This is a genomic window from Streptomyces sp. NPDC021019 (assembly GCF_044333295.1).
GTDB lineage: Bacteria > Actinomycetota > Actinomycetes > Streptomycetales > Streptomycetaceae > Streptomyces.
Window position 1 is genome coordinate 1 of sequence record NZ_JBIRQR010000003.1, and the last position, 230,686, is coordinate 230,686.

At 72.1% G+C, this 230,686-nt stretch carries 188 protein-coding genes, 1 tRNA gene and 4 pseudogenes (1 of these 193 cut by a window edge); 101 read left to right on the forward strand and 92 right to left on the reverse strand.

Annotated features, from left to right (window positions below):
- On the reverse strand, positions 1–605 hold a 605-nt coding region (locus ACH4RG_RS17520; RefSeq protein ID WP_398539792.1), incomplete at its 3' end, for an electron transfer flavoprotein subunit alpha/FixB family protein.
- 69 nt (positions 606–674) lie between these two features.
- Positions 675–1,460, reverse strand: coding sequence for an electron transfer flavoprotein subunit beta/FixA family protein (locus ACH4RG_RS17525; protein WP_398163678.1), 786 nt, complete (start codon positions 1,458–1,460; stop codon positions 675–677).
- Between the two features lie 169 nt (positions 1,461–1,629).
- Here ACH4RG_RS17525 and ACH4RG_RS17530 point away from each other — a divergent pair, with 169 nt between their 5' ends.
- Complete coding sequence (locus ACH4RG_RS17530) at positions 1,630–2,421, forward strand: TetR family transcriptional regulator (RefSeq protein WP_397918090.1); 792 nt, start codon at positions 1,630–1,632, stop codon at positions 2,419–2,421.
- Positions 2,422–2,546: 125 nt separating this feature from the next.
- On the forward strand, positions 2,547–2,915 hold the full coding sequence (locus ACH4RG_RS17535; RefSeq protein WP_215110957.1) for a Zn-ribbon domain-containing OB-fold protein: 369 nt from the start codon (positions 2,547–2,549) through the stop codon (positions 2,913–2,915).
- 21 nt (positions 2,916–2,936) lie between these two features.
- Here the strand turns inward: ACH4RG_RS17535 and ACH4RG_RS17540 are convergent, their stop codons facing one another.
- From ACH4RG_RS17540 to ACH4RG_RS17640, 21 genes are all read right to left on the reverse strand, one after another.
- Positions 2,937–3,632: a type 1 glutamine amidotransferase domain-containing protein gene (locus ACH4RG_RS17540; RefSeq protein ID WP_397926946.1), complete on the reverse strand. Its 696-nt coding sequence runs from the start codon at positions 3,630–3,632 to the stop codon at positions 2,937–2,939.
- A 183-nt stretch (positions 3,633–3,815) separates the two neighbouring features.
- Positions 3,816–4,859, reverse strand: coding sequence for an amidohydrolase family protein (locus ACH4RG_RS17545; protein ID WP_397917256.1), 1,044 nt, complete (start codon positions 4,857–4,859; stop codon positions 3,816–3,818).
- A gap of 152 nt (positions 4,860–5,011) precedes the next feature.
- On the reverse strand, positions 5,012–5,518 hold the full coding sequence (locus ACH4RG_RS17550) for a GbsR/MarR family transcriptional regulator (protein ID WP_397926950.1): 507 nt from the start codon (positions 5,516–5,518) through the stop codon (positions 5,012–5,014).
- 14 nt (positions 5,519–5,532) lie between these two features.
- Complete coding sequence (locus ACH4RG_RS17555; protein WP_397917258.1) at positions 5,533–6,372, reverse strand: alpha/beta fold hydrolase; 840 nt, start codon at positions 6,370–6,372, stop codon at positions 5,533–5,535.
- 242 nt (positions 6,373–6,614) lie between these two features.
- Positions 6,615–7,508 (reverse strand): enoyl-CoA hydratase/isomerase family protein, encoded by an 894-nt coding sequence (locus ACH4RG_RS17560; protein ID WP_397926952.1) that lies wholly within the window; start codon positions 7,506–7,508, stop codon positions 6,615–6,617.
- A complete protein-coding gene (locus tag ACH4RG_RS17565) occupies positions 7,505–9,172 on the reverse strand; it encodes an ATP-dependent acyl-CoA ligase (RefSeq protein ID WP_397926954.1) in 1,668 nt (555 codons plus the stop codon). Before ACH4RG_RS17565 ends, ACH4RG_RS17560 begins: the two co-directional genes overlap by 4 nt.
- Positions 9,169–10,878, reverse strand: a complete 1,710-nt coding sequence (locus ACH4RG_RS17570; protein ID WP_397917261.1) for a CocE/NonD family hydrolase — start codon at positions 10,876–10,878, stop codon at positions 9,169–9,171. The genes ACH4RG_RS17565 and ACH4RG_RS17570 overlap by 4 nt, the downstream gene beginning before the upstream one ends.
- Positions 10,878–11,693 (reverse strand): SDR family oxidoreductase, encoded by an 816-nt coding sequence (locus ACH4RG_RS17575; RefSeq protein WP_398539793.1) that lies wholly within the window; start codon positions 11,691–11,693, stop codon positions 10,878–10,880. The genes ACH4RG_RS17570 and ACH4RG_RS17575 overlap by 1 nt, the downstream gene beginning before the upstream one ends.
- Entirely contained in the window at positions 11,690–13,291 is a 1,602-nt protein-coding gene (locus tag ACH4RG_RS17580; RefSeq protein WP_398539794.1) for an SDR family NAD(P)-dependent oxidoreductase, read from the reverse strand. The genes ACH4RG_RS17575 and ACH4RG_RS17580 overlap by 4 nt, the downstream gene beginning before the upstream one ends.
- Positions 13,288–14,568 carry a beta-ketoacyl synthase gene (locus ACH4RG_RS17585; RefSeq protein WP_397917264.1) on the reverse strand — a complete coding sequence of 427 codons (1,281 nt, stop codon included), beginning with the start codon at positions 14,566–14,568 and terminating at the stop codon, positions 13,288–13,290. Before ACH4RG_RS17585 ends, ACH4RG_RS17580 begins: the two co-directional genes overlap by 4 nt.
- Positions 14,558–15,946 carry a beta-ketoacyl synthase N-terminal-like domain-containing protein gene (locus ACH4RG_RS17590; RefSeq protein ID WP_397917265.1) on the reverse strand — a complete coding sequence of 463 codons (1,389 nt, stop codon included), beginning with the start codon at positions 15,944–15,946 and terminating at the stop codon, positions 14,558–14,560. Before ACH4RG_RS17590 ends, ACH4RG_RS17585 begins: the two co-directional genes overlap by 11 nt.
- Positions 15,943–16,767, reverse strand: a complete 825-nt coding sequence (locus ACH4RG_RS17595) for an SDR family NAD(P)-dependent oxidoreductase (RefSeq protein WP_397917266.1) — start codon at positions 16,765–16,767, stop codon at positions 15,943–15,945. The genes ACH4RG_RS17590 and ACH4RG_RS17595 overlap by 4 nt, the downstream gene beginning before the upstream one ends.
- Positions 16,764–17,675 (reverse strand): SDR family NAD(P)-dependent oxidoreductase, encoded by a 912-nt coding sequence (locus tag ACH4RG_RS17600; RefSeq protein WP_397926958.1) that lies wholly within the window; start codon positions 17,673–17,675, stop codon positions 16,764–16,766. The genes ACH4RG_RS17595 and ACH4RG_RS17600 overlap by 4 nt, the downstream gene beginning before the upstream one ends.
- The gene (locus tag ACH4RG_RS17605) at positions 17,668–18,636 is read right to left on the reverse strand and encodes a ketoacyl-ACP synthase III (protein ID WP_397917268.1); all 969 of its coding nucleotides are present in this window, start codon (positions 18,634–18,636) and stop codon (positions 17,668–17,670) included. Before ACH4RG_RS17605 ends, ACH4RG_RS17600 begins: the two co-directional genes overlap by 8 nt.
- A 65-nt stretch (positions 18,637–18,701) precedes the next feature.
- Positions 18,702–19,745 carry a ketoacyl-ACP synthase III gene (locus tag ACH4RG_RS17610; RefSeq protein ID WP_397917269.1) on the reverse strand — a complete coding sequence of 348 codons (1,044 nt, stop codon included), beginning with the start codon at positions 19,743–19,745 and terminating at the stop codon, positions 18,702–18,704.
- On the reverse strand, positions 19,742–21,529 hold the full coding sequence (locus tag ACH4RG_RS17615) for a CoA-transferase (protein WP_397926960.1): 1,788 nt from the start codon (positions 21,527–21,529) through the stop codon (positions 19,742–19,744). Before ACH4RG_RS17615 ends, ACH4RG_RS17610 begins: the two co-directional genes overlap by 4 nt.
- A complete protein-coding gene (locus ACH4RG_RS17620; RefSeq protein ID WP_397917271.1) occupies positions 21,526–22,818 on the reverse strand; it encodes a beta-ketoacyl-[acyl-carrier-protein] synthase family protein in 1,293 nt (430 codons plus the stop codon). Before ACH4RG_RS17620 ends, ACH4RG_RS17615 begins: the two co-directional genes overlap by 4 nt.
- A 201-nt stretch (positions 22,819–23,019) precedes the next feature.
- Positions 23,020–23,826: an ABC transporter permease gene (locus ACH4RG_RS17625; protein ID WP_397917272.1), complete on the reverse strand. Its 807-nt coding sequence runs from the start codon at positions 23,824–23,826 to the stop codon at positions 23,020–23,022.
- 73 nt (positions 23,827–23,899) lie between these two features.
- Positions 23,900–24,850 carry an ABC transporter ATP-binding protein gene (locus ACH4RG_RS17630; protein WP_397926962.1) on the reverse strand — a complete coding sequence of 317 codons (951 nt, stop codon included), beginning with the start codon at positions 24,848–24,850 and terminating at the stop codon, positions 23,900–23,902.
- 264 nt (positions 24,851–25,114) lie between these two features.
- Complete coding sequence (locus ACH4RG_RS17635) at positions 25,115–25,894, reverse strand: enoyl-CoA hydratase/isomerase family protein (protein WP_397917274.1); 780 nt, start codon at positions 25,892–25,894, stop codon at positions 25,115–25,117.
- Positions 25,891–26,511: a LuxR C-terminal-related transcriptional regulator gene (locus ACH4RG_RS17640; RefSeq protein ID WP_397917275.1), complete on the reverse strand. Its 621-nt coding sequence runs from the start codon at positions 26,509–26,511 to the stop codon at positions 25,891–25,893. Before ACH4RG_RS17640 ends, ACH4RG_RS17635 begins: the two co-directional genes overlap by 4 nt.
- 786 nt (positions 26,512–27,297) lie before the next feature.
- On the opposite strand from ACH4RG_RS17640, the gene ACH4RG_RS17645 reads away from it, so the two are divergent.
- From ACH4RG_RS17645 to ACH4RG_RS17665, 5 genes are all read left to right on the forward strand, one after another.
- On the forward strand, positions 27,298–28,143 hold the full coding sequence (locus ACH4RG_RS17645) for an inositol monophosphatase family protein (protein WP_397917276.1): 846 nt from the start codon (positions 27,298–27,300) through the stop codon (positions 28,141–28,143).
- Positions 28,144–28,237: 94 nt separating this feature from the next.
- On the forward strand, positions 28,238–29,656 hold the full coding sequence (locus ACH4RG_RS17650) for a phytoene desaturase family protein (protein ID WP_397926964.1): 1,419 nt from the start codon (positions 28,238–28,240) through the stop codon (positions 29,654–29,656).
- A gap of 45 nt (positions 29,657–29,701) precedes the next feature.
- Positions 29,702–30,235: an O-acetyl-ADP-ribose deacetylase gene (locus tag ACH4RG_RS17655; RefSeq protein WP_007456644.1), complete on the forward strand. Its 534-nt coding sequence runs from the start codon at positions 29,702–29,704 to the stop codon at positions 30,233–30,235.
- 108 nt (positions 30,236–30,343) lie between these two features.
- Positions 30,344–31,816, forward strand: a complete 1,473-nt coding sequence (locus ACH4RG_RS17660; RefSeq protein WP_397926966.1) for an AlkA N-terminal domain-containing protein — start codon at positions 30,344–30,346, stop codon at positions 31,814–31,816.
- A 25-nt stretch (positions 31,817–31,841) separates the two neighbouring features.
- Positions 31,842–32,378, forward strand: coding sequence for a methylated-DNA--[protein]-cysteine S-methyltransferase (locus tag ACH4RG_RS17665; RefSeq protein WP_397917279.1), 537 nt, complete (start codon positions 31,842–31,844; stop codon positions 32,376–32,378).
- Positions 32,379–32,483: 105 nt separating this feature from the next.
- Here ACH4RG_RS17665 and ACH4RG_RS17670 read toward each other — a convergent pair whose 3' ends face one another.
- Entirely contained in the window at positions 32,484–33,068 is a 585-nt protein-coding gene (locus ACH4RG_RS17670; RefSeq protein WP_397926968.1) for a TMEM165/GDT1 family protein, read from the reverse strand.
- A 379-nt stretch (positions 33,069–33,447) separates the two neighbouring features.
- Between ACH4RG_RS17670 and ACH4RG_RS17675 the strand changes: the two genes are divergently transcribed.
- A complete protein-coding gene (locus tag ACH4RG_RS17675; protein WP_397917281.1) occupies positions 33,448–33,852 on the forward strand; it encodes a (2Fe-2S) ferredoxin domain-containing protein in 405 nt (134 codons plus the stop codon).
- A 137-nt stretch (positions 33,853–33,989) separates the two neighbouring features.
- On the opposite strand, the gene ACH4RG_RS17680 is transcribed toward ACH4RG_RS17675, so the two are convergent.
- The gene (locus ACH4RG_RS17680; protein ID WP_397926970.1) at positions 33,990–34,718 is read right to left on the reverse strand and encodes an SIR2 family NAD-dependent protein deacylase; all 729 of its coding nucleotides are present in this window, start codon (positions 34,716–34,718) and stop codon (positions 33,990–33,992) included.
- A gap of 65 nt (positions 34,719–34,783) precedes the next feature.
- Between ACH4RG_RS17680 and ACH4RG_RS17685 the strand changes: the two genes are divergently transcribed.
- A complete protein-coding gene (locus ACH4RG_RS17685) occupies positions 34,784–34,984 on the forward strand; it encodes a DUF2191 domain-containing protein (protein ID WP_397917283.1) in 201 nt (66 codons plus the stop codon).
- Positions 34,985–35,057: 73 nt separating this feature from the next.
- On the opposite strand, the gene ACH4RG_RS17690 is transcribed toward ACH4RG_RS17685, so the two are convergent.
- Complete coding sequence (locus ACH4RG_RS17690; protein ID WP_397926972.1) at positions 35,058–35,555, reverse strand: NUDIX domain-containing protein; 498 nt, start codon at positions 35,553–35,555, stop codon at positions 35,058–35,060.
- 138 nt (positions 35,556–35,693) lie between these two features.
- Here ACH4RG_RS17690 and ACH4RG_RS17695 point away from each other — a divergent pair, with 138 nt between their 5' ends.
- Positions 35,694–36,812, forward strand: coding sequence for a glycerate kinase (locus tag ACH4RG_RS17695; RefSeq protein WP_397918091.1), 1,119 nt, complete (start codon positions 35,694–35,696; stop codon positions 36,810–36,812).
- A gap of 167 nt (positions 36,813–36,979) precedes the next feature.
- Here ACH4RG_RS17695 and ACH4RG_RS17700 read toward each other — a convergent pair whose 3' ends face one another.
- On the reverse strand, positions 36,980–37,699 hold the full coding sequence (locus tag ACH4RG_RS17700) for a PucR family transcriptional regulator (protein ID WP_397917285.1): 720 nt from the start codon (positions 37,697–37,699) through the stop codon (positions 36,980–36,982).
- A 264-nt stretch (positions 37,700–37,963) separates the two neighbouring features.
- Here ACH4RG_RS17700 and ACH4RG_RS17705 point away from each other — a divergent pair, with 264 nt between their 5' ends.
- The 5 genes from ACH4RG_RS17705 to ACH4RG_RS17725 are packed head-to-tail and all read left to right on the forward strand — an operon-like array spanning position 37,964 to position 42,860.
- Positions 37,964–38,761, forward strand: a complete 798-nt coding sequence (locus tag ACH4RG_RS17705; RefSeq protein WP_397917286.1) for an ABC transporter ATP-binding protein — start codon at positions 37,964–37,966, stop codon at positions 38,759–38,761.
- A complete protein-coding gene (locus ACH4RG_RS17710) occupies positions 38,758–39,558 on the forward strand; it encodes an ABC transporter ATP-binding protein (protein ID WP_398539795.1) in 801 nt (266 codons plus the stop codon). Before ACH4RG_RS17705 ends, ACH4RG_RS17710 begins: the two co-directional genes overlap by 4 nt.
- Positions 39,555–40,445, forward strand: coding sequence for a branched-chain amino acid ABC transporter permease (locus ACH4RG_RS17715; RefSeq protein WP_397917288.1), 891 nt, complete (start codon positions 39,555–39,557; stop codon positions 40,443–40,445). Before ACH4RG_RS17710 ends, ACH4RG_RS17715 begins: the two co-directional genes overlap by 4 nt.
- Positions 40,438–41,607, forward strand: coding sequence for a branched-chain amino acid ABC transporter permease (locus tag ACH4RG_RS17720; RefSeq protein WP_397926974.1), 1,170 nt, complete (start codon positions 40,438–40,440; stop codon positions 41,605–41,607). Before ACH4RG_RS17715 ends, ACH4RG_RS17720 begins: the two co-directional genes overlap by 8 nt.
- Positions 41,604–42,860, forward strand: coding sequence for an ABC transporter substrate-binding protein (locus ACH4RG_RS17725; protein WP_397917290.1), 1,257 nt, complete (start codon positions 41,604–41,606; stop codon positions 42,858–42,860). Before ACH4RG_RS17720 ends, ACH4RG_RS17725 begins: the two co-directional genes overlap by 4 nt.
- Before the next feature lie 34 nt (positions 42,861–42,894).
- On the opposite strand, the gene ACH4RG_RS17730 is transcribed toward ACH4RG_RS17725, so the two are convergent.
- Together ACH4RG_RS17730 and ACH4RG_RS17735 are read right to left on the reverse strand one after the other, a co-directional pair.
- Positions 42,895–45,126: a bifunctional serine/threonine-protein kinase/ABC transporter substrate-binding protein gene (locus tag ACH4RG_RS17730; RefSeq protein WP_398163614.1), complete on the reverse strand. Its 2,232-nt coding sequence runs from the start codon at positions 45,124–45,126 to the stop codon at positions 42,895–42,897.
- Positions 45,127–45,167: 41 nt separating this feature from the next.
- Entirely contained in the window at positions 45,168–46,016 is an 849-nt protein-coding gene (locus tag ACH4RG_RS17735; protein WP_397918092.1) for a hypothetical protein, read from the reverse strand.
- A 432-nt stretch (positions 46,017–46,448) separates the two neighbouring features.
- Here ACH4RG_RS17735 and ACH4RG_RS17740 point away from each other — a divergent pair, with 432 nt between their 5' ends.
- From ACH4RG_RS17740 to ACH4RG_RS17750, 3 genes are all read left to right on the forward strand, one after another.
- On the forward strand, positions 46,449–47,597 hold the full coding sequence (locus ACH4RG_RS17740) for a hypothetical protein (RefSeq protein ID WP_397917292.1): 1,149 nt from the start codon (positions 46,449–46,451) through the stop codon (positions 47,595–47,597).
- Between the two features lie 11 nt (positions 47,598–47,608).
- Positions 47,609–48,232, forward strand: a complete 624-nt coding sequence (locus ACH4RG_RS17745; protein WP_397917293.1) for a papain-like cysteine peptidase — start codon at positions 47,609–47,611, stop codon at positions 48,230–48,232.
- Between the two features lie 183 nt (positions 48,233–48,415).
- The gene (locus ACH4RG_RS17750) at positions 48,416–49,168 is read left to right on the forward strand and encodes a PIG-L deacetylase family protein (RefSeq protein ID WP_397917294.1); all 753 of its coding nucleotides are present in this window, start codon (positions 48,416–48,418) and stop codon (positions 49,166–49,168) included.
- Between the two features lie 148 nt (positions 49,169–49,316).
- Here the strand turns inward: ACH4RG_RS17750 and pssA are convergent, their stop codons facing one another.
- From pssA to ACH4RG_RS17790, 8 genes are all read right to left on the reverse strand, one after another.
- Positions 49,317–50,144, reverse strand: a complete 828-nt coding sequence (gene pssA, locus ACH4RG_RS17755) for a CDP-diacylglycerol--serine O-phosphatidyltransferase (RefSeq protein ID WP_397918093.1) — start codon at positions 50,142–50,144, stop codon at positions 49,317–49,319.
- 22 nt (positions 50,145–50,166) lie between these two features.
- Complete coding sequence (locus ACH4RG_RS17760; protein WP_003965076.1) at positions 50,167–50,814, reverse strand: phosphatidylserine decarboxylase; 648 nt, start codon at positions 50,812–50,814, stop codon at positions 50,167–50,169.
- A 180-nt stretch (positions 50,815–50,994) separates the two neighbouring features.
- Positions 50,995–52,200, reverse strand: coding sequence for an acyl-CoA dehydrogenase family protein (locus ACH4RG_RS17765; protein ID WP_397917295.1), 1,206 nt, complete (start codon positions 52,198–52,200; stop codon positions 50,995–50,997).
- Positions 52,201–52,249: 49 nt separating this feature from the next.
- On the reverse strand, positions 52,250–52,753 hold the full coding sequence (locus ACH4RG_RS17770; RefSeq protein WP_397917296.1) for a MaoC family dehydratase: 504 nt from the start codon (positions 52,751–52,753) through the stop codon (positions 52,250–52,252).
- Positions 52,754–52,755: 2 nt separating this feature from the next.
- Positions 52,756–53,730: an HpcH/HpaI aldolase/citrate lyase family protein gene (locus ACH4RG_RS17775; protein WP_397917297.1), complete on the reverse strand. Its 975-nt coding sequence runs from the start codon at positions 53,728–53,730 to the stop codon at positions 52,756–52,758.
- On the reverse strand, positions 53,727–55,739 hold the full coding sequence (locus tag ACH4RG_RS17780) for a protein meaA (RefSeq protein WP_398539796.1): 2,013 nt from the start codon (positions 55,737–55,739) through the stop codon (positions 53,727–53,729). The genes ACH4RG_RS17775 and ACH4RG_RS17780 overlap by 4 nt, the downstream gene beginning before the upstream one ends.
- A 9-nt stretch (positions 55,740–55,748) precedes the next feature.
- Positions 55,749–57,086: a crotonyl-CoA carboxylase/reductase gene (gene ccrA, locus ACH4RG_RS17785; protein WP_397917299.1), complete on the reverse strand. Its 1,338-nt coding sequence runs from the start codon at positions 57,084–57,086 to the stop codon at positions 55,749–55,751.
- Between the two features lie 352 nt (positions 57,087–57,438).
- Entirely contained in the window at positions 57,439–58,236 is a 798-nt protein-coding gene (locus ACH4RG_RS17790) for a GNAT family N-acetyltransferase (RefSeq protein ID WP_397917300.1), read from the reverse strand.
- Between the two features lie 154 nt (positions 58,237–58,390).
- On the opposite strand from ACH4RG_RS17790, the gene ACH4RG_RS17795 reads away from it, so the two are divergent.
- Complete coding sequence (locus ACH4RG_RS17795; RefSeq protein WP_398539797.1) at positions 58,391–59,167, forward strand: restriction endonuclease; 777 nt, start codon at positions 58,391–58,393, stop codon at positions 59,165–59,167.
- Here the strand turns inward: ACH4RG_RS17795 and ACH4RG_RS17800 are convergent.
- A complete protein-coding gene (locus ACH4RG_RS17800) occupies positions 59,154–59,972 on the reverse strand; it encodes a TetR family transcriptional regulator (RefSeq protein WP_397917302.1) in 819 nt (272 codons plus the stop codon). The genes ACH4RG_RS17795 and ACH4RG_RS17800 overlap by 14 nt on opposite strands.
- Before the next feature lie 91 nt (positions 59,973–60,063).
- Complete coding sequence (locus ACH4RG_RS17805) at positions 60,064–61,845, reverse strand: 3-hydroxyacyl-CoA dehydrogenase family protein (RefSeq protein WP_397917303.1); 1,782 nt, start codon at positions 61,843–61,845, stop codon at positions 60,064–60,066.
- Between the two features lie 358 nt (positions 61,846–62,203).
- On the opposite strand from ACH4RG_RS17805, the gene ACH4RG_RS17810 reads away from it, so the two are divergent.
- Positions 62,204–62,776, forward strand: coding sequence for an adenylosuccinate lyase (locus ACH4RG_RS17810; protein ID WP_397917304.1), 573 nt, complete (start codon positions 62,204–62,206; stop codon positions 62,774–62,776).
- A 61-nt stretch (positions 62,777–62,837) separates the two neighbouring features.
- On the opposite strand, the gene ACH4RG_RS17815 is transcribed toward ACH4RG_RS17810, so the two are convergent.
- Both ACH4RG_RS17815 and ACH4RG_RS17820 read right to left on the reverse strand, forming a co-directional pair.
- A complete protein-coding gene (locus ACH4RG_RS17815; protein ID WP_397917305.1) occupies positions 62,838–64,424 on the reverse strand; it encodes an alpha/beta hydrolase in 1,587 nt (528 codons plus the stop codon).
- A 155-nt stretch (positions 64,425–64,579) separates the two neighbouring features.
- Positions 64,580–65,617 carry an Rv2578c family radical SAM protein gene (locus tag ACH4RG_RS17820; RefSeq protein WP_397917306.1) on the reverse strand — a complete coding sequence of 346 codons (1,038 nt, stop codon included), beginning with the start codon at positions 65,615–65,617 and terminating at the stop codon, positions 64,580–64,582.
- A 128-nt stretch (positions 65,618–65,745) separates the two neighbouring features.
- Between ACH4RG_RS17820 and ACH4RG_RS17825 the strand changes: the two genes are divergently transcribed.
- The 3 genes from ACH4RG_RS17825 to ACH4RG_RS17835 all read left to right on the forward strand — a co-directional run bounded on the left by ACH4RG_RS17825 (position 65,746) and on the right by ACH4RG_RS17835 (position 69,385).
- Positions 65,746–66,138, forward strand: coding sequence for a VOC family protein (locus tag ACH4RG_RS17825; protein WP_397917307.1), 393 nt, complete (start codon positions 65,746–65,748; stop codon positions 66,136–66,138).
- A gap of 86 nt (positions 66,139–66,224) precedes the next feature.
- The gene (locus tag ACH4RG_RS17830) at positions 66,225–66,668 is read left to right on the forward strand and encodes an SRPBCC family protein (RefSeq protein WP_097870497.1); all 444 of its coding nucleotides are present in this window, start codon (positions 66,225–66,227) and stop codon (positions 66,666–66,668) included.
- A gap of 248 nt (positions 66,669–66,916) precedes the next feature.
- Positions 66,917–69,385, forward strand: a complete 2,469-nt coding sequence (locus ACH4RG_RS17835) for an MFS transporter (RefSeq protein ID WP_398539798.1) — start codon at positions 66,917–66,919, stop codon at positions 69,383–69,385.
- 109 nt (positions 69,386–69,494) lie between these two features.
- Here the strand turns inward: ACH4RG_RS17835 and ACH4RG_RS17840 are convergent, their stop codons facing one another.
- Positions 69,495–70,400, reverse strand: a complete 906-nt coding sequence (locus ACH4RG_RS17840; protein ID WP_398539799.1) for a LysR family transcriptional regulator — start codon at positions 70,398–70,400, stop codon at positions 69,495–69,497.
- A gap of 129 nt (positions 70,401–70,529) precedes the next feature.
- On the opposite strand from ACH4RG_RS17840, the gene ACH4RG_RS17845 reads away from it, so the two are divergent.
- Positions 70,530–71,534 (forward strand): aldo/keto reductase, encoded by a 1,005-nt coding sequence (locus ACH4RG_RS17845; protein WP_398163160.1) that lies wholly within the window; start codon positions 70,530–70,532, stop codon positions 71,532–71,534.
- A gap of 88 nt (positions 71,535–71,622) precedes the next feature.
- Here ACH4RG_RS17845 and ACH4RG_RS17850 read toward each other — a convergent pair whose 3' ends face one another.
- Entirely contained in the window at positions 71,623–71,967 is a 345-nt protein-coding gene (locus tag ACH4RG_RS17850; protein WP_397917314.1) for an EthD domain-containing protein, read from the reverse strand.
- 143 nt (positions 71,968–72,110) lie between these two features.
- A complete protein-coding gene (locus ACH4RG_RS17855; RefSeq protein WP_398539800.1) occupies positions 72,111–73,499 on the reverse strand; it encodes a PP2C family protein-serine/threonine phosphatase in 1,389 nt (462 codons plus the stop codon).
- A gap of 323 nt (positions 73,500–73,822) precedes the next feature.
- Between ACH4RG_RS17855 and ACH4RG_RS17860 the strand changes: the two genes are divergently transcribed.
- From ACH4RG_RS17860 to ACH4RG_RS17890, 7 genes are all read left to right on the forward strand, one after another.
- A complete protein-coding gene (locus ACH4RG_RS17860; protein ID WP_397926996.1) occupies positions 73,823–74,656 on the forward strand; it encodes a M55 family metallopeptidase in 834 nt (277 codons plus the stop codon).
- Positions 74,649–75,992 (forward strand): M20/M25/M40 family metallo-hydrolase, encoded by a 1,344-nt coding sequence (locus ACH4RG_RS17865; protein WP_398539801.1) that lies wholly within the window; start codon positions 74,649–74,651, stop codon positions 75,990–75,992. The genes ACH4RG_RS17860 and ACH4RG_RS17865 overlap by 8 nt, the downstream gene beginning before the upstream one ends.
- A gap of 42 nt (positions 75,993–76,034) precedes the next feature.
- The gene (locus ACH4RG_RS17870; RefSeq protein WP_397917319.1) at positions 76,035–78,050 is read left to right on the forward strand and encodes a S9 family peptidase; all 2,016 of its coding nucleotides are present in this window, start codon (positions 76,035–76,037) and stop codon (positions 78,048–78,050) included.
- A 23-nt stretch (positions 78,051–78,073) separates the two neighbouring features.
- Positions 78,074–79,009, forward strand: coding sequence for an LD-carboxypeptidase (locus tag ACH4RG_RS17875; RefSeq protein WP_397927000.1), 936 nt, complete (start codon positions 78,074–78,076; stop codon positions 79,007–79,009).
- A 219-nt stretch (positions 79,010–79,228) separates the two neighbouring features.
- Positions 79,229–80,986 carry a CocE/NonD family hydrolase gene (locus ACH4RG_RS17880; protein WP_397918094.1) on the forward strand — a complete coding sequence of 586 codons (1,758 nt, stop codon included), beginning with the start codon at positions 79,229–79,231 and terminating at the stop codon, positions 80,984–80,986.
- 138 nt (positions 80,987–81,124) lie between these two features.
- On the forward strand, positions 81,125–81,364 hold the full coding sequence (locus ACH4RG_RS17885) for a LapA family protein (protein ID WP_397917321.1): 240 nt from the start codon (positions 81,125–81,127) through the stop codon (positions 81,362–81,364).
- A 296-nt stretch (positions 81,365–81,660) separates the two neighbouring features.
- The gene (locus ACH4RG_RS17890) at positions 81,661–83,646 is read left to right on the forward strand and encodes a DUF5107 domain-containing protein (RefSeq protein WP_398539802.1); all 1,986 of its coding nucleotides are present in this window, start codon (positions 81,661–81,663) and stop codon (positions 83,644–83,646) included.
- 21 nt (positions 83,647–83,667) lie between these two features.
- Here ACH4RG_RS17890 and ACH4RG_RS17895 read toward each other — a convergent pair whose 3' ends face one another.
- From ACH4RG_RS17895 to ACH4RG_RS17905, 3 genes are all read right to left on the reverse strand, one after another.
- Complete coding sequence (locus ACH4RG_RS17895; protein ID WP_397917323.1) at positions 83,668–84,021, reverse strand: VOC family protein; 354 nt, start codon at positions 84,019–84,021, stop codon at positions 83,668–83,670.
- A gap of 125 nt (positions 84,022–84,146) precedes the next feature.
- Entirely contained in the window at positions 84,147–84,956 is an 810-nt protein-coding gene (locus ACH4RG_RS17900; RefSeq protein WP_397917324.1) for a methyltransferase domain-containing protein, read from the reverse strand.
- 165 nt (positions 84,957–85,121) lie between these two features.
- Positions 85,122–86,642 carry a bifunctional phosphatase PAP2/diacylglycerol kinase family protein gene (locus tag ACH4RG_RS17905; RefSeq protein WP_397917325.1) on the reverse strand — a complete coding sequence of 507 codons (1,521 nt, stop codon included), beginning with the start codon at positions 86,640–86,642 and terminating at the stop codon, positions 85,122–85,124.
- A 433-nt stretch (positions 86,643–87,075) separates the two neighbouring features.
- Here ACH4RG_RS17905 and ACH4RG_RS17910 point away from each other — a divergent pair, with 433 nt between their 5' ends.
- On the forward strand, positions 87,076–88,308 hold the full coding sequence (locus ACH4RG_RS17910; protein WP_397927004.1) for an aminotransferase class I/II-fold pyridoxal phosphate-dependent enzyme: 1,233 nt from the start codon (positions 87,076–87,078) through the stop codon (positions 88,306–88,308).
- A gap of 74 nt (positions 88,309–88,382) precedes the next feature.
- On the opposite strand, the gene ACH4RG_RS17915 is transcribed toward ACH4RG_RS17910, so the two are convergent.
- Together ACH4RG_RS17915 and ACH4RG_RS17920 are read right to left on the reverse strand one after the other, a co-directional pair.
- Complete coding sequence (locus ACH4RG_RS17915; RefSeq protein WP_397917327.1) at positions 88,383–89,021, reverse strand: DedA family protein; 639 nt, start codon at positions 89,019–89,021, stop codon at positions 88,383–88,385.
- Positions 89,018–89,794 carry an MBL fold metallo-hydrolase gene (locus ACH4RG_RS17920; protein ID WP_397917329.1) on the reverse strand — a complete coding sequence of 259 codons (777 nt, stop codon included), beginning with the start codon at positions 89,792–89,794 and terminating at the stop codon, positions 89,018–89,020. Before ACH4RG_RS17920 ends, ACH4RG_RS17915 begins: the two co-directional genes overlap by 4 nt.
- Positions 89,795–90,087: 293 nt before the next feature.
- Here ACH4RG_RS17920 and ACH4RG_RS17925 point away from each other — a divergent pair, with 293 nt between their 5' ends.
- Positions 90,088–92,265: an alkaline phosphatase family protein gene (locus ACH4RG_RS17925; RefSeq protein ID WP_397917330.1), complete on the forward strand. Its 2,178-nt coding sequence runs from the start codon at positions 90,088–90,090 to the stop codon at positions 92,263–92,265.
- A gap of 109 nt (positions 92,266–92,374) precedes the next feature.
- Here ACH4RG_RS17925 and ACH4RG_RS17930 read toward each other — a convergent pair whose 3' ends face one another.
- The gene (locus ACH4RG_RS17930; RefSeq protein WP_397917332.1) at positions 92,375–93,427 is read right to left on the reverse strand and encodes a LacI family DNA-binding transcriptional regulator; all 1,053 of its coding nucleotides are present in this window, start codon (positions 93,425–93,427) and stop codon (positions 92,375–92,377) included.
- A 220-nt stretch (positions 93,428–93,647) separates the two neighbouring features.
- Between ACH4RG_RS17930 and ligA the strand changes: the two genes are divergently transcribed.
- The 4 genes from ligA to secD all read left to right on the forward strand — a co-directional run bounded on the left by ligA (position 93,648) and on the right by secD (position 100,192).
- Positions 93,648–95,783, forward strand: a complete 2,136-nt coding sequence (ligA, locus tag ACH4RG_RS17935) for an NAD-dependent DNA ligase LigA (protein WP_397917333.1) — start codon at positions 93,648–93,650, stop codon at positions 95,781–95,783.
- Positions 95,784–96,429: 646 nt separating this feature from the next.
- Positions 96,430–97,146 (forward strand): rod shape-determining protein MreC, encoded by a 717-nt coding sequence (locus ACH4RG_RS17940; RefSeq protein ID WP_397917334.1) that lies wholly within the window; start codon positions 96,430–96,432, stop codon positions 97,144–97,146.
- 38 nt (positions 97,147–97,184) lie between these two features.
- Entirely contained in the window at positions 97,185–97,799 is a 615-nt protein-coding gene (locus ACH4RG_RS17945; RefSeq protein WP_397927010.1) for a hypothetical protein, read from the forward strand.
- A 35-nt stretch (positions 97,800–97,834) separates the two neighbouring features.
- On the forward strand, positions 97,835–100,192 hold the full coding sequence (gene secD / locus ACH4RG_RS17950) for a protein translocase subunit SecD (protein ID WP_397917336.1): 2,358 nt from the start codon (positions 97,835–97,837) through the stop codon (positions 100,190–100,192).
- A gap of 71 nt (positions 100,193–100,263) precedes the next feature.
- Here secD and ACH4RG_RS17955 read toward each other — a convergent pair whose 3' ends face one another.
- A complete protein-coding gene (locus ACH4RG_RS17955; protein WP_397917337.1) occupies positions 100,264–101,091 on the reverse strand; it encodes a helix-turn-helix domain-containing protein in 828 nt (275 codons plus the stop codon).
- A gap of 102 nt (positions 101,092–101,193) precedes the next feature.
- Here ACH4RG_RS17955 and ACH4RG_RS17960 point away from each other — a divergent pair, with 102 nt between their 5' ends.
- Positions 101,194–101,499 (forward strand): 4a-hydroxytetrahydrobiopterin dehydratase, encoded by a 306-nt coding sequence (locus ACH4RG_RS17960; protein ID WP_397917338.1) that lies wholly within the window; start codon positions 101,194–101,196, stop codon positions 101,497–101,499.
- 87 nt (positions 101,500–101,586) lie between these two features.
- On the opposite strand, the gene ACH4RG_RS17965 is transcribed toward ACH4RG_RS17960, so the two are convergent.
- Positions 101,587–102,549, reverse strand: a complete 963-nt coding sequence (locus ACH4RG_RS17965) for a LysR substrate-binding domain-containing protein (protein WP_397927012.1) — start codon at positions 102,547–102,549, stop codon at positions 101,587–101,589.
- Positions 102,550–102,910: 361 nt separating this feature from the next.
- Between ACH4RG_RS17965 and ACH4RG_RS17970 the strand changes: the two genes are divergently transcribed.
- Positions 102,911–103,840: a class I SAM-dependent methyltransferase gene (locus ACH4RG_RS17970; protein WP_398539803.1), complete on the forward strand. Its 930-nt coding sequence runs from the start codon at positions 102,911–102,913 to the stop codon at positions 103,838–103,840.
- 33 nt (positions 103,841–103,873) lie between these two features.
- Here ACH4RG_RS17970 and ACH4RG_RS17975 read toward each other — a convergent pair whose 3' ends face one another.
- From ACH4RG_RS17975 to ACH4RG_RS17985, 3 genes are all read right to left on the reverse strand, one after another.
- Positions 103,874–104,341, reverse strand: a complete 468-nt coding sequence (locus tag ACH4RG_RS17975; protein WP_397917341.1) for an RICIN domain-containing protein — start codon at positions 104,339–104,341, stop codon at positions 103,874–103,876.
- Between the two features lie 106 nt (positions 104,342–104,447).
- Entirely contained in the window at positions 104,448–105,284 is an 837-nt protein-coding gene (locus ACH4RG_RS17980) for an aldo/keto reductase (protein WP_397917342.1), read from the reverse strand.
- A 115-nt stretch (positions 105,285–105,399) separates the two neighbouring features.
- Entirely contained in the window at positions 105,400–107,199 is a 1,800-nt protein-coding gene (locus ACH4RG_RS17985; RefSeq protein ID WP_397927020.1) for an AMP-dependent synthetase/ligase, read from the reverse strand.
- 433 nt (positions 107,200–107,632) lie between these two features.
- Between ACH4RG_RS17985 and ACH4RG_RS17990 the strand changes: the two genes are divergently transcribed.
- Positions 107,633–107,848 carry a DNA-binding protein gene (locus ACH4RG_RS17990; RefSeq protein ID WP_397917344.1) on the forward strand — a complete coding sequence of 72 codons (216 nt, stop codon included), beginning with the start codon at positions 107,633–107,635 and terminating at the stop codon, positions 107,846–107,848.
- A gap of 45 nt (positions 107,849–107,893) precedes the next feature.
- On the opposite strand, the gene fdhD is transcribed toward ACH4RG_RS17990, so the two are convergent.
- Positions 107,894–108,742: a formate dehydrogenase accessory sulfurtransferase FdhD gene (gene fdhD / locus ACH4RG_RS17995; protein ID WP_398539804.1), complete on the reverse strand. Its 849-nt coding sequence runs from the start codon at positions 108,740–108,742 to the stop codon at positions 107,894–107,896.
- Positions 108,743–108,986: 244 nt separating this feature from the next.
- Between fdhD and ACH4RG_RS18000 the strand changes: the two genes are divergently transcribed.
- The 16 genes from ACH4RG_RS18000 to ACH4RG_RS18075 all read left to right on the forward strand — a co-directional run bounded on the left by ACH4RG_RS18000 (position 108,987) and on the right by ACH4RG_RS18075 (position 130,312).
- Entirely contained in the window at positions 108,987–109,946 is a 960-nt protein-coding gene (locus tag ACH4RG_RS18000) for a beta-ketoacyl-ACP synthase III (protein ID WP_397917346.1), read from the forward strand.
- A 225-nt stretch (positions 109,947–110,171) separates the two neighbouring features.
- Positions 110,172–111,353 carry an ROK family protein gene (locus ACH4RG_RS18005; RefSeq protein WP_397917347.1) on the forward strand — a complete coding sequence of 394 codons (1,182 nt, stop codon included), beginning with the start codon at positions 110,172–110,174 and terminating at the stop codon, positions 111,351–111,353.
- A 223-nt stretch (positions 111,354–111,576) separates the two neighbouring features.
- The gene (locus tag ACH4RG_RS18010; protein WP_397917348.1) at positions 111,577–113,100 is read left to right on the forward strand and encodes a sugar ABC transporter ATP-binding protein; all 1,524 of its coding nucleotides are present in this window, start codon (positions 111,577–111,579) and stop codon (positions 113,098–113,100) included.
- The gene (locus tag ACH4RG_RS18015) at positions 113,097–114,149 is read left to right on the forward strand and encodes an ABC transporter permease (RefSeq protein ID WP_397917349.1); all 1,053 of its coding nucleotides are present in this window, start codon (positions 113,097–113,099) and stop codon (positions 114,147–114,149) included. The genes ACH4RG_RS18010 and ACH4RG_RS18015 overlap by 4 nt, the downstream gene beginning before the upstream one ends.
- A gap of 79 nt (positions 114,150–114,228) precedes the next feature.
- Positions 114,229–115,263, forward strand: coding sequence for a substrate-binding domain-containing protein (locus ACH4RG_RS18020; protein ID WP_398539805.1), 1,035 nt, complete (start codon positions 114,229–114,231; stop codon positions 115,261–115,263).
- A 71-nt stretch (positions 115,264–115,334) separates the two neighbouring features.
- Complete coding sequence (locus tag ACH4RG_RS18025; RefSeq protein WP_397917351.1) at positions 115,335–116,579, forward strand: Gfo/Idh/MocA family protein; 1,245 nt, start codon at positions 115,335–115,337, stop codon at positions 116,577–116,579.
- 6 nt (positions 116,580–116,585) lie between these two features.
- Positions 116,586–117,590: a sugar phosphate isomerase/epimerase gene (locus tag ACH4RG_RS18030; RefSeq protein ID WP_217226895.1), complete on the forward strand. Its 1,005-nt coding sequence runs from the start codon at positions 116,586–116,588 to the stop codon at positions 117,588–117,590.
- 288 nt (positions 117,591–117,878) lie between these two features.
- Positions 117,879–121,598 (forward strand): ThuA domain-containing protein, encoded by a 3,720-nt coding sequence (locus tag ACH4RG_RS18035; RefSeq protein ID WP_398539806.1) that lies wholly within the window; start codon positions 117,879–117,881, stop codon positions 121,596–121,598.
- Positions 121,599–121,690: 92 nt separating this feature from the next.
- A complete protein-coding gene (locus ACH4RG_RS18040) occupies positions 121,691–122,893 on the forward strand; it encodes an inositol-3-phosphate synthase (RefSeq protein ID WP_398539807.1) in 1,203 nt (400 codons plus the stop codon).
- Positions 122,890–124,164: an SCO3242 family prenyltransferase gene (locus ACH4RG_RS18045; RefSeq protein ID WP_397927029.1), complete on the forward strand. Its 1,275-nt coding sequence runs from the start codon at positions 122,890–122,892 to the stop codon at positions 124,162–124,164. The genes ACH4RG_RS18040 and ACH4RG_RS18045 overlap by 4 nt, the downstream gene beginning before the upstream one ends.
- Entirely contained in the window at positions 124,161–125,033 is an 873-nt protein-coding gene (locus ACH4RG_RS18050; RefSeq protein ID WP_398539808.1) for a sugar phosphate isomerase/epimerase family protein, read from the forward strand. Before ACH4RG_RS18045 ends, ACH4RG_RS18050 begins: the two co-directional genes overlap by 4 nt.
- On the forward strand, positions 125,027–125,716 hold the full coding sequence (locus ACH4RG_RS18055) for an EboA domain-containing protein (RefSeq protein ID WP_397927031.1): 690 nt from the start codon (positions 125,027–125,029) through the stop codon (positions 125,714–125,716). Before ACH4RG_RS18050 ends, ACH4RG_RS18055 begins: the two co-directional genes overlap by 7 nt.
- Positions 125,716–126,564 (forward strand): TatD family hydrolase, encoded by an 849-nt coding sequence (locus tag ACH4RG_RS18060; RefSeq protein ID WP_398539809.1) that lies wholly within the window; start codon positions 125,716–125,718, stop codon positions 126,562–126,564. The genes ACH4RG_RS18055 and ACH4RG_RS18060 overlap by 1 nt, the downstream gene beginning before the upstream one ends.
- 7 nt (positions 126,565–126,571) lie before the next feature.
- Positions 126,572–127,747: a metabolite traffic protein EboE gene (eboE, locus tag ACH4RG_RS18065; protein WP_397927033.1), complete on the forward strand. Its 1,176-nt coding sequence runs from the start codon at positions 126,572–126,574 to the stop codon at positions 127,745–127,747.
- Positions 127,744–129,162: a nucleotide pyrophosphatase/phosphodiesterase family protein gene (locus ACH4RG_RS18070; RefSeq protein WP_397927035.1), complete on the forward strand. Its 1,419-nt coding sequence runs from the start codon at positions 127,744–127,746 to the stop codon at positions 129,160–129,162. Before eboE ends, ACH4RG_RS18070 begins: the two co-directional genes overlap by 4 nt.
- 67 nt (positions 129,163–129,229) lie before the next feature.
- The gene (locus ACH4RG_RS18075) at positions 129,230–130,312 is read left to right on the forward strand and encodes a sugar phosphate isomerase/epimerase family protein (protein ID WP_398539810.1); all 1,083 of its coding nucleotides are present in this window, start codon (positions 129,230–129,232) and stop codon (positions 130,310–130,312) included.
- A 65-nt stretch (positions 130,313–130,377) separates the two neighbouring features.
- Here the strand turns inward: ACH4RG_RS18075 and ACH4RG_RS18080 are convergent.
- Positions 130,378–131,687: pseudogene (locus ACH4RG_RS18080) on the reverse strand (DUF2254 domain-containing protein).
- Between the two features lie 163 nt (positions 131,688–131,850).
- Here ACH4RG_RS18080 and ACH4RG_RS18085 point away from each other — a divergent pair.
- Positions 131,851–131,938: transfer RNA gene (locus ACH4RG_RS18085), tRNA-Leu, on the forward strand.
- A gap of 352 nt (positions 131,939–132,290) precedes the next feature.
- The gene (locus ACH4RG_RS18090; RefSeq protein ID WP_397917362.1) at positions 132,291–133,124 is read left to right on the forward strand and encodes a DUF429 domain-containing protein; all 834 of its coding nucleotides are present in this window, start codon (positions 132,291–132,293) and stop codon (positions 133,122–133,124) included.
- A gap of 71 nt (positions 133,125–133,195) precedes the next feature.
- Here ACH4RG_RS18090 and ACH4RG_RS18095 read toward each other — a convergent pair whose 3' ends face one another.
- The 4 genes from ACH4RG_RS18095 to ACH4RG_RS18110 all read right to left on the reverse strand — a co-directional run bounded on the left by ACH4RG_RS18095 (position 133,196) and on the right by ACH4RG_RS18110 (position 140,422).
- Positions 133,196–135,850 (reverse strand): hypothetical protein, encoded by a 2,655-nt coding sequence (locus ACH4RG_RS18095; RefSeq protein ID WP_398539811.1) that lies wholly within the window; start codon positions 135,848–135,850, stop codon positions 133,196–133,198.
- Positions 135,847–137,388 (reverse strand): hypothetical protein, encoded by a 1,542-nt coding sequence (locus ACH4RG_RS18100; RefSeq protein WP_398539812.1) that lies wholly within the window; start codon positions 137,386–137,388, stop codon positions 135,847–135,849. Before ACH4RG_RS18100 ends, ACH4RG_RS18095 begins: the two co-directional genes overlap by 4 nt.
- Positions 137,389–137,769: 381 nt before the next feature.
- Positions 137,770–138,852 (reverse strand): glycerophosphodiester phosphodiesterase family protein, encoded by a 1,083-nt coding sequence (locus ACH4RG_RS18105; RefSeq protein WP_397917366.1) that lies wholly within the window; start codon positions 138,850–138,852, stop codon positions 137,770–137,772.
- Between the two features lie 238 nt (positions 138,853–139,090).
- On the reverse strand, positions 139,091–140,422 hold the full coding sequence (locus ACH4RG_RS18110; protein ID WP_397917368.1) for a cytochrome P450: 1,332 nt from the start codon (positions 140,420–140,422) through the stop codon (positions 139,091–139,093).
- 614 nt (positions 140,423–141,036) lie between these two features.
- Here ACH4RG_RS18110 and ACH4RG_RS18115 point away from each other — a divergent pair.
- The 7 genes from ACH4RG_RS18115 to ACH4RG_RS18145 all read left to right on the forward strand — a co-directional run bounded on the left by ACH4RG_RS18115 (position 141,037) and on the right by ACH4RG_RS18145 (position 148,544).
- A complete protein-coding gene (locus ACH4RG_RS18115) occupies positions 141,037–141,582 on the forward strand; it encodes a DUF6351 family protein (RefSeq protein ID WP_397917369.1) in 546 nt (181 codons plus the stop codon).
- Positions 141,583–141,932: 350 nt separating this feature from the next.
- Positions 141,933–142,949 (forward strand): LacI family DNA-binding transcriptional regulator, encoded by a 1,017-nt coding sequence (locus ACH4RG_RS18120; RefSeq protein WP_398539813.1) that lies wholly within the window; start codon positions 141,933–141,935, stop codon positions 142,947–142,949.
- Complete coding sequence (locus ACH4RG_RS18125; protein WP_397927052.1) at positions 142,946–144,556, forward strand: sugar ABC transporter ATP-binding protein; 1,611 nt, start codon at positions 142,946–142,948, stop codon at positions 144,554–144,556. The genes ACH4RG_RS18120 and ACH4RG_RS18125 overlap by 4 nt, the downstream gene beginning before the upstream one ends.
- Positions 144,546–146,504, forward strand: a complete 1,959-nt coding sequence (locus tag ACH4RG_RS18130) for a substrate-binding domain-containing protein (protein ID WP_397917372.1) — start codon at positions 144,546–144,548, stop codon at positions 146,502–146,504. The genes ACH4RG_RS18125 and ACH4RG_RS18130 overlap by 11 nt, the downstream gene beginning before the upstream one ends.
- 224 nt (positions 146,505–146,728) lie before the next feature.
- Entirely contained in the window at positions 146,729–147,658 is a 930-nt protein-coding gene (locus tag ACH4RG_RS18135; RefSeq protein ID WP_398163177.1) for a ribokinase, read from the forward strand.
- A complete protein-coding gene (gene rbsD, locus ACH4RG_RS18140) occupies positions 147,655–148,044 on the forward strand; it encodes a D-ribose pyranase (protein ID WP_397917375.1) in 390 nt (129 codons plus the stop codon). The genes ACH4RG_RS18135 and rbsD overlap by 4 nt, the downstream gene beginning before the upstream one ends.
- 89 nt (positions 148,045–148,133) lie before the next feature.
- Positions 148,134–148,544, forward strand: a complete 411-nt coding sequence (locus tag ACH4RG_RS18145; RefSeq protein ID WP_397927056.1) for a hypothetical protein — start codon at positions 148,134–148,136, stop codon at positions 148,542–148,544.
- A gap of 13 nt (positions 148,545–148,557) precedes the next feature.
- Here the strand turns inward: ACH4RG_RS18145 and ACH4RG_RS18150 are convergent, their stop codons facing one another.
- From ACH4RG_RS18150 to ACH4RG_RS18160, 3 genes are all read right to left on the reverse strand, one after another.
- Complete coding sequence (locus tag ACH4RG_RS18150) at positions 148,558–151,869, reverse strand: type ISP restriction/modification enzyme (protein ID WP_398539814.1); 3,312 nt, start codon at positions 151,867–151,869, stop codon at positions 148,558–148,560.
- Positions 151,870–151,993: 124 nt separating this feature from the next.
- Entirely contained in the window at positions 151,994–154,129 is a 2,136-nt protein-coding gene (locus ACH4RG_RS18155; RefSeq protein WP_397927060.1) for a UvrD-helicase domain-containing protein, read from the reverse strand.
- Between the two features lie 75 nt (positions 154,130–154,204).
- Positions 154,205–155,797 (reverse strand): protein kinase, encoded by a 1,593-nt coding sequence (locus tag ACH4RG_RS18160; RefSeq protein WP_398539815.1) that lies wholly within the window; start codon positions 155,795–155,797, stop codon positions 154,205–154,207.
- 309 nt (positions 155,798–156,106) lie between these two features.
- On the opposite strand from ACH4RG_RS18160, the gene ACH4RG_RS18165 reads away from it, so the two are divergent.
- The 3 genes from ACH4RG_RS18165 (at position 156,107) to ACH4RG_RS18175 (ending at position 160,225) form a co-directional block, all read left to right on the forward strand.
- A complete protein-coding gene (locus tag ACH4RG_RS18165; protein WP_398539816.1) occupies positions 156,107–157,558 on the forward strand; it encodes a hypothetical protein in 1,452 nt (483 codons plus the stop codon).
- 106 nt (positions 157,559–157,664) lie between these two features.
- On the forward strand, positions 157,665–158,984 hold the full coding sequence (locus ACH4RG_RS18170; protein WP_398539817.1) for an AAA family ATPase: 1,320 nt from the start codon (positions 157,665–157,667) through the stop codon (positions 158,982–158,984).
- Positions 158,981–160,225 carry a VWA-like domain-containing protein gene (locus ACH4RG_RS18175; RefSeq protein ID WP_398539818.1) on the forward strand — a complete coding sequence of 415 codons (1,245 nt, stop codon included), beginning with the start codon at positions 158,981–158,983 and terminating at the stop codon, positions 160,223–160,225. The genes ACH4RG_RS18170 and ACH4RG_RS18175 overlap by 4 nt, the downstream gene beginning before the upstream one ends.
- A 44-nt stretch (positions 160,226–160,269) precedes the next feature.
- Here ACH4RG_RS18175 and ACH4RG_RS18180 read toward each other — a convergent pair whose 3' ends face one another.
- A complete protein-coding gene (locus tag ACH4RG_RS18180; RefSeq protein ID WP_398539819.1) occupies positions 160,270–161,256 on the reverse strand; it encodes a hypothetical protein in 987 nt (328 codons plus the stop codon).
- A gap of 145 nt (positions 161,257–161,401) precedes the next feature.
- Positions 161,402–161,872 (reverse strand): ATP-binding protein, encoded by a 471-nt coding sequence (locus ACH4RG_RS18185; RefSeq protein WP_397927068.1) that lies wholly within the window; start codon positions 161,870–161,872, stop codon positions 161,402–161,404.
- Positions 161,873–161,985: 113 nt separating this feature from the next.
- Between ACH4RG_RS18185 and ACH4RG_RS18190 the strand changes: the two genes are divergently transcribed.
- Positions 161,986–162,858, forward strand: coding sequence for a helix-turn-helix domain-containing protein (locus ACH4RG_RS18190; protein WP_398163179.1), 873 nt, complete (start codon positions 161,986–161,988; stop codon positions 162,856–162,858).
- Entirely contained in the window at positions 162,855–163,058 is a 204-nt protein-coding gene (locus tag ACH4RG_RS18195; RefSeq protein ID WP_398539820.1) for a DUF397 domain-containing protein, read from the forward strand. Before ACH4RG_RS18190 ends, ACH4RG_RS18195 begins: the two co-directional genes overlap by 4 nt.
- A 69-nt stretch (positions 163,059–163,127) precedes the next feature.
- Here the strand turns inward: ACH4RG_RS18195 and ACH4RG_RS18200 are convergent, their stop codons facing one another.
- The 4 genes from ACH4RG_RS18200 to ACH4RG_RS18215 all read right to left on the reverse strand — a co-directional run bounded on the left by ACH4RG_RS18200 (position 163,128) and on the right by ACH4RG_RS18215 (position 171,910).
- A complete protein-coding gene (locus ACH4RG_RS18200; protein WP_398539821.1) occupies positions 163,128–166,307 on the reverse strand; it encodes a type I restriction endonuclease subunit R in 3,180 nt (1,059 codons plus the stop codon).
- Between the two features lie 2 nt (positions 166,308–166,309).
- Complete coding sequence (locus ACH4RG_RS18205; protein WP_398539822.1) at positions 166,310–167,599, reverse strand: restriction endonuclease subunit S; 1,290 nt, start codon at positions 167,597–167,599, stop codon at positions 166,310–166,312.
- Positions 167,596–169,608 carry an N-6 DNA methylase gene (locus ACH4RG_RS18210; RefSeq protein ID WP_398539823.1) on the reverse strand — a complete coding sequence of 671 codons (2,013 nt, stop codon included), beginning with the start codon at positions 169,606–169,608 and terminating at the stop codon, positions 167,596–167,598. Before ACH4RG_RS18210 ends, ACH4RG_RS18205 begins: the two co-directional genes overlap by 4 nt.
- Positions 169,609–169,696: 88 nt before the next feature.
- A complete protein-coding gene (locus tag ACH4RG_RS18215; protein ID WP_397917397.1) occupies positions 169,697–171,910 on the reverse strand; it encodes an N-6 DNA methylase in 2,214 nt (737 codons plus the stop codon).
- Between the two features lie 209 nt (positions 171,911–172,119).
- Between ACH4RG_RS18215 and ACH4RG_RS18220 the strand changes: the two genes are divergently transcribed.
- Positions 172,120–173,346, forward strand: a complete 1,227-nt coding sequence (locus ACH4RG_RS18220; protein ID WP_398163185.1) for a DNA sulfur modification protein DndB — start codon at positions 172,120–172,122, stop codon at positions 173,344–173,346.
- 130 nt (positions 173,347–173,476) lie between these two features.
- Complete coding sequence (locus ACH4RG_RS18225) at positions 173,477–174,115, forward strand: hypothetical protein (RefSeq protein WP_398539824.1); 639 nt, start codon at positions 173,477–173,479, stop codon at positions 174,113–174,115.
- On the opposite strand, the gene ACH4RG_RS18230 is transcribed toward ACH4RG_RS18225, so the two are convergent.
- On the reverse strand, positions 174,075–174,908 hold the full coding sequence (locus ACH4RG_RS18230) for an N-formylglutamate amidohydrolase (protein ID WP_397917400.1): 834 nt from the start codon (positions 174,906–174,908) through the stop codon (positions 174,075–174,077). The genes ACH4RG_RS18225 and ACH4RG_RS18230 overlap by 41 nt on opposite strands.
- A 200-nt stretch (positions 174,909–175,108) precedes the next feature.
- Between ACH4RG_RS18230 and ACH4RG_RS18235 the strand changes: the two genes are divergently transcribed.
- A complete protein-coding gene (locus ACH4RG_RS18235) occupies positions 175,109–177,295 on the forward strand; it encodes a tetratricopeptide repeat protein (RefSeq protein ID WP_398539825.1) in 2,187 nt (728 codons plus the stop codon).
- Here ACH4RG_RS18235 and ACH4RG_RS18240 read toward each other — a convergent pair.
- The 6 genes from ACH4RG_RS18240 to ACH4RG_RS18265 form a co-directional block, all read right to left on the reverse strand.
- Positions 177,210–179,099 carry a hypothetical protein gene (locus tag ACH4RG_RS18240; protein ID WP_398539826.1) on the reverse strand — a complete coding sequence of 630 codons (1,890 nt, stop codon included), beginning with the start codon at positions 179,097–179,099 and terminating at the stop codon, positions 177,210–177,212. The genes ACH4RG_RS18235 and ACH4RG_RS18240 overlap by 86 nt on opposite strands.
- Before the next feature lie 116 nt (positions 179,100–179,215).
- Positions 179,216–180,196, reverse strand: a complete 981-nt coding sequence (gene sph, locus ACH4RG_RS18245; protein ID WP_398539827.1) for a sphingomyelin phosphodiesterase — start codon at positions 180,194–180,196, stop codon at positions 179,216–179,218.
- Between the two features lie 170 nt (positions 180,197–180,366).
- Positions 180,367–181,032 (reverse strand): class F sortase, encoded by a 666-nt coding sequence (locus ACH4RG_RS18250; RefSeq protein ID WP_397917406.1) that lies wholly within the window; start codon positions 181,030–181,032, stop codon positions 180,367–180,369.
- A 120-nt stretch (positions 181,033–181,152) separates the two neighbouring features.
- On the reverse strand, positions 181,153–181,635 hold the full coding sequence (locus tag ACH4RG_RS18255) for a hypothetical protein (RefSeq protein WP_398539828.1): 483 nt from the start codon (positions 181,633–181,635) through the stop codon (positions 181,153–181,155).
- A gap of 125 nt (positions 181,636–181,760) precedes the next feature.
- Positions 181,761–183,824: a sensor histidine kinase gene (locus tag ACH4RG_RS18260; protein ID WP_398540024.1), complete on the reverse strand. Its 2,064-nt coding sequence runs from the start codon at positions 183,822–183,824 to the stop codon at positions 181,761–181,763.
- Between the two features lies 1 nt (position 183,825).
- Positions 183,826–184,548, reverse strand: coding sequence for a response regulator transcription factor (locus ACH4RG_RS18265; protein WP_397917408.1), 723 nt, complete (start codon positions 184,546–184,548; stop codon positions 183,826–183,828).
- Positions 184,549–184,859: 311 nt separating this feature from the next.
- On the opposite strand from ACH4RG_RS18265, the gene ACH4RG_RS18270 reads away from it, so the two are divergent.
- The 11 genes and pseudogenes from ACH4RG_RS18270 to ACH4RG_RS18320 all read left to right on the forward strand — a co-directional run bounded on the left by ACH4RG_RS18270 (position 184,860) and on the right by ACH4RG_RS18320 (position 197,895).
- A complete protein-coding gene (locus tag ACH4RG_RS18270) occupies positions 184,860–186,161 on the forward strand; it encodes a cytochrome P450 (protein WP_398163192.1) in 1,302 nt (433 codons plus the stop codon).
- Entirely contained in the window at positions 186,158–187,411 is a 1,254-nt protein-coding gene (locus ACH4RG_RS18275) for a cytochrome P450 (protein ID WP_397917411.1), read from the forward strand. Before ACH4RG_RS18270 ends, ACH4RG_RS18275 begins: the two co-directional genes overlap by 4 nt.
- A 328-nt stretch (positions 187,412–187,739) precedes the next feature.
- Positions 187,740–188,951 carry a hypothetical protein gene (locus tag ACH4RG_RS18280; RefSeq protein ID WP_398539829.1) on the forward strand — a complete coding sequence of 404 codons (1,212 nt, stop codon included), beginning with the start codon at positions 187,740–187,742 and terminating at the stop codon, positions 188,949–188,951.
- A pseudogene (gene fxsT, locus ACH4RG_RS18285) lies at positions 188,876–189,538 on the forward strand (FxSxx-COOH system tetratricopeptide repeat protein); the annotation flags it as partial. The gene ACH4RG_RS18280 and the pseudogene fxsT, both read left to right, overlap by 76 nt.
- 71 nt (positions 189,539–189,609) lie before the next feature.
- Positions 189,610–189,738: pseudogene (locus ACH4RG_RS18290) on the forward strand (hypothetical protein); the annotation flags it as partial.
- A gap of 206 nt (positions 189,739–189,944) precedes the next feature.
- Complete coding sequence (locus tag ACH4RG_RS18295) at positions 189,945–190,340, forward strand: hypothetical protein (RefSeq protein ID WP_398540039.1); 396 nt, start codon at positions 189,945–189,947, stop codon at positions 190,338–190,340.
- Between the two features lie 211 nt (positions 190,341–190,551).
- Complete coding sequence (locus tag ACH4RG_RS18300) at positions 190,552–192,054, forward strand: aldehyde dehydrogenase family protein (RefSeq protein ID WP_397917413.1); 1,503 nt, start codon at positions 190,552–190,554, stop codon at positions 192,052–192,054.
- A gap of 97 nt (positions 192,055–192,151) precedes the next feature.
- A complete protein-coding gene (locus ACH4RG_RS18305) occupies positions 192,152–193,759 on the forward strand; it encodes a GMC family oxidoreductase (protein ID WP_397917414.1) in 1,608 nt (535 codons plus the stop codon).
- Positions 193,756–194,934, forward strand: a complete 1,179-nt coding sequence (locus ACH4RG_RS18310; RefSeq protein ID WP_397917415.1) for a glycine betaine/L-proline ABC transporter ATP-binding protein — start codon at positions 193,756–193,758, stop codon at positions 194,932–194,934. Before ACH4RG_RS18305 ends, ACH4RG_RS18310 begins: the two co-directional genes overlap by 4 nt.
- Complete coding sequence (locus ACH4RG_RS18315) at positions 194,934–196,919, forward strand: ABC transporter permease (RefSeq protein ID WP_398539830.1); 1,986 nt, start codon at positions 194,934–194,936, stop codon at positions 196,917–196,919. The genes ACH4RG_RS18310 and ACH4RG_RS18315 overlap by 1 nt, the downstream gene beginning before the upstream one ends.
- Before the next feature lies 1 nt (position 196,920).
- A complete protein-coding gene (locus tag ACH4RG_RS18320; protein ID WP_398539831.1) occupies positions 196,921–197,895 on the forward strand; it encodes an ABC transporter substrate-binding protein in 975 nt (324 codons plus the stop codon).
- Positions 197,896–197,957: 62 nt separating this feature from the next.
- On the opposite strand, the gene ACH4RG_RS18325 is transcribed toward ACH4RG_RS18320, so the two are convergent.
- From ACH4RG_RS18325 to ACH4RG_RS18345, 5 genes are all read right to left on the reverse strand, one after another.
- Positions 197,958–199,325, reverse strand: a complete 1,368-nt coding sequence (locus ACH4RG_RS18325; RefSeq protein WP_397917419.1) for a cytochrome P450 — start codon at positions 199,323–199,325, stop codon at positions 197,958–197,960.
- A 113-nt stretch (positions 199,326–199,438) separates the two neighbouring features.
- The gene (locus ACH4RG_RS18330) at positions 199,439–199,879 is read right to left on the reverse strand and encodes a hypothetical protein (RefSeq protein WP_398539832.1); all 441 of its coding nucleotides are present in this window, start codon (positions 199,877–199,879) and stop codon (positions 199,439–199,441) included.
- 63 nt (positions 199,880–199,942) lie between these two features.
- Positions 199,943–201,523 (reverse strand): aspartate:alanine exchanger family transporter, encoded by a 1,581-nt coding sequence (locus ACH4RG_RS18335; RefSeq protein ID WP_397917423.1) that lies wholly within the window; start codon positions 201,521–201,523, stop codon positions 199,943–199,945.
- A 99-nt stretch (positions 201,524–201,622) separates the two neighbouring features.
- Positions 201,623–202,468 (reverse strand): hypothetical protein, encoded by an 846-nt coding sequence (locus tag ACH4RG_RS18340; RefSeq protein WP_397917424.1) that lies wholly within the window; start codon positions 202,466–202,468, stop codon positions 201,623–201,625.
- Positions 202,468–203,748, reverse strand: coding sequence for a VWA domain-containing protein (locus ACH4RG_RS18345; RefSeq protein WP_398539833.1), 1,281 nt, complete (start codon positions 203,746–203,748; stop codon positions 202,468–202,470). Before ACH4RG_RS18345 ends, ACH4RG_RS18340 begins: the two co-directional genes overlap by 1 nt.
- Before the next feature lie 397 nt (positions 203,749–204,145).
- On the opposite strand from ACH4RG_RS18345, the gene ACH4RG_RS18350 reads away from it, so the two are divergent.
- Positions 204,146–204,463, forward strand: a complete 318-nt coding sequence (locus ACH4RG_RS18350; RefSeq protein WP_397917426.1) for a hypothetical protein — start codon at positions 204,146–204,148, stop codon at positions 204,461–204,463.
- Positions 204,464–204,577: 114 nt separating this feature from the next.
- Here the strand turns inward: ACH4RG_RS18350 and ACH4RG_RS18355 are convergent.
- Positions 204,578–205,277, reverse strand: a pseudogene (locus ACH4RG_RS18355) (IS5 family transposase).
- A gap of 36 nt (positions 205,278–205,313) precedes the next feature.
- Between ACH4RG_RS18355 and ACH4RG_RS18360 the strand changes: the two are divergent.
- Positions 205,314–205,943, forward strand: a complete 630-nt coding sequence (locus ACH4RG_RS18360) for a class I SAM-dependent methyltransferase (RefSeq protein ID WP_018961050.1) — start codon at positions 205,314–205,316, stop codon at positions 205,941–205,943.
- 94 nt (positions 205,944–206,037) lie between these two features.
- On the opposite strand, the gene ACH4RG_RS18365 is transcribed toward ACH4RG_RS18360, so the two are convergent.
- Positions 206,038–206,700, reverse strand: coding sequence for a TetR/AcrR family transcriptional regulator (locus ACH4RG_RS18365; RefSeq protein ID WP_397927105.1), 663 nt, complete (start codon positions 206,698–206,700; stop codon positions 206,038–206,040).
- A 153-nt stretch (positions 206,701–206,853) separates the two neighbouring features.
- Here ACH4RG_RS18365 and abc-f point away from each other — a divergent pair, with 153 nt between their 5' ends.
- Together abc-f and ACH4RG_RS18375 are read left to right on the forward strand one after the other, a co-directional pair.
- Complete coding sequence (gene abc-f, locus ACH4RG_RS18370; RefSeq protein ID WP_398539834.1) at positions 206,854–208,473, forward strand: ribosomal protection-like ABC-F family protein; 1,620 nt, start codon at positions 206,854–206,856, stop codon at positions 208,471–208,473.
- A 63-nt stretch (positions 208,474–208,536) separates the two neighbouring features.
- Positions 208,537–209,712: a macrolide family glycosyltransferase gene (locus ACH4RG_RS18375; RefSeq protein WP_398540025.1), complete on the forward strand. Its 1,176-nt coding sequence runs from the start codon at positions 208,537–208,539 to the stop codon at positions 209,710–209,712.
- On the opposite strand, the gene xylB is transcribed toward ACH4RG_RS18375, so the two are convergent.
- The gene (gene xylB / locus ACH4RG_RS18380) at positions 209,699–211,183 is read right to left on the reverse strand and encodes a xylulokinase (RefSeq protein WP_397917431.1); all 1,485 of its coding nucleotides are present in this window, start codon (positions 211,181–211,183) and stop codon (positions 209,699–209,701) included. The genes ACH4RG_RS18375 and xylB overlap by 14 nt on opposite strands.
- Before the next feature lie 221 nt (positions 211,184–211,404).
- On the opposite strand from xylB, the gene xylA reads away from it, so the two are divergent.
- Positions 211,405–212,571: a xylose isomerase gene (gene xylA / locus ACH4RG_RS18385; protein WP_397917433.1), complete on the forward strand. Its 1,167-nt coding sequence runs from the start codon at positions 211,405–211,407 to the stop codon at positions 212,569–212,571.
- Positions 212,572–212,635: 64 nt separating this feature from the next.
- Here xylA and ACH4RG_RS18390 read toward each other — a convergent pair whose 3' ends face one another.
- The 4 genes from ACH4RG_RS18390 to ACH4RG_RS18405 form a co-directional block, all read right to left on the reverse strand.
- Entirely contained in the window at positions 212,636–213,883 is a 1,248-nt protein-coding gene (locus tag ACH4RG_RS18390) for an ROK family protein (RefSeq protein WP_397927108.1), read from the reverse strand.
- A gap of 143 nt (positions 213,884–214,026) precedes the next feature.
- On the reverse strand, positions 214,027–214,686 hold the full coding sequence (locus tag ACH4RG_RS18395) for a DUF305 domain-containing protein (protein WP_397917435.1): 660 nt from the start codon (positions 214,684–214,686) through the stop codon (positions 214,027–214,029).
- Entirely contained in the window at positions 214,683–215,333 is a 651-nt protein-coding gene (locus tag ACH4RG_RS18400; protein WP_398539835.1) for a DUF3105 domain-containing protein, read from the reverse strand. The genes ACH4RG_RS18395 and ACH4RG_RS18400 overlap by 4 nt, the downstream gene beginning before the upstream one ends.
- 122 nt (positions 215,334–215,455) lie before the next feature.
- The gene (locus ACH4RG_RS18405) at positions 215,456–215,887 is read right to left on the reverse strand and encodes a hypothetical protein (RefSeq protein ID WP_397917437.1); all 432 of its coding nucleotides are present in this window, start codon (positions 215,885–215,887) and stop codon (positions 215,456–215,458) included.
- A gap of 146 nt (positions 215,888–216,033) precedes the next feature.
- Here ACH4RG_RS18405 and ACH4RG_RS18410 point away from each other — a divergent pair, with 146 nt between their 5' ends.
- The 8 genes from ACH4RG_RS18410 (at position 216,034) to ACH4RG_RS18445 (ending at position 224,975) form a co-directional block, all read left to right on the forward strand.
- Positions 216,034–217,749: an FUSC family protein gene (locus ACH4RG_RS18410; protein WP_398539836.1), complete on the forward strand. Its 1,716-nt coding sequence runs from the start codon at positions 216,034–216,036 to the stop codon at positions 217,747–217,749.
- Complete coding sequence (locus ACH4RG_RS18415; RefSeq protein ID WP_398163202.1) at positions 217,746–218,252, forward strand: MarR family winged helix-turn-helix transcriptional regulator; 507 nt, start codon at positions 217,746–217,748, stop codon at positions 218,250–218,252. The genes ACH4RG_RS18410 and ACH4RG_RS18415 overlap by 4 nt, the downstream gene beginning before the upstream one ends.
- Before the next feature lie 462 nt (positions 218,253–218,714).
- The gene (locus tag ACH4RG_RS18420) at positions 218,715–220,355 is read left to right on the forward strand and encodes a sensor histidine kinase (RefSeq protein WP_397917440.1); all 1,641 of its coding nucleotides are present in this window, start codon (positions 218,715–218,717) and stop codon (positions 220,353–220,355) included.
- A complete protein-coding gene (locus tag ACH4RG_RS18425) occupies positions 220,352–220,759 on the forward strand; it encodes a roadblock/LC7 domain-containing protein (protein WP_006128841.1) in 408 nt (135 codons plus the stop codon). Before ACH4RG_RS18420 ends, ACH4RG_RS18425 begins: the two co-directional genes overlap by 4 nt.
- Positions 220,756–221,127 carry a DUF742 domain-containing protein gene (locus ACH4RG_RS18430; protein WP_026290056.1) on the forward strand — a complete coding sequence of 124 codons (372 nt, stop codon included), beginning with the start codon at positions 220,756–220,758 and terminating at the stop codon, positions 221,125–221,127. The genes ACH4RG_RS18425 and ACH4RG_RS18430 overlap by 4 nt, the downstream gene beginning before the upstream one ends.
- A complete protein-coding gene (locus ACH4RG_RS18435; RefSeq protein ID WP_366391382.1) occupies positions 221,108–221,722 on the forward strand; it encodes an ATP/GTP-binding protein in 615 nt (204 codons plus the stop codon). Before ACH4RG_RS18430 ends, ACH4RG_RS18435 begins: the two co-directional genes overlap by 20 nt.
- A 177-nt stretch (positions 221,723–221,899) precedes the next feature.
- Positions 221,900–223,495: a cytochrome P450 gene (locus ACH4RG_RS18440; RefSeq protein WP_397917441.1), complete on the forward strand. Its 1,596-nt coding sequence runs from the start codon at positions 221,900–221,902 to the stop codon at positions 223,493–223,495.
- A gap of 133 nt (positions 223,496–223,628) precedes the next feature.
- Complete coding sequence (locus tag ACH4RG_RS18445; RefSeq protein ID WP_398539837.1) at positions 223,629–224,975, forward strand: 6-phospho-beta-glucosidase; 1,347 nt, start codon at positions 223,629–223,631, stop codon at positions 224,973–224,975.
- A 92-nt stretch (positions 224,976–225,067) separates the two neighbouring features.
- Here the strand turns inward: ACH4RG_RS18445 and ACH4RG_RS18450 are convergent, their stop codons facing one another.
- Both ACH4RG_RS18450 and ACH4RG_RS18455 read right to left on the reverse strand, forming a co-directional pair.
- Positions 225,068–225,508, reverse strand: a complete 441-nt coding sequence (locus tag ACH4RG_RS18450) for a hypothetical protein (RefSeq protein ID WP_397917443.1) — start codon at positions 225,506–225,508, stop codon at positions 225,068–225,070.
- On the reverse strand, positions 225,502–225,978 hold the full coding sequence (locus tag ACH4RG_RS18455) for an ATP-binding protein (protein WP_397917444.1): 477 nt from the start codon (positions 225,976–225,978) through the stop codon (positions 225,502–225,504). The genes ACH4RG_RS18450 and ACH4RG_RS18455 overlap by 7 nt, the downstream gene beginning before the upstream one ends.
- A 207-nt stretch (positions 225,979–226,185) precedes the next feature.
- Here ACH4RG_RS18455 and ACH4RG_RS18460 point away from each other — a divergent pair, with 207 nt between their 5' ends.
- Genes ACH4RG_RS18460 through ACH4RG_RS18475 form a run of 4 tightly spaced genes read left to right on the forward strand, consistent with a single transcriptional unit; the run spans position 226,186 to position 228,601 of the window.
- Positions 226,186–227,046, forward strand: coding sequence for a helix-turn-helix domain-containing protein (locus ACH4RG_RS18460; protein WP_397917445.1), 861 nt, complete (start codon positions 226,186–226,188; stop codon positions 227,044–227,046).
- A complete protein-coding gene (locus tag ACH4RG_RS18465) occupies positions 227,046–227,282 on the forward strand; it encodes a DUF397 domain-containing protein (protein ID WP_018955330.1) in 237 nt (78 codons plus the stop codon). Before ACH4RG_RS18460 ends, ACH4RG_RS18465 begins: the two co-directional genes overlap by 1 nt.
- A gap of 46 nt (positions 227,283–227,328) precedes the next feature.
- Positions 227,329–228,138, forward strand: coding sequence for an SAM-dependent methyltransferase (locus ACH4RG_RS18470; RefSeq protein WP_398539838.1), 810 nt, complete (start codon positions 227,329–227,331; stop codon positions 228,136–228,138).
- Positions 228,139–228,166: 28 nt separating this feature from the next.
- Positions 228,167–228,601, forward strand: coding sequence for a YchJ family protein (locus tag ACH4RG_RS18475; protein ID WP_398539839.1), 435 nt, complete (start codon positions 228,167–228,169; stop codon positions 228,599–228,601).
- Positions 228,602–228,646: 45 nt separating this feature from the next.
- Here the strand turns inward: ACH4RG_RS18475 and ACH4RG_RS18480 are convergent, their stop codons facing one another.
- Positions 228,647–230,686: the 3' portion of an MDR family MFS transporter gene (locus tag ACH4RG_RS18480; protein WP_398539840.1), read on the reverse strand. 54 nt of this gene lie beyond the right edge of the window; the window shows 2,040 of its 2,094 coding nt (coding positions 55–2,094); its start codon lies off the right edge, out of view; it ends in the stop codon at positions 228,647–228,649.

Below are 230,686 nucleotides of genomic sequence, written 5' to 3' on the forward strand. Positions count from 1 at the left end.
ATCGCGGCCTCGGTCAGCTCCGGACGCCCGGTCGACTCACGCGGCGTCCGCGACGTCACCTTCGTCCCCGTCGCCGACTCACCGAAGACCACCGGCAGGGCCTCGACCGTACCGGCCGCCGGGGCCGGCTCGACGGGAGCCGAGTTCGGCTTCACCGTGATGACCGGAACACCCCTGGAAACCCGGGACCTGGTCGTGTAAGACGCGGCGAACACGGCCTGCGTCGCCACCACACCCTGGTCACCGGCCTCCAGATCGGTGGCATCGGTGATGATGCCGGAACCCACCCGCAGCGCGAGACGGGCGGCGACCTCCCTGCCCTCCGCAGAGGACACCACCAGCACCGCGACCGGCGACACCGCCTCGAACGCCGCCCGCAAGGCATCGACCTTCGGCACCACCGAAAAGTCCGCGAACTCCGGGGCATCCGAAGTCAGGACCTTCACCGCACCATGCTCACCCAGCACCGACGCGGCCGCCCCGGCACCGGCACCCAGCACCACGGCGACCGGATCACCGATCCGCCGGGCCAGCGTCAGCAGCTCCAGGGTGGGCTTGCGGACCGCACCGTCCACATGATCGACCAGAACAAGAACTTCAGCCATGACAACGCACTCCAGACGAGAAAGGACGAGAGAGACGAGAGAGAGGAACAGCGGGGAAGGACATGCGGACTAGATGAACTTCCGGCCCGCGAGGAACTCGGCGAGCTGCCTGCCCCCCTCACCCTCGTCCTTCACGATCGTGCCCGCCGTCCGCGCCGGACGCTCGGTGGCCGAATCGACCGCCGTCCACGCACCCGCCAGACCGACCTCGTCCGCCTCCAGACCCAGATCGTCCAGATCCCAGGACTCCACCGGCTTCTTCTTCGCCGCCATGATCCCCTTGAACGACGGGTAACGGGCCTCACCGGACTGGTCGGTCACCGACACCACCGCGGGAAGCGACGCCTCAAGCAGCTCGGACGCCGTGTCACCGTCACGCCGCCCCGTCACCACACCACCGTCCACCGCGACCTCCGACAGCAAAGTCACCTGAGGAACACCCAGCCGCTCCGCCAGCAACGCCGGCAGCACACCCATCACACCGTCCGTCGACGCCATCCCGCAGATCACCAGGTCGTACCCGGCCTTCTCCACAGCCCTCGCCAGCACCAGCGACGTACCCATCACATCACTGCCGTGCAGATCGTCGTCCTCGACGTGAACCGCCTTGTCCGCACCCATCGACAACGCCTTGCGCAACGCGTCCTTGGCATCCTCCGGACCCACCGTCACCACGGTGATCTCCGCATCGTCCGCCCCGTCAGCGATCCGCAACGCCTGCTCGACCGCGTACTCGTCCAGCTCCGACAACAGACCGTCGACATCCTCACGATCCAGCGTCAGGTCATCGGCGAAACGCCGGTCACCGGTCGCGTCGGGCACGTACTTCACACAGACAACGATCCTCAAGCTCACGCCGGCTCTCCTGCCTACCTGGGTGTGGTCCCACCTGGGTGTCATTCGTACTGATGGACAGATTATGGCACTCAGTACCCTCTGTAAAGGTACGCAGTGCCAAAATGCTCCTTCCGGTGCTACGTTTCGCCGCATGAGCGAGGCACGAGGACCCGAGAAGAAGGCACCCATGCGGGAGGTGCTCGCGCAGGCGGCCTTCCAGCTCTTCCTGGAGCGGGGCTTCGAACGGACGACCGTGGACGACATCGTGGCGCGGGCCGGTGTGGGCAGGCGCTCGTTCTTCCGGTACTTCCCGTCGAAGGAGGACGCGGTCTTCCCGGATCATGAGCGCTGCCTCGTCGAGATGACCGAGTTCCTGGCCGCCGTCGACGACGGCGACCCGGTCGGCGCGGTGTGCGACGCCGCCCGCATCGTGCTGCGGATGTACGCGGCCAACCCGGAGTTCTCCGTGCAGCGTTACCGCCTCACCCGGGAGGTGCCGGGGCTGCGTACGTACGAACTGTCGGTGGTGCGCCGTTACGAGCAGACCCTCGCCGGGCATCTGCGCGGCCGGTTCGGTAAGGGCGGGGACGGTGAGTTGAGGGCCGAGGTGATCGCCGCTTCGGTGGTCGCCGCGCACAACAACGGGCTTCGGCTGTGGCTGCGTTCGGGCGGCGAGGGCGACCCCGAGGCAGCCGTCGATCACGCGCTCGCTCTGGTGCGCGAGGTGTGGGGGCGGTCCGCGGCGGAGGCGGGCGCGCCGCCGCCGGAAGGGGGGAACGGGGGAGCGGAAGGGCTTCCGGGGCGTTCCGTGCCCGGCTCGAACGCGCCCCTTCCCGTGGCCCCCTCGTCCGCCGACTCCGTTCCCGCTTCCCTCTTTCCCGTCTCCGGTGACGGCGAGGTGATCGTGATGGTCGCGCGGAAGGGCACCCCGATGTGGCGTGTCGTGCAGCAGATCGAGGCGGCCGTCGGTGAGAACTGAATACCAATGGGCACTCAGTGCCTTTACTGTCCGGCACTGAGTGCCATATGGTGCGGACGCGCCCGCAGCGCAGGTGCGGCGCGTCCGAGTCGAGCGCAGGGGGTCGAGCCGTGTCCCAGACAGCGATGGGCACCGTCCAGAAGGCGCACGAGGAGTGCGGCCTCTCCTACAACCGCTGCCGCTGGTGCGGCACCGCCTCGTTCCGGCGGCTGCTCTGCCCGGTGTGCGCGTCGAGCGAACTGGAGCCCGAACGCACCACCGGCCACGGAGTGGTCGTCCGGACCGCCGTGGTCCACCGCTACACCGAGGCGGCGCGCAACGAGTCCCTCGTGCGGTTCTCCGAGGGGTTCGTCTTCCGCTGCCGGATCGTGGGGGCGGCTCCGCACCTGGTGACGGTCGGCGCGCGCGTCCGGCCCGTTTCCGGGGACGAGCCGGAGACGGGCGAGGTGGTTCTGGAACTCTGTGAGCCGCCCGCACGGCGCGACTGGGTCTGAACGTCCCGGCCGGTCGGCCGGTCAGCCCAGCCGGTGGAGCATTTCGGCGGCCAACGGGGCGGAGGAGGAAGGGTTCTGACCGGTGATCAGGTTCCGGTCGGTGATCACGAACGGCGCCCAGGGCTCACCCTCCTGGAAGTCCGCGCCCAGCGCGACCAGCCGGTCCTGGAGCAACCACTTCGCCTTGTCCGCGAAGCCCGCCTGGGTCTCCTCGGCGTTGGTGAATCCGGTCAGCCGGTACCCGGCGAACGCGGATTTGCCATCGGGGCCGGTCGCGGCCAGCAGCGCCGCGGGACCGTGGCAGACCACACCGAGCGGCTTGCCCGAAGCCAGCACATGGGCGAGGAGCCGCCCGGAGACGGGATCCACCGCGAGGTCCTCCATCGGGCCGTGGCCACCGGGGTAGAAGACGGCGTCGTAGGCGTCCGGGTCGACGTCCTCCAGCGCGATCGGCCGCCGCAGCTCCTCGAACGCCTCAAGACCGGCCGCCACGGCGTCGGCGCCCTCCTGGCCGCCGTTGACCTCGGGCGCCAGGCTGCCGCGGTCCACGGTCGGGACGACGCCGCCCGGGGTGGCGACGACCACCTCGTGCCCGGCGCCGGTGAACGCCCGGTACGGAGCCACGGCCTCCTCGGCCCAGAAGCCCGTGGGGTGGGCCGTGCCGTCCGCCAGGTTCCAGTGGTCCGCACCGGACACCACGAAAAGGATCTTTGCCATGTCGTACATCTCCGTTGGTCGGGGTGGCTGACCAGGCCGACGGTAGGCCCGGTCGGGCCAGGATCCGCCTTCCGCTCACGTGTGCCGGAAAGAGGCTTCCGACGGGGCGGCGGCGATCGGCCGTCCGGCGTATCGCCTGCCCCCTCCGGACGCTCCGAACCATCCGGAGGGCTCCCGGCGCGCTCAGCCCCGGTGCGTCCCGGCCGCGCGGGCGACCAGCGCCTCCGCGTTGCCCGAGAGCCAGGCGGTTACCACGTCGGCGCGGAGCGGGAGGGCGGCCAGCTCATCGGCCAGCGGTCCCGTCGGTCCCGGATTGACCCAGGTCGAGGTGCCGAACAGGACCCGGTCGCGAGCCATCCCCCGGGCGTGGTGGAGCAGCGGCTCCCAGCCCGAGCCGGGCTTGGACATGTGCCGGGGCCGGTGCGAGGAGAACTCCAGGTAGACCCCCGGGTGACGGGCGGCGGTGAGCAGCATCTCCTGCACATCGGGCCAGCCCGCGTGCCCGGCGACGAGCAGCAGCTCGCGGTGGCGGCCCGCCAGCGCCTCGACCGTACGCCAGCTGCCCAGACCGCTGGGATGGCTCCGGGCGAAGTGGTGACCGGTGTGCAGCCAGACCGGCAGCCGCGCCGAGGCCGCGGCGTCCCAGACCGGGGCGAACCGCGGGTCGGCCGGGTCGGTGCCGTCCAGGAACGGGATGACGCACAGCCCGGTGGCCCCGGCCGCCAGCGATCGTTCCAGCTCCCGCAGCGCGGCGACGGGGTCGCGCAGGGAGATCCCGGCCCAGACGTGGATCCGGTCGCGTACCTCCCGTACGGTCTCCAGCAGCCACTCGTTGACCGTACGGCCGTCGGGCAGCCGTTCCGCCGAGCCCATGGCGAACTCGCCCGTCACGCCCTGCCGCTCCCGGTCCGCGAGATGCCCGGCCAGGTCGAAGGGCGGCCGGCCCGGCGGCAGGAGCACGTCGATCGCGTCCTGCCGGCGGACGGCGAGCGCGTCGCGGTACGCGGGGTGCGAGGCGCCGAAGTACCGGCAGAACGAGGCGGAGAAGACGTCCAGGTACTCAGGGGCGTTGTCGCCCAGACGGTTCAGGTACGCCCGCCAGCCCGCGTCGTCGTACACCAGTGAGCAGGCGTCCACGACCGGCGGGCGGGTCCGGACCCCGGGATCCGTCGCGGCGGTGGCCACCGCTGTTCCGTTGCCCGGTAGGGGGACGGACGACACGTTCACAGTCACTCCATCGGGAGGAGGAAGGAAAGGAGGAGGAGAAGAGGAGAAGGGGAACGGAGTAGAGGAACGGCGGAGGCGCGGGAGGAGGAACGGAGAGGGGGAACGGCTGTGCCGTGGGTGCGTCCGCCGAGACGTCCGGGCACGCGCCGGGCTCAGGAGGCGGCGCGTCGGGCCTCCCAGGCGGCCACCAGCGCCTCTGTCTGCTCCACGTACCCGTTGAACAGGCCGGCGAGCGAAGCCAGTCGGTCCCGGGCCTCGCCGCGCGCCACCGGGATCCCCGAGGTCAGCGTCTCGGTGAACTTGCGCATGTGGGCGTTGTTCACCAGCAGCAGGTGCTGGAGGTCGCCCACCGCCTCGTAGTCGATGCGCCTGCTGCCGGCCCTGGTGGACCGCCGTACGAGGGACCAGGCCTCCAACTGGCGGGCGGCCACGCTGAGCCCGCTCTTGGCCTGGCCGAGTTCCTGGGTCATGGTGTCGAGGTCCACCGGCTTGTTGCGCAGCAGGAGGTAGCCGAAGAGGCGGCCGGTGGCTTGTGGGAGACCCCAGCGCTCCATCAGCGAACCCATCGCGCTGATGAAGGCGGCCTCGGCGTCGCTGAAGCCGTCGGAGCCGGGCACCGGGAGGGCTCCCGCGTCGGGCGTGTCATCGTGGTCAGTCATGGTCTCGCTGGGGCTCAGGCCTTCAGGAAGGCGACGGTCAGCCGGTTGACCTCGTCGGGACGGTCCAGATTGGCGACATGTCCGGCACCGGGGATCACGTGGAACTCGCTGTGGGGATCGCGTTCGCTCCACCGTTCCATCGCCGAGCGGATGTTACCCGTGCTGTCGTGTTCACCGCAGATGAGAAGTTCGGGCTTCTCGACCCGGTAGTCGGGGGAGGGGTCGATCGCACGGGTCATGCCGTCCCAGGTGGTGAGGAAGGACCGCCTCCCGTTGGCCAGGAAGGTCTCGCGCAGGTACGTCCGGGCCCCGGGGTCCTCCGCCGAAGCCCTGGCCATCGACCGGGTCAGCCGACGGTAGGGCACCAACCGCATGAAGGCGCGGGAGAGCGCCAGGCCGCGCCGCTCGGCCCGGGTGATGGGCAGGGTGTTGGAAGTGGAGCCGATCACCACGAGCGCGGCGACCTCGTCGGGCCGTCGGCGCAGATACTCCTGCGCGATGTTGCCGCCCATCGACTGGCCCAGCAGCACCACGGGCCTGGGCATCCCCGCCGCGTCGAGCAGCGCTGCCAGGTCCCGCGCCGCGTAGACCGTACGGAATCTGCCGGTGCCCGAGGCGGAGGCCCCGTGGTAGCGCACGTCCCAGCGCAGGGTGCGATAGCCCGCGCCGACCAGAGCCGGGATCTGCGGATCGAACATGCGGTGGTCGGCCCCGGCGCCGTGGGTCAGCGCGATCCCCGGGCGGTCCGCCGCTCCGGCGGTCCAGTAGTGCAGCCGGGCGCCGGAGACGTCGATGCTGTGCGCCGTCTCCTCGACGCGGGCCCCGGTGGCGGTCCGGCTGTCGGGGCCGGTCATCGGGGGGCCTGCACGCCGGGGCCGACGGTGAGCGCGGGCAGGGGCGGTGTCGGAGGCGGCGAGGCCGCCGGGCGACGGTGTCGGAGTGTTTCGTTCATCAGAATCAGAATACTCTCTCCGTCGCAGCCGCAAAGAGAAGCGGTCCGGACGGGTCGCGGCAGCGGTGGCCGGGAGCCCCGTCCGGTCCGTGCCGGTGCGGCCAGAGGTTCCGGGCCGGTACCGGACGGGGCTCCCGGGACCGGTCAGGCGCCGGTGAAGCGGGGCGGCCGCTTCTCCGCGAACGCGGCCATCCCCTCCCGGGCGTCGGCCACCGTTGCGTGTGTCTTCAGGTGGTACGTGTCCTGGAGCCGCAGCCCGTACTCGGCCGGCTGCCCCCAGCTCCGCTCCCGCAACTCCTTGAACAGCCCCACCGAAGCGGTCGGCAGCGCCGCGAACCGGCTCGCCAGTGCGGCGAGTTCGCGGTCGAAATCCTCCGGTTCGCAGAGCCGGTCGAACAGTCCCAGGTGCACCGCCTCGGCCCCCGAGACCATCCGCCCGGTGAGGTAGATCTCCGTCGCCCGCGCCGGACCGGTCAGCCGGGACATCAGGACCACGTTCCCCACATGCCCGACCCCGGCCAGACAACTGCCGATCGAGGCACGGGTGTCCGCCAGCCGGAAGTCGGCGGCGCAGGCGATCTCCGCCCCGGCGCCCGCCGCCGCCCCGGTCAGCCCCACGACCACCGGCTTCGGCAGATGCAGGATCGCCTCGCAGACCCGCAGGTAGTGGGCGTCCGAGGTGATCGGGTCGAAGGGGGTGTCCGCCCGGTCGCCCAGCCGCCACCGCCGCACGCTCCCGACGTCGTCGCCCGCGCAGAACGCCCCGCCGCTCCCGGTGATCACGACCGTACGCACCCGGGGGTCGTCGCCCGCGCACATCAGACCGAGCAGCAGATGGCGGGAGAGCGTCAGGTCGAGGCTGTTGCGGCGGTGCGGCCGGTCCAGCGTCAGAGTGGCGACCCCGCCCTCCAGCGAGGCCCGCAGCGGTACGTCCTCCTTGGTGTCCACCCGGTCGGCGAAGTGCGCGAACGACTCGGTCGCCGCCCCCGCCCACTCGGCCGGGGGCTCCTGGCCCGCCCGCGATGCTTCCTGGCTCATACGATCTTCTCCCTGCGTATCCGGATGCCCGCGGCCTCGCGGTCCCACGTCCCCGCCACCACGCCCTCGGCGCGCAGCGTGTGCTTGGTCGGCTTGCCGGTGGGGGTCTTCGGGAGCTCGGGCAGCACCCGGATGTAGCGCGGCAGCATGAAGTGGGCCAGCCGCTCCCGCAGGAACTCCAGCAGCGCCGCCGGGTCGACCGGGGCCGAGGGGTCGCGGCCCGCCACCACCAGCAGCACCTCGTCCTCGCCCTCGTCGCCGGGCACCGCCACCGCCGCCGCCTCCAGCACCCCCGGGTGGGCCACCGCCTGCGCCTCCACCTCGAAGGAGGAGATGTTCTCGCCGCGCCGGCGGATGGCGTCCTTCTTGCGGTCCACGAAGACCAGCCCGCCGTCCGGGGCGCGGCGGAAGGTGTCCCCGGTGTGGAACCAGCCGTTGCGCCAGACGGCGGCCGTCTCGGCGGGCCGGCCGAGGTAGCCGCTGAGGAACGACCACGGACGGTCCGCGCGCAGCACCAGCTCGCCCGCCTCGCCGGCCGCCACCTCACGGTCGTGGTCGTCGACGACCCGCGCGGCGATGCCCGGCCGGGGCTCCCCGCAGTGCATCGGTACGCCGGGGTGCCGGTCCGGCGCGGAGAGCACCGGACACGACACCTCGGTCATGTTGAACAGCGCGCGGACCGGGACCCCGAACCGCTTGGAGAACTCCGTCGCCCCCTCGGTGAACGGGATGACGTAGGCCGCCCGCAGCGGGTGCGCGGTGTCCTGCGGCAGCGGCGGCTGCTTGAGCAGATAGGTCGCCATCACGCCGAGCAGCGTGCACAGGGTCGTCCCCGTCCGCCGGATCAGCGGCCAGAACTCGGCGGTGGTGAACGCGGGCACGACCGTCACCGAACCGCCGTGCACCAGCATCCCGTACGCGCCGATCGTGCCGCCGGCGTGGAACAGCGGCAGTTGCAGCAGATAGCGGTCCTCCGGCCCGGCCATGCCGTGGAAGGCGGCGGTACAACTGCTGTACAGGTGCGCGTAGGAGGAGACGACGCCCTTGGACGGGCCGGTCGTCCCGGAGGTGTAGATGACGGTCTGCGGGTCCCACGGCCGCGGCGCGGGCACCGGCTCGGCGAACTCCGCCCGGTCCGCGCGCAGTCCGGTCTCCACCCGGAAGCGCGTGGCCAGCCGCCCGGCGAGCGCCGCCACGTCCTGGGGCGCGTCCTCGGGCCCCGGCAGCAGGACCACCGTGCGCACCGCCCCCATACCGTCGTCCGACTCCTCCAGCCGGGTCGCCAGCGACGGCCGGCAGATCAGCACCTCGGCTCCGCTGTCGGCGATCACCTGACGCAGGATCGCGCCCCGGTAGGCGATGTTGAGCGGGACCAGGACCGCGCCCGCCAGGTTGACCCCGTACCAGGCGCGCAGGGCGTCGGGTCCGTTGGGCAGCCAGCTCAGCACCAGTTCGCCCGGGACGACGCCCAGCGCCTGGAGCGCGGCGGCCGTCTCCTCGGTCTCCCGGAGGGTGCGCGCGTACGTCCAGGTGCCACCGTCCGGCATCAGCGCGTACGGCGCCGTAGGCGTGGCCGCTGCCCGGCGCCTGAGCAGGGGGCCCAGCACGCACTGCTCCGCCGTGGGCACGGCGGCGGACGCCGGGTCGAGCACATCGTCGATCACGCGGACTCCCCGGTGCTCGTCGCGGGCAGGATCCGCAGCCGCAGCACGCTCTCGTACGGGCCTCCGTACCAGACCGACTGGCGGGCGGTGCGGCAGTGCTCCGCCTCGCCGACCGGGCCCGGGATGTTGGGGTGCCGGTCCAGATGGGGGAAGTTGCTGCTGGTGACGTGGACTCGCAGCCGATGCCCGGGGGCGAAGCGCCACGCGGTGTCCCCGAGCAGCAGATCGGCCTCGTAGGGCTCGTCCCGGGGGCCGTCCCCGCCGGCTTCCAGCCGGAGGCTGGCCTCGGCCACGAGCAGCGAACGCCCGTCCGGGTGTACGTCGGTGAGCTTGGCGACCACGGCGGTGGCGGACGCGTCCGAGCCGAAGCGGAGCCGCAGCCGCTGCCGGCCGACGACGTCCAGCGCCTCCGTGAGCGGTTCGGAGGTGTAGCAGAGCACGTCCGGCCTGCCCTCCAGATGCGCCTGGTTGAGCGGGCCCGCCGCCAGCCTGCCGAGCTGGAGCACCCGTCCGCCGTGCGAGGGCACCGGGTCCTCCGGGTCGTAGGTGAACGCGTCGTGGCCCGGGGCCTCCTGGGGCGGCGCGGGCAGCAGCCTGCCGCCCCCGTCGCCGTCGACCGGACCCGCCAGGTACCAGGGCGCGTCGACGGCCTCGGGCGGCGGCCAGCTCGCGGCCCGGTGCCAGGCGTCGTCGCCGAAGAGGAAGTACCGCACGTCCCCGCCGGAGTCCCGGCCCGTCGTCCCCCCGGCCGGCCGCAGATGGCGGTCGAAGAAGTCCAGGTGCAGATCGGCCAACCGCGCGCCCTGCGCCGAACCGTAGGGCCCCGTGTTCACCTCGCCCTGCACCTGAGGCAGTTGACCGGAGTGCACCCAGGGTCCGACGACCAGCTCGTGCCGTCCCGCCACCGGGTCCTGGGCGCGCATGGCGCGGTGCAGCTCGATCGTGCCGTGGGAGAACACGTCGTACCAGCCGCCGACCGAGAAGGTGGGCACACCGACCTCGCCGAGGTGGTAGTCGGCCACCGTCGCCACCCGCCCCGCGAAGATGTCCCGCAGCCGGCCGGGGAACCCCTCGAAGTCGAGGATGGTCGACAACGGCCAGCGGCGTAGCGGAACTTCGGGTGAGGTGAGCAGCTGCACGACCTCGGCGACGACCGCCCCGTCCACCGGGTCGCCCGCCGCCGCCCGGCGCTGCACCCACTCCAGCGCGGTCAGGCCGAGCCAGCTCGTGAGGTGGTCCAGCCGCAGGAAGCCGCCGAGCTGCTCGGCGTCGAAGGGGGCCGAGGTGGACATGGTGGGCGCGATGGCCCGCAGATGCGGCGGCTTCTCCATCGCGGCCAGCCACTGGACGATCGCCTGGTACGAGGTCCCCGCCATGGCCACGTTCCCGTCGCACCACGGCTGCCCGGCGGTCCACTCGACGGTGTCGTACCCGTCAGGCCCCTCCTGGGACCAGTCCAGCGGCGCCCACTCTCCCTCCGAGCCGAACCGGCCCCGGGTGTCCTGCACGACCGCCGCGTACCCCCGGTCCACGCACTGGGCCGGGGTGAGTGTGGCGAGACCCAGCGGGGACTTGCCGTACGGGGTGCGGAAGAGCACGGCGGGCGAGGCCGGTCCATCGGCGGCGCGCCACACATCGGCCCGCAACACCGTCCCGTCGCGCATCTCCACCGGCACGTCGTGTTCGATGAGGGTGGTCCTGCCCATCAGGGGGCCTCCTTGGCGTCCGGTCCGGCGCCCTCGGCGCGGGAGAGGGTCAGATGGCGGGTCATGGCGTCACCGGCGGCGGCCCGGCTCGCCGAGGGCTCGACGCGGATCAGCGGGCCGACGCTCATCCGGGCCGGACGGTCCAGCAGCCACCCGACGGTGTCCGCGATGTCCTCCGCGTCCAGCACCTCCTCCTCGGGCACCCCGAGGTCGGCGGGCCGGGCCGCGAGCCGGGTGGAGACCCAGCCCGGGGCGACGGTGACCGCGCGGATCCCGAGGTCGCGGTTCTCCTCGTGGATCAGTTCGGTCAGCCGGTGCACGGCGTGCTTGCTGACGCCGTAGCCGCCGCTGCCCGGCACCACCTCCGAGCCGACGCCGGAGCCGATGTTCACGACCCAGCCGAAGCCTCGCTCCCGCATGCCGGGCAGCACCTCGCGGGCCAGCAGGAACGGCACCGTGAGGTTCACCCGCAACTGCCGCTCCCAGTGCCGCTCCTCCGTCTCGTGGACGGCGGCCAGCCGGATGGCGCCCGCGCTGCACACCAGCAGCCCGACCGGCCCCAGCCCGGCGGCGGTGGCGGCGACCGCCTCGGCGGGGGCGCCCGGCTCGGCCAGGTCCAGGGCGAGCGACAGCGCGGTTCCCCCGGCCGCGCGGATCGACTCCGCGACCTCCTTCAACTCGGCCTCCCGCCGCCCGACCAGCGCCACGGCGCTGCCGCGTGTCGCCAGTCGGCGGGCGACGGCGGCCCCGATCCCGGACGAGGCGCCGGCGACGAGGGCGACCGGGGCGCCGCCATTCTCCGCGTCGGCGCTCACCGGTTCTCCACCTCCGTCAGCACCGGGAACGCGGGTTGCGGGGAGGCCGGTTCCGGGTAACCCGGCCGCAGCGGAGCCACGTCGCCGAGGCCGAAGCCGCCGTCCGCGCGCAGCACGGCGCCGGTCACCCGGGAGGCCGAGCCGCTCAGCAGGTAGCCGAGGACCGCCGCCACCTCGCGCGGGTCGCCGACCCGCCCGGCCGGTATCCGGCTGATCCAGCCGCGCCGGTGGTCGGGTCCCGCCGCGTCGCCCATCGGCGTCTCGATGATGCCCGGGGCCAGGCAGTTGGCGCGGATGCCGTGGCGGCCCACCGAGACGGCGAGGCAGCGGATGTACTGCGCCATCGCGGCCTTGCTCGCCCCGTAGTACTCCAGGCCCGCCACCGGGCTGAGCGTGGAGCTGACCGAGGAGACCCCGACCACCGCGCCGGGCGTCTTCTCGTCCCGCCAGCGGGCCGCCAGGTACTCGGTGACGGCGACGAAGCTGTGCAGGTTCACCGCGAAGGTCCGGGCGGCGGAAGCGGGATCGCCGCCGACCGGACTGAACCCCAGGTGCCCCGCCGCGTACAGCAGGGCGGTGACGCCGTCGGCCGCTTTCCAGGCCCGTTCGCCCAGGGAAGCGGCGTCCTCGGCGTCGGAGAGGTCGCAGCGCAGGGTCCAGGCCTGCCGGCCCCCGGCCTCGATCTCGGCGGCGACCTCCTCCAGCGCCTGCGTCCGGCGGGCGGCCAGGATCACGTCGGCCCCGCGTCCGGACAGGTGCAGGGCTGCGGCCCGGCCGATGCCGCTGCTCGCACCCGCCACCAGCACCTTGTGGCCCAGGAGGTCCTGGCCGGTCACCGGCTCCGGCGGCGGCTGCTCCCGCGGAGCACCGCGGCGCGGCGCGGGGGCGGTGGGCGGCGGGCCGGCGGGCAGGGACGGGATCTGGCCGAGGCCCGCGCCTCCGTCGACCGGCAGGGTCTCGCCGACCAGATACGAGCACCCCTCGGAGAGCAGGAAGGCGACGGCGGCCGCCACATCGGCGGCCGTGGTGGCCCGGCGCTGCACGAGATAGCGCAGCAGTCCGGCCTCGGCCACGGCGGACAGCCGGTGACCCAGGCCGGGGGAGTAGCCGGTGACCACGGTGTTGCCGTTGACGCCGCGCCCGGCCACCTCGGTGACCAGGTGCTGCCACCAGGCCCGGTCGGCGGCGAGCCGCGCGTACCGGTCGGGGTCGGTTCCGGCGTGCGTCTCGCCCGTCGCGTCGGTCACCAGGACGAGCCGTCCCCGGCCCGCCGCCGCCATCGCCAGTGCGGCGGCCCGGACACGTGCGCGCTCCAGCCCCGGCGAGGGGCCGGCGCCGTACGCCTCCTCGCCGAGCAGCAGCGCGCAGTAGGCGGCCGGGGCGGGGGCGCCGGAATCGGCGCGGTCGGTGTCCGGTGCCTCGGGGGCCGGAGCCTCCGGGGCGAGGCCGAGCGCGGTGAGCGCGTCGGAGAGGGCCCCGGCGGCAGGGCCGTCGCCCCCGGCGGCGTCGACGACCACGCGGGTGCTGACCGGCGCCCGCGACGGGTCTCCTCCGGAGGCCGTCCCGGGCCGTGTCGCCGTGCTGTGGACGTGGGTCATGGCAAGTCGCCGCCTTCGTATTCGATGACCATGCTCGTGGCGTCGCCGCCCGCCCCGGAGGCGAGCACCAGGGCGCTGTCGCCGCCGGTCGCCAGGCCCCCCGCGAGCACCGGATCGCCCGGCAGACCCGCGTACGGGACCAGGGTGTTGGCGCTGGGGGCGATACGGCCGTGGCGCAGCATGAGGAGGCTGCCGAGGAGTTTGACCAGGCCGCCGGTCCCGGCGACATGCCCGAAGACCGCCTCCTGGTTGGTCAGCCGCAGTTCGCCGCCGTACCCGGCCGCCTCCCTCACCCCGGCGAGCGCCTGGCACAGGTGGTCCTCGACGAACCGGTTGCCGTCCGCGTAGTCGTTGACGAACGCCAGGTCGCCCGGGCCGCGCCGGGCCGAAGCCAGCGTGGCCAGTACGTCGCCCACCACGTTGGCGGGAGGTCCGGTGGCGACGGTGGAGGGGCCGTTGGAGCGCGAGGTGCGCAGATGCGCGCGGTGCAGCAGCCCCGGGCGGTTCCCGGTCGCCGCCGGGTCCTCCAGGACGACGGCGAGCGCGCCCTCCCCGGTGGCGTTGCCGGTCTGGATCTCGTCGTGCGGCCGGACGTCGGCGGGGTCGTCGGAGAGCGAGGACGCGCGGTAGCCGCTGCGCCCGGTGTGGCTGGTGCCCGCCACGAAGACCGGGTCCACCGTGGTGTCCACGCCGACGACGATCGCGCGGTCGATGTCCCCGCACCGGAACATCTGCTGGACGAGGTGGAGGGTCCGCAGCGCCACATTGCAGGAGCCCGCCACGCTCAACGTCTGACACGGCAGTCGGAGGCCGGAGGCCACGGTGCCCACCACGCTGGGCGGGGTCCCGTTGAGCCAGTACTCCATGCCGAGGGCGGCGACCCCCTTGTCCCGGGCCAGGTCGTAGTAGCGCTCGGTCTCCGGGAACGCGAACTGGAGCGAGCAGGCGACGAGCGCGGTACGGTCCGGATCGAGGTCGTCCGAGCTCAGCCCGGCGTGCTCCAGCGCCCGGTGCACCGCACCCGTGGCCATCAGCCCGGCGCGTGAGGAGCGACGTATCTGCCGCTCCGACAGCGGGAGTTCGGCCTCCGGATCCCAGCCGTTCACGGTTCCGGCGATACGGAGGGGGAGCTCGGGGTGCGCGTACGGGGAGAGGCAGCTCGCCCCGTCGCGCACCACGCCCCAGAAGGTGTCCAGGTCGGTGCAGGCGCGGCCGTCCGGCCCCGGCAGGACGAACCCGGCGCCGGAAAGCCGCAGCAGGGGCAGCTCAGCGGACATCGCCACCTCCCAGCAGCAGTGCGCTGTTGACCCCGCCCACCTGGTAGTTGAAGCTCAGCGCCCGGTCGAAGCCCAGTGCGCGCGTCCTCGTTCCCGGGACCGGGTCGAAGGTACAGACGGGCGACGGGGTCACGCAGTTGGCCGTGGGGCAGACCTCTCCCTCGCGCATCATCATCAGCGTCAGCGCCGTGCCCAGATTGCCGAGCGGAGCACCGCTGTGCCCGAAGCACGCCTCCTGCGAACTCACCAGCACGTGCTCGGACTTCTCGCCCCACAGGGTACGGACGGCGTTGGACTCGATCCGGGTGAACAGCGCGTCGCCCTCGCCGCCCCCGTTCACGTAGGGAATCCGCCCCAGCGAGGTGTGGTCGCCCAGGGCGCGGCGGGCCGCCTCGGCCAGCCCCGTACCGCCGGTGTCGATGGCGACGGCGCTGTTCAGGCCTCCGCGCGTGGTGGCGTGGCCGAGGACCGCTCCGTGCGTCCGGGCGCCGCGGGCGGCGGCGTGTTCGCGGCTCTCCAGGATCAGGGTCACCGAGCCGTCGCCGTAGTTCATGCAGTCGCCCGCCGCGTCGTACGGGCGCATCGGCCGGTCGTGACGGGGAGCGGCCGGCGGATCGCTGTTGTGCCGCACCGCCACTCCCTCGCGCTCGACGACCTCCCGCAACCGGTGTCCGTGCAGCACCCGTTCGGTGTCGAAGCGGTCCACCCCGGTGACCACGACCAGGTCGCTCTGGCCCGAGGCGATCATCATGCGGGCGATGCCGAGCAGCACCGAGGAGGAGGCGCAGCCGCAGCTCACCGTGTAGTTGGCGCCGGTGGATCCCAGCAACGCGGCCTGGACGGGGCCGACATCGCTGGAGGTGCCCGCCACCAGGAGCCGTACGAAGAGGGACTTGGCGTCCGCCGGGCTGACCGTCGCCGGATCGGCGTCGTGCCACGCGCGGTAGCTGTCGTAGTTGCTGTCCACCCCGGCCCGGGCGGTCAGGACGTCCGCCCCCCGCAACTCGCCCGCCCCGTGGTCGAGTCCGGCGTCGGCGCAGGCCTCGGCCAGCGAGATCAGCCCGTAGAGGTGGACGTCGGCGTAGCTGCGCAGATAGCGGGCCGGTATGTCCGGCAGCAGCTCCCCGAACGCCTCGCGGGCGCCGCGTACGGTCCCGTGGTGGAAGCCGCCGCGCTCGACATGGCTGGTCCCGGTGGAGGCGGTCGCCCAGACCTGCTCGGCCGTGCGCACCGGCTCGTCGCCCGCCCCGGGCAGGCAGAAGCCCATCCCGGTGACCAGCGCGTCCCGGGGGCCGGCGGCCCAGGGGCGCGCCGCGGGACCCAGCAGCTGCTCCGGCAGGGGCGGTTCGCCCTTACCCGGACCGTACTCCTTGCTCACAGAGCCCCCGCGTCCACGTTGACGGCCTGTCCGGTCATCCCGCCGGAGAGGTCGGAGAGCAGGAACAGCACCTGGGCCGCGATCTCCTCGGGGCGCACCAGGCGGCGCAGGATGGTGCTGTTGACCGCGCGTTTGAGGTACCGCTCCCAGGTCAGGTCCGGGGGGCCGTGGTGCTTGGCGATGGCGGACATGAAGGCGTCGCCGTACCGTCCGCCGTCCGTGGCGGCGGGGCTGTCGGTGAGCCCGGGGCAGACCGCGTTGACCCGCACGCCGAAGGAGCCCAGCTCGGAGGCGAGCGCCTGCGTCATGCCGTTGAGCCCGAACTTCGAAGCGCAGTAGGAGGTGTTGGCGGGCAGCCCGCGCTTCCCGGCGATGGAGGAGACCATCACGATGTTGCCCTCGCGGCGCTCCATCATCCCCGGCACCACCGCACGGGCGACCCGGAAGGCCCCCAGCAGGTTGATGTCGAGGGTGGCCGTCCACTGCTCCTCGTCCTGGTCGCACAGGAACGCCTGGTTGCGGGCCTCGCCCGCGCAGTGCACCAGCCGGTCGATCGGGCCGAGCCGTTCCTCGGCCTCGCGGACGGCGGCGCGCACACTGGCGCCGTCGGTGAGGTCACCGGGGACCGCCACCGCCCGCCCCCCGTCCGCCTCGATCCGCTCGGCCAGCAGCCGGAGCTCCTTCTCGCTGCGGGCCATGAGCGCCACGCTGGAGCCGTGGGCGGCGAGCATCGTCGCCAGGACGGCGCCGATCCCGCTGCTGGCTCCGGTCAGAAAGGTGGTCCTGCCCTGGAGCAGGGTGGGTGCGAAGCCGCTGGTCATGCTGTTTTCTCCGCTTTCTCGGGGAGGTCCGCCGCCGCGGCCGTCGTACGCGTTGTGGGGGTCCGGCCGGCCGGGGGCAGGACGCGGGCGGGGAGTCCGCCCGCGTCGACCTCCAGCACGGTGCCGGTCACCGAGGGGTTGTCGGCGGCGAAGGCGACCGCCTCGGCCACGTCCCTCTCGTCGCACCAGCGGCGCAGCGGCACATGGCGCCGGAGGTCGGTCATGTAGGCCGCGTGCCGCTCGTTCGCCGCCGAACGGCGGCGCAGCGCCTCACCGTCGATGACGCCGGGAGCCACCGCGCTGACCCGGATGCCGTACTCGCCCAGCTCGGTCGCCCAGGTGCGGGTCAGCGCCTCCACCCCGGACTTGGCCGCGCAGTACGCCGACTGCCCGTACGCGCCGTGCCGGACCGTGGAGGAGATGTTGACGATCGCCCCGGGCGTGCCGGCGGTCAGCATCGCCTGCGCCGCGTGGCGGCCGACGAGGAAGGTGCCGGTGAGCAGGGACGTCACCACCCGCTCGAAGTCCTCCAGCGGGTGCGGGGAGAGCAGCGGCGGGCCGTCGCTCCGTTCCTTGACGCTCACCAGGCGGCGGGAGAAGTTGTTCCCCGCGTTGTTGACGCAGAGCCCGAGCGGCGGGGCGTCCTCGGCCAGCCGCTCGAAGAGTGCGGCCACCGACCGCTCGTCGGTGACGTCCGCCCGCACGGCGTGCAGGACGAGCCCGTCGTCGGCCGCCGCCTTCACCCCGGCGTCCAGGCTCTCCGGGTCGCGCCCGCAGATCACGGTGTGCCAGCCGACGGCGGCCAGATGGCGGGCGATGGCGGAGCCGAGGCCCCGGCTGCCGCCGGTGACCAGGGCGGTGCCGCGAACGCCGGTGCGCGGCACCGTTGTCGTTGTCTGCTCAGACACGGAAGAGCAGCCCTCCGTAGTACCAGCCCGAGCCCACCGTGGGCGTGTAGCAGAGGTCCCCGGCCTTCAGCCTGCCCTCGCGCGTCATCTCCGAGAGGACGATCGGTACCGAGGCGCTGCCGGTGTTCGCCCGGGTCTCGTAGTTGGTGACGAAGCGTTCCTCCGGGATGCCGAGACGCTCCCGTACGGCGGTGTGCAGCTGGCCCGTTCCCGGGTGCGGCACCACCCAGTCGATCTCGTCCATCTTCGTTCCCGAGCGGGCCAGCATCCGGGCGGCCAGATCGGCGTGGGAGTCGGCGGCGATGGAGACCAGCTCGCGGCTGCTCTTGATCCACCCGTTGGGCGGGTACACGGTGACCGTCTCGCGGCCGGAGCCGTCGCTGATCAGCAGCGAGTCCCACAGGCCGGCGCCCGGCCCGGCGCCGCGCGACACCACGGCCGCGCCGGCCGCGTCGCCCACGATCAGCTCGCCCTTGCTGCCCGGGCGCACCCGGCGCGAGAACCGCTCGCTGGAGACGACCAGCGCGTGGCGCCAGGTGGCGTGCGTACCGAGATGCGCCGCCGCCGTCTGGACCCCGTGCACGAACCCCGTACAGGCGCCGCACACGTCGAAGGCGAGCGCCCGGTCGGCGCCCAGCAGGTGCGCGGTGTGCGGGGCCCACTCGGGGACGAACTGGCGGTCCGTCCAGTTGCTGAGGATCAGCAGGTCCACCTCGTCGGCGGTGATGCCCGCCTGCTCCATGGCCGCACGGGCGGCGCGCACCCCCATGTACGCGGGGGTCTCCTCCTCGTCCGCCACATGGCGGCTGCGGACGTCGAGGCGGCCGATGACGGCTTCGTCCACCGCGTTGCCCGCGGGGGCCTCGGCGCTCTCGTTCTCCACCAGGAGACGTGGGTAGTAGTGCCCGAATCCGGACAGGCGCAGTCCGCTCTCGCGCCACAGGGAGGTCTCGTCGTCCATCTCTCGTCTTCCCGTACTGTGCGGTGGGGCCGGGGGACGCCCGGCGGCTGGGGAACCGGCCGGGCTCACGGAACGCGCAGGAGCATCGCGCCCCAGCTGAAGCCGCGGCCGATGCCGATCGTCGCGACGAGATCGCCGGAGCGGATCTTCCCGGAGCGGAGGTTCTCGGAGAGGCAGCTGGGGATGGAGACGCTGGAGGTGTTGCCGCGCTCCTGGATGTTGGTGAGGAGCTTCTCGCGCGGGATCTCCAGCGTCCGGCACACCTGGTTGATCATGTTCAGGTTGCCCTGGTGCGGCACGAACCAGTCGATGTCGTCCACCGTCAGGCCGTTGCGCTCCAGGATCTCCTGGCCCACGTGGGAGAGCAGCTTCGGCCCGACCGCGCCGACCTCCCGGCCGCGCATCAGCATCTTGTCGTTCTCGTCGATGTCGAAGGCGTCGAAGTACGAGCCGTCCGCGTGCAGCGCCACGTCCAGCAGCCCGTGTTCCTCGGTGTCCGCCGACCAGACCGCCGCGGCGGCCCCCGCTCCGAACAGCGCCGAGTAGCGGTAGTCGAAGTTCAGGATCGGACGCGGGTTCTCCGCGCAGACGACCAGCGCGTTGCGCATGCCGAGCGCCGGGAGCATCGCGGCGGCCGTCGCCGTGCCGTACATGAAGCCGGCGCAGGCCACCGAGGTGACGTCGAAGCAGGTGGCGTGGCGCAGCCCCACCTGCTTCTGGAGCGGCAGGGAGATGTCCATGTAGTTGTTGGTGGCGCTGGAGGGGTTGACCCGCGGCCGGGTGGTGGAGGTCGTGCCGATGACGAGGTCGATGTCGTCGGGCCCCAGACCGGCGGCGCTCAGGGCGTCGTCCACCGCCTTGGCCGCCATCTCCACCGCGCGTTCCTTCTCGTCGGCCGGCCAGTGGCGGCTGACGATCCCGGTGTTCTCGCGGATCCAGGCGTCGTCGATGCCCAGTGCCTCGATCTGCTCGAAGTGGGCGTTGGTGATCGGCTCGCCGGGGAAGTAGTGGCCGATCCCGGCGAGCCGCACGGGGGCGATCGCGGTGGGCGGCAGCGGGCGCAGATGCGCCGTCGCCGGGTCGGGGACGGTGTCGGCGGTGGTGGTCATCGGTAGAAGCCTTCCGGGTCCATGGTGCGCAGGAGGACGAGTTCTTCGGTGGTGACGGCCTTCTCGTCGGTCAGGAACCCGCTGACCCCGGTGGAGGCCTCGGGGAATTCCCAGCCGGTGAGGTCGCGAACCGCTGCCTCCGGCCCGTCGGGGAGGTCCTTCTCGGCGCGGCCGCGGCCCGGAACAGGCGGCAGCCAGCTCACCAGCTCGAAGGCGGCTCCGGCCTCGGCGCGGGTGAAGCGCCCGAACTGGCTGACCACGTCGCGGACCCGCAGGCCCGGGCTGGTGAGGTGGGCCAGCCGCGGTACGTAGCGGCGGGCCGAGGCGACCGCGATCACCACGCAGTCCACGGACGAGGCGATGTCGTTGGCCCCGCCGGAGCCGGTGATCCAGCGGCCGTCGGGCAGCAGCGTCGTGTTGATGTTGGCGTCCGGGTCGATCTCCGCGGCGGAGAGCACGCCCAGGCAGCGCGGGTTGGCGGCGACCGCGCCGCCCAGCGTCTCCGCGACGCCCGCCAGCATCTGCGAGCGCTCGGCGTGCCGTTGACTGAAGAGGAAGACGTCGCCGGGCTCGGGGTCCATCGACTGGAGCCCCAGCTCGGCGGCCACCCGCACCTGGACGCCGTCGCGCCCCAGCAGCCGGGCCGCCAGCCACGCGGACATGTGCGAGGTGCCGATCCCGGCGAGCAGGGTGTCGTAGCCGCGATCCCGGACCAGGTCCGCGATCGTGCGGGCGCCGAGCACGATGAGCTGTTCCTGCTCGGTGGGGGCGGCGTACCCGTCCACCGGGCTGCGGTCCTTCTCCGCGGCGACCGGGGCGCCGGGCGGCGCGGGGAACACCAGCGCGCCGCGGCGCGTACCGCCCAGCCGCTCCAGATAGTCGGAGTGGCTCCCCACCCCGCCGACCCACTTCTCGTACCAGGCGGCGGCGGCCTCCGGGTCCTTGCAGGCGGCCACGATGTCGGTGAGGAAGTCGTAGTCGTCCAGGTAGCCGTCGATCCCGGCCAGTCCACCCGTGCGCAGCGACTGCGGGTGGGCGCCGAGCGGTGCCTCGCACAGGCCGAGGACACGGGCGGCGGGGATCACCACCCGGTCCGGCATCGCGGCGATCACCTCGTCGTCGACGATCGCCTCCACGGAGGCGAGGACCCCCTCGGTGGCGGCGTAAGCGGCCCAGGCGCCCTCGCCCAGCGGGGGGCAGGCGACAACGTTGCCCCGGCGGTCGGCGGCGACACCGTGGAAGAGGGTGAAGCGCGGGCGCAGCGGGCTGAGCAGGGTGACGGTGCGCTCCGGGTCCTCGGGATGCGGCACCAGGTGGAGCTTGCCCTCCTTGCCGTGCCGGAGGTCGGTCTCGGCGAGCATCGAGCCGGTGGTGGCGAAGGGCTGGCCGAGCGCCCCGGCCATCAGCCGCTGGGTGTAGCTCAGCAGCGACCACATCTCCACCTCGAACGGCCGGCCATCGGCCAGCTCGCGGTAGAGGCGGTTGGGGCGCGGCGAGGGGTAGGTGTCGCCGACGAAGCCGGTGATCACCTTGCGTACGGCGCCGGAGAGCGCCAGCGCATGGGCGCTGGAGTGCACGGCGGTGGTGCTCACCGTCATGCTGCCGCTCCCGGCGAAGGCCCGGCACACCGCGTTCAGCAGGGCGTTGGGCCGCGACATCGTCGCCGCGGCGTGCACGTGGTCGCCCTCGCGGACGAAGCGGCGTACCAGGTCGTCGGGACCGGTGGCCAGGTAGGGGCCGGGGCGGGTACCGGCGGTGGAAGGGCGTTCGGGGGCTGTGGTCATGCGTGCTCCAGGGCCATGACGGAGGTCTGCGAGCCGAAGGCGAAGGACAGCGAGACCGCGAGGTCGATCTCGGTGTCGCGCGGCCCCTCGGCTACGTGGTCGTAGTCGCACTCGGGGTCCGGCGTGACGTGGTTGGCGGTCGGGGCCAGCCGCTGGTGATGGAGCATCAGCGAGGTGGCGGCGACGTTGATGATCCCGGCCATGCCGAACGTGTGGCCGTAGATGGGTTTGTTGGAGCCGTGCGGCGGCAGGCCCGCGTCGTCGTGGTGCGGCAGCAGACGGCGCAGGGCCCGGCTCTCGGCGATGTCGTTGTACCGGGTGGCGGTGCCGTGGCCGCAGACGTAGCCGATCTCCTCCGGCTTGCGCCCGGCGTCGTCGAGCACGCCCGCGACGACCGACGCGGTGACGTCCCCGACCAGGTCCATGCTGGTGGCGTGGTTGGCCTCGTTGAGGGCGCGGTGGCCCAGGATCCGTGCGTAGATCCGGGCGCCGCGCGCCCGCGCGGACGACTCGCGCTCCAGGCAGAGCGTCATGGCCCCCTCGCCCAGGGCGAATCCGCGCCGGTCGCGGTCGTAGGGGCGTACGGCGGTGGCGGGTTCGTCGCTTTCGGGCGAGAGCACCCCGTCCCCGAGCGCCAGGTAGCAGCGGGCGACCTCGGGGACGATCGGGAACTCGTGCCCACCGGCGAGGACGACGTCGGCACTGCCCGAACGCAGCTCGCGCAGTGCGAGGCCGATCGCGTGGTGGCCGCCGACACAGGCGCTGCTGACCGTGGTGACCAGGCCCTTGGCACCGACGCCGATGGCGGCGAGGGTGGCCGGGCAACCGGCCAGACCGCGGAACATGGCCGTCGCCCTGCCTCCGTAGGGGTTCTGCTCCGGGTCCGCCGTGATGGCCCCGGCCCACCAGGACAGCGGGCCGCGGGACGAGGACTGGACGATGCTCATGCGCTCCGGGGCGATCTGGCCCCGGGCGATCCCGGCGTCCTCGAGGGCGTCGCCCACGGCGGCCATGGTCGCCAGGATGTCGCGGTTGTACTTCGCGGCGTGCGCCGGCAGGAGGTCCGGCAGCCGGGCCTCGGTGTCGAAGGCGCCGAGCTGCGCGGCCGCGTGGACCGGCAGGCCGGCGGCGGCGAACGCCGGCGTCTCCAGCCGGCTCACCTGTGAGGTACCCGTGGAGACATGGCTCCAGAAGGAATGGACATCGGGGGTGCCGGGCAGCACGCATCCGATGCCGGTCAGCACGATGGGATCGGAGGGGTCCGGGGAAGGGGATCGGCTGCTGTCCATGGATCGAAACTAGCTGCCCATACATGAGCCTCGATATGGCCGTCAAGTACTCATGCGCCCTCAATGTGGTGACTGCCAGTACTCGAATATGCGACCCGGACGTCGACACCGTACGGTATGCGCGCCCGCACACACGGAAGCGGCCCGCCGCCTCCGTGAGGGAGGCGCCGGACCGCTGGGGGGTGGGTGCGGGCGCGTGGCTCAGGCGTTCTTGACGTCGCGTCGGTCCACGGCGTACGTACCGGCGGCGACGACCGCGGCGGAGAGGACCACCAGCAGCGCGACGCCGCCCCAGGGGACGCCGGTGAGCAGCGGGTCGCTGCCCAGCGCCCACTCCCACGGGGAGATGTTCGCCAGCGGCTCCAGGGCGTCGGACATCGGCGCGATGGCGTGCAGCAGGTACCCGACCACGAGCACACCGGCCGCCACGCCCAGCGCGGGGCCCCGCCCGAAGCCGAACCCGACGACGGCGTACGCGACCCCCGCGTGCGCCACGGCCAGCAGGCCGACGGTCAGCGTCACGGCCGCGACCCCGCCTCCGGAGACGTCCATGTCGAAGGAGAGGACCGAGCCGTACACCGACAGCCAGACCAGGATGCTGGTGAGGGCCAGGCCGAAGGTCACGCAGAGGAAGCGCACCAGAAAGACCGTGCGCCGGGCGACCGGCAGCGCGAGCAGCAGTTCCAGCCGCCCGGCCTCCTCGTCGCCGCCGGTCAGGGCGGCGGTCGCGGTCACGGCCATCAGGCCGAGGAGGAGGGGCAGCAGTACCGCGTACAGGTTCCCCTTGAGATAGCCGCTCGCGCTGCTGATCTGGTCGATTCCGAAGGCGGCGGCCATCTCCGGCGATATGCCGGAGGAGAAGTCCTCCAGGGCGCCGGACTCCTCCATCGAGGGCCAGGCGCCGACGACGGAGAGTGCGAGCAGGACCAGCGCGGCCGACCAGGCGATCAGGGTGCGCTTCTGGATCTGTACTCCGCGCCGGAAGATCTCCGAGCTGGGCGATGACATGTGTTTCCCTTCCGGCCGGCCCGAGGGAGCGGCCTTGGTGACTGAGACCCGTGGCGGGGGTGTCCGGCGATCGCTACCGCACCGGGTCGGCGGCCGGGGAGGGATCCTCGGCCCCGGTACTGGCCGGGGCGCCGGTCCGGTAGTACTCCAGGAACGCCTCCTCCAGGTCCGGTTCGGGCGCGGTGAGTGTCGTGATCCGGCGGCCCGCCAGGAACGTCAGCAGCGCGTCGGGCGAGCCGGCCCAGGCCAGGGAGACCTCCTGACCCTCCGGCCCGCGCCGCTCCACGTTCGACGCGCCCTCCAGGTCGGCCAGCGCGGCGAGCGGGACGTCCTCGCCCTCCGCGAAGGCGATGTGGAAACGCTGCGCGGCCCGGCGGCGCAGTTCCCGCGTCGGACCGGAGGCGGCGAGCCTGCCGCCCTGGACCACAGCGACCAGGTCGGCGACCCGCTCGACCTCGGAAAGGATGTGCGAGGAGAGCAGCACGCTCTGCCCGCCCGCCCGGGCCTCCTCGACGGTGGTGAGGAACACCTGCTGCATCAACGGGTCGAGCCCGTTGGTCGGTTCGTCGAGGATCAGCAGCTCCGGCCTGGCCATGAAGGCGCCGACCAGGCCGACCTTGCGGCGGTTGCCGGTGGACAGCCCACGCACCCGGCGGGACGGGTCGATGCCGAACCGCTGGACCAGCTCGTCCCGGTAGGCGGTGTCCGTCAGTCCTCGCAGCCGCCCCCAGGAGGTCAGGGTCTGACCGATGGTCAGCCGCTCGTCCAGGCGCAGTTCACCGGGCAGATAGCCGATGCGCCGCCGGACCTCGGGGTCGGTCGGGTTCTGGCCGAGCACCCGGACCTGGCCGGATGTGGGCCGGGAGAGGCCCATGAGCATACGGATCGTGGTGCTCTTGCCGGCTCCGTTGGGGCCCAGATATCCGTAGACCACGCCCTGGGGGACTGTCAGGTTCAGTCGGCTCAGCGCGGTGAAGTCACCGAACTTCTTGGTGACGTCGGTACATTCGATGAGAGGGGTCACGTCTCTTCTGCTCTCTCCTCGTGCGTCCACGGCTCGTGCGTCCACGGTCGGCCGGGGTCGTCCGGCGGGCATCGGGGTGGGGGATGGGGCGTCAGGTCTGCCGTACGGCACGGCCACTATATTCAGTGAATACTGAATCTAATCAACAACACTAACGTCGCAGCTCATCCACTGCAACGAAGCGCCTGCCGCCCGTGGCTCGAAGGCGTCGGCTTCCGAAGGGTGTCGCCGAACGGCCGCCCGGCGTGACCCGAACGAGAGCCCCTAGGAGGCGGGCGAGGGGTCCCGGTTGGCGGCGGACGCGGCCTGCCACCAGTAGCCGTTCTCCACGCCGAGAGCCGCTGTGCGATCCAGATGCCCGGAGTCCCGCAACAGCCGGACGCCCGCCTCCAGGAGCTCCGGGTCCCCGGCGGCCACCGAGGCCGCCAGCGCCTGCGCCTCGGCGAGAGCCCCGCCGTCGGGCACGGTGCGCTCCACCGCGCCCAGCCGTGCGAGTTCGTCCGCCCGCACGCGCTCCCCGGGGATCAGCAGCATCCGGGCGGCCACTCCGCGACCGGCCCTGCGCAGCAGCGAGTGGACCGCGCCGCCGCCCGGCACGGCTCCGATCCCGAGCTCCGGGAGGCCGAACAGCGCCCCCTCGCCCGCCACCACCAGGTCGCAGGCCAGAGCCAGTTCGAGGCCGCCGCCGAGCGCGTACCCCTCGACGGCCGCCACCACGGGAAAGGGGGCCTCGTGCAACGTCGCGAACACCGTACGGAAATGGGCCCGCCGCACCGCGCGGCGCGACAGGTCGCGCCACTCGGACTCGCGAGTGTCGGCGCCGCTGGAGAAGGTCCCGCCGGCACCGGTGAGCACCAGCGCCCCCGGCGCCTCCCCGTCCCGATCCGTCAGCTTCCGCAACTCGTGGTCGAGTCGCCCCAGCATCGCGGTGGACATCGCGTTGCGCTTGTGCGGCCGGTTCAGGGTGAGGGTGGCCACCCTCCCGTACCGCTCGACCAGCAGGGGGCTCGAATCCCCTTCGGCTGCTGTCGACTGTGTGGTCATCCGCAGGGCCTCAGCATTCTGAACAACTCCTTGCGTCCGGACACGCCCACCTTGTGGAAGACCCGGCTCGCGTAGTTCTTGACGGTCTGCTGGGTGAGGCACAGCTCATCCGCGATCTCCTCGTTCGAGCGTCGGCGGAGTAACAGGCCGAGGATCTCCTCCTCGCGTCCGCTCAGTTTCCACCTTCCGCCCGCTTCGGCGTGCCGGGGCATCGGCGCGCGCTCGGGCTCGTCGGCCCCCAGGTGCCAGAAGCCGCGCCCGCTCAGCACGTCGTGCAGCCCCTTGACGATGGACTCGGGCGGGCATGACTCGTGCACGAACCCGGCGGCCCCGCCCCTGATGCAGTCGACCACGCTGCGGGGGGTGTTGTCCCTGCTGTAGAGGATGACCCGGGTGCCGCTCCAGTACGCCAGATTGCCGAGCACCTCCTGCCACTGCTCGTACTCCACGAGCGCGACGTCGGGCCGACGTCCGGGAAGACTGCCGGCAGCGGTCGGGTGTGGACAGCCGCCCAGTACGGTGACGTCGGGATCGCCCCGGAACAGATCGAGAATCGCCTTGCGTATCAAAGGTGACGAGTGCAGGACCATCAGTCCGCGTCTGCCCGTCTCGGCCATACCAGAACCCCTCGTACTCCAACGGCGGCGGCTGGCGCCGCGTGTCGTTCGGCATGTTGTGAATGTGTTGAACCGCGTTCGCGCGATGGCGCCCTCCCGCCCGGTGGGAATCCGCTCCGGTGTGGCCCCGGGGCGTCGGGAAAGCGGGATGGCGGCGCCCGTCGGCGCACGACCCTCGTATTGTTGCCGGGATGCCGCCGTGTATTCAGGCGGGGGTGGAATTCCTCACCGGCGATTATTACTGGAGCGTAGATATCCTGCGTGAGAATGGGATTCCCGGTGCAAGACGCACCCGCTCCACGTTCGGTTCCACTTTCGCAGACCCTGGATTCCGGGGTTCGGTGTGCACGTTAAGACTCTGTGACATCCGTGGGAACACTGGGTCCGGGCGCGGGCGTCCTGACGCGGTGGCCGCAGCCGCACCGGATCGCGGTGGCGCGGCGGGAAAGGCTGCCTGGTCCGGCAGGGATGACGTAACCCCGAGGGGTTAGCTGGCTGAGGCACGGCTTCCCCCCTGTAGTGCGTTCCAGCTCGGTGGCCGCTCAGGGCCGTGCGGGGTGAACCAATACGAGAGTTGGGACCCCGAATCCAGGCCAACAGTAACCGTAGAGCCTTCGCTTGTCACGTAGTGGGTTTTTTCCCGGGGTCAAGAATATGCGGTGGAAATTGACACATCCTTTGTTCAGTTTGCACTTTGCGGACACTGTCCGGCATCCGGCCCTGCGTCGGAGATGTCCGCATTCACCCGGGCGGCGATGGCTTGTCCGGTCGTGCTTAGCTGGAGCCATGATCGATGACTTCCTGTACGGGACCGCCGGGTACCCCGGACCGCCGACCGAGGTCGAGGCCGCCGTGCGCGCCGCCGCCGCGGCCGAGATCATGCCTCGCCACCGGAAGCTCGCCGCCCACGAGATCATCGAGAAGAACGGCCCGCACGATCTGGTCACCGCCGCCGACCGGATGGCCGAGGCACACCTCACCGCCGCCCTCACCGAACTCCTGCCCGGATCGGTCGTCGTCGGAGAGGAGGCCGTGCACGCCGACCCGGCGGTCTACGACGCCCTCGGCGGCGACGCCCCGGTCTGGATCGTCGACCCGGTCGACGGCACCCGCCAGTTCGTCCGGGGCGAGGCGGGCTTCTGCACCCTGGTCGCCCTCGCCCTCCACGGCGAGGTGCACGCCTCCTGGACGTACGCACCGGTCAGGGGCGAGATGGCCATCGCCGTGCGAGGCCGCGGCGCCACCCTCAACGGGGCGCCGATACGCTCCGGGTCGCCCGCCCCCGGCGCCGTGCTGAACGTGGCGATGTCGCACCCCGACTACACCGACGAGGTCCAGAAGCGGGCGCTGCTGGGCCTGCGCACCGAAGGCGTCGCGGCCCGCCCCTGCGGTTCGGCCGGACTCGAGTACCTCGCCGTCGCCCGCGGCGCCCTGGACGCCATCGCCTTCAACTGGGAGTACGCCTGGGACCACGCCGCGGGCCTGCTCCTGGTCACCGAGGCGGGCGGCGCCCAGTCGACCCTGTCCGGCGCCCCGTTCCGTATCGCCGGCGGCAATGACCTGCCGTTCACGGCCGCCCGCGACGAGGCCACCGTCCAGCGCGTCCTGGCCGCCCTGCGCACGGACGGCTGACCCGCCCGGGCGAACCGGGGGCACCCGCCTCCGCACGGTCGGTGGCGGCGAATATCCTGGAGGTCCGACTGCCGGCCGACGAAGGAGTCCCAAGGTGCCGTCGATGCTCGATGCGGTCGTGGTGGGCGCGGGGCCCAACGGACTGACCGCCGCGGCCGAACTGGCCCGCCGGGGCCTGGACGTGGAGATCCACGAGACGCACGACACGGTCGGCGGGGGAGCCCGCACCGAGGAGCTGACCCTCCCGGGGTTCCGGCACGACCCCTGTTCCGCCGTGCACCCCCTCGCGATCGGTTCACCCGCGTTCCGGGCGATGCCCCTGGCCCGGCACGGCCTGGAGTGGCTGCACCCCGAGGTCGACCTCGCCCACCCCTTCCCGGACGGCACCGCCGCCGTGCTCACCCGCTCCGTCGGCGAGAGCGCGATGTCGCTGGGAGCCGCCGACGCCGGGGCCTACCGCCGCCTCATGGCCCCCTTCCTCGGCCGCTGGGACACCCTGGCCGCCGACTTCCTGCGCACCCCCTGGGACGGCCTGCCCCGCGACCCCTACCGGCTGGCCCGCTTCGGTCTGCTCGGCCTCCAGCCCGCCACCTGGGTCTCCCGCCGCTTCGCCGACGAGAAGGCCCGCGGCCTCTTCGCCGGGCTCGCCGCCCACGCCATAGCCCCCACCAGCGGATTCGCCACCTCGGCCATCGCCCTAGTCTTCGCCCTCGCCGCCCATGAGAACGGCTGGCCGGTGCCGCGCGGCGGCTCCCAGGCCATCTCCGACGCCCTCGCCTCGTACCTCCGCGAACAGGGCGGCACGGTTCGCACCGGCAGCGAGGTCAAGCGCCTGGACGAACTCCCGCCCGCCCGCGCCTACATCTTCGACACCTCACCCTCCGCCCTCGCCCGGATCGCGGGCCTGGGCTCCGCGTACCACCGCTACCGCTACGGCGCCTCCGCCTTCAAGATCGACTACGCCCTGTCGGGCCCCGTCCCCTGGACCGCGTCCGAGGCCCGCCGCGCGGGTACCGTCCACATCGGCCCCGACGCCGGAACCATCGACACCGCGCTGAAGGCGGCCGTCGAGGGCCGCGACCCGAGCGTCCCCTTCCTCATCACCGCCCAGCCCAGCCTGACCGACCCTTCCCGGGCCCCCGAGGGGCGCCACGTCTTCTGGGTGTACGGGCACGTCCCGGCAGGATGGGAGGGCGACGCGACCGACGTCATCGAACGCCAACTGGAGCGTTTCGCCCCCGGGTTCCGCGACCTGGTGCTCGCCCGCGCCCTCGCGGGACCGCCCCAACTCGCCGCGCGCAACGCCAACTACGTCGGCGGCGACATCGCGTGCGGAGCCTTCGCCGGCCTCCAGACGCTGATCCGCCCCAAGCTCGCCCGCGTCCCCTACGCCACCGCGCACCCCGCGGTCTTCCTCTGCTCCTCGGCCACCCCGCCCGGACCCGGGGTCCACGGCATGTCCGGCCACCACGCCGCCAGGGCCGTATGGCGAAGGCTGCGGGCCTCCTCCTGAACGGACCGGGCGGCGAAGGCCCCCGGCGCGGGGCATGATGTCCGCATGAGCACCTCTGTCTCCCCCGCCGTACGCCTGGTCCGCGGCGACATCACCGATCAGTCCGTCGATGTCATCGTCAACGCGGCGAACTCCTCGCTGCTCGGCGGCGGCGGAGTCGACGGCGCCATCCACCGGCGCGGCGGTCCCGACATCCTCGCCGCCTGCCGTGAGTTGCGCGCCTCGCACTACGGAAAGGGACTGCCCACCGGGCAGGCCGTCGCCACCACCGCCGGACGCCTCGACGCCCGGTGGATCGTGCACACGGTCGGCCCGGTCTTCTCCGGCGCCCAGGACCGCTCCGCCCTGCTCGCCTCCTGCTACCGCGAATCCCTGCGGCTGGCGGCCGAGTTGGGGGCCAGGTCCATCGCGTTCCCGGCGATCTCCACCGGCATCTACGGCTGGCCGATGGACGACGGGGCCAGGATCGCCGTACGCACGGTCCTGGCGGAGACCGTGGAGCCGGTGGAAGAGGTGCGCTTTGTCCTCTTCGACGCCCACGCGTACGTGGAGTTCGAGGAAGTCCTCGCGATGCGCTGAGACCGCGTTCCCGGCCCGGGAGGGTTCGGTCGCCTGTCGGATTTCCGCGCGAGGGCCCTGTCGGATTTCCGCCAGCCAAGCCCCTGACCGGTGCACCATCCTGGATCCATGCACACCGACACCGAGCGCTGCGTGCGGGCCGTCCAGTCCAAGGACGCCCGCTTCGACGGCTGGTTCTTCACCGCCGTCCTCACCACCCGGATCTACTGCCGTCCCAGCTGCCCCGTCGTGCCGCCCAAGGTCCGCAACATGACCTTCTACCCCAGCGCCGCCGCCTGCCAGCAGGCCGGATTCCGGGCCTGCAAGCGGTGTCGCCCCGACACCAGCCCCGGCTCCCCCGAGTGGAACGCCCGCGCCGACTCGGTCGCCCGCGCCATGCGCCTGATCCGGGACGGGGTCGTCGACCGCGAGGGCGTGCCCGGGCTCGCCTCCCGGCTCGGCTACTCCGCACGGCAGATCGAACGCCAACTGCTCGCCGAGCTGGGGGCCGGCCCGCTCGCCCTGGCCCGCGCCCAGCGGGCGCAGACCGCCCGTCTCCTCATCGAGACGACCGCGCTGCCCATGGCCCAGGTCGCCTTCGCCGCCGGCTTCTCCTCGATCCGCACCTTCAACGAGACGGTCCGCGAGGTCTTCGGCCTGGCCCCCGGCGAACTGCGCACCCGGGCCGCCCGAGGCCCCCGCCCCGCCGCCGTACCGGGTGTCATCGCGCTCCGCCTCCCGTACCGGGCCCCGCTCAACCCCAGCAACCTCTTCGGCCACCTCGCCGCTACCGCCGTCCCCGGCGTGGAGGAGTGGCGGGACGGCGCGTACCGCCGCACCCTCGCCCTCCCGTACGGGCACGGCGTCGTCGCCCTGAGCCCGGGGCCCGACCACATCGCCTGCCGGCTCTCCCTCACCGACCCCCGCGACCTCACCCGGGCCATCAGCCGCTGCCGCTGGCTCCTCGACCTGGACGCGGACCCGGTCGCCGTCGACGCCCAGCTGCGCGCCGATCCGCTGCTCGCCCCGCTGGTCGAGGCGGGACCCGGCCGCCGGGTGCCCCGCACGGTGGACGGGGCGGAGTTCGCCGTACGCGCGGTGCTCGGCCAGCAGGTCTCCACCGCCGCCGCCCGCACCCACGCCGCCCGGCTGGTCACCGCCCACGGCGTCCCGGTCGAGGACCCCGAAGGCGGGCTGACGCATCTCTTCCCGACCCCGGAGGCGCTGGCGGGACTCGACCCGGAGGCCCTGGCCCTGCCGCGCACCCGCCGCACCACCCTCACCACCCTCGTCGCCGCCCTCGCGGAGGACCGGCTCCGGCTCGACACCGACACCGACTGGGAGCGGGCCCGCGCCGAACTGGCCTCCCTGCCCGGCTTCGGCCCCTGGACGGTCGAGTCCATCGCCATGAGGGCCCTCGGCGACCCCGACGCCTTCCTCCCCACCGACCTCGGCATCCGCCGGGCGGCCGAGCGGCTCGGCCTGCCGGCCACCCCCGCCGCCCTCACCGCCAGGGCCGCCGACTGGCGCCCCTGGCGGGCGTACGCCGTGCAGTACCTCTGGACGGTGGACGACCACCCCATCAACCACCTGCCCGCCTGACGCCTGACGCCGACAAGGACACTCCATGACCCCGACCAGCACCACCCCCACCTCACCGGTGACCAAGCAGCACACGGACCTCGACAGCCCCTACGGCCCGCTCACGCTCGTCGCCACCGACGGCGTCCTCTCCGCCCTCTACATGACCGACCAGCGCCACCGGCCGCCCCAGGAGACCTTCGGCGACCCGGATCCGGAGCCCTTCGCCGAGACGATCCAGCAGCTCACCGAGTACTTCGCCGGCCACCGCACCACCTTCGACCTCCCGCTGAACCTCGCGGGCACGCCGTTCCAGCGGAGCGTGTGGGCGGAGCTGCTGAAGATCCCGTACGGCGAGACCCGTACGTACGGCGAGCTTGCCGAGGAGCTGGGAAAACCGGGCGCCTCGCGGGCGGTCGGACTGGCCAACGGCAAGAACCCCGTCGGAATCATCGTGCCGTGCCACCGGGTGGTCGGAGCCTCCGGGAGCCTCACCGGCTACGGCGGTGGCCTGGACCGCAAGCAGCGGCTGCTCGCCTTCGAGAGCGGAGGGACGGAGGACGGGGTGCAGCCACTCTTCTGAGAGCGGGCGGGGCGTGCCGAAGGCGGCACGCCCCGCCCGGGCCCCGGCCGCTTGCCCCGCGCCTCCGGGCGACGACCGGAGCCGGACGACAGGGCCTGGCGCTCCTCAGCCGGTGAAGATCTCCACGGCCGTCCAGACGGCGAGGCCCAGCATGCAGATCCCGCCGATGCGCTGCACGGTCTTCAGCGGTACGCGCTTCGCGATGAACCGGCCCGCCAGCAGCGCCAGCGCCGACACGGACATCAGGGCCGCGGCCGCACCGATCGCCGTGGACCAGGTGCCGTTGCTCGCCGCGAGGTTGGCGGTGGTGATCTGCGTGAGATCGCCCCACTCGCTGATGAAGACCGCCATGAACGCGGTCGTGTAGACCGGCCAGAACCCGGTCACGGTCTTCACCTCGGCGTCCTCGTCGTCGTCCCCGCCGCTGCCGCGCAGCAGCATGAACGCGCCGAACGCGAAGAGCGAGGCCGAGACGAGCTTGACGATCCACTCGGGCAGCAGCCCGATGAGGCTGCCCGCACCGACGGCGATGGCGACGTGCACGACGAACGCGGACGAGGTGCCGAACCACACGTAGAGGGGCCGCATCCGCGTGCCCATGGCCAGCGACGCGAACATCGTCTTGTCGGGGAGCTCCGCGAGGAAGATCAGCCCGAAGGCGGTGATGATCGCCAGAGGGTCGAGGTGCATTCCGGGTGGCTTTCTGTTCGAGCCGGGCCCCGGATCTTCGCGAAGCGCCGCTCGGGCTTTTCGGAGGACCACTCGGCCCGGCATGACGGCTCCGCCCACAGGGCGTGGACGTGTCATACAGGACCGAAGGTCTCGCCCGCCCGTGGCAGTCCTTCGCAGGACACACGAGCCCGGCCACCGGGAACCCGGAGGTTCCAGTATGTCGACGACCGGTTTGCGGGGCTACTCCCCTTCGCAGCGGTCAACACTACCCCACCCGGCCGGAGACGGGGTCTGGTGTTCGAACGGCGTGCGCCTCGGTAGCATCGTGATGATCACCCGACCTGTGGTGGTCCGCCGCCGATCCGACTCCACCCCACCGCGACGGGAAGTGCCCCTCATGAGCCGCCGCTCCCGCAAGGACGCGCCCGCCCAGGGCGCCCCCCGGCCCACCGTCAGCGTCTGCCGGGGCTGCTGCTGCGGCACGGAGAAGATCCCGGGCGTCGACCACCCGGCCCAGCTGCGTCGGCTGCGCACCGGCCTGGAGGGCGCCGCGACCGTACGGGCGGTCGAGTGCCTGGACGCCTGCGAGCAGGGCAACGTCATCGTCGTGCAGCCCTCCGCCGAGGGCCGCCGCGCCGGGGGCCGGCCGGTCTGGCTGGGCCTGGTCAACGACGAGCATGCCGAGCAGGACATCGTGGCCTGGGCTGCGGAGGGCGGCCCGGGGCTCGCCGACGCCCCGGACATCCTCGACCTCTACGTCTTCCAGCCCTCGCGCCGGGTCCGGGCGGGTCTGGGCGACTGAGAGGTCTGGCGCGCCCGTTCGCTGAGCCGTGCGTGACGGATCTGGTCGGTCCGAGTCGGCCTCCCCGGGCGGTCACCGCACGCGGCGGCGTGCCCAGCGACCGGCGTCGGCCCGCGGGCCGGGCCCGTGGAGCCCGGTCAGCCGTCCGAGCCGCTCAGCCCGGCCAGCAGCTTCGGCAGCGAGACACCGATCGGCTCCCGGACGATCTCGTCGGCGAGTTCGTCGTACGGGGTCGGCTCCGCGTTCACCACGACCAATCGGGCCCCGTGCCCGGCCGCGATCCCGACGAGCGAAGCGGCGGGCCGCACCTGCAGTGACGAACCGACCGTCACGAACACCTCGCACGCCTCGGCGATCGCCATCGCGTCGGCGAGCACCTGCGGGTCCAGCCGTTCGCCGAACATCACCGTCGCCGGCTTGAGGATCCCGCCGCACGCCGTGCACGCCGGGTCGGCCTCGCCCGCCTCGACCCGCTCCAGGGCCCCGGCCATCGAGGACGGGGCGTGGCAGCGCGTGCGGACCACCCGGTGCGCGGTGCCGTGGAGTTCGAGGACCTTGCGGTCGGGCAGGCCGGCCCGCTGGTGCAACCCGTCGATGTTCTGCGTGATCACCCTGACCGGCACGCCGGACCGCTCCAGCTCCGCGACCGCCCGGTGGGCGGCGTTCGGCTCGGGCTTCCGGAGGGCGGCATCGCGGCGCATCAGCCACGAGCGGCGGCGGATCGCGGGGTGGGACAAGCAGAAGTCGTAGGTGACGAGCTTCTCCGCCTCCGGATCCGTGCGCCACACTCCGTTGGGCCCCCGGTAGTCCGGAATGCCGGAGTCGGGGGAGACGCCGGCACCGCTGAGGATCGCGACGAGAGCCATGCGGGTGAGCCCAGAGAATCGGCGACCCGGCGTGCGAGCGCATTACGCCGGTGTAAAGTCCGCGCATGGCCAAGGTGACCGTCAGTCTGGATGCCGAACTCGTCGTCGAAGTGATGGTGCTCGCGGGGGTCGGCAATCCTCAGGACGCCGTCGAACTCGTGGTGCGCGACTACATCGCGCGCGGCCACCGTACGGAGGCCCTGGTCGCCGACCGCGAGGGGACGGTGCGCGACGTGGAGATCAAGCCCGAGGCGCAGCAGGGCTGATCGCCGGGCACGGGGCAGGACCGAGCACCGCTGATCGCCCGTACGGGCTGGGCCGGCCGACCGCCTTCGCGCCCTACGCGACCGGCTCGCCGTCCTCCAGCTCCACTGTCCCGGCGCCGGACCTCAGTACCTCCAGCGCCGCCCGGACCCTGCTCCCGAGCGTGCCGAGCAGAAAGCCGTCCAGATCGTCGGGCGCCACCAGTCGCCAGGACAGCAGCTCCTCCTCCTGGAGCCGGACCGCCGCCAGCTGGTCCGCCGTGAGCACCCCGCCGTCGTACACGTACGCCACGATCGGCGGGCGGCCGGCGCCCCGCACCCAGTCCACCGCGAGCAGCCGTCCCGGCGCCACGTCGAGGCCGATCTCCTCCGCCGTCTCGCGTCGCGCTGCCTGCCGGGGCCCCTCACCCGCATCCGACTCGACGGACCCACCGGGCAGCGCCCAGCCCTCGCGGTAGTTCGGCTCGACGAGGAGGAGCCGTCCCTCCGCGTCACGGAAGAGGGAGGCGGCGCCGGACAGGACCCGGGGGAGCCCGGCGATGTACGTGGCGTAGTCGGCATCGGGAGTCGTCACGGCCGACAGCGTAGTGGCGTGGGCCGGACCGCACCGCCGTGGACGGCCATGGGCAGATCAGGGGGTGTGCGGATAGGGTCGGGGCGGCGCGACTGCCTGTTCGAAAGCAAGGGATGCAAGGTGACGGACGGAGCAGATGTGGAGACCGCCCGCGTGCTCGTGGCGGCGGACAAGTTCAAGGGCTCGCTCACGGCCGTGCAGGTCGCGGAGCGGGTGACGGCCGGGCTGCGGCGCGTCGTCCCCGGCGTGCGGGTGGAGACCCTGCCGGTCGCGGACGGCGGCGACGGTACGGTCGCGGCGGCGGTGGCCGCCGGATTCGAGCGCCGCGAGGCGCGCGTGACCGGCCCTCTCGGGGACCCGGTGACGGCGGGGTACGCGCTGCGCGGGTCCACCGCCGTGGTGGAGATGGCTGAGGCCTCGGGCCTCCAGCACCTGCCCGACGGGGTGTTCGCCCCGCTCACGGCCACCACGTACGGCTCGGGCGAGCTGCTGCTGGCGGCCCTGGAGGCAGGGGCGACGACGATCGTGTTCGGGGTCGGCGGCAGCGCCACCACGGACGGCGGCGCGGGCATGCTCGCCGCGCTCGGAGCCCGTTTCCTGGACGCGGACGGCAAGCCGGTGGGCCCCGGCGGCGGCCCTCTCGCGGAGCTGGCCGAGGCCGATCTCGCGGGGCTCGACCCCCGGCTGGCGGGCATCGACCTGGTCCTGGCCAGCGACGTGGACAACCCGCTGACGGGGCCCAAGGGAGCGCCCGAGGTGTACGGCCGCCAGAAGGGCGCGAGCGAGGAGGACATCGCGGTCCTCGACGCGGCCCTGGCGCACTACGCCTCGATCCTGGGCCCGGACACGGCGGCCCTGCCCGGCGCGGGCGCGGCCGGGGGCATCGGCTACGGAGCGCTCGTCGCCCTCGGCGCCCGCTTCCGCCCCGGCATCGAGGTGATGCTCGACGTGCTCGGCTTCGCCCCCGCGCTCGCCCGCGCCACCCTGGTCATCACGGGCGAGGGCTCGCTGGACGAGCAGACGCTGCACGGCAAGGCGCCGGCCGGGGTCGCCGCCGCCGCCCGCGCGGCCGGGATCGAGGTCGTCGCGGTCTGCGGCCGGCTCGCCCTGCCCCCGGAGTCCCTGGAGAGGGCGGGCATCCGCCGCGCCTACGCCCTGGCGGAACTGGAACCGGACCCGGCGGTGTCCATGGCCCAGGCAGGGCCGCTGCTGGAGCGGGCGGCGGAGTCGATCGCCCGGGACTTCCTGCTGCGCTGACGCGAAGCGGTCGTCCGCGGTTCGCGGATCACAGTTCGCGGATCTCGGTTCGCGGATCAGGCGTACGGAGATGAGGCGTACGAGGAGAGCACAGGGAGGGGGCCCGGGGACAGACGCCGGGCCCCCTCCCGCACACCGGGCCATCGCTCCCGCACCACGCCCCCGCCTCACGGCGGTGCCGACGACAGCCTCAGTACGTCCAGCGCCAGCACCAGGTCGACCAGCTCACGCGGCCGGGACAGCGAGCGCGCGGTCAACCGCTCCAGCCGCCGCAGCCGGTTGAACACCGTGTTGCGATGACACCGCAGTCGTACCGCGGCCCGCCCCACCGAACCCTCGCACTCCAGCCACACCTCCAGCGTCCCCACCAGCACCGCACGCTCCGCCGGAACCAGCGCCAGCAGCGGGCCGAACACCTCCGCGAGGAGCCGGGCCGACAGCTCCGGGCCGCTCACCAGCAGGGCCGTCGGCAGTCGCTCGTCGAGCCGGACGACCTCCCGGCTGCCGGGCGCGCACGTCAGCAGCGCCGTGCCCGCGAGACCCCGCGCCGAGCCCAACTGCCCGGGCGATCCCACCACCGGACTCATGCCTCCCGGCCCCGCACCGTGCTCCCCGAGCCGCGCCACCGCCCCGGCCGGCCCCGCCGCCCCCAGCAGCACCACCGCGACGTCCCCGTTCCCCGCGCCGCACCACCACCAGCGCGCCCCGTCCCCGTCCGGGCCCTCCGCCACCGCGGCCTCCGGCACGGGTGTGCTCAGCACCACCACCGCGTAACGCCCCCGTTCCGGCAGCCCCAGGCCGCGCGCCGCACGCTCCACCAGGTCCGGCGGCGTCCCACCCGCCAGCAGCGGGCCGAGCAGCGCTCCGTACCGCGTCCCACGCCGCATCCGCCGCTCCGTCCCCCGGGCCCGGGCGTCCCTGATGACCGCTGAGGATGCCAGCGGCCGGGCGGGCGGGCGCCCGCACGTCACCGCGTCTGTGCGCGTGCACAACGAAGCCCTTCGTTCGCTGGTCGCCCGCATCGGGTCGGCCCCGCGCCGTGGACGCACGTCCCGCCCGGTGCTGGTCTGTGGCACCACACACGACGCCACGCCTTCACCGACGAGCACGACAGGTGAACACGGGACGACAAGGCGGAAGGAGGAGGACGCATGGCAACGCTAGAGATCCGCGCGCTGTCCGTCGGCTACGGCCCGGTCCGGGCGCTGCGCGACATCTCCGTCGATGTGCCGGACGGCGGGATCACCGCCGTACTCGGCGGCAACGGCGCGGGCAAGACCACGCTGCTGCGGGCCGTGTCGCGGACCCTCGGCTTCCACCGCGGGACGGGCACCGGAACCATCCGGTTCGACGGCCGCCCCCTGGAGGGGCTCCGGCCCGCCCAGGTGGTGGCCGCCGGGGTGGTCCAGGTGCCGGAGGGCCGGCAGGTCTTCGCCCGGATGACGGTGGCCGACAACCTGCGGGCCGGAGCCCTCGGGGCACGCGGCGGGCGCAGGGCGACGGGCGCCGCGCTGGCCCGGGTCCACGAGCTGTTCCCGGTGCTCGCCGACCGCGCCCACCAACGGGCCGGGCTGCTGTCCGGCGGCGAGCAGCAGATGCTGGCGATGGGCCGCGCCCTGATGGCGGGACCCCGGCTGCTCCTGCTGGACGAGCCCTCGCTCGGCCTCGCCCCGCTGATGGCGGCCAGGATCGCCGAGACCGTGCAGGAGATCAACGCGGCCGGCACCTCCGTCATGCTCGTCGAGCAGAACGCGGCGATCGCCCTGCGGCTCGCCTCCACGGCGTACGTCCTCGACGTCGGCGAGGTCGCCCTGTCCGGGCCCGCCGGCGAACTCGCCGCGTCCGACGAGGTCCGCCGCCGCTACCTCGGTGTCGTCGACGAGGACGCGGCGGCGGACGCCGACCCGGCCGCCCGGAACCGCCGTACCCTGAGCAGGTGGTCCGCGTGACCACCACCGCCACGGACCCCGCGCACAGCACGACCGCCGCGCTCGCCGTCGAGGACGTCACCGTCCGCTTCTCCGGGCTCACGGCCCTCGACAGCGTCTCGTTCACCGTCGAACCCGGCAGTGTGCACGCCGTCATCGGGCCCAACGGCGCGGGCAAGTCCACCTGCTTCAACGTCCTGTCCGGCGTCTACCGCGCCACCTCCGGACACGTCCGCCTCGGCGACATCCACCTCACCGGACTCCCGCCGCACACCATCGCGGGCCTCGGGGTCGCGCGCACCTTCCAGAACCTGGCGCTGCCGCCGCACGCGACCGTCGCCGACAGCCTCCTGCTCGGCCGCCACCGGCTGACGCGCTCCGGGTTTCTCGCCACCGGCCTGCGGCTGCCCTCCGCGGCCCGCGAGGAACGACGCCACCGCGACCGGGTCCGGGAGATCGCCGAATTCATCGGCCTGGCGAAGGAGTTGGAGCGCCCGGCCGGATCACTGCCGTACGGACAGCAGAAGCTCGTCGAGCTGGGCCGCGCCCTGTGCATGGAGCCGAAGGTCCTGCTGCTGGACGAACCGATCGCCGGGATGACCGCGGACGAGCGCCGCCGCACCGCGGCCGTCGTGGCCGACGTGCGCGACAGCCTCGGCATCTCCATCGTGCTGGTCGAGCACGACATGGGGGTGGTGATGCGGCTCGCGGACGCGGTGACCGTACTCGACTTCGGACGACGGATAGCCGGGGGCACCCCCGCCGAGGTCCAGAACGACCCGGCCGTCGTCCAGGCCTACTTGGGAGCACCTCAATGACCACGTTCGTCGAACTCCTCCTCGGCGGCCTGTCGATCGGCTCGGTCTACGCACTCATCGCGCTCGGGTTCGTCGTCATCTTCAAAGCCACCGAAGTCGTCAACTTCGCCCACGCGTCCCTGCTGTTGGCCGGCGGCTACGTCACCGCCGTGCTCCACGACGACATCGGGTTCTGGCCCGCGCTGCTCGTCGGGACCGCGGGGGCGGCGACCGTCGGGGCGGGCATCGAGTTCTTCGTGATGCGCCGCTACCGGGGCAGCGACCAGAGCGTCCTGGCGATCGTCACCATCGGCGTCGACATCCTCCTGATCACCGAACTCACCCGCCGGATGGGCACGGACGTGCTCGCCCTCGGAGACCCCTGGGGCAACGAGGTCGTCTCGGTCGGCGGCATCACCCTCGCCCAGACCCGGATCGCCGCGTTCCTCGCCGCCGGACTGCTGATCACGGTGTTCCTGCTCGCCTTCCGCTACACCTCGTGGGGCGTGTCGATGCGGGCCGCCGCCGAGAACCCGCAGACGGCGGCGCTCATGGGCATCAGGCTGGGGCGGGTCTCGCTCGCCGCGTGGGCGGTCGCCGGAGCGCTCGCCGCCGTCGCAGCCCTCTTCCTCACCGTGTTCCCGACCCCGGGCCTGGAGCGCGCCACCTCGCTCGCCGCGCTCAAGGCTTTCCCCGCCGCGATCCTCGGCGGCCTCGACTCCACCACCGGGGCGCTCGCCGGGGGACTGATCGTCGGCGTCACCGAGTCGCTCGCCACCGGCTACCAGAGCGACCTCGCCTTCCTCGGCCGGGGCATCGGCGATCTGGCGCCCTACCTGGTGATGGTGGCGGTGCTGCTCATTCGGCCCGCGGGACTCTTCGGCACGAAGGAGCTGGCCCGTGTCTGACACCACCGCCGAAGCCGCCCCCGCTCCCGAAGCCCCTGCCGCGCCGGCCCCCGCACCCACCCGCGCCGAAAGCCTCACCGAACGACTGCGCAGGCCCCGTACGTACGCCGTCCTCATCGGCTCCCTCCTGCTCCTCGTCCTCCCCTTCTACCTGGACCGCTTCTGGCTCCAGGCCGGACTCTTCGCGATGGCGGCGGCGATCGGCGCCATCGGGCTCAACATGCTCACCGGCGCCACCGGGCAGCTCTCCATGGGCCACGCGTTCTTCCTCGCGGTCGGCGCGTACGGCTACTGCGTCCTGGCGGGCGAGAGCAGTACCGAGAACGGGCACACGCTGACCGGACTCGGGCTGCCCACCTGGCTGGCCGCGGTCCTCGCCGTGCTGCTCGCCGGAGCGGCGGGCGGGCTCTTCAGCCCCATAGCCGGCCGGCTGCGCGGCGCGTACCTCGGCATCGCGACCCTCGCGCTGATCTTCATCGGGCAGCACGTCCTGTTCAACGCGGGCTCGCTGACCGGCGGTTACAACGGCCGGGCCGTACCGCCGCTGTCGCTGTTCGGCTTCACCTTCGACGACACCGAAGTCGTGGTCGCCGCCGTGCCGTTCGGCTCCTCGGAGAAGCTCTGGTACGTGGGCCTGGCCGCGCTCCTGCTCAGCGCGCTGTTCGCCCGGGGGGTGCTGCGCGGCAGGCCCGGCCGGGCGATGAACGCCATCCGCGACCACCGGATCGCGGCCGGGGTGATGGGCGTGCCGGTGGCCCGCTACCGGGCCGGCGTCTTCGTCCTGTCCTCGATGTACGCGGGCCTCGCGGGCGTCCTGCTCGCCCTGGTCTTCCAGCGGACCGTGCCCGAGTACTTCGGCATGATCCTCTCCCTCGAATACCTCGCCATGATCGTCATCGGCGGGCTGGGCAGCGTCGCCGGAGCCGTGATCGGCGCCGCCTTCGTCACCCTGCTCCCGCAGGTGTTCACGCACTACAGCGACTCCCTGCCGCTCGTCTCCGCCCCCGGCACGGGCGGGCTGGCACCCGGTGAGGCGTCCCGCTATCTGTACGGCGCCGCGGTGGTCGCGGTGGTCCTGTTCCTGCCCGGTGGGCTCGCCCGCCTGGGCCTCGCCCGCGCGAAGAAGCCCGCGGCTCCGAAGAATCCAGGGGAGAAGTCATGAAACTCAGAGTGCTCACGGCCGTGGTCGCGACGACCCTCGCCGTCACCCTCGTCGGGTGCAGCGGAAAGGCGGCCGACGGAAAGGCGGCCGAGGAGGGCGAGGGCGGGATCAAGACGGGGCCCGGGGTCTCCTCCTCGACGATCTCCCTCGGCGCGCTGACCGACATGACCGGCGTCTACGCCTCGCTGGGCAAGAGCGTCACCCAGGCGCAGCAGCTGTGGGTCAAGCAGACGAACGACGAGGGCGGCATCTGCGACCGGAAGATCGAACTGACGGTCCGCGACCACGGATACGATCCGCAGAAGGCGATCGCCGCGTACACCGAGCTGGAGCCGGAGGTGGTGGGCTTCGCCCAGTTCATCGGCTCCCCGTTCGTCGCCGCCGTCGAGCAGCGCATCGACGGTCAGGACAAGGGCCTCGTGCTGCCGCAGGCCTGGTCGGCCAATCTGCTGGGCTCCCCGTACGTCCGGGTCATCGGCGCCACCTACGACGTCGAGACGATCAACCTCATCGACTATCTCCTCGCCGAGAAGCGCATCGCCAAGGGCGACAAGATCGGCCATGTGTACTTCGAGGGCGACTACGGCGAGAACGCGCTCGTCGGCTCGGAGCACGCGGCGAAGGAGTCCGGCCTCACCGTCGTCGAGCAGAAGATCAAGCCGACCGACAACGACATGACGGCCCAGGTCGCCGCCCTCAAGCAGGCCGGGGTCAAGGCCGTGATCGTCAGCGCGGGCCCGCGCCAGGCGGCCTCGCTCGTCGGCGTCGCGGCGGCCACCGGCTTCGACGTCCCGGTCGTCGGCAACAACTCGGCCTTCGCCCCCCAGCTGTTGAAGACCCAGGCGGGCCCCGCACTGCTCAAGGACTACTACGTCGCCGCCTCCACACTGCCCATCGGCGACCCGGGCGACGGCCCCGCCAAACTCGCGAAGGAGTACGCCGCCCAGTACCCGAAGGACGTGCTCGACAACGGCGTCGTCGCCGGTTACACGGCGGCCTCCCTGTTCGGCGAGGCGCTGTCGAAGGCCTGTGACGACAAGGACCTCACCCGCGAGGGCATCGACAAGGCGCTGCTCACGATCAAGGGGTACGGGAGCGAGTTCGGAGTGTCGCACGACTTCTCGGACCCGAAGGCCCCGTCCACCCGGGAGAGCGTCATCATGAAACCGGACGCGGGCGCCGCCGGCGGGCTGAAGGTGGTCCGGCCCGCCGAGGTCGCCGCGGCGGCGGAGTCCTTCACCGCCGGTTCCTGAGCCCCGCCGGGAGGCCTGGCCGGAGGTTGCCCGGTCAGACCTCCCGGCCGTCCATCCCGATGTACCGGAAGCGCCCCCGCTCCACGCGGTAGACGAAGACCCCGGTCCCGGTGTACATCCCGTTGGCGGGCTCGAAGGCGTAGCTCTTGGACACCCCCTTGTACGAGGTCGTCCGCAGTGCGGGCAGCAGGTCCTGGCGGCTGATCCGCTCCCGGCCCAGCCCCCGCGCACAGGCGGCGATCAGCCCGACCGCGTCGTACGCCTCCGCCGCGAACAGCGGCGGCGCACTGCCGAAGCGTCTGCGGTAGGCGGCGGCGAACGGATGCACCGAGGGCACGGAAGCCGGGTCGGCGGCCGTCGAGACGACCAGCCAGCCCGCCGCGTCCTCGCCGGCCTCCGCCAGGAACCGGGGGTCGTGCACGGCCTGGGTGCCGATCCTCGGTCCGAGGAACCCGGCCCTGGTCAGCGCTTTGGCGAACCGTCCCGCATCCCGCCACCCACCTCCGTACACCACCGCCCCCGGCCGCTTCGCGGCGATCCGCTCCGCCTCCGTGCCGAGGTCGCGCGTGCCCTGCCGTACGGTCTCCGCGAGCACCGTGCGTCCGTTGCCGCGCAGGCCGGCGTCGAGGAAGCGGGTGGTCTGCCGGCCGTACTCCGTGCCGTCGTCGACCAGCGCGATCCGGTCGATCTCGTACGCCCCCAGGAACTGGGCCACCGGCAGCATCTGCATGTCGTTGCGCGGCCGGGCGCACAGGAAGATCCGGTTCAGATGACGGATGTCCCCGTCGACCACGCTGAGCAACGGCAGCGCCGCCTCGTCGTACGCGACCAGCGCCTCCCGCGCCGCGTCCGTGCCGGTCGCGCCCAGGGCGGCCACCAGCAGCGGGTCCTCGGCGAACCGGCGCACCGCCGCCCTGGCCCGCTCCTCGTCGCCCCCGTCGTCGACCGTGGTCAGCCGCAGGGTGAACGGGGCGTCCCGCTGCGCGTTGTGCTCCGCGACCGCGAGCCGCGCCGCCCGGTCCTGTCCCTTGCCCAGGGCCGCCGCCGGGCCGCTGAGGTCGGCCTGGAGCCCGATGCGCAGCTCCGGGCGGGCCGTCTTCCCGTCGTCTCCCCCGCCCCCGCCGCCCGAAATCCCGCCGCCCGAGTCCTCGCGGTCGCCGGAGGAGACCAGCCACGCGGCGGTGCCGCCCGTCGCCGCGAGCGCCGCGCCGCCGACGACGTACGCGAGGAATCGGCGACGGGCGGGGGAGACCGGGATGGTGGGGGTGTCCCGGCCGCCGGATCCGGTCCCCGCCCCGGTGCCCGTTCCCGGGTTCATGCCCGTGCCCGGGGCCGGGCCCGTGTCCGGGCCGCCCGTCGCGCCGGCGTCCAGGCTCGTCGCGTCGATGCCGGGCAGGGCGAGCATCCGCGCCGAGCGCTCGGCGATCAGATGGGTGACCGGACCGGGCAGCCAACTGCCGCCCGACACGTCCTCGGCGAACGCCCGTTGGATGTCCGCCGCCGCGGGACGGCTCCCGGGGTCCTTGGACAGGCACGACTCGACGACGGGAAGCAGCCCGGGCGGCAGCGCGCTCAGGTCCGCCGTGTCGTGCACGGTGCGGAACAGCATCGCCTCCACCGGGCCGCTGCCGAACGGCCGCCCGCCCGTGGCGGCGTACACCAGGACGCAGCCCAGCGAGAAGACGTCGCTCGCCGGTCCGATCCGCCGTCCCTGCGCCTGCTCGGGCGAGAGGAAGCCGGGGGAGCCGACGATCACGTCCGTCGCCGTGAGGACGGTGTCGTCCAGGGCCCGCGCGATCCCGAAGTCGATCAGCCGGGGCCCGTCCAGGCCCAGCAGGACGTTGCCGGGCTTGACGTCCCGGTGCACGAGCCCCGCCGCGTGGACGGCGTCCAGCGCCTCCGCGAGCATCGAGCCCAATGCCCGCACCCCGCGTTCCGGCAGCGGCCCCCCGCCGCCGACCGCCTCGCTCAGGGCGGGCCCGGGCACGAACTCGGTGGCCAGCCACGGGGCGGGCGCCTCGGTGTCGGCGTCGACCACCGGCACCGCCCACCGGTTGCGCACCTGCCGGGCGATGGCCACCTCCCGCCGGAAACGGGCGCGGAAGGCCGCGTCGTCGGCGTACTCCGCGCGGATCAGCTTGATCGCCACCAACGCGCCGCCGGGCGACCGGCCCAGCAGCACCACGCCCATGCCCCCGGCGCCGAGCCGGCCGAGGACGCGGTACCCGGCGATCCGCGCCGGGTCGGTGGGACGGAGCGGTTCCATCAGGGGTCAGTGCCTTTCGTCCGGGCGCGCGGTCACTTCAGTCACTTCAGCTCCAGCTCGACGCGGTAGAGCACCTTGGCGCCGCCCTCGGCGGCGATCCGCAGCAGGTCGCTGTTCTGGTAGCCCTTCGCGCCCTTGACCGACACGGCCGTCGTCACCGGCCCTATCCGGGACTTGGTCCACACGTAGTCCTGGATCCCGCCCGACTCCGGGCCGGTGTACTTGCCCGCCTCGAACAGCGAGGCGTCCGCGTTGCGCACGTCCTTCTGATCGAACCGGAGCGACATCAGACCGCTGAGGCGCTGGCCGTCGCCCAGTTCCTGCTGGGGGCAGCGGAAGCTCTCCTGGACGGTGTCCTCGATCTCCTTCTCCGCGCCCGCCACGCTCCGGTGCACGGTCACGGTCACCGCCCCCTGGACCCGGCCCTTGCCGTCCCGCGCCGGGATGTCGAGCCGCCGCGTGAAGCTGTCCAGGACACCGGGCGGCAGAGCGGAGCGGGTCCAGACGCAGGAGTCGGGGAGCACGGGCCAGCTGCCGCCGCTCTCGTAGGGGGTGTGTCGGACCATCCCGGCCGTCCAGTCGGCCTCCCCGAGTGCGGCGTCGCGGGTCAGCTTCCGTGCCTGGGCCGCGCTCTTCGGGACCCGCGCCGGGTTCGGTGTGAACTCGTAGGCACTGGGCAGCGCCCCCGGCAGCGTGGACTTCCGCGCCCCCGGCTTCCCCGTCGCCCCCGACTTCTCGCCGTCCGCCGCCCGGCCGCCCTGCTTCGCCGATCCGCTCGGTTTCGGGTCCGGTCCGCCCCCGCCCTTCGACGCCGACCCGCCGCACCCGGCCAGCAGCACCCCCGCCGCCGCGACCGCCGCCACGCGTGTCCCCACCAGCATCAGCTTCATCATCGGACCCCCCTGGTCCTCCGCTCCGCGCCCTGGCCGAATCGTCCGGGCGTCGTCAGCGAGGCGATCCTAGAAGCGGGCCGCGCCACGGTGACGGGGAGCCGCTACTCATCCGGTCGGTGCGACGGCTCAGCCGACAGCGGGGTTTCGTCTCTGGCGCACCGGCGCGCGGGATGGTATGCGCCGGACATGAAGGACGACCGGCATTGGCCGGATCTCCACCGCCGACACGCGGGGGAAGCCCGTCCCGGCGCGGCGCCGGTGGGGGCTCCGGCTTCCGACGGCCGCTCTTCAGGGCTTCATGATCGGCGCAAAATTGGTCTGGACCACATGGAGGAGCCGGTGATTAGCTCGTTCCGGACTCCGCGCCCCCGGGCCGGGGCCGCCGGCTTCCGAACATGTCCTGCCGAGTCCTGCTGAGGGGATCCATCCGTGATCGACATCGTGGCGGTACTCAGGGCCGAGGACGCCGCTCTGGACTTCCTCTCCGTGATCGGCGGCCAGGAAGGCGAGGTCCACGTCCTGTGCGGCGACACCGGCGAGCGCCTGGTGCTCCCGGCGGGCCGGCCGCTCGCCGAGCGGCTCGACGCCCTGGGCCCCTTGGTCGGGCCGCTCGACGAGCACGCCGCCTCGCCCGGCCCCGAGGCCCTGGCGGCCCTCGTCGAGGCCTCGGCCCAGGGCGGCCCGGCCCGCCTCTGGACCCACTCGCCCGCCGACACCCGGCGCAGCCGCGGCCGTCTCGGCCGCGACGCCGCCGACGCAGCCGGGGAACGGCCCGTCAAGCACGCCGTCGGCCACTCGCCCTACCTCCAGTTCATCAGCGACCTGGACCGGCCCCTGGACCGGGTCGTGGTCGCCGCCAAGCTCGGCTTCGTCAACCGGCACTGCGGACACCTGCTGCGCGCCGCCTCGGAGGAGCACGTCGTCCGGACCGGGCGGGTCCACGCCACCGAACGCTTCTTCGCGGCCGGACCCGACGAACGCGAGCGGCTGTTCGCGCTCATGGCCAGCCTCGACGAGGAGGCCGCCTCGGTGCCCGACCCCTGGGAATTCGCCACCTCCGCCTACGAGGCGGAGCGGCTGGACGCCACCGTCGCGTGGATCGCCGGCCACAGCCCGCCCGGCAGCGGCCCCCTCGTCGAGGTCGGGGCCTGCGAAGGGGCCCTCACCGCCCGGCTCGTGGACAAGGGCTTCACCGTCCACGCGACCGAACCCAACCCGGTCTTCCGCCACCGGCTGTCCGCCCACGCCGGGGACACCGCGCACATCCACGCGGAGTCCCTGGAGGACCTGGCCGCCCGCCGGGAAACCCCGGGCGCGGCCTACCTCCTGATCGAGATGCTGTACTACGGCCAGGATCTCGCCCTGCTCGACCGCCTCCCCGCCGACCTGGTCTTCGTCGCCCTGGAACCGGAGACCCTCGCCGCCCGGCTGACCCCCTGGCTGGAGCACACCCCGCACTGGGAGAAGGCCGACGAGACGCCGCTCGTCGCGCCGGCGCTGGAGGCCGTCTGCGGCGGCCGTGCCTATCTCAGCAAGCGCGGCAGCATCGGCGTCCTGCTGCGGCGCACCGGCGTCTGACGGAGTCCGCGATGTACGACGCCTGCGTGGGGCTCGGTTACCACTGCGAGTCGACCTACCAGCTCCGCCGGATCACGGGCGTCGAGCGGGCCCACTTCTTCGACTGGCTGGACCTCGACCTCATCGCCGTCAAGGAGACCATCGAGGCGGACTTCGCCAACGTCCTCCGCCCCGGAATGGGCGAACCCTTCAGCGACGGCGCCTGTGTGCGGGACCGGGGCTCGAACATCCGCTTCTTCCACGAGTTCCACGCCCCGGAGGGCGCCCCGCTGACCCCGGCGCTCATCGCCGAGCAGCATCCGGCGGTCCGGGCCAAGTTCACCTACCTCGCCAACCGCTGGCGAGCCCTGACCGCCTCCCCGTCGCGCGTCCTGTACGTCCACCAGGACGCGTTCGACGAGAGCGGCGTCCCCGAACTGGCCGACCTCCACCGGTTGCTGCGCGCCCGCTACCCGGACCACGACTTCGATCTGCTGTGGCTGCGCCGTACGCCCCCGAAGAACGCCGACGCACTCCCGCCCGGCGTCCTGTGGGGCACGGTCGCCCTCAGCCCGGACCGCTGGGAGGGCGACGACGTCGCCTGGGACACCGCCCTGGCCCCGCTGGACATCCCCCGCCGCACCCCGGGGACCTGAACACCCGCCCGCCGAGCCGCCCGAACACTCCGGAGGAACCGTGCCCATCTCCGCAACCCCGCCCTGGCGCACCGTCGTCGTCTCACCGCACTTCGACGACGCCGCCCTCGCTGGACATCCCCCGCCGCACCCCGGGGACCTGAACACCCGCCCGCCGAGCCGCCCGAACACTCCGGAGGAACCGTGCCCATCTCCGCAACCCCGCCCTGGCGCACCGTCGTCGTCTCACCGCACTTCGACGACGCCGCCCTCTCCCTCACGGGACTGCTCCCCGCTCTCCCCGGCCCCCTCGCGGTGGTCACCGTCCACGGCGGCTCCCCGGCCCCCGGCCTGCCGGTCTCGGGGTGGGACGCCCTCTGCGGGTTCAGCTCCGCCGTCGAGGCGTACCGAGTGCGGCGGGCCGAGGACGCCCGCTCCTGCGAGCTCCTCGGGGCCGAGCAGGTCCTCGTCGACCACCCCGACGGCCCGTACGTCGGCGAGGGCGACGAGCCCGCCGGCCTCGACGCCCTGCTGCGCTCGCTGGCCCCCGGCACCCGAGTGCTCGTACCGCTCGCCACCAACCAGCCGGACCACGAGGCGGTCCGGCTGCGCACCCAGCGTGTCCTCGCCGCGGCCGGGGCCCCCGAGCCCTGGGTCTACGCCGACCTGCCCTACACCGGACACCTTCCCGAGTGGGGCACCCCCGGGGCGGGCGAGGCACTGGCCGCGAGCGAGGACTGGGGGCCCGCCTACCAGGAGCTGAGCCGCACCCACCGGCTCACCGTCCGCCATGAGCTGGTGCTCTCCGACGAGCAGTGGGCGGCCAAGCGCGAGGCGGTCCTGTGCTATGCCTCCCAGCTCGCCGCGCTCGCCCCCGTACACGGAGCGGTCCTGTCCCGGACGGGCCCGCTGCGCGCCGAGCTGATCTGGAGCCTGGAGCCCCGCGACGACGAGTGACGCGGACGCCGGGAACGCACGAGCGCCCGGAACGCCTGAGCGCACCGGGAAGGCACAAGGCCCGGCGCCGCATCGGCACCGGGGACGCACGAGGGCCCCGGATGCCGGGGAGCATCCGGGGCCCTCGCCCTGGTTCACGTATCCGCCGCTACGGCAGCTGTGCCGCCCGCGCCTCGCGCCGGTTGTCACGGAACGTGTTCACCCGTCGCGCCGTGGCGAACAGCGGGATCACCGCGCCGAGCACCACCTGGAGCGCGCAGCCGGTCTGGAGCAGCAGCTGGCCACCGGGCGCGTCGAACGCCCACGCGGCGAGCAGCCCCATCGCGGCCACGATCCAGCCGAGCATCGCCACCGCGAGGACGCCCCGCGGCTTGGGGTACTCCACCCGGCTCACCATCAGCCACGCCACACCGACGATCGCCAGCAGGGTGAGCGGGAAGGGCAGCTCCAGGAGCACGATCGAGACGACCGTCAGCGCGCCGAAGGGGCTCGGCATGCCCTGGAACATGCCGTCCTTCAGCGTCACGCAGGAGAATCTCGCGAGCCTGAGCACCACCGCCAGCAGCACGACGATCGCCGCCAGTGCCGACACCCGCTGATGGGCGTCGTCGGCGACCATGCCGTACACGAGCACGAAGTAGGCCGGCGCGAGCCCGAAGCTGATGAGGTCCGAGAGGTTGTCCAGCTCGGCGCCCATCGGCGAGGAGCGCAGCTTGCGCGCCACGAGACCGTCGAACAGGTCGAAGATCGCGGCCATCAGCATCAGGATCACGGCGGTGGCGGCCGAGTGCCGGGCCATGCCCGTCTCGTCGCTGCCCGTGAGGTGCGGGATCAGGATGCCCGTGGTGGTGAAGTACACCGCCATGAACCCGCACGTCGCGTTACCGAGCGTGAGCGTGTCCGCTATCGACAGCCGCATGGAGAGCGGCATGTCCTCCGCGCCGTCGACGTCGTTCTCGTCGTCGGCCTCCGGCACCCAGCCGGCCTTGGTATCAGGATCAATCACGGTCAATTCGAGTCACCCCCGCGGTGGTGGCCTGACCGACCTCGACCGCGACATCGATACCCTCCGGGAGGTAGATGTCCACGCGCGAGCCGAAGCGGATCAGGCCGATGCGCTCGCCCTGCTCCACCTTCGTGCCCTCGGGGAGGTACGGCACGATCCGGCGGGCGACCGCACCCGCGATCTGCACCATCTCGATGTCGCCGAGCTCGGTGTCGAAGTGCCAGACAACGCGCTCGTTGTTCTCGCTCTCCTTGTTGAACGCCGGAACGAAGCCGCCCGGGATGTGCTCGACCGACGTCACGGTGCCCGCCAGCGGAGCGCGGTTGACGTGGACGTTGAGCGGGCTCATGAAGATCGCGACGCGGGTGCGCCCGTCCTTCCACGGCATGATGCTCTGCACCACACCGTCGGCCGGGGAGATGACCCGGCCGTCAGTGATCTCGCGCTCGGGGTCACGGAAGAACCACAGCATGCCCGCCGCGAGCGCGGTGGTGGGCACGGCCACTGCCGCCCAGCGTCCCGACTTGCGGGCGCGGGCCAGGCTGAGGGCTGCGGTGGCGACGGTCGGCAGGAGCCACGGCGATGCTCCGCGGGCGATGCGGACCCCGCCGCGGGATGCGGAGGAAGTGCTGTCGGGCATGAATGACCTTCGTAGCGGATGATGCCGCGCTGGCAACGGGGGACGGCGGCTTTCCGGCGATGCTATCGGTTGCCGGGCGCAACTGGGCAAGCCAGCAGCCGAGTCGGACGGCGGAAAGGGACCCGCCGAGGGTGACCCGGTGTGATGTTCTTCGCCACCAAATCACCTCGAAAGGGACAATCAGCCCTGGAATCGGTACTCCTCCAAGAGGCGCCGGCCAATGATCATTTTCTGGATCTCGGCGGTACCTTCACCGATCAGCAGCATCGGTGCCTCACGGTAGAGGCGCTCGATCTCGTACTCCTTGGAGAAGCCGTAACCGCCGTGGATACGGAAGGCGTCCTCGACGACTTCCTTGCAGTACTCGGAGGCGAGGTACTTCGCCATCCCTGCCTCCAGGTCGTTTCGTTCCCCGGAGTCCTTTTTGCGTGCCGCATTGACCATCATCGCATGAGCGGCTTCGACCTTGGTGGCCATTTCGGCCAGTTTGAACTGGATCGCCTGGTGCTGGGCGATCGGTTTGCCGAAGGTGTGGCGCTGCTGCGCGTACGAAACGCCCAGCTCAAATGCACGTTGTGCGACCCCGCAACCACGCGCGGCGACATTCACCCGGCCGACCTCGACGCCGTCCATCATTTGGTAAAACCCTCGGCCGGTCGTGCCCCCCAGGACACGATTGGCCGGAATGCGCAGGTCGTCCATGATGAGCTCGGTCGTGTCGACGCCCTTGTAGCCCATCTTGTCGATCTTTCCGGGGATGGTCAGGCCGGACCGGACCTCTCCGAAGCCGGGCTCCTTCTCGATGAGGAAGGTCGTCATCGACTTGTGGGGCGCGGTGCCCTCCGGGTGGCCTTCGTCACTTCGGCAGAGTACGGCCACCAGATTCGATGTTCCGCCGTTCGTCAGCCACATCTTCTGGCCGTTGAGAACGTATGCGTCGCCGTCCCTGACACCCTTCGACGAGATCGCCGAGACATCGGAGCCGAGCGCCGGCTCCGACATCGAGAAGGCCCCGCGCACCTCGCCCAGCGCCATCCGCGGCAGGAAGGTGTCCTTCTGTTCCTGCGTGCCGTGCTGTTTGAGCATGTAGGCCACGATGAAATGCGTGTTGATGATGCCCGAGACACTCATCCAGCCGCGCGCGATCTCCTCCACGCACAGCGCGTAGGTGAGCAGCGACTCACCCAGACCCCCGTACTCCTCGGGGATCATCAGCCCGAACAGGCCGAGTTCCTTCAGCCCCTCGACGATCTCCGTGGGGTACTCGTCGCGGTGCTCCAGCCGGGTCGCGACCGGAATGATCTCCTTGTCGACGAAATCCCGGACCGTGGCGAGGATTTCCCGCTGGATGTCGTTCAGACCGGCGGTCTGGGCGAGTCGCGTCATGGCTGCTTCTCCTGTGGCTTCACGCGGACGGCCTTAAGGCTGCACACGGTTACTTGGCGGGCGTCGGGCGGCCGGGCTGCTCTCCGCCGCGCTCCTTGATGTACGTCTCGGTCGGGACCATCACCTTGCGGCGGAACACGCAGACGACGGTGCCGTCCTGCTTGTAGCCCCTGGTCTCCACGTACACGATGCCGCGGTCGTTCCTGGACTTCGACGGCGTCTTGTCCAGCACGGTCGTCTCGCCGTAGATCGTGTCGCCGTGGAAGGTCGGCGCGATGTGCTTCAGCGATTCGACCTCCAGGTTGGCGATGGCCTTTCCGGAGACGTCCGGCACCGACATGCCGAGCAGCAGTGAGTAGACGTAGTTGCCGACGACGACGTTCTTCCCGAAGTCGGTCGTGCTCTCCGCGTAGTTGCTGTCCATGTGCAGCGGGTGGTGATTCATGGTCAGCAGACAGAAGAGGTGGTCGTCGTATTCCGTGACCGTTTTTCCGGGCCAGTGCTTGTAGACAGCACCGACCTCGAACTCCTCAAAGGTGCGTCCGAACTGCATGATCAGGCCTCCGGGGCTTCGAACTTCGAGGTGCGCCGCATTCCCGCGGCCCGGCCCTTGCCCGCGATGACGAGCGCCATCTTGCGGCTGGCCTCGTCGATCATCTCGTCGCCGAGCATCGCGGAGCCCTTCTTGCCGCCCTCCTCGGAGGTGCACCAGTCGTAGGCGTCGAGAATCAGCTCGGCGTGGTCGTAGTCCTCCTGCGAGGGCGAGAACACCTCGTTCGCCGCGTCGACCTGACCCGGGTGCAGCACCCACTTGCCGTCGAAGCCGAGGGCGGCGGCGCGGCCGGCCACCTCCCGGTAGGCGTCCACGTCACGGATCTGGAGGAACGGGCCGTCGATCGCCTGGAGGTCGTGCGTACGGGCCGCCATCAGGATGCGCATCAGGATGTAGTGGTAGGCGTCCGCCGGGTAGCCCGGCGGCTGCTGGCCGACGACCAGGGTCTTCATGTTGATCGAGGCCATGAAGTCCGCCGGACCGAAGATCAGCGTCTCCAGACGGGGCGAGGCGGCGGCGATGTCGTCGATGTTCACCAGACCCTTGGCGTTCTCGATCTGCGCCTCGATGCCGATCCTCCCGACCTCGAAGCCCATCGTCTTCTCGATCTGGGTCAGCAGCAGGTCCAGCGCCACGATCTGCTGGGCGTCCTGGACCTTCGGCAGCATGATGCAGTCGAGGTTCGGCCCCGCGCCCTCGACGACCGTGATGATGTCCCGGTACGTCCAGTGCGTCGTCCAGTCGTTGACCCGCACGACCCGGGTCTTGCCGCTCCAGTCACCGTTGTTCAGCGCGTCCACGATGGTGTGGCGCGCGCCCTCCTTGGCGAGCGGCGCGCAGGCGTCCTCCAGGTCCAGGAAGACCTGGTCGGCCGGGAGGCCCTGGGCCTTCTCCAGGAAGCGCGGGTTGGAGCCCGGCACGGCCAGGCACGAACGGCGGGGGCGCAGCCGGTTCACGGGGACGGTGGGCGTGGTCATGCGGGGACCTCCAGAGGGTCGAGCTTGTTCGCTTTCCGGATCTCGTCGACGATACGGCCGATGATCTCGGTGATGCCGAAGTCCTTCGGGGTGAAGACGGCGGCCACACCGGCTTCGAGGAGCGCGGCGGCGTCGGCCGGCGGGATGATGCCGCCCGCGATCACCGGGATGTCCGGGGCCCCGGCCTCGCGCAGGCGGTGCAGGACGTCGGGGACCAGCTCGGCGTGCGAGCCGGAGAGGATCGACAGGCCCACGCAGTGCACGTCCTCGGCGATGGCCGCGTCGGTGATCTGCTCGGGGGTCAATCGGATGCCCTGGTAGACGACCTCGAACCCGGCGTCCCTGGCCCGTACGGCGATCTGCTCGGCCCCGTTGGAGTGCCCGTCCAGGCCCGGCTTGCCGACCAGCAGCCGCAGCCGCCCCGCGCCCAGGTCGGCGGCGGTGCGGGTGACCTTCTCACGGACCAGGGCGAGCGTGCTGCCCGGCTCGGCGGTGACGGCCACCGGGGCCGAGGAGACTCCGGTCGGCGCGCGGAACTCGCCGAAGACGTCCCGCAGCGCCCAGGACCACTCGCCGGTGGTGACGCCCGCGCGGGCGCACTCGACTGTGGCCTCCATCATGTTCTCGGTGCCGGCGGCGGCCTTCTTCAGCGCGGCCAGCGCCTCGGAGGCGCGCGTCTCGTCGCGGTTGTCCCGCCACTCGTGCAGGGCGGCCACGACCCGGGCCTCGTTCTCGGGGTCGACCGTCATGATCGCGCCGTCGAGGTCGGCGGTGAGCGGGTTGGGCTCGGTGGACTCGTAGATGTTGACGCCGACGATCTTCTCCTCGCCGCCCTCGATCCGGGCCCGTCGCGCCGCGTGCGAGGAGACCAGCTCCGACTTGAGGTAGCCGGACTCGACGGCCGCCATCGCGCCGCCCATCTGCTCGATCCGGTCGATCTCGGCCAGTGACTCCTCGACCAGCGAGTCCACCTTGGCCTCGATGACGTGCGAACCGGCGAAGATGTCCTCGTACTCCAGCAGATCGCTCTCGTGCGCCAGCACCTGCTGGATGCGCAGCGACCACTGCTGGTCCCAGGGGCGGGGAAGCCCCAACGCCTCGTTCCAGGCCGGCAGCTGCACGGCGCGGGCGCGGGCGTCCTTGGAGAGGGTGACGGCCAGCATCTCCAGGACGATGCGCTGGACGTTGTTCTCCGGCTGCGCCTCGGTCAGACCGAGGGAGTTGACCTGGACGCCGTAGCGGAAGCGCCGCTGCTTGGGATCGGCGATGCCGTACCGCTCGCGGGTGACGCGGTCCCAGATGCGGCCGAAGGCGCGCATCTTGCACATCTCCTCGATGAAGCGGACGCCTGCGTTCACGAAGAACGAGATCCGGGCGACCACGTCCCCGAACTTCTCCTCGGGCACCTGGCCCGAGTCGCGGACCGCGTCGAGCACCGCGACGGCGGTCGACATGGCGTACGCGATCTCCTGGACCGGGGTGGCCCCCGCCTCCTGGAGGTGGTAGCTGCAGATGTTGATCGGGTTCCACTTGGGGATGCGGTCGACCGTGTACGTGATCATGTCCGTGGTCAACCGCAGCGAGGGGACCGGCGGGAAGACGTGCGTCCCGCGCGAGAGGTACTCCTTCACGATGTCGTTCTGCGTGGTCCCCTGGAGCCTGTCGGGGTCGGCCCCCTGCTCCTCCGCGACCACCTGGTAGAGCGCCAGCAGCCACATGGCGGTCGCGTTGATCGTCATCGAGGTGTTCATCTGCTCCAGGGGGATGTCCTGGAACAGTCGCCGCATGTCACCGAGGTGCGAGACGGGAACACCGACACGGCCCACCTCGCCGCGGGCGAGGATGTGGTCCGGGTCGTAGCCGGTCTGCGTGGGCAGATCGAAGGCGACCGAGAGACCCGTCTGGCCCTTGGCGAGGTTGCGGCGGTACAGCTCGTTGGAGGCCTCGGCGGTCGAGTGACCGGCGTACGTCCGCATGAGCCAGGGCCGGTCCTTCTGACGTTCGTTCATCACAGAACCTCAGACGTTGCGGAAGCGGTTGATGGCGTCGATGTGCTGCTCGCGCATGTCCTGGTCGCGGACGCCCAGGCCCTCGCGGGGGGCCAGGGCGAGGACGCCGACCTTGCCCTGGTGCAGATTGCGGTGGACGTCGTACGCGGCCTGTCCGGTGTCTTCCAGGGAGTAGACCTTGGAGAGCGTCGGGTGGATCTTCCCCTTGGCGATGAGGCGGTTGGCCTCCCAGGCCTCGCGGTAGTTGGCGAAGTGGGAGCCGATGATCCGCTTGAGCGACATCCACAGGTAGCGGTTGTCGTACTCGTGGTTGTAGCCCGAGGTCGAGGCGCAGGTGACGATCGTGCCGCCCTTGCGGGTGACGTAGACGCTCGCGCCGAAGGTCTCGCGGCCGGGGTGCTCGAAGACGATGTCGACGTCCTCGCCGCCGGTCAGCTCGCGGATGCGCTTGCCGAGCCGCTTCCACTCCTTGGGGTCCTGGGTGTGCTCGTCCTTCCAGAACCTGTAGCCCTCGGCGTTGCGGTCGATGACCGCGTCCGCGCCCATGGCGCGGCAGATGGCGGCCTTCTCCGGGCTGGAGACGACACAGATCGGGTTGGCGCCGCCGGCCAGGGCGAACTGGGTGGCGTAGGAGCCGAGTCCACCGCTGGCGCCCCAGATCAGCACGTTGTCGCCCTGCTTCATGCCCGCGCCGTTGCGCGAGACGAGCTGGCGGTACGCGGTCGAGTTGACCAGGCCCGGGGACGCGGCCTCCTCCCAGCTGAGGTGCTGGGGCTTGGGCATCAGCTGGTTGGACTTGACGAGCGCGATCTCGGCGAGCCCGCCGAAGTTGGTCTCGAAGCCCCAGATCCGCTGCTCGGGGTCGAGCATCGTGTCGTTGTGGCCGTCGGACGACTCCAGCTCCACCGAAAGACAGTGCGCGACGACCTCGTCGCCCGGATTCCAGGCGTTCACGCCGGGCCCGGTGCGCAGGACGACGCCCGCCAGGTCGGAGCCGATGACGTGGTACGGAAGGTCGTGGCGCTTGGTCAGCTCGCTGAGTCGCCCGTAGCGCTCCAGGAAGCCGAACGTCGACACCGGCTCGAAGATCGAGGTCCAGACGGAGTTGTAGTTCACCGAACTGGCCATCACGGCGACGAGGGCCTCGCCGGGGCCGAGTTCGGGGACCGGGACGTCGTCCAGGTGGATCGACTTGCGCGGGTCCTTGTCACGGGTTTCGAGCCCCGCGAACATCTCCGCCTCGTCCTTGTGCACGGTGATCGCGCGGTAGGACTCGGGGAGGGACAGGGCCGCGAAGTCCGCGGCGGTGCTGTCCTGCGATTGGATCGCGTCCAGGATTTCCTTCACGGTGTTGCCTCCGGTGATGCGGCGTCGAGGGAACGCTTGAGGGGCCCTGCTGGCAGGGGAGTGCGGTGTGGAGGTGTTGCCGTCGGTTCGGCGGGTGGAGCTCGGCTTTGCCCGGTGGAGCAGAAGGGTGCCTGTGACGCAGGCGTCCGGGCGCGCAGCGCGGTGGTTGCGGGGACAGCCGGCGTACGTGTGAGGTCTCAGCACGCCGGCCGCCCGGACACCTTCAACGTATGGCACTCCGTGACACCTGGCAAGGCACCCAGTGCCAGCAATTTCTCTCAGTTGTCATCCTGTGGGCACGCATGAGCAACACGATGGGCGTTGTGCGACGTTCTGTCCTCCCGGCGGGCGGCTATCGGGCCGGGCGGTACACATACGGCGTCGTCGTGCCGAGCGCCACGAAGCCGAGGCGGGTCAGGATCGGGGCCGACATGTCCGTCGCGTCGACCTGGAGGTAGCGGTAGCCGCGCTCGGCGGCCACGGACGCCCGATGGGCGACCAGGGCCCGGTACAGGCCCCTGCCGCGCCACTCGGCGACCGTTCCGCCGCCCCAGAGCCCGGCGAAGCCCGTGCCCGGGTACAGCTCCATACGGGCCGAGCTGACCGGCTCTCCGCCGGCCATCGCCACCAGGGCCACGAAGTCGTCCGGAGCCCGCTCCAACCGCGTCAGCACCTGGTGCCGCAACCGGCCCGCGTCCGTGCCGAACGCCCGCTCGTGGGCCAGCGCCATCAGCTCGGCCCCGGCCGCGTCGGTCACCGGGCGCAGGACGACGCCCTCGGGCAGCCCGGCCCCGGGCAGGGAGGTCAGCGCCTCGACCGGGGCGACCAGCAGGGTCTCCGGCGGATCCGGTAGGAATCCGGCCGCCCGCAGCCGGTCGCCCAGGTCGGCGGGCCGGTCGTGGGAGTAGAGCTTCCACTCGAATTCGGCGTGGCCGAGCGCGGTGTAGTGCTCGATCTGGGCTCTGATCGCCGCGTCGGCCTCTCCGGCGTCCAGTTCGGGGTCCGACCAGACGATCCCGTTCCAGTCGTCGGGGCCGCCGACCTGACGTACCAGCGGCCCGGCCCGCTCCACCTCTACCCCGGGGCCCTCTGGGCGGGCGTGTTCCCGCATCGTGCGGTCGTACAGGTCACGTACTTCGTCGGTTCGCATCCGCGCACCTCAGCACAGCGGCGATCGGCGAACCAGTGGATTTCGGCCGTCCTCGCGAGGAACGGCTCCGGTCGACGCGTCAGAGGGCCTGCTCGGGGCAGGCGAGTCCGAGTAATTGATCTTGAACTGGCAGAGAGGCAGGGGTGGGGCACCGATGGCGATACCGATCCGCAGACGGAGTACCCGGGAGCGACGCGCTTCTTTCGATCTCCGACGCACCGCCTTCGGGTTCGCCCTGTGCGCGCTGGTCCTCGCGGGCGGCGGCATGGCGCTGCGGGCCGCGTGGCGCAGCGCCGGGCTCCCCCCGGTCGCCGCGGTACTGGCGGCCGTCCTGGCTCTCGCGGCTGCCGTCGTGGTGCTGCGCCGCCGGCGGGCGCGCCGGGTCGCGGCGGCGGTCACGGAGGCGGCGTACGAGATCGTCGACGCGGGACTCGCGGAGTTGGACGCCGCGGAAGCGGCTCGCGGCCAGGCCCCTCCGGAGCCATCGGAGCACGCCGACCGGGTCGACCACACTGATCTGGACCCTTACGGCTTCGAGGAGGCCGTGGCCGAGCTCTGCCGACGCGACGGCTGCGCGGACGCCGAGGTGGTGGGCGGCGCGGGCGACCTCGGCGCGGACGTCCTGGCGACCACCCCGGACGGCCGCCGCCTGGTCGTCCAGTGCAAGCGCTACGGACCTACGAACCGGGCCGGCTCCCAGGAGCTCCAGCGCTTCGGCGGCACCTGCTACGCGGTGCACGAGGCGGATGTCGCGCTCGTCGTCTCCACCGGCGGCTTCACCGAGCCCGCGCTCGACTACGCGGAGCGGTGCGCCATTCTCTGCTACGGCCCCGAGGAGCTGACGGCCTGGAGCGACGGCGTCGCACCCCCACCCTGGGAGGTGGCGGTGGTCCTCGCCGAGGGGCCGTCCGCCGGGCTCAGCGAACCTTGAGCGCCTGCTGGATCGTCCGCATGACCTCGTCCAGGGAAGCGTCGGTGCGCGCCACCGCGACGAGCACCTCGCCGTCCGCGGCCACCGTCGCGGCCGGGGCCCGATCGGGCTCGGCCCCGGCGGTCCGGCCCGCTCCGATGCCCGTGCCGAAGGTGTCGCGAACGATGGCGAAGGCGCGGTCGAGCTGGGCCTCCACATCGCCCTGCCCGCCCGCCCGCAGCCAGCGGCGCAGCACATGGTTGTGCGCGGTGACCACGGCGGACGCGGCGACCTCCGCGAGCAGCGGGTCGTCGTTGCCCACATGGTGGTCGTGCTCGTCGAAGTGGCCCAGGAGATAGCGGGTGAACAGCCGCTCGTAGCGGGCCACCGACGCGATCTCGGCCTCCCGGAGGGTCGGCACCTCACGGGTCAGTTTGTACCGGGCCACGGAGACGGCGGGCTTGGCCGCGTACATCTTCATGACTTCCTTGATGCCCCGGCAGACGGTGTCGAGCGGGTGCTCGTGCGCGGGGGCGGCGTTCAGGACGGCCTCGGCCCTGACGAGGGTGTCGTCGTGGTCCGGGAAGATGGCCTCTTCCTTGGAGCGGAAGTGGCGGAAAAAGGTCCGCCGGGCGACGCCCGCGGCACCCGCGATCTCGTCGACGGTGGTCGCCTCGTAGCCCTTCGTCGCGAAGAGCTCCATCGCGGCGGCGGCCAGCTCACGGCGCATCTTGAGCCGTTGGGCGGCGGCGCGCGTCCCCGCGGTGGTGGTCTCCGGGGGGTCGGTCGCGGCGGTGGCACGGGGTGACTTGGCGGGCTGGGACATGGCATGAACGTAACGCATCGGTGCAGGAGAGCGCGCCTGCGGGGGCGGATCGCCGGAGGGTCCCAGCAGCCCGCCCCACCCGGCTCCCGGGTCAGCGACGGGCATATTCGCGGAAGCCGCGCCCCGTCTTGCGGCCGAGGCACCCCGCGGCGACCAGGTGCTCCAGCAGAGGCGCGGGGGCCAGGCCCGGATCGCGGAACTCCTTGTGCAGCACCTTCTCGATGGCCAGCGAGACGTCCAGGCCGACCACGTCGAGCAGTTCGAACGGGCCCATCGGGTAGCCGCCGCCCAGCTTCATCGCCGCGTCGATGTCGTCCAGCGAGGCGTAGTGCTGCTCGACCATCTTGATCGCGTTGTTGAGGTACGGGAACAGCAGCGCGTTCACGATGAACCCGGCCCGGTCCCCGCAGTCCACCGGGTGCTTGCGGATCCTCGCGCACACCGAGCGGACCGTGGCGTGCACGTCGTCGGCGGTCAGGACGGTACGGACCACCTCGACCAGCTTCATCGCGGGCGCCGGGTTGAAGAAGTGCATCCCGATCACGTCCTCGGGGCGCGCGGTCGCCCGGGCGATGGCGACGACCGGCAGCGAGGAGGTGGTGGTGGCGAGGACCGCGCCCGGCCGGCAGACCTTGTCCAGCGCGGCGAACAGCTGCCGCTTGATCTCCAGGTCCTCGGCGACCGCCTCGACGGCGAGGTCGACCTCGGCGAACGCGTCCAGCGAACCGGCCGCCGTGATCCGCGCCAGCGTCTCGTCCCGGGCCTCGGGGGTGAGCCGCCCCTTGGCCACCGAGCGCTCCAGCGACTTCGCGATCCGGCCCCTGGCGATGTCGGCCTTCTCCTGCGACCTGGCCGCCAGCACCACGTCGTAACCGGCCTTCGCGAACACCTCCGCGATCCCGGAGGCCATCGTCCCGGAGCCCGCGACGCCGACGGACGCCACATCGCGCCCGGCCCCGGAGGCGGCGTCCGCCGCCGGGGTCAGCGCGTCGGGCACCACGTCCTGGCCGCCCGGGGCGTCGTACGTGTAGAAGCCGCGCCCGGCCTTGCGGCCGGTCAGGCCCGCGCTGCTGAGCTGGCCGAGGACGGGCGCCGGGGCGTGCAGCCGGTCGTGGGACTCGGCGTACATGGCCTCCAGAACGGTGCGGGCGGTGTCGACGCCGATCAGGTCCAGCAGGGCGAGGGGCCCCATCGGGAGCCCGCAGCCCAGCTTCATCGCGGCGTCGATGTCCTCGCGGGAGGCGTAGTTCGCCTCGTACATCGCGGCCGCCTGGTTGAGGTAGCCGAAGAGCAGCCCGTCCGCCACGAACCCGGGCCGGTCGCCGACCGCGACGGGCTCCTTGCCCAGCTCCCGGGCGAGCGCGGTGACGGCCTCGACGGCCGGCGGCGCGGTCAGCACCGAGGAGACCACCTCGACCAGCTTCATCGCGGGCGCCGGGTTGAAGAAGTGCAGGCCGAGGACGCGCTCGGGGTACTGGGACTCGGCGGCCAGCCGGGTCACCGACAGAGCGTTGGTGCCGGTGGCGAGGATCGCGGTGGGGGAGACGATCGCGTCGAGCTCCCGGAACACCTGCTGCTTGATCTCGTACGTCTCGGGCACCACCTCGATGACCAGTTCGGCATCGGCGGCGGTGCGCAGGTCGTCGGACGTACGGAACCGGGCCAGCGCGTCGGTCCGCTCCTGCTCGGTGATCCGGCCTCGGCGCACGGCCCGCGCGGTGGACGCTTCGAGGGAGGCGACGGCCGAGAGGGCGGCCGCCTCACTGATGTCGATGCCGATGACCTCGCGGCCCGCCAGGGCCAGGACCTCGGCGATGCCGGTGCCCATGGTGCCGAGGCCGACGACGGCGAAGGTGGAGAGAGAGGTGTCCATCAGGGGACTCCAGGGTGAGTGACGACTGGGGGAGCACGGAACGCGCTGCGACGAGGGAGCGGCGCGTGGCGTACGGAAGCTGCGTGTCGTGGAGCACGGGGCCGTCGCGTGGTGAGCGCGCCCGGCCGTGGGAGTGACGGACCCTGTCCCGGGGTCACGTCGCACGGAGAAGCCGAACCGACAAGCTCTCCGGATGGCTGCGTCACCAGGCCACCGGAGCCTGCGGGGGGTGTGTCCCGCTCAGATGAGAGTAACTGGCGAGTAACGAGCGCGCCACCCCTGGATCCTTGTGCGCTGGACCACATGAACTCGCCGATGCCGCTCCGTACGGAGCGTGTCCGTCGATACGCTGAGTGTCATGGATGAGGAGTTCCGTTCACTCATGGACCGGCTGGAGCCCGAGGCGGCCGGGTCGCCGCAGTACGCCCGGCTCGTCGCCGCCGAGGACCCCGAGGAGCTGGCCCGGGTCCTCGTGGAGCCGCACCGCCCCCTCTGGGCCCGCGAGATAGCCGCCTTCCGGCTCGGCTGCGCGGGCGACCGGCGGGCCTTCGAGGCGCTGGTGCTGCTGCTCAACCACCGCGACCCCGAACGCTGCGTCTCCGCCGCCCACGCCCTGGCGCGGCTGGACGACCCCCGCACGCCGAGGGCGGCCGCCGCCCTCGCCACCAACGCCCTGCGCACCGCCTACGCCCTGCACCCCGTGCGCCTGCTGAGCGACCTGCGGGCCCCCGAGTCGGTCCCCGCCCTGGTCGCCACCCTCCAGCGCCTGCTGGCCCCCGGCGAGCCGCACTGGCGCGTCGCCCTCGCCTGCGTCGAGGGTCTCGGCCGCCTCGCCGACGAACAGGCCCGCCCGGTCCTCACGGCGGCCCTGCCGCACCCGCGCCTCGGCACGGCCGCGGCGGAGGCGCTCAGGCGGTTGCCGGGGGAGTGAGCGTGCGGGCGGCGACCGCACGCGCACCCGGTCTCGCCGGCGAGCGGGCGGTCCGGTCCGCTCAGCGGCGGAAGCCCAGCAGGCCGTGCAGTCGGCTGCCCTTGCTGTTGTCCACCGACTGGGCCGCCGCCTTCTCGGCCGGCAGCGGCTTCGGGTCCGGGAGGGCGGCGCAGACCGCGTCCGCCTCGCCCCGGCCGCGCGGGACGGTGCCGTCGGTGAGGTACGCCGCCAGGTGCTCGTCCAGGCAGTCGCTGCCGCTCAGCGTGATGCCGTGGTTGCCGCCGCCCTCCTCCACCACGAGGCTGGAACCCTTGAGCTTGCGGTGCATGCTGACCGCGCCGCCGTACGGGGTCGCCGCGTCGTCCGTGGCCTGGAGGATGAGCGCCGGGGGCAGCTGACGGTTGTGCACCGGGACCGGCTTCAGCGGCGCCACCGGCCAGCTCGCGCACGGCGCGTTGTACCAGGTGTTGTTCCAGGTCATGAACGGCGCCTTCCTGTGGATCCGGCGGCTGTCGTTGCGCCAGGTGCTCCAGTGCTCGGGCCAGCCGGCGTCCCGGCACTGGACTGCCGTGTAGACGGAGTAGCCGTTGTCGCCGCTCGCGTCCACCGCGCCGAAGTTCTCGTACACCTCGACCAGCGCCTCGGCGTCCCGGTTCTTCGCGTACGCGGCGAACGCCTCGGCGAGGTAGGGCCAGTAGCCGTTGTAGTACCCGCCGGGGACGAAGGTGTCCTCCAGCTCGCTCGCGCCCACCGTGCCGCCCGCCGGCTCCCGCGCCACGTCCGCCCGCATCCGGTACCAGGCGGCCTCGACCTCGGCCGGGTCGCCGCCCAGGCCGTACGCGGCGTCGTTCTTCGCGACCCAGGCGGCGAACGCCTTGTGGCGGTCGTCGAACGCGTGGTTCTGGCCGAGGTTGCCCTCGTACCAGACGTCGTCCGGGTCGACGACCGAGTCCAGGACCAGACGGCGTACGCGCTCCGGGTACAGCTTGGCGTAGACCGCGCCGAGGTAGGTGCCGTAGGAGTAGCCGAAGTAGTTGATCTGCCGGGAGCCGAGCGCCCGGCGGATCACGTCGAGGTCCTTGGCGGCGCTGACCGTGTCCATGTACGGCAGCACGTCGCCGTGCTTCTCGCCGCAGGCCCGCGCGAAGGACTCGGCCCGGTCGCGGTTGATCCGCTCCGAGCGGGCGGAGTCCGGCACCGTGTCGGGGCGCACCGGATCGAAGTGCCCCGGCAGGCAGTTCAGCGCCGGGGTGCTCCTGCCGACCCCCCGCGGGTCAAAACCGATCACGTCGTACTGGGCCGCGACCTTCTTCGGCAGCGAGGACGCCACGAACCCGGCCATCGACAGGCCGCTGCCGCCGGGGCCGCCCGGGTTGACCAGCAGCGGGCCCTGGAAGGTCCTCGCGGTGTGCGGGACACGGGACAGGGCGAGCGTGATCTGACGGCCCGACGGGCGGCGGTGGTCCAGCGGGGCCTTGACCTTCGCGCACTGGAGCGTCGGATAGCTGTCGGTCGGACAGTCCGTCCACTTCGGCTTCGGGGCGGGCGGCGGGCTCGCCGCGGTGGCGGCAGCCGGCGCGGGCGCGGCGGTCAGCAGACCGGCGACGGTCGCGCCGACGGCGACCAGAATTCCTGCACGTTTCGTCATGGGGCCTCCCGGGGTGACGGGACGCGGCGCCGGATCACCGGTCCCCGCCGCATGCTCCCCGAATACCGCTGCGGAAGGGCCTGTTCCGCGCGGAGTCGCCCCGTACGGTCACGCCATCGGCCCTGCGGGCGGTCGCCCGGGCTCCGCCACGGACCTCACAGCAGGGTCAGCTGGGTGGGGCCCGGTTCCGGTGTGCCGGCCGGAGTCGGCCCCGGGCCGATCCGCCGGGCCTCGCCCCGGTGCCCCGGGCCGATCCCGAACTCGTCCGCCAGCTCGTGCACCTGACGCGTGATCCGGCGCTGGTACCAGGTGGGGGCGTACGCCCCGTCCGCGTACATCCGCTCGTAGCGCCCCACCAGCCGCGGATGGTGCTGCCCCAGCCAGTGCAGGTACCACTCGCGTGCGCCGGGGCGCAGATGAAGCACCAGCGGGGTCACCGAGGCCGCCCCCGCGTCCGCGATGGCGGCGACGGTGGCGCGCAGCTGCTCCGGGCGGTCGCCCAGAAAGGGGATGACCGGGGCCATCAGGACCGAGCAGCCGATCCCCGCGTCGGTGAGCGCGCGTACCACGTCCAGTCGGCGTTCGGGGGAGGGGGTGCCCGGTTCGACCGTCCGCCACAGTTCCCGGTCGGTGAAGCCCACGGAGACCGAGACGCCTACCTCGGCGACGTCCGCGGCCTGCCGCAGCAGCTCCAGGTCCCGCAGGATCAGGGTCCCCTTGGTCAGGATGGAGAAGGGGTTCGCCCGGTCGCGCAGGGCGGTGATGATGCCCGGCATGAGCCGGTACCGGCCTTCCGCCCTCTGGTAACAGTCGACGTTCGTGCCCATGGCGACGTGCTCGCCCCGCCAGTGCCGGGAGGCCAGCTCCCGCTGGAGCAGTTCGGCGGCGTTGACCTTGACGACGATCTGGGAGTCGAAGCCGATGCCGGTGTCCAGGTCCAGATAGCTGTGGGTCTTGCGGGCGAAGCAGTACACACAGGCGTGCGTACAGCCCCGGTACGGGTTCACCGTCCATTCGAACGGCATCCGCGAGGCGCCGGGCACCCGGTTCAGGATCGAACGGGCCCGGATCTCGTGGAAGGTGATGCCCCGGAATTCCGGGGTGTCGAACGTGCGCGTGGTCACCGCGTCCGCGGCGAAGAGCGCGCTGTTCCCGGCCGTCGAGTTCTTCTCGACCAGATTGTCCCAGCGCATGGACGCCTCCTCGGTAGCACTCCCCGCAGAATAGAACACTTGTTCCCTTGATCGTGCGGGGCACCGCCCCACGGCTACCGTGTCGCCTCTGAGGACCCGCTGTATCCGACCGACCGGGAGCCCCGACCATGGCCAGCAAGTTCACCGAACTCGCGATCGACTGCGCGGATCCCGTCGGCCTCGCCCGGTTCTGGTGCTCGGTCCTCGACTACGAGGTGCGGGCCGAGGACGCGGAGGAAGGCGTCGTCACCATCGGCCCGCCCGGGGCGCGTGAGGGGGCGGACCGCCCCGGCCCCGTACCGCCGGTGCTCACCTTCGCGCGGGTGCCCGAGGGCAGGAGCGCCAAGAACCGGCTCCACATCGACGTCAGTCCCAGCGACCGGGAACAGGGCGACGAGGTCCGCCGACTGCTCGGCCTGGGCGCCCGCCGCGCCGACATCGGCCAGGGCGACGCGAGCTGGGTCGTGCTCACCGACCCGGAGGGCAACGAGTTCTGCGTCCTCGGGGGCCGCCGCCCCTGACCTCGGACGGCCCCGATTTTGAGCGGCTGCGCCCGAGGTGGTTGGCTCAGCCCACCACCGAACAACCGAGTGCTGGAGGAACAGCCATGGCGCAGGTCGAGGCCACGACGGAGCGGATCATCGCGGCGGACGCAGAGGACGTGTTCGACGCGCTGGCCGACTACAAGGACGTCCGCGGCAAGGTGCTGACCGGGCACTTCAGCGAGTACGAGGTCCGGGAGGGCGGCGACGGCGAGGGCAGCCTCGTGCACTGGAAGCTCCAGGCGACCAGCAAGCGCGTCCGTGACTGCCTGGTGGAGGTCAGCGAGCCGACCGACGGGCAGCTCGTCGAGAAGGACCGCAACTCCTCCATGGTCACCACGTGGACCGTCACCCCGGCCGGTGAGGGGAAGTCCAAGGCCGTCGTGACCACGGTCTGGGACGGCGCCGGCGGCATCGGCGGGTTCTTCGAGCGGACCTTCGCGCCCAAGGGCCTCGGCCGGATCTACGACGAGCTCCTCCAGAACCTCGCCACCGAGGTCGAGAAGTAGGCCCGACCGGCCGGGAGGTGTTCCGACTCCTCCTCGCCGCACCGGAGGCCGGACGACGTCCGGCCTCCGCGGGACGATCGGCCTCACCGGAACGGGTGGTTTTCCGGGGCGGCCGGTTGTGCGCCGTAGCACCTCCCACCGGCGCATAAGCCCTCCGTGCGCGCCGCGTACGCCCCTCGTCACGTTTGCCCTGCCTTGCCGCGCGGTGCGAGAAATGGGCGGCGCAGGTGCGACGAGGGGAGCGTTACGTGGTGGGCGGTATCACGCTGGTGAAGGACGAGCCGGACGGTTCGGGGCCGGACGGCCCGACGACGCGGGACGGCGCGGCGGCCACGGTCGAACTGCCCGCCGCGCCGCCCCCGCCACCCCCTCCGGCGGGGCCCGGCCCGGACACGGCGGAGATCAGCCCCCGCAAGGTCCGCATGGTCTTCCTCGGGCTGATGCTCACCCTGCTGCTCGCGGCGCTCGACCAGATGATCGTCGCCACCGCCCTGCCGAAGATCGTCGGTGAGCTGCACGGCCTGGAGAAGATGTCCTGGGCGGTCACCGCCTACCTCCTCGCCTCCACCATCGTCCTGCCGCTCTACGGCAAGCTCGGTGACCTCTTCGGCCGCAAAGGCGTCTTCCAGTTCGCCATCGTGGTCTTCATCATCGGCTCCGCCCTCGCGGGCTGGTCGCGCACCATGGACGAGCTGATCGCCTTCCGCGCCCTTCAGGGCATCGGCGGCGGCGGTCTCATGATCGGCGTCCAGGCGATCATCGCGGACATCGTCCCGGCCCGCGAGCGCGGCCGCTACATGGGCCTCATCGGCGCGGTCTTCGGCCTCGCCTCGGTCGCCGGCCCCCTGCTCGGCGGGTTCTTCACCGACCACGCCTCCTGGCGCTGGTGCTTCTACATCAACGTCCCCTTCGGCCTGGTCACCCTGGCCGTCATCGCCGTCGTCCTCAAACTGCCCAGACCCACCGTCCGGCCCCGGCTCGACGTCCTGGGCGCGGTGCTCCTGGCCGTCGCCTCCACCTGCCTGGTGCTGGTCACCAGTTGGGGCGGCACCGAGTACGCCTGGGGCTCGCGCACCATCCTGGGACTCGCGGCGGGCGCGATCGTCACGACGGTGCTCTTCGTCGCCGCCGAACACCGGGCCGCGGAACCGATCATTCCGCTGCGGCTGTTCCGCGACTCCGTCTTCAACGTCACCGGTCTGGTCGGCGCGGTGGTCGGCATCGCGCTGTTCGGGGCGGCCAGTTACCTCCCGACCTACCTCCAGATGGTCGACGGGGTCAGCGCCACCGAGTCCGGGCTGCTCATGCTCCCGATGATGATGGGCATCGTCGGCGGTTCCATCGTCTCCGGGCAGCTCATCACCCGCACCGGCCGCTACCGGATCTACCCGATCATCGGCAGCGCCGTCTCGGTGGTCGGCATGTGGCTGCTGTCCCTGTTGGAGGCGGACACCTCCCCCCTGGCGTACAGCTTCTACCAGGCCGTCCTCGGCGCCGGCATCGGACTGGTCATGTCCGTTCTCGTGCTCGCCGTGCAGAACTCCGTACGCCCCTCGGACCTCGGCACCGCGACCAGTGCCAACAACTACTTCCGGCAGATCGGCGGCAGCGTCGGGGCCGCGATCTTCGGCACGCTGTTCGCCGGGCGGCTCTCCGACGCGCTCGGAGTGCGCCTGCCCGCCGGTGCGGAGCTGCCCGATCCCGAGTCGATCACCCCGCAGATCGTCCACGCGATGGAGCCCGCGCTGCGCGACGCCTACATCCAGGCGTACGTCGACGCGATGCCGCGCATCTTCCTGTACCTCGTGCCGGTGCTCGTGCTCGGCCTCGTCCTCGCCTTCTTCCTCAAGGAGAAACCGCTGGTGTCCCACCACAGCCCCGAAGCCGCCGCCGAGGCCATGACCTCCCCGATTCCCGCCGCCCGCGCCGACTCCGGCCGACCCGTCTCCGGTTACCTCTCCGGCGTCCCGGTCCACGGGAGCGTCCAGCACCCCGACGGCACCACCGTCCCCCGCGCCGCCCTCACCCTCATCGACGTCCAGGGGCGGCAGGTCGGGCGCGGGGGCAGCGGCGAGGACGGGCGGTACGCGCTGAGCGTCCCCGGCGCCGGCTCCTACGTCCTGATCGCCGCCGCGGGCGGACACCAGCCGCAGGCCGTCAGCGTCACCGTGGGCGAGCGTCCCGTCGAGCTGGACGTGGTGCTCGGCGGCGCCGGACGCCTCGCCGGATCCGTCCTCACCCCCGACGGGGCCCCCGTACGCGACGCCGCCGTCACCCTGACCGACGTACGCGGCGAGGTCGTCGCCTCCACCCGTACCGGTCACGAGGGCGGCTATGTCATCGGCGAACTGGTCGCCGGCGAGTACACCCTCGCCGCCAGCGCCCCCGCCTTCCGCCCCGCCGCCCTCCCGGTCAGTGTGCAGGCCGCCCGGGAGACCCGGCAGGACATCGAGCTGGCGGGCGGGGCCGTCCTGCGCGGTGTCGTCCGGGCCACCGGCGGACGCCCCGTCGAGGACGCCCGGGTCACCCTGCTCGACGCGGCGGGCAACGTGGTGGACACCCTCACCACCGGACCGGACGGATCGTTCCGGTTCGTCGACCTGTCGTCCGGCGAGTACACCGTGATCGCCGCCGGATACCCCCCGGTCGCCACCGTCCTCCAGGTCGCGGGCGGCGGCCGCACCGAACGCGATCTCCAACTCGGCCACGAGGACTGAGACCTACGGACCGAGACGTGCGGGACCGAGACCTAGGGGACCGAGACCTACGGGACCGACACGTGCGGGGGACGGGCCGAGCACCCGGGGCCGATCAGGTCCCGGGGATTCAGCACCCGGCCGGCTCCCGCAGCGGGTCCTCCCGCACCAGCCGCAGCAGCGCCCGGGCCCCCGGGCTCAGGCTCCGCGCCGCCGGAAGCACCACCACGCTCTCGTACACCGGCCGACGGGCGCCCGTCAGCTCCACGGCGACCAAACGGGCCGCCTCCGGCTTGCGGGAGAAGTGGTGCGGCACCACCGCGATCCCCAGCCCCTCCTGCACCAGCTCCAGCAGGCTGTGCACATCGTTGACCTCCAGACCCACCGTCCGGCGTACCCCCGCCGCCGCGAACGCCTGGTCGGCGGCCCGCCGGGGACCCCAGTCCGGATGGAAGTCGATGAACGACGACCCCGGCAGCTCCTCCCACCCCAGCTCCGGCCGCCCGGCGAACGCGTGCCCCGCCGCGCACAGCAGCACCATCGGCTCCCGGGCCAGCGGCACCAACTCCCCGCGCCACTCCGCCGGGCTCACCGTCGCGGCGAACGCCAGGTCGAGGCGCCCGCCGGCCACGCCGTCCAGCAGGCTGCTGGTGCCCTCCTGCCGCAGCCTCAGCTCCAGCTGCGGATGTTCCCGGTGGAACGCCGCCAGCAGCCGCGCCGGGCTCACCCCCGCCACGCACTGCTCGACCCCGACCGTCAGCGTCCCGCGCAGCAGCCCCCGTACGGCGTCGACCGCGTCCCGCGCCGCCCGCGCGCCCGCCAGCGTGCGCTCCGCCTCCACCAGCAGCGCCCGCCCGGCCTCGGTGAGCCGGACCGTGCGCGTGGTGCGGCTGAACAAAGGGGTCCGCAGCTCCTGTTCCAGCGCCCGTACGGAGGCGGAGAGCCCGGACTGGGACAGGGCGAGGCGCTCGGCGGCGCGGGTGAAGTGCCGCTCCTCGGCCACGGCGACGAAGTGCTCCAGCTGACGCAGTTCCATGATTGAGCAACGTAGGCGATGAATCCGAGCGGAATCTCCTGTTGGACTGCTGGATCCATCTGCGGAAGCCTGGACCGGGTGCGCGCCGGTCCCGGCGCGCCACCCCCGTACCCCACCCGCGGAGCCCGTATGTACCTCCCGTCCGCCGACCGCTACTCCGCCATGCCCTACCGGCGCACCGGACGCAGCGGTCTGAAGCTGCCCGCGCTCTCCCTCGGCCTCTGGCACAACTTCGGAGGCGACCGGGCGCCCGAGGCGCAGGGCGCCATCCTGCGCCGCGCCTTCGACCTCGGCATCACCCACTTCGACCTGGCCAACAACTACGGTCCGCCGCCCGGCTCCGCCGAACTCACCCTGGGCCGGGCCCTGGCGACCGACTTCGCCCGTCTGCGCGACGAGATCGTCATCTCCACCAAGGCCGGCTACCACATGTGGGACGGGCCGTACGGGGAGTGGGGCTCGCGGAAGTACCTGCGCTCCTCGCTCGACCAGAGCCTGAAGCGCCTGGGTGTCGAGTACGTCGACATCTTCTACTCCCACCGGCCCGACCCCGAGACCCCGCTCGAAGAGACCATGGGCGCGCTCGACTCCGCCGTACGGCAGGGCAAGGCGCTGTACGTCGGACTGTCCAACTACTCCGCCGCGCGGACCCGGGAGGCCGCCGCGATCCTCCAGGACCTCGGCACCCCGCTCCTCATCCACCAGCCCCGCTACTCGATGCTCGACCGCCGGATCGAGGACGACGGGCTGCCGGATGTCCTCGACGAGCTGGGCTCCGGATCCATCGCCTACTCGCCGCTGGAGCAGGGGATTCTGACCGACCGCTATCTGAACGGCATTCCGGCCGGGTCCCGGGCGGCGGGCGCCAGCCCCTTCCTGAGCGCCGAGTCCGTCACCCCGCAGCTGGTGGAGCGGCTGCGCGCGCTGGACGCGCTGGCGAAGGAGCGCGGCCAGTCGCTCGCGCAGCTGGCCCTGGCGTGGGTGCTGCGCGGCGGCCGGCTCACCTCCGCCGTCGTCGGCGCGAGCAGCGTCGCGCAGCTGGAGGACAGCGTCGAGGCCGTGCGGAACCTGGACTTCACCGAGGGCGAGCTGTCCCGGATCGAGGAGCTGCTGCGGGACGCGAAGACGGGCTGACGACGTCAGGCGCGCGAGGGCGGTACGGCCGGAGAGGGCCGTACCGCCGACGAGGCCGGCAGGACGTGCGCGGCGCGGACGGTGCCGCTCAGCCGAAGACCGGGCTCTCGGTCGCGTAGAGGAAGCGGGTCCGGGCGCGGTCGAGGAAGTTCTCCTCGTCCGCCGCGATGGTGGTGGTGTAGGTGTCGGAGGTGAACCAGCGGGTGGCGTCTTCGACGGTGTCGACCCACACCTCGGCGACACCGTCGTAGAGAGCGGTGCTGATGCCGGGGATCTCGTCGTCGGTGGGCAGCAGTTGGACGTAGCGCCGGACCGGGACCTCTCCGCCGGGCAGGGTCGAGAGCAGAGGGGTGTGCTTCTGCGTCCAGTAGTCCACGAACTCGTCGTGGGAGAGGTCCGACCGCCGGGTCAGGAAGATGCTGAGCTTGATCACAGGGGGACCCTTCGAGGCCGAAATTGACTTGCCTGGGCAAGTAATAAGATAGCCGGTGCGACTTGCCTGGTCAACAAAAAACTGTTGCCTAGGCAAGTGAAATGTGTGCGTGGTCGACAGCGGTCGGCCAAAGCCGCGGCTGCTCAGGCCGTGGCCACGGTGGGTCCGGTGTGCGAGGGCGCCGTTCTGACCGCGATCAGGGCGACGTCGTCCGCGCCGCCCCCGGCCATGCCTTCCAGGATCTCGTCGCAGAACGTCGTGAGTGGCTCGCGGGCCAGGGCCGCCGCGTGCTGCCGCAGGCGCGCCAGCCCCCGGCCCAGGTCCTCCTCGCGCCGCTCGACGAGGCCGTCCGTGAAGAGCAGCACCGTCGAGTCGGGCGGCAGGGTGTCGGTGGCGGCGGTGCGATGGACCTCGGGCTCCACTCCGAGCATGACGCTGCGGCCACCGGTGAGGAAGCGGGTCTCTCCGTCGTGCGTCACGAGCAAGGGGGCGGGGTGGCCCGCGACCGCGTAGTGCAGCAGCCACGGCTCGTCCGCGCTCATCCGCTCGATCAGTGCGTAGACGCAGGTCAGCGTCTGGTGGGGATAGAGGATGTGATGGGCGGCGTCCAGCCGGGCGAGGATCTTGCCGGGCGGTTCCTTGCGGTCGCAGGCGATGCCGCGCAGCATGTTGCGGGTCTGGCTCATCATGACCGCGGCCCGCAGGTCGTGCCCCGCGATGTCGCCGATGATCAGCGTCATCGCTCCGTCCGGCAGCACGAAGGCGTCGTACCAGTCGCCACCGACGCGCGCGGTGGTGCTCGCGGGCTGGTACCGGGCGACCACGTCGAGCGGCCCGTCCGTGGGCAGTTCCGGCAGCAGGGAGCGCTGCAACCGCTCGGCCGTGTGCTGGGCCTCGGCGTGCAGGCGGGCGTTGTCGACGGCCAGTGCCACGCGGTGGGCGAGGTCCTCGACGAGGGAGAGGGTGTCCTCGGTCAGGCGGACTTCCCTGCGCGTACGGGCCAGCGTCAGCACGCCGAACACCTGCCGCCGCGCTCTCAGCGGGGCGACGACCGCCGTATCGGCCGCGAGCCGCTCGAAAAGCTGCTTCTCCCGGAGGCACAGGGGGTCGTCCTCGTCCTGCGGCGGGGGAAAGTCCGTGAGGAGTACGGGCCCCACACCGAGCAGCGCTCGGGCGACCGAGGCCGCCGACCCATCGGCCGGAGGCAGCAGCCCCTCGTCCAGGCCCGGGGACGTCACATCGGCGTCCCGGTGCTCGACGACGATCCTGCGCAGCCGTCCGTGGTCGTCCAGCAGATCGACCGCGCACCAGTCGGCGAGGCCGGGAACGAGCGTGCGGCAGAGTCGACGGAGCCCCTGGTCCACTTCGAGCGTGCTGGAAAGGGCCTCAGCCGCGTTGATGAGCAGCGTGAGCCGGTCGAGGGCGTGCTGGACCTCCTCGTCGACCTCGAAGCGGTCCGAGCGGTCCGTGTCCCCTACCGTGCCGGACCCGTCCTGAGGCGGGGCGCCCGCGTCGTCCTGCTTCGCGCACATACTGGTTCCTCGCCCTTCTCGCACATGACGCCGGGGACGTGAGTCGTCAGGTCCCTCTCAGTCTTCAGTACGCGGGGGCTACGGGCATGCGGGGCATCGGGGTCCCACACGGTCCGCGGGCGGCCGGCGCTCCAGGTCCTCGGCGGAGCCGGGCCGGGCCCCGGCACCCGACGAGGGCCACCGGCGGGAGCGGCGATGTGAGCGACGACGCCAGCGCCGGCGGCGCACCGGCAGGACCGCTGGAGGGACCTTCGGCGGACTGGACCTCTGACGGGCCGCCCCTCCCTGGCCCGCGCCGCTCACGGCGCGTACGGTGTGGCGGCATGAAGATCCTCATCAGCGCGGACATGGAAGGCGCCACCGGAGTGACCTGGCCGGCCGACGTGCTGCCGGGGACGCCCCAGTGGGAGCGCTGCCGGTCGATGTTCACCTCCGACGTGAACGCGGCCGCGCTCGGCTTCTACGACGGCGGCGCCGACGAGGTCCTGGTCAACGAAGCCCACTGGTCGATGCGCAATCTGCTGCTGGAGCACATGGACGAACGCGTCCAGATGCTCACCGGCAAGCACAAGTCCCTGTCCATGGTCGAGGGCATCCAGCACGGCGACGTGGACGCGGTCGCCTTCGTCGGCTACCACACCGGAGCCGGCACGGAGGGCGTCCTCGCCCACACCTACCTCGCCAACTCCATCACCGGCGTCTGGCTCGACGGGGCCCGCGCGAGCGAGGGGCTGCTCAACGCGCAGGTCGCCGCCGAGTACGGCGTGCCCGTCGTCCTCGTCACCGGCGACGACCTGACCTGCGTGGATGCCGAGGGGTACGCCCCCGACGCCCGGAAGGTCGCCGTCAAGGACCACGTATCCCGCTACGCCGCTGTGTGCCGCACCCCGGCCCGTACCGCCGCCGACATCAGGGCGGCGGCGAAGACCGCCTGTGCCCTCGCGGGGCGTCGGGACCCCGTCACCGGGAAGACGTTCACCATCGAGCTGGAGTTCGACGCCGAACATCTGGCGGCCGCGGCGACCGTCGTCCCCGGCGTGGCGCCGAGCGGGGAGAGGCGCGTCGCCTACACCAGCGCGACGATGTACGAAGGAATTCGCACGTTCAAGGCGGTGACGACGATCGTGTCGGCCGCTGTGGAGGAACAGTATGGCTGAGGCCCCCGACCTGCTCGGACCCGTGGACCGGCAGGCGCTCGACGAGGTGGTGACGTTCACCTCCGAACTCATCCGCATCGACACCACCAACCGGGGTGGCGGCGACTGCCGGGAGCGGCCGGCCGCCGAGTACGTCGCGGAGCGGCTCTCCGGCGCCGGAATCGAGCCGACGCTGCTGGAGCGGACCCCCGGCCGGACCAACGTGGTCGCCCGGATCCCCGGCACCGACCCGTCGGCCGACGCGCTGCTCGTCCACGGCCACCTCGACGTGGTGCCCGCCGAGCCCGCCGACTGGAGCGTGCACCCCTTCTCCGGCGAGGTGAGTGACGGGGTCGTGTGGGGGAGGGGCGCCGTCGACATGAAGAACATGGACGCGATGGTCCTCTCCGTCGTACGGGGCTGGGCCCGCGAGGGCTTCCGCCCCCGGCGCGACATCGTCATCGCGTACACCGCCGACGAGGAGGACAGCGCCGCCGACGGCTCCGGCTTCCTCGCCGATCAGCATCCGGAGCTGTTCGAGGGCTGCACGGAGGGCATCAGCGAGTCGGGGGCCTTCACCTTCCACGCGGGCCACGGTCTCTCGCTGTACCCGATCGCGGCGGGCGAGCGCGGCACCGGCTGGCTGAAACTGACCGCCGAGGGCCGGGCCGGGCACGGCTCCAAGGTCAACCGGGAGAACGCGGTGAGCACCCTGGCCGCCGCCGTCGCCCGGATCGGCCAGCACGAGTGGCCCATCCGCCTCACCCCGACCGTCCGCGCCGCGATCACCGAGATCGCCGCCCTGCACGGCATCACCGCCGATCTGGACGACCCCGGCTTCGACGTCGCCCAACTCCTCGGCAAGCTCGGCCCGGCCGCGTCCCTGGTCGAGAACACCGTCCGCAACAGCAGCAACCCGACGATGCTGGAAGCCGGTTACAAGGTCAACGTCATCCCCGGCCACGCCGCCGCCTTCATCGACGGGCGCATGGTCCCCGGCGGCGACGAGGAGTTCCACGCCACCCTGGACCGGCTCACCGGCCCGTCGGTCTCCTGGGAGTTCTACCACCGTGAGACGGCCCTGGAGGCCCCCGTGGACTCCCCGACGTACGCCAAGCTGCGCGCCGCCGTCGAGCGGTTCGACCCGGACGCGCACACCGTCCCGTACTGCATGTCGGGCGGCACCGACGCCAAGCAGTTCTCCCGCCTCGGCATCACCGGCTACGGCTTCACCCCGCTGAAGCTGCCCGTCGGCTTCGACTACCAGCGGCTCTTCCACGGCGTCGACGAGCGTGTTCCCGTCGACGCCCTCCACTTCGGCGTCCGCGTGCTCGACCACTACCTGCGCACCGCCTGACCGCCTGCCGACCCGATCCGCGCCCCGGGGGGACCGACCTACGTGAACACCGTGACAGCAGCCCCGTACGGAACCTGGCCGTCGCCGGTCGACGCGGCACTCGCCGCCTCGCACGACGGCCGCCCCGACCACCTCGGCACCGTGGGGGACGAGGTGTGGTGGACCGAGCCGCGCCCCGCCGAGGACGGCCGGCGCGCACTGATGCGCCGCCGCGCCGACGGCACCACCGCCCCCGTGCTGCCCGCCCCCTGGAACGCCCGCAGCCGGGTGATCGAGTACGGCGGACAGCCCTGGGCGGGCACCGTGCGCGAGAACGGCGAACTCCTCGTGGTGTTCGTCCACTTCACCGACCAGCGGCTGTACGCCTACGCCCCCGACGGGCCCGGCGGGCCGTGGCCGCTCACCCCCGTCTCGGACGTCGGCGGCGGGCTGCGCTGGGTGGACCCGCAGGTCCGACCGGAACACGGGGCGGCGGGCGAGGTCTGGTGCGTGCTGGAGGAGTTCACCGGGCCCGCGCCCACCGACGTACGGCGCGTCGTCGCCGCCGTACCGCTCGACGGCTCGGCGGCCGGCGACCGGGCGGCGGTCCGTGAACTCTCCGACGACCGACACCGGTTCGTCACCGGCCCCAAGGTCTCCCACGACGGGCGGCGGGCGGCCTGGATCGCCTGGGACCACCCCCGGATGCCGTGGGACGGCACGGTGGTCATGCTGGCGGACATCGACGACACGGGCGGGTTCACCGGCGTACGGCCTCTCGTCGGCGACCTCGACGAATCGGTCTGCCAGGTGGAGTGGGACCGCGACGGCAGCCTCCTGTTCGTCTCCGACCTCGCCGACTGGTGGGAGCTCCAGCGCATCCGCCCCGACGCGCCTCCCGGCGGCGCGGTCCCCAGCAGCCGCCTCCTGCCGCCCCGGGGCGAGGAGTTCGGCGGTCCGCTCTGGAAGATCGGGCTGCGCTGGTTCCATCCGCTGGACAACGGGCTGATCGCCGTCCTGCACGGCAGGGGCGACATGCGGCTCGGCATCCTCGACCCGGAGACCGGTGAACTCGCCGATGTACCGGGCCCCTGGACCTCCTGGGCCGACACGCTCGCCGTCCACGGCAGCCGGGTCGTCGGCGTCGCGGCGAGCCCCCGCAGCGGGCCCGAGGTCGTCGAGCTGGACACCGCGACCGGACACACCCGCGTCATCGGCGCACCCCACCACGACATGGTCGACCCGGCGTACTACCCGGTGCCCGAGGACCGCACCTTCACCGGCCCCGACGGCCGCGAGATCCACGCCCACATCTACCCGCCGCACAGTCCCGGCCGCACCGGACCCGAGGGCGAGAAACCCCCGTACGTCGTCTGGGCGCACGGCGGGCCCACCGGCCACGCCCCGCTCGTCCTCGACCTGGAGATCGCCTACTTCACGTCGCGCGGCATCGGCGTTGCCGAGGTCAACTACGGCGGCTCCACCGGCTACGGCCGCGGCTACCGGGAACTCCTGCGCGGCCAGTGGGGCGTGGTCGACGTGGCCGACTGCGCGGCCGTCGCCTCGGCCCTCGTCGAGGAGGGCGCCGCCGACCCGGAGAAGCTCGCCATCCGGGGCGGCAGCGCGGGTGGCTGGACCACCGCCGCATCGCTGACCAGCACGGACCTCTACGCCTGCGGGACGATCCTCTACCCGATCCTGGATCTCGAAGGGTGGGCCACGGACGGGACCCACGACTTCGAGTCGCAGTACCTGGAGTCCCTGGTCGGCCCGTTCGCCGAGGTGCCCGAGCGCTACCGGGAGCGCTCACCGCTCCACCGCGCCGACCGGCTGAACACCCCCTTCCTGTTGCTCCAAGGCCTGGACGACGTGATCTGCCCGCCCGCCCAGTGCGAGCGATTCCTCGCCGCCCTCGCCGGCCGGGGCGTCGCCCACGCCTACATCGCCTTCGAGGGGGAGAGCCACGGCTTCCGGCGCGTGGAGACCCTGGTCCGCGCACTGGAAGCCGAACTCTCCCTCTACACGCAGACGTTCGGTATCGGTCGTCCCGACGTGCCGCCCCTGGAGCTGACCACGTGACCCGCGCGGACCGAGGTCCGGCCATGCCCCTCGCCCGGCCGCCCCGGCTGCGCCGCGGCTCCCGGGTCGCCGTCGTCGCCCCCAGCGGCCCCGTCCCCGCCGACCGGCTGGAGGAGGGCCTGGCCGTCCTCCGCGACTGGGGCCTCGAACCCGTCGTCGGTGCCCATGTCCTCACGGCACACGCGGAGTTGGACTACCTCGCCGGGCCGGACGCGGGCCGCGCGGAGGACCTTCAGCAGGCGTGGTGCGACCCGTCCGTGGAGGCCGTGCTGTGCGCCCGGGGCGGCTACGGCGCCCACCGGATGGTCGACCTGGTCGACTGGTCGGCGGTCCGGGCCGCCGGGCCCAAGGCGTTCGTCGGCTACAGCGACATCACGGTGCTGCACGAGGCGCTCGCCCTGCGGGCCGGGTTCGCCACCCTGCACGGGCCGATGGTCGCCACCGAGACGTTCCTCGGGGACGCGGCGACCCGTGAGCACCTGCGCGCCACGCTCTTCGCCCCGGAGACCGTCGCCACCCTCGGCCTGGAGTCGGCCGGGGCCCTGGTCCCCGGCCGGGCGCGGGGCGTCCTGTACGGCGGCTGCGTCAGCCTGCTCGCCGCGGGAGCCGGCGCCCCGGGCGGCCGGGTCCACTCCCGCGGCGGACTGCTGGTGATCGAGGACACCGGGGAGGAGCCCTACCGGCTGGACGGCATCCTCACCCGGCTCCTCCGGTCCGGGGCCCTGGACGGAGTCGCCGGGGTGGCCTGCGGTTCCTGGCAGGAGTGCGGCCCGTACGAGAAGATCCGCGCCGTCCTTGCCGACCGGCTCGGCCCGCTGGGCATACCCGTGGTCGAGGAGCTGGGCTTTGGGCACGGTCCCACCGCGCTGACGATACCCCTGGGTGTTCCCGCGGTGCTCGACGCACCGGCGGGCGGCGGCCGTTGCACGCTGACCGTCGAGACCCCCGCCCTGCGCTGAGCCCCTCGGTTCCTCCGCGGCTGTTCGCGCCCGCGCCGCTGTCCGCGCGGGCGCGAGGATGTGTGCGTCCTTCCGCGGAACGTGAACACCCGTCAAGAACCGCTGACCGACACGTTGACACGGTGACGAGCTGTGTCACAGCATGAGCGCGACCCAGTACTTACCGGTCGGTAAGCAGTCCTCGGTGTGGAGGTCTTCGTGTCAGGTGCTGTTTCCGGAGTGCGCGGCCGGCTCGTGGCGGTCGCCGGGGCGGCCCTCGTCGCCCCCCTCGTCCTCGCCGGCCCGGCCCGCGCCGAGGCCGGCCCGTACACCGTCACCCCGCTGGAGTTCACCGTCGAGGCGGGCGACCGCACCTGCACGGTGGACGCCGACCTCTACCGGCCCGCCGGGGCCGACGCGGACAGCCCCGCCCCCGCGGTCCTCGCCACCAACGGCTTCGGCGGCAGCAAGTCCGACGGCTCCACCGACGCCATCGGCAAGGCCTTCGCCGAGCGCGGCTACGTCGGGCTCGTCTACTCGGGCCTCGGCTTCGGCGGGTCCGGCTGCCTGATCACCCTCGACGACCCCGCCATCGACGGAAAGGCCGCGAGCGAACTCCTCGACTTCCTCGGGGGAGTCCGCGCGGCCGACGACGGAACCGAGGCCGACTTCGTCACCAGGGACGCCGACGGCGACCCGCGGGTCGGCATGATCGGCGGCTCCTACGGCGGCGCGATCCAGCTGGCGACCGCCGCTGTCGACCCCCGGGTCGACGCCCTCGTCCCGCTGATCACCTGGAACGACCTCGGCTACGCACTGGCCCCCAACAACACCGGGGCGCGCACCGGCGTCACCTCCGACACCCCCGGCGTCTTCAAGTGGCAGTGGACCAACGGCTTCTACCTGATCGGCGAGGGCCAGCCGCTCCTCAACCCGAGCCTGGACCCCTCCCGCGTCAACCGGCTGGACTGCCTGCACTTCGCCACCCGCGCCTGCGAGACCATCCGGCTGCTCAACTCCGGCCGCTACCCCGCCGGCCGCACCCAGGAGATGCTCGCCTACGCGCGCGGCGTCTCGCCCGTCTCGTACCTCGACCGGGTCAAGGCCCCCACGCTCGTCGTCCAGGGTCAGGCCGACAGCCTCTTCAACCTCAACGAGGCCACCGCCACCTACCGGACGCTCAAGGCGCAGGGCACCGAGACCAAGATGATCTGGCAGTCCTGGGGACACAGCGGCGGCCAGGTTCCCGGCGAACTCGACCTGAGCCGGGGCAACCTGGAGACCAGCCACGTCGGCCGACGGGTACTGGCCTGGTTCGACCGCTACCTCCACCGGAAGACGGACACCGACACCGGGCCCGCCTTCTCCTACTACCGCGACTGGCGGAGCGGCTACGGCTCCGCCGCCGACGTCCCCGCCCTCTCCCGGTCCCTGTACCTCTCCGGCGACGGAAAACTCGTCGACAACCGCTCCGAGGTGGCGCGCGGCAGCCGTCAGTACACCAACTGGCTCGTACCGACGAGCCACTCCGAGAGCTCCATCGCCCCGCTGATCGGACTGCCCGACCCCGAGCCGTACGACACCAGGGGCACCTACCTCGGGTGGCGCGGCGAGCCCCTCACCGAGCCCCTCGACGTCGTCGGCTCGCCACGGGCCACCCTGAAGGTTCTCTCGCCGAAGGCGGAACGGGTCCAGAACAGCGGTGACGCCTCCGACAAGCTCGTCCTGTTCGCCAAGGTCTACGACGTCGCCCCCGACGGCAGCCGTACGCTGGTGAACCGGCTCGTCTCGCCGGTCCGGGTCCCCGACGTCACCCGGCCCTTCACGGTGGAGCTGCCCGGCATCGTCCACCGGTACGAGAAGGGGCACCGCCTGGAGTTCGTGATCGCCGCCAGCGACACCGCCTACTTCGGCAACCGGGGCGTCAAGCCCGTCACCGTCGTCCACGCCCCCGAGGACACCGGCGTACTGGAACTCCCGGTCGTCCCGGCCGGCTGACGCCCGTCACCCCGTTCACCCGAACGGCCGTACAGCACCGCCCCCCGAACCCGGCAGCCCGACATGCTGGGACCCCGGGGGCGGTCGCGTGCACGACGGGCGGGCCGGACGGCGAGAAGCGAGCGGAAGGGCCGGAACATGAGCCCCAAGGACGTATCGAGCGGCAGCGCGCGCGGCACCGGGTGGCTCACCCCGGGGCGCGTCGTGGTCGCCGTGGTGGTCGTGCTCGTCATCGTGTTCATCTGCGTGAACACGAACGATGTCACCATCCGGGTGCTGATCCCCGAGGTGACGATGCCCCTGTGGTTCGCGCTGCTGGCCATGTTCCTGATCGGCCTCGGCTGCGGCGGCTACCTCTTCCGCCGGAAGGGCAAGTGACAGCAACTGCACATCGCTTTCCTCCCGCACGGTGACATTTCCTGACGGCCCCGGGCCATCGCGGCGAGGACGGGCCCCATCCGCACGATCGTGTCGCCTGTCGCCTGTCGCCTGTCGCCTGTCGCCTGTCGCCTGTCGCCTGACGACCCGGCCCCGGCCGTGCGGGGCCCCGGGGCGGGCCCGAGCCCGCGATAATCCGGCCGACGGGCCTCTGGCCCCTGCGGCCACCTGCGTGTTCCATGGTCACCGGGGGCGCCCGGACCTGCGGCGGCCCGCCGCGAGGGAACGAGGGTGCCTTGGCCACGACCGTACGACGTGCCGTACTGAACCTGCCCGCAGCGCCGATCGGGCCGGAGAACCCGCTCCCGCCGCTGCGGACGCCCGCCCCGCCACCCGTGCTCGACCCCCGGGAACGGGCGGGCCTGCCCCGCGACATGGCCCGGCAACTGGGCCACCGGCCGCTGCGCACCGTACTGCCCACCCGGCTGCTCGACGGCTACGGGCGTGAGCGCACCCCCACCGACATCGACGCCGTCGTCATCGAGAACGCCAGGCTGCGCGTCACCGTGCTGCCCGGACTCGGCGGCCGGATCCACTCCCTGCACCACAAGCCCACCGGTCGCGAACTGCTCCACCGCAACCCGGTCCTCCAGCCCGCCGCCTTCGCCCTCAACGGGGCCTGGTTCTCCGGCGGGATCGAGTGGAACATCGGCGCCACCGGCCACACGACCCTGTCCTGCGCACCGCTCCACGCCGCGCTGGTGCCCGCCCCGGACGGCTCCACGATGGTCCGGCTCTGGGAATGGGAGCGACTGCGCGACCTGCCCTTCCAGGTGGACCTCTGGCTCCCCGACGACTCCGACTTCCTCCACGTCGGCGTGCGGATACGCAACCCGCACGAACAGCCCGCACCGGTCTACTGGTGGTCCAACACCGCCGTCCCGGAGACCCCGGGCACCCGCGTACTGGCCCCGGCCGACGAGGCCTGGCACTTCGGCTACGACCACGCACTCACCCGGGTCGGCGTCCCGGAGTCGGGCGGCCTCGACCACACCTATCCGCTGCGCTCCGAGTACCCCGCCGACCACTTCTACGAGCTGCCCGACGGCGATCGGCGCTGGATCGCCGCGCTCGACGAGGACGGTCACGGGCTCGCCCAGACCTCCACCGGCCTGCTGCGCGGCCGCAAACTGTTCCGCTGGGGGCACGGGAGGGGCGGCCGCCGCTGGCAGGAGTGGCTGAACGGGCCCGGGGGCGGCGGCTACGCGGAGATCCAGGCCGGGCTGTCCCGCACCCAGCTGGAGCACGTCCCGCTGGAGGCGGGCGCCGCGTTCAGCTGGCTGGAGTCCTACGGTCCGCTCTCCGCCGACCCGGCCGCCGTGCACGGCCGGGACTGGGCCGCGGCCACCGAAGAGGCCGCCGCACGGCTGGAGGAAGCTCTCCCGCGCGGCGCGGTGGACGAGGCGTACGCGGCCTGGCTGCCGCACGCCGACGCCGAACCGGGCGAGGTGCTCGCCACCGGCTCCGGCTGGGGCGCGCTGGAGGTGCTGCGGGGCGGCCACCGGCTGCCCGGCACCCCGTTCCCCTCCTCCGCCATCGGCGCCCAGCAGGCCCCCTGGCGGGAGCTGCTGGAGCACGGCACCCTGCCGAAGGCGGCCCCGAACGGCATACCCGGACCGACACCGGTCGCGCCGCCCTGGCGCGACATGCTGGAGACCGCCGACGCCGACCCGCACACCGAATACCATCTCGGCATCGCGCAGTGGCACGCGGACGACCGGGCCCAGGCCGTCCGCAGCTGGGAACGCGGCCTGGAGCGCGGCCCCGTGCCGCGCTGGCCGCTGCTGCGCTGCCTCGCCGTCGCCGCCGAGGAGAGCGGCAGGCCGGACCACGCCGCCGAGCTGTACGCCGAGGCCTTCGCGGACCTCGGGGCCCCCGGAGCGGAGGACCTCACGGCGTCGGCGGAGGGCACGGCCCTCCTCGTCGCCCTGGCCCGCGAGACCGTCGAGGCGCACCTGTCGGCCGCCCGGCCCGGGAAGGCCCGCGCGCTGCTGGCCGGGCTGCCGGGAGAGATCCGCGAGCGCGGGCGCTTCCGGCTGCTCCTCGCCCGGATCCTGGTCGCCGAGGGCGACACCGGGGCGGCCCGGGAGATCTTCGACGCCGGATTCGAGGTCGCCGACCTGCGCGAAGGGGCCGGAATCCTCGGCGAGCTGTGGGCGTCCGTCAGCGACGAACCGCTGCCGGACGCCTACGACTTCCGCATGCGCCCGCCCCAGGAGTGACGACGCGCCCCGGGCGGCCGGTCAGACGGCGACGTTGCGGTCCACGTACTCGAAGACCGAGCCGTCCGGGTGCAGCGCGATGAGGTTGCGGCCCGCCGGGGTCGGCACAGGTCCCGCGATGACCCGCGCGCCCGCCCGGGTCAGCGCCGCGTTGGCCTCGTCGACGTCCTTGACGGCGATGGTCGCGCCCACCTTGCGCAGCACCTCCAGCTCCGACTCGGGCCCGCTCATCAACAAGAAGCAGCCGATCGCGGCCACCGACACCCCACCGCGCTCGAAGCGCAGGGCCGACGTGCCCGTCAGCCCCTCGTAGAAGGCCACCGAGGCCTCCAGGTCGTCGACGCAGATACGCAGCGTGGTTCCGAGGATCTCCATGCATACGAGGGTAGTTGGCGGCCGCCGCCGGCGTGATCGGTTCCGGGCGGGCCGGGCCCCCTCCTCCTCACCGTCCCTCCTCACTCCACCCGGTACCCCCTCACCCCACGACGCCCCTCTTCACCTCACGCCCGGCAGAGCACCTCGCCGTGCGGGACCATGAACCAGCCGTCGCCCTCCTCGCCCCAGGAACGCCACGCCCCGGCGATGGCCGTGAGCTGCTCGGCGCTCGCGTGCCCGCCCCGCACCGCCAGCTCGGCGTAGACCGAGTCCGTCGTACGGTCCGCCCACAGGCCGCTCCACCAGGCGCGGCTCTCCGGGGTGGCGAAGCACCAGGCGGCCGCCGTGGGGGTGATGTCGGTGAACCCGGCCCGCCGGGCCCAGGAGAGGAGCCTGCGGCCGGCGTCGGGCTCGCCGCCGTTGCCGCGGGCCACCCGGCCGTACACCTCCAGCCACTCGCCCAGACCGGGGGCCTCCGGATACCAGGTCATGGCCGCGTAGTCGCTGTCCCGCGCCGCGACCAGCCCGCCGGGCCGGCAGACGCGCCGCATCTCGCGCAGCGCCTGGACGGGGTCGCCCACGTGCTGGAGCACCTGATGGGCGTGGACCACGTCGAACGAGTCGTCGGGGAAGTCCAGGGCGTGGACGTCGGCAACCGCGAACCCGACGTTGTCCAGGCCTCGTTCGGCTGCCACCGCGGCGGCCTGGCCGAGGATGTCCTCGGCTGTGTCCACCGCGGTTACCCGGCCCGGGGCGACCAGTGCGGCCAGATCGGCCGTGATGGTCCCGGGGCCGCAGCCGACGTCCAGCACGGCCAGTCCGGGGCGGAGTTCGTCGAGGAGGTACGCCGCCGAGTTGGCGGCGGTCCGCCAGCGGTGCGAGCGCAGGACCGACTCGTGGTGGCCGTGCGTGTACACGGCGGTCTCCTTCGGCATGGCGTTGCTTCCTCTCCCGAAAAAACTCCGCGCCGACGGGCGCGGCGACAGGAACCACCGTACGCCGTCATGTCGCATGATGAGATGGGCGTCTTGCCATGTGGGCAGATGGTGAGAGGTGCCCGAGGGGTCGGCCTGGTCCCGCCCGGGGGAGGGCGTGGGTGGTCAGACCGGCATCGGGCAGTAGACGGTCAGCGCCTCCGGCAGCTTGTCGATCGTCAGCTCCGTTCCGGAGTGGGCCACTTCACCGTCGTACGCGTACGGAGTCCCCGGCGTGAGGCCGCCGATCCGCACCCGGCGCCGCCGCACGGCGGCATGGGCGGGGGAGCGGGTCAGCGGTCCCGCCACCGCCGCGGCCAGCAGACGCAACGCGGGCGTCCGGCCGCCGTGCACCACCCGGACGTCCAGCAGCCCGTCCGCCAGGTTGTGGCGGCGCCCCGGTGCGGGGCCCACCCGCTGGAAGAGTCCGTTGCCGACGAAGAGCAGCCACAACGGTCGCCTGCGTCCCTGGAGTTCGGCCTCCAGTGGGCGCCGGCCGCGCAGCACGTGGAACGCCGCGAGCACGCCGGCCGGCCAGCCGCCGATCCGCGGCGACCAGTGCTCCCGGGTCCGCACCAGTTCCGGATAGACGCCCAGCGAGAAGGCGTTGAGAAAATACCCGTCCGCACCGTCCGCACCCCTGGGCCCCGGCCGGAAGCGGCCGAGGTCGGCCCGGATGGCGTCGCCCGCGGTGAGGGCGGCGGCGGTGTCGTGGACGGTCTCTATGCCCAGGTCGTAGGCGAAGTGGTTCAGCGTGCCGCCGGGGAAGACGGCCAGGGGCAACCCGTGCGTCGCCGCCACCGAGGCCGCCAGATTCACCGTGCCGTCACCTCCGCAGACACCCAGTGCCCGGCCCCGGCCCGCCGCCTTCTCGAGCGCGGCCGACAACTCCGCGGGAGGCACCTCCACCACCTCCGCGGCCGGCAGCGCCTCGCGCACCAGCGACGCGGTCGCGGTGGCCGTGCCCGACTCCTGGTTCACCACCACGACGAGGTCCTTCCCGGCGGGCAGCGCCGGGGCCTCGCCCGGCGGACGGCCGGGGGCGGGCAGCTGGCCCCGGGTGGGCACGACCCCGCGCAGCGCGAACGCGGCCCCTACGCCGAGCGCCGCACCCGCCACCACATCGCTCGGATAGTGCACCCCGGTGTAGACGCGGGAGGCGGCCACGGCGAGCGCGACCGGGGCCACGACCGCGCCCCAGCCCTTGGACTCCAGGGCCACCCCGGTGGCGAAGGCCGCCGCCGACGCCGCGTGGCCCGAGGGGAAGGAGGTGGTGATCGGCTGCCGCTTGAGCCGCCGCACCACCGGCACCAGGTCCGCTATCGGCCGCTCGCGGCGCACCGCGCCCTTGCCGACCGTGTTGATCGCCACCGAGGCCACGGCGAGGGACGCCACCCCGCGCAGCGCGGCCCGGCGTGAGCGCGCACTGCTGCCGAGGGCAGCGATCCCGGCCGCGGCCCCGAACCAGAGCAGCCCGTGGTTGGCGCTCAGGCTCAGCTTCGGCAGCAGCGGATCGGCGCCCGGCCAGTGCCGGTCCGCGACGCTCCGGAAGACGGCCAGGTCCCGCTCCTGCAGCCAGCCGCGCAACCGGGCGACGGCGGGAGCGGTGGTGTTGACAGTGGCGGGTGAGGTTCTCGGGGAGGACATGAATCAGCGCATACCCGGCCGGGCCACGCCGAACCAGCAGGCGCGCTGAGGCCCTCGCCACGCCGCCACCGACCGGCGGAACGGTCCACGCGGCGACGGCCCCCGGAGCGGTCGCGCGACTGGGCGGGCGGGCCGCCCGGAACCTCCGTATAAAGAGGCCGGGGGCCGGGTCGACATAACGAGCCGGGGGCTGTCGGCATAAAGTCGACAAAGAAGCCAGAGGGGCGTCGACCGGGGAAGGCGAGGACCGTCGACCCGGAGAACGCGACCGGAGCACTCGGATCGGGACCGGGACCCCGAGCCCCGGAACCCCGGCCCGGATCGGAGCCGGCCCCGGAGCCGGCCCCGATGTTCCGGAGGCGCGGCGGAGACGTCGGAAACTCCGCGGAGGCGGAGCGAGGAAGCGAAGCGAAGAGCGGCGGAGGAGGGCCGGATGCACGGAACCGAGGACCACGCACCCGCGCACGAGGACCACGGCCCCGTCCGCTACGGGCCGCCCGCCCCCGACCCCGGCCTCCCGGTCCTCCCGGAACTGGCCGCCGTCCTCGCCGCCGCCTCCACCCTGACCCGCCCGGAACCCCCCGGCGGAGGGGCCCGGCTGCGCGAGGCGGCCCGCGGCTACTGGGACCGGCGCGGGCTGCACGGCACGGCGGGCGGCATCGCCGCCGCCCCCGGCGCCCAGCCGCTCCTCCTGTCCCTGATCGGCGCCCACGGCGGTGACGTCCTCATGCCGCGCCCCTGCCCGGCCGCCTGGATGCCGCAGGCCCGCCTGCTGGGCCGTCCCGCCTACCACGTGCCGACCCCGGCCGAATGCGGCGGCGTGCCCGACCCGTACGCCCTGCTGGAGACCGTCCGCCGGGTCCGTGCGGAGGGCGGCCGGCCGAAACTGCTGCTGCTCTCCTTCGTGGACGACCCCACGGCCACCGTCGCCCCGCCCGAGCTGGTCCACGAGGCGTGCGAGGCGGCGGTCGGCGAAGGGCTGCACATCATCAGCGACGAGACCTGGCGCGACACCGTGCACCGGCCCCGCGACACCGTCCTGCTCAGCCCCGCCGAGATGTGCCCGGACGACGTCACGGTGATCACCGACCTGTCCGGAGCCCTCATGCCGGCCGCCTGGCCGGTCGCCGTCGCCCGTTTCCCGGACACCGCCCGGGCCGCCGTCCGGCACGCCCGCGCCCTGGACATCCTCACCGCGCTCGGCGCCCTCGTCGCGACTCCGGTCGCCCACGCGGCCGCCCACGCCCTGGGGGAGCCGGAGTCCGTGCGCGAGCGGATCCGGAGCGCCGCGGCGCTCCAGGCCGAGGTCGCCGCCGCCGCCCACCGTGCGGTCCTCGGCTCCGGCGCGCTGGCCCGCCCCCCGCAGGCGGGCCGTCACCTCTACGCCGACCTCGGGCCGCTGCGCCCGCGGCTGGCGGGCGTGGGCATCACGGACTCCGTGGAGCTGGAGGAGTACCTCACCGAACGGCTCGGTGCACCGGCCCCCGGCGGACACCGCTTCGGGGACGAGCTGGGGGCCCTGCGCGTACGCCTGGGTACCGGACCGCTGCTCGGCGCCACGCCGGAGCAGCAGACGGAGTCCCTCACCGCGGCCGAGCCCCTGGAGCTCGCGCATGTGGCCCGGGCGCTGGACAGCTTCGCGGCGGTGTTCGGCGCGCTGCGCTGAGCGCGGCCGGGCCCTGTCGTCCGTCGAGGTCCCGTCGCCGAAGGCCGGCGACGGGACCTCGACGACAGGACGGCCTACGACGGCTCGGGGCCGAACCGCGACCGCAGCCTGCGCCACACCGCCGGGGCCCCGCTGATCAGCAACGTCAGGGCGACCGCCGCGACCACCCCCTGCCACGGCTCCGGGAACAGCGAACCGCCCAGGATGCCGATCAACTGGTACGTCGCCGCCCAGGCGAGGCAGGCCGGAACATCGCCCCGGGCGAACCGCCGCAACGGCATCCTGCCCAGCAGGCACGCCAGCATCACCGGGATCCGCCCGGCCGGCACCAGACGGGACAGCACCAGCACCGCCCCGCCGTGCTCCGCCAGCTTCTCCTGCGCCTGGGCCAGCCGCTCCGGCGCGGCCCGGCGGGTGATCGCCCCCAGCCACTTCGAGCCGTTCCGCGACCGGACCCCGCGCTGCCCCAGCCAGTACAGGCAGACGTCCCCGAGGAACGCGGCGGTCGACGCCGTCAGGAACACGAAGAGCAGGGTGAGCGGCGACGTCTGGTGGAAGGCCACCACCGCCGCCGAACTCACCAGCGCCCCCGTCGGCACCACGGGCACCAAGGACCCCAGCGCCACCAGGGCGAACAGCGTCGGATAGCCGACCGCCTGCTGGGTCGACTCGGTGGGCAGTTCCCGCACCACCTGCTGGATCTCCTGGATCACGGACCGGCCTCCGTTCTGACGCTTTCGCCGTGTCCCAGCAGATGCACCGTCACCTCGGGCGCACGCTTCGCCGCGTGCCGTACGAACTCGTCGCCCGGCGCGTGGAACTCGTGCGGGCGCACCCCGTCCAGACCGATCGGCCAGTACGTGCCGTAGTGCACCGGCACCGCTGACGTCGGCGCCAGACGAGTCAGCGCCTCGGCGGCGCGGGCCGGGTCCAGATGGCTGTGCCCCAGGAAGGGGCCCCAACCGCCCACCGGCAGCAGTGCCACGTCCACCGGTCCCACCGCCTCCGCCATCCCGTCGAAGAGCCCGGTGTCCCCGGCGAAGTAGGTCCGGGCCTCGCCTTCGACCACATAGCCGAGCGCCGGCGCTCGGTGCGGCCCGAGCGGCAGCCGCCGCCCGTCGTGCAGAGCGGGGACCGCCCGCACCCGCACGTCGCCGACGCGTACCGTCTCGCCCGGTCCCACCTCGGTGACGTGCAGCTGTCGCATCCGCCGCAGCGCCCGCAGACCCGGCACGGCCGCGATCGCGCCGCTCGGCACGACCAGTCGGCTGCCGGGAGCCAGCCGGGCCAGTGACGGCAGATGGAGATGGTCGGAGTGCAGATGGGAGACCAGCACCACCTCGGCGACCGCGGCCTGCGGTGGCGGTACCTCGCCCCGGCGGCGGCGCAGATGCGCGAAGCGCCGTACGAACAGGGGGTCGGTCAGCACCCGCACCCCCGAGTCCTCGATCGTGCAGGTGGCATGACCCCACCAGGTGATCTCCACCGGCGCCTCGGCCTCCTCGTTCGATCCTCGTGATCAGTGATCAGTGATCAGCGATCAGTGATCAGTGATCCGTGTGCTCCGCGGTCGGTGGTCCGTGAATCCCTGACTCCGGTGCGGCGCGGCGCGGCCGTACCCGCCCGCGCTGCCGGTACGAGCCTATGCGCCCCCCGTGCCGTCCCGACGGCCCTCGGAGGCTCCCACCGAAGCCGCTGGCCGGCCCCGGCGCTGTGAAAAGCTGAAGGTCGGGCTTCGGACGACCGGGGCCCGGAGCGGAGGGCAAGAGGTGGACCGGCGTGGGTGACGGGAAGTGGCGTACGGCGGGCAGAGCCCTGATGCGGGTGGTCGCGGTCTGGGCGGTGTCCACCCTCACCATGCTCGTGCTGGCCGGAGCCCTGCCCGACTTCCAGCTGGAGGCCGACGACGGCGACACCATCACCAGGACGGCCTTCACCGCCGCCTGGGGCGCGGGCGCCTTCGGCCTCCTGTCGGCCCTGGTCTGGCCCGTCCTCGTGCGGGCCCTGCTCATCGTGCCCGCGCTCGTCCTGGGCGCCCTGGTCTTCTTCCTCAACGGCTCGCTGCTGCTGATAGCTCTGCGCCTCATCCCGGACGGGCGCGGCGACGCCAACCCGGAGACGGCGGTCGTCGTCGCCGCCGTGATGTCAGCCGTCGCCTCCGCCACCTCCACCGCACTCGCCGTCCGTGACGACGAGGCCTACCGCCGACGGCTGTCCCGGCTCGCCGACCGGCGGCGCCGGCGCGGCCGCTCCCCGGGCCCGCCGGAACCGGGCCGCGACGGACCGCCCGGCACGGTCTTCCTCCAGCTCGACGGTGTCGGCCACGACGTTCTGGTGAAGGCCGCGGCCGACGGGCTCATGCCGACCGTCGCCGGCTGGCTCGACGACCCGTCCGGACACCGGCTCACCCCCTGGCGCACCGACTGGTCCAGCCAGACCGGCGCCAGCCAGCTCGCCATCCTGCACGGCAGCAACCACGACGTGCCCGCGTTCCGCTGGTACGAGAAGGAGACCCGCACCGTCATGGTCTCCAGCCGTCCCGCGAGCGCCCTCGAAATGCAACGCCGGGCCATCGAGCGCACCCGCGACGGCGGTCTGCTCACCGTCGACGGCGCGAGCCGGGGCAACCTCTTCAGCGGCGGAGCCGGACAGCTCGCCCTGGTCCTCTCGATGGCCGCCCGGCGCGGCAAGGGCCGCCGCTCCCGCGCCGGATACTTCGCCTACTTCTCCGACCCGGCCAACGCCACCCGTACGGCCCTGTCCTTCGTCGCCGAGGTCCTCCGCGAGATCGGCCAGTCGACCCGGGCCCGCGCACTGAAGGTCGCACCGCGGATCAAGCGCGGCGGGTTCTACCCCTTCATCCGCGCGTTCGCGACCGTCGTGGAGCGCGACGTGGTCGTCGCCGCCGTACTCGGCGACATGTTCGCCGGACGCACCGCCGTCTACGCCGACCTCGTCGCCTACGACGAGGTCGCCCACCACTCGGGGCCCCACAGCCGCGACGCGGAGAAGGTCCTCGTACGCCTCGACCGGTCCCTGGCGCTGATCGCCAAGATCGCCGACCACACCCCGCGCGCCTACCGGATCGTGCTTCTCTCCGACCACGGCCAGAGCCCCGGGGAGACGTTCGCCGGGAAGTACGGGCTCACGCTCAAGGACCTCGTCCGGGCGGGCTGCGGGCTGCCCGTGTCCCGCCGGGCCCAGCGCACCCGCAGCGCCTCCGAGGCCCGCGACGCGGTGCGGATCGCCCTGCACCGTCCCGTCGAGGGGCAGGAGGCCGAGCACCCGGCCAAGCTCTCCGACCCGATCGTGCTGGCCTCCGGCAACCTCGGGCTGATCTCCTTCCCCGACATCGAGGGCCGCGCCTCCCGCGAACAGATCGAGCGCCGCCACCCGGCGCTGCTCTCGACGCTCGCCAACCATCCGGGGATCGGGTTCCTCCTCGTCCGCACCGGGGAACACGGCTCCGTGGTGCTCGGGCCCGGCGGGGCCGAAGTACCCGTCGCCGAACTGACCGACGGTGAGGGGCCGCTCGCGGTCTTCGGCGTGGGGGCGGCCGCCGCCGTACGGCGCACCGACACCTTTCCGCACGTCGCCGACGTGATGGTCAACTCCATGTACGACCCCGCCACCGGGACCGTGCACGCCTTCGAGGAGCAGATCGGTTCGCACGGCGGCCTCGGCGGCGAACAGTCCCGGCCGTTCCTGCTCTGGCCGCGCGCGCTGACGGACCCGCTCGACATCGTGGCCGCCGAGACCGCGGAGGGCGCACCCGCGCCGCCGGGCGGCGGGCTGGTGGGCGCGGAGGCGGTGCACCGGGTGCTGACCCGCTGGCTCCAGGAGTTCTCCGGGCCCCAGGTACCGGTGCGGGCCGAGGGCTTCGGCGGGGCGGGCCGGGCGGACGAGCCGTTCCCGGGCGATGCCCCGGTGCAGGAAGCGCCGGGTACGACGGCCTGACCGGCGGACCGTCCTCCGACAGGCCGCTTCTTCGGCGGGGGAGTCGCTCATTGCTCGATGCGCTCTCCGACAAGCCGACCGCCGCCGGATCAGGCCGCCTGCCGCCCGGTCAGGCCGACTGCCGTCGTACCAGTGTCGGCGGGAAGAGCACGGAGGGCGAGGGGCCGCCCGGTTCGCCGATCTGCTTCAGCAGCAGCCGGGCCATCTCCGCGGCCATCTCCTCCACCGGCTGCCGCACCGTGGTCAGGGGCGGGTCGCAGGCGGCCGCCGCGCTGCTGTCGTCGAAGCCGACCACCGCCACGTCGGACGGCACGTCGCGCCCCGCCCGGAGCAGGACCGGGAGCGCGCCCAGGGCCATCAGGTCGGAGGCGATGAACACCCCGTCGAGGTCGGGGCGGTCCGCCAGCAGCCGCCGCATCGCCGCGGCCCCGCCCCGATGCGTGAAGTCCCCCTCGGCACAGGCCACGTCCTCGATGCCGTGGGCGGCGACGGCCTCCAGGAAACCGGTCAGCCGCACCTGCCCCGCCGGCATGTCCTGGGGTCCCGAGACGGTGCCGATGCGGCGTCGCCCCAGCGCGGCCAGGTGGTCGGCCGCCAGCCGCGCCCCGGCGTGCTGGTCCACCTCCACATAGGCCAGCGGGGACGAACGGTGAGGACGGCCCGCGAGTACGGCGGGCATCCTGGTGTCCTGGAGCAGCCCGGGGAGCGGGTCGTCTGCGTGCGTGGTGATCAGCACGACCCCGTCGACATGACCGTGGCGCAGATAGGAGAGCAACTGGCCCCGGGACGCCTCGTCGTCGGCCAGCATCACGACCATCTGGATGCCCGCGGGGCGCAGCACCTCCAGCAGCCCGCTGACGACCCGCCCGAAGTACGGGTCCGAGAACATCCGGCCGACGAACGGCTCGGACATCGGCCGCCGTTCCCGCTCCGAGACCACGAGGGCCACCGAGTCGGTGCGCCGCGTCACCAGCGAGCGGGCGGCGCGGTTGGGCACGTAACCGGTGGTCGCCACCGCCTCCTCGACCACGGTGCGCAGGGCGGGGTCAACGGTGGTCGCCCCGTTGATCACCCGGGACACCGTCGCCCGCGACACACCGGCCACGGCCGCCACGTCCTCCAAGGTCGCGGGGCGTACGGGCTGCGGCACTTCGGCTGTCATGCCGCTCTTTATACCCGCAGGCCGGCCGCCCCGTTCCGCCGAGGGCCCGCACTGTGCGCGGCAGCCGTTCCAGCTCGGCGAGGAAGGTGTCGCGCGCCGTCACGAGGGCGTGGGCACCGGAGCCGGATGCGTGGACGCCCCGCTCCAGGGAGGCCGTCGCGCTCTCCCGGGATCGGGGCGGGGAGAGCGGACGCGGGCGTTGTCAGTGGTGGGCGGAAGAATGGTGGCCATGACGAACTCAGCTGCTGTGCTCGCCGATGCCGCCGCCTATGCCGCCGCGGTGGAAGAGGCCTCCCTCGCCGCCGCCGCGTACTACGCCACGGGCGAGAGCGCGCTGGACGACGACGCCTACGACCGGCTGGCGCGCGGAATAGCCGCGTACGAGGCGGACCACCCGCAGGAGGTGCTCGCCGACTCGCCGACGGGCAAGGTCGCGGGCGGGGCCGCCGTCGGCGACGTGCCGCACACGGTGCCCATGCTCTCGCTCGACAACGTGTTCTCGGCCGAGCAGTTCGTGACCTGGACCGCGTCGCTGGAGCGGCGGATCGGCCGGCCGGTGACCGCGTGGAGCGTGGAGCCGAAGCTCGACGGCCTGGCGGTCGCCGCGCGCTACCGGGACGGCCGGTTCGAGCGCCTGGTCACCCGGGGCGACGGAACGGCCGGCGAGGACGTCTCGCACGCGGCCGGTGCCGTCGTCGGCCTGCCGGAGCGACTGGCCGCCCCGGTCACCATCGAGGTGCGCGGCGAGATCCTCATGACGAACGAGCAGTTCGAACAGGGCAACGCGATCCGTACGGAACACGGCGGCGCCCCCTTCGCCAACCCGCGCAACGGGGCCGCCGGCACCCTGCGCGCCAAGGACCGCGCCTACCGGGTGGAGACGACCTTCTTCGCCTACGGCGCGCTGCCGCTGCCCGGTTCCGGGGAGGTCGCCGGGACCCTCGCCGAACTGCCCCACAGCGAGATCCTGGCGTACGTCGCCGAGCTCGGCGTGCACACGGCCGCGGGCACCGACGTCGCGCCGCTCCGGGCCACCACGGTCGAGGAGGTCCAGGCTCGGGTGGACGCGACAGGCGCCTTGCGTGCCTCGCTGCCGTTCGGCATCGACGGGATCGTGATCAAGGCCGATCTGGCGGCCGACCAGCGCGAGGCCGGCTCCGGCACCCGCGCGCCCCGCTGGGCCATCGCCTACAAGCTGCCCGCCGTGGAGAAGATCACCCGCCTGCTGGCCGTCGAGTGGAACGTCGGGCGCACGGGCATCATCGCGCCGCGCGCCGTCCTGGAACCCGTGGAGATCGACGGCTCCACCGTCGGTTACGCCACCCTGCACAACCCGGCCGACATCACCCGCCGCGACCTGCGGCTGGGGGACCAGGTCATGGTCTACAAGGCCGGCGACATCATCCCGCGCATCGAGGCCCCCGTGGTGCACCTGCGCACCGGCGACGAGACACCCATCGCCTTCCCCGAGTGCTGCCCGCAGTGCGGCTCCGACATCGACACGAGCGAGCAGCGCTGGCGCTGCACCCGAGGCCGTGACTGCCGCCTGGTCGCCTCCGTCTCGTACGCGGCGGGGCGCGATCAGCTCGACATCGAGGGCCTCGGCTCCACACGGGTCGTCCAGCTCGTCGACGCGGGCCTCGTCGCGGACTTCGCGGACCTGTTCACTCTGGAGCGGGAGCAGTTGCTCGCCCTCGACCGGATGGGCGAGACCTCTACGGACAACCTCCTGGCGGCCATCGAAACCGCCCGGAGCAGGCCGCTGTCCCGAGTCTTCTGCGCCCTGGGCGTACGGGGCACGGGGCGTTCCATGTCGCGTCGCATCGCACGCTATTTCGCCACGATGGACCGGATCGTCGCCGCCGACGCGGAAACGCTCCAGCGGGTCGACGGCATCGGCAAGGAGAAGGCGGCCGCGGTGGTCGCCGAGCTGCTGGAGCTGGCGCCGCTGATCGACAAGCTCGTCGCTGCCGGGGTGTCCATGACGGAGCCGGGGGCCACCCCGCCTCCGGAGCCGGGGACGGAGGAGGCGGCCGCGGCGGCAGGCGCGGACGCGGAGGCCGGTGGCGAGGCCGGAACGGGTTCCGCGCTGCCCCTGGCGGGGATGACCGTGGTGGTCACGGGCGCGATGTCCGGAGCGCTGGAGAAGCTGTCGCGCAACCAGATGAACGAGCTGATCGAGCGGGCCGGCGGCAAGTCGTCCTCCAGCGTCTCCAAGCGCACCAGTCTGCTTGTGGCCGGGGAGAAGGCCGGATCCAAGCGGACCAAGGCGGAGGACCTAGAGGTCCGGATCGCGGTGCCGGAGGAGTTCGCGGAGCTGGTCGGCGCCTTCCTGCCGGCGGGGGAGGAGGCCTGAGCCGGCCGGCTGCCGTGAGCGCCGCGCTGGTGCGCCTGTGAATCAGCGAGGAAGTGGCGTTCCACCACCCCGTATTGCATAGTGAGGGCTCGGTCGTGCCTCGCTATCAGCGGGGCCGACGGGTGCGTGGGCGGCTGCGATGGGCGGCCGAGGGTGAGGGACGATGCGTTCTGTGCACGACGGACAGCGACCGGGTCGCGCCGTTCCGCCGTCGTCCGAGGACGCCGGTACGGGCCGAAGGCCTCCCGTCCTCGGCGGACCTGGAGCACTCGACGGGCTTCACGGGCTTCACGGGCCCTACGCACCTGACCGGGTGGAACCCGCCCGGACCGCCCCCGCCCCGACCGCCCCCGCCCCGACCGCTGCTCTCGCGACCACTCCGGTCCCGGCCGTTCGCGGCCCGCTCACTTCCGCGCCCGGCGAGTGGCGAGGGCCGCTCCGCCCGGGTGCGGGCCCATGGGGGAAGGGCCCCGGACCGCTTCGTGACGGGAGCGGTGCCGGGGCGTTCGGGGCGGGGCGTTCCCGCGGGGGGCTCCGGACACGCCACCAGCAGTTGCGCGCCCCGGGCACCCAGGGCGCACCGGGTGTTCCCCCGGCCGCCCGGGGGCTGGCTCTGGACCTGGGCAGCTCCCGCACCCGGGCCTGGGTGCCAGGCCGGGGACTGGTTGTCGACGCGTTCCCCGGCTCCGGTTCCCACGGGGGCGACGAGCGGCCGGTCCGGCGCGGGCGCATCGTCGACCCCGAGTCCTGCGGCCGGCTGCTCGGCCGCATCGCCGACGCGGCCCTGGGGCCCGACCGCAGCGACAGCGTGATTGTTCTCAGCCATCCCGTGCTCGCCGGGGCCGATCACCGCACCGCCGCGCGCGCCCTGCTCGCCGGGCTCGGGACGTCGCGCGTCCTGGTCCTCAGCAGCGCCAGGGCCGCCGCCGCGTACGCCGGACCGAGGGAGACGGGCCCCCTTCTCGTCGTCGACATGGGAGCCGAGCTGACCGAGGTCACGCTCCTCGTCAACGGCCTGGTGGCCGACGCCCGGCAGGCCGAGAGCGGACTCGACGACCTCGGCCGCCTCGATCCGGCGACGTTGCCGGCCGTCCTCGTCCGCACGGTGCTCGACATGATCACGTCCATGTGGCGGCACGACCGGCACGGCGCGATCCGCGGAGCCCTGCGCAAGGGCCCCGTGCTCGCGGGCGGAGGCGCGCTGCGAGCCGATGTCACCGATCGCATCGCCCGCTGCCTCGGCACCCGGGTGCGCCTGGCCGACGACCCGTCGACCACGGTCGTCCGCGGCGCCGGACAGATCCTCAGCTCCGTGCTTCGCCATCCGACGGTGTCACCCGAGCGACTCGGCCGACCGAGGTGACGCGGCCCCCGGGACCTTCCCGGCCGAACGCGTCGCAGGTGCGGTCTCTGCTGGCCACGCTGGTCCTCACCGTCCTCACCCTGGTCGGCGGCGCCGCCTCGGCCACCGGTGCCGCGCTCGCCCCGCCGGCTTCCCGGAGCCTCGCGCCCGTCGGCACCGTCGCCTCGGCACCCACCGCACCGCAGCCCCGGCACGCCGGGCACGACTCCCGGCCCGGCGTCGGGCAGCACGCCGGGCACGACTCCCGGTATCGCGTCGGGCGCTTCGGCGGATCCGACCGCTGGGGGCCGGACCGCGTGAGCGGGGTCGTGACCGAGGCGTACACGGGTGCGGGAGCGGGTGTGGTGGCGCGGGCCGGGCACGAGCAGCCCAGGGCTGCGGCCGATCCGGCGCAGGCCCCCCGGGCGGGCACCGGCCGGGCGTACCTGCTTCTTCACGCGCCGCCGCCGCCGCACGACGCGCTGACGCCCGCTCCACCGGGGGCGGCCGAGCCGCGCGCCGGCGTACAGCATGTCGTCGCGGATCCCTCCGACGTACCCGGCGGCCGCAGGGGCGCGCTCCCCGACGTGCGGGGGCCTCCTCCGGGCAGGACCACCGGTCCCACGACCGGTCATCCGTCCTGCTCTGCCGATCCGGCGCCGCGTCCTCACTGAGGTGAGGGCGCTCGGCGCCCCACCGGAGGATTCTCATGACTCGCGCCACCACGGTGCGAGCGGTTCTGGCTGTCGCCGTCCTGCTCGTCTCCGTCTACATCAGCCTGACCATGTCGCCCAGACTCGGCCTCGATCTCCAGGGCGGCACCCGTATCGTGCTCCAGGCCCGGGACACCGCCACCGTCGAGGCGGACCGGGAGACCACCGACCGCACCCTGGAGGTGCTGCGGCAGCGCATCGACTCGCTGGGCGTCTCCGAGCCGACCCTCACCCGGTCCGGCGAGGACCGGATCATCGTCGAACTGCCCGACGTCCAGGATCCGCGCCAGGCCGCCGAAGTGATCGGCCGGACGGCCCAGCTCACCTTCCACGCGGTCGAGGGCCCGGCGGCCGAGGAACCGGACGAGAAGCCCGCGGGCTCCGACCCCACGGCCGACCCGGGCTCCACCGCAGACGCCGACCGGCTGACCCTCCCCGACGAGCAGGGCCGCGAACTCGCCCTCGGCCCCGCCCGCCTCTCCGGAGCGGGCGTCGAGGATGCCACCGCGGGCTTCGACGCGCAGGGCGGTGCGGGCTGGAGCGTCTCGCTCGAATTCCGCAAGGACGCCGGTCAGGACTGGAAGAAGCTGACCGGCGAAGCCGCCTGCCATCCCGCCGGGGACGACCGCCGCAGGGTCGCCATCGTCCTCGACGAGAAGGTCATCTCCTCGCCGCAGGTCGACCCCTCGGTCGGCTGCCGGGTCGGACTGCCGTCCGGGGCCACCCAGATCACCGGCTCGTTCAGCGCGGACGAGGCCCGGGACCTGGCGCTGCTCATCAAGGGCGGGGCGCTTCCCGTGCCCGTCGAGATCGTCGAGCAGCGGACCGTCGGCCCGACGCTCGGCGCGGCGGCCATCGACGCGAGCGCCCGGGCGGCGCTCATCGGCGCAGCCGCCACCGCACTCTTCATCACGGTCGTCTACCGACTCTTCGGCGCGCTGGCCGCCGTGGCGCTGGCCGCGTACGGGGTGATCTCCTACGCCGCGCTCGTCGCTCTCGGTGTCACGCTGACGCTCCCCGGGCTCGCCGGATTCGTCCTCGCGATCGGGATGGCGGTCGACGCGAACGTCCTGGTCTTCGAACGGGCCAGGGAGGAGTGCGCCGAACGGCCGAAACGCTCCCTGCGCTCCGTGCTGGCCACCGGATTCACGAAGGCGTGGAGCGCGGTCGCCGACTCCAACGCGACCACCCTGATCGCGGCCGGACTGCTCTTCTTCCTGGGCTCGGGCCCGGTCAAGGGCTTCGGGGTCACGCTCGCCATCGGGGTCATCGCCTCGATGTTCTCCGCGCTGGTCATCGCCCGCGCGCTCACCGAGATCGCCGCGAGCACCCGCTTCGTCAGCGACTACCGGGGCGTCAACGGCATCGCGCGCCCCGGCGCCGTGCGGACCTGGCTGGTCCGCAAGGATCCGAAGCTCTTCCGGAAACCGGTTCGCTGGCTCCTCGTCTCGGCCGCCCTGGTCGCCGTCGCGGTGGCCGGGATCGTGGTGCGCGGCGTCGATCTGGGCGTGGAGTTCACCGGGGGCCGGCTGATGGAGTACTCCACCAGCCGACCGGTCGACGTCGAGACCGCCCGGGGCACGCTCGCCGCCGCCGGGTTCGGGGACGCCGAGGTCACCACGGCCGGGGACGGCGACCTGTCCGTACGCACCGGGAAGCTCGACAACGACGGCGAACACGCCCTGCGGACCGCCCTCGCCGAGGAAGGCGGCGAGACGACGAAGGTACGGGACGAGCTGATCGGCCCGAGCCTCGGCGACGAACTGCGGCGCAACGCCCTGATCGCCCTGGGGGTGGCCGTCGCCGTTCAGCTGGCCTACTTGGCGGTCCGGTTCCGCTGGACGTTCGCCGTGGCCTCCGTGGGGGCCATGGTGCACGACGTGATCCTCGTGGTGGGGGCCTTCGCCTGGCTGGGGCGGCCGGTGGACGGCATCTTCCTGGCCGCCCTGCTCACCGTGATCGGCTACTCGGTCAACGACTCGGTAGTGGTCTTCGACCGGGTACGGGAGACGTGGGGGGCGAACCGGCGGACACCGCTGGACGTCATCGCCCGCCGGGCCGTCCTCCAGACCGTTCCGCGCACGGTGAACACCGGGGTGGGCGCCCTGTTCATCCTGGCCGCCCTCGCGGTGCTGGGCGGCGACTCGCTCGCCGACTTCGCGCTCGCCCTGCTCATCGGCATCTGTGTCGGCACATGGTCCTCGGTGTTCACCGCCGTACCCGGAGCCCTCGTCCTGGAACGGAACGCCAAGACCCCGCCCCCCACCTCCGGGAAGGGGAAGGCGAAGGGCTCGGCGCGCGGGCGCGCGGGCGCGTCCCGGCGCGATCCGCTCGACAACGGCGCGCGCGTCTGAGGTGATCGCGCGCTCCGGCGCCACGACCGGCCGCCCGGCCGGTCGTGGCGCCAGGGTCCGAGGGGGCAGGGTCAGGACGGGATGTGGGCGTGCAGATAGGCGGCCGTCTCCCGGTCGGCGGGGAGGAACGTCTCGATGGCCAGCTCGGCCACCGTCACGTCCATCGGCGTGTTGAACGTCGCGATCGACGACACGAACGACAGGACCCGGCCTCCGTGCTCGAGCAGCATCGGCAGTGCGAACGCGGCGGAGCGCTCCCGCGTACCGCCCGCACCGTCGGTGCGACGGCCCGCGTCGGCCGCCCGTGCGGGGACCGGATAGGCGGCCACCTCGTCGTACAGCGCACGCAGCTGCGGCGAGCGCACGAGGGCGATCTGGCGGTCCATCTGCGCCAGCAGGTCCGCCCGCCACTCCGGGAGGTTCACGATGCGCGGGGCGAGCCCCTCCGGGTGGAGGGTGAGCCGCATGGCGTTCACCGGCGGGGTCAGTAGCTTCTCGGGCACCCCTTCGAGCAGCAGGGCGATCCCCCGGTTGGCCGCCACCACCCCGTAGGTGCCGTCCACCACGAGCGCCGGATACGGCTCGTAGGCCGCGAGCAACTGGTCGAGGCTCTCACGGAGGGAGGCCATCGCGGGGTCGTCGAGCGGCGTCTGCGCGTAGCGGGGTGCGTAACCGGCCACCACCAGAAGGGCGTTGCGTTCACGGACCGGGACGTTCAGCTCCTCGGCCAGCCGCAGGACCATGTCCTCACTGGGCCGGGAGCGGCCCGTTTCGATGAACGAGATGTGGCGGGCCGAGGAGTCCGCGCGCAGGGCCAGCTCCAGTTGGCTGATGCGCCGCTGTTCCCGCCAGTCCCGCAGCAGCGGCCCTACTCCCGTGTCGGGCAAGACAGTCGTCATGCCAAGACCGTAACGTCACCGGCGGGCCGGGGCCGGTACGGGCCGCCCCGGCCCGCTGTGACGCATGCGCGCCGATCCGCCGAGACCCACGGGAGCCGTTCCATGAGCACAGAGCCGCTGTCGCCGACCGAGATCGACCGTCGGCTGGAGAGCCTGTCCGGCTGGGCGCTGGAAGGAGACCGGATCACCCGGACCTTCCGGCTGCCCTCCCACTTCGCCGCCGCCGCGCTGACGGTCCACATCGCGCGGATCCAGGACGAGCTGAACCATCACTCCGACCTGACGCTCGGGTACAACACGGTGTCCCTCTCCGTCCACACGCACGACGCGGGAGGCGCGGTCACCGAGAAGGACTTCGCGCTCGCCGCCCGGGTGGCGAGCGCCGCGCCGGCCCACGGGGCCGAATAGTCCCACGGGCGGAACAGCCCGGCGCGGCCGATCAGCCCCCGGGGCGCTACAGCGGTGGGCTGCTCGGCCCCGGCCCCCGCCCGGGGCTCAGGCCACCGTGCCGAACCTCGGGTGCGCGCCGAGCCACCGCGCGTAGCTCGGGCTGCGCGACACCGCCTCGGCGTAGGCCGCGCGGGTCGCTCCGGCCACCGTTCCCGCCGCGGCGTCCGCGGCGGCGGAGTGCGGGTGCCAGCCCACCAGATGACGCCAGCTGAGCGGCGCGCCGGCCAGCGGTCTGGTCACCAGGCCGGGCGCCGGCGGGAACGTCGCCCGGCACAGTCCTATCGCCCGCCCGACCTGCACCAGATGGACGACGGACGAGGTGTCCGTCTCGTAGACCGACACCGGGGTGAACCCCGATCGCGCGCAGGCCGCGGTGAAGCAGTCGGCGAAGCAGCCTTCGCCGGGCACGTCCGCCCAGCACTCGTCCGCGAGAGCCGCCAGCTCCAGCTCCGTTTCCCCGGCCAGGGAGTGATCCTCCGGCAGCATCACGAAGACCGGGTCCACCCCGACGACCTCCCAGACCAGCCGGTCCGCCAGGGGCGGCGGGCTCTCGCCGCACGTTCCGATCAGCGCGAAGTCCAGCCGGCCGTCGATCACCAGCGAGGAGATCTCGCCGACCGACCACGAGGTGTACGTCGACACCGGCACCGACGGGTGGGCGGCGGCCATCCGGTCCACCAGGCCGCCGAGCAGCGGACCGTGTGTGCCGCCCAGCCGGAACCGGTCGAGGGACCCCGCGGCATTGGCGAACCGCACCGCCTCCGCCTGGAGTTCACTGACCGCGGGCAGCACCACCCGGGCCCGCCCCAGCACCAGTTCGCCGAGCGGGGTGGCCCGCGCCCCGGTGTGGTCGCGGTCGAACAGAGCGCCGCCCAGGGCCTTCTCGATCCGCCGCAGCTGGGCGCTGAGGGCAGGCTGGGCAAGCCCCAGGGCGGCGGCGGCCTTGGTGAGGCTGCCCGTGTCGGCAATGGCACGGACCGTTCGCAGATGGCGCAACTCGAGCTCCATAAGGGCAAGTTATGGGCCCAGGGGCACCCCGGCAATATGTGCGCTCCGCCTACCGTTCGGTCGGTGTACACGGGATGTACTCCGCAGGCCCGGTCGGCGGGGTGCGGCGTTCCGGTTCAGCCGTGCCAGGCGCCGTCGTGGGAGACCCGGAGACGAAGCCGGAGAAGTTCCTCGGCTTCCGTCCCAGGACCCGCTTCACGTCCTCCCTCGCCGCGTGGTGGCCGTCCGGCGGCGCCGCGAACCGGTCGGCCAGGAGTTCCCACATCCGGGCCGCCCCCTCGAACTCCGCCGACGGGCACCTCGATTTGCCGGACCGGCAAAGAAGATTGCCGGGCGGCCGTCGTTCGGAGAGGCTGATCCCATGAGCAGCCACGCCGGTCACGGCCACCACGACGCGCACGCACCTGCCACGCCCGTACATGCCCACGGATCGGGCGGCGACCCTGCGACGGACATCGACTGGGACGTCCTGGGACCCCTGCTGGAACAGGAGGCCGAACTCAACGGCGCGCAGTACGAGGAGGCGGCCCGCTGGATCGCCGCCCTGCCCACCGCGCCGAAGGTCCGCCGGGTCCTGGACATCGGCAGCGGCCCCGGCGTCGTCTCCTGCCTGCTGGCCGAGGTCTTCCCGGAGGCCGAAGTGGTGGCGGTGGACGCGACGCCCGCCCTCCTGGAGCGAGCGGAGAACCGCGCGCGGCGCCTCGGCGCTATCGACCGCTTCCGGACCCTGGAGGCCGAACTTCCCGCGGACTTCGACAGGCTGGGCGAGGCTGATCTGATCTGGGCGGGCAACTCCCTGCACCATCTCGGCGACCAGCGCGCCGCTCTGGCAGGCTTCGCCGGGCTCCTGCGGTCCGGCGGCACGGTCGCGCTCGTCGAGGGCGGCCTGCCCACCAGGCGGCTGCCCCGCGACATCGGCATCGGAGAGCCCGGCCTGGAGGCCCGTATGGGCGCGGCCGCCGCCACGCGCTTCCAGCACATGCGGTCCGAGCTCCCGGGGGCGAAGCGGGAGACCGAGGACTGGAGCGCGCTCTTCACCGCGGTCGGCCTCGTCCCGCAGGGCACCCGGAGCTTCCTCCTCGACCTGCCCGCACCGCTCTCGGGTCCCGCCCGCGACCATGTCGTCGCGAGCGTCACCCGCGAGCGGGAGGTACTGGGCGAGCTGCTGTCGGCCGAGGACCGCGCGGTACTGGACCGGCTCCTGGACCCCGAGGACCCCGAAGGCCTTCACCACCGCCCCGACGTCCACCTGCTCACCGCCCGCACGGTCCACCTCGGCCGCCGCGACTGAACCGGCGACGTCGTCCGGGGCTACCCGGCTGCCTTACGACACCGGCTCCAACTGCCACCACTGGAAGGGGGAGTCGGTGTCCTCCCACTGCTGGATCGTGCCGCCGTCCTCGGTGGAACGGTCCGCGACCTCCATGACGAGCCCGCTGATGAAACTCACCAGGGTCACCGTTCCGGGCGCCTCGGCGTGCTGCTCGATCAGCCATTCCTGGGCGCCGAAGTTGTTGGCCTTCCACTGCTGGACGCGGGTGCCGTTCGACGTATCGGCATTGGCGACGTCCAGCCGCTTCCCGCTGTGCTCGTTGACCAGGTGGAAGAGGGCTGCACCCTCGTGCACCGGGGCCAGCCGCCACACCTGCGCGGCCGTCCCGTCGTCCTCGCCCTGCTGAACCCGGGCCCCACTGCCCTTGGCCGCGCCGTACACCTCCAGCACCAGCTTGCTGCCGACGTTGCGCAGGCGGTACGGACCCGCCTCGACGACGGGCGCGAGTTCGCCGCTCATGTTCCCTGTCTCCCCGATTCGACCTCTGTACCGCTGTGCTGCCGCCGGCGCACCGGCTGACGACGGCACCCCACCGAGACCGGTGAGGGCGCCGTCGGCCGGACGCTCAGGCGCCGACGTTGAACTCCGCCGGGTCGGGGCCGAGCCGCTTGCCCTCGTCCAGGGCCGCGAAGGCGGCGAGGTCGTCGGCGTCCAGTTCGAAGCCGAACACGTCGAGGTTCTCCTTGATCCGCGACGGGGTCACGGACTTCGGGATCACGATGTTGCCGGTCTGCAGATGCCAGCGCAGCACCGCCTGGGCGGGTGTACGGCCGTGCTTCCGGGCGATGGCGACGACCGTCGGCACCTCCAGCAGGCCCTTGCCCTGGCCCAGCGGCGACCACGCCTCGGTGGCGATGCCGTGCTCGGCGTGGAAGGCGCGGAGCTCGCTCTGCTGGAGCTGCGGGTGCAGCTCGATCTGGTTGACGGCCGGCACCACGGAGGTCTCGGCGAGCAGTCGCTTCAGGTGTTCGCGAGGGAAGTTCGACACGCCGATGGCCTTCGCGCGGCCGTCGGCGAGGATCTTCTCGAACGCCTTGTACGTGTCGGTGTACGCGTCCTTCGCGGGGACCGGCCAGTGGATCAGGTACAGGTCGACGTAGTCGAGGCCGAGCTTGTCCAGCGAGGCGTCGAAGGCGCGCAGGGTGCTGTCGTGGCCCTGCTCGCTGTTCCACAGCTTCGTGGTGACGAAGAGCTCGTCACGGGCGACGCCGGAGGCGGTGATGGCCTTGCCGGTACCGGTCTCGTTCTCGTAGATCGCGGCGGTGTCGATGCTCCGGTACCCGGTCTCGATGGCCGTGGCGACCGCCTTCTCCGCCTCGTCGTCCGGTACCTGCCAGACACCGAAACCGAGCTGCGGCATGTCGAGGCCGTTGTTGAGGGGGATGGAGGGGACCTGGCTCACGAGCGATCGATCCTAACGTCGTCGGTTGATAACTCCCCACGACAACGACCGGACGGGCCAGAGCATTCCCGCCCCCTTCCGGCAGCCTCGATCGTGCCGCCGTGCCGCCGCCGGGTCAGTGGTACAGCGCGTCGACCTCGACCGCGTACGCCGTCTCGATCGCCTTGCGCTTCAGCTTCAGCGAGGGCGTCAGGAGCCCCGTCTCCTCGGTGAACGGATGGGCCAGGATCCGGAACGTACGGATGGACTCGGCCTGGGACACCGCCGTGTTGGCGGCCACCACCGCCCTGCGGACCTCCATCTCCAGGTCCGGGTCCCGCACCAGGTCGGCCGGGCCGAGCGGGGTGCGGCCCTGCATCGACAGCCAGTGGTCCACGGATTCCTGGTCGACGGTGACGAGCGCCGCGATGTACGGACGGTCGTTGCCGACGACGATGCACTGCGCCACCAGCGGATGCGCCCGTACGCGTTCCTCCAGACCGGCCGGCGAGACGCTCTTGCCGCCCGAGGTCACCAGGATCTCCTTCTTCCGCCCGGTGATCGTCAGATAGCCGTCCTCGTCCAGCGCACCGAGATCCCCGGTGGCGAGCCAGCCGTCCCGCAGCACCGCCCGGGTGGCCCCCGGGTTGCCCAGGTAGCCGGAGAACACGTTCGGCCCGTGCACCCACACCTCGCCGTCGTCCGCGATGTGCACCGACGTCCCCGGAATCGGCTGCCCGACCGTTCCGTACCGGGTGCGCTCGGGAGGGTTCGCCGTCGCCGCGGCGGTCGACTCGGTCAGCCCGTACCCCTCGAAGACGCTCACCCCGGCGCCCGCGAAGAACAGCCCGAGCCGGCGGTCCATGCCCGAACCGCCCGACATCGCGTGCCGCACCCGGCCGCCCATCGCGTCGCGGACCTTCTTGTAGACGACCTTGTCGAAGAACTGGTGCTGCATCCGCAGCCCGGCCGAGGGACCGGGACCCTCCCCGAACGCCTTCTGCTCCATGGCCTCGGCGTACTTCACCGCGATGTCGACGGCCTTGTCGAACGGCCCGGCCCTGCCCTCCGCCTCGGCCTTGCGGCGGGCCCCGTTGAACACCTTCTCGAAGATGTACGGCACCGCCAGGATGAACGTCGGCCGGAACGTCACCAGGTCCGGCATCAGCGCGTTCGCGGACAGCTCCGGCTGGTGGCCGAGCTTGACCCGGCCGCGGACCGCGGCGATCTCGACCATCCGCCCGAAGACATGGGCCAGCGGCAGGAAGAGGAGGGTGGCGGCCTCGTCGCCGGGCTTGGAGTGGAACACCGGCTCCCAGCGCGTGACCATCGTGTCGCTCTCGAACATGAAGCTCGCGTGGGTGATCACACACCCCTTGGGGCGGCCCGTCGTCCCCGAGGTGTAGATGACGGTCGCCACGGAGTCGGGCGTCACCGCGCGCCGGTGCCGCTGCACCACCTCGTCGTCGATGTCCGCACCCGCCCCGAACAGCTCGTCCACCGCTCCGGCGTCCAACTGCCACAGCCGCTTCAGTCGCGGCAGCCGGTCGATCACCGAGCCGACGGTCATCGCGTGGTCCTCGTGTTCGACCATCACCGCCACCACCTCGGCGTCGTGCAGCATCCACAGGACCTGCTCGGCGGAGGAGGTCGGGTAGATCGGCACCGACTGGGCCCCGACGGTCCAGAGCGCGAAGTCGAAGAGCGTCCACTCGAAGCGCGTACGGGACATCAGAGCGACCCGGTCGCCGAACCGCACCCCGTGCGCGATCAGTCCCTTGGCCAGGGCCAGCACCTGATCGCGGAAGTCCGCAGAGGTCACATCACGCCACTGGCCCCCGGCGTCCTTGCGACCGAGCGCGACGCGGTGCGGATCGTCCTCCGCGTAGTCGAAGACCACGTCGGCCAGACCGCCGACCTGAGGTGCCGCCGGCATGGGTGGGACAGTGAAATCGCGCAATGACATGCTCCTCGTGGCGCTCCGCACAGCGCCGCGACGCTACCCCAAGCGGGGGCCCGGCGGGAGAGGCCCGGGCCCTTCGGACACCGTGTCATCCGCCCAGGTCAACCGTCGAAATCCGGCCAGATGGGCAAGGCTCGGGCTCCGGCCGGCCCAGTTCTGACTGAGGGGTAAGCGGCTCGCGCCGGAATCTCCACCGAATCCGACCGCTGCGACCACGACCACCACGACCCCCGCGAAGACCGCCGAGATCGCCGCTCCCGCGATCCCGGGCCGTCCGGGGACCCGGCGGATTCGGATTCCGCTTCCGAGGCGTTGCCGGACCCGCCGGTTACGGTGAGCCGGTAGCCGGTAGCCGGTAGCCGGTAGCCGGTAGCCGGTAGCCGGCAGCCGACAGCGAGGAAGTGCCATGAGTGATGAGCCCGGTGCACCCGCCGACGACTTTCCGCACGGGGCGGGCAATCCGGCCCGGCGCGCCCTGCGGGCGGCGGGCTACACCAGCCTCGCCCGGCTCACGACCGTGACCGCGGCGGAGGTGCTCGCGCTGCACGGGGTCGGCCCGAAGGCGATCAGGGCCCTCCGCGAGGCGCTGGCCGCGGAGGGCCTGGCCTTCGCGGGGGAGTGAGGCCCGTATCCCCCGGGCCTCCCCGCACCGGACCCCACCCGCGTCTCAGCCCCGGCGTACCGCCGCCCCCAGCGCGATCCGGTGCTCACCGGCGTACACGTTCATCGACGGGCCGCGCAGGAAGCCGACCAGCGTCAGCCCGCTCTCCGCCGCCAGGTCCACGGCCAGTGACGACGGCGCCGAAACCGCCGCGAGCACCGGGATCCCCGCCATCACGGCCTTCTGTGCCAGCTCGAACGAGGCCCGCCCCGACACCAGCAGAACGGCCCGGGACAGCGGCAGCCGGTGGTCCGTCAGCGCCCGGCCCACCAGCTTGTCGACCGCGTTGTGCCGGCCGACGTCCTCGCGGACGTCCAGCAACTCGCCTTCCTCGGAGAAGAGCGCGGCGCCATGCAGGCCACCTGTCCGGTCGAACACCCGTTGCGCGGACCGCAGCCGGTCCGGGAGGGCGGACAGCAGTTCCGGGGTGACCCGCACCGGAGGAGCGTCGGCCACGGGGTGCCGGGTCGTGGTGCGTACCGCGTCCAGGCTGGCCTTGCCGCACAGGCCGCACGAGGAAGTGGTGTAGACGTTCCGCTCCAGCGTGATGTCGGGGACGCGGACCCCGGGCGCGAGCTTGACGTCCACCACGTTGTAGCTGTTCCCCTCGTCCGCCGTCGCCCCGGCGCAGTACACGATCGACCGCACCTCGTCCCCCTCGGCGATCACCCCCTCGCTGACGAGGAAGCCGGCCGCCAGCGCGAAATCGTCGCCCGGCGTGCGCATGGTGATGGCCAGGGGCCGGCCGTTGAGGCGGATCTCCAGAGGTTCCTCCGCCACCAGGGTGTCCGCGCGGGAGGAGACGGCACCGTCCCGGATGCGGAGGGTGCGGCGGCGTTCGGTGGCCCGTCCCATGGGTGTGAATCCCGATTCTGTCCGTGTGCGATGGCTTCTGTCCCGATGGGCGAAGCCGGAACCCGACCCCGTCATTGTCCGGCATCCGCACCTGCGTGTCGCAGTCACCGCCCCAGCACGCTGACCAGGCTGTTGTCAACGCTCCAACGTGTGGGCCGGATTCCTGTGGGATCACGTGCCCCCGTACCCGGCGGTAGCGACCAAGACTGGACGTTTCCTGCCCTACCCGACGATGGGAACCCGTATGACCGGCTCACGTGTCGTGGCGCTCGGCCACTACCAGCCCGCCAAGGTGCTCACGAACGACGATCTGGCGGCCATGGTCGACACGAGCGACGAGTGGATCACCAGCCGGGTCGGTATCAAGACCCGCCACGTGGGTGGCCCGGACGAGCCGGTGGACGAGATGGCCGCGCACGCGGGAGCCAAGGCGCTGGCCACGGCCGGTCTGGTGCCCTCGGATGTCGATCTGGTCCTCGTCGCCACCTCCACCGCGATCGACCGGTCCCCGAGCATGGCGGCGCGGGTCGCGGCACGGCTGGGCATGGGCTCGCCGGCGGTGATGGACATCAACGTGGTGTGCTCCGGCTTCACGCACGCGCTGGCCACCGCCGACCACGCGATCCGGGCCGGTGCGGCGACCCGGGCGTTGGTCATCGGCGCCGACAAGATGGCCGACATCGCGGACTGGACCGACCGCTCCACCTGCGTCCTGCTCGGCGACGGCGCGGGAGCGGCGGTGGTCATCGCCGACCCGACGGCCCCCGACACCCCGGAGGGGCCCGGCATCGGACCGGTCCTGTGGGGCTCCGTGCCGGAGATGGGCAACGCGGTCCGGATCGAGGGGACGCCGCCGCGCTTCGCGCAGGAGGGCCAGTCGGTCTACCGCTGGGCCACCACCCAGCTCCCCCCGATCGCCCGCCGGGTCTGCGAGAAGGCCGGCGTCGCCCCGGAGGATCTGGCGGCCGTCGTCCTGCATCAGGCCAACCTGCGGATCATCGAGCCGGTCGCCCGCAAGATCGGCGCGGTCAACGCCGTCATCGCCCGGGACGTGGTGGACTCCGGCAACACCTCGGCCGCCTCCATCCCGATGGCGCTGTCCAAACTGGTCGAGCGCGGCGAGGTCGCCTCCGGCGCGCCGGTCCTCCTCTTCGGCTTCGGCGGAAACCTCTCCTACGCGGGCCAGGTCATCCGCTGTCCCTGACCGTCCGCCGCCCCTGACACCTCGCGCGGCGCCCGACTCCCAGCACGGCGCCCGACTCCTACCGCGGCGCCTGCGTGAGCTCCGACCGAGAACCTTTGTCCTGAGTGTGGAGAAAGTTGGAGCGGATTCCTGCGCAACTTCTTCCCACTCCGGGAAAGCGCTGCTACGTTCCCCTCGAAAGCCCGACGGACTGGCCGATGTGGCGGGGAGGGACGCGTGAGACGCATGACGGCACGACCCGCGAACGCGCATCAGGCGCGGCTGCTCCGACTGCTGCGCGACGGGGGCCCCAACTCCCGTGCGCAACTGGGTGATCAGGTCGAGCTGTCGCGCTCGAAGCTCGCCGTCGAGGTGGACCGACTGCTGGACACCGGCCTGGTGGTGGCCGACGGACTCGCCGCATCGCGCGGCGGGCGCCGCTCGCACAACATCCGGCTCGCTCCCGAACTGCGGTTCCTCGGGGTCGACATCGGCGCCACCTCGATCGACGTGGCCGTCACCAACGCGGAGCTGGAGGTCCTGGGACACCTCAACCACCCGATGGACGTGCGCGAGGGCCCGGTCGCCGTCTTCGAACAGGTGCTGTCGCTGGCCGCCAAGCTGCGGGCCTCCGGGCTCGCCGAGGGTTTCGACGGCGCGGGCATCGGGGTCCCCGGCCCCGTCCGCTTCCCCGAGGGCGTGCCCGTCGCGCCGCCGATCATGCCGGGCTGGGACGGTTTCCCGGTCCGCGAGGCGCTCAGCCAGGAGCTGGGCTGCCCCGTCATGGTCGACAACGACGTGAACCTCATGGCGATGGGGGAGCAGCACGCGGGCGTGGCCCGCTCCGTGGGCGACTACCTCTGCGTCAAGATCGGTACGGGCATCGGCTGCGGCATCGTCGTCGGCGGTGAGGTCTACCGCGGTACGACCGGCAGCGCAGGGGACATCGGGCACATCCAGGTGGACCCGGACGGCCGGGCCTGTGCCTGCGGCAACAAGGGCTGCCTGGAGGCACACTTCAGCGGCGCCGCCCTCGCCCGGGACGCGGAGGACGCGGCCCGTGAGGGCCGCTCGCCCGAGCTCGCCGCCCGGCTGGAGGCGGCGGGCCGCCTCACCGCCGCCGACGTGGCGGCGGCCGCCGCCGCCGGTGACGCCGCCGCGCTCGACCTGATCCGCGAAGGCGGCAATCGGCTCGGCCAGGTGATCGCGAGCCTGGTCAGCTTCTTCAATCCCGGTCTGGTGGTGATCGGCGGCGGGGTCACCGGCCTCGGCCACAACCTCCTCGCCAGTGTCCGCACCCAGGTCTACAAGCAGTCCCTGCCCCTCGCCACCGGCAATCTCCCCATCGTGCTGGGTGAGTTGGGGCCCACCGCCGGAGTGATCGGCGCAGCCCGGCTCATCAGCGACCATCTGTTCTCACCGGCCTGACCACAGGGCCGTACGCACCACCGCATTGGTCAGGTACCCGGCCTCAGCCAGGTACTAGTCAGGTACTCGTCCGTACGCGCACGTCAGGTACCAGTCAGCAGCCGTTCGCGGTGCCGCCGGCTCCACGGCACCTCCAGCCCTGCGCCCTGTCCGCTCACCGGCCCTCCCCGGCCCCTCGGCACCGCCCGAGCAGGGGAGACCCCATTCGCCGAGGGGATTCGTCATGGCACCAGAACCACCCCTGCTCACCATGTCCGGCATCACCAAGCTCTTCCCGGGCGTCCGCGCCCTGGACGGCGTCGACCTGGAGGTCCAGGCCGGCGAGGTCCACTGCCTCCTCGGCCAGAACGGCGCGGGCAAGTCCACCCTCATCAAGGTGCTCGCCGGAGCCCACCAGCCCAACGACGGCGAGATCACCTGGCGCGGCGATACCGTCCAGCTCAAGTCGCCGATCGCGGCAATGCGCCTGGGCATCGCGACCATCTACCAGGAACTCGACCTGGTCGAGGGCCTGTCGGTCGCCGAGAACGTCTTCCTCGGCCACGAGCCGACCAGCGCCGGCTTCATCGTCCGTACGGGGGAGGGGCGTTCCGCCGCGAAAGCGCTCCTGGCGCGTCTCGGGCACCCGGAGATCGACCCCGCCCGGCACGTCGGGGACCTCTCCGCCGCCCAGCAGCAGATCGTCTCCATGGCCAGGGCCCTCTCCCACGACGTCCGGCTCATCGTGATGGACGAACCCTCCGCCGCCCTCGACCCCGACGAGGTCGACAACCTCTTCCGGATCGTCGACGGCCTCACCGCCGACGGGGTGGCCGTCGTGTACATCTCGCACCGCCTGGAGGAGATCCGGCGCATCGGCGACCGGGTCACCGTCATCAAGGACGGCAGGACCGTGGCCGTCGGGCTGCCCGCCGCCGACACACCCACCCGCGACATCGTTGCCATGATGACCGGCCGGGACGTCGCCTATGTCTTCCCGCCGCGCCCGGAAGGGTCGGCCGCCGCCACCACCGAACCCGTACTCCGCGTCCAAGGCCTCTCCCGCAAGGGTGAGTTCGCCCCCGTCGACCTGGAGCTGAGGCCCGGCGAGATCGTCGGCCTCGCCGGACTCGTCGGCTCGGGACGCTCCGAGATCCTGGAGACCGTCTACGGAGCCCGTAAGCCGTCCACCGGGACCGTCACCGTCGCCGGGAAACAGCTCCGCCCCGGCAGTGTCCGCGCCGCCGTCGCCGCGGGCATCGGCCTCGCGCCCGAGGAACGCAAGGCGCAGGCCCTGCTCATGACCGAGTCGGTCACCCGTAACGTCTCGGTCTCCTCCCTCTCCCGCTTCGCCCGGATCGGCTGGATCGACCGGGGCGGGGAGCGGAAGGCCGCGCGGAGCGCCACCCGCGAACTGCAGATGCGGCCCGACAATCCGGATGCCGCCGTCCGCACCCTCTCCGGCGGCAACCAGCAGAAGGCAGTCCTCGCCCGCTGGCTGCTGCGCGGCTGCCGGGTCCTGCTGCTGGACGAACCCACCCGTGGCGTCGACGTCGGCGCGCGCGCCGAGCTCTACGCCGTGATCCGCCGGCTGGCCGACGAAGGCCTCGCCGTACTGCTCGTCTCCAGCGAAGTGCCCGAAGTCCTGGGCCTCGCCGACCGGGTGCTGGTGCTCCGCGAGGGCCACGTGGTCCACACGGCCCCCGCCCAGGAGCTCGACGAGCACCGCGTACTCGACCTCGTGATGGAAGGGAGCCCGACGCCATGACACAGCCCGCCCCGTCGGCGCAGCACAACGGGCCGGACAAGGGGACCCTCACCGGCCCCTCCGACACACCGCCCTCGAAGTCGGGCGGTGGCATGCCGGCCCTCGGTCTGCGGCTGGACGTCCGGATCCTGTCCCTGCTCGGCGTCCTGGCCGCCCTGGTCCTGGTCGGTGGCATCACCGAACCGGACGCGTTCCTGGACACCGGGAACCTCCAGCTGATCCTGACCCAGGCGTCCGTCATCGGCGTCGTCACGGTCGGGATGACCTTCGTCATCATCAGCGGCGGCATCGACCTCTCCGTCGGCGCCATGGTCGCCCTCGCCTCGGTGTGGGCGACGACCCTGGCCACCCAGGAGTACGGCTTCGCGGGCATCGCGTTCACCGCGGTCATCGTCGGCCTCGCCGCCGGACTCGTGAACGGCGTCCTCATCGCGTACGGGGGAATGGTCCCCTTCATCGCGACGCTCGCCATGCTCGCCTCGGCGCGCGGACTCGCCCTCCAGATCACCGACGGCAAGACGCAGATCGTCACCGTGGACTCGGTCCTGGACCTCGGCCTGCCCGACTCCTACATTCTCGGCATCCCGCCGCTGGTCATCATGTTCGCCGTGGTCACCGTCGTCGGCTGGCTCATCCTCAACCGGACCACCTTCGGCCGCCGCACCGTCGCCGTCGGCGGCAACGCGGAGGCCGCCCGGCTCGCCGGGATCGACGTCCGCCGCCAGCGCCTCTACCTCTACCTGCTGTCCGGGCTGTGCTGCGGCATCGCCGCCTTCATGCTGATCGTGCTCGCCGGCTCCGGCCAGAACACCAACGGCAACCTGTACGAGCTCGACGCCATCGCCGCCGCGATCATCGGCGGGACCCTGCTCAGCGGCGGCCGGGGCACCATCGTCGGCTCCGTCCTCGGCGTCCTGATCTTCACCACGATCACCAACATCTTCGCTCTCAACAACCTCCAGAGCGATGTCCAGCAGATCGCCAAGGGCGCCATCATCGTCGCCGCCGTCCTCGTCCAGCGCCGCACCATGCGCGGCAGGGAAACCTGAGCACCCCGCGCACCCCGGCCCCTGAACGCCCCGCACCCCGCACCTCGTACGCACCCACCGGATGAAGGGTCAGACCGTCATGCCAGAAACCAGCCGCAGAGGGCTGCTGTTCGGAACCGCCGCCGTCTCCGCGGGCGCGCTCCTCACCGCGTGTACCAGCAACGAGCCCAAGAAGACCGAGCCCGCCGGCAACAGCGCCCCCGCCGACGACAAGCCGGGCAAGGCCGTCACCATCGGCTTCGCCGGACCGCAGGCCGACCACGGCTGGCTCAACGCGATCAACGTGAACGCCAAATCCCGCGCGGAGACGTACTCCGACGTCACCCTGGAGACCACCGAGGGCTCCAACGACACCGCCGCCCAGATCGGCCAGGTCAAGACCCTCATCAACAAGAAGGTCGACGTCCTCGTCGTGCTCCCCGCCGACGGCAAGGCTCTCACCCAGGTCGGCCTGGAGGCCATGAGGGCGGGCATCCCCGTCGTCAACCTGGACCGCGTCTTCGCCTCCCCGCAGGCCTACCGCTGCTGGGTCGGCGGCGACAACTACGGCATGGGCCTCAACGCCGGTCACTACATCGGCGAACAACTCAAGGACAAGCCGAACGCCAAGGTCGTCGAGCTCGCCGGGATCGACAACCTGGAGCTGACCAAGCAGCGCAGCCAGGGCTTCGCCGACGCCCTCAAGAACTACTCCAACATCAAACCGGTGGCCCGTCAGGCCGCCGACTTCACTGTCGAGTCCGGCCAGGCCAAGATGGCTCAACTCCTCCAGGCGCAGAAGCAGTTCGACGCCCTGTGGAACCACGACGACGACCAGGGCGTCGGCGCGCTCCGCGCCATCGAGCAGGCGGGCCGGGACGAGTTCATCATGGTCGGCGGCGCCGGCGCCAAGTCCGCGATGGACGCCATCAAGGCCGACGACTCGGTCATCAAGGCCACCGTCCTCTACCCGCCGACGATGGCCGCGTCCGCGATCGACCTGGCACGGGCGCTGGGTCAGAGCAAGGGCGTCAGCGGTCTCTCCGAGATGGAGATCCCGACCTCCCTGACCCTGTACTCCGCGGTCGTGACGAAGGACAACATCGACCAGTACCTGCCGACGGGCTTCAACTGACCGGGACTCCGGGGGGTGCTCGGAGCGCATCCCCCGGCCCGTTACCGCACACCGATGAGGAGGAAGTCCGCATGGCCCGTAGTCAAGAGACGGAAACGCAAGCCCCAGCATCTTCGCCGCAGGACGCGCCGGGAACGCTCGGGGTCGGCATGGTCGGATACGCGTTCATGGGCGCCGCCCACTCGCAGGGGTGGCGCACCGCGGGACACGTCTTCGACCTGCCCCTGCGACCCGCTCTCGCCGCGATCTGCGGACGCGACCGCGCGGCCGTCGACGCCGCCGCGGCCCGGCACGGCTGGGCGGCCGCGGAGACCGACTGGCGGGCCCTGATCGCCCGGGACGATGTCCAGCTGATCGACATCTGCACCCCCGGCGACAGCCATGCGGAGATCGCCATCGCCGCCCTGGAGGCGGGCAAGCACGTCCTGTGCGAGAAGCCGCTCGCCAACACCGTCGCCGAGGCGGAGGCGATGGTCCGCGCCGCCGAGGCGGCCTCCGCCCGCGGGCAGGTGGCGATGGTGGGCTTCAACTACCGCAAAGTGCCCGCGATCTCCTTCGCCCGGCAGCTCATCGCCGAGGGCCGGCTCGGTCCGCTGCGCCATGTGCGGGCCACCTATCTCCAGGACTGGCTGGTGGACCCGGCCTCACCGCTCACCTGGCGGCTCAAGCGGGAGCACGCCGGGTCCGGCGCGCTCGGGGACCTCGGCGCCCACATCGTCGACCTCGCCCAGTACCTTTCGGGCGAACTGCTCACCGGAGTGTCCGCCGTGGCCGAGACGTTCGTGCGGGAGAGGCCCCTGCTCGCCGGGGCGTCCGCAGGGCTCTCGGGCAGCGCCGACACGGTGGAGCGGGGCGAGGTGACCGTGGATGACGCGGCGATCTTCACCGGGCGCCTCGCCTCCGGCGCACTGGCCTCCTTCGAGGCGACCCGGATGGCGGCGGGACGCAAGAACGCCCTGCGTCTGGAGATCAACGGGGAGCTGGGCTCCCTCGCCTTCGACCTGGAACGGCTCAACGAGCTGTCCTTCCACGACCACACCGAACCCGCCGCCACCGCGGGCTTCCGCCGCATCCTCGTCACCGAACCCGAGCACCCGTACCTGGAGGCCTGGTGGCCCCCGGGCCACGCCCTCGGCTACGAGCACACCTTCGTCCACCAGGCCCGCGACGTGGTGAACACGATCGCCGCAGGCGTTCCTCCCGTACCGTCGTTCGCGGACGGGCTCCAGGTGCAGCGGGTCCTCGCCGCCGTGGAGGAGAGCGCCGCAAAGAACTCCGTCCACACCCCGGTCCCGTCCTCGGACCTCAGGAGGTAGCCGCCCATGCCCCGCCCCTTCACCCTGTTCACCGGCCAGTGGGCCGACCTCCCGTTGGAGGAGGTCTGCAAGCACGCCCGGGACTTCGGCTACGACGGGCTCGAACTCGCCTGCTGGGGAGACCACTTCGAGGTCGACAAGGCGCTGGCCGACCCCGGATACCTGGACACCAGGCACCAACTGCTCGACAAGTACGGGCTGAAGTGCTTCGCGATCTCCAACCATCTGGTCGGCCAGGCCGTCTGCGACCACCCGATCGACGAACGCCACCAGGGCATCCTGCCCGCCCGCATCTGGGGCGACGGCGAGCCCGAAGGTGTACGGCAGCGGGCCGCGGCCGAGATCGCGGACACCGCCCGGGCCGCCGCCGCCTTCGGGGTGGACACGGTCATCGGGTTCACCGGCTCCTCGATCTGGCACCTCGTCGCGATGTTCCCGCCCGTCCCGCCGCACATGATCGAGCGGGGCTACGAGGACTTCGCCGAGCGCTGGAACCCGATCCTGGACGTCTTCGACGCCGAGGGGGTGCGCTTCGCCCACGAGGTGCACCCGAGCGAGATCGCGTACGACTACTGGACCACCAAGCGCGCCCTGGAAGCGGTGGACCACCGGCCCGCGTTCGGGCTGAACTTCGACCCGAGCCACTTCGTCTGGCAGGACCTGGACCCGGTCAACTTCCTCTACGACTTCCGCGACCGGATCTACCATGTGGACTGCAAGGAGGCCCGCAAGCGCCTCGACGGCCGCAACGGCCGCCTCGGCTCGCATCTGCCGTGGGGCGACCCCCGGCGCGGCTGGGACTTCGTCTCCGCCGGTCACGGTGACGTGCCGTGGGAGGACGTCTTCCGGATGCTCCGGTCCATCGGCTACGAGGGACCGGTCTCCGTGGAGTGGGAGGACGCCGGCATGGACCGGCTGACCGGCGCCCCGGAAGCGCTCGCCAGCCTCAAGCGCTTCGACTTCGACCCGCCGTCGGCCTCCTTCGACGCGGCCTTCGGCGGCGGCGAGTAGGACGCCCGGCCAAGCCCCGGGGTGCGATCCGTTACACGGCTCCCCGCCCCCGGGGCTGCCTCGCCCTGCCCGGAAACCCCTTTGTCCTGGCGGAAGAAGAAGTTCGACTTACCTCTCGCACAAGGGCTTTCCGTCGAGGACGAACAGGTCTACCGTCCATTTCGTGTACACGACATGACTCGCGTCACCGGGGTCGCTCCCGTCCCCGGTGACGCATGCGCGGCAGTCCCCGCGCGGCACGGCACGGCTACACCCGCCCGTACAACCGGCACTCTCCGGAGGACCTACGTGCACAGAACCAGAAAGCGGCTCCTGGCCCGGACCCGCGTCCGTAAATCGCTCGCGCTGTTCACCGGCGGCCTGCTCGCCGCCGCCACCCTGACCCTCGGCTCCGCCCCCGGCGCCACCGCCCACCCGGGACACCCCGGGCACGAGGAGCCCCTGGCGGAGGACTTCCAGCAAGTCACCCTGGCCAAGGGCGCCGAGGAGACCGGCGAGCCCATGTCGCTCGCCGTCCTCCCCGACCGCAGCGTGCTGCACACCTCCCGCAACGGCGAGCTGCGGATCACCGACAGCGCCGGGAACACCAAGATCTCCGGCACCCTCCCCGTGTACACGCACGACGAGGAAGGCCTCCAAGGCGTCGGTGTCGACCCCGACTTCGCCGAGAACCGCGCGATCTACCTCTTCTACGCACCGCCGATGGACACCCCCTCGGGCGACGCCCCGGAGACCGGCACCGCGGCCGACTTCGCGAAGTTCGAGGGAGTCAACCGGCTCTCCCGCTTCGTCCTCAACGAGGACGGCACCCTCGACACCGCCAGTGAGAAGAAGGTCCTGGACGTCGCCACCTCACGCGGCATGTGCTGCCACGTCGGCGGCGACATCGACTTCGACGCCGAGGGCAACCTCTACCTCTCCACCGGCGACGACACCAACCCGTTCGCCTCCGACGGCTTCACCCCGATCGACGAACGCCCCGACCGCAACCCGGCGTTCGACGCCCGCCGCACCTCGGGCAACACCAACGACCTGCGTGGCAAGATCCTGCGCATCAAGGTCGCCGAGGACGGCTCGTACGCCATTCCGGAGGGGAACCTCTTCGCACCCGGGACGGACAAGACGCGCCCCGAGATCTACGCGATGGGCTTCCGCAACCCCTTCCGCTTCTCCGTGGACCAGGCCACCGGCATCGTGTACGTCGGCGACTACGGCCCGGACGCCGGCGCGGCCGACCCCAAGCGCGGACCCGCCGGCAAGGTCGAGTTCGCCCGTGTGACGAAGGCCGCCAACTTCGGCTGGCCGTTCTGCGTCGGCGACAACGAGCCCTACATCGACTACGACTTCGGCACCAAGGCATCCGGCGCCGCCTTCGACTGCGCCGCCCCGAAGAACGAGTCGCCGCACAACACCGGGCTCGTCGACCTGCCGCCGGCCGAGGCCGCGTGGATCCCGTACGACGGTGGCTCCGTGCCCGAGTTCGGCACCGGCTCCGAGTCGCCGATGGGCGGGCCCGTCTACCGTTACGACGCGGACCTCGACTCCCCGGTGAAGTTCCCCGAGGCCTACGACGGCGACTTCTTCGCCGGTGAGTTCGGCCGCCAGTGGATCAAGCGCATCGAGCAGGACGCCGACGGCGGCGTCCAGTCCATCAACGACGTCCCCTGGTCCGGCACGCAGATCATGGATATGGCCTTCGGCCCGGACGGGGCCCTGTACGTCCTCGACTACGGCCTCGCCTGGTTCGGCGGCGACGAGAACTCCGCGCTCTACCGCATCGAGAACGCCACCGGAGGCCGCTCGCCCATCGCCGAGGCCGCGGCGAACAAGACCTCCGGCACCGCGCCCCTGAAGGTGAAGTTCTCCTCGGCCGGCACGGCCGACGGCGACGACGACCCGCTCACCTACGCCTGGGACTTCGGTGACGGCGGAAAGTCCACCGCCGCCAACCCGACGTACACGTACAAGAAGAACGGCACCTACACCGCCACCCTCACCGCCAAGGACCCGACCGGCCGCACCGGCTCCGCCAGCGTCCATGTCACCGTCGGCAACACCGCCCCGACCGTGAAGCTGGAACTCCCCGAGGACGGACAGCTCTTCGAGTTCGGTGACGCCGTGCCGTTCAAGGTGAACGTCAGCGACCCGGAGGACGGGACCATCGACTGCACCGAGGTCGAGGTCAAGTTCACCCTGGGCCACGACAGCCACGGCCACGACATCACCACCGAGCACGGCTGCGAGGGCACCATCAAGACCGCCATGGAAGGCGGCCACGACCCCAACGCCAACATCTACGGCGGCATCTCGGCCTCCTACACCGACCACGGCGGTGGCGGCCAGGCCAAGCTGACCGGCAAGGACGCCGCCCGGCTCCAGCCCAAGCACCGCCAGGCCGAGCACTTCGACGCCTCATCCGGCGTCACCACCCCGGCCAAATCCAGCGCGCACGGCGGCAAGACCGTCGGCGACATCCACAACGACGACTGGATCTCCTTCAAGACGTACGTCCTGGGCGGTACCACCAAGCTCACCGCCCGCGTCTCGTCGGCCGGTTCGGGCGGCTTCCTGGAAGTGCGCACCGGATCGCCCACCGGCAAGATCCTCGGCTCGGGACCCGTCCCGGTGACCGGCAGCTGGGACACCTTCCAGGACATCGACATCCCGCTGCGCGGGGCGCCCAAGAAGCAGACCGAACTCTTCCTGGTCTTCAAGGGCGGCGACGGAGCGCTCTACGACGTCGACGACTTCGAACTGTCCAACACCCCCGTCGACAGGACCGCCAAGCGCGTCCTGGTCTTCTCCAAGACCGCCGGCTTCCGCCACGACTCGATCCCCACGGGCATCGCGGCCCTGAAGGAGATCGGCAAGGACACCAACATCACGGTCGACTCCACCGAGTCCGCCGCCCAGTTCACCACCAGCAACCTGGCCCGCTACGACGCCGTCGCGTTCCTCTCCACCACCGGTGACGTCCTCAACGCCGAGCAGCAGAAGGCGTTCGAGAACTACGTCGCCACCGGTGGCGGCTACGTCGGCATCCACGCGGCGGCCGACACCGAGTACGACTGGGAGTTCTACGGGGGCCTCGTCGGCGCCTACTTCGACTCCCACCCGCAGATCCAGCCCGCCACCGTCCGCGTGGAGGACCACGACCACCCCGCCACCGCCCACCTGGACGAGGAGTGGGAGCGCACCGACGAGTGGTACAACTACGGCACCAACCCCCGGGACAAGGCCAAGGTCCTCGCCACACTCGACGAGACCACCTACACCGGCGGGAACATGAAGGGCGATCACCCGATCTCCTGGTGCCAGACCTACGAGGGCGGCCGCTCCTTCTACACCGGCCTCGGCCACACCAAGGAGTCCTACGCCGAGCCGGCCTTCCGCAGCCACGTGCTGGGCGGCCTGCGCTACGCCACCGGCCAGGTCAAGGCCGACTGCAAGCCGGACAAGGACTACCGGCCCATCTTCAACGGCAAGACGCTGGAAGGCTGGAAGCAGGCGGGCCCGGGGAAGTTCTCCGTCAGTGACGGAGCCCTGCACTCCGAGGGCGGCATGGGTCTGCTCACCTACCAGGCCAAGGAGCTGAAGTCGTACTCGCTGAAGCTCGACTGGAAGATGACCGGCGACGACAACTCCGGCATCTTCGTGGGCTTCCCGGAGTCCGACGACCCGTGGTCGGCGGTCAACAACGGGTATGAGATACAGATCGACGCCACCGACGCCGCCGACCGCACCACCGGCGCCGTCTACACCTTCAAGTCCGCCAACATCAAGGCCCGTGACCGCGTCCTGCGGCCGCCGGGACAGTGGAACAGCTACGAGATCAAGGTGCAGGGCGAACGTCTGCAGATCTTCCTCAACGGAGCGAAGATCAACGACTTCACCAACACCGACCCGGCCCGCAGTCTGAAGGACGGCTACATCGGCCTCCAGAACCACGGAGCCGACGACCAGGTGTCCTTCCGCAACATCCAACTGAAGGAGCTGCCCTCGCAGTAGGGCGGCCGCCTCTGCCGACGACGGGCGGGGGAAGCACCCGCCTTCCCCCGCCCGACGTCCTCCACCCCCGACATCCCCCAGGGAGGCAGCCCGTGACCGCACGCGCCGATCGTCAAGGCCGAACCGACGCCCCAGGCCGCAACGACGCTCCGAGCCCCTCGGAGGCCACCGGCCCCGACGGAGCCGCGGGCCGCACCGGCGTCTGGTTCATCGGAGCACGCGGCTCCGTGGCGACCACCGCCACCGCGGGCTGCGCCGCCATCGCCGCGGGCCTGCACCCGCCGACCGGCATGGTCACCGAGACGCCCCCCTTCGCCGACAGCGGCCTCCCCGCCCTGACCAGCCTGGTCTTCGGCGGCCACGACACCCTCGACTGCCCGCTCGCCAAGCGGGCCGAGGCCCTGGCCGACGGCGGTGTACTGTCCTACGCACTGCCCTCCGCCGTACGCGCCGACCTCGACGCCGCCGACGCCGAGATCCGCCCCGGCGGACCGCTCCCCGGCGACACCCGCACCGACCAGGAGCTCATCGCCGCCTTCGCCGCCGACCTCACCGGCTTCGCCCACCGCCACGGTCTGGCCCGCACCGTCGTCGTCAACGTCGCCTCCACCGAACCCGCGCCAGGACCCGACGACACCCGGCTGCCCGCCAGCTCGCTCTACGCGGCCGCCGCCCTGCGGGCCGGCTGCTCCTACGCCAACTTCACCCCGTCCACCGGCCTGCGCACCCCCGCGCTCACCGACACCGTCGCCTCCAGCGGACTTCCCCACGCCGGACGCGACGGCAAAACCGGCCAGACGCTGCTGCGTTCCGTACTCGCCCCGATGTTTCTCCAGCGCGCCCTCGCCGTACGGGCATGGTCCGGGTCCAACCTGTTGGGCGGCGGGGACGGGGCGGCGCTGGCCGATCCGGCGGCCGCCGCCGCCAAGAACGCCGGCAAGGAGCGCGTCCTCGCCGACACCTTCGGCGCCGCACCCGAGGGCGAGGTGCACATCGACGACGTGCCCGCGATGGGGGACTGGAAGACCGCCTGGGACCACATCGCCTTCGACGGCTTCCTCGGCTCCCGCATGATCCTCCAGACCATCTGGCAGGGCTGCGACTCCGCGCTCGCGGCCCCCCTGGTCCTGGACCTGGCACGGCTGCTCGCCCGCGCCCACGAGAAGGGGATCACCGGCCCCCTGCCGGAGCTCGGCTTCTACTTCAAGGACCCGGACGGCGGCACGTCGGCGGCGCTCGCCGAGCAGTACGCCACCTTGCTCACCTTCGCCGAGCGGCTGCGGGACCAGGCGTGAGGTGGCGACGGAACGCCCTCCGGGCCGCTCTGGCCTCGGCCCTGCCGGTACTCCCGGCCGGGCGCGCGAACGGTGTCGCACACGGCGTGGCAACGACCGCCGTGACCGATGATCGTCTGTCCGGTGCCGGCGGGACTGCGCCCGCACCGGACAGGCCCGAACCTCCCACCACGGGCCGGAACGGGGAACGGGGCGCGGACGCCGGCCCGGGCCGGCCCGGCCGGACAGCCGACCGGGGCGCGCCCCGGGAGCGCCTGCGGGCCTGGGCGGAACTGCTGCGGGTCTCCGCACTGTTCTCCGTGCCCGGGGACGCCCTGGCGGGCGCGGCGGCGGTGGGCCGCCGCCCCGGCCGGGGCACGGCCCTGGCGATGGGTGCGTCCTTGTGCCTGTACGAGGCCGGGATGGCCCTCAACGACTGGGCCGACCGCGACGAGGACGCCGTGGACCGCCCGCACCGCCCGATCCCCTCGGGCCGGATCAGCCCGGTGGCGGCCCTGGGCGCGGCCGGGGTGCTGACCGCCGCGGGCCTCGCCCTGGCGGCCCGCGCCGGCCGCCCCGCGCTGACCGTCGCCACGGGCCTGGCCGCCACGGTCTGGGCCTACGACCTGTACCTGAAGCACACGAAGGCGGGCCCGGCGGCCATGGCGGCGGCCCGCTCACTGGACCTGCTGCTGGGCGCGACGGCCACGGCGACGGGCGTACGCGCGCCGGGCGGCACCCGTTCACCCGACAACGTTGCCGCAGCGGCACACCGCGGCCGGCCCGCATGCCTGCCCGCGCTGCCCGCCGCCCTGGTGCTCGGGGCCCACACCTACGGCGTCACCGCCGTATCGCGCCACGAGACGCAGGGCGGCTCCACCGGCGCCCCGCCCGCGGTGCTGGCCACGACGACGGCACTCGCGGCAGCGGTGCTGCGGGAGTCCTGGGGACGGGCCCCCGACCGGCCCGGTACGGCGAGGGCGGACGCCGACGCCGGCCCCGTCGCGCGGCGTCTCGACACAGGCCCGCTCGGAAAGGTCACCGACCCCGTCCGGCTCCTGGTCATCGCGCTCACCGGCGCCTACCTCCGTACCGCAGGCCCACCCCTTCTGCACGCCGCGCTCAACCCGTCCCCGCCCCTGACCCAGCGCGCGGTCGGCGGAGGCATCCGGGCCATGATCCCGCTCCAGGCAGCACTCGCCGCCCGCGCCGGGGCACCCGTCACCGGTCTCGCCGTCATGGGCCTGGTCCCCCTCGCCCGCAGCCTCTCCCGGAAGGTGAGCCCCACATGACCCTCCACCTCGGATACGGCACCAACGGGCTCACCGACCTCCGCCTCGACGACGCCCTCGGCCTGCTCGCCGACCTCGGCTACGAAGGCGTCGGCCTGACCCTCGACCACATGCATCTGGACCCCATGGCCCCGGACCTCACCGACCGCACCCGCCAGGTCCGCCGCAGGCTCACCTCCCTCGGCCTCCGGGTCACCGTGGAGACCGGTGCCCGCTATGTCCTGGACCCGCGCCGCAAGCACGGTCCCTCCCTCCTCGACCCGGACCCCGACGCCCGGGCCGCCCGCACCGCGCTGCTGGTCCGCGCCGTCGACGTGGCCGCCGAACTCGGCGCGCCCGCCGTCCACTGCTTCAGTGGCGTCACCCCGCCCGGCACCTCGGCGGACACCGCGTGGAAACGGCTCACCGAAGCGCTCGCCCCCGTCATCGAAGCCGCCGACCGGTCCGGCGTTCCCCTCGCCATCGAGCCCGAACCCGGTCACCTCCTCGCCACCCTCGCCGACTTCCACCACCTGCGCGGCCTCCTCGGCGACCCGGGACCGCTCGGCCTCACCCTCGACATCGGCCACTGCCAGTGTCTGGAGGAGATGACACCCCTGGAGTGCGTCGAGGATTCCGCCCCCTGGCTCCGGCACGTCCAGATCGAGGACATGCGGCGCGGAGTCCACGAACACCTCCCGTTCGGCGAGGGGGAGATCGACTTTCCGCCCGTGCTCGCCGCCCTGGCCGCATCGGACTACCGGGGCCTCACCGTCGTCGAGCTGCCCCGCCACTCCCACGCCGGCCCCGAGCTGGCCCGCACCTCGATCGACTTCCTGCGCGACGCCCTGACACGCGGCACCGGGCCCCAGGGAGGCGTCCCGTGCTGAAGTCCCGCGAGGAACTCGACGCCGAACTCGGCGGAGCCGCCCGGGCCTGGCTCGACGAGGCCCTGGCCGAAGCGGCCCACGACGCGGCCACGCCCGACGCCCCCGGCCGGGAGGCGGCCGGCCCGTACACCTCCCCGCCCTGGGAGCTGCGCTACGCCGCCGCCGGCCGACACTGCGGCCTTGAGCACGCCGACTCCGTACGCTCCCTCCTGCTCATCCAGGCACGCGCCACGCTGCCCTCCGTCACCCGGCTCTACGAACAGGGCACCGCCGCCGAACGCCGCGCCGTCCTGCTCACCCTGCACCGCCTCGACCTCGGCTCCACCGCGCTCCCACTCGTCGAGGACGCCCTGCGCGCCAACGACACCCGGCTGGTCGCCGCGGCCGTCGGTCCCTACGCCGCCGACCACCTGGACACCCACGCCTGGCGGCACGCCGTACTCAAGTGCCTGTTCACCGAGGTGCCGGTCGCGGCCGTCGCCCGGCTCGGCGAGCGGGCCCGTGGAGACGCCGAACTCGCCCGTATGCTCGGCGACTTCGCCGCCGAACGCACCGCCGCGGGCCGCGCCGTCCCCGAGGACCTGCGCACGGTCCTCGACCTCACCGCCGCGGCCGACGAAGGCGCCCACCCGGCCCCGCCGACCGCGACTCCCGCAGCCCCCGCCCCCACGGAGGAGTCCTGATGCGCATCTTCGACCCCCACATCCACATGACCTCCCGCACCACCGACGACTATCAGGCGATGTACGACGCGGGCGTCCGCGCGCTCGTCGAACCCTCCTTCTGGCTCGGCCAGCCCCGCACCTCGCCCGCCAGCTTCTTCGACTACTTCGACGCGCTCCTCGGCTGGGAGCCCTTCCGCGCCTCCCAGTACGGCATCGCGCACCACTGCACGCTCGCCCTCAATCCCAAGGAGGCGAACGACCCCCGCTGCACCCCCGTCCTGGACGCGCTGCCCCGCTACCTCGTGAAGGACGGCGTCGTCGCCGTCGGCGAGATCGGCTACGACTCCATGACCCCGGCCGAGGACCACGCCCTCGCGGCCCAGCTCCAGCTCGCCGCCGACCACGGGCTGCCCGCCCTCGTCCACACCCCGCACCGCGACAAGCTCGCCGGTCTGCACCGCACCATCGACGTCGTCCGCGAATCGAACCTCCCCCCGGAGCACGTTCTCCTCGATCACCTCAATGAGACAACGGTAAAGGCCGCCACTGACAGCGGCTGCTGGGCCGGCTTCTCCATCTACCCGGACACCAAGATGGACGAGGACCGGATGGTCACCATCCTCCGGAACCACGGCACCGAGAAGATGATCGTCAACTCGGCCGCCGACTGGGGAAGGAGCGACCCCCTCAAGACCCGCAAGGTCGCCGACGCCATGCTGAAGGCCGGCTTCACCGAGGACGACGTCGACCAGGTGCTGTGGCGCAACCCGGTCGCCTTCTACGGCCAGAGCGGCCGCCTCCAACTCGACGTCCCGGCCCCCGATCCACTCCACGAGGGCAACTCCATCCTGCGCGGCGGGGAGTGAGGCGGCCATGCGCTTCCGCCACCCCGACGGCTCGACCGTCCACCTGGCGTACTGCACCAACGTCCACCCCGCCGAGACCCTGGACGGCGTCCGCGCCCAGCTCCGCGACCACTGCGAACCCGTCCGCCGCCGACTCGGCCGGGACCGGCTCGGCATCGGCCTCTGGCTCGCCCGCGACGCGGCCCGCGCCCTGATCAACGACCCCGCCGAACTCCGCGCCCTGCGCGCCGAACTCGACAGCCGCGGCCTCGAAGTGGTCACCCTCAACGGCTTCCCCTACGAAGGGTTCGGCGCCGACGAGGTCAAGTACCGCGTCTACCGGCCGGACTGGACCGAACCGGAGCGTCTGGCCCACACCACCGACCTCGCCCGCCTCCTGGCCGCCCTCCTCCCGGACGACGCCACCGAAGGCACCATCTCCACCCTGCCGCTCGCCTGGCGCACCCCCTACGACGGCGACCCCGAGGCGGCCCGCACCGCACGCTCCGCCCTCACCACACTCGCCCAGCGCCTCGACGCCCTGGCCGAGATGACCGGCAAGTCCATCCGCGTCGGCCTGGAACCGGAACCGGGCTGCACGGTCGAGACCACCGCCGACGCCATCGCCCCGCTCACCGACGTGGCCCACGACCGTATCGGGATCTGCGTCGACACCTGCCACCTCGCCACCTCCTTCGAGGACCCCGGCACCGCACTCGACGCCCTGGCCGCCGCCGGCATCCGCGTCGTCAAGTCCCAGCTCTCCGCCGCCCTGCACGCCGACCACCCCCACCTGCCCGAGGTCCGCAGCGCGCTCGCCGCGTTCGCCGAACCCCGCTTCCTGCACCAGACCCGCACCAGCACCGCCGCCGGACTGCGCGGCACCGACGACCTGGACGAAGCCGTCACCGGCCGGGCGCTCCCGGACAGCACCCCCTGGCGCGCCCACTTCCACGTACCGCTCCACGCACCCCCGGCGCCCCCGCTGACCTCGACGCTGCCCGTGCTCCGCGACACGCTCGCCCGGCTCGTCGGCGGGCCCGTGCCCCTGACCCGGCACCTGGAGGTGGAGACGTACACCTGGCAGGCGCTGCCCGCCGAACTGCGCCCCCGCACCCGCACCCAGCTCGCCGACGGCATCGCCGCCGAACTCACCCTCGCCCGCGACCTCCTGGTCGACCTCGGCCTCAAGGAACTGCCATGAGCGCTCCCGAACCCGGCACGGAAACCGCACCGGAGACCGGCGGTCCCACCCCCCTCCTGGTCCTCGACGTCGTCGGCCTCACCCCGCAGCTCCTGGCCCACATGCCGAACCTCCGGGCCATGGGGGAGCGGGGCGCGAAGGCACCGCTCTCCACCGTCCTGCCGGCCGTCACCTGCGCCGCCCAGTCGACCTTCCTCACCGGAACGATGCCCGCCGAACACGGCATCGTCGCCAACGGCTGGTACTTCCGCGAGCTCGGCGACGTCCTGCTCTGGCGCCAGCACAACGGGCTCGTCGAGGGCGACAAGCTGTGGGACGCGGCCCGCCGCGCCCACCCCGGTTACACCGTCGCCAACATCTGCTGGTGGTACGCCATGGGCGCCGACACCGACTGGACGGTCACCCCGCGCCCCGTCTACTACGCCGACGGCCGCAAGGAACCCGACTGCTACACCAGGCCCCCCGCCCTGCACGACGAACTCACCGAAAAGCTCGGCACCTTCCCCCTCTTCCACTTCTGGGGCCCCGGCGCCGACCTCGTCTCCTCCCAGTGGATCATCGACGCCACCCGCCACATCATCGCCACCCGCACCCCCGACCTCGCCCTCTGCTACCTGCCCCACCTCGACTACGACCTCCAGCGCCACGGCCCCGACGACCCGCGCTCCCACCGGGCCGCCGCCGACCTCGACCGGGCCATCGCCCCGCTCCTGGCCGACGCCCGTGCCGAGGGGCGTACCGTCGTCGCGCTCTCCGAATACGGCATCACCCGCGTCGACCGCCCCGTCGACATCAACCGGGCCCTGCGCCGGGCGGGACTTCTGGAGGTCCACACCCAGGACGGCATGGAATACCTGGACCCGATGGCCTCCCGGGCCTTCGCCGTCGCCGACCACCAGCTCGCCCACGTCTACGTACGCCGCCCCGAGGACCTGGAAGCGACCCGGGCGGCCCTCGCGGACCTTCCCGGCATCGAGCAACTCCTCGACGACCAGGGCAAGAAGGCGCACCACCTGGACCACCCCCGCTCCGGCGAACTGGTCGCCGTCGCGGAGAAGGACGCCTGGTTCACGTACTACTACTGGCTCGACGACGCCCGCGCCCCCGACTTCGCCCAGCTCGTCGAGATCCACCGCAAACCCGGCTACGACCCCGTCGAGCTCTTCATGGACCCCCAGGACCCCTACGTCCGGGTCAAGGCCGTCTCGGCGGTCGCCCGCAAGAAGCTCGGCATGCGCTACCGCATGGCGGTCGTCCCCCTGGACCCCTCACCTATTCGCGGCAGCCACGGCCGCCTCCCCGAGAGCGACGACGAAGGTCCGCTCATCCTCTGCTCCACCCCCCACGCTCTCACCGACCGGGTCAGGGCCACCGAAGTGAAGTCCCTGCTCCTCCAACTTGCCGGACTGCACTGACATTCCCCGTCACGCGCCCGGCACCGCACCACTCACCCCGTCAGGCCAGCAAGGGAGACACCCGAACATGAGCCGCACCTCCAAGGACACCGAACTCGCCCGCAGACTGAGCCGCCGCAACATCCTCGGTGTCGCCGCCGGAGCCACCGCCGCCACCATCATCGGCACGGCGAGCGCCCAGGCCGACAGCCGCGACCGAGGCCAGGGACACGGCAACGGCCACGGCCATGACCACGGGCACGGGCACGGCAAGGGCAAGCCCGTCCTGCCGCCCGGCCGCCTCGGCATCCAGCTCTACAGCCTCCGCGACCAGATCTCCACGCTGGGCTTCGCGCCGGTCTTCGCCGAACTGGAGAAGTACGGCTACGACGAGATCGAACTCGCGGGCTACACCCAGGGCTCGGCCGGTCCCATCACCCTGGCCCAGCTCAAGCGGCTGGCCCGGGACCACGGCCTCAACCCGATCGGCAGCCACGTCGGCTACTACGACGACAACAACCCCGGCGCGTACACCTTCGCCCAGAACCTGGAGAAGGTCCTCGACGACGCCCAGGCGCTCGGCCTCAAGCACATCGGCACGGCCTCGGGCCCGTTCCGCTACGGCTCCACGGTCGACGGCTGGAAGCGGGCGGCCGAGGAGTTCAACACCTACGGGGCGGCCGCCCGCAGGCGCGGCATGAAGTTCTACCAGCACAACCACGCCGAGGAGTTCTCCTTCGCGACCGACAAGCCGAACGTGCGCCTCTACGACGTCCTGCTCGCCGAGACCGACCCGGACCTCGTCTACCTGGAGCTGGACATCTACTGGGCCTACTGCGCCCAGTTCCGCTTCAGCAAGCGCGTGGACGGCAGCCCTGCCCCGCTCGACCCGCTGAAGTACGTCCTGAAGCACCCGGACCGCTACCCGCTCTTCCACGTCAAGGACGGGGTCCGCGACGAGACGACCCGCGACGGCTACCGCATGTCGGACGTGGGCGACGGGGACATCGACTACAGGACGTTCCTGTCCGAGGTCACCCAGCGCACCCACCGCGGCCGGACCTACCACCACTGGCAGGCGGAGCACGACAACCCGGTCGAGTCGCTCGCGTTCGCCCGCAAGTCGAGCGAGCACCTGCACTCCCTGCGCGAGGGCCGCTGCGCCGACTGATGCGTGAAGGCCGGGCCGCCGAGTTCCTCCGGCGGCCCGGTCGCACCGCTCACCACGGCCCGGCCCTACCCGATGCCCTGCCGGTCGGGCAGCAGGGCGAACTCCCGGTCGGCGGCCACCGCCACCGTGCGCTCCACGGTCTGGACGAGCAGCGCACGATGCCTGACCAGCGACTTCTTCCGCTGCTCGGGGACGAGCAGCAGCAGGTCGTCCAGCCCCGCCATGAGCCGGCGCGTCACCTGGGGACTGCCAACGACACACCACCGGATCTCCTCGAAGGCGAGGTCGACCAGGTCGTCCCACTCCGGACCGTCCTGCACCAGTCGTACCCGCCCGTCCCGGTCCCGGTGGTGGACGGGACGGCGCCGAGCGGCAGGTGCGCCACGGCCGCGAGGAACTGCACGATCCGGTCCAGGCACTGCACGGCGGTGGTCGGATCGTTCACGGACGTCGACAGGGCCCGCAGCGCGATGTCCGCGAGCTGTCGCAGCCCGAACGCCAGATCCTGGTGCAGAGTCCGCTCCACCGAGACGGAGACCGCGTACCGCAGCCGGCGCGGCGGCGGCACGGACCCGCCGTGGACGGCGAGCACCGGCGTCCCCGGCACCACGAAGTCCCCGACGCGGGGAATGAGCCGCAGCACGACGTCCTGCCGCCGCGCGGCCCGGACCAGCCGCGCCGTGTTCACGTCCCGCAGCACCCCGGCCCGCCCCTCGTGCAGCACCCGCGCGGTCTCCGGCCCCGGCTCGTCATCGCCCCGCGGCCCCCTCGGCATCCGGCCCAGCACCCGGAACGAGTCGCGCGCGATCCTGTCCACGACCGGCCCCACCTGCATCAGCCGCAGCGTCGCGCTCACGTAGACGACGAAGAGCAGCAGGCTCAGCCCGAGCATCACCAGGATGAGCAGGCTCTGCACCAACGGGACCGAGACCACCCGGCGCGGATCGCTCTCGCTCTCGTACGAGGAGAGCACCAGCAGTGAGAAGAGGAACGTCGCCAGGAACACCGTCAGCGTGAGCTTGCTGATCCGGCTCCTGACGAAGATCCGCACCACCCGGGGCGTCAGCTGGCCGCTCGCCATCTGCACCGCCACCAGCGAGATGCTGAACACGACGCCGATGAAGGTCATCATCGCCGAGCTGATCGTGGTGACGATCGTCTTCGCGTCCTGGGAGAACGCCATCAGCTCGCCCAGCTCCTCGTACGCCTCCTCCCGCTGGAGCAGCGTGACGATCGCGTCGTCCAGTTCGGTGGCGATCAACCACAGCACGAACACGCAGACGAACCCCATGATCGGGGCGGACCAGAACGTGTCGCGCAGATGCTCGCGCAGAGGGGACAGCGGGCGGGGCCGGCGGTAGCCGCGATCACTCATGGACGCGAAGGTAGCCCCGGAACCTCCGAGGACCGGGGAGGCCGAGCTCCCACCGGCACGCGCACCGCACTGACCACCGGATATGCAGGTGAAGGGCGCGCCGAACCCCTGGTATTGTTTTCCATGTCGCCGCGGGGAACACACCGCGAACGACAGACACCTTGTCCGGGTGGCGGAATGGCAGACGCGCTAGCTTGAGGTGCTAGTGCCCTTTATCGGGCGTGGGGGTTCAAGTCCCCCCTCGGACACCAGTACCAGGGGGACGTTCACGAGATCGTCCCGAAGCGTTCACGAATTACCGGTTCGAGTCATGTGACTCACCGGTATTTCGTCGTTCCTGGGGCCTTCGGGTCTCGTGATCGGCTCGGTGAGGGGTGAGCGGTGGCGGTCCAGGTACTGCGCCTCCCACCTGCGGAAACAGGACATGCCTGCGCGACGGCTGGTAGCCGTGACGCAGGGGTCCGGGTTTTCGGCTCGCGGGTGCCACCGCTCAACAGCGGTGCGCGTTGCAAACCGTCACGCTTGTTCTCACGTGGCGCTGCCGATCGGCGGAGAAGGGGACCCGGCCACGCCCAGTGGCCGGTTCTTTGGTAGTACCGACGCATGGGTATTGAGCGGTTCATCGGTATCGACCTCGCATGGGCGCAGGGCGGAGCCCGTACCAGGCCCAACGAGACCGGCGTAGCCGCCATCGACGGTCGCGGCGTGGTGATCGACTGCGGCTGGACCTTCGGGCTCGAAGAGACGATGGCATGGCTTGCCAAGACAGTCGCTGGCGGATCGGCCCTGGCCTTTGTCGATGCCCCGCTGGTCGTTGACAATCCGACTGGCCAGCGGCCCTGCGAGCGGGAAGTCGGTCAGCGGTACGGCCGGTGGAAGGTGAGCGCGAACAGCACCAACCAGAGCTCTCCCCGCCGGGGCGGAGTGATGCTGCGAGAGTTGCTGCAGGAGTCCGGCTGGGCCTACGACGACGGTAGGGGCGGACCGCCGACGGGCGGGCTGGTCGTCTCCGAGTGCTATCCCTATACGACCTTGGTCGGCGCGTCCGAGTTGGGCTACGACCAGGAACGCCCCACCTACAAGCGCCGGCCGGCGCGAGTGCCGACGGCGCAGTGGCGAGCGGTCCGGGCGGAGGAGTGCGACAAGCTCATCGCGCGTATGGCGGGTCTGGCCACCGCCGATCCGCCCCTCCTGCTCCCCTCCCACCTGCTGTCCCGTCGGCTGATCGAGGAGCCCTCACCTCAGCTCGCAGCCGACTACAAGCATCGGGAAGACCTCATCGACGCGCTGCTCTGTGCGTGGACGGCCGCGCTGTGGTCCCGGCACGGACTGGCGCGCTGCCAAGTCCTGGGAGCGGACAGCCTCGTACCCCTCGGATCTGCTCCCACCATCATCGCGCCGGCCCGCCTCGAGCAGATGTGTGGCGGGGCGAGCTGAGCCGAAGGGAGACAGCCGTTCACCGGGGCGGCGCGCATGGTGCTCGATCCCTGATGGGTGCCCTTCTCTCTTCACGTTCCCTCTGCGAACAACCGCCGGATCAACTCCGGATAGAGCAGGCCCACTTCGGCCAGAATCTTCCTCAAGGCCTCGGGTGCGCCCGCTGGGAGTGGGGCCGGGGCGCCGATGCGGCCGGGCACCGCGGAAAGGTCGCCACCGCTGAACCGTGATTCCGGTGTGCCCGGGGGACGCACATCGTAGGTGCGCCAGACGCGCGCCGGGGGATTCAGGAGGACCAGGTGGGGGGCCGCCCATGCGACGAACGCCCAGCGGTTCCTGCTCCGGGCCCGGACGAGCACGCCGCTCGGGTGGTGCCGCCCGAGTCGGTCGGCGGCTCGGGACACGACGGGGACCGGGTTGCCGAAGGAGCCTGTGATCTCCCAGAGTCCGTCCTCGTACGAGGCCTCCCAGCCCGCCGCGGAGAGCTCCTCGACAACCTCCGCGTGGGGGTCGTCCTCCTGAGCCCGGGCAATGAGCCGTTCGACCTCGCTCCAGGGCGCGACGCGGGCGAGCGCCTGCTCCGGCAGGATCATCAGATCCTCCACCTGAGCGGGCTCGGCGCGCGCGACCATGTCCTTACTGCTTTGCCACGCGCGGGCGGCCAGCACATCGTGCTCACCGCCTCCGGTAAAGGTGGCGTCCTGGCTGAGGAGCGTCATCACCACGGCCGCGACCGCGTCCAGCCGCCGCCGGGTCTCGGGTGGAGCCTGCTGGTCCGCCTCGCCAGGTCTGTCATGGGAACCGAGTGCCTCAAGAAGACCGCTGAGGCCGTCGCGCCAGCTCTGGTCGTTCTCGGCCCAGACACCTGCGGCCAGGAGTCGGACATACAGGTTCGCTACGACCAGCCGTACCGGTACTGGCGCTGCGGGCGATTCGCCAGAGGCGGCGAGCGCCTCCACCCAGCGTCGGATCCAGGTGCGGCAGCGGACCCGCTGGTCGGGCGGAATGTGGGGAGCAACAGCCACGCTCGCGGTGAGAGGCTCCTCGTCCTCTGCTCCGTCCTCAGACGCCATTTCGTCCTCTGCGGCCCCGCCGGTGACCGCCGACACGACCCACCGTGACGACGGTGCCTGCGGCAGGCCGAACTGCAACGGACCGAACGCCAGATCGGTCAGCGGTGCCCCGATCATCCGACGGCAGTCCGCGACGTAAGCATCCCAGCGGTCGACCCCGCTCGAGGCGACCGAGCTTGCCCCGGCACCGGTCGCCGGGCTCACCCGAGGCGCGGACGTTCCGGCGGTGAGTTCGCGCAGGCGCAGCAGATCGGTCTCGAAGCGGCGTGCGGCACGTTCGTCGGCGAACAGCACCTGCGCCGTGTAGTCATATCGCAGGCGGGGCCCGCTGTCGGCTCCGTCGCGGCGTGCGCAGTGCACAGGGCTGTAGACGAAGACAACGGGCGACTCGACGGCGCTGCCGTCCGGCTGGACACAGGTGGCGCGAATCGCAGCGCCCGGGACCTCGGGCTGCGGGAAGGAACAGGCCAATGCCCCTGGAGGGATGGAGCCGATCTCCGTCCACGAGCCTGGCGAACCGTCGGGAGACGTGCTGATCGCAACGGGTGTCGGCCGGCCACGGGCCAGGGAGACATGTAGGCCCTCACTGTCCGTTTTCGCCCCGAGAAGGACGAGTGCTTGACAGTTGGAGGTGAAAGGCCGGATGGTGCGGCCCACCAGGCTTGCGAGCGGAGCGATGCGCCCTTCTTCGGGGAGCAGCGGCATTGTGTCGGCGGCGAGTACGGCGAGCTCGCAGTTGCCGCCGTCCCTGGTACTGGTAGACAGCGCGGCGCGGGTGAGGTTGGGGCTCCCGGTGAGCGCGTAGCGTCGGCCGCCGGTCTGCCATTCGACGAATTTGCCGTGGCGCATCCGCGTCTCATCGAGGAGTCGGATCTGCGAGGAGGAGCCACTGAGGGCCTCCTTGATCGTTTCGGCGTCGTAACTCGACCAGCGAGGCTGGATGCCGAGGGTGACACGTCGTGGTACCAAGCGGTGGACGAGCGCGCTCAAGGCATGGCCGGCCTCGTCGATGAACGGGGCGTACGCGTGCAGTTCATCAACAGGGCCGAACGGTAGTTGGTCCAAAAGGCTTTGACGGAGATTGTGCAGCAGCCGGGGACCGGCTTCCGGTCCAGCAGGAGCATGGACATGCCGTTCGGTCAGGAGAGCGGCCAGTTCTGCGAGGTGACGTGCCGACCAGGGTGCCAGGTTCACGGCAGAGGGCAGTTCGTCCAACCAGTCGGCGAGGTCGGCCAGTAGCGCGTGCGATTCGTCTTCCTCGGCTTCCACCACGGTCCACAGTTCGTCGTTGGCACCCCAACCGGACAGTGTCGGGTTACCCGAGCCCACTGCCAGTCGGCAGGCGTGTTCGCCGACCAGAAGCACGACCTTGGGGTGGAAGGCGCCACGACAGGTGGCCAGGCCGTGCAGATAGCTGCGGCCGGCCATGCGCACGTCGACCGGATCGTGGAGCCCTTGGGCTGCGTCACCGATCACCGCGATGCGGGCGCCCAGGCCACGTGCGACGGGTATGGCGACCTTCTCCAGGAAGGGAAGATCGACCGTGAATCCCACGAAAAGTGCTTCGTGCAGTGCTTGCCGATCGTTACGTTCGGCCCATTCGCGCAACAGCGTGACGGGGGAGGCGAACCGGGTGTGCCGTACCGCGCTCACCGGTCCGTCTCCAGGATCCGCCGGCCGCTCTCTGTGACGGTGTAACAGTCGTCTTGAACGGCGAAGAGCCCCAGCTGCTCCGCAAGGAATCCCAATTGGGGGATACGTGTGCCGATGTCGGAGTCTCCTTCGTCACCCGTCTTGAAGTACCGCTCGTTGCGAAGATGCAGTCGGGAGAAGATCTTCAGCCCGCCCGTCGTCGGGTCGGTGCGCAGCTTCGCGAGGGCGACTCTGCGGGACTGGGCAAGCATGTCGTCGACCAGCCGGGAAGCCAGATCGCGCACCGGCCGGTCGATGTAGTCGTTGATGAGCCCGTCGATCCAAGTCGGGTCGAGGAACTCGGCCGAGCGCCGTTGCCGGCCCAGGAAGACGGCACGTACGTCGTCGGGCAGATGCCCTTCCCGGGACCGCAGCGCACCCACGATCAGGAGTCGCACATTCGTCATCGGGGCGTCGCCGCCCTGTACCAGGAGCCCCCCTTCGACCGGCATCAACTGGCCGGTCGCGTTCTTGAGTGGGGGCAGGTCGCTCAGCATCCTCCGCACATCCCCATCCGGGGACTGTTGTGCCAGCCAGTCGCGCAATTCCTCGGCCGACCGGTCGGCTGCGCCGTCCTTGGACCCGATATCGGAGACCAGCGCTGACCACAGCCGACGCCAGGCGCCGACGGAATAGTGACGCAGCAGCGTTCCCCGCCACCCCGCTGTCTCAGGAATCGCCGCTAGGACCGGATCAGTGGTCATCTCCTCGCCGAAGGCCACGGCGGAGCGCAGAGTCTCCTGATACCCGTGGCCGTCATGGCCGCGGAGATCGATCGCCCGGGCGAGGACACGGAGGGTTGCGCGCCGGGTGCGGTCGGACGCCTCCCAATCCTCCGGTACGTGGGCTCCTCCGGCACCGGTGGCGGTCAACACCTCCGTCAGCCACTCCTGCTCGGCCGGACAGGGGACGTCGAGAGCGGCCTGCCCCGCCGTCTCCAGGTCCTCGAAGGACACGACTTCTCGCGCCGCAAGAGAGAGCAGCGGGGCGAAGAGCTCCTTGACGGCGGCAGGACACGCGTGCCGTCCGGGCCTGAGTGCTCCCTCCTGGACATCCACCGTGCCGAGCACCATGGCGGGCCCGCCGTACTGATCCCAAAAACCCCAGCGGCGGGGCGAGTACGACTGGTTCAGCTGCTCCTCGTCGGCAGCTCGCGCGAGTTCCAATTCCTCTGCGCAGAAACGCCGTACCCGATCGACCCCATGAGCGGACCATGTCGCGTGGATCTCCGCCTGATGCTGCTGGAGCGCCGCCAGCAGCACCTCGCCTCGGCGGACCAATCGGCGGCACGCGGTGAATTCCAAGGCGTTCTGTTCGGCATGCGCCGCGATCGCCGCATACATCGAGTGGTAACGGACATACCGGGTCACCGTGGACACTCCGGGAACCAACCGGTCCACTGCCCGCATGACCGGGCCTTCCACCGCCAGGGGATACCGCCCCGACCGCACACCCAATCCGTCGAGTGCCCATGCCGGCCCACGGATATCCGCTGTCACTTGCCACCCCTTGTCGGCTGCCGGAGCGTTGCATCAGCAGCAGTCACCTGACCCTGCCTCAGGGTAAATGCTGATGCCGGACGGGAGAGCAGTACCGGCGACTGGATTCTGGAGTTGCCGGGACGCGCCCGATCCCGCCTCAAGACCGTCCGATACTTGGCTTTCGGTAACGCCCGGGTCCAGAGCGGCGCTGGCGCAGGCGACCGATGGACCTATCCCACGGGCAAGCGATGAAAGACAGCGCAGCGACGGGCTCCGCCATGCCGTCCGCATCGACGCGCACGTGCTCAGCCTCGCTCCAGCTCACGCCGCCCGTGCGAGCTATGGGTGCCCGCGGTTCGCTTCCGCCGTCACTGCGCGTCGTAACGTCCGGGCTCGTCCTCAGCGGGGCTCGTAAGCCTTCGGCAGATGCATACCGCGGTCGGTCATGATCCGGCGGACCCGGTTCGGGTAGTCGGAGATGATGCCGTCGATGCCCATGTCCATGAGCGCTGCGATGGTGGCCGGGTCGTTGCAGGTCCACGGGATGACTTTCAAGCCCCGCGCGTGAGCCTTGGTGATCATGGCCTTGTCGGGGTAGAAGCGGAAACCGGGGTCGCCGATCTTCCCGTTCTGCGGGAAGCCGTAGTTGGGTGACAGTGCCGTGACGCCCTCGATGGAAGCAGCCGCGTCCACGAAGTCGCCGCCGAAGTCGTCGACGTCGATGCCACCGAGCCACGGGGAGGCACCGGGCTTTCCCACCTGGAGGAAGTCGTAGTTGGTCAGGGCCACCAGCGGCCAGCGGGGAGCGAGCCGGTGCATCGCCCGCAGAGAACCCCAGTCGAAGGACTGGATCGTCACCTGCTTCGCCACCCCCGAGCGCTTGATCTCCTCGAACACGCGGCGGACGAACAGCTCGCGCGGTGCGGTTTCCCCAGGCGCACCGGCCTCGACCTTGGTCTCCACGTTGAGGGTGACCTTGTGGGCCTTGTAGCGCTTGACGAGGTGCAGGACGTCCCTGAGCTCGACCATCCGGAAGTCCTTGACGACCTCCTGGTCCGGGTGTCCGGGGAGCTGCTGGAATCCGCAGTCCAGGGTCTTGACCTGCCTCAGCGTGAGGTCCTTGATGAGCTTGCCGACATAGGGGTACAGGGCGTCGCCCGGCGTGACCGGTGCGGTGTCACGGCACTTCTGGGCGCTCACCTTGCGGTCGTGGGTGACGACGACCTTGGAGTCCTTGGTGAGCTGGGTATCCAGTTCCAGGGTGCTGACACCGAGGTGCAGCGCCTTGCCGAAGCCCTCCAGGGACCCTTCCGTCGTCATGCCGAGCCCACCCCGGTGCGCCTGCAGGTCGAAGTGCTTCTTCTGGTGCGACGCCTTCTCGGGGCTGTCGGCGGTTGCCGCGCGGGCGGTGACCGGAGCGGTGACCGGCGCGGCGAGCAACGGCGCCAGCACCAGGCTCAGCAGAACACGACGCAGGGACATCAGAAGCCTCTCTTCAGTCGTTCTACACTTCCGCCCGAGAAGGTAGGCGAGGGAGCGAACGCGACAGCCATCCGACTCCGACCCGGACGTGAACAGTGGCCTGCCAATCCAAGTCGGTACGACCGGCGCCGCGGTCAGAGGCGTCGACGGTATGAAGAGGCTTGTTGAGCGGGCGGGAGCCAGTGCATCCGGTGTCCGACCGGGTTGCGGGTGCGGGTGCGGGCGGGGCGCTGGTTCATCACGGGTGGAGGCGGACGGGCAGTCTGGCCAGTTTCCAGGAGTTGGGGGTCGCTTCACGGACCAGTTCGTCCGGGGTGACGGCCAGAGCGAGACCGGGGAAGCGGTCCCACAGCGCGGTCCAGGCGACTTGGGCCTCCAGGAGGGCGAGGTGGTCGCCGATGCAGCGGTGGGGGCCGTGGCCGAAGCCGACGTGCGGGGAGCTGTGGCGGGTGATGTCGAGGCGATCGGGATCGAGGTGGGCACGGGGGTCGCGGTCGGCGGCGGCCAGGACCGGCAGGACCGCCTCGCCTCGACGGATCGGGCACTGCCTCAGGCGGAGGTCTTCCGTTGCGTAGCGGGGCAGGGCGCGGGGGCTGGGGCCGCTCCAGCGCATGAGTTCGTTGGCGGCGGCGGGTGCCAGGGTGGGGTCGTCGCGCAGCAGGGCGAGCTGGCCGGGGTGGGTGAGCAGGGCGGCGATGCCGTTGGCGATGAAGCCGGCGGTGGTGGTGTGTCCGGCGAAGACGATGTTGAGGATCAGCGCGACGTTCTCGGTAGGGGTGAGAGGGGCGCCGTGGGGGGCGAGCAGGGCGGAGATGAGGTCGTCGCCGGGGCAAGCACGGTGGTGGTCGACGAGCGTGTGCGCGGAGGTGATCAGGGCGTGCAGGGCATCGCCCAGGGCGGTGCCGGTGGTTCCGTCGGTGATCACGCCGCCCCAGGCGGACCAGTTCGGGCGCTCGGATCCGGGGACGCCGACGAGCTCGCAGATGACGGTGAGCGGCAGGGGGTGGGCGAGGTGGGGGATCAGGTCGACGACGCCGTCCGGGTCGGTGTGGGCCGGAAGGGCGTCGAGGAGGGCGTGGGTGATGTCTTCGACGCGGGGGCGCAGGCGGTTGACGCGGCCCGCGGTGAAGGCCCGGACGACCCTGCGGCGCAGGCGGAGATGTTCGGGCCCGTCGGTACCGAACAGGGAGGTGCGCAGGTACTTCGCGTCCTCGGGGCGAGCACCGCGGGCGCACCACAACTGCTCGATGCGGTGGCCGGGTTCGGCACCGGGCACGCGGGCGGGATCGGCGACGAAGCAGGGATCGGACAGCACCCGGCGCACATCGGTGTAACGGGTCGCCACCCACATCGGTTCCACCCCGGGCATCACACCGCGGACCAGCGGCGCCCGTTCGCGCACCGGGGAGAACGCGTGGACCGGATCGCGCATCAGTTGCGGATCAAGCAGGTCGATCGTCTCGGCCGCGACATGCGTGCCGGCATCGGCGTCACGCTCGGGTGCGGCGGCTCTGGCGGCCTCGTCCTGCACGGGAGCCGTGGTCGGTTCGGCGTTGGTCTCTTCCGTCATGGACACACTTTTCCTCGAATATCGCGTCGAGCGTCCCGCGGCCTGAGAACAGGCTGTCCCTTGACTCGGTGCCGTACTGGCGATCACTTCTCGCTGGTGCGGCACCCGCATTCTGACGCCTCCGACGGCGCTGTTCCGAAGCAGTTGCCGTGCGGGCAGCAGGGCGACCGCGTCGACGGCTCGATGGTCTGCTCGATCGCCTCGTCAGTCAGGCGGCCTGGGGCGTCCCCCAGTGGGAGTCAGTCGGCGAGGGCGAACAGCCTCACTGTGCCCGCCCGGCGGACGGGACAACAAGGCAGCTTCGGCCGGGTTACTCCGATCGTGTACATGGCGGACGCCAAACCCTCCCGCTCACTGCGGCCGCGGGGGGGCTGCGCGCGCACGCCGCCCGGCTCACGACCGACCCGGCGGCGGGGGCACGGGGCTACTTCACGGTGCGATCACGAACTCGCCGCAGGCGAACGCACCTGCGCCGGCACTTTCGGTCCCCGGTCCGCAGCGGGCGGATACGGCTTTCCCCACCACCGTGCTGCGGAGCCCGCTGTTCCGGACGGTTTCGTCGGATCTCAGTTCGGCGGAACCGCCGCCGCCGGGAGGCCCATCGGGGTGGAGGTGTGGACCGACCAGCCGTTCAACATCTGTGGACGTATCTGGAGGTCCGTGACGCGGCGAGGGCCGCGTTGCTGGCCCTGGATTACACGGACGACGCGGCGGCCGGCGACATGCGGTTCACCCTCGCCGGGATGCTGTCCGACATGGACCGGTGGCTCACCGGCATCAAGGGAGACCCCGGCGGCGACGCCCCCATCGAGAAGATCGTCCGGCACCGGCCGCAGGGCCTCACGGACGCCTGCTGGACCCGTGGCATCGGCGCGAAGAAGATCGAGGAGCCCCAGGTCGAGGGCATCAACAACACCGAGTGCAACACGCTCTACCCGGTGTGGACGTCGCCGCGGATGGTCGCCGGAGCCGACGTGGCCAACGACATCGTGAAGTGCCGCAAGCGCCCCGTGACCCGCGGCGACTGCCAAGTCCCGGTCACCGACGGCCAGTTCGCGGAGCTACAGGCGATCTTCCCTACGGGTGTCTGCGACTGGTCCCAGCCCGGAGCTGGGCAGCAGGGCCTCGCCGGCACCTGGCTCGACTTCGACCCGACGTGACCCTCTGACACGACACGACACGACACGACACGACACGACACGACACGACACGAAGGGGAGGGCCTGGGCGGGTCTCCCCGACCTACCGTAGGCCCCGACGGGGCTCGGTGGCGCGATGCCGCACCCGGCAACGCCTCTGGCGGCTTCCCTCCCTCCCGCACCGCCCCTCCCGGACCCCAGCCCTCTCCCGTCACGATCCGGTCTCGGACGCGGGAGGGGGGCTTGTTTTTGGTTGTGGAATCGATTCCAATCGTCCGTGTAATCGATTCCATGGCGTCGAGCGACTGGTTCGCCACCGGTCGGCGCAAGAGTTTCGAGGTGTACGGAAACCACAAGGAGGTGGTCCGGACATGGCGGGCATCAAGGATGTCGCGGCCGAGGCGGGTGTGTCCGCCGCCACGGTGTCGCGCGTGCTGAACAGCCATCCGTCCGTCAGCGAAGAGGCGCGTACCCGCGTCCTCGCCGCCGTCGGGGCGCTCGGCTACCGGCCCAACGCGGTCGCCCGCTCACTGCGCACCGCGCAGACCCGCACCCTCGGCCTGGTCATCAGCGATGTGCTCAACCCGTACTTCACCGAGTTGGCCCGCTTCGTCGAGGAGGAGGCCCGCGCGCTCGGCTACAGCGTCATCATCGGCAACGCCGACGAGCGGCCCGAGCTCCAGGACCACCACATCCGCACGCTCATCGACCGCAGGATCGACGGTCTGCTCGTCTCGCCCGCCGACGGGGGCTCCCCACTGATGCGGGACGTCGCCCTGAGCGGCACCCCGATGGTCTTCGTCGACCGCTGGATCCCCGGCATCGACGTACCCGTCGTCCGGGCCGACGGTACAGGGGCGGTCAAGGACCTCGTCGCGCATCTGCACGGCCGCGGTCACCGTCGGCTCGCCATCATCGCCGGGCCCGCTGCCACCACCACCGGCAACGAGCGCGTCGAGGCCTTCCGGGACGCGATGCGCGGGCTCGGGCTCGCCCTGCCCGACGCCTATATCGGCCAGGGCGACTTCCAGGCGGCCAGCGGCCGCCGGGCCACCGAGCGCTTCCTCGCCCTGGCCGAGCCGCCCGAGGTCGTGTTCGCCGCGGACAACCTGATGGCGCTCGGCGCGCTGGACGCGATCCGGGCCCGAGGGCTGCGGGTCCCCGACGACATCGCGCTCGCCGCCTTCGACGACATCCCGTGGTTCGTCCACACGGACCCGCCGATCACCGCCATCGCCCAGCCGACCGCCGACCTCGCGCGGGCCGCCGTGCGCGCGCTGGCCGACCGGATCGAAGGACGGACCCCCCAGTCCGTCACCCTGCCCGCCCGCCTCGTCGTACGCCGCTCGTGCGGCGGGGCCGCACCGAACCAGAGGAGCGACCGGTGACCGCACCGGAGAAGCCACGGGTGACCGCACCGGACGAGTTGCTGCGCATCGAGGGTCTGCGCAAGACCTTCCCCGGCGTGGTGGCCCTCGACAACGTCGACTTCGACCTCCGCAGAGGCGAAGTGCACGTCCTGCTCGGCGAGAACGGCGCAGGGAAGAGCACCCTCATCAAGATGCTCTCCGGCGCCTACCGCCCCGACCGCGGCCGCATCCTGGCCGAAGGCCGTGAGGTCCGCATCGAGGGCGCGCAGGACGCCGAACGGCTCGGGATCGCCACCATCTACCAGGAGTTCAACCTCGTCCCCGACCTCACCGTCGCCGAGAACATCTTCCTGGGCCGCCAGCCGCGCCGCTACGGGCTCGTCGACCACCGCCGGATGCGCGAGGACGCGGCAGAGCTGCTGCGCCGGGTCGGCGTCAACGTGCGACCCGACGCCAAGGTCCGTGAACTGGGCATCGCCCGGCTCCAGATGGTGGAGATCGCCAAGGCGCTCAGCCTGGAGGCCCGCGTCCTGATCATGGACGAGCCGACCGCGGTGCTCACCTCCGAGGAGGTCGACAAGCTCTTCGCGATCGTCCGCCAACTGCGCGAGGACGGCGTCGGGATCGTCTTCATCACCCACCACCTGGAGGAGATCGCCGCACTCGGCGACCGCGTCACCGTCCTCCGCGACGGCCGCAGCATCGACCAGGTCCCCGCGTCGACCCCCGAGGACGAACTCGTCCAGCTCATGGTGGGCCGGAGCATCGAACAGCAGTATCCGCGCGAACGCCCCGACACCGGCGACGCGTTGCTTTCGGTGCGCGGACTCACCCGCCACGGCGTCTTCCACGACGTCAGCTTCGACGTGCACGCGGGCGAGGTCGTCGGCCTCGCCGGACTCGTCGGCGCCGGGCGTACTGAGGTGGCGCGCGCCGTCTTCGGGGCCGACCCCTACGACGCGGGCACCGTCGACGTACGCGGCGAGCGCCTGGTCCGGCACGACGTGCCCGCCGCGATGGGCGCCGGCATCGGACTCGTACCGGAGGACCGCAAGGGCCAGGGCCTGGTCCTCGACGCCTCCGTGCAGGAGAACCTCGGCCTGGTCACCCTGCGCTCCGCGACCCGCTCCGGGCTCGTGGACCTCAAGGGGCAGCGCACGGCCGCCGCCCGCATCGCCCAGCAGCTCGGCGTCCGCATGTCCGGCCTCGGCCAGCACGTGCGCACCCTCTCCGGCGGCAACCAGCAGAAGGTCGTCATCGGGAAGTGGCTGCTGGCCGACACCCGGGTCCTCATCCTCGACGAACCCACCCGGGGCATCGACGTCGGCGCCAAGGTCGAGATCTACCAGCTCATCAACGAGCTGACCGCCTCCGGACACGCCGTCCTGATGATCTCCAGCGATCTGCCGGAGGTCCTCGGCATGAGCGACCGGGTGCTCGTCATGGCCCAGGGCCGGATCGCCGGTGAACTCCCCGCCGACGAGGCCACCCAGGACTCCGTCATGGCCCTCGCCGTCGGCACCCCGGCCGCGGCCCAGGACCCCACCCCCACCCCCACCGACGTACCGACGTCCACCGGACATCCCGCACCGAAGAAGGAAGAGGAGGGCCCCCGTGGCCACTGAGACAGCCAAGAGTGACGCGGGAACGGGCGGCGGAGGCTCCGTGCTACGCCGGGTCCTGCTCGACAACGGCGCGCTCAGCGCCCTGGTCGTCCTGGTGGTGGCGATGTCGCTGCTCTCCGGCGACTTCCTGACCACCCAGAACCTGCTGAACGTCGGCGTCCAGGCGGCCGTCACCGCCATCCTCGCGTTCGGCGTCACCTTCGTCATCGTCTCGGCGGGCATCGACCTGTCCGTCGGTTCGGTGGCGGCCCTGTCCGCGACGGTCCTCGCCTGGTCGGCGACATCGGCCGGCGTGCCGGTCGTGCTGGCCGTGGTCCTCGCGATCGTCACGGGCATCGCCTGTGGCTTCGTGAACGGAGCCCTCGTCTCGTACGGCAAACTCCCGCCGTTCATCGCGACGTTGGCGATGCTCTCGATCGCCCGCGGCCTCTCCCTCGTCATCTCGCAGGGCAGTCCGATCGCCTTCCCCGACTCCGTCTCGGTGCTCGGCGACACCCTCGGCGGGTGGCTCCCCGTACCGGTCCTCGTGATGATCGCGATGGGCCTGGTCACCGCACTGATCCTCGGCCGCACGTTCATCGGCCGCTCGATGTACGCCATCGGCGGCAACGAGGAGGCGGCCCGGCTCTCCGGGCTCCGCGTCAAGCGCCAGAAGATCGTCATCTACGCGCTGTCCGGCCTCTTCGCCGCCGTCGCGGGCATCGTCCTGGCCTCGCGCCTCGTCTCCGCCCAGCCGCAGGCCGCCCAGGGGTACGAACTCGACGCCATCGCCGCGGTCGTCATCGGCGGGGCGAGCCTGGCCGGCGGTGTCGGCAAGGCGTCCGGCACCCTGATCGGCGCGCTCATCCTCGCCGTCCTCCGCAACGGTCTCAACCTCCTCTCCGTGTCGGCGTTCTGGCAGCAGGTCGTCATCGGCGTCGTCATCGCGCTCGCCGTCCTGCTGGACACCCTGCGCCGCAAGGCCGGTTCGGGAGCGGCCTCCTCCGCGGGCACCGCCCCCGGCGCGCCCGGGGCCGGACGCAAGGGAGCGCTCAAACTGGCCGGCGCGGCACTCTGCGTCGCCGTAGTCGTCGGCGCGGTCTCCTTCTTCAACTCCGGCTCGTCCGGCGGCACGACGAAGGTCGGCATGTCGCTCTCCACGCTGAACAACCCCTTCTTCGTGCAGATGAAGGAAGGCGCACAGGCGGAGGCGGAGAAGGCAGGCATCGACCTCACCGTCACCGACGCCCAGAACGACGCCTCCCAGCAGGCCAACCAGCTCCAGAACTTCACCAGTTCCGGCGTCTCCTCGATCATCGTCAACCCGGTGGACTCGGACGCCGTCGGCCCGGGCGTCCGCAGCGCCAACAAGGCGGACATCCCCGTCATCGCCGCCGACCGCGGCGTCAACAAGGCGGAGACCGCGACGCTCGTCGCCTCGGACAACGTGGCGGGCGGCAAGCTCGCCGCCGACGCACTGGCCGACAAGCTCGGCGGCAAGGGCAGCATCGTCATCCTCCAGGGCACGGCGGGTACCTCCGCCAGCCGCGAGCGCGGGGCCGGTTTCACCGAGGGACTCAAGGCGTACCCGGGCATCAAGGTGGTCGCCAAGCAGCCCGCGGACTTCGACCGCACCAAGGGCCTCGACGTCATGACCAACCTCATCCAGTCGCACCCCGGCGTCACCGGCGTCTTCGCCGAGAACGACGAGATGGCGCTCGGCGCGGCCAAGGCGCTCGGCGGCAAGGCCGGGAAGTCCGTCTCGGTCGTCGGCTTCGACGGAACCCCGGACGGGCTGAAGGCGGTCGAGGCCGGCACGCTCTACGCTTCGGTGGCCCAACAGCCCGCCGAACTGGGCAAGATCGCGGTGCGGAACGCCGTGAAGGCCGCGAAGGACGAGAAGGTCGAGAGCACGGTGAAGGTTCCGGTCAAGGTGGTCACCCGGGAGAACGTCGCCGACTTCTCCTGACCGCCGCCCGGCGCGTGAACCGGCCCGACCGCCGCCCGGCGCGTGAACCGGCCCGACCGCCACCCGGCTCGTGAACCAGTCTGTTGGACGCGGCTCGTGAACCGGCCTGTTGAAACAGGCGCGTGAACCAGCCCGTCCGCCAACCGGCTTGTGAACCAGCCCGTCGAACCCCGCTAGTGAACCGGCCTGTTGGCCCCGGACCCGCGAAAGCAGGAAGCACGCACATGCACGACAACGCCCCCGACGACCGGCACCGGTACGACCTGCTGGTCGTCGGGTCGGCCAACGCCGACCTGGTGATCGGCGTCGAGCGCCGCCCCGCGCCCGGCGAGACGGTCCTCGGCTCCGACCTCGCCGTCCACCCCGGCGGCAAGGGCGCCAACCAGTCGCTGGCCGCCGCCCGCCTCGGCGCCAGGACCGCCCTCCTCGCTCGGGTCGGCGACGACGACCACGGACGCCTCCTGCTGGTGAGCCAGCGCGCGGCGGGCGTGGACACGGACGGCGTGCTGGTGGGCGGGGCCCCCACCGGCGTCGCCCTGATCACCGTCGACCCGTCGGGTGACAACAGCATCGTGGTCTCCCCGGGAGCCAACGGCCGCCTCACCCCCGAGGACGTCCGGGCGGCGGCCCCGCTGCTGGCCGCCGCCCGGGTCATTTCCGTACAGCTGGAGATCCCGCTCGACACGGTGGCCGAGACGGTACGCGGCCGGGGGCCGGAGACCCGGCTCGTCCTCAACCCGTCCCCGCCCGCCCCGCTCCCCGAGGAGGTGCTCGCCGCCTGCGATCCGCTGGTGGTCAACGAGCACGAGGCGCGGTACATCCTCGGCGACGGGGCGGGGGAGTCCCCGCACGACTGGGCGCCGGCGCTGCTCGCGCTCGGCCCGCGCTCGGTCGTCATCACCCTCGGCGCGGCCGGGGCCCTGGTGGCGGACAGCCGGACCGAATCCCTGGACCACCTGGTCAGCCCGAAGGTCGATGCCCTCGACACGACCGGTGCCGGAGACGCCTTCACGGCGGCCCTGGCCTGGCGTCTGGGCCGTGGCGACGACCTGCGGGAGGCGGCGGCCTTCGCGGTCAGGGTGGGCGCGGCGGCGGTCACGGCGCGGGGGGCGCAGGAGTCGTTCCCGACGCTGGAGGAGGTCGACGCGCTGTGAAGAAGTCGGGCATCCTCAATCGCCACCTGGCGGGCGCGATCGCCGAACTCGGCCATGGCGACGGCGTCCTGGTCTGCGACGCCGGCATGCCGATCCCACCCGGCCCCCGCGTGATCGACCTGGCCTTCCGCGCCGGGACCCCGTCGTTCGCCGAGGTACTGGACGGCCTGCTCGACGAGCTGGTCGTGGAGGGCGCGACGGCCGCGCAGGAGATCCGTGACGCCAACCCGGAGGCCGCGGCGCTCCTGGACGGGCACTTCCCCTGGCTCGAAGTTGTCCCCCACGACGAGCTCAAGGCGCTCACGGCGGAGGCCCGCCTGGTCGTCCGGACGGGGGAGGCCCGGCCGTACGCGAACGTACTGCTGAGGTGCGGGGTCTTCTTCTGAGCGAGCACTCGCGGTCCGGGCCGATCTGACGGCGGTACGAGAGCGGGCGCGCCCCCGCGTGGGGCGCGTCGTGTGCTAGGCATGTCCGCATGTCTTCTCCAGCCCCTCTGCCACACGTGGACCTCACGGCCACGCAGTGGCGACTCCTGGGCGAGTTGGTCTCCGCAGCCCTCCCCGACCCGTCCCGCAGTGTCGACAGCACGGCCGCCGCGGCGGCGGCGCGCGGCCTCGACCCCGGACTGCTGACGGCCGATGCCGCGCTCCTCACCTGGATGAAGCTGGCCGCACACAGCGGCGAACAGCTGACGGCGACCGACCTCGGGGCCGCCCTCCACTACCGGCGCCTTCAGGAGTTGCTGGAGCTCCGGTTGAGCGAGGTGGTCCGGTACGCGGCAGCCAACGAGCCGGCGGCGCCGCGGTTCGCGCGGAACGTTCGTCGCCTCGCCGAGGGCTCCCTGCCGTTCGCGGACGCCATGAGGGAGTTCCGGCGCACGGTGTGAGCCAGGGGCGGGTCTACTCGCTGCGCAGGTCCGTGAAGAGGCTGTCGGTAGGGGGATGGCGCGGCTTCCGGTCGCTCTCCCGACCGAGCAGGACACCAGCCCCGGTCAGTTCGTCACGGGTGGAGACGGGCCCCGCCAGAATCTCGGCGAGAAGCTCCCTCTGCGCCGGGGCCAGATCGGTGAGACGGCGTAGTACGGAGAGAAGATCGAGCAGCTCTTCCGTCCACTCGGTCGGCCAGTTCTCCACGTGCAGATCGTCCAACGGGCTCGTCCTCTTGCTGGTCGGCTTCGCCTTCCGGTAGCCGAACCACTTGTTCACGATCCTCATGCCGCCCACGTGGTAGGTCCAGACGGCTTCGGGCACGGGTGTGAACGTCCCGTTGTCCAGGTGCAGTGCCAGGGTCTCCGCGTCGTGCCGGACACGGTCCGGGACGACGCGGCCGATGTTGGTCTCGTAGCGGACCTGCCGCGGATCCCCCGAGGGAAACCGTACGTCGCCGAAGGGGCGGCCGGCCCCTGGATCGGCGCACCGTTCTCCGCACGTCGACGCCCACAGGATCTCGGCCCCGAGCGCCGTCGCCCGGCGCCACAGTTCCGCGTCCCGGGTCAGTGGCAGACGTACGCCCGGGGTGAGCAGCTCCTCCGCGAAGTGCTCGGTGAAGGCGCTGTGCGCGGTGACGGCGACGATGCAGGCGCACAGGTCTGCCGGACTCACCGGTCCCGAGCCCGTACTGCGTGAGAGATGGGACAGCAGGCCCGCCGGGACGTTGGGCGTACCGTCGGGGTGCAGGAGCGGCATCACGCGGCCGCCGCGGCCGTTGAAGTGGTGTGTGTCCGGTACGAGGTGGGTTGCCACGACCGCCGGGCCCGAGTCGATCTCATGCGACGACTGCTGGTTGAGGAAGAGCTGATCGCGCTGAACCGATGCCCAGAGACCTGGCCGCGGGTAGTCGATCACCCGGTTGTCGGCGATCAGCCACTGCCGGTCGAAGCTTCGCAGGGAGACGCGCGTCAGCTCCGGGCGGGTGTCGGTCTCGTTGCCGACCGTGCGGGGACGGTCGGGAAATCCGGGCAGTGGTTCGCGTCTGCTGTTCAGGTCGCGGTCGCGGGTCTCCTTGAACAGCACGGACTTGTCCGCTCGGTCCGTCTCGCGCACCAGCCTCGCCCACCGGCGCCGCAGGGTCTCCGCCGAGGGGCTGCTGACCCAGGAGCGGTTCGCCTTGATTCCGGGACTGCCCCATGGCAGAAGGTCGTTGAGGGCGGGAAAGTCCTGCCAGCCGGATGACGTCAGCGGCGTGAACGGAAGCACACCCTCGGCGTGGGTGTCCCTCCACCCGTCGTCGTCCAGCCGGATGTCGCGCAGCTGCCGAAACTTCTCGTCGCGGCTGCCGGCCACGGCACGGTAGTGCACCCGCGTCCGACGGCTGCTGCCCGTCCCGTCCGCCTCCGCGGCTCTCCGGACGAAGACACAGATGGCGAGGGGCTGGGCGACGCCGGGAAAGACGCGGGTGGCGACATCGGCGCGGTGTCCTTCGGGCGAGAGGTTGATGACCCAGCCCTCGTCGCAGGTCCGGCGCAGATAGCTGCGCATGCCCCGCCCGCCCGGGCCCGTGGTCCATCCGGACGGGGTGATGAAGCAGACGACGCCATGCCGGTCGTCCTGGTGCGCGTCGAACACCTTCCACGTCGCCCAGCGCCAGAAGTAGATGTACATGTTCTTGAGCACGTGCTCGTAGCGGCCGTTGCCCGGCAGCCGGAACCCGTCCAGCAGCGGCGCGTCCTGGCCGTGGTCGTGCTTCTCCACCCAGCCGCCGCGGTTCTCGGCCTTGTCGTCGTAGGGCGGATTGCCGATGACGACATTGACCGGCGTGCTGGCCTTGATCCTGTTGGCGTGGCGCCGGGATGCGGCCAACGCGTCGTAGGACAGGTACTCCTCCTCGATGAAGGGGTTGTCGAGGGTGTCGGTGACGAAGAGGCTGAGGCCGCCCTCGGGCAGCGCTGATCCGTGGCGTTTCAGCAGGTCCGACGTGCGCAGCTCGGCCACGGCGTAGGGGCCCATCTGGAGCTCGAAGCCGCAGAGGCGGGTGGCGAGGCGCGATATGGCGTCCGCGGCCATGGCCGGGCCGGAGCGGTCCGCGGCCTGCTCGGCCACCCGGTCGATGATGGTGTGCAGATACGTCCCCGTGCCCATGGCCGGGTCCACGATGCGTACGTCTTCCTCACCGAAACCGGCGTGCTGCGCGAGGCGGGTGCGCAGCACGTCCTCCGTGAGACGAACCATCTCCTCCACCACCTGATGCGGTGTGTAGTACGAGCCGCTCCGCTGCCGCAGTGCGGGGTCGTACACGGTGAGGAAGTGTTCGTAGAGATGGAGGTAGGCGTCCCGGTTTCCGGCCCTGATCGCAGGCCAGTCCACCTTGGCGATCGTCCGCTGCAAGAGATCGAGCGTCACGCTGAAACGCTCGTTGACGTTGTCGGTGAGGAGTTGGAGTGCCCGGCCCATGAGCGCGTGATCCGCGTTGAGGCCACGGCCGACCTCGTGCAGCCCGACGTCTTCCAGGAGGAGGTCCTCCGAGCGGGCGAGGAGCAGCGCGAAGGTGACCGCCTGGGCGTAGCCGTCGGCGAAGGTGGCGTTGTCGGCGGAGGGGAAGAGCAGCCGCCGCCACTCGTTCTTGAGGCCGGTGAACGGCCTGGCACGCAGGTCGTCGTCGGGGGCCGACGACGTGGCCTCGGCTGCCAGCTGTTCCAGCACGGCCGAGCGCAGGAGCCTGCACAGCGGGGCGAGATGCTGCACCAGACGGGAGACGTTGGAGATGCGGGGAGGCTTCCAGTTGAGGAACATGCTCAACAGGGCGTCGAAAGCCGCCGGATTGCCGGGAGCCAGGCGGTCTCCCGCGTTCCGGAGCGTGCCGGTGAAGCGGACGGTCTCGCCCAGCTGGCGTCCTTCGCGGAACAGACGCCACTCCGTTCCGTTGGAGTAGAGCAGGTTGGGCAGGTTCCGGAGTTTCTCCCACTGTGCGCGGTTCGCCTTGTTGAAGGTGTCCGGATCCACTGACAGCCCGGGCTTCTTGAGTTCGATGTAGCCCGTCAGTTCGCCGCCGGCCCGGACGGCGTAGTCGGGGCGGACACCGAGGTCGGCGATGCGGTACTCGTCGTGCCAGGTGACTTCGTGTTGATCGTGCCGTTCGCCGACCGCCCGCAGCAGATTCTCGAGCGGTCCACGGATTACGGCTTCCTCGCTGCCGCCACCGGACAACTTGGTCTTCGACTGACGGCCGAACTCCGCTACGGCGGCCAGAAGCCAACCGTAATGCCCCTCTGACATATTCCCCCCGGGTCGCGTCAGACGAGCCTAGCTACGCATGGTGCGCAGCGGAAGACGGTCTGTTACCAGGGGGGTTGAGGGGGGCGCCGGGACTGAGGGGACGGTGATGCGGGACGGACACCGCTCACACTCCGGCCTCCACCAGGAAGGCGCTGGGTTCCCCGGTCCACGACACGTACAGGTCGTCCCGTGCCCGCGTGCAGGCCACGAAGAGCAGGCAGCGTTCCGCCAGCAGGTCGGCGGCGTGCTGAAGGCGGTCGACCTCGACCGGCGTCACCGCCTTGGCGAACGGGAGGGCGCCGGCGCTCGCGCCGATGACCGCGACGCAACGGAACTCCAGCCCCTTGAAGGCATGCATGGTGCCGACCTGGACGGCGTCCGCCGCCGCGGCCGTGTCGCCCCGCAGACGAGCCGCGGGAATGCCGGCCTGGCTGAGCCGCTCCACCGCCTTGTCGCCGTTCTTGTTGAACCGGGCGCTGACCCCGATCTCGCCTGCGGCGATTCCGCTGTCGAGCCAGCCGCGCACCCGCTCCACGAGTCCGTCCAGTTCCGCTGCCTCCGACGCGGCTCCGAGCATCTCGGGCCGTGTGCCGTGCAGGGACGAGCGGTAGCCCAGCAGGGTCTCGTTCCGCGCGTCGTCGGCCAGCTGTTCGAAGGGCCGTCCGACCAGCAGTGCCGTCGACCAGCTGAGGATCTCGTGCGTGGAGCGATAGTTCTTGCGCATCTTCGTCGAGCGTCCGGCGACCCTCACCCCGACGGCCTTGAGCGAGACCTTCGAGTCGTAGATCCGTTGGTGCGGATCGCCCGCGATGAACAGGTCGTCCGGCCGGGACGGGGCGGCAGCCCGCAGCAGCCGCCACTGCACGGGATGCAGATCCTGCGCCTCGTCCACGACGACGTGCCGGTAGCGCGGGCCACCGGACTCCAGCAGATCCGCTGCCTCCGCACAGGTACCGAGATAGGTGCGCCGTCCGTCGGCTGCCAGCCGGCCGGTGAACTCCTGGATCGTGCGCCACACCGGTGCGCGCGAGGCGATGGGCAGGGCACTGCCGCGCCCCCGCCGCTCGCAGCTCTCGTACTCCTCCAGGGTGCGCAGATTCTGCGCCAGGACGACGTGCTTGTACTCCTGGGCCAGGAACCGCCCTGTCCCCGAGAAGGCGGTCGCCCGCGCGGCCTGCCCCCACCGCGTCTCCTCCTCGCCGCCTCGCAGGGGCCGTCGCGACGTGGACACCACGCGCCCCGCGAACGCGTCGACGGTCATGATGTCGACGCGGTCGCGCAGGGCCTCGTCCTCCACCAGGGCGGCCAGCCCGTTGCGCAGGGCGGCCACGAGCGTGTTCGTGTACGTGGTCAGCAGGATGCGGTCGCCGTCGCGCAGGTGCCCCAGCAGATGCCGTACCCGATGCAGCGCGACGACGGTCTTCCCGGTGCCCGGGCCACCGGTGACCTGGGCGGGGCCGGAGTACGAAGCCCGGTAGGCGATCCGGTGCTGGGAGGGGTGGAGGAACACCCGCCAGGCCGCGAACGGCTTGTCCAGGATGTCCCGCAACTCCTCGGAGGCGGTCACCAGCGCGATGCGGGTTCGGGTGCGGTGAATGGCCGTGGCGAAGTCGTCCGTGTCCACCGGAGCGTCACCTGGCACCACCTGGGCGAGGCTGACGGAGACGACGTCCCGCCACACCTCCTCCACACTGAACCCCGCCGCCAGGTACTCCAGCACCTCCCGCTGGTCCTGCGGGAAGTAGGGGGCGAAGACCTCCAGCTGTTCGGCATCGGTCAGCGCACGGGCCTGACGCAGCGTGGTCGCGTCGATGCCCAGGGCCGCGAGGTCTCCGTCGGACACCTTCGCGAACAGCCGCTGATCGGCAGCGGGCGCGATCCGCTCGTAGGCGGGCGTGAGTTCGTCCAGCATGGCGATGTCCCGGATCTCCACCGCCCGGGTGACGGTGTTGATGCTCGCCTTCTGCTTGATCGCCCAGTCGATCGCCTTGTCGTGCGGCATCACCCGGAGCAGAACGTACGTGTCACCGCTGGCGGGCGCGAGCACGACGCCCCGCGTCCCCTGATCGATGCGGATGGTGCGGATGTGCGGATCGCGGGCGCGCTTCAGAGACTCCAGCTTCAGCCCCGGGTCCTTGAACAACTGGTCGAGCGTGAGTCGCTCGAACTTCTCCCAGGCGTCGAACACCCCTTGTTTGACCGTCCCTTGAAGCTTGGCGAGCTGGGAACAGAAGCCGATGTCGAACGCGAGGTGGGGCATGGGTGAACTCTCCCGAGGTGCGGGCGGAACGGAGCGAACGGGTGGGGCAGGGGCGAACGACAGCAGACCGGGTACTCAGCCCGTCGGGCCGTCGAGGTCGAGACGTATCAGAGCCAGCGCCTCGGCGACCTCCTCCGTCATCTCGTCGTCGGAGCCGAACACCAGACACAGATCGTCGTACAGGGGAGCCAGGATCCGCGCGGCCTCGGACGCCAGCCCCTGGGCGAGCAGCAGCATCCCGATGTCGCGACGGAGCTCGACCGCCTCGTCGCTCACGTCTCCGTCCACGGCGCGGACGACCTCCAGGACACCGCGCAGCGAGGCCAGCGCGTCGGTCACCTGTCCGAGCTCGCCCCGACACCGGGCCGCCTGCGCACGGCAGCCGCGGGCCCGCTCCCCGGTGGGCCCGCCGGTCCGCCCATAGGCGTCGGCAAGAGCCTCGAACTCGGGCAGCGCGGCCCGGAAGTCCCCGCCGAGCAGCTGGATCGCGGCGCGCTGCCGCCGCAGGTCCAGCACCTTCCTGCTCTCCTCTCCGAGAGCCCGGGCGGCGGGCCCGATCATCTCTCCGAGTACTTCGGCGGCCTGGGCGTACCGCTCCTCCTCCAGCAGGGCGTCGGAGTGCTGGTAGGCCTCCTCGATCTCCGCGCGAAGCTGTTCCGGTACGGCGACGGGCCCGGCGGCTGCGATGCCCGGGCTCACGGCGGTCGGCGCAGGGCGGTCGCCCTCACCGGCGCGGGCCCGCGGTGCGTACGGATTCCGGAAGATCCCGGTCGGGTCGGGCGCACCGTCCCAGTGCGCCGCACCGGGCGAGGGCTTCTGGCCGGGCGGCGGCAGGAAGGGACGCAGCCGATCGTACACCTCCTGCACATCGGCGGGCCGGGACTCCGGCGCCTTGAGCAGCAGACGCAGCACGAGGTCCTCAAGCTCGGCGGGCACGTCGGGTCGCAGCGCCCGCAGCGGGGTGGGCGCCGCGTTGACGTGCTGGGACATCACCACGTACTCACTGCCGCCCGTGAACAGCAGGCTTCCGCAGAGGAGTTCATGAAGGATGCAGCCGAGGGCGTAAAGGTCGGTCTGCGTACTGGTGCGCCCGCCCCGTACCTGCTCCGGCGCCATGTACTGGTAGGTCCCGATCGGGGTGCCGGTGGCGGTCAGCTTGGTGACGTCGCTCCGGAGGATCGCCGCGATCCCGAAGTCCAGGACCTTCACGGTCCCGTCCCGGGCGACCAGAATGTTGCCCGGCTTCAGGTCGCGGTGGATGACCGGCACCTCATGCGCGTACGACAGCACGGTGGCGACCTGCGCGGCGACGGCGACCGCCCAGCTGACCGGCAGCGGACGTTCCGGGTGGATGTACGAGGACAGTGCCACCCCGTCGACCAGCTCCATGACCAGGTACAGCCGCTCGTACGAGTCGTCCAGCACCGCGTCGTACACCTGGGGTACCCCGGGATGCCTGATCTTCGCGGTGATGCGCGCCTCGCGACGGAAGCGCTTCGCGAACTCCTCGGCCAACTGCGGCGAGCCGAGGACGGCCTGCTGTCGGATCAGCTTCACGGCGACAGGCCGGTCGAGCACGGCGTCGTAGCCGCGCCACACATCCCCCATGCCGCCGCTGTCGAGCCCCTCCAGCAGTTCGTACCGACCGGCGATCGCCTGTTGTGACACCGTTCCCCCGGGCTTGTGCGGATGCGGTCGACGTGCACGGGGCCGACCACGACGTGGTTGGGGACGAGTCTCGCCGGTGGGAGTGTGCCAGGTCCACCGGCGGCACGGGGCGAGGGACGAGCCGTCTTGTTCCGGTCAACGGAGTGGCTCGTTAGTGCTGCTCAGGGCGGTGCGGCCGCCCTGTCGGCTACGGAAGGCGCACGGTCGGAGAAGAAAGTTCTGGCAGATCTCGGTGACCGGAGCTAGGCTCCCCGCGATGACTCTCTCCCTGAACAGATTGGGGGACCCGTCCGCGCAAGGTGAGTGCTGATGCTCACTTCGACCGCGAACCGGGATTCCTACCCGTCTCCTCCCTCCTCCCCGTCCTTCTGGCCGCGCGTGCGCGAGTTCGCCGTGCCGGCCCCGATGATCGAGACTGCGACCGCCCGCCGTGAGGCCGGGGACTGGGCAGGAGCGTGCGCCGCAGCAGGCGTCGATATCGATTTCCGCCTCCGGTCCGTGGTGCGCGGCCACGGCTCGAAACTCGCCGCCCGCATCCGGGCGGACCTTCGCCATCTGGCTCCTGACCTGCTGCGCTGGCACATGCCGCGCATCGCCCCGCACGGGCTGCTGCGCCCGGGGCTGACGATCGAACTGGCCCGCTACGACCCACCGGAGCGCGACGGCCCGCGCCCCCTGCACCTGGTCGTCCGGACCCCGCCCGCCTGGGCGGACGCCGGGCAGCGGATCAGCCTCGCACTGTGGGACGGGTCGCACACCGAACCGGGCGCCCGCCGTCACCCTCACCCACGTCCGAACCGGCGCTTCCGCCTCGACCTGCACCGCCACCTGTGGGATGCGCGCAGGGCCGATGAGCTACGGATCCGTTGCGGTCTCGACGACCTGCCGTCCGCCGAAGCCGCCGAAGCCGTTGACCCGGAACCGTGGGGCGCCGTCCCGCCGGACCGACGCTGCGCCGTCGACCGTTGGGCGGCGGAGGCGGCGATCCTGCTCCGCGCCGAGGGGCAGGGGCCGGGCAGAGCGGTCAGCGTGCGGCTGGGCGGCCGACGCCGGCTTCTCCTGCGACTGGAGGCCGGCGCGGACGGTCGGGGGACGCCTGTCGCGCGGGTCGCGGAGGCGGCCCCGGACCCGGGCGCGTCCACACCACCGGTGCTGCCCGACGCGGCGACCTGGGTGCTGCCCGACCTCGATCTGCTCCGAACCGGGGAGATCGAGGCCGGTCAGCTGCACCCGCTGGTCGCGCGGGCCCTCGTCCCGGGCCTGCCGCCGCCTGCTCCGACATCGGCTCGCCCGGATGGCGGTGACCGGACGGGAGCGTCGCGCCTCGTGGAATGCCGGGGGGCGCAGCACCGGATCGGCCTCGTCGAAGGGGTTCTCGCGCCGCTGGACCACGACCCGGCCGAGGTCCGCCGCGAAGAGCTCTTGGTCGCCCTGACCGGTACTCCGCTGCCCTGCCTCCAGGCCATCGACGAGGCGCACCGGCGGCCGGACTGCCTCACCGGTGTGCGCGAACGCCTCGACCACGGCGACATCGCCGGTGCGCTGGCCGTCGTCGAGGGGCTGCTCGGCCCTGGGGCGTTGCTGCGCGAAGGTCCTCTGCGGGACGAGCTGGAGGCCGCCGCGCAACGGCGGATCACCTACGGGCTGTTCCGGGCCGATCTGCTCGGTCCCGGACCTGTCCGCCACCGCTCCGACGCCCGCCGACCCGTCGACCCCCGTCCTCGTCGGGCCCGACGCCCGCGCCACACAGCTGTCGGCTGACCCCGGGCCTGCCGGTCCTGTCAGCTCCCGCGCCGTGACCGTCCTGGCCCAACCCCGCACCCACCCCTGCTCATTCGCCCTCTCTCCTACCCTCAGGTGATCACTCATGCTCACGAGCACTCCGTCCGCCGCGCCCGCGTCCGCGCCCGCGTCCGCGCCCGCGCTCGCGCCCGCGCCCGCACCCGTGTCCAGGGGCTCTGCTCCCATCTCCCAACTCGCTGTCGCCGACGCGCTGATGAGCCTGCTCCGCGACACCGCCACCGAACCGCGCCCCGACACCCAGCTGGAGGCGCTGACCCTGGCGGTCTCCGCCGACCTGCCCGTGCTGCTGTGGGGTGAGCCGGGGATCGGCAAGACCGCGGCGCTCACCCAGCTCGCCGCCTCCCTGGACCTGCCGCTCACCACGGTCATCGCCAGCGTCCACGAGCCGTCCGACTTCTCCGGACTGCCCATCGTCGGCGACGACCCCGCCGAACAGGGCGTGCCGATGGCCCCGCCGGACTGGGCCGTCCGCCTCGTACGGGCCGGGCGCGGACTGCTGTTCCTCGACGAGCTCTCCACCGCACCGCCCGCCGTTCAGGCGGCGCTCCTCCGCCTCGTACTGGAGCGGCGGATCGGAGCGCTGCAACTCCCGCCCGGCGTACGGATCGTGGCCGCCGCCAACCCGCGCTCCTCGGCGGCCGACGGCTGGGAGCTGAGCCCGCCGCTCGCCAACCGCTTCGTCCACCTCCAGTGGACCCACGACCACGAGGTCGTCGTACGCGGCCTCGCCGGCACCTGGCCCCGCGCGACCCTGCCCCGCCTCGACCCCGACAAGCTGCCCGAGGCGGTGGACTTCGCCCGGCGCGCGGTGTGCGGGCTCCTCTCCGCCCGCCCCACCCTCGTCCACCGGCTGCCCACGACGGAGACGCGCCGGGGCGGCCCGTGGCCCTCGCCGCGCAGCTGGGACATGACGCTGGGCCTCATCGCCTTCGCGACCGCCGCCGGATCCTCCCGGGACGTGCTGTCCTTGCTGGTCAGGGGGACGGTGGGGGACGGGCCGGGTCTTGAACTGCTGGCGAGCCTGGACCGGATGGACCTTCCGGACCCCGAGGACCTCCTCGCCGACCCGGCGGGCGCCGTCCTGCCCGAGCGCGGCGATCTCCGGCAGGCCGCGCTGGACGGGGTCGTCGCGGCGGTCCGTACCCGCCCGGACAGGGCCCGCTGGGACGCGGCGTGGGCGCTGCTCGTCCGGGCACTGGAGGACGGAGCCCCGGATCTGGTGGTCGTCCCGGCGACGACCCTCGCCGCGCTGCGCCAGGAGGACTGGGACGTACCGGCCTCCATCGAACAGCTCGCGGGCGTCGTGTCCCTGTCCGGGCGCGCGGACAGGGCAGCCGCCCGGGTCACGGCGAAGGCGAAGACGAAGGCGACGGCGGGCCGATGACGACGACGGACGCGCCGAGCGCGCTCGACCTGGACAGACTCTTCGCCGCCCGCCTCCAGGCAGCCCGGGTCCGCCCCTACCTGGCGACCGCGCTGTTCGCCCTGCACACCGTGGAGTCACGGCAGGTCCCGACCATGGCCGTCGACCGGTACTGGCGGTGCTACGTCTCGCCGTCCTTCGTAGCCCGTACCCCCGTCGAGGAGTTGGCCGGGGTGTGGGTCCACGAGGTGTCGCACCTGTTGCGCGACCACCACGGCCGCAGCGACCGGGTCGCCCGGCAGCGCGGACTGACCGGCCCGGGGGAGCGGCTGCGGATGAACATCGCCGCCGACTGCGAGATCAACGACGACGTGTACGGCGACGGCCTGGCCAGCCCGAAGGGCATCGTCTACCCGTCGACGCTGCACCTGCGACCCGGCGAGCTGATGGAGGACTACCTGTACCAGTTCCGCCTCGGCTCCCGCACCCAGGACCTCGCCTGGCTGGACTGCGGAAGCGGCGCCGACGGACTGGAGAGGGAATGGGACGTGGGGCCCGACGGCGCGCACGGGCTCAGCGCCCATGAACAGGACGCGGTCCGCTTCCGGGTGGCGCAGGGCATCACGGGCCGGCCGGGGAACGCCTCGAAGGGGTGGAAGCGGTGGGCGGAGGAGGTGTTCCATCCGCCGCAGCCCTGGCGGGATCTGCTGGGCGCCGCCGTACGTTCGGCCGCCTCGGGGCCCGGTGCGGGGGAGGACTACACCTACGGCCGCCCGTCGCGGCGCTCCACCGGACTGCCCGGCGTCGTCCTGCCGAGCCTCCGCCGCCAACCGCCCCGGGTCTCCGTCGTCATCGACACCTCCGGTTCGGTCAGCGACGCCGAACTGGGCAGCGCCCTCCTGGAGGTCGCCGCCATCTCCCGCGCGGTGGGCGGCCGCCGCGACCTGGTCACCGTCCTCGCCTGCGACGCGGCGACCCGGGTCGTCCACCCGCTGTGCCAGGCCGAGGGCATCCCGCTGGTGGGAGGTGGCGGCACGGATCTGCGTACGGGCTTCGCGAAGGCGCTCCGGTCCCATCCCCGCCCCGACGCCATCGTGATCCTGACCGACGGACAGACCCCCTGGCCGACCGCGCAACCGGCGTGCCGGACCGTCGTCGGCCTGTTCCCGAGGGACCACAGGCGCCGCACCTGGGACGAGGACAACCCGGACTACGTCCCCCGTCGGCCGCCGGCGTGGGCGCGGGTGGTGGAGATCGGTTAGCAGCGAGGCCTTCCGCGCCGCCGGGGACAGGGCGGGTGGGGCGGTCAGGAGAGGAGAGCGATGATCAGACGCCCAGGGATCAGGTACAGCGTGACAACCGTGCTGCCCAGAAGGATCGGCAGGCCGACGAGAATACAGAGAGGCAGCCAGACCGGGGCCCAGGAACTCACCACCTTGCCTTCGCCGTCCGTGCCCGGCAGATGCCAGACGGACCGGAGCGGCACGGGCTTCCCGGTTCTGCTCCCCGCCGCCCGCGGGTACTCACGCTGTCGGCCAGAAGCGTCGGTGACCACGTAGACGTGCTGGTGAGCCCCGTGCGGACTGACCGCCGATCGCGCGAAAGTCGCCTGCGTCCGATGGCCACGGCGCATCAGCGCCCACAGGTCGACTGCGGCACTCGCGACGACAACACCCGAGAGAGCGGCCAACTGGCCGGAGGCCCCTACAACGATGACGGCGACGAAGGCTCCTGGCCCGTCGCCTGCGGCTGCCAGGGCGACCGCGTAGCCGATGAGCAGCGCGAGCAGCCCGATCGCCCACGGAAGGGGCAGGTCGTCGGCAGGGCGCGGCGGCAGGCTGTCGACCTCTTCGGCCGAGGTGGGATTCCCGCTGGGCGGATGGGGCGAACCCGCGCGGAGCCGTACAGCGTCGGCCGCGCACACGACGATGAGGCGTTTCGCACCGCCGTCGGGGGCCCACCTGACCTCGACGGTCGCCTGCCCGTGCCGGGAGTCGAAGAAGCAGGGCGGCAGCCGCTGGGGCAGCGGCTCGCCGGCGACACGGGCCTCCAGGTCCACCAGAGAGCTCATGCCCTGCTGCAACAACTGGGGAACGCGCTTCACCTGCTTGCGGCGGTGCAAGGCCCTGGAGGCCGCGTCGTACGCGTCGAGGGCGCGTGCCCAGTCGTCCACCGCCTTCGACGGTGTTCCGGGATCGCCCGGCGCGAAGCTGTGCTCGGCCAACAGCTCGCCGAAGGCCGTCACTTCGGCTTCCAGTTCCCGCTCACGATCTCTTCGCCCGGTCCTACGCATCTTCGGCCCCCTTCGCCCCATGATGGCTCTTGGAGCTTAGGCGCTACGCGTGTCGGGGCGCGTCGGCTTCTCCCCCGTTGAGTTTCGCCGGCGTTGCCGCAGTCGGCGCCTCTGTCGGCCGCGCACGCATGCGTTTCGGACCGGATCAGACAGGTCGGACGTCGAGCGAGGCCCACACGGTCTTCCCGGGGCCGGCGGTGCGGGGGAACCAGCCCCAGTCGTCGGCCAGGGCGGCGACGAGGAGCAGCCCTCGGCCGCCCTCCTGGTCGTCGGCCGACGAGTCGTTCGGCACGGGGAGGCGCTCGCCCCTGGTGTCGGTGACCTCTACGCGTACGGTCGCGTCCTCGGCGGAGAGCCGGAGGTGGAAGTCACGTCCCGGCACGAGGCCGTGACTGGCGGCGTTGGCGCTGAGCTCCGCCACGATCAGCGTCAACGCGTCGTGGGCGTCACTCCCGTACGGGACGCCCCAGGCGTCGAGCCGTTCGCCGGCCAGGTGTCGGGCGAGGCGGGCGCCGCGAGGCGTGGAGCTGAACCGCATCGCGAAGTGGTGCCAGGTGAAGCGGGGTTGGGTGGGCCGCGCGATACGTACGGGGAGGGGTGAAGGGTTGCTGGTCATGCCTCCACGGTGACGACTCGTGGCGTAGCGTGACCAGAGGTGACGCGCCGTCGTGAGGTGGTTGTACGCGGCGACGCGCGGTGTGTACGCACGTGGGACAGGCGGTGGCGGGAATGGCGCAGGACGACGATGCGGGCGGCACGGGGAGCGTGGCGGGCCCGGAGCCCGGAGCGCGGCCCGAGGACGAGCCGGGGTCCGGGGTGATGGTCGCGTTCGGGCGGCAGTTGAAGCTCTTGCGGCTGCGGGCGGGTCTGGACCGGACGGAGTTCGGCAACCGGGTGGGCTACGCGGCCCAGTCGGTGGCCTCCTTCGAGCAGGGCCGACGGATCCCGCAGCCGGGGTTCATCGACCAGGCGGACCCGGTGCTGGACGCCGGGGGGTTGCTGCTGGCGCTGAAGGAGGAGGTGGCGCGGGCGCAGTATCCGGCGTTCTTCCGGGATGCGGCGCGGTTGGAGGCGAAAGCGGTGGCGCTGTGTGTGTATGCCCTCTACGCCGTCCCCGGACTGCTGCAAACAGCGGACTATGCCCGAGCGGGCTTTCGCATGGAGCGGCCATTGCTGGACGACGAGGCGGTCGAGCAGGGCGTTTCGGCTCGACTGGCGAGGCAGGAGGTCTACGACCGCCGCCCCGCACCGTTGCTGAGCTTCATCCTGGACGAGGGGGTACTCCGCAGGCCGATCGGCGGTAAGGCGGTCCTTCGCGCCCAGTTGGAGCAGATCATTCGCATTGGCGAGAAGCGCAACGTCGAGATCCAGGTCATGCCGTTCGACCGAGAGGACCATGCCGCGCTGGGCGGCCCCTTCACTCTGATCGACAACGTCCAGGGGCAGCGCATTGCCTATGCTGAGGTGCAAGGTGAGAGCCGTCTCTACACGGCCCGAACCATGGTGCGTGACCTCGAAGCCCGCTATGGCATCATCCGGTCTCAGGCACTCACTCCACGTGAGTCCTTGGAGTTCATCAGGAAGCTACTGGGAGAGCTATGACCGTCCAACGTTCCGTGTCGGCCCTACCTGAGTTTGCGTGGACCAAGAGCAGTCACAGCACGGGCAATGGCGGCGAATGCGTTGAGGTCGCCTCCTCCAACATGCAGGTGCACGTGCGGGATTCAAAGCAGCTCAGTGGTCCTGTCCTGACTGTGGGACCCGGTGCTTGGAACGGATTCGTTGGCTTCGTGACGGGCTGAGGCCACATACGTGGGGCCCCACCGCAACGCCCGTACGGCGCGCGGCGGGGCCCTGCCAGGTAAGGGCGACTACTCGTCCACGCCCTCGTCGCGGCGGATCATCCGCCAGGCCGCCCGACGGGCGCTGCGGTCCAGGTTGGACCGGAAGCTCTTGTCGGGGCCGAAGTACTGACGTCCCATGCCGGCGGTCGATTCGATGTGGTCGGCCATCTTGTCGGCGAAGACCTTGTCGAAGACCTTGCCGAAGTTGTTCTCGTCGTTGACGACGGCGGCGGCCCGTACCTTGCCCTCGGCCATCGCCTCGTTGAACGGCTTCCGCACGTCCTCCTCGGTGAAGTCCGTCCCGAACTTGGCGTTGAACTTGTCGATCAGCTCGGACAGCAGTGACTTCTCGGCCTCCGCCGCACCTCCCGTCCCGTCCCCGAAGCCCTTCAACTCGGCGGCGCCTTCAGGCGCGAGGGAGACATCGTGCTCGCCGGTCTTCTCGACCCGCAGGTGGCTGAGGTCGATCTCACCGATGTCGACGCCACCGTCGGCCCGGCGGGGGAGCCGGTTGAGGAGGTAGCGCCCGTACAGGTGCAGGCGTTCCAGCTCGGCGTCGCGGTAGGGCACGATCTGGGCGAGGAAGCCGTACTTGCGTACGTAGTCGTTGAGATCGGCGCGGAAGTCCTCCGCCGTCTCCACGTCGTCCTCCTCCTCGCTCTCCAGGAGCGGAGTGAAGCGGGCGACGGCTGGGGAGAGGAGCCGGTACAACTCGGCGTGCAGCTTCTCCCACTTGGCCTGTGATCCGGCCGCCTTCTCCTTCGCCTCGAAGTACGCGGCGGCGAACGCGTCCATCTCCGGTTCCGAGATGATCGGCGCCGACATGACCCGGCTCTGCGCGGTGTAGAGCAGGTTCGGGTCGGAGGGGAGCGTCATCGCCTCCTCGAAGTACGGGCGGAAAGCGTCCTGGATATCCTCGGCCTCGTTGGCGAAGTCCAATACCGCGAGGTCTGCCTGGGTCTTCCGCTCGGCCGTGCGGTTGAGGCGGGAGAGAGTCTGCACGGCGGAGATACCGGTCAGCTTCTTGTTGACGTACATCGTCGTCAGCAGCGGCTGGTCGAAGCCGGTCTGGTATTTTTCGGCGACCACCAGGATCTTGTACTCCTGCTGGCCCCGCCCGCCCGCGTTCACCGCCTTGTCGTCGGCACGGGTGTACGCGAACGCCTTGGGCAGCGCGCCCTCCGAGATCCCGCCGTTCTCCTTCGGCTCGGTCGTCTCCTCGCCGTCGATGGTGAGCGATCCGGAGAACGCGACGAGCACGCCCAGGTCCGGGTACTTGGTGTCGTAGTCCCGGTCCTTGATGTAGCTCTTGATGGCCCGGGCCATCTGCGCGGCCGAGTCCCGTGAAGCCGTGACCACCATGGACTTGGCCCGCCCGCCGAGCCGGCCGCGGGAGTGGGCGAGGAAGTGCTCGACGATCACCTGGGCGTGCTGGGAGACGGTGTGCTCGTGAGTGAGCGCGTACCGGGCGAGCAGGCCGTTCGCCTTCGCGGGGTCGACCTCCCGTTCGTCCGGGTTCTGGTTCACCAGCTTCCAGTACGTGTTGTACGTGACGTAGTTCCGCAGCGGGTCGAGGATGAAGCCTTCCTCGATGGCCTGGCGCATGGAGTACGTGTGGAAGGGCCGGTAGACCGCCTTGCCGTCCACGGTGTGTTCCGTGCCGAAGAGTTCGAGCGTCTTGGCCTTCGGGGTGGCGGTGAACGCGAAGTAGGAGAGGTTCGCGGCCCGCGAGCGCTCGATGGCCTTCTTCTTGAGCTTTTCGTCGACCGTGACGGCGGTCGTGCCCTGGTCCTCCGAGTCGGAGTCCAGACCGAGGCCCCGGAGCGCTGCCCGTACGGCGGTGGCGGCGTCGCCCGACTGCGAGGAATGCGCCTCGTCCACGATGATCGCGAAGCTGGTGCCGGTCAGCTCGGTCGGGTTGCGCTTGATGTAGTCCAGCAGCGCGGGGAACGAGTGCAGCGTGACCGTGACGATCTTGCCGGTGTCGCGGGAGAGGGCGCGGGCGAGCTGCTCGCTCTTGGCCCCGTGCTTCTCGTCGACCTTGACGACCAGGCCCTCGGTCTGCGAGAAGCTGCCGACGGTTTCGCGGAGCTGGGCGTCCAGGTTGCGGCGGTCGGTGATCACGATGACCTTGTCGAAGACCGGAGCCCCCGGCTTGACTCGTCCGGCCGCCAGCGCTTCGGTGTCGAGGGTGCGCGGGTCGGTGTCGGCGTGCAGGTCGCTCAGGCGGTGGGCGAGCCAGCCGATGGTGTTGGACTTCCCGGAACCGGCCGAGGCCATGACGAGGTAGTTCTGCCCGACGCCATGGGTGGCGGCGTGGGTGGTCAGCCGCTTGACCACGTCCCACTGGTGGAAGCGCGGGAAGATCGTCGTCTTTGTGGTGCCCCCACCGGGCGTCTTGCTCTTCTGCTGGTGCACGAACCGCTGGATCAGGTCGAGCCAGTTGTCCCGCGCCCAGACCTGTTCCCACAGGTAGGAGGTGGCGTACGTGCCGTACGCGGTCGGGTCCGGGTTCCCGGCTCCGCCGGGCTGGCCGGCGCCGTTGGAACCGGTGTTGAACGGCAGGAAGCGGGTGTTCTTGCCCCGGAGCTGGGTGGCGACGAAGACGAGGTCCGGGTCGACGGCGAAGTTGGCGATGGCCCGGCGCGTGAAGATCAGCTCGGTGGGGTCGCGGTCGGTGCGGTACTGCTCCTTGGCGTCCTCGACACCCTGCCGGGTGAGCGGGTTCTTCAGCTCGGCGGTGGCGAGGGGGATGCCGTTGAGGAACAGGGTCAGGTCGAGCTTGTTGCCCCAGTCGGCCTGCTTGGTGGCGTAGACGAGTTCGCGTACGACGGTGAGGCGGTTGGCCTGGTAGCCGTCGAGGACGGAGTCGGCGGCTACCAGATTCGGCTTGAAGTAGGCCACGCGGAGGCGGACGCCCCGGTCCTTGACGCCGTTGCGGAGGACGGTGAGCAGGCCGTCGTCGCTGATGGCCCGGTCGAGACGCTGGGCGAAGCCGCGCTGGGCCTCGTTGACGTTGTTGCCGTAGACGGCGAGGAGGTCGTTCCACTCGTCGATCTGCGTCTCGCCGATGAACGTGAACAGCTCGTTGGTGTCCAGGCCGAGGTCGGCCCGGTAGTCCTCGGGCCGCGCCTCGCGCCAGCCGCGCTCGGACATGGCGGCGACTATGGCCTCGCCGAAGGCGGACTCGTGGTGGATGGCAGCCATACCTACACTCCGTCCGTTACGTTGCGGCCGCTGGCGGTGGAGACGTCGAACTGGCCTGTCACGGCGGCGGTGATGAGGGCTTGGCGGCGCTCGGCGATCGTTGCAATCTGCCGATGCAGTGCATCTTGGAGGCTGCTGAGTTTGAATCGCTCTGAAGAGATCCACTCAACGAGCTCGCTTTGCTGGTCGATCGGTGGAACCGGGAGGAGGATGTGATTCATCTCCTCTTGTGTGATCTTTTCACGCGTGGCGCCACTCATGCATAGTTGGCGATCGAATACATTGAGGATCTCTGCAAGGAGCTGACCATTAATCCCGGTTGGCCTCAATACATGGGCGTGATTGTTTACCCAGATCTTTCCATCAATAAAAAATGAGACTTCGAGTTCGGGGTTCCCTAGTTGAGCTCCGTCCTCGCCTAGCAGAACGAGTTGCTCATCGAATAGGTAATCATCAATGTGGTCAACGACGCGACTCGCCCCGTAGTAAGGGTAGGGGCCCTGGCGAGAAGCGCGTTCCTCTGCGCTTAGGGGAACTCTCTTTCCGTCGAGGCATTGTGTAACGTATCGGAGGGGTGTGAGTTTCCAGTCAGCGGGGCATTGAGGCAACCAGCTCAAGCCTGTGCTCTCTGTGACAGTACTTCTTAGCCCTTGCATGAGTACCTCTCGAACCAGACTGAACCTCCTACTTCGCAGAAGCGTCAGTTGCTCTTTCCGAAGGGTAGTCAGTCGATCGAGTGGGGTGGTCTCGATGTCGAGGAAATCTGCGATCCGGCGCTGCTCGCCTAGTGGTGGCAACGGAACCTGAACAGAAGATACTTGCGTCTCACTAACCGATGGGACTGGGCCAGGATTGGTAATTCTCTTCATGTCGAGCAAGGTCATCAGGTAACGCCAAAATCGTACGTCCCCCGAGTGCGGTTCAAATCCTCGAACGTTATCGTCCACGATGCAGGGTCGACCGGTGATACGTCGCTGATTCAGGAGTAGGGCCGCCCCCGCTCGTGGATAGAGGATGCAACCCTGTGGTAGCACGCGGGCCCCCAGGCGGCTGGCCACGTCCAAGCTAACCCAATTATTGGCGGTAGAAATGACGCCGCTCTTATCGGCAAGAGAGAAGTCGGATACTTTAATAAAGGGGATCTTCCCGCTCTCGTTTCCTTGAAATGCGTGAGGGAAAGTGGTTCCCATGTGGAAACGCCCGACTCGGCCAAGCGTCGTCGTCTGCCACCTGCGACCTAGTTGTCCCAGCCAGTCAATCGACGGAACTGTACTACGAGAGTGTGAGTTCACTTAGTCACCTTGCCCAGCAGTGCCTGAATTTCCGCCTCAAGCGCCTTCAGTTCCGCATCGATCTCCGCCAAGGGGCGCGGGGGCTCATACACATAGAAGTGCCGCGTGAACGGAATCTCGTACCCCACCTTCGTCTTCGTGTGGTCGATCCACGCGTCCGGCACATGCGGGTGCACCTCCCGCTTCAGATGCTCCTCCACGTCCTCACCCAACGGCACGTTCTCGTAGTCCCGCAGCTCACTGTCCGGCTCCTTCTGCCCCTTCGCCATCTGGACCTCGCCCCCCGGGTCCCGCACCCCTACTGCCTCCCGCAATGCCTTGCTGAATGGTGCCCCGCTCGGCCAGGTCGTGCCGGCCGCAACCGCCGCGTCCTTCAGCGCAACCCACGCCTCGGATTTCGTCGCCCAGGACCGGGGGCCCTCCATCGCCCTGAAGGCGTCCACCAACGCCGACGCGTTCGGCAGCTTCTGGACCACCTTCGACGCCTCGACCGCCGCCAGTGTCTCCTCCGTCAGCTCGAACCGCAGCTTCAACGGTCGCTCCACCGTGATCCGCTGGTAGCCGAAGGCCGTGTTGTCGAAGACCTTCACCTTGCCGTGCAGCGGGTGCTCCGCGTTCGCCGCAGCCGCCACCGCGTCCCCGTACAACCGCGTGATGTCGCCGATGTGGTTCGGCTTGCTGCCCGACCCGTCGCCCAGTTCTTTGCGCTTGTCGCCCAGCGACTTCCGCATCTTGACCCACTGGTCGCGCGCGTCCAGCAGCACCACCTTGCCCTTGTGCTCGGCGTCCTTCCGGTTGGTCAGGATCCAGAAGTACGTGGAGATGCCCGTGTTGTAGAAGAGCTGGTCCGGCAGGGCGACGATCGCCTCCAGCCAGTCGTTCTCCAGGATCCAGCGGCGGATCTCTGACTCACCCGAGCCGGCCGCGCCCGTGAAGAGCGGGGAGCCGTTGAAGACGATCGCGATGCGCGAGCCGCCCCCGCCCTTCGCGTCCACCGGCTTCATCTTCGAGATCATGTGCTGGAGGAAGAGCAGCGAGCCGTCGTTGATGCGCGGCAGGCCCGCGCCGAAGCGGCCGGAGTCGCCGAGGTTCGTGTGCTCGTACTCGACGTCCTCCTTCACCTTCTTCCACTCCACGCCGAACGGCGGGTTCGCCAGCAGGTAGTCGAACTTCTCGCGCTGGTGGCCGTCGTCCGAGAACGAGTTGCCGAACGCGATGTTCTCCGGGTCCTGCCCCTTGATCATCAGGTCGGACCGGCAGATCGCCCACGACTCCGGGTTGAGCTCCTGCCCGTACACCTCCACCGTGGCGTCCGGGTTCAGCGCCTTGATGTGCTCCTCGGCCGCGCTCAGCATCCCGCCCGTGCCGCACGCCGGGTCCATGACCGTGCGCACCACGCCCGGCAGGCTCAGGGCGTCGCCGTCCGGGGCGATCAGCAGGTTGACCATCAGCCGGATGACCTCGCGCGGGGTGAAGTGCTCACCCGCGGTCTCGTTGGACTGCTCCGCGAAGCGGCGGATCAGCTCCTCGAAGATGTAGCCCATGTTGTGGTTGGACACGACCTCGGGGCGCAGGTCCAGGTCCGTGAACTTGCCGATCACCTGGTAGAGCAGGTTCGCGCTGTCCAGCTTCTTGATCTGCTGCGCGAACTCGTACTTGTCCAGGACCTCGGTCGCGTTCTCCGAGAACGAACCGACGTACACCTGAAGGTTCTTCGCCGCGTTCTGCGGGTCGGCGGCGATCATCTTCAGTGTCAGCGCGCTCTTGTTGTAGAACGAGTGGCCCGACGCCTTCCGCAGGAAGTAGTCCCCGTCGATCTCCTGGCTCTCGTACAGGGCCGCAGTCTCGGCGACCTTCTGCCTCGTCGGCTCCAGTACGCACTCCAGGCGGCGCAGCACCGTGAACGGAAGGATGACCTTTCCGTAGTCGGACTGCTTGTAGTCGCCGCGCAGGAGGTCGGCGACGGACCAGGCGTGGTTCGCCAGCTCCGTGTGCTTGCTGCTGTTCAAGGGGTTCCCCGGATTCCTTTCGGACCCCCGCCCCCACCGGGACGAGTGCGTACAAGTGTGGTCGGTACGTGACGTTCGTGGTGCCGATTCAGGCCGAAGCGTCGGATGCGTGCGTAGGTGTGCCGGCGTTCGACGGGCCGTCCGCCCCCGGCGGCGGAAGTAGTCCGCCCCCTGTCAGCCCGCCCGCCAGCAGCCCCGCCGTTCGCTCGGCCAGTTCCGTGGCGTGCCGTGCCTCCGCCCGTAGCTCGTTCACGCGGCGGAAGGCCTCGCCGTAGCGGCGCTGCTCCTCCAGCGGCAGGAGCGGTACGCGCAGCCGGCCCGGGCTGACGTGCACGATCGTGCTGCCGGTCGACGCCGCGGCGATGTTCTCCTCCGCACCCAGGAAACCGGCGAGGAACCAGGCGTCGAGCCGCGACGGATCGGGCCGGAACAGATGGACCTGGGGACCGAGCAACGCGCCTTCGTCCGCCTCGTCCGCCACGCGGGCCATCGCCCCGCCGCCGCCCGCTACCGCGCGTACGACCACGTCGCCCACCGCGACCACCGGCGTCGACTCCGTACGCAGCCCCGTCGGGTCGCCGGTCGGCCCCGTGCCCCGGGCGATGTCCATGCCCGTGAGCACGGCGAGCGCCGGGACGGAGGGATCGGGCTCCCGCGTCTCCGGCGCGCTACGGAGCAGGGTGAGCGCACCGCCCCTGGCCAGGTCCGCCGCCGTGGCCGTACGCCACTCGCGGGGCGACCGGCCGGGCGCGGCTCGCCAGTCGGCCGAGCGCGCCGCCTCGCCCAGCAATTCCGTCCGGGCGATGAGGCGGCGTCGGGCCTCGTCGGCTTCCCGGGCCAGCTCCGCCGGTTCGACGTCGGTCCGGGCGACCAGCACATGCCGGGCGGGGGAGAGGTCGACGACATCGTCGAGCAGGTCGACCACCGGGACCGCGCGCGCTGTGCCCGGCTCGTCGACGAACTCGTCCGGAGCCTCGGTGAACGCCTCCCAATGGGTCAGCGCGGTCTCCGACAGTACGGACCAGTCCAACGTGGGGCGGCCGGCCCGGGAGGAGCCCGAGTTCGGGCCTCCGCCACGTCTGCCCGTGCCCGTCACGCCGGAAGGGCGGTCGTCGCCGGGGTGGCCCGTCACCGCGGCCTCCGTCGTGTCGACGAACAGCACCGACTTGCGCTCGGGGCCCGCCGGTTCGGGGCGTTGCAGCACCCAGATCTGGAGGCCCACGTGGAAGGGGGCCGCCGTGCCGGGCGGCAGGGCCACGACGGCCCGTACGGCTCCGCTGCGTACGAGGTCCATCCGTACGCGTCGGCCCGACGCCCGGGACGCCGTGGCCGGAGGGAGGATCATGACCGCGTGGCCGCCCGGCTCCAGGTGCGCGAGCGCGTGCTGGACCCAGGCCAGCTCCGACTCGGCGCGCGGCGGCACACCGTAGGCCCAGCGCGGGTCGTAGGCCAGCTCGTCGTGACCCCAGTCCCGGTCCCCGTAGGGCGGGTTGCACACGACCGCGTCCGCGGTGAGCCGCTCGAAGGCGTCGGCGCGGAGGCTGTCCCCGATGCGTACGGTGACCGCCGCCTGCGGAGCCGCCAGCATCACGGCGACCGCGCTGCGCCGGGCCTGCACGGGGACGCTGTCCTGGCCGTACAGCTCGCTCGCGCCCCGCCGGGACGCCGCCGCGAGCAGGGAGCCGCTACCGCAGGCAGGGTCGAGCACGCGGACGGGCCGGCCGGGAACCAGCCGGGCCACGAGATCCGCGAGCCGCACCGGGGTCATGTACGTGCCACTCGCGGCCGTGTCCTCCAGCTCGCGCTCCGCCAGGACGCCGAGGGCCGCCTCGCCGCCCTCGTCCCGTACGCACAGGGCGAGGGCCCGCAGCGCCGCTGTGTCCTCCGGTGAGAAGCGGACAGCTTCCGGGCCGGGGACGCTGTCGGCGAGCCGGGCGGCCGAGCCGTCCGCGTGGGTGACGAGGTCGGCGTCCGGCAGCTCGGCCAGCGCGGTCAGCTCATCCGGAGAGCGGTGAGCCGCGGCGAGTACGAGCGGGAGCAGCCTCGCCACCGCGACGCTGCCCCGGGGGTGCAGGCGCAAGGTGGTGCGCAACTCCTCCAGGGCGTTGGTCGCTCCCGCATGGCCACGCGCGGCCAGCCAGGTCCGTACCGCCGGCAGGTCGTACAGCGGGCTGCTCTCGTTGCCTCCCGTCGGCGCCGGGAAATCGTCGTGCCGACGTCGCCAGTTGCTGACGGTGGCGCGCGTGACTCCCGCGATGCGGGAGATCTCGGCCGCCGTCACCTGTGCGGATGGCTGGGGCATGGCGGAAGACCCGGACCTCTCGGTTGCGAACGAAGCGGACGACGGTGAACGACCGGTCGGCGACTCCCGCGGTCAGTGGCCGTTGCTGCTGAACAGCTCACAATCTACATCAGTCAGTAAACGCGTCAAGCTGTTTGACAGTGCTTTCAGGTGAGTGCTTAGGTTGAGATGCTTCCGCAGTGGGGGCATCCATCCCAGGGGGAATCGCCATGCGCATCACCATGCCGACCGCGGTCATCGAGGGGACCCAGCTCACCGTCATGCCGTTCCGGGCGGACGCGGTGATCGGGACCATGTCCGTACCGACGCTCGTCCAGCTCGTTCCGTCGCCCCGCCGCGAGGAGGACGTGAAGACACTGAAGGCCGCGTCCGGGGCCGTGCGCCGCCACGCCGAACTGCGGTCGCTGGTCCAGCGGGCGCTGAAGTCCACGCAGAAGGGGAAGAACGTCGGCTCGTACGCCGAGTACATCGCCGACGGCGTCAAGGGGGAGCTGGGCGCGGGCTGGTCCACCCCGCCCATCACGTTCTGGCACGCGGGACCGCTCGCCGCCCTCAGCGACGAACTGGTGGCCGGCACCGGACTGCGGACCCTGACCATCACGCCCGGCACCTCGATCGTCGCCATCGACGGCGAGACGCAGACGACCGCCTGGCACGAGCTGTACGACGACCCGGAGCGCTTCGGCCTCACGTACGCCGAACTCGCCGCCGTGCGCATCCCCTTCGAGCTGTACGTGGACCTGTCCGTGGCCGATGCCCGGCAGATCTTCTACGACCGGAACGTGCAGGGTGTCGTGGTGGCCAAGAACCTGGCCATGTCGATGGACCAGCGCGACTTCGCCACGCGCCTCGCCCACCGTGTCGCCGACGCCGTCAAGGTCGAGATCGACGACAGGATCGTGTCGTTCGCCAAGCTGGTCAACGCGAGCAAGCGCCAGGTGGGAAAGACCGACCCCGAGGTGATCACCCTTTCCGCGCTCCGGGCCCTCGTGATCACGTCGATCTACGGGCGCGGTGGCCTCTCGCGCTCGGCGGAGACCGTGCACGAGGACGAGCTGCCCGCCGGGTCGGACGCCCAGCAGGTGGAAGCATGCGTCCTGCCGCTGCTCGCGGGTCTGATCTCCGGCCACAGCGCCCATTTCCTTGCGCGGAGCGCCCTCACCGCCCCGGCCGTGCTTGCCGGGCTGGGCATTGCGGTGCACCACACCACGCCCTGGGCCGAGCCGTCGAACGCGCTCGGCGCCGACCAGCTGAACCGGCTGCTGTCCGACATCCGGTGGGAGCGGGACGCCCGCTACTGGGACGGGGTGGCGGCGAAGGCGGGCGCCTCCGGGCGGCTCAACTTCAGCGGTGGGGTCAAGGACTCCGGAGGGCGCGTCGCCGACGCGATCCTCTACCCGGCCACGGAGACCGGGCGCCGGATCCGCGGCCGGTGACCGTCCACCCCCGCCTGCCTGTCGCACGGATCGTCGTCGCCCCGCCAGGCACTGTGCCCGCGTGTCGGTGGACGACGCGTCCCAGCGGCCTTCCCCCTGTTGTCGCATCACCACGACCTGGAGCCCACACATGAACTCGCACCCGCCCGACCAGCCCGACCAGCACGCGCCCCGGGGACCGCTCGGTGGACACCCCGATCAGCGCGGCCGGCCCACCACGCCCTGGGGAGCGCCTCCGCAGGGGGCTCTGCCCGATCCCTCCGCCCCGCGGAAGCCGTCGCGAGGCAAGGCATGGGTGACCCATGGAGCCGTCGGCGCCGTCGCCCTGTTCCTCGGCGTCGGCATCGGCATCTCGGACGACGAGGCCCGGGCAGAGGCCTCGGACGCCGGTCCCACTCCGAGGATCACCGTGACCAAGACCGTGACCAAGGAGGTGGAGGTTCCCGGCCCGGAGGTCACCGTCACGAAGACGGCCACCGTCACCGCCAAGCCGCCGAAGCCGCCGAAGCCGCCGAAGCCCAAGGGGCCGCCCACCACCGTGGGCGGGGACGGCGAATACCTGGTGGGAAAGGAGATGCGCGCCGGGACCTACAGGACGAGCGGCCCCGGTGAGTCCTTCGGGTGCTACTGGGAGCGGGCGAGGAACTCCAGCGGGGAGTTCGACGCCATCATCGCCAACGGCAACCTGGAAGGCAGCGGGCGGGTCACCGTCAACAAGGGGGAGATCTTCAAGTCCACCGGTTGCCAGGACTGGAAGAAGGCCGGCTGAGCACCTCCACCAGCTCCGCCAGCGCCCCGGCCATCATGTCGAGCCCCGGCCCCGCCGGGCCGCCCGGCTCGCTCATGTACGTGTCGCGGCGGATCTCGATCATCAGCGCGGTGACCCGGCGGTCCGTTCCGTAGTGCCGGAGAGGGACGTACGTACCCGCGAACGGGGTGTCGTGTCCGAGACCGTCGTGGCCGACTCGGCTCCCGAACGCCGCCTCCGCCGCCGCGAGAAGCTCCGGCGGGGTGTGGAACGGGTCAGTGCCCAGGCAGACGGGCGGGCGGGGGCCGGCGCCGTGGAGTTCGTAGGGGAGGGGCACGGTCGGGTACGAGTGGACGTCGATGATCACCGCCCGGCCGGCGGCGGCGATGCGCGCCTCGACCGCCGCCGTCATCGCGGCGGCGTACGGGTGGAAGTACGCCTCCAGCAAGGGATCCGGGTCCGCCTCCGGCGGGCGGAGCCGTTCGCGGTGGGTGGTGCGGGTGTAGACGGCGCCCATGCCGACGGCGAGCATCTCCTCCCGCTCGTCCGGGAAGCGTTCCGGGTCGACGACCAGCCGGGACAGGTTGTTGACGAAGCGCCACGGGGCGGCCGGGGCGATCACCGTCGCCGCGGCCGCCAGTTCGGCGGTGTGGGCGTCGGTGATGTGGTCGAGCTCGCGCTCCAGGGCGGCATCGTCCAACGTGATCCCTTCGCGTACTTCTCGCGGGATGCGGCGGGACCCGTGCGGGACGTGCAGGAGGACCGGTGAGTCGGCGGCTCCCGGGATGAGGGTGAACGGCTGCGGATCACTCACGGGTGACTCCTTCGAGGTGTTTCGTTCGTTCCCGCACCAGCATCCCGGACCGCCCCGGGAAGGCATCGGGGGGCCTCCCGTTCTTCTGGCAGGCCGTCAGCGCGCCCCGCCAGCCGCTACCGTTGATCCTCGCGATCGGTCGTGGCGGTGCCCGGGAGGGGCGCACCGGGCGAACCGGCGGGGAGCAGGGGGCGCACCGCATGCTGGATCCCATATCGATGGCCGCCATCACGGCGGTCCTCGGCGCCGTCGGTTCGGGCGTGGCGAGCGAGGCCGGCAAGTGGGCCTGGGAGACCGCGGGCGGGCTGGTGCGGCGGATGGCCGGACGCGAGGTCGCCGCGCCGACCCGGCCCGAGGAACGGGACGCCGTGGCGCGGATCGTCCACGACAGTGTGCGGAGCGACCCCGAACTGGCCCGCACCTGGAGCGCCTTCGCTCGGACGGTACGGACCACGGGAACAACGGTCGGGCGGCCCCGACTGCCCTCCTCCGTACGCTTCTTCACGGACCGGAAGGGGGCGATGAGACTGCTCGACCGCGAGGCGGGCCGCAAGGCGGACGGACGCCCCCGGGTCGCCCTTCTGTACGGGGACGACTCCATGGGCACCAGCGCCCTGGCCGTGCACTGGGGCTGGCGGGCGGAAAGCCTGTTCCCGGACGGGCAGCTCTACGTGGACCTCGGCCGCCGGGGCACGGGCAGTGCCCGCACGGCCGGCAGCGCCCTGCGGGAACTGCTGCTCCGGCTCGGGCTGGGCGACGAGCGGATCCTGCCCTCGGAGGCGGAGCGCATCGACGCCTTCCGCCGAGTCGTCGCGGACCGCAAACTGCTCCTGGTCCTCGACCACGCCCGGTCCGCCGCGCAGATCGCACCGCTGCTCACCTCCGCTCCCTCCGTCCTCACCCTGGTCGTGGCCCGGCGACCGCTCTCCGGTCTCGACGCGTCTCCGGTGCCCGTGGGGCCCCTCAGCGACCGGGACGCGGCGCGCCTGCTCACCAAGATCGTGGGCAAGCAGGTCATGCGCTCCGCCCGCGCGGCTCTCCCCGCCGTTCTGGCACGGTGCGGCGGATCGCCGTACGCCCTGCGCGTCGCAGCGCCCCGGCTCCTCGATCCCGGGCCGCTCACCGCGGCCCTGCCGCCCCCACTGCCCCAGGGCGAACCGACGGACGAACCGACCGACGAACCGACGGGAGGCCTCACCATGAGCGACAGCGACCCGGTGCGTACGGCCGCGGAGGACGCCTACCGGCTGTTGCGGCCGGACGCCGCCCGGCTGTACCGCCTCATGGGGCTGCGACAGTGGCCCGCCTTCGACGCGGAGGCCGCGGCGCGGGTCGCGGGCATCGACGTCGACGCCGCCGAGGAACTGCTCGGCGGGCTGGCCGACGTACTGCTGCTGGAGCACACGGACAACGGGCGCTACCGCTACCGGCCGTCCGTACGCGCCCACGCCGAGGAAGCGGCGTTCCGCCACGAGGGCATCGCAGGCTGCTCGGCGGCCACGACCCGCGCGGTCGAGCACTACCTGCGGCTGTCGGTGACGGCGGCGCGGGCCGCACTCCCGGAGAGCTGGCGGGTGCCGGACGCCCTGGCGGACGGACCGGACGGCGCCTACGCCGGGCGCGGTGACGCCGTGGCGCGTCTCGCCGCCGAACTGCCCAACCTCGTCGAAGCCGTCGCGACCGCCGAGGAGTTCGGACAGCCGGACACGGTGCTGACTCTCTGCCGCGCCCTGTGGCCGCTCCAGCTCAAAGCGGGCCACCACGAGGCGGTGCTGCCGGCTCTGCGGATCGGGGCGGCCGTCGCCGACGCGCAGGTCCCCGGCAGTCGGACCGCAGGCGCACTTCACGTACAACTCGCCCACACGTTGGGTGAGTTGCAGCTCGGGGACGAGGCCGGTGCGGAAGCGGCGGCGGCCGCACGCGACGAGCGGGCGGCGGGGCACACCCGCGGCCTGGCCTCGGCCATCGAGATCCTGGGGCTGCTGCGACTGCGGCAGTGGCGCTTCGCCGACGCGTACGACTGCTTCGACGAGGCGTACGCCGTCCTCGACGGCATCGGGCCCGAGGACGAGGGCGCGGCGGACGTGCCCCGGGCGCGGGCTCTGCTGGAACGCCACAGGGGCCGGGCCCTGCGGGGGCTCGGGCGGCTGGACGAGGCCCAGGAGCACGTGCGGCGCGCCCTGGCCTTCTTCCGGGCGAACGGCGAGGCGTACAACACCGCACGGGCTCTCACGGACCTCGCCGAGATCCTGCTCGCCGGTGAGGAGCCCACAGCGGCGCTGCCGTTGACCGACGAGGCGATCAGGATCCTGTCCGAGGAGAACGCCGACCAGCACGTGGAGTATCTGCGTCGCCTGCGTGAGCGCTGCTCCGGTCCGCAGGAGTAGGCGAGGGGCGCAGCCGCGTTCCGCCCGGCGCCGGCCCGTCCGCCTCGGCCGTGACCGCCACGTGGTGGGCGGTGCTGCCCGTACGGACGGTCAGACCGTCCGCGACCAGAGCGGCCAGGGTCCCGCCCGCCGCGAGCCAGGCGTGCACCGCCGACGCGTACACCGCCGGGTCCGCGTCGGCTTCCGGCCCTCCGGTCAGCCGGAGCAGGGCCCCGCCACGGGTCCGGACGACGCAGGACGAGGGTCCGGTGACGTAGGCCGCCAGTGCGCAGTGCGCGTGCCGGTCCAGTACCTCGGCGACCCATCGGCCGGGCGGGCCGAACCGCGGGTCGTCCGGAGCCCCGTCCCGGAAGACGACGTCGGCCAGGCTGAGCTGCCCCGGATCGCGGGTGTCCTCATGGACGGCCAGATGGGCGTCCCCCGCCCCGTCGGGCTCCCGGGCGGGATCGGCGTACCGGGTCACGACGACCTCCGGCCCCGCGAGGCAGCGCGTCAGCACGTACAGGGGAGCCGTACGAAGGGCGGGTTCCGGGTCCGGCAGCGGCAGCGGCAGGAGCAGGGCGGGGCCCGGCGGCTCGGGGGCGGCCATCAGCTCGTAGAAGGCCCGCCTCAGCCGTACCGCCGCCTCGCCGGGCACGGAGGAGGTGAAGCGCGTCGGACCCGGCTGCGGGACGTGGCTTTCGACCAGCGCGTCCAGTTGGCCGCGCAGGGGCGCCCGCGCGTCGAGTCCGGGCGCGGTCCGGATGAAGTCGGCGATGGGCGCGTCGGGATCGAGGCTCCCCAGGGGTGCCGCTCCGAGGAGTACGGGGGTGCCGAGCGCCGCGGCGTAATAGGTGACGGAACCGTGGTCCCCGATGACGACGTCGGCCGCGAGCAGCGCCTGACGCCAGTCCGCCAGCGGGTCGATCAGCGCCAGACCGGCTCGCCTGGCCCGGTCCAGCCAGGCCCTGATCTGGCCGGAGCCGTGACCGTGCCAGATGTTGGGATGGAGGACGGCGGCGATGCGGTACTCGTCGGCGGGAAGCTCCGACGCGAGCCGAGGAAGCAGCGCGGGCAGTGTGTCGTCACCGCCCCCGTCCTCGCCGGCGACTCCGTCCCCGTCGCCGTCGCCCAGCAGCGACTGGGGGCCCCAGGTGGAGTTGAGCAGTACGAGCCGCTGCCCACGCCCCACGCCGAGCGCCCTGCGAAACCGGTCGCGGTAAGGACGTGCCGCCAGGATCCGGTCGAAGCAGGGGTCGCCCCCGAGCACGGCGGTGGGCAGTGCTTCAGGGCAGGCGGCGGCCAGTCGGTCGAACTGCTCGGGGTGGGAGAGGACGAGTGCGTCGGCGAGAGGGACACCGTCCGCGAGGAGCCAGTCCGGCGCGAGTCCGAAGACCGGGGGAGGCGCATCCTGAGACGGGGCCGCCTCCGCATCGGTGCTTGGTGTCGCCAGTCTTTTGGTGTAGCCGATACCGTGCGAAAGTATGAGCAACGACCCCTGGATCGCACCGAGTTCGCCGCCGAAGCTGGCCGAGATCGCAAGGTCCACCGGTGTCGCGAGGGCCTGTTCCCACGGCAGTACGGGCACCCCCGTGTCCGCGAGCAGTTCCGCGACGCCGGACCGGAAGGCCGAGGACCCCGTGCAGGTGGCGAGGAGCTGCACCCCGAGGTCGTCGTGGAACAGCGGCAGGACGTCGAGCAGCCGGGTCGCCGAGGTGACGTTGTGCACGACGAGCAGTACGCGACGGCAGCGCACCCGCGTGGCCCAGCGGGCCGCGTCGTCCCCGACCGGCACCCGTATCCACTGGTCCCGCTCCTCGTCCATACCGGCCCTCTCGCGCTCCCGGACACAAGCGCTGGCCACGATATATCGGCAGGGTCCGGGCGACGCGCCGTCCCCCTCCCGCGACGAGCGGAGGGGACGGCGAGGTCGGGGCGCGGTTACCGGCCGGAGCCGATCACCGGGTAGTGGTCGGAGAGGTTCGTGTACGTGTAGTCCTTGCCCCAGCTGGACACCGTCCAGGGGGCGCTCTCCTCCTTGATCACGTCGTTCTTCCAGCCCGCCGGCTTGGCGTGGCCCGTGCGGTGCAGGACGTGGTCCAGGTCCTCACGCGGGTCGTCGGGGTAGCGCTCGGAGGCTATGGAGTTGTCGCGGGTGTCGAAGGAGTACGGGTGGCCCGTCCGGGTCTCCGGTGCGCTCAGGCCCGCGTCGGAGAGGAACGAGGCGAACTCGGCCGAGTGCCCGTCGACGTTGAAGTCGCCCGCCACGACCACCTGTTCCGAGGCCGGGATGTTCTTCGCGTCCAGGAACGCGTCCATCTGCTGGAACTGCCGGCTGCGCGTCTCTGCCGCCTGGCCCGCCGAGCAGCCGGGGTCGGTCGACTGGGCGTGCGTGCCGACGACGTGGACCCGGGCTCCGTCGACGTTCAGCACCGTGTAGGCGAAGCCCTTGTTCGAGAACCAGTCGCCGCCGCAGGCGTCCTTGAAGACGAACTGCTCCTTGCGCACGATCGGCCACTTGCTCAGGATCGTGACGCCGCCGTCCTCCGGCGTCGTCGCCGCGTACGAGCCGCCCGTCGCGTCCCAGCCGCTCTTGCTCCGGCCGACCACCGGGGTCCGGTACGGGTACTGGGACGCGGAGTTCCGCAGCAGCGCGTCGGAGGCCCCGTTGTCGAAGGCCTCCTGGATCACCACGACGTCATTGCCCTGGAAGAACGACGTCTTCGGGATCTCGGCCGCTCGGTGGTCCTGGCCCCAGTTGGGGTACAGGGTCTTGCTGAAGAGGAACGCGTTGTACGAGAGCACCCGCAGTGACGGGGTCTCGGCAGCGGCCGCCTGCGGCGCGTTCACGGCGAGGGTGACGGTGGCGAGGGTGGCGGACAGGGCCACGCCGGTCAGGCGGCGGAACGCGGTGTTCGGCACGAGGTCTCCTGTGGTCGAGTGGGGGGCGTACCGGTCGACCCCATCCAAGCAGCGGGAGTTACCCGCGGGTAGACATCGGGTGGCACGAGTCTGTCCGGCCGGCTGCCATCCGTCGAGCCGACGCCACATGTGGTCCGTCGCTCGCGGGATTCCCGTGGCGGCGGACCGTTTCAGGCGAGGGCGCCGTACACGATGAGGTTGTCGACCGTATGACCGTCCGCGTCGAACTCGCCGTCGCAGGTGATGAGCCGCAGCGTGCTGTCCTTCGTCGGGCCGTAGACCTTGTCGGTGGGGAACGCCTTCTTGCTGACCGCTTCCTTTCCGGTGACCGTGTAGCGCAGGGTCTTCCCCGCCCCGTCGCGGACCAGGACCTCGGCGCCGTCGCGGATGTTCTTGAGGTCGTGGAACACGGCACGGCCGAAGCGGGTGTCGTTGTGGCCGATCAGAACGGCGGGCCCCGGCGTGCCGGGCACGGAACCGCCGCTGTACCAGCCGGCCGTCATGCCCTTCTCCGCGGGCGGGACCTCGACCGTGCCGTCCGGGTTGAGCCCCAGCTCCATGAGAGTGCTCTGTATGCCGATCGACGGGATGGAGACGTGGGCGGGAGCCGGCTGTTCACGCTCGCCCGTCCTGGACGGCTCGGTCGATCCGGTCGATCCGGATGCCGTCTCGCCCTGAGCGGAAGAGGCCGATGCGGAGGGCGCGCCTGCTGCGGCGGACGAGGCCGAGACGGAGGGCTCGGCGGACGAGCAACCCGCCAGAGCGGCGCAGGCCGCCAGGGCGGTCAGTAGAGCGGCGGTCCGCCGGAAGCGGTGGGGCGACGTACAGGACGGCACAGAGGACTCCGGGATCGGGACGGGACGGGGCGGCGGGGCAGGGTGGCGGGCCGGTGCGCGGGCGTGGCGCCGCCCCGGTGTGGGGGCGGCGCCACGGTCAGCTGTGGTGAGCGGTGCGGGTCAGCCGTTGAGGCCGGCCGCCGAGCGGCGGCGCAGCACGATCGTGCCCACGCCGGCGAGCAGGGCGGTCCCGGCCACCGAACCGGCCAGCACCGCGGTGCTGTTGTCACCGCTCCCGGCGGGGCGCTCACCCGCGGCGACACCGCCGCGCGGGGTGACCACCGGGGCGGCCTCCTTCGCCGCGGGCGCGGGCGCGGGGCCCTCGCCCGCCGCCACGCCGCCGCGCGGTGTCACCGCCGGCCGGGCGCCGTCCTTCGCGGCGTCATCGGCGGCCTTGCGCTCGGACAGGTCGACCACGGGGGGCTTGCTCTCGGAGAGATCGACGACGGGGGGCTTGCTCTCGGACAGGTCGGCCACGGTGGGCTCCGACGGCTTCGGGGAGGCGTCGGCGAAGGCGGCGGCGGACGGGACCAGCACCGCGCCGGCCGCGACGGCGGCCAGGACGGCGGCCCGCAGGGTACGACGAGAGGGGAAAACGGTCATACGGATGGCTCCATTCCAGAGTCGGCCCCGTGACGGTCCCGGATGACGTTCGCACCGGGAACGAGGCATGCCGCCAGGCTGGCGTGGAGATATGAAGAAGCTGTCAGAGCGCTGTGGTCATCCCATCAGGGGCCGGACGGCGTGGTTCCGGGCAGTCGAAGGACGAACGTCGACCCCTCGCCCTCGACGCTCGTCGCTTCCACCGTGCCGCCGTGGGCCTCGACCAGTTTGCGGACGATGGCGAGGCCCAGGCCGCTGCCGCCCGTACGGCGGCTGCGGGACTTCTCCGCGCGCCAGAACCGGTCGAAGACATGGGGCAGGTTGTCGGACGGGATGCCGGAACCGGTGTCCGCCACCTCGACCAGCACCGCCCCGTCACCCTCGTCGGAGGCGTACGCGCGCAGCGTCACCCGCCCGCCCTCCGGAGTGTGCCGCACGGCGTTGGACACCAGGTTGCCCACCACCTGGCGGAGCCTGACCGGATCGGCGCGCAGGGCCGGCCCCGGGGCGGTGCCCGTGACGGCGAGGGTGACGCCCGCGGTCTCCGCCCGCGCCTGGTGGGCGGCGGCGACCTGGCTCAGCAGCTCGTGGGCCTCCACGGGTTCGGGGTGCAGCCGCAGCACACCGGCGTCGGCGGCGGCCAGGTCCTGGAGGTCGTCGATGATGTGCTGGAGCAGCACCGCCTCCTCCAGCAGCGAGGAGACGAACGCCGGGTCGGGGTCGGCGAGCCCGTCCTGGGCGGCCTCCAGCCAGCCCCGGATGTTGCTCAGCGGGGTGCGCAGCTCATGGGCGACGTCGCTCACCATGGCCCTGCGCTGCTCCTCCAGCCGCGCCCGGTGCGCGGACATGTCGTTGAACGCGGCGGCGAGCCGGCCGACCTCGTCGTCCCCCGAGACGGGCACCGACTCCGGCCGCTCCCCGTCGCGCATACGCTGCGCGGCGCCGGTCAGGGCGTGCAGCGGGCGCACCAGCCGGGCTCCGGCGAATACCGAAGCGCCCACGGTGAGGGCCAGCACGAGCGCCGCCGCCCCGGCGATCCTGGCCGTGTTCGCGGGGGACAGATCGAACCCGGGCAGCGTCGTGCCGCCCTCGTCACCGATGAAGAGGAGGGCGGGGGAGGCCACGTACGAGCTGAGCTGTTCGCTCCGGGCCGTGCCCACACAGGACGCGATGGCCCGGTCGTTCTCCCCGGTGCGTTCCGGCGTCACGACGGACGGCTCGGCGTCCTCCGCTGGGGCGTCGCTCGGCACAGGCACAGGCACAGGTGCGGGCTCCGGCAATAGCGGCCCGGGTTCGCCCGGCCGCGGAGCGGTCTCGGGTGCCAGGGACACCCGTGCCGGGTCACCCCAGGACAGGTCGCTGTTCAGCCGTACGCCCTCGCGGCCCTGGCGCTTCAGGCAGGCGTCGGCCAGCTCGGTGAGCGCGTCGAGCGCCTTCCGTTCGGAAGAGGTGGGTGTGTCCAGAGCGGCGAGATCACAACGCGTGCCCAGGGCGCGTTCGGGGTCGTTGCCCACGATCTGCACCCGGGGGCGGCCGCTCGGGCCGACCACCACGTCCGAGGCGATGCCCGCCCGGTTCAGGCACTCCACCTTGCTGTCGGCGGTCCGCCGCAACGCCTTGCCGTCCGCCGCCGACAGCCGGAACGGCCCCACTGCCCGGGGGTCGATGCGGTCGGCCGCCGTGCCCTGCCCGTCGGTCCCGCGCGCCGCCAGAACGGTGTCCACGGACAACGGATCGACCACGGCGGACGCCTGCGGCGGGAGCGCCGGCGCGGTCGCCGCCGTGGCGGAGTCCGCCAGCCGCTGCCTGCCCTGTGTGGTCAGGGCGACCCGGCGGCCCGACTCGCGGGCCAGTTCGCGCACCGTCGCACCGACCCCGTCCCAGGTCGGATTGCCGGCGGCGTACTCCAGCAGGGTGTCGTAGATCCGGGCGTCCGCGGTGAGGTTCCGCCCCTGCTCCTGCTTGATCGCCCCCGACGTGGTCTGCACGGCGATCCAGGCGGTGGCCGCCACCGAACACGCGGCCACCAGCGCCGAAACGGCGAGCAGCCGCCCCAGCAGGCTCCGGCGCAGCGGCAGCCGCGCCCGGCCCGGAGTCTCCCGTCGGCCCTCGCGCCGCCCGCGTCGGCCGGCGCTCCTGCCGTCCTCGCCCGTCCCGCGCCCGGCCACCCCGTCGTCGCCGTCGCGCACCCTACGCACGCCGGACCGCCTTCGCCGGATCGGTGAGCTTGTAGCCGACGCCGAACACGGTGAGCAGGCGCTCCGGACGCCGCGGGGTCCGCTCGATCTTCTTGCGCAGGTTCATGACGTGCACGTCGACGGTCCGGGCGCTGATGTAGCGGTCGAACCCGTGGAGCTCCTCCAGCAGCCGCTGACGGCTGAACACCCGGTCCGGTCCCGCTGCCAGGGCCGCCAGGATCCGGAACTCGCCCGGGGTGCACTCCACCGCCCCGCCGCCCACGGACACCTCGTGCCGCGCCGGGTCGACCATGAGGGCGCCGACCCGCAGAACCGGGTCCTCGTCCACCGGCTCGGGGGCGGCGGTGCGCCGGGTGCGCCGCAACAGGGTGCGGACGCGGGCCATCAGCTCGCGCGGACTGTAGGGCTTGGTCATGTAGTCGTCGGCGCCGAGGTCGAGACCGAGCAGGAGGTCGTCCTCGGTCGAGCGGGCGGTCAGCATGAGCACCGGCAGCTCGCGGTTCTCGGACCGCAGCACCCGCACCACGTCGAGGCCGTCGGCCCGGGGCATCATCACATCGAGGACGAGCAGGTCGGGTTCCTGGTGCCGTACGGCGTCGAGCGCGGCGAGGCCGTCGCCCACGATCCGTACGGCGTGTCCTTCCCGTTCCAGATAGCGGCGTACGAGCTCGGCCTGTTTCTCGTCGTCCTCGGCAACTATGACGTCAGCGCACACGCCCCGATCGTAGAGCGGTGGGATATCGGTGCGAGCCCGGGGCGGCGCCCGTACCGTCCACATCGCGGACGCGCCCCCGACCGGGACCGACGGCCGCAGGTGCCCGGCCGAGCCCCGCCGCGATGCCGACCTTGTGATCAAAGGCATGCGGATGTCAGGCGAAGAACGGGCGGAACGTGAGGTCGAAACGTTGGGAGTTCGGGCGAAAATGAGCACGAACAGCTCCGGTGGCGCACGCAACCTCCTTATAGTGGTGCCGCGTTGATCGTATGGTCGCAACGCGCGAAGCCGCCGCCCCTGGAGCCCGTACGATGACGAACCCCTCGTCCGCCACGCCCGCGTCCACGGCCGGCGCCGGCGGAGGCTGCCCCGTGGGCGCCGGCACGGGCGCCGTCGTGCTCGGCGGGCCCGGCTTCCCCACCGAGCCGCAGGAGCTCTACCGGTCCATGCGGCGCGACCACGGGCCCGTCGTCCCCGTCGAGCTGCCCGGCGGCTTTCCCGCCTGGCTGGTGATCGGCTACCGGGAACTCCACCAGGTCACCAGCGACGGGGAACTCTTCCCCCGGGACGTCTCTCTGTGGAACCAGTGGGGACGCGTCCCCGCCGACTGGCCTCTGCTGCCCATGGTGGGCACCCCCATGCCGTCCATCTACTTCACCGCCGGAGCCGAGCACCGCCGGCACGTCGACATGGTCGTACCTGCTCTCGAAGGGGCGGACGCCTTCGAGATCCGGCAGCACTGCGAGCAGTTGGCCGACCGCCTGATCGACGCCGTCTGCCCCCGGGGCACCGCCGACCTCGTCGCCGAGTTCGCCGAGCCGCTGCCCGTCCTCGTGCTCGCCCGGCTCGTCGGCTTCCCCGACGGCGAGGGGGCCGACATCGCGCGGGTGCTCAAGGACCTCGCCGACGGCGGCCCCGGCGCGCAGAAGGCGCACCTGAGCTTCGGTGAGCACATGCGGCGGCTCGTGGCGGCGAAGCGGGCCCGGCCCGGCGACGACGTGACCTCCCGGATGCTCGCCCACCCCGAACCGTTCACGGACGAGGAGTACGCCCTCGACCTGATGGCCATCACGGCCGCCGGCCACCTGACCACCGCCGACTGGATCAGCAACTCCACCCGGCTGATGCTCACCGAGGACCAGTTCGCCGACGCCCTGTCCGGCGGCCGGCACAGTGTCGGCGAGGCCATGAACGAGGTGCTCTGGGAGGACGGCCCCACCCAGATCCTGGCCGGCCGCTGGGCCGCGCGCGACGCCCGGCTCGGTGGACGGAACATCGCCCGCGGCGACATGCTGCTCCTCGGCCTCGGCGCGGCCAACGCCGACCCGCACATCCGGCAGCAGGTCACCGCCTCCGCCGTCCGCTCCGGGCAGGGCGGCAACAGTGCGCACCTGGCCTTCAGCCACGGCGAGTACCGCTGTCCCTTCCCCGCCCAGGAGATCGCCGAGATCATCGCCCGTACCGGCATCGAGGTGCTGCTGGACCGGCTGCCCGACCTCGAACTTGCCGTCCCCGCCGCCGAACTGGTCCGCCGGCCGTCCGCGTTCCTGCGCGGGACGATCGCCCTGCCCGTCCGCTTCACTCCCGTACGCACGACAGGAGACGCGTTGTGAACTGCCCGCACACCGCCGCCGCGCCGGCCGACCGGGGCGCCGGGACCGTCGTCATCGACCCCATGGTCCAGGACCTGGACGGCGAGACCGCACGGCTGCGCGACGCCGGGGTCCTCGCCCGGATCGACCTGCTCGGCGTACCGGCCTGGACGGTCACCCGGCACGCCGAGGCACGTCAACTCCTCCTCGACCCGCGGCTGGTGAAGGACATCGACGCCTGGGGCCTCTGGCAGAGCGGCGCGGTGACCCACGCGTGGCCGCTGATCGGCATGATCGACGCCGGGCGCTCCATGTTCACCGTCGACGGGGCCGAACACCGGCGGCTGCGCACCAAGACCTCGCAGGCGCTCACCCCCCGCCGACTGGAGGCGATCCGCCCGGAGATCGAGAAGTTCACCCAGGAGCTGCTGGACGCCCTCGACGCCGCGCGGGGGGACGACGGGGTCGTCGACCTGAAGGCGGTCTTCGCCCAGCCGCTGCCGATGCGGGTGGTGGGCATGCTCATGGGCGTGGACGAGTCCCAGCACGCCATGCTGACCAGGCAGTACAAGGCGTTCTTCTCCATGCTCACCCCGCAGGACGAACGCCTCGCGTTGCTCGCCGAGTTGGACGTCTTCTACACCGACCTCGTACGGGAGAAGACGGCCCGGCCCACGGACGACCTCACCAGCGCGCTGATCCTGGCCGAGGAGGGCGGCGAGCCACTCACCGAGGAGGAGGTGGTGGGCAACCTCAAGGCCATGGTCGCCGCCGGGCACGAGACCACCATCGGTCTCGTCCTCAACGCCGTACGCGCCCTCCTCTCCCACCCCGACCAGCTGCGCATGGTGCTCACCGGAGAGGCCGGCTGGGACGCGGTGATCGAGGAGACGCTGCGCTGGGACACCCCCACCACCCACCTGCTGATGCGGTTCGCCACCGAGGACATCACCGTCGGCGACGACGTGATCCGCAAGGGCGAGGGAGTCGTCGTCTCCTATCGGGCGATCGGACGCGACATCGAGCAACACGGCCCCGACGCCGACGCCTTCGACATCACCCGGCCCACCCGGAACCGCCACATGACCTTCGGCCACGGCCCGCACATCTGCCCCGGGGCGGCCCTGTCGCGCGTCGAGGCGGGCATCGCCCTGCCCGCTCTGTTCACGCGTTTCCCCGGACTCCGTCTCGCCGTCCCGGACGAGGAGATCACCAAGCTTCCGGTGATGACGCAGAACGACATGACCGCCTTCCCGGTCCTCCTGGACTGACGGCGAAGCCGGGAGGCGGAGGACGGGGGCGGACGGGAGGGGGCCGTCGTCGAGGCCGACATGACCCGGTTCAGCACCGTGTACGCCGCCGACCCCGACCGCGCCTTGGACGTGGTGCTCCGGTCGGCGGGCCCCGGCGGCCCGGTCCGCGAGCGGGACCTGGCATTTCGGCGGGACCACCCCAACGGACGCGCGTCCAGGGGCTCGGGCAGCTCCCCGAACCGGGCCACAGGGGCGCGCGAAGATCCTGGTTGCCGAAGAAATCGGTCGTGGTAACTTCGCTTTCAGCCACGCGAGTTGGACCGACTCGGCGGGGGGATGGTCGGCGATGAACGCTGTCCCGCACGGGCACCCGGGCCCGGACCTGGTGCAGACCCTGGTCGACGCGCTGACCCTGCTCGAATGTGTCAAGGACCGGACTCAGCGCGGAGAGTTCGTGGAGACGGTGGCGTACAGACTCGGCGTCGAACTGACCTACCCGGACAGCACGCCCCGGGTCGCCATGACGCATCTGGTCCGCAAGGTGATCCACCGGCCCGGCGGCCCCGAGGCGCTCGTCTACGCGGTCCGCACCGTCTCCGGCCCGGACGAGGCCGAGCGGATCGCCGCCGAGGCGGGTATCCGGACCGGCACCGGCCGACCGGGGCCCTGGCTCGCGCCCGTCTTCGCCGAGGACATAGTCCGGCAGGCGCGCCGGCTGCTCGTCGAGGCGAAGGACATCGACCCAGGCCGCCTCGCCGCCCTCCTCGGCGACGAACTGCCCGGAGATCTGCCGGACCACGGAACACCGGCCGAACTCCTCGACCACGCGCTGGACATGACCGCACGCCCCGACGGTCTCCCCGCAGCCGTCGTCCTCGTCGAAGCGGCCGCCGCCCTGTCGGCCGAGCAGGGCACAGCGCTGCGCCGGTGGGCGGACCGCTGGGCGGAGGCGGAGGGCCCCGCCGCGCCGGCCGGCGACGCCCGGGCGGCGGTCGCCGGGGCGCAGGAGGCGCTCGCCGACTGCCGGCGGCGCCTGGAGCGGCCCGCCGCCCCCGACCCGACGGTGCCCCGGTGTCTGGTGGTCATGGTCGAACCGGCCCGGGACGGTTCACCGGACGTCTTCGTCCGGCACTGGCTCAACAAGGTCCCGGGTTACTGGCGGCCGGAGCAGGGCGTCATGGAGACCGTCACCCTCAACACCCTGGCCGGAGCGGTCGAGCGCGCCGCGTCGAGCGGGGTGAGGCGCTATGGGCCGAGACCCCGAAGGGGCACGCGGGGCAGCCGGAGCCGGGCGGCCGGGCAGGGAAGGCGGAGGGCGGTGGGGGGGCCGGTCCACGTCGAGTTCCTGCTCCCCTTCGACCTGCTGAACCACGACATGGCCCGCCGGCGACGCCGGGCAGTTGCGCCGCTGGCAGGCCCGCTGGGACGATGGAAGCCAAAGCGCCGGAAGCACGCGTCGTCCGTTCGGGCCAGCCGAGGATCATGGGCAACGTACCGCCCAAGAACCCCAACTTCACCGGCCGCGAGTCCCTTCTCGCCGCGGTGGAGCGGCAGCTGACCGAGGACGAGACGACGGCGGTCCTCCCGCACGCGCTGCACGGCCTCGGCGGCGTGGGCACATCGCAGATCGCGGTGGAGTACGTCTACCGTCACAGCGGGGAGTACATCGACATCTGGTGGATTCCCGCCGAGCAGGAGAGCCTGATCCTGGCCGCGCTCGCCGAGCTGGCGGCCGGCCTCGGCCTGGAGGTCGGGCCGCAGGCGAACACCGCCGTCCCCGCCGTCCGCGAGGCCCTGCGTACCGGCAAGCCCTTGGACAACTGGCTGCTGGTCTTCGACAACGCCGAGGACATCGAGTCGGTGCGCTCGTACTTCCCCAACGGCGGACCGGGAAAGATCGTCGTCACCTCGCGCAACCGGGAGTGGGAGCGGGTCGCCACCCCCCTCAGCGTGGACGTCTTCGACCGCGAGGAGAGCATCGCCCTGCTCCAACGCCGGGCCCGCGGACTGAGCACCCATGACGCGGGCCGGCTCGCCGAGGCGCTCGGCGATCTGCCCCTGGCCGTCGAGCAGGCCGGCGCCTGGCACGCCGCCACCGGCATGCCGGTCGACGAGTACCTCCGACTGCTCGACGAACGCCGCCCTGGGATCCTCGAACTGGCCCCGTCCCCGGACTACCCGCTGCCCGTCGCCGCGGTCTGGACATCTCGGGTCATCTGCCCGGGCTTCTCCACGGGGCGTACGCCTTCGTCGGCGTCGCCGGATTCTGGCGGGACCGGATCGGGGACCGGGCGGCCGATCCGCTGGGCCTGGCACCCTTCCGGTTCGCGCTCCGCCGCCTCCAGACCCGTACGGTCCTGCGGACCCTGGCGACCCGCGCCGCGCTCACCGGGCCCGGCCGCCGGCCACCGGGTCGAGTGGGCTGCGCAATCTGCGGTGCGCGGACGAGGAGCGCGCCGGCCTGGGCGCGGCGCTGCGCACGGGGGCTCCGCCGCCGCCCCTGGGACAGCCCCTGCTCGTCCCGGCCTCGGAACGTACCCACTGGCAGGACGTGCGGGGCGCGCTGTACCTCCGCCCGGACAGCGCGCTGGACGTCACCGTCGCCGACATCGGGCCGCGCGCCGCGTCGGTCGCCGCTCCGGACGCCGCGTCGGTCACCGTCGCCCGCGGCGTGCGCCCCCGGGCCACGCCACCGGTCCGCGCGGATGTGCTGTTGATCCGGGGGGAGTCCGCCGCAGCGCGAGAGGCGTACCGCGAGCGCTGGGCCGAGGCGCCGGGGGATCCCCATCCGCTGGCGGGCTGGCTGCTGGCGCACACGGCGCTCCACCCCGGCCACCGGCGGCTCCTCGCCCGTCCGGAGCGGTTCGCCGCCGCCGCCGCGGCGGAGGGGCCGGAGGTGTGGGAGCACGCTGCCCACCGGCTGGCTGCCGCACCACCACCCGTCTGACGAGCACCTGGCCGCCCGCACGGAGGGGCCGGGAGCCACTCGGGGAGGCCTGCGCGCGTGAGGCGCGTCACTCTGCGTGAAATTCTCGGCATACATTCTGCCGGACCGGGGAGGGGTCCAGGCCGCTGGTGCGGCCGTACCCCGGTTCACCGCACAGCACGCCCCGGCCGAACCGGAGGGGGTATTTCAGGCACGGAAGGCAAAAATCGACATGTCGGCGCTCAATACCATCCACATCGACGGCACCTGGCGGGCCGCCGGATCAGGCGCGACGCGCGAGGTCATCGACCCCGCCGACGCCACGGTCCTGGCCGTCGTCGCGGAGGGCGGGGCGGAGGACGCCGACGCGGCGATCGCGGCGGCGCGGCGCGCCTTCGACGACGGCCCCTGGCCGCACAAGCCGGTCGCCGAGCGGGCCGGCCTGCTGCGCCGGGTCGCCGAGCTGCTCCAGCGTGACCGCGAGGAGATCGCGATCACCGAGAGCCGTGACACCGGCAAGACCCTCGAAGAGGGCCGGGTCGACGTCGACGACGTGACGAACGCCTTCCGCTACTTCGCCGACCTCGTGATGAACGAGAGCGGCGGCCGGGTCGTCGACGCGGGCGACCCCGAGGTCCACAGCATCGTCGTCCACGAGCCCGTCGGCGTCTGCGCCCTGATCGCCCCCTGGAACTACCCCCTCCTCCAGGCCAGCTGGAAGATCGCCCCGGCCCTCGCCGCAGGCAACACCTTCGTGCTCAAACCCAGCGAGGTCACCCCGCTCTCCACCGTCCACCTGATCCGGCTGCTCGCCGAGGCCGGTCTGCCCGACGGCGCGGCCAACCTCGTCACCGGCGCGGGCGACCCGGTGGGCGCGCGCCTCTCCGAGCATCCGGACGTGGACCTGGTCTCCTTCACCGGCGGCCTCGCCAGCGGTACGAAGGTGGCCCAGGCCGCCGCGCCGACCGTGAAGAAGGTCGCCCTGGAGCTCGGCGGCAAGAACCCCAACGTGGTCTTCGCCGACGCCTGCGCAACCGACGAGGGCTTCGACACCGCCGTGGACCAGGCCCTGAACGCCGCGTTCTTCCACAGCGGCCAGGTCTGCTCCGCCGGGGCCCGCCTGATCATCCAGGACAGCGTCAGCGAGCGGTTCGTCACCGAGCTGGCCCGCCGCGCCGACGCCATCCGCCTCGGCCGGGGCACCTTCGACGGCGTCGAGTGCGGCCCCCTCGTCTCCGCCCAGCAGCTCGCCAAGGTCGAGGCGTACGTCGCCTCCGCCCGGGAGGAGGGCGCGATCGTCCGGGCCGGCGGCGAACGCCCGGCCCCCAGCGACGTACGGCCCGAGGGCGGCTACTTCTACCGGCCGACCGTCCTCGACGGCTGCCACCGCGAGATGCGGGTGGTCCGCGAGGAGACCTTCGGTCCGATCCTCACCGTCGAGACCTTCCGTACCGAGGAAGAGGCCATCACGCTGGCCAACGACACCGACTACGGCCTCGCCGGCGCCGTCTGGACGACCGACGCGGGCCGGGCCCGCCGGGTCGCCGGACGGCTGCGCCACGGCACCGTCTGGATCAACGACTACCACCCCTACCTGCCGCAGGCCGAGTGGGGCGGCTTCGGGAAGTCCGGCACGGGACGCGAGCTCGGCCCGACGGGGCTCGCCGAGTACCGCGAGTCCAAGCACATCTACCAGAACCTGAACCCGCGCCCCCAGCGCTGGTTCGCCGGCTGACGCCTGCGGGGGCCCCGGAGACACCCGACCCGGTGCCCCGCCCGGCTGTTCGCAGCACCACGCACACGCACGAACCTTGCAGAAGGAGCAGTGACCGATGCCTTCCACCCCCCGCAGCACCGCAGTCCCCGACGGCCCCGCGGCCGACTACGTGATCATCGGCGGCGGCACCGCCGGATCGGTCATCGCCTCCCGGCTCACGGAGGACCCCGACGTCACCGTCACCGTCATCGAGGGCGGCCCCACCGACATCGACCGCGACGACGTGCTGACCCTGCGCCGCTGGCTCGGCCTGCTCGGCGGCGACCTCGACTACGACTACCCCACCACCGAGCAGCCGCGCGGCAACTCCCACATCCGGCACAGCCGGGCCCGGGTCCTCGGCGGCTGCTCCTCGCACAACACCCTGATCAGCTTCAAGCCGCTGCCCGGCGACTGGGACGAGTGGGCCGAGGCGGGCGCCGAGGGCTGGGGCGCGGCCGCGATGGACCCGTACTTCGCCAAGCTGCGCAACAACATCGTCCCGGTCGACGAGAAGGACCGCAACGCCATCGCCCGCGACTTCGTCGACGCCGCACAGGCGGCGGCCGGGGTGCCGCGCGTGGACAGCTTCAACAGCAAGCCGTTCCACGAGGGCGTCGGCTTCTTCGACCTCGCCTACCACCCCGAGAACAACAAGCGCTCCTCCGCCTCGGTCGCCTACCTCCACCCGCACATCGAGGCCGGCGACCGCCCCAACCTGCGGATCCTCCTGGAGACGTGGGCCTACCGGCTGGAGTTCGACGGCACCCGCGCCACCGGCGTACACGTGCGGACGAAGGACGGCGAGGAGATCCTGCTGCGCGCCGCCCGTGAGGTCATCGTCTGCGCGGGCGCGGTGGACACACCCCGGCTGCTGCTGCACTCCGGAATCGGTCCGCGCGAGGACCTGGCGGCACTGGGCATCGACGTACGCCACGACCTCCCCGGCGTCGGCGAGAACCTGCTCGACCACCCCGAGTCCGTCATCGTCTGGGAGACCGACGGGCCCATCCCGGAGAACTCCGCGATGGACTCCGACGCGGGACTCTTCGTCCGCCGCGACCCCGAATCCCGGGGCCCGGACCTGATGTTCCACTTCTACCAGATCCCGTTCACCGACAACCCGGAGCGGCTCGGCTACGAGAAGCCCGAGCACGGGGTGTCGATGACGCCGAACATCCCCAAGCCGCGCAGCCGGGGCCGCCTCTACCTCACGAGCGCCGACCCCGAGGTCAAGCCGGCCCTGGACTTCCGCTACTTCACCGACGAGGACGACCACGACGGTCGCACCCTGGTCGACGGCATCAAGCTCGCCCGTGAGATAGCGGCCACCGAACCGCTGGCCCACTGGCTGAAGCGCGAGGTCTGCCCCGGGCCCGAGGTCACCTCGGACGAGGACATCAGCGAGTACGCCCGTAAGGTCGCCCACACCGTCTACCACCCGGCCGGCACCTGCCGGATGGGCGCGGCCGACGACCAGCAGGCCGTCGTGGACCCGCAGTTGCGCATCCGGGGCCTGGAGGGCATCCGGATCGCCGACGCCTCCGTCTTCCCGACCATGCCGGCCGTCAACCCGATGATCGGGGTCCTGATGGTCGGCGAGAAGTGCGCCGAACTCCTCGCGGACCGGGCGCGTGACAGCGCGCCGGCCACCAGCACCAGCACCGGAGGCGATGTCCGATGACCGGAACCGAGACCCTCAAGGCCACCGGGCCCGCGGGGAACGCCGCGTCGGCCGGGAGCACGGCGACCCCCGTGTTCGCCGTGCGCGACCTCTGGAAGGTCTTCGGCCCCAGGGCCGACCGGATCCCCGGCGGCGAGCACGCCGCGCTCCCGCCCGCCGAACTGCGTGCCGCCACCGGCTGCACCGCCGCCGTGCGCGACGTCTCCTTCGACGTCCGCAAGGGCGAGGTCTTCGTCGTCATGGGCCTGTCGGGCTCCGGCAAGTCGACCCTCGTACGCTGTCTGACCCGGCTGATCGAGCCCACCAGCGGCACCATCGCCATCGACGGCGAGGACGTCCTGGCGATGGACCGCTCCCGGCTGCGCGAACTGCGCCGCCACCGCGCCGCGATGGTCTTCCAGCACTTCGGACTGCTCCCGCACCGCACGGTGTTGGACAACGTCGCCTACGGCCTGGAGATCCAGGGCCTGAGCAGGGCCGAACGCCGTTCCAAGGCAGCGGAGTTGGTGGCGAAGGTCGGTCTCGCGGGTCTGGAGGGCCGCCGCCCGTCGCAGCTCTCCGGCGGCCAGCAGCAGCGCGTCGGCCTCGCCCGCGCGCTCGCCGTCGACCCGTCCGTCCTCCTGTTCGACGAGCCGTTCAGCGCGCTGGACCCGCTGATCCGCCGCGAGATGCAGGACGAGGTGGTCCGGCTGCACCGCGAGGAGGGCCGCACCATGGTCTTCATCACCCACGACCTCAGCGAGGCACTGCGCCTCGGCACCCGGATCGCGCTGATGCGCGACGGCGGCATCGTCCAGCTCGGCACCCCCGAGGAGATCGTGGGCTCGCCGGCGGACGACTACGTGCGCGAGTTCGTCCGCGACGTGCCGCGCGAGCAGGTCCTCACCGTCGCCACGGCCATGCGGCCCGCGCTCGCCGGGGAGAGCGAGCGCGGCCCGGCCGTACGCCCCGGGGCCACCGTGTACGAGGCCATCGAAGCCGTCTCCCGCTCCGGCGACCCCGCCGCGCGGGTGATGGACGGCGGTCGGCTCGTCGGCGTCGTCGACCACGCGTGCCTGCTCGACGTCGTCGCGGGAACGACCGGAACCGGCCACGCGACCGCCTCTGCCACCAGCGCCCCGGACACCCCCGCCGGCCCCGACGCGCCGGACGGCTCCCGCGAGGTGACCCTCTGATGGCCACCGCCCAGGCCACCCCGGCCCGGCCCGCGCGAGCGGGCGCGCGTCGGGGACTCCTGGCCGTACTCCGCGACCGCCCGGCAGCGGCCAAGCTCCTGCTGCTCGCTCTCGTCGCCGCCGTCGCCGTCCCCCTCGTGCACGGCCGCTGGGGCGGCGGCGTCTGGCCCGACGCGCTGACCGCCGACCTCTCCGCGCCGCTCGGCGACGTGACGGACTGGATCGTCTCCCACCGCGACAGCCATCCGCTGTTCCTCTACTTCTTCGGCCACATCAGCAACGCCGTCGTGCTCTCCGTACGCGGGGTCTACCTGGTCCTCCTGGCCCTCGGCTGGGCCGGCGTCACCGTGTTCGCCGCCGCCGTCGCCTGGCGCGTCGCGGGGATCCGGCTCGCCCTCACCGCGGCCGTCTCGTTCCTGGTCTGCGGGCTGCTCGGCATGTGGGTGCCGACCATGCAGACGCTCGCGCTGATGGCCGTCGCCGTCCTCGCCTCCGTCGTACTCGGACTGCTCCTCGGTCTGGCGGCCGGCCTGTCCGACCGCACCTTCCGCGTCCTGCGCCCGGTGCTCGACACCATGCAGGTGCTGCCCGCCTTCGCGTATCTGCTCCCCGTGGTGCTGGTCTTCGGCATCGGGGTTCCCGGAGCCGTCCTCGCCACCGTCGTCTACGCGGCTCCGCCGATGGCCCGGCTCACCGCGCTCGGCCTGCGCGGCGCGGACGCCGGCGTGATGGAGGCCGTCGCCTCGCTCGGCGCGACCGGACGGCAGCGGCTGCTGAGCGCCCGGCTCCCGCTGGCCCGCAAGGAACTCCTCCTCGGCCTGAACCAGACCATCATGATGGCGCTCTCCATGGCCGTCATCGCCTCCGTGATCGGCGCGGGCGGCCTCGGCGACCGGGTCTACCAGGCCCTGTCGTCCGTGGACGTCGGCGCCGCGCTCGCGGCGGGCATCCCGATCGTGCTGCTGGCCGTCGTCCTGGACCGTACGACGGAGGCGGCCGGCCGCCGCATCGGCGCCGAGCCCACCGGCCCGGCCCTGCTGCGCGGTTGGCGCGGCTGGTCCCTTGCCGCCGTGGTCACCGCGGCCGTCGCCGTCGTCGGACGGGCCACCGACGGCCGGGTCTGGCCCGAGGACGTGACCGTGGCCGTCGCCGGACCGGTCAACACCGCCAAGGACTGGATGGTCGACCACCTCTACACCGGGGTGCCCGTCGTCGGCGGCACCGCCGACCTCGCCTCCCACTTCACCAGCGGCGTCCTCAACCCGCTGCGCAGCGGGCTCACCGGCCTGCCCTGGTGGTCGGTGCTGCTGATCGTCGCCGCCCTAGCCTGGACCATCGGCACCTGGCGCACCGCCGCCACCGCCGTCCTCGCCATGGCCGCGATCGGCGTACTCGGCGTCTGGGAACCCTCGATGGACACCCTCAGCCAGGTGCTCGCCGCCGTCGCCGTCACCCTGGTCCTCGGCTTCGGCGTCGCCGTCGGCGCGGCCCGCAGCGAACGCCTGGAACGGCTGCTGCGACCGGTCCTGGACGTCTTCCAGACCATGCCGCAGTTCGTCTACCTGATCCCCGTCGTCGCCCTCTTCGGCGTCGGACGCGCCCCCGCGGCCGCTGCCGCGGTGATCTACGCGCTGCCCGCCGTCATCCGCATCACCACCCAGGGCCTGCGGGGCGTCGACCCGGCGGCCATGGAGTGCGCCCGCTCGCTCGGCGCGACCCCCGGCCAGCAACTGCGCCAGGTCCAGATCCCGCTGGCCAGGCCCTCCCTGCTGCTCGCCGTCAACCAGGCGGTCGTCCTGGTCCTCGCCGTCGTCATCATCGGCGGACTCGTCGGATCGGGTGCGCTCGGCTACGAGGTCGTCCTCGGCCTCGCCCAGGGAGACCTGGCCACCGGCCTCGTCGCCGGAGCGGCGATCGTCTGCCTCGGTCTGATGCTCGACCGGGTCACCCAGCCCACCACCCGCCGCCAGCGACAGGAGAGCTGAGATGAACCGCTCCCGCCCCCGCCTGCTCGTGGCGCTCGCCTCGGCCGGGGCCCTGCTGGCCACGGCCGGTTGCGGCGCCGCCGACATGACCAAGCAGGCCTCGCCCTTCGCGGCCCCCGCCGGAGTCAAGACGGTCACGCTCTCCGTCCAGTCCTGGGTCGGCGCCCAGGCGAACGTCGCCGTGGCGGAGCAGCTCCTCAAGGAGAAGCTCGGCTACCGCGTCGACCTCGTCCAGACCGACGAGGTCCCCGCCTGGGACGCCCTCAGCCAGGGCCGCGTCGACGCGATCCTGGAGGACTGGGGCCACCCGGACCAGGAGAAGCTGTACGTCGACGAGAAGAAGACCATCGTCCGGGGCGGCGACCTCGGGGTCACCGGCCACATCGGCTGGTACGTGCCGAAGTACTGGGCGGACGAGCACCCCGACGTCACGGACTGGAAGAACCTCGACAAGTACGCCGAGGAGCTCAGGACCGCCGAGAGCGGCGGCAAGGGCCAGCTGATGGACGGCTCGCCCTCCTACGTCACCAACGACGTGGCCCTGGTGAAGAACCTGGACCTGGACTACAAGGTGGTCTTCGCCGGCTCCGAAGCGGCCCAGATCACCCAGATCCAGCAGTTCGCCAAGGAGAAGAAGCCCTTCCTCAGCTACTGGTACCAGCCGCAGTGGCTGTTCAACGAGGTGCCGATGGTCGAGGTGAAGCTCCCCGAGTACACCGACGCGTGCGCCGCCAAGGACCCGGCGGACATCGACTGCGCGTACCCGACGACGCCGCTGCAGAAGTTCCTCAACGCCGATTTCGCCGAGCGCGGCGGCGAGGCGTCCGCGTTCCTGAAGAAGTTCCACTGGTCGGAGAAGGACCAGAACGAGGTCTCCGAGATGATCGCCTCGCAGAAGCTCGCGCCCCAGGAGGCGGCGAAGCGCTGGATCGAGCGCCACCCGGACGTCTGGAAGAAGTGGCTGCCGCAGGACTGACACCGCCCGGCGCCCGGCTCCCCTGCCGCGGGGTCGGGCGCCGACTTCTTCCGCCGGCCCCGCTACCGCGCCCGGACCGTCGCCAGCACGTCCCGGTCCGGCTGGAGCGTCAGCCCCGTCAGCGGCGTGATCTCGCCCGGGTCCACGTCCAGGGTGAAACGACGGGCCAGCACGGCGAGGAGGAGGACGGACTCCACCATCGCGAAGCGCGTGCCGATGCAGACCCGGGGCCCCCCGCCGAACGGGAACCACGCGTACTCCGGGATCTCGTCCCCGTCCTCGGCGCCCCAGCGCTCGGGCCGGAACTCCTCCGGCTCGGGGAACCACCGTGCGTCGCGGTGCGTGGCCCACTGGCTGCTCCACACCCGGGTGCCCTCCTCCACCGGCAGGCCCCCGATCGTCGCGCCCTCCTTCGCGATCCCGGTGATCAGCCAGACCGCCGGGAACAGCCGCAGCGTCTCCTTCACCACGGCCTGGGCGTATTCGAGTCGTGCGTAGTCCTCGATGCCGGGCTCCCGGTCCCCGAGCACCCGGTCCAGCTCCTCGGCGAGCGCGTCCCGGACGCGGGGATTGCGGGCGAGCAGATACCACGCCCACACCAGCGTCGTACTCGTCGTCTCATGGCCGCCGATGTACAGCGTGACCGCCTCGTCCCGGATCTCCTCGTCGCTGAGGCGCGTCCCGCTCTCGTCGACCGCGGTGAGCAACCGGCTGAGCAGATCAGGGCGTTCCTCCTCGCCGTCCCGGTGCCGGGCGACCACCCGGCGCACCTCGGCGTCGATGACGGCGGCGGCCTTCCCGATCCGCGTCCGGCCCGGGGTCGGCACCCAGTCCGGCAGCAGTGCGCCGAGCCCGGCGAACTCCTTGCCGATCTCCATCTGGGCGACGTCCATCGCCCTGCCCATCGCCTCGGAGTCCGCGGGGGTGTCCACCCCGAAGATCGTGCGTACCGCGATCTTCTGGGTCAGCGCGGACATCTCCCGCTTGACGTCGACCCGTTGGCCGTCCGCCCACCGGTCCGCCAGCTCCACCGCACAGTCCGCCATCGTGGTCGCGTACGACGTGACCTGCTTGGGCCGCACGGAGGGCTGCACCAGCGAGCGCTTGCGCCGCCAGTCCCGGCCCCGTGCCACGAGCATCCCGTTGCCCAGCACCGTACGGAACGCGATACCGAGCTTCGGCTGGTCGAAGGTGCGCTCCGTCTCGGTGAGCAACTCTCCCACCAGCTCCGGGTCGGCGAGGAAGACGCACCGATTGCGTCCGAACCGCCAGCGCACCAGGTCCCCGTGGCTACGCAGGAGTTCGAAGAAGGCAAGGGGGTTCTTGCCGAACTGCGGCAGATTCCCCACGAGCGGCAGCCCCTTGGGCCCCGGCACGAACGCATGGCCGCGAGGCTGGGTGTCGCGTGCCGGGCCGGTCTGCGTGGACATCGAGGAACTCCGCTCCCTGGGGCGCGCCACGGCCGGCGCGCGACTGTTCGAGCTCATCGAACAGGATGGGGGCGGCGCTCCACCAGGGCGACGGCCGGCGTGGCCGGAATCCGTCAGGCGCCCTGCCGTGCCGACTGGTTGAGGGCAGCCGTCGGGCCCGCGCTCCCGGAGTCGGGCACCACGACGACCTGGTGCTCGTCCTCGTACACGACCCTGCCGGGATCCGCCGACTCCAGCCGCTCGCACGGCACCCCGTGCGCGGCCAGCAGCGCGAGATAGCCGGGGATCCGGTCCAGCAGATGGGTCGCCGTCCCCTTGAACCAGGCCGCCGCCCCCGGGTTCGGCCCGGGGTCGTACACCGCGGGGTCGACCCGGGAGGGGTCGGCGTAGGCGGCGTCGTACCAGTCGTTCGCCGCCCGCCAGAAGCGGTGCTGCTCCTCGGTCAGGCGGCCCTCCCGGGCCAGGCCGTTGGCCAGCGCGAAGATGCCGGGGAAGTGGCCACGGGGGCTCCGTCCGGTGCTCTGGAACCGTACGTACCTCGTCGTCCCGCTCATCCCCGTTTCCCTCCGCCGCGGCCGGTGAAGGGTTCAGCTTAGGTCCGGGTCGGAGGGGACGGCTCAGAGGCCGACGATCAGCTGGATGCAGACGATCTTGACCAGGATGGCGAGCGCGAACAGCGTCGAATAGCCGTTGTTGATCCGGGTGTCGCTCGCCCGGCTGTTGGCGTACGCCACGATCGCCGGGTTGCCGACGTAGCCCGACAGCAGCCCCATGGTCCGCTCCCGGCTCTGCCCCAGCGCCTTCGCGACCAGCACCATCAGGGCGTAGCTGACGACCGCGCCGATCGCCAGCACGGCAGCCAGCTTCAGCCCGAAGAGGGAGAAGGCGTTCTCCCGGAACGAGTAGCCCGAGGTGAGCCCCACGACGGCGAGGAAGAGCAGCAGCCCGATCTGTCGCAGGGTGAGGTTCGCGCGGGTCGGCAGGGTCCACACCAGGGGGCCGGTGCGCCGGCGCCGGCCGAGGATCATCCCCATCACCAGAGGTCCCGCCCCGGTGCCCAGGGCGAGCGTGGTGGAGCCCAGGGTGAGGGAGGGGATGCCGACGAGGAAGCCCAGGGTGAGACCCAGGCCCAGGCTGACCGCGCTGACCTCGCTGACCTTCGCCTCGGTGTCCCCGAGGTAGGTGGTGACCTCGCCCGTCCGCTCGCGCGGCATGACCACCCGCACCCGGTCGTCGAGCTGGAGCAGCAGGTCGTCGTGGGCGAGCATGTCGAAGTCGCCGCGCCGTACCCGGCTGACGACGGCCCCGTACCTCTCGCCCAGCCCGAGCTCCCCGACGGTGTGCCCGGCCAGGTCCGGGTTGGTGAGCAGGACCCGCCGGTAGTCCACCGCGCTGCGGTCGTCCAGCAGATGGCGCGGGGCGAGGGCCCCGAGCGCGTCCGTCGCCGCCCGTACGTCGTCCTCGCCGCCGACCAGGACGACCTGGTCGCCGGGGGACAGGCGGCCCAGCCCCCGGGCGACCCGGGTCACGCCGTCGGCGGGACGGTACTCGCTGGCCAGTACCCGGTGCGCGGCGACGCCGGGTACGTCCGTCCAGCTCAGGTTCCGGGCCACCTGGACCGTACGGGTGACGAGGGTGGCCGGCAGGCCCGAGTCGGGGTCCCGGCGGGCGGTCCAGTGGCGGCGGGCCGCGATCGCCGAGACGAACATGATCGTGATGACGACGGCGAGCGGGTAGCCGATGGCGTACCCCACGGCGGGCTGCGTCGGGTCCTCGGAGGCGTCCTGGGCGGCGGCGAGGCCCGGGGTGGTGGTGCCGATGCCCGCGTATCCGCCCGCGAGGAACGGCCCCTCGATGCCGAACCAGCGATGTCCGGCGAAGCCGACCACCGCCGCGGTGAGGGCCAGGGCCACCACGGCTCCGGCCATGACCGGGAGCTGGCCGCGCAGTTCACGGAAGAACGCGGGGCCCGATTCCAGGCCGACCGTGTACACGTACAGGGCCAGGCCCAGCGCCGAGACCCCGGCCGGCACGGCGGCGGCGATGTCCTCGTCGAGCGCCCCGACGAGGAGGCCGACGAACAGGACTCCGGCCGCGCCGAGCCGGACCGGGCCGAAGCGCACCAGGCCGAGCAGCGCGCCGAGCGTGATCACGGCGAACACCGCCACCCACGGATTGTCCGCGAAGAACTGCCACACCGGCCGTGCCTCCCCGACCTCGAAGATCCCGCCCCTGTCGGGGGCCAGGATCCGCGAGGCCGGAGAAGGCCGCCACCCGGGGAGGGGCGGCAGCGTCCCTCAGGCGCCGGGCGGTACGTGGGCCGGCCGGCCCCGGCCCCGCGTCAGCGAGTAGCCGAACACGGCCGCCAGCGCGGCGAGCGCGCCGCCGCCCACGGTCCACAGCCAGCGGTCGGTCCACCAGCCCGACGCCCAGCCGTCCTCCGGCTCACCGGCGGACGGCACCCGCGTGGCGGCCGAAGCGCCCGCGTCACCCGCCGGGACGACCGAGACGCCCGGCACCAGCGGCTCGGCGAGCGCGCCGTCCACGTCGTGCGCCCCGCCCTGCTCCTTGGAGACCGCCTTCACCTCGACGCCGACCGGCAGCCCGAGGTCGGCGGCCGGCAGGTCCACCACCGTGAGGCGGATGTAGTAGCTGCCGGGCAGCGGGTCGCTCGCCCACGGCTCGGACCAGGACCGCACGGTCCGCAGCACGCAGGACAGCTCGACGGAGGCCGCGTCGGCCACAGCCTTCCTGGTCTGGTGTCCGTACATGCAGGCCTGGCGGCGGCGCAGCCCGTCGTACACATCGATCTGCCAGGTGGACGTGGAGCTCCGGGCGCTCTCCGGCAGCTTCACCGTGGCCTCGACGGTGGGCCGCTGACCGGCGTCGGCCGGGAACACCCAGTACAGGTAGTCGCCCGCCGAGGCCTGGGCGGTGCCCGTCTGTCCCTGCTCCAGTGCGGTGGCCGTACGGAACGTGGTCCCGGCCTCGGTGGGGCCCGCTCCGCCGTCGGCGGGGCTCGCGCTCGCCGACGGGTCGTCGGCCACGGCCGCGCCCGCCGAGGTGAGCAGGGTCAGTCCGGCGAGCAGCGCTCCGGTCAGCGCGCGTCGGGCGCCGTGGGTACGGCGAGGTGTGGTGCGCATCAGTTGGTCCTCCATACGGCGACGCGCCAGCGCGAGATCCAGCCGGTCAGCAGGCCCGCGACCAGTCCGGTCAGGACGAGCACGCCGAGCAGCCACCAGCCGCGGCCCAGCCCGAAGGCGGCCACGTCGGAGGCGTTGTCCGGGCCGTCCACCAGATCCACGGTCAGCTCGACCGGCAGGCCGGGGGACCGCTTCACCGAGGCGGGCGCGGAGAAGGAGTGGGCGAGCTGGAGGCAGACGGTCTCGGCGGCGGGCTTGCCGTCGCCGTCGTCGCCGTCCTCCACCTCGGGCTTCGGGTAGCGCAGCCCGGACGAGATCACGTCGGTGCGGCCGGTCCCGGCCTCGGAGCCCCGGACGATCTCCCGTCCGTGCACGGTGACCGCCCGCAGCAGCACCCCGTAGTCGTCGTCGACGGCGCGGTCGGCCGCCACGCTCGCCGAGGCGCGCAGCTCCTGACCGGGCAGCACGTCGACGCGGTACCAGCGGTGCTGGGCGATCTCCGCGCGGTCGGTGTAGAGACCCGGTTTCAGCTCGGGCGCCGCGGAGCAGCTCCTGGCCCCCTCGGTCGCCACCGGGATGACGACGGGCTCGGCGGCCCGGTCCACCAACTGCTTCACGCGGCCGGAGAGTTCTTCCTTGTGCTGGACGGCGGTGTACGTGCCGCCGGTGGCCTCGGCGATGCAGGTCAGCTGCTGGCGGATCTTGGCGTTGGGCACCAGGCCCAGCGTGTCCACGACCAGGTGGGTGCCGCGGGCGGCGATCTCCCGGGCCACCTCGCACGGGTCGAGCGGGCCGCAGGTGTCCTCGCCGTCCGTGATGAGCACGATCCGGCGCGAACCGTCCCCGCCCTCCAGGTCGTCGGCCGCGCCGAGCAGGGCCGGGCCGATCGGGGTGAAGCCGGTCGGAGCGAGGGTGGCGACCGCGGCCTTGGCCTCGGTGCGGTCCAGCGGGCCGACCGGGTAGAGCTGCTTGGTGTCCTTGCAGCCGACCTTGCGGTCCTCGCCCGGGTAGTCGGCGCCGAGCGTCCGGATGCCGAGGTGCACCTCCTCGGGCGCCGCGTCCAGGACGTCGTTGAACGCCTGCTTGGCGGCGGCCATCCGGGACTGGCCGTCGATGTCGCGGGTCCGCATCGAGCCGCTGACGTCGAGCACCAGCTCGACCTTGGGGGAGGGGGCGGCGGGGGCTTCGTCTGCGGCGGCGGGGATCGCGGTGCCGAACCCGGCGGCCAGGGTGGCGAGCGCTATGCCCACCCCGGTCGTCAGCCGTTTTCTAGTGATCATCGCCGGATCTTATGGAAAATCAGTTCGTATTCCCAACCGGGTCCCTTGGGCCCGCTGCCGGTGCTCGGCGACGCCGTTCGCGGCATGCGGATCTTGCCTATGCTGCGGCCATGGGGATGGATCTCACGTTGTTCATGGCGGACTGGGGGTGGCTGGGCACCGTCCCCGACGAGAACCGGATCGGGCTGTTGGAGGACGTGGCCTGGCCGGAGGAGCTCGACGACTCGTACGACCTCACGCGCGGGCGCGGCGACGGCTGGCGCCGCCCCCCGGGCCCGGCGTCGGCGTGGTGCGCCGTGTACGGCTTCACCACCACCGGCGCTCATGCGCCGCATGCCCGTGCTGGCGCCGCGTGGGCGGATACCGGTTGCTCGTCGACGCTTCGGTGCGTGAGCCGATGGACACCTTTCTCAACGGTCTGCTCCGGGACGCGGATCCGGCCTCTTCCGGTGGTGGGGCGTTCTTTCCGACCGACTCCGCCGATCGCCGGCACGTCCTGCTGGCCTGCCCGCCGGAGGCGGTCTCGGCCAAGGCCCGGGCCTGGGAGCGGACGAAGCCGCTTCTGGAGGAGTTGAGAGCGCCGTTCGCCGCCGAGTGCGAGGGCTGGGCGGGCCGCCCGGACACCTTCGAGGGTTTCGTCGCGCTGCTCCGTGAATGGGGCGAAGTGACGACGACGGCCGCCCGCCGCGGCTGGGGCCTGGTGGGTCTTCCCTAGGGTCTGTCTGACCATTCCCGTCGTTGCCCGCAGGGCGGCCGCGCGGCGTCAGGTGCGTGCTCCTGGCGGCCAGCCACCCATCAGCCGTGGGAACGACGCTGCGACTCAATACACCTAGGGCCTGTCTGACAAATGATCACCTGGCCGCTTCGCGGAGCCAGAGGATCAGGGAGGCCAGGACGACTCCCGCGCGGTACCGGTTCGCGAGCTTGTCGAACCTGGTTGCGATCGCGCGGAACTGTTTGAGGCGAGCGAAGCATCGGTCGACCACGTTGCGGTCGCGATAGATCTCCGTGGCGAAGACGGGTGGCCGACCACCGCGGCGCCCCCGGCGCCGACGGTTGGCCACCTGGTCGCGGCGCTCGGGGATCGTGGCAGCGATACCCCGACGCCTCAGCAGATGACGGATGGCCCTGCTGGAATACGCCTTATCACCCAGCACACGGTCCGGTGTCGTGCGCGGACGGCCCGTGCCGGCCCGAGGAGTGCGACCCCATTGAGGACATCGGCGAACGCTGTGGCGTCGTTGACGTTTCCGGGTGTGAGCACAATCGACAGCGGCAGCCCCCGGCCGTCGACGGCGAGATGGACCTTGGTGGTCAACCCGCCCCGAGACCGACCGAGTGCCTGGCACGCCTGCGAGCGGCCCGGATTCGGGTAGGTCGCGCCCAGGGGGCCCGGTCCGCAGCCGCCACAGCACGCCGTTGACCACCTGCCGGTGATCACGCCACGGACGGCCGCGTCCGTCCACCTGCGGCAACAGGGGCTCTATTCGCCCCAATGCCGCATCCGTCAACTCACCTCGACCCGCCACAAGATCAATTATCAGACCGGCTATAGAGTCCTGCCCGTGGCAAATCATCAGGACGACACCAGGACGGCCTACGACGGTGTCGTCGAGCTGTACGCATCGCTGTTCGCAAACCGGCTGGAGACACAGCCTTTCTCCCGGGCCATGATCGGCACCTTCGCCGAACTGGTGCGCGCGACGGGCAACCCGCGGGCAGCGGACGTCGGGTGCGGGCCCGGACATCTGACAGCCATGCTGCACGAACTGGGCCTGGACGCCTTCGGACTCGACCTTGCCCCCGGCATGGTCGTCCACGCCCGGCAGGCCCATCCGGCGCTGCGCTTCCAAGAGGCGCGGATGGAATCCCTGCCGATCGAGGACGGCGCGCTCGGCGGCGTGCTGGCCCACTACTCGATGATCCACACCCCTCCGGGGGAGCTGCCGGAGCTACTCTCCGAACAGGTACGCGTCCTGGCGCCGGATGGCCTGCTCCTGGTCTCCTTCTTCGGGACCGACGGACAAGAACCGGTTCGCTTCAACCACAAAGTGGCGCCCGCCTACAGCTGGCCGGCAGATAGCCTCGCCGAACTGCTGGCCGATGCCGGTCTCGATCCCTTCGCCCGGCTGCTCCACGATCCGGCCTCTGAACGGGGTTTCCTCGACGCGCACCTGCTGGCCCGCCGCTCGTAGGTCCTGCCCGGCAATACCCGCCAGATGTCGGCGCATATCCGGGCTGCCAGCTCGACGGACGCTCGCTGGTCCGACGGGAATTGTCAGACAGGTCCTACGGCGTGCTCGACCCGTCGCCCGGCGTGGAACGGTCGAACGCGCCGCCGGCGGCGGCCAGGACCGTCGTGGTCGCGGCCTGGGCGGGCAGCTGCGGATCGGGAGCGGTCCGCAGGAGTACCAACTGGTGGTAGAGCGGTGCGGTGGAGGCGATCAGCAGACGCCGCGCGTCGGTGTGCGACGGGAGTTCGCCGCGTTCGACGGCGCGCTCGACGATGATCTCGCAGCGCGCGTACCGGTCCTCCCACAGCCGCCGCTGGGCGTCGGCGGCCCGCGCCGAGCGGAACGAGGCGGCCATCAGTGCCTGGGGGATCGACGGCCGCACGACCAGGGACTCCTGGATCTCGTCGTTGAGGGCCGTCAGGTCGCCGCGCAGGGAGCCGGTGTCCGCGGGCGCCCAGTCGTCCTCGCCCGCCGCGTCGAGGACATCGGCGAGCAGGCCCCCGACGTCCTCCCAGCGCCGGTAGACCGTGGTCCGGTGGACGCCGGCGCGGGCCGCGACGCCCTCCATCGTCAGCCCCTCGTAACCGTGCGCGCCGAGCTCGGCGCGCACCGCGTCGAGCACCTGGGCGCGGACGCGCGCGGTGCGGCCACCCGGTCGGCGGCCCGGCGGCGTGGCGGCGCGGGCAGGCTCCGGCGGGCCGCCCGCCGGTTCGGTCATCGGGAATCCGGTTGCCCGGCGGTGTGCGTCATGGCACCATCTTAAAGCAACATATGTCGCACTAGTGGAGTCGTCGATGCTCTTCCGAAGCTTTCCCCCGGCCTCGCGGTCCGCCGCCACCGCTCCGTCCACGACAGCTCCGGAGTCGCCCGTATGCCTGCACAGATCACCGCACTCGCCGTCAGCAAGGCCTTCGCCGGCAGGCCCGTCCTCGACTCGGTGAGCTGCTCGCTCGCACCGGGCGAGCGCACCGGCATCGTCGGTGAGAACGGCTCGGGCAAGACCACCCTGCTCCGGCTGCTCGCCGGGCGGGACCGCCCCGACGAGGGGCGCGTCGTCCTGCAAGCCGACGGTGGCGTCGGCTACCTCGCCCAGGACGAGGCCCTGGCCGCCGATATGACGGCCCAGCAGGTCATCGACCGCGCGCTGGGCGACCTTCGGGCGACCGAGGCGCGGATGCGCCGCCTGGAGGCGGCGATGACCGACGGCGACACGTCGGCGCTCGACGCCTACGGCGAGGCCGTCTCCGCCTTCGAGCTGCGCGGCGGCTACGAAGCCGACGCCCGGCTGGAGCGCGCCCTGCACGGCCTCGGCCTGGGACAGGTGGACCGCGCCGCGACCCTGGGCGCCCTCTCCGGCGGCGAACGGGCCCGGCTCCGCCTGGCCGCGGTGCTGGCGGCCGCCCCGGAGGTGCTGCTCCTCGACGAGCCGACCAACCATCTGGACGAGTCAGCCCTCACCTGGCTGGAGGAGCACCTGCGCGGCCGCCGCGGTACCACCGTGACCGTCTCCCACGACCGCCGCTTCCTCGAACACACCGCCACGAGCCTCCTGGAGGTGGACGGGGACCGGCACGGCGTCGTCCGGTACGGCGATGGCTACGCCGGCTACCTCGCGGAGAAGGCGGCGGCACGACAGCGCTGGGTCCGGCACCACGACCGCTGGCGCCAGGAGGTCGACCGGACGCGCGAATCGGCCGCCGTCACCGCCCGCAGGGTGGCCCCGGGGCGGCCGATGAAGGACGGCGACAAACTCTCCTACAACCAGGCCGGAGCCCGGGTGCAGCAGTCCCTGGCCGGCCGGGTCCGCAATGCCCAGGAACGGCTGAACCGCCTGCTGGCCGACCCGGTGGCGGCCCCGCCGGACCCGTTGAGCTTCTCGCCCGTACTGCGCGCCGGACAGCTGTCCGGCACCGTGCTCGACGCCGCCGGAGTCTCCGTCGCGGGCAGGCTCGACCCGATCGACCTGACGGTCCGGGCGGGCGAGCACCTGCTGATCACGGGCGACAACGGCGCGGGCAAGACCACCCTGCTGCGCGTCCTCGCCGGAGACCTGACCCCCGACCGGGGCCACGTCGTCAGACGCGGCCGGGTCGGCTACCTCCCCCAGGACCCGGCACCCGGTTCGGCACCCGAGACGCTGCTGGCCGCCTACGCCCGGGGGCTCACCGGGGAGGCGGACGAGCACGCCGAACGGCTTCTGGCCCTCGGGCTGTTCGACCGTACCCGGCTGACGGTGCCCGTCGCACGGCTCTCCACCGGTCAGCGGCAGCGGCTCGCGCTGGCGCGGCTGGTCAGCATGCCCGCCGACGTCCTGCTGCTCGACGAGCCCACCAACCACCTCTCTCCCGCCCTCGCCGAGGAGTTGGAGACCGCCCTGGCCGGTTTCGCCGGCACGGTCGTGCTCGTCAGCCACGACCGGCTGCTCCGGAGCCGCTGGCGGGGCGCCCGGCTTGCGCTGCGGGCCGCCCGGGTGCCCGCGCTCAGGGGCTGAGGCCCCGCACCCCCTACCCGAAGCGAGTGATCATCCTTGTCCCCACGCCGCTCCCACATCGCGATGATCGGCATCCCGATCGTCAGCCACGTCCTGCCCGGCCTCGGCATCGTCCGTGAGCTGGTGGCCCGCGGCCACCGGGTCACCTACGCCAACGACCCGTTCGTGGCGGACCGGATCGAGGCCACCGGGGCCGAACTCGTGCCCTGTACCTCCCTGTTGCCGGTCGCCGACAACACCTGGCCGACCGACCCCGTCGCCGCGATGAACCTCTTCCTGGACGAGGCGATGCAGGCACTGCCCCAACTGCACGCCGCCTACGACCACGACCCGGCGGACCTGTACCTGTACGACATCGGCGCCTACGCCGCCCGCGCCCTCGCCGAATCACAGGGACGGCCCCTCGTGCAACTGTCCCCGTCGTTCGTGGCCTGGGAGGGGTACGACGAAGAGGTCGCGGCACACCTGCGGGGGCTGCCCGGCACCCCCGCGCACCGGGAGAGATTCGGGCGCTGGCTCGCCGGCTGCGGGGCGGCCACCCTCGACGTGGACGCCTTCTCCGGCCCTCCCTCACGGGCCCTCGCGCTCATCCCCGAGGCCATGCAGCCCAGCGCCGACAGAGTCGACACCGGCCGGGTGACCTTCGTCGGGCCCTGTTTCGACGCCCGGGCCGACACCGGCCGGTGGACTCGGCCGGAGGGCGCGGAGAACGTCCTGCTGATCTCCCTCGGCTCGGCGTACACGCACCGGCCGGAGTTCTACCGCCAGTGTCTCGCGGCGTACGGAGACCTGCCCGGCTGGCACGTCGTGCTCCAGATCGGCAGGCACACCGACCCAGGCGAGCTCGGCGGCATCCCGCCCAACGTCGAAGTGCACCCGTGGGTCCCGCAGCGGGCGATCCTGGAACAGGCGGACGCCTTCGTCACCCACGCCGGCATGGGCGGCTGCGGCGACGGACTCCTCGCGGGCGTCCCGATGGTCGCCGTACCGCAGGGCGCCGAACAGTTCATGAACGCGGACCGCCTGGTGGAGCTGGGCGTCGCCCGCCGCATCGACACCCCGGATGCCACGGCCGAGACCCTGCGGGCGGCCCTGAACGACCTGGTCACCGATCCGGAAACCGCCCGCCGGTCCGCGCGGTTGCGCGCGGCCGCCCGGAGCGAGGGCGGCACGCCTCGCGCCGTCGGTCTCATCGAGGAGCTGGTGGGCCGGTCGCCAGGGGGCGTCAGGGGCCGGTGAGCAGGGGCTCGGAGGCCCGCTCCAGGACCGAGGTGACGCGCTCCCAGGTCTCCATGTCCCTTTTCACCGGCGACAGCTGATGATCCGTCCCGGACCGTTGCCAGGCCGTCGCCAGCGCCACCGGGTCGCCGCCGCCCGCCGCCGAGGCGGCGAGCGCCGCCGCGCCGAGGGCGACCAGCTCCCCGCTGCCCGGGATGACGAGCGGCCGGCCGGAGAGCCGGCGCACCGTCTCCACCCACGTCCGCCCCTGCGCCCCGCCGCCGATCAGGCGCAGCGGGCGGGCGGCGACCTCGGGTGCGTGCGGGTCGAGACCGCACGCCGACAGGAGTCCGTCCATGGCCCGCAGCACGGTGACGGCCGCGCCCTCGTAGGCGGCGCCCAGTAGTTGCTGCCGGGTGGTCTCGTGGCGCAACCCGGTCAGCAGCCCGGAGGCGGTCGGCAGGTCGGGGGTCCGTTCGCCGTCGAGGTAGGGGAGCAGGACGGCGTGGCCGCCGGGCGTCGCGTCCTCGCGGTCCAGGCCGAGCAGGGCGGCCACCTTGTCCACGGCGAGCGTGCAGTTCAGGGTGCAGGCCAGCGGGAGGTACGTGCCGTCGGCGGCGGCGAACCCGTTCAGCGCGGTCGACGCGGGCCGGGTGCGGGAAGCGGCGAACACCGTGCCGGAGGTGCCCAGGCTGAGGGCCGGGTGGTCCAGCAGCCCGTCGCCACCCAGCCCGAGGCCCACGGCGGCGCTCATGTTGTCGCCGGTGCCGGCCGCCACCGCGACGCCCGCGGGCAGCCCGAGCGCTCGCGCCGCCGCCTCGGTGAGCGAGCCGATCCGGGTCGCCCCGGTGGGGGCGACCTCCGGGAGCAGCGCCGCGTCCAGGCCGAGCAGCTCCAGCAGGTCGGGGTCGTAGGCGCCGGTGGCGGTGGAGTACCAGCCGCTGCCCGAGGCGTCCCCGGGGTCGGTGGCGGCGACGCCCGCGAGGCGTTCGGTCAGGAAGTCGTGGGGGAGCCGGACCGCCGCCGCGTTCGCGGCGCTCGCGGGGTCCGTCTCGCGCAACCACTGCCACTTGGACGCGGTGATCGAGGCGACCGGCACGGACCCCGTCCGTTCCGTCCAGGCCCCGGGTCCGCCGAACGCGTCGGTGAGCGCGGCGGCCTGCGGCGCGGAGCGGGTGTCGTTCCACAGCAGCGCGGGGCGGAGCGGCCGGCCCGCCCCGTCCAGGACGACGAGCCCGTGCTGCTGCCCGGCGACCGCGATGCCGGTGACCGCGCGGGCGGGGAGGCCGGACTCCTTCAGCCCGGCGGCCACCGCCTCGCACAGGGCCCGCCACCAGATCTCCGGATCGCTCTCCCGGGCCCCGGCCTCGCCGGTGACCACGTGCGGGGCGCGCCCCACGGCGAGCCGCGCGCCGGTCGCCGCGTCGATGAAGGCGGCCTTGGTGGACTGGGTCGAGCTGTCCACGCCGATGACGACGGCGGGTGACGGCATGGGGAGCCTCTTTCGCACGGGACGGCCTGTTCATTTGGCTGGGACACGAACAAATTACGGGATGGCCGCCGCCCTGCACAGGGGGTGCGGGTCGGCTTCGCCCGGCAGGGGGGTTCCCTGGTCGAGGGGTGGTGTGCTTGATTAGTCATGACACTGAACAAATAGGGGTGCCGGGCTGGTGGCCGGGCGTCCCGACGGCAGGCGAAGGCGGTCGGACGACGATGACGGAACGCTTCACCCCCACCCCCGAGGACAAGTTCAGCTTCGGCCTGTGGACCGTGGGCTGGCAGGGCCGGGACCCCTTCGGCGACGCCACCCGCGCGGCCATCGACCCCGTGGAGTCGGTGCGGCGGCTCGCGGAGCTGGGCGCCTGGGGGGTGACCTTCCACGACGACGACCTGATCCCCTTCGGGGCGCCGGAGGCCGAGCGCGACCGGATCGTCAAGCGCTTCCGTACGGCGGTCGACGACAGCGGGCTCGTCGTGCCCATGGTGACGACGAACCTCTTCACCCACCCCGTCTTCAAGGACGGCGGATTCACCGCCAACGACCGTGGCGTACGCCGCTACGCACTCCGCAAGACCCTGCGCAACATCGACCTCGCCGTCGAGCTGGGCGCGACGACCTTCGTGGCGTGGGGCGGCCGCGAGGGGGCCGAGTCCGGCGGGGCGAAGGACGTCCGCCTCGCCCTCCACCGGATGAAGGAGGCCTTCGACCTGCTCGGCGAGTACGTCGTCGAGCAGGGTTACGACCTCCGCTTCGCCATCGAGCCCAAGCCGAACGAGCCGCGCGGCGACATCCTGCTGCCCACCATCGGCCACGCCCTGGCCTTCATCGAGCGCCTGGAGCGCCCCGAACTGGTCGGCGTCAACCCGGAGACCGGACACGAACAGATGGCCGGGCTCAACTTCCCGCACGGCATCGCCCAGGCCATGTGGGCGGACAAGCTCTTCCATATCGACCTCAACGGCCAGTCCGGCATCAAGTACGACCAGGACCTGCGCTTCGGCGCGGGCGATCTGCGCCAGGCGTTCTGGCTCGTCGACCTGCTGGAGAGCGGCTACGAAGGCCCCCGCCACTTCGACTTCAAGCCCCCGCGCACCGAGGACTACGACGGGGTCTGGGCCTCCGCCGCGGGCTGCATGCGCAACTACCTCATCCTCAAGGAGCGGGCCGCAGCCTTCCGCGCCGACCCCGAGGTACGGGCGGCCCTGCGCGCGTCCCGCCTGGACGAACTGGCGCGCCCCACCGCCGGCGAGGGACTGGCCGGCCTGCTCGCCGACCGCGGCGCGTACGAGGACTTCGACGTGGACGCCGCCGCGGAACGGGGCATGGCCTTCGAGGCACTGGACCAGCTCGCCATGGACCACCTGCTCTCCGTGCGCTGACCCGCACCGGCCCGGCCCGCGCCGGCCCGGCCCACCGGCCGAGCCGGGGCCGTCCGGGCCCGGCTCAGCCGCCGGACGGCTCCGCGTACGCGACCGGGTCGTCCAGCACGTCCTGCACCACGAGCGCCGCCGCGCCCCGCGCCGCGTCGCCCGCCACCGACGACGCCCGGAGCCGGCCGCTGCCCGGGGACCAGAGCCCCGACACCACCCGGCCGGTCAGCTCCTCGTCGGCGGGCGGCGCCAGCCACGGCATCAGCCCCCGGTATATCCCGCCGAGCACCACCGCGTCCGGGTCGATCAGGTTCACCGCGCCCGACAGAACCCGGCCCAGCATCCGGCCCGCCTCACCGACCGCGGCCACCGCCCGCGGGTCCCCGGCGCCCGCGCGCCGCTCCAGCTCCAGCACCCCGGAAGCGCCGCCCGGGCCCTCGATCCCGGCCGCTCGCAGCAGCGCCGCCTGGCCGGCGTACTGCTCCAGACACCCCCGCGAACCGCACCGGCACTCCGGCCCCGCCGGATCCACCACGACATGCCCGATCTCCCCGGCGAAACCGTGCGCACCGCGCAGCAGCTCGCCGCCCAGGACGAGTGCGCCGCCGACCCCGATCTCCCCGGTCAGATAGAGGAAGCTCCGCACATCTCCCAGTCCGCCGAACCACAGCTCGGCCAGTGCCGCGAGATTGGCCTCGTTCTCCGAGACGGCCGGCAGCGCCGGGTGGCCGGGGCGCAGCGCGGCCAGCGCCTCGGCGAACAGCTCCTGCGCCGGGATCTCGTTCCAGCCGAGGTTCGGGGCCTGCCGTACCGACCCGCCGGAGACGAGACCGGGCAGGGCCAGCGCCGCGCCCACCGGGCGCAACTCCTGCTCGTACGCCGACTCCAGGGTCCGCGCGGCGATCCGGGCCGCCCGGGCCAGGGCCTCCTCGGCGGGCGCGCCCCGGTTGTCGAGGTGCTCGGTCTGCCGGACCCTGCCGGTGCCCGCCAGGTCGACCACGCACACCGAGACGTAATCGATGTTGATCTCCACGCCGAGCCCGGCCGGGCCGGTCCTGGCCACCTTGAGCGCGGTGCCGGGGCGGCCTGCCTGCCCGCTGAACGTCTTGCCCGACTCGGTGAGGAACCCGCTGTCCATCAGCTGCTCGACGAGCGAGGACACCGCGGCCCGGGTCAGCCCGACCCGAGCGGCCACTCCGGCCCGGGTCGCCTCGCCCCGCTCGCCCTCGTCCCGTACGGCGCGGAGCACCAGGCTCAGATTGTGCCGCCGCACGGTGTCCTTGTCGGCCTTGGGCCCCAGCGGAGTGAGGATGCTCTTCATATCGTCGCCGAGCCTATGCGATGCGAGGCTCCTGGCGGGGGTGCGGGAACGGGCGGTATCGCGGAAGCGGAGGGGGAGGTGTCACGGAAGAGGGGGCCGTTCCGGCCGTCCGGCCCGAACCGCCCCCTCCGATCGCGCTCGGCTCAGGGCTTGGCGCCCCGGTCCTTCAGCATGTTCGCCATCAGGCCGATCTCCGACTGCTGGCCGCTGACCATGCCCGCCGCCAGATCCCGGATGGCGTCCGTCTTCGCCGCACCGGCGGCCGCCTGCGCCATGTCCGCACCGGCGATGTGGTGCACGGTCATCAGCCGCAGGAACAGCACCTCGGCCTTCTCGCCCTTCGCAGCCGTGAGGGCCGCCAGCTCCGCGTCGGTGGCCATGCCCGGCATCAACGACCCGTCGTCGGTCGGTGTGAGGGTGTGTCCCATCCACTCCATCGGCGGCCCGGCCGCGCTCTTGGGCAGCCCCCACAGCTCCAGCCAGCCCAGCATCATGCCGCGCTGGTTGGCCTGGGTGTTGATGATGTCGTACGCGAGACGCCGCACGTCCTCGTCGTCGGTGCGGTCCCGCACGATGAACGACATCTCGACCGCCTGCTGGTGGTGGATGGCCATGTCCCGGGCGAAGCCCGCGTCCACGGAGTCCTCCGCCGGGGCGGACCGCGCCGCCGAGGACGCCCCGGACGGGGAGGCCGCGGAGGGGCGTACGACCATCAGCGCCACCAGCCCCAGCGCCAGGAGCAGCACGGCGGCCCCCGCGAGGACCATCCGACGCATGGAGCCGGAAGGCGTCAGCGCCGTCACTTGTCCAGCCCGCCGGTGCAGGCGGCCCCCGGCTCAGGGGTCTGCGGGCCCTGCACGTACTTGGTGAAGAACTGCGCGACCCGGTCGTCGGTGGCGTTCTTGACCGTCACCTGCTTGCCCCACGCGCTGAGCATGATCGGGTCCTTCTGGTCCTTGACCGGGCTCATCAGGGAGTACGGAGTCGACTTGACCTTCTTGGTCAGCGCCTCGACGTCGGAGTCCGGGGCCTTGTCGTTGTACGTGACCCAGACCGCACCGTGCTCCAGCGAGTGCACGGCGTTCTCCTTCGGTATCTCGTCGGTGTAGACGTCGGCGTTGCAGTTCATCCAGACCTGGTTGTGGTCGCCGCCGACGGGCGGGTTCATCGGGTAGTCGACCTTGGCCGTCACGTGCTCCCGTCCCAGGTCGTCCCAGCTGCGCTCGCCGGTGACCGGCGAGGTCTTGGCCTGCTCCTCCTTCTTGTCCTTCTCGTTCGCCTGCGACATCAGATAGCCGCCCCCGGCGACCAGGGCGGCGACCACGGCCACCGACGCGCTGATGGTGATGACGCGGACCCGCCGCTCGCGGGCGCGCTCCTTGCGGCGCGCCTCCTCGAGCTTGGCGCGACGCGCTGAGGCCGGGTTGTTCTGGTTCTTGGCGGAAGCCATGGGGAGTCCTCGTCGTTCAACGATGCATACAGGCGATGCATGAAGGGGAAGGGGTGCGGGGCAGGCGAAGAACCGCTCCCGGTGACCTGCGCCGGGGCGCGGCGGGAGAGCGGACCCGGCCTCTAGATCCGCTGGACCTGAAGGCGTAGTTGATCGACGGAACGCACACCGTCGTGCGCGGGACCCCGGATGGCCGCCGCACCGGTGAGCGGGGTGGCGGGGACGAAGGTCACGGGCGAGGTAACGGTGACGGGGGCGGAGGACGCCGGAAGCACGACGGCCGCCGTGTGTGTCGAGCCCCCGTGGCACGACGTCCCGAGGCCGCGGTCCGCGGGAGAGGCCAGGACGACCGGCTCGAAGGTGGCGTCGGGCGTCGGGGTGAAAGCGCGGACGGCACTCGCCCCGGCAGCGCCCGAGGCCACCGGGGCGCCGGCTGACGAGGCGGTGACCGAGCAGCAGAAGAGCATGGCCAGGAGGAAGAACACCCAGCCCAGGGCGAGGGGCGTGCGGGAGCGGTACCGCTGCCGGTCCGTCCGCGTGCTCACCCTGGTCATCGCCCGTCATCGTAGTGGGTGCATGAAGATTCAAAGAATATGGGTCGCGCTGTCCGCGGGACAGTGTGCCCGAGTCGCCGCCGCTCGAACAGAGCCCCGATGGCGCACTAGTGATTTACCGGTGTAATACCTGTTAACGTTTTTGAGTGACCGATACATCTGCCTGTTCGGGGCGGCCCTCCCTCCGGGCCCTCCCGCTGACCTCGGCCCTCCGGCTCTCGCGGCCGTCGGACACCTGGTTCAAGCCCGCCCTCAGCGTGGTCGTCGCCTCCGCCGCCCCCCAGCTGACGCTCCTGGCCATCGGCCGGCTCGACCTCGTGATGTACACCATGGCCGGTTCGCTGTGCGCGCTCTACGGTCACGGCCTGCCGTACGCCCGGCGGGCCGGGGCCGTCGCGGGCGTGGTGCTCGGCATGGCGGCCTCGCTCGCCGTCTCCCTGGTCACCGCGTCGCTCACCGGATCGACCGCCGTGCTCATCGCGGTCGGGGCGCTGCTCGCCGCCGCCCAGAAGGCGCTGTGCGACGCCACCCGGATCGGACCGCCCGGCCATGTGATCTTCACCTTCGTCAGCTCAGCCGCCCTCTTCGCACCGCAGCGCCCGGAGCAGATCCCCGGCCACCTCGCCCTGACCCTCGGCGCGGGCGCGTTCGCCTGGCTGGTCGCCGTCGCCCCTGCCCTGGTCCGTCGCGAGGGGCCCGAACGCCGGGCCGTCGCCCGGGCCCTGGAGGCCGCGGCCGCGCGTGCCGCCGACCCCGGCCCCCGTACCCGCGACGCGGCGGCCGCCGCCGTGCACGCCGCCTGGCAGTGCCTGCTCGCCTCCGGCCGCCCCACCCTCGTACGCCGGTCGCTGGAACGCCTGGTGGTGCACGCCGAGGCGGCCTTCGCGGCCCCGCGCCCCGGGGGTGGGAACGTGGACGCGGACCGGCTGCGCGCCTGGGCCGCCCTGACCCGGGCCCGGGGCCCGGTGCCCACCCCGCCGCCGGCCCCCGGAACCGCCGACGAGCTGTACGGGATCGACGCGGAGCGCGCCGCCGGGCGGGCCCCCGAGGGACGCCGGGCTGCCCGACGCGCCCTGCTCCGCCGCCTCGGCCCGGGGTCGCCGCTGCTGCCGGTCGCCGTCCGCACCCTGGCGGGCTGCGCGCTCGCCGGATACCTCTGCGCCGCGCTCGGCGTCGGACGCCCCTACTGGGCGATCGTCACCGCCGCCTCCCTCTACCAGGCCAACATCACCCTCTCGTGGAACCGGGCCCTCCAGCGCACCCTCGGCAACCTCCTGGGCGTGCTCGTCTTCGCCGCCGCCCTGCCCGTGTCCCGGATCAGCCCGCTCGCCCTCGTCTGCTGCTGCCTCTTCTTCGGCTTCGCCGCCGAGGCCCTCATCACCCGCAACTACTGGCTCGGCTCCGTCGCGGTGACCCCGATGGCCCTGCTGATCCTGGAGTTCGGCGGCGCCCATCCGGCCGGGGAGCTCATCGGCGACCGGGTCCTGGACACCGTCCTCGGAGCGGGCGTTGGCTTTCTGGCCGCGACGCTGGTCACCAACCGGCGGGCGGCGGGGCGCGTCGAGCGGGCGCTCGACGCCCTTGACCGGGCCCGCGCCGACGCCGAACGGGCCGGAGCCGACCCCGGGGCGGCGCCCGCGACACGGGACCGGGCGCGCCGGACGCTCACCGCGAGCCTCGTCGAGCTGCGCGAGGCCGGCGACACGGCCGCGGGCGAATGGTGGCAGCGCGCCCTGCCCGAGCAGCGCCTTCTCGCGGCCGAGCGGGCCGGACACCGTACGCTCGCCGCGACAGCACAACGGCGGGGGCCCGGGGGCGGTACGCCTCCCGCGGCCCACGCCCCTTCGATCGGAGCGGAGTGACCGACGACATCGTTGCCTCGGTGGTCCGGCAGTGGCAGGCCGTCAACCCCGGGCTCGACACCGGACCGATGGAGATCATCGGCCGGATCAACCGCTGTGCCGCCCTGCTCCAGCAGGCGGAGGACGCCCCCTTGCGTTCCGCCGGACTGACCCGCGCCGAATTCGACCTCCTCGGCGCCGTACGCAGGACGGACCGGGAGCTCACCCCCGGCGAACTGGCCCGCGAGACCTTCTCCTCCGGAGCGGCCGTCACCAAGCGGCTGCGCGCCCTCCAGGACCGCGCCCTGGTCGAGCGCCGGGGCGACACCCGCGACCGGAGGGTCGCCCATGTCCGGCTCACCGAAGAGGGCCGGGCCCTGGTCGACCGGATCCTGCCCGAACAGCTCGCCTACGAACGCGCGGTACTCGCCGGTCTCGACGGCGGCGCGCACGACGAACTCGCCTCCAGGCTGGGCGAGTTGCTCGTCCAGTTGGAAGGGCGGCTCGGCGGATCCCGGCGCTGAACCGGCGGTCCGGCCCTGGGTCTTCGCGGCCGCGTCAGCGCGGCGATTTCGCGCGTCACTCGCTCGTCGGTCAGGAATCTGCACCTTTCGATCCGGTTCGATCACCTGTGTCGTTGTCCTGTTCTGCCCGATGAAAGCTGCTCAAGTGAGGGCGATTTGCCCTAAAAGAACAGCTTTACCCGGTATTGAATCCGTAGGCCTTCGCCACCCGGAGGCCCCCAAGGGGGCAATTTCGGCCACAATTACGCACCGCATGCGCTCCGCAGCGCAGCGTGCAAAAACTGGCGAGTGTATTCCTCTCGGAGAGCTTCCGCAGGGGGTTGGGTGAATATGCCGAAGCACTGTTCTGATCTGGCTAAGCTCACGCGCAGTGAAGTCGAGTTGAGATGAATTCGAGCACTTGTTCCTGAGTCTCCGCTCGCGTGCGCATACATCCCGGAATCAACCGCCAGAGGGTTTTAGATGGTCCGTGTTGAATCACCGCCGACCGACAGAGAAGTTCCCGTCGTCCGCGTAGTCCTGCTGCCTGTGGCCCTGCTCCTCGGCGCCACCGCCGCCGGCTCGGCCGTGGTCGCACCGGCCGCGCGGATAGCAGTCGCCGTGTGCGGCGCGATCGCCACGCTCGTGGTCGCCGTACTCACCGTGGCGCTGCACCGCCGCCGACGCGCCATGCGCGTCCAGCGCGCGGAGTACGAACAGCGCATCGCCTACCTGGAACACCGCATCCACTCGCACGACGCCGAGACGGTACGGCTCACCAAGGAAGTCATGCCCGCCGCCATCCGGCGGCTGCGCGTGGGCAATTCGCCCGAAGAAGTGATGCGCGACATCGTCGACGCGGACGCGGCCAACCGGCATCTGCCCAAGGCGCTGCGCGAGCAGGTCTACCAGGTCCTCGAAGTCATCGACAACGAGGAGGCGCGGCGTGACTCCGCTCAGCGCGCCTTCGTCAGCGTCGCCCGCCGCGTCCAGGCGATCGTGAACCGCCAGGCCAGCGAACTGCGGGAGATGGAGAACCACTACGGGCGCAACCCCGAGGTCTTCGACGACCTGCTGCGCATCGACCACGGCACCGCGCTGATCGGCCGCCTCGCCGACTCCATCGCCGTGCTGGGCGGCGCCCGCCCGAGCCGCCAGTGGCCCAAGCCCGTACCGCTGTTCAGCGTGTTGCGCGGCGCGATGTCCCGCATCCTGGAGTACCAGCGCGTCGATCTGCACTCGATCGCCAAGGTGGCCATCGTCGGCACCTCGGTCGAACCGCTCATCCACGCCTGCGCCGAACTCCTCGACAACGCGACCCGCTACTCGCCGCCCCAGACCCGGGTGCACGTCACCGCGGTCGAGGTGCAGACCGGTATCGCCATCGAGATCGAGGACGGCGGCGTCAGCCTCAGCGAGGAGGCCCGCGCCCGCGCCGAGAACATGCTCGCCCAGGCGCAGGCCGGCATCAACATGAACGACCTCGGGGAGTCCCCGCGCCTCGGCATGGCCGTCGTCGGCAGGCTCTCCCGGATGTACCAGCTCCAGGTGTCGCTGCGTCAGTCGGCCTACGGCGGCGTCCGCGCCGTTCTCATCGTGCCGCGGGACATGATCACCACCGGTCCCGCCCCGGGCATCGCCCACGGCATCGGCGCCACCTCGCGGCCCACCAGCTCCCTGGACATGTCACAGCTCCAGCACGTGGTGCCGCCGCCCGGCAAGCGCAAGTCCAAGCCCGCCGCCACCGGCCCCGTGCCCTCCGTGGCCGCACCGGTCTCCACCGGAGCCCCTGCGGCCACGTCGCACCAGGCCCCTCCCGCGGCTGCCATGGAGGACGACCTTCCCGTGGTCACCGAGTGGACCGAGAACGGGCTGCCGCAGCGCCGCAGCCGGGGCCGCGCCCCGCTCGGCTCGCACAACCTCCCGCAGCAGCCCCCACCGCCACCCGCCCCCGCCAACGGGTTCCACCCCGGCGCGGACCAGGGCGCGGACGACGGACGCGGCGAGGAGAAGCCCCCCGGCCTCTGGCTGGAGGCCTTCACCAAGGCTGTCAACGGCGTACCGCAGGAACGAAAGCACGGCGAAGACTCCGATGACGTGTGGGACAAGGGAGACCTGAAGTGATCCAGCAGCGGGGAAACATGGACTGGATGCTCAAGGAACTGGCCGACGACGTTCCGAGCATTCACCAGATCGTGGTGCTCTCGTCGGACGGTCTGCGCATCGCGATGCACGGCGGCGACCCCGACGTCGCCGACCGGCTCGCGGCGGCCTGCGCCGGACTCCAGAGCCTGGCCGCCGCCGTGGCCACCGAGATCCCGTACAGCGACGGCCTCATGAAGCTCGTGGTCATCGAGGTGACGGGCGGGTTCTTCTACCTGATGGCGGCCGGGACCGGCGCCTATCTCGCGGTGCTGGCCGGCGAGACCGTCGACGCCGGACTCGTCGGGGCCCGGATGCGGGACATGGTCGTGCGGATCGGAGCCCACCTGACCAGCCCGCCCCGCCACGGCGGGCAGTCCGGATGAGTGGTCCTCGACGAGAACGCCGCAAGGCCGACCCGGACCTGCACGATCCGGAACGGCTGTACGTGATCACCGGCGATCTCGACGACAGCGAACGGTCCGCGCTCGACCTGGTCACGATGGTCGTCGCGAAGGCGGAGCCCTCGCCGACCTTCCAGCCCGAGCAGGCGGCCATCCTGCGGCTCTGCCAGGCGCCGTTGTCCGTCGCCGAGATCTCGGCCTACCTCAGCCTGCCGTTCAGCGTGGTCACCTCGCTCCTGAGCGATCTCCTCGCGACCGATCTCATCCAGTCGCGTGCGCCGATCGTCCGTGCCACGCTCCCCGACAGGTCCCTCCTCGAAGCGGTGATGCATGGACTTCAGAAGCTCTGACACGATCACCGGACCCCGCAGCGAGGACGTCCTTCCCACCACGGCGACCGCCGCGGTGAAGGTCGTGATCGTCGGCGGGTTCGGCGTCGGCAAGACGACCATGGTCGGCTCGGTGAGCGAGATCCGGCCGCTGACGACCGAAGAGACCATGACCCAGGCCGGCGTCGGCGTGGACGACAACGCCGGGGTGGAGACGAAGACCGCCACCACGGTCGCCATGGACTTCGGACGGATCAGCCTCAGCGAGGAACTGATCCTCTACCTGTTCGGCACCCCCGGCCAGGAACGCTTCTGGTTCCTCTGGAACGGCCTCTTCGAGGGCGCCCTCGGCGCGGTCGTCCTCATCGACACGAGACGGCTGGAAGTCAGCTTCGACGTCATCGGCCGGCTGGAGGAGCGCGGCGTGCCCTTCGTGGTGGCCGTGAACACCTTCCCCGACGCGCCGCACCACCCGGTCGAGGCCCTGCGCCGAGCCCTCGACCTGCCGGACGAGGTCCCGATGATCGACTGCGACGCCCGGCTGCGGGTCTCCAGCCGCGACGTGCTGATGACCCTGATGCGCTATCTGCACAGCCTGGCCGTCCCCCTCGCCTGACACCGAACCTCCTTCGGGACAGAACCGGTCCGCCCGGATCCACGCCCGGATCCACGACCGGGGGCGCGCGCCAATCCCGCGGCGCCCGCCCCCGGCCCGCTCCGGCCGGGCCGCGAACCGGCGACCCGTCCCGCCCATCTGCGCACCAGCCCTGGAATCCTGATCCCTGGAGCCCCTGTGACAAGCCCCTTCCACCACGAACCCGGCGCCGTGCCCCCGCCCCAGTGCCCGGCCCACAACCTCGACATCGGCCCCGGCGGCCTGCGCCGGCTCTACGGCCCCGAGGCGGAGAACAACCCGGCGGGCCTCTACGACAAACTCCGCGCCGAACACGGCACGGTCGCCCCGATCCTGCTCCACGGCGACGTTCCCGCCTGGCTCGTCCTCGGCCACAGCGAGAACCTCCACGTCACCCGTACGCCCTCCCAGTTCTCCCGGGACTCGCGGCGCTGGCGGGCCCTCCAGGACGGCAGCGTCGCCCCGGACCACCCGCTCGCCCCGATCTTCACCTGGCAGCCCGTCTGCGTGTTCGCCGACGGCGCCAAGCACGAACGGCAGCGCGGCGCGGTCACCGACAGCATGGAGCGCATCGACACCCGTGGGGTGCGACGGCACATCAACCGCTTCAGTAACCGCCTCGTCAACGACTTCTGCGAGAAGGGCACCGCCGACCTGGTCAGCCAGTTCGCGGAGCATCTGCCGATGATGGTGGTGTGCGCGATCTTCGGCATGCCGGAGGAGTACGACGAGCGCCTCGTCCAGGCGGCCCGGGACATGACGCGCGGCACCGAGACCGCCGTGGCCAGCAACGCCCACGTCGTGTCCGTGCTGACGCGCCTGGTCGAGCGCCGCCGCGCCGAATCCGCGCCGGACCTGGCGTCCTGGCTCGTCGAGCACCCCGCGTCGATGACCGACACCGAGGTCATCGAGCACCTGCGCCTCGTCATGATCGCCGCCTACGAGTCCACCGCCAACCTCATCGCCAACGTGCTGCGCATGGTCCTCATCGACCCGCGTTTCCGCGCCCGGCTCAGCGGCGGGCACATGACCGTCCCCGAGGCGGTCGAGCAGACCCTGTGGGACGAGCCGCCGTTCACCGCCGTGTTCGGCCGCTGGGCGGTCGGTGACACGGAGCTGGGCGGCCAGCAGATCAAGGCGGGCGACGCCCTGCTCGTCGGGATCGCCCCGGCCAACACCGACCCCACCGTCCGCCCGGACCTGACCGCCGACATGAGCGGCAACCGCGCCCACCTCGCCTTCAGCGGCGGCCCCCACGAGTGCCCGGGACAGGACATCGGCCGGGCCATCGCCGACGTCGGGGTCGACGCCCTCCTGATGCGCCTGCCGGACCTGGAGCTCGGTGTCGGGGAGAGCGAGTTGCGCTGGGTCGGCAACATCATGTCCCGTCACCTGGTCGAACTGCCGGTGAGGTTCGCCCCCAGTCCGCAGCAGAAGCTGGACGCCGACCCGCTCTCGGTGATGGCCCGCGCCGCCCGCCCGGCCGACGCCTGGGAGATCTCCTCCCCGGCCAGGCAGGTCCCCGAGCCCCGGCACGAGGCGACCGTGGCGCAGCCCGCCCACGCCCCGGGCGCCACACCCGCCCACGCCCCGGGCACCACTCCCGCTCCCGCTCCCGCCCCGGCCGCACCCCTCGTGACCGAACCGGCCCCTTCCCCCGAGCCGGCTCCGGTGGCGACGATCCCGCAGCAGCGCAGGCCGGCCGCCCCCGCCCGGCTCTGGCAGGCCGTCGTCCGCTGGTGGAGCGGCTACTGACACGCCGTCCCACCCCGCCCGGCCGCGGCGGCCCCGGATCACGCCCACGGGCCCGGGGCCGCCGCGTCGCGCTCGGCGGCCATGGGCGCGGGCAGCGCCGGTGAGCCCGGACCTGCCCGTACCATCGAGCAGCGTGAAGCTGACAATTCTTGGCGGTGGCGGATTCCGGGTGCCTCTCGTGTACGGGGCCCTCCTCGGTGATCACGCCGAGGGCCGCGTCTCCGGGGTCACGCTGTACGACACCGACGCCGACCGGCTCACCGCCGTCGCCCGCGTGCTGGAGGAACAGGGGCGGGGTATCGCGGACGCCCCCGCCGTCGTCGCCACCACGGAGCTCGACGAGGCGCTGCGCGGCGCCGACTTCGTCTTCTCCGCCATCCGGGTCGGCGGGCTGGCCGGACGCGCCGCCGACGAACGGGTGGCCCTCGACGAAGGGGTCCTCGGCCAGGAGACCGTCGGCGCCGGCGGCATCGCGTACGGGCTGCGCACCGTCCCCGTCGCCCTCGACCTCGCCCGCCGCATCGCCCGCCTCGCCCCGCACGCCTGGGTCATCAACTTCACCAACCCGGCGGGGCTCGTCACCGAGGCCATGGCCCGGTACCTGGGAGACCGGGTCATCGGGATCTGTGACTCGCCGGTCGGTCTCGGGCGGCGCGCCGCCCGCGTCCTGGGCGCCGACCCGGACCGGGCCTGGATCGACTACGCCGGGCTCAACCACCTCGGGTGGGTCCGAGGGCTGTACGTGGACGGGCGGGACGAACTGCCCCGGCTGCTCGCCGACCCGAAGCTGCTGGTGTCCTTCGAGGAGGGCCGTCTCTTCGGCGCGGACCTTCTCCGGTCGCTGGGCGCGATCCCCAACGAGTACCTGCACTACTACTACTTCAACCGGGAAGCCGTACGCGCGTACCAGGAGGCCGAACAGACCCGGGGCGCCTTCCTCCGGGACGAGCAGGAGGGCTTCTACGCCCGCATGCGGGAGCCCGGCACCCCCGCCCTGGCCACCTGGGACCGCACCCGCGCCGAACGCGAGGCGACGTACATGGCGGAGAACCGCGAGGTCGCCGGGGCGGGGGAGCGGGAGGAGGGCGACCTGGAGTCCGGCGGCTACGAACGGGTCGCGCTCGCCCTGATGCGGGCCGTCGCCCGCAACGAACGCACCTCGTTGATCCTCAACGTCCGTAACCGCGGCGCCCTCTCGGTCCTGGACGCGGACGCCGTCGTCGAGGTGCCCTGCCTCGTCGACGCCAACGGGGCCCATCCGGTGGCCGTCTCCCCCCTCCCGAACCACGCGGTCGGCCTCGTCACCGCCGTGAAGGCCGTGGAGCGGGCGGTGCTGGAGGCGGCGGAGAGCGGGTCCCGCGCGGCGGCCGTCCAGGCGTTCGCGCTGCACCCGCTGGTCGACTCCGTGGCAGTGGCCCGGCGGCTGCTCGACCGGTACGCCGAGGTCCACCCGGGGCTCGCGTACCTCGACCGGCCCTGACGCCGCGGGGCCCGCGTCGGAACGGGACGGGCCCGACCTGACCGGGCCCGGCTCGTTCCGACGCGGGCCCCGCCGCCCGGTCGCCAGGAGGACTACGGCGCTGACACGACGCTCGGCCTGCCGGCCGTGGCCCAGCTCGGCGTCACCCCGGTGACCTGGCAGACCATCAGGAAGAGCGGAATGGGCGGGGTGTACGGAGTGAGGCCCTCCGGAGAGTGGATCAGCCGGGGCCGCCCGCCGGGCACGTCCGCGTCACGCGCGTACGTCACCTGCTCGGGCCAGTCGAGATCCAGGTCGGAGCCGGCCGGGACGATCCACCACCAGCGGTCCGCGTCGGCGAAGACGCATCCGGTGCGCGGCAGATGGGACATGAGGCGGTAGCCGTGCCGGGCGGGCACCCCGACCGCGTCACATCCCAGGGTGGTCGACATCGAGGCCGGCAGAACCAGCCGCACCCGGCCGCCGCCACGGGCCTGCTCGGGCGTCCGGGCCCGGTGTGCCGAGCGCAGCCTGGCCAGCGCGTTCTTCAGCATGGCCGCTCCGTGCCGGACGGCTGCTCCGCGTCGGCCGCCAGCTCCGCCCAGACGATGCGTCCGGAGGCGTCCTGGGCGTCGTGCGAGCCCCAGGCGCTGCTCATCGCGTCGACCAGGAGCAGACCGCGGCCGTGCTCGTCGTCGGACGAACGGCGCAGGCGCGGACCGTCGGGCTGGTGCCCCTGGTCCTGCACGGCTATCCGCAGTCGTCTGCCGCGTCGGCTCAGCTCGCACACCACCCGGGTGCTCGCGGTGTGCACGACGGCGTTGGTCACCAGCTCGGAGACGATGAGGACAGCCGCGTCACCGGTGTCACGGCCCAGCTTCCAGGCGTCCGTCCGGGCTCGCGTCAGCTCGCGCGCACCGGCCACCGACTCGGGGTGCGCCGGCAGCGCGAAGCAGTAACGGAGCGCCTCCGTCCCGGGACTGAGGTCCATGAGCCGGGGGATGAGCGCACTGCCAGGTGCCACGACCGATTCCTCACAGTGGGGGCTGCGTCACGCTTCGTTCCCCGGGTGATCGGGGGCGGGCGTGACTGAGCGAACTGGTTCGGGAGTCAACTCTCCCCCTGACGATGACACTTGGCAAGAGGCACTCTGAAATTTTCAGAGTGACTGTGTCGTTGGGGGCGCACGCATGGCACACTGCTCGCAAAACAGCGCATGGGGAGGTCTGAAGTGAGCGAACCGCGGTCCGCCCCGACCGTGGGCCAGGTCGTTCTCGGCAAGCGCCTGCAAGATCTGCGCGAGCGGGTCGGCCTGACCCGCGACCAGGCGGCGAAGGTGCTCAGGGTCGCCCCGGCGACGATACGCAGAATGGAAACGGCCGAGGTCGGGCTGAAGATCCCCTATGTCCAGCTGCTGCTGAAGGCGTACGGCATCGCCGACCAGGAGGCCGACGCCTTCGTCGACCTGGCCGAGGAGGCGAACAAGCCGGGCTGGTGGCAGCGTTTCCACGACGTCCTGCCCGACTGGTTCAGCATGTACGTCAGCCTGGAGGGCGCGGCGAGCCTGCTGCGCACGTACGAGCCGCACTTCGTGCCCGGACTCCTCCAGACCGAGGACTACGCACGTTCCGTGATGCGGACCGGAGCGGTCGGCCAGACCCGGCCCGAGGACATCGAGCGCCATGTGGCGCTACGGATGGAGCGCCAGTCCCTGCTGGCCAAGGAGGACGCCCCCCGACTGTGGGCGATCATGGACGAGACCGTCCTGCGGCGACCCGTCGGCAGTGCGCAGGCGATGCGCGGGCAGATCGACAAACTGCTCGAAGCCACGGAGCTTCCCCACGTCACGCTCCAGATAGCGGAGTTCGCCACCGGCCACCACCCGGGAACCTACGGACCGTTCGTCCTCTTCCGGTTCGCCGTCCCCGAACTCCCCGACATGGTCTACAGCGAGTACCTGACCGGAGCCGTCTACTTCGACGCCCGACCCGAGGTGGCCTCCTATCTCGAAGTCATGGACCGCATGGCGGCTCAGGCCGCGACTGCACAACGCACGAAGGAAATCCTCCGGGACTTCCGCAAGGAGCTGTGATGAACCACATATACAACGGCATGCCCGCCGGTGACCTCGGCTCCGAAGGCTGGTACAAGCCGTGGAGCGGCGGGAACGGCGGCAACTGCGTCGAGGCCATGAAGCTCGCCGACGGGCGGGTCGCCGTACGCCAGTCCGCCGACCCGGACGGCCCCGCGCTCATCTACTCCAACGGCGAGATCGCCGCGTTCATCCAGGGAGCCAAGGCAGGCCAGGCCGACTTCCTGCTCACCTGAGACCGTCCCCACCTCTCTGTACGGACACCCGACCACGGAGCGCGTCATGACCGGGCAAGAACCCCACTCCCTCGAGATCGACACCAGCAAGCCGCATCCGGCCCGGATGTACGACTGGTTCCTCGGCGGCAAGGACAACTACCCGGTCGACGAACGGATGGCGCGACAGCTGCTCGCCCTGGACGCACGGGGCCGTGACATGGCGCGGGTCAACCGGGCGTTCATGCACCGGGTCACGCGTCGGCTCGCCGAGAGCGGGGTGCGCCAGTTCCTGGACATCGGCACCGGCATACCCACCGAGCCGAACCTCCACCAGATCGCCCAGCGGACCGCCCCCGACGCGCGCGTCGTCTACTGCGACAACGACCCGATCGTGCTCGCCCACGCGGCGGCGCTGCTCCGCTCCACGCCCGAGGGCGCCACCGAGTACATCCAGGCCGACGCCCGCAGGCCGGAGACCATCCTGGCGGAGGCCGGCAAGGTCCTGGACTTCGACGAGCCGATCGCCCTGTCGATGCTGGCCCTGCTGCACTTCATCGACGACGAGGACGGCGCGGGCGAACTGGTCGACAAGCTGGTCGAGCAGCTTCCCTCCGGCAGCTATCTCGTGCTCTCGCACACCACCGGCGACTTCAACCCGGAGGGCGCCGCGCAGGCACGGGCCATGTACAAGGCGCGCGGGATGACGCTGCGTCCCCGCAGCCGCGCCGAACTCACGGCGTTCTTCGACGGTCTCGAACTTGTCGAGCCGGGCGTCTCGCTCTCCGCCGACTGGCATCCGGAGCTCGGAGAGGTCATCGACGTCCCGGGCGACGAGCCGATCCCCGGCTACGCCGGCGTGGCCCGCAAACCCTGAGCCGGCCGCCACGCGTCACAATGAACCCATGTCACGACGCACCTCCCGGCCGCGCGGGCCCGCCGCCGCGCGGATCACCCCCGCCTCCCCGTGCCCCTGCGGCCTGCCCGCCGCCTACGGGGAGTGCTGCGGCCGCTTCCACTCCGGCAGCGCCGCCGCGCCGACCTGCGAGGCACTGATGCGCTCCCGGTACGCGGCCTTCGTCGTCCGGGACGCGGCGTACCTGCTGCGCACCTGGCACCCCGGGACCCGGCCGCCCGGCGTCGACTTCGACCCCGCGACGCGCTGGACGGGGCTGGACATCCTGGACGCCACCGAGGGCAGCGCCTTCCACTCCACCGGGACGGTCACCTTCCGCGCCCACTACACCGACGACGGCCGCCCCGACTCCCTCCACGAGAAGAGCCGCTTCGTCCGGCACGAGGGCGCCTGGGTCTACACGACGGCGGTCTTCGTCGACTGAGCCCGCCCGTGCGGCGGTGGCCGCGACCGGGAGCGGGCCCGGGCCTCAGGCCGGGGCCCCCACCCGCCGCGAGCCGCCGGGACCGGCCGCCGGGGACAGCTCCTGGGCCAGGTCCTCCGCCAGCAGCCGTTTGGCGATCACGTCCACGGTGGCGCGGAGCTGACGGTCGTCGGGGCGGGCGCCGTCCTCGGCCAGGCGCTCGTTGAGCCAGTGGCCCCAGGCGTCGGAGATCACCGCGGCCTCGCGCCGGCCCGCCGCCGTGTGCGAGAAGATCCGGCCGTCGCCCGTGAGATAGCCCTCCTCGATCATCCGGTCGAAGACGGGCACCAGCACCTCCGGCGGGATGCGGTGCCGGGCCGCGATCAGCCCGAGGCCCGCGTGGCCGACCATCCTGGTGAAGAGGTCCACCTGCATCACCGCCCAGGCCCCCGCCATGTCTAGGCGGGTGTCGGACTCGGCGGTGATCCGCCGGGCGGTGTCCGGGCCCGCGCCGTGCAGGATCGTGGCCACGGAGTACTCCAGGACCTTCGCCGAGTCCCCGCTGCCCGGCTGCGCGAAGCCCTCACCCATGTCCGTCGACCCGAGCCGGGCCGAGTCCCGCAGCTTCACCTCTTTCAGGAACAGGGCGACGACGAAGCCGATCAGCGCGACGGGCACCGTCCACAGGAACACGGTGTGCAGGGTGTCCGCGTAGGCCAGGGCCAGCGGTTCCGACTGGGCGGCGGGCAGGGCGTGCAGCGCCTGCGGGCTCTGCGAGGCGCCGGCCAGCACCGCCGGGTCGCCGCCCGCCGCCACCGCCCGCGCGACGCCGTCGGTGAGGTTCGGCTTCAGCGCGTTGGCGTAGATGGTGCCGAACACCGCCGTGCCGAACGCGCTGCCCAGAGTGCGGAAGAACGTCACGCCCGACGTGGCCGTGCCCAGGTCCTCGTAGTCGACGGTGTTCTGCACGGCGATCGTCAGCACCTGCATCGCCAGCCCGATGCCGAGCCCCAGCACCACCATGTAGAGCGACTCCAGCCAGACGCCGGTCCCCGGCCCCATCCGGGACAGCAGGAACAGCCCGGCCGCCATGACCAGCGTCCCCACGATCGGGAACACCCGGTAGCGGCCCGTCTTGCTCACCACGTTGCCGCTGAAGATCGAGGCGACCAGCAGACCGACGACCAGCGGCAGCGTCCGCACCCCCGAGAGCGTCGCCGAGTCCCCGTCCACGTACTGGAGATAGGTCGGCAGGAAGATCATCGAGCCGAGCATCGCGAAGCCCACGATGAAGCTGAGGATCGAGCAGACCGTGAAGACCGGATTCCGGAACAGCCGCATCGGCAGCATCGGCTCCTTCGCCCGTGTCTCCACCACGCAGAACAGGGCCAGGGCGATCAACCCGCCGACGAACAGGCCGATGATCATGGGCGAGCCCCAGGCGTACTCGTTCCCGCCCCAGCTCGTCGCCAGGATCAGCGCGCTCGCCCCGACGGTGACCAGCGCGATCCCGGCGTAGTCGATGACCGGCCGGCCGGCGGCCTTCACCGACGGAATGTTCCGGGCGGCGGCGATCACCACCGCGATGGCGATCGGCACGTTGACGTAGAACGCCCAGCGCCAGGTCAGATGGTCGGTGAAGAGTCCGCCGAGCAGCGGCCCGATCACGGTCGAGATGCCGAACACCGCTCCGATCGCGCCCTGGTACTTGCCCCGTTCGCGCAGCGGGATCACGTCCGCGATCAGTGCCATCGACGTGACCATGAGGCCGCCCGCGCCGATGCCCTGCATACCGCGCCAGAGGATCAGCAGCAGCATGTCCGACGCGAGGCCGCACAGGAACGAACCCGTGATGAAGATGATCGCCGAGACCTGGAAGACCAGCTTCCGCCCGAACAGGTCGCCGAACTTGCCGACCAGGACGGTGGCCACCGTCTCCGCCAGCAGATAGGCGGTGACCACCCACGACATGTGCGCGGCCCCGCCCAGCTCCGAGACGATCGTCGGCAGGGCCGTGCCCACGATCGTCTGGTCCAGGGCCGCGAGCAGCATGCCCAGCACGATCGTCGCGAAGACGATGTTGCGCCGCCGCCGGTCGAGGACGGG

Bases quoted from the DNA above. Each gene is read 5' to 3' on its own strand.
- ACH4RG_RS17530 (WP_397918090.1), top strand. From the start codon at position 1,630: ATGCGGGAGGTGCTCGCGCAGGCGGCCTTCCAGCTCTTCCTGGAGCGG.
- ACH4RG_RS17535 (WP_215110957.1), top strand. From the start codon at position 2,547: ATGGGCACCGTCCAGAAGGCGCACGAGGAGTGCGGCCTCTCCTACAAC.
- ACH4RG_RS17540 (WP_397926946.1), bottom strand. From the start codon at position 3,632: ATGGCAAAGATCCTTTTCGTGGTGTCCGGTGCGGACCACTGGAACCTG.
- ACH4RG_RS17550 (WP_397926950.1), bottom strand. From the start codon at position 5,518: ATGACTGACCACGATGACACGCCCGACGCGGGAGCCCTCCCGGTGCCC.
- ACH4RG_RS17555 (WP_397917258.1), bottom strand. From the start codon at position 6,372: ATGACCGGCCCCGACAGCCGGACCGCCACCGGGGCCCGCGTCGAGGAG.
- ACH4RG_RS17560 (WP_397926952.1), bottom strand. From the start codon at position 7,508: ATGAGCCAGGAAGCATCGCGGGCGGGCCAGGAGCCCCCGGCCGAGTGG.
- ACH4RG_RS17570 (WP_397917261.1), bottom strand. From the start codon at position 10,878: ATGGGCAGGACCACCCTCATCGAACACGACGTGCCGGTGGAGATGCGC.
- ACH4RG_RS17580 (WP_398539794.1), bottom strand. From the start codon at position 13,291: ATGACCCACGTCCACAGCACGGCGACACGGCCCGGGACGGCCTCCGGA.
- ACH4RG_RS17585 (WP_397917264.1), bottom strand. From the start codon at position 14,568: ATGTCCGCTGAGCTGCCCCTGCTGCGGCTTTCCGGCGCCGGGTTCGTC.
- ACH4RG_RS17595 (WP_397917266.1), bottom strand. From the start codon at position 16,767: ATGACCAGCGGCTTCGCACCCACCCTGCTCCAGGGCAGGACCACCTTT.
- ACH4RG_RS17605 (WP_397917268.1), bottom strand. From the start codon at position 18,636: ATGGACGACGAGACCTCCCTGTGGCGCGAGAGCGGACTGCGCCTGTCC.
- ACH4RG_RS17610 (WP_397917269.1), bottom strand. From the start codon at position 19,745: ATGACCACCACCGCCGACACCGTCCCCGACCCGGCGACGGCGCATCTG.
- ACH4RG_RS17615 (WP_397926960.1), bottom strand. From the start codon at position 21,529: ATGACCACAGCCCCCGAACGCCCTTCCACCGCCGGTACCCGCCCCGGC.
- ACH4RG_RS17620 (WP_397917271.1), bottom strand. From the start codon at position 22,818: ATGGACAGCAGCCGATCCCCTTCCCCGGACCCCTCCGATCCCATCGTG.
- ACH4RG_RS17625 (WP_397917272.1), bottom strand. From the start codon at position 23,826: ATGTCATCGCCCAGCTCGGAGATCTTCCGGCGCGGAGTACAGATCCAG.
- ACH4RG_RS17635 (WP_397917274.1), bottom strand. From the start codon at position 25,894: ATGACCACACAGTCGACAGCAGCCGAAGGGGATTCGAGCCCCCTGCTG.
- ACH4RG_RS17640 (WP_397917275.1), bottom strand. From the start codon at position 26,511: ATGGCCGAGACGGGCAGACGCGGACTGATGGTCCTGCACTCGTCACCT.
- ACH4RG_RS17645 (WP_397917276.1), top strand. From the start codon at position 27,298: ATGATCGATGACTTCCTGTACGGGACCGCCGGGTACCCCGGACCGCCG.
- ACH4RG_RS17655 (WP_007456644.1), top strand. From the start codon at position 29,702: ATGAGCACCTCTGTCTCCCCCGCCGTACGCCTGGTCCGCGGCGACATC.
- ACH4RG_RS17660 (WP_397926966.1), top strand. From the start codon at position 30,344: ATGCACACCGACACCGAGCGCTGCGTGCGGGCCGTCCAGTCCAAGGAC.
- ACH4RG_RS17665 (WP_397917279.1), top strand. From the start codon at position 31,842: ATGACCCCGACCAGCACCACCCCCACCTCACCGGTGACCAAGCAGCAC.
- ACH4RG_RS17670 (WP_397926968.1), bottom strand. From the start codon at position 33,068: ATGCACCTCGACCCTCTGGCGATCATCACCGCCTTCGGGCTGATCTTC.
- ACH4RG_RS17675 (WP_397917281.1), top strand. From the start codon at position 33,448: ATGAGCCGCCGCTCCCGCAAGGACGCGCCCGCCCAGGGCGCCCCCCGG.
- ACH4RG_RS17680 (WP_397926970.1), bottom strand. From the start codon at position 34,718: ATGGCTCTCGTCGCGATCCTCAGCGGTGCCGGCGTCTCCCCCGACTCC.
- ACH4RG_RS17685 (WP_397917283.1), top strand. From the start codon at position 34,784: ATGGCCAAGGTGACCGTCAGTCTGGATGCCGAACTCGTCGTCGAAGTG.
- ACH4RG_RS17700 (WP_397917285.1), bottom strand. From the start codon at position 37,699: ATGCGGCGTGGGACGCGGTACGGAGCGCTGCTCGGCCCGCTGCTGGCG.
- ACH4RG_RS17705 (WP_397917286.1), top strand. From the start codon at position 37,964: ATGGCAACGCTAGAGATCCGCGCGCTGTCCGTCGGCTACGGCCCGGTC.
- ACH4RG_RS17715 (WP_397917288.1), top strand. From the start codon at position 39,555: ATGACCACGTTCGTCGAACTCCTCCTCGGCGGCCTGTCGATCGGCTCG.
- ACH4RG_RS17725 (WP_397917290.1), top strand. From the start codon at position 41,604: ATGAAACTCAGAGTGCTCACGGCCGTGGTCGCGACGACCCTCGCCGTC.
- ACH4RG_RS17730 (WP_398163614.1), bottom strand. From the start codon at position 45,126: ATGGAACCGCTCCGTCCCACCGACCCGGCGCGGATCGCCGGGTACCGC.
- ACH4RG_RS17735 (WP_397918092.1), bottom strand. From the start codon at position 46,016: ATGAAGCTGATGCTGGTGGGGACACGCGTGGCGGCGGTCGCGGCGGCG.
- ACH4RG_RS17745 (WP_397917293.1), top strand. From the start codon at position 47,609: ATGTACGACGCCTGCGTGGGGCTCGGTTACCACTGCGAGTCGACCTAC.
- ACH4RG_RS17760 (WP_003965076.1), bottom strand. From the start codon at position 50,814: ATGCCCGACAGCACTTCCTCCGCATCCCGCGGCGGGGTCCGCATCGCC.
- ACH4RG_RS17765 (WP_397917295.1), bottom strand. From the start codon at position 52,200: ATGACGCGACTCGCCCAGACCGCCGGTCTGAACGACATCCAGCGGGAA.
- ACH4RG_RS17770 (WP_397917296.1), bottom strand. From the start codon at position 52,753: ATGCAGTTCGGACGCACCTTTGAGGAGTTCGAGGTCGGTGCTGTCTAC.
- ACH4RG_RS17775 (WP_397917297.1), bottom strand. From the start codon at position 53,730: ATGACCACGCCCACCGTCCCCGTGAACCGGCTGCGCCCCCGCCGTTCG.
- ACH4RG_RS17780 (WP_398539796.1), bottom strand. From the start codon at position 55,739: ATGAACGAACGTCAGAAGGACCGGCCCTGGCTCATGCGGACGTACGCC.
- ACH4RG_RS17790 (WP_397917300.1), bottom strand. From the start codon at position 58,236: ATGCGAACCGACGAAGTACGTGACCTGTACGACCGCACGATGCGGGAA.
- ACH4RG_RS17795 (WP_398539797.1), top strand. From the start codon at position 58,391: ATGGCGATACCGATCCGCAGACGGAGTACCCGGGAGCGACGCGCTTCT.
- ACH4RG_RS17800 (WP_397917302.1), bottom strand. From the start codon at position 59,972: ATGTCCCAGCCCGCCAAGTCACCCCGTGCCACCGCCGCGACCGACCCC.
- ACH4RG_RS17805 (WP_397917303.1), bottom strand. From the start codon at position 61,845: ATGGACACCTCTCTCTCCACCTTCGCCGTCGTCGGCCTCGGCACCATG.
- ACH4RG_RS17810 (WP_397917304.1), top strand. From the start codon at position 62,204: ATGGATGAGGAGTTCCGTTCACTCATGGACCGGCTGGAGCCCGAGGCG.
- ACH4RG_RS17815 (WP_397917305.1), bottom strand. From the start codon at position 64,424: ATGACGAAACGTGCAGGAATTCTGGTCGCCGTCGGCGCGACCGTCGCC.
- ACH4RG_RS17820 (WP_397917306.1), bottom strand. From the start codon at position 65,617: ATGCGCTGGGACAATCTGGTCGAGAAGAACTCGACGGCCGGGAACAGC.
- ACH4RG_RS17825 (WP_397917307.1), top strand. From the start codon at position 65,746: ATGGCCAGCAAGTTCACCGAACTCGCGATCGACTGCGCGGATCCCGTC.
- ACH4RG_RS17830 (WP_097870497.1), top strand. From the start codon at position 66,225: ATGGCGCAGGTCGAGGCCACGACGGAGCGGATCATCGCGGCGGACGCA.
- ACH4RG_RS17840 (WP_398539799.1), bottom strand. From the start codon at position 70,400: ATGGAACTGCGTCAGCTGGAGCACTTCGTCGCCGTGGCCGAGGAGCGG.
- ACH4RG_RS17845 (WP_398163160.1), top strand. From the start codon at position 70,530: ATGTACCTCCCGTCCGCCGACCGCTACTCCGCCATGCCCTACCGGCGC.
- ACH4RG_RS17855 (WP_398539800.1), bottom strand. From the start codon at position 73,499: ATGTGCGCGAAGCAGGACGACGCGGGCGCCCCGCCTCAGGACGGGTCC.
- ACH4RG_RS17860 (WP_397926996.1), top strand. From the start codon at position 73,823: ATGAAGATCCTCATCAGCGCGGACATGGAAGGCGCCACCGGAGTGACC.
- ACH4RG_RS17865 (WP_398539801.1), top strand. From the start codon at position 74,649: ATGGCTGAGGCCCCCGACCTGCTCGGACCCGTGGACCGGCAGGCGCTC.
- ACH4RG_RS17875 (WP_397927000.1), top strand. From the start codon at position 78,074: ATGCCCCTCGCCCGGCCGCCCCGGCTGCGCCGCGGCTCCCGGGTCGCC.
- ACH4RG_RS17885 (WP_397917321.1), top strand. From the start codon at position 81,125: ATGAGCCCCAAGGACGTATCGAGCGGCAGCGCGCGCGGCACCGGGTGG.
- ACH4RG_RS17895 (WP_397917323.1), bottom strand. From the start codon at position 84,021: ATGGAGATCCTCGGAACCACGCTGCGTATCTGCGTCGACGACCTGGAG.
- ACH4RG_RS17900 (WP_397917324.1), bottom strand. From the start codon at position 84,956: ATGCCGAAGGAGACCGCCGTGTACACGCACGGCCACCACGAGTCGGTC.
- ACH4RG_RS17905 (WP_397917325.1), bottom strand. From the start codon at position 86,642: ATGTCCTCCCCGAGAACCTCACCCGCCACTGTCAACACCACCGCTCCC.
- ACH4RG_RS17910 (WP_397927004.1), top strand. From the start codon at position 87,076: ATGCACGGAACCGAGGACCACGCACCCGCGCACGAGGACCACGGCCCC.
- ACH4RG_RS17930 (WP_397917332.1), bottom strand. From the start codon at position 93,427: ATGACAGCCGAAGTGCCGCAGCCCGTACGCCCCGCGACCTTGGAGGAC.
- ligA (WP_397917333.1), top strand. From the start codon at position 93,648: ATGGTGGCCATGACGAACTCAGCTGCTGTGCTCGCCGATGCCGCCGCC.
- secD (WP_397917336.1), top strand. From the start codon at position 97,835: ATGACTCGCGCCACCACGGTGCGAGCGGTTCTGGCTGTCGCCGTCCTG.
- ACH4RG_RS17955 (WP_397917337.1), bottom strand. From the start codon at position 101,091: ATGACGACTGTCTTGCCCGACACGGGAGTAGGGCCGCTGCTGCGGGAC.
- ACH4RG_RS17960 (WP_397917338.1), top strand. From the start codon at position 101,194: ATGAGCACAGAGCCGCTGTCGCCGACCGAGATCGACCGTCGGCTGGAG.
- ACH4RG_RS17965 (WP_397927012.1), bottom strand. From the start codon at position 102,549: ATGGAGCTCGAGTTGCGCCATCTGCGAACGGTCCGTGCCATTGCCGAC.
- ACH4RG_RS17970 (WP_398539803.1), top strand. From the start codon at position 102,911: ATGAGCAGCCACGCCGGTCACGGCCACCACGACGCGCACGCACCTGCC.
- ACH4RG_RS17975 (WP_397917341.1), bottom strand. From the start codon at position 104,341: ATGAGCGGCGAACTCGCGCCCGTCGTCGAGGCGGGTCCGTACCGCCTG.
- ACH4RG_RS17985 (WP_397927020.1), bottom strand. From the start codon at position 107,199: ATGCCGGCGGCACCTCAGGTCGGCGGTCTGGCCGACGTGGTCTTCGAC.
- ACH4RG_RS17990 (WP_397917344.1), top strand. From the start codon at position 107,633: ATGAGTGATGAGCCCGGTGCACCCGCCGACGACTTTCCGCACGGGGCG.
- fdhD (WP_398539804.1), bottom strand. From the start codon at position 108,742: ATGGGACGGGCCACCGAACGCCGCCGCACCCTCCGCATCCGGGACGGT.
- ACH4RG_RS18000 (WP_397917346.1), top strand. From the start codon at position 108,987: ATGACCGGCTCACGTGTCGTGGCGCTCGGCCACTACCAGCCCGCCAAG.
- ACH4RG_RS18005 (WP_397917347.1), top strand. From the start codon at position 110,172: ATGACGGCACGACCCGCGAACGCGCATCAGGCGCGGCTGCTCCGACTG.
- ACH4RG_RS18010 (WP_397917348.1), top strand. From the start codon at position 111,577: ATGGCACCAGAACCACCCCTGCTCACCATGTCCGGCATCACCAAGCTC.
- ACH4RG_RS18015 (WP_397917349.1), top strand. From the start codon at position 113,097: ATGACACAGCCCGCCCCGTCGGCGCAGCACAACGGGCCGGACAAGGGG.
- ACH4RG_RS18020 (WP_398539805.1), top strand. From the start codon at position 114,229: ATGCCAGAAACCAGCCGCAGAGGGCTGCTGTTCGGAACCGCCGCCGTC.
- ACH4RG_RS18025 (WP_397917351.1), top strand. From the start codon at position 115,335: ATGGCCCGTAGTCAAGAGACGGAAACGCAAGCCCCAGCATCTTCGCCG.
- ACH4RG_RS18030 (WP_217226895.1), top strand. From the start codon at position 116,586: ATGCCCCGCCCCTTCACCCTGTTCACCGGCCAGTGGGCCGACCTCCCG.
- ACH4RG_RS18050 (WP_398539808.1), top strand. From the start codon at position 124,161: ATGACCCTCCACCTCGGATACGGCACCAACGGGCTCACCGACCTCCGC.
- ACH4RG_RS18060 (WP_398539809.1), top strand. From the start codon at position 125,716: ATGCGCATCTTCGACCCCCACATCCACATGACCTCCCGCACCACCGAC.
- eboE (WP_397927033.1), top strand. From the start codon at position 126,572: ATGCGCTTCCGCCACCCCGACGGCTCGACCGTCCACCTGGCGTACTGC.
- ACH4RG_RS18070 (WP_397927035.1), top strand. From the start codon at position 127,744: ATGAGCGCTCCCGAACCCGGCACGGAAACCGCACCGGAGACCGGCGGT.
- ACH4RG_RS18075 (WP_398539810.1), top strand. From the start codon at position 129,230: ATGAGCCGCACCTCCAAGGACACCGAACTCGCCCGCAGACTGAGCCGC.
- ACH4RG_RS18090 (WP_397917362.1), top strand. From the start codon at position 132,291: ATGGGTATTGAGCGGTTCATCGGTATCGACCTCGCATGGGCGCAGGGC.
- ACH4RG_RS18105 (WP_397917366.1), bottom strand. From the start codon at position 138,852: ATGTCCCTGCGTCGTGTTCTGCTGAGCCTGGTGCTGGCGCCGTTGCTC.
- ACH4RG_RS18110 (WP_397917368.1), bottom strand. From the start codon at position 140,422: ATGACGGAAGAGACCAACGCCGAACCGACCACGGCTCCCGTGCAGGAC.
- ACH4RG_RS18120 (WP_398539813.1), top strand. From the start codon at position 141,933: ATGGCGGGCATCAAGGATGTCGCGGCCGAGGCGGGTGTGTCCGCCGCC.
- ACH4RG_RS18135 (WP_398163177.1), top strand. From the start codon at position 146,729: ATGCACGACAACGCCCCCGACGACCGGCACCGGTACGACCTGCTGGTC.
- ACH4RG_RS18145 (WP_397927056.1), top strand. From the start codon at position 148,134: ATGTCTTCTCCAGCCCCTCTGCCACACGTGGACCTCACGGCCACGCAG.
- ACH4RG_RS18150 (WP_398539814.1), bottom strand. From the start codon at position 151,869: ATGTCAGAGGGGCATTACGGTTGGCTTCTGGCCGCCGTAGCGGAGTTC.
- ACH4RG_RS18155 (WP_397927060.1), bottom strand. From the start codon at position 154,129: ATGCCCCACCTCGCGTTCGACATCGGCTTCTGTTCCCAGCTCGCCAAG.
- ACH4RG_RS18165 (WP_398539816.1), top strand. From the start codon at position 156,107: ATGCTCACTTCGACCGCGAACCGGGATTCCTACCCGTCTCCTCCCTCC.
- ACH4RG_RS18170 (WP_398539817.1), top strand. From the start codon at position 157,665: ATGCTCACGAGCACTCCGTCCGCCGCGCCCGCGTCCGCGCCCGCGTCC.
- ACH4RG_RS18175 (WP_398539818.1), top strand. From the start codon at position 158,981: ATGACGACGACGGACGCGCCGAGCGCGCTCGACCTGGACAGACTCTTC.
- ACH4RG_RS18180 (WP_398539819.1), bottom strand. From the start codon at position 161,256: ATGCGTAGGACCGGGCGAAGAGATCGTGAGCGGGAACTGGAAGCCGAA.
- ACH4RG_RS18185 (WP_397927068.1), bottom strand. From the start codon at position 161,872: ATGACCAGCAACCCTTCACCCCTCCCCGTACGTATCGCGCGGCCCACC.
- ACH4RG_RS18190 (WP_398163179.1), top strand. From the start codon at position 161,986: ATGGCGCAGGACGACGATGCGGGCGGCACGGGGAGCGTGGCGGGCCCG.
- ACH4RG_RS18195 (WP_398539820.1), top strand. From the start codon at position 162,855: ATGACCGTCCAACGTTCCGTGTCGGCCCTACCTGAGTTTGCGTGGACC.
- ACH4RG_RS18200 (WP_398539821.1), bottom strand. From the start codon at position 166,307: ATGGCTGCCATCCACCACGAGTCCGCCTTCGGCGAGGCCATAGTCGCC.
- ACH4RG_RS18215 (WP_397917397.1), bottom strand. From the start codon at position 171,910: ATGCCCCAGCCATCCGCACAGGTGACGGCGGCCGAGATCTCCCGCATC.
- ACH4RG_RS18220 (WP_398163185.1), top strand. From the start codon at position 172,120: ATGCGCATCACCATGCCGACCGCGGTCATCGAGGGGACCCAGCTCACC.
- ACH4RG_RS18225 (WP_398539824.1), top strand. From the start codon at position 173,477: ATGAACTCGCACCCGCCCGACCAGCCCGACCAGCACGCGCCCCGGGGA.
- ACH4RG_RS18235 (WP_398539825.1), top strand. From the start codon at position 175,109: ATGCTGGATCCCATATCGATGGCCGCCATCACGGCGGTCCTCGGCGCC.
- ACH4RG_RS18240 (WP_398539826.1), bottom strand. From the start codon at position 179,099: ATGGACGAGGAGCGGGACCAGTGGATACGGGTGCCGGTCGGGGACGAC.
- ACH4RG_RS18255 (WP_398539828.1), bottom strand. From the start codon at position 181,635: ATGACCGTTTTCCCCTCTCGTCGTACCCTGCGGGCCGCCGTCCTGGCC.
- ACH4RG_RS18270 (WP_398163192.1), top strand. From the start codon at position 184,860: ATGACGAACCCCTCGTCCGCCACGCCCGCGTCCACGGCCGGCGCCGGC.
- ACH4RG_RS18280 (WP_398539829.1), top strand. From the start codon at position 187,740: ATGAACGCTGTCCCGCACGGGCACCCGGGCCCGGACCTGGTGCAGACC.
- ACH4RG_RS18300 (WP_397917413.1), top strand. From the start codon at position 190,552: ATGTCGGCGCTCAATACCATCCACATCGACGGCACCTGGCGGGCCGCC.
- ACH4RG_RS18305 (WP_397917414.1), top strand. From the start codon at position 192,152: ATGCCTTCCACCCCCCGCAGCACCGCAGTCCCCGACGGCCCCGCGGCC.
- ACH4RG_RS18310 (WP_397917415.1), top strand. From the start codon at position 193,756: ATGACCGGAACCGAGACCCTCAAGGCCACCGGGCCCGCGGGGAACGCC.
- ACH4RG_RS18315 (WP_398539830.1), top strand. From the start codon at position 194,934: ATGGCCACCGCCCAGGCCACCCCGGCCCGGCCCGCGCGAGCGGGCGCG.
- ACH4RG_RS18320 (WP_398539831.1), top strand. From the start codon at position 196,921: ATGAACCGCTCCCGCCCCCGCCTGCTCGTGGCGCTCGCCTCGGCCGGG.
- ACH4RG_RS18325 (WP_397917419.1), bottom strand. From the start codon at position 199,325: ATGTCCACGCAGACCGGCCCGGCACGCGACACCCAGCCTCGCGGCCAT.
- ACH4RG_RS18330 (WP_398539832.1), bottom strand. From the start codon at position 199,879: ATGAGCGGGACGACGAGGTACGTACGGTTCCAGAGCACCGGACGGAGC.
- ACH4RG_RS18340 (WP_397917424.1), bottom strand. From the start codon at position 202,468: ATGCGCACCACACCTCGCCGTACCCACGGCGCCCGACGCGCGCTGACC.
- ACH4RG_RS18345 (WP_398539833.1), bottom strand. From the start codon at position 203,748: ATGATCACTAGAAAACGGCTGACGACCGGGGTGGGCATAGCGCTCGCC.
- ACH4RG_RS18350 (WP_397917426.1), top strand. From the start codon at position 204,146: ATGGACACCTTTCTCAACGGTCTGCTCCGGGACGCGGATCCGGCCTCT.
- ACH4RG_RS18365 (WP_397927105.1), bottom strand. From the start codon at position 206,700: ATGACCGAACCGGCGGGCGGCCCGCCGGAGCCTGCCCGCGCCGCCACG.
- abc-f (WP_398539834.1), top strand. From the start codon at position 206,854: ATGCCTGCACAGATCACCGCACTCGCCGTCAGCAAGGCCTTCGCCGGC.
- ACH4RG_RS18375 (WP_398540025.1), top strand. From the start codon at position 208,537: ATGATCGGCATCCCGATCGTCAGCCACGTCCTGCCCGGCCTCGGCATC.
- xylB (WP_397917431.1), bottom strand. From the start codon at position 211,183: ATGCCGTCACCCGCCGTCGTCATCGGCGTGGACAGCTCGACCCAGTCC.
- xylA (WP_397917433.1), top strand. From the start codon at position 211,405: ATGACGGAACGCTTCACCCCCACCCCCGAGGACAAGTTCAGCTTCGGC.
- ACH4RG_RS18390 (WP_397927108.1), bottom strand. From the start codon at position 213,883: ATGAAGAGCATCCTCACTCCGCTGGGGCCCAAGGCCGACAAGGACACC.
- ACH4RG_RS18400 (WP_398539835.1), bottom strand. From the start codon at position 215,333: ATGGCTTCCGCCAAGAACCAGAACAACCCGGCCTCAGCGCGTCGCGCC.
- ACH4RG_RS18405 (WP_397917437.1), bottom strand. From the start codon at position 215,887: ATGACCAGGGTGAGCACGCGGACGGACCGGCAGCGGTACCGCTCCCGC.
- ACH4RG_RS18420 (WP_397917440.1), top strand. From the start codon at position 218,715: ATGGTCCGTGTTGAATCACCGCCGACCGACAGAGAAGTTCCCGTCGTC.
- ACH4RG_RS18430 (WP_026290056.1), top strand. From the start codon at position 220,756: ATGAGTGGTCCTCGACGAGAACGCCGCAAGGCCGACCCGGACCTGCAC.
- ACH4RG_RS18435 (WP_366391382.1), top strand. From the start codon at position 221,108: ATGGACTTCAGAAGCTCTGACACGATCACCGGACCCCGCAGCGAGGAC.
- ACH4RG_RS18450 (WP_397917443.1), bottom strand. From the start codon at position 225,508: ATGCTGAAGAACGCGCTGGCCAGGCTGCGCTCGGCACACCGGGCCCGG.
- ACH4RG_RS18465 (WP_018955330.1), top strand. From the start codon at position 227,046: ATGAACCACATATACAACGGCATGCCCGCCGGTGACCTCGGCTCCGAA.
- ACH4RG_RS18470 (WP_398539838.1), top strand. From the start codon at position 227,329: ATGACCGGGCAAGAACCCCACTCCCTCGAGATCGACACCAGCAAGCCG.
- ACH4RG_RS18475 (WP_398539839.1), top strand. From the start codon at position 228,167: ATGTCACGACGCACCTCCCGGCCGCGCGGGCCCGCCGCCGCGCGGATC.